The sequence below is a fragment of the Agrobacterium sp. 22-226-1 genome (assembly GCF_053522345.1).
Genome location: NZ_JBNWCP010000002.1, coordinates 228,393 through 458,552, shown reverse-complemented (window position 1 = coordinate 458,552; position 230,160 = coordinate 228,393). Strand labels below are relative to the sequence as shown.

At 60.3% G+C, this 230,160-nt stretch carries 201 protein-coding genes and 1 riboswitch (2 of these 202 running past the window's edge); of the genes, 111 read left to right on the top strand and 90 right to left on the bottom strand.

Annotation, left to right across the window (positions count from 1 at the left end):
• From ACQZ5K_RS05035 to ACQZ5K_RS05020, 4 genes are all read right to left on the bottom strand, one after another.
• Positions 1-551, bottom strand: partial view of an ABC transporter ATP-binding protein gene (locus tag ACQZ5K_RS05035; RefSeq protein ID WP_448739760.1) — the 5' portion only. The gene continues 478 nt to the left of window position 1, outside the view; the window shows 551 of its 1,029 coding nt (coding positions 1-551); the start codon lies at positions 549-551; the stop codon falls past the left edge of the window.
• 10 nt (positions 552-561) lie between these two features.
• Positions 562-1,395, bottom strand: a complete 834-nt coding sequence (locus ACQZ5K_RS05030) for a carbohydrate ABC transporter permease (protein ID WP_448739759.1) — start codon at positions 1,393-1,395, stop codon at positions 562-564.
• Positions 1,392-2,366: a carbohydrate ABC transporter permease gene (locus ACQZ5K_RS05025; protein WP_448739758.1), complete on the bottom strand. Its 975-nt coding sequence runs from the start codon at positions 2,364-2,366 to the stop codon at positions 1,392-1,394. The genes ACQZ5K_RS05030 and ACQZ5K_RS05025 overlap by 4 nt, the downstream gene beginning before the upstream one ends.
• Positions 2,367-2,430: 64 nt before the next feature.
• Positions 2,431-3,696 carry an ABC transporter substrate-binding protein gene (locus tag ACQZ5K_RS05020; protein ID WP_078052531.1) on the bottom strand — a complete coding sequence of 422 codons (1,266 nt, stop codon included), beginning with the start codon at positions 3,694-3,696 and terminating at the stop codon, positions 2,431-2,433.
• Positions 3,697-3,965: 269 nt separating this feature from the next.
• Between ACQZ5K_RS05020 and ACQZ5K_RS05015 the strand changes: the two genes are divergently transcribed.
• The 3 genes from ACQZ5K_RS05015 (at position 3,966) to ACQZ5K_RS05005 (ending at position 5,775) form a co-directional block, all read left to right on the top strand.
• Complete coding sequence (locus ACQZ5K_RS05015) at positions 3,966-4,979, top strand: substrate-binding domain-containing protein (RefSeq protein ID WP_065656296.1); 1,014 nt, start codon at positions 3,966-3,968, stop codon at positions 4,977-4,979.
• A gap of 174 nt (positions 4,980-5,153) precedes the next feature.
• The gene (locus ACQZ5K_RS05010) at positions 5,154-5,351 is read left to right on the top strand and encodes a hypothetical protein (RefSeq protein ID WP_003523793.1); all 198 of its coding nucleotides are present in this window, start codon (positions 5,154-5,156) and stop codon (positions 5,349-5,351) included.
• Positions 5,352-5,580: 229 nt separating this feature from the next.
• Positions 5,581-5,775 carry a hypothetical protein gene (locus ACQZ5K_RS05005; protein ID WP_065656306.1) on the top strand — a complete coding sequence of 65 codons (195 nt, stop codon included), beginning with the start codon at positions 5,581-5,583 and terminating at the stop codon, positions 5,773-5,775.
• Here ACQZ5K_RS05005 and ACQZ5K_RS05000 read toward each other — a convergent pair.
• Positions 5,744-6,325 (bottom strand): DNA-3-methyladenine glycosylase, encoded by a 582-nt coding sequence (locus ACQZ5K_RS05000; RefSeq protein WP_448739757.1) that lies wholly within the window; start codon positions 6,323-6,325, stop codon positions 5,744-5,746. The two genes, ACQZ5K_RS05005 and ACQZ5K_RS05000, sit on opposite strands and share 32 nt — an antisense overlap.
• Before the next feature lie 97 nt (positions 6,326-6,422).
• On the opposite strand from ACQZ5K_RS05000, the gene ACQZ5K_RS04995 reads away from it, so the two are divergent.
• From ACQZ5K_RS04995 to ACQZ5K_RS04980, 4 genes are all read left to right on the top strand, one after another.
• A complete protein-coding gene (locus tag ACQZ5K_RS04995) occupies positions 6,423-6,818 on the top strand; it encodes a hypothetical protein (protein WP_448739756.1) in 396 nt (131 codons plus the stop codon).
• Positions 6,815-7,600, top strand: coding sequence for an SDR family oxidoreductase (locus ACQZ5K_RS04990; protein ID WP_448739755.1), 786 nt, complete (start codon positions 6,815-6,817; stop codon positions 7,598-7,600). Before ACQZ5K_RS04995 ends, ACQZ5K_RS04990 begins: the two co-directional genes overlap by 4 nt.
• 175 nt (positions 7,601-7,775) lie before the next feature.
• Positions 7,776-8,831, top strand: coding sequence for a hypothetical protein (locus ACQZ5K_RS04985; RefSeq protein ID WP_448739754.1), 1,056 nt, complete (start codon positions 7,776-7,778; stop codon positions 8,829-8,831).
• 19 nt (positions 8,832-8,850) lie between these two features.
• Complete coding sequence (locus ACQZ5K_RS04980) at positions 8,851-9,636, top strand: L,D-transpeptidase (protein WP_059758579.1); 786 nt, start codon at positions 8,851-8,853, stop codon at positions 9,634-9,636.
• A gap of 53 nt (positions 9,637-9,689) precedes the next feature.
• Here the strand turns inward: ACQZ5K_RS04980 and aptA are convergent, their stop codons facing one another.
• On the bottom strand, positions 9,690-11,024 hold the full coding sequence (aptA, locus tag ACQZ5K_RS04975; protein WP_448739753.1) for an omega-aminotransferase AptA: 1,335 nt from the start codon (positions 11,022-11,024) through the stop codon (positions 9,690-9,692).
• A 145-nt stretch (positions 11,025-11,169) separates the two neighbouring features.
• Between aptA and ACQZ5K_RS04970 the strand changes: the two genes are divergently transcribed.
• The 4 genes from ACQZ5K_RS04970 to ACQZ5K_RS04955 all read left to right on the top strand — a co-directional run bounded on the left by ACQZ5K_RS04970 (position 11,170) and on the right by ACQZ5K_RS04955 (position 15,745).
• Positions 11,170-11,718 (top strand): cupin domain-containing protein, encoded by a 549-nt coding sequence (locus ACQZ5K_RS04970; protein WP_173990752.1) that lies wholly within the window; start codon positions 11,170-11,172, stop codon positions 11,716-11,718.
• Positions 11,719-12,337: 619 nt separating this feature from the next.
• On the top strand, positions 12,338-13,018 hold the full coding sequence (locus ACQZ5K_RS04965; RefSeq protein WP_003523803.1) for a sugar transferase: 681 nt from the start codon (positions 12,338-12,340) through the stop codon (positions 13,016-13,018).
• A 194-nt stretch (positions 13,019-13,212) separates the two neighbouring features.
• Positions 13,213-14,469 (top strand): polysaccharide biosynthesis/export family protein, encoded by a 1,257-nt coding sequence (locus ACQZ5K_RS04960; RefSeq protein WP_065656288.1) that lies wholly within the window; start codon positions 13,213-13,215, stop codon positions 14,467-14,469.
• A 7-nt stretch (positions 14,470-14,476) separates the two neighbouring features.
• On the top strand, positions 14,477-15,745 hold the full coding sequence (locus tag ACQZ5K_RS04955) for an O-antigen ligase family protein (protein ID WP_448739752.1): 1,269 nt from the start codon (positions 14,477-14,479) through the stop codon (positions 15,743-15,745).
• On the opposite strand, the gene ACQZ5K_RS04950 is transcribed toward ACQZ5K_RS04955, so the two are convergent.
• The 5 genes from ACQZ5K_RS04950 to ACQZ5K_RS04930 form a co-directional block, all read right to left on the bottom strand.
• The gene (locus tag ACQZ5K_RS04950) at positions 15,742-16,236 is read right to left on the bottom strand and encodes a hypothetical protein (RefSeq protein WP_035262271.1); all 495 of its coding nucleotides are present in this window, start codon (positions 16,234-16,236) and stop codon (positions 15,742-15,744) included. The genes ACQZ5K_RS04955 and ACQZ5K_RS04950 overlap by 4 nt on opposite strands.
• Positions 16,237-16,321: 85 nt before the next feature.
• The gene (locus ACQZ5K_RS04945; protein WP_035262274.1) at positions 16,322-17,680 is read right to left on the bottom strand and encodes an HlyD family type I secretion periplasmic adaptor subunit; all 1,359 of its coding nucleotides are present in this window, start codon (positions 17,678-17,680) and stop codon (positions 16,322-16,324) included.
• An 8-nt stretch (positions 17,681-17,688) separates the two neighbouring features.
• Positions 17,689-19,893 (bottom strand): type I secretion system permease/ATPase, encoded by a 2,205-nt coding sequence (locus ACQZ5K_RS04940; protein ID WP_448739751.1) that lies wholly within the window; start codon positions 19,891-19,893, stop codon positions 17,689-17,691.
• A gap of 81 nt (positions 19,894-19,974) precedes the next feature.
• A complete protein-coding gene (locus ACQZ5K_RS04935) occupies positions 19,975-21,993 on the bottom strand; it encodes a hypothetical protein (protein WP_448739750.1) in 2,019 nt (672 codons plus the stop codon).
• Positions 21,994-22,145: 152 nt separating this feature from the next.
• Positions 22,146-23,111 carry a fibrinogen-binding protein gene (locus tag ACQZ5K_RS04930; protein ID WP_448739749.1) on the bottom strand — a complete coding sequence of 322 codons (966 nt, stop codon included), beginning with the start codon at positions 23,109-23,111 and terminating at the stop codon, positions 22,146-22,148.
• A gap of 912 nt (positions 23,112-24,023) precedes the next feature.
• Between ACQZ5K_RS04930 and ACQZ5K_RS04925 the strand changes: the two genes are divergently transcribed.
• A complete protein-coding gene (locus tag ACQZ5K_RS04925) occupies positions 24,024-24,797 on the top strand; it encodes a helix-turn-helix domain-containing protein (protein ID WP_035262289.1) in 774 nt (257 codons plus the stop codon).
• Between the two features lie 59 nt (positions 24,798-24,856).
• Here ACQZ5K_RS04925 and ACQZ5K_RS04920 read toward each other — a convergent pair whose 3' ends face one another.
• Entirely contained in the window at positions 24,857-25,207 is a 351-nt protein-coding gene (locus ACQZ5K_RS04920; RefSeq protein WP_137004713.1) for a hypothetical protein, read from the bottom strand.
• A 393-nt stretch (positions 25,208-25,600) separates the two neighbouring features.
• Here ACQZ5K_RS04920 and ACQZ5K_RS04915 point away from each other — a divergent pair, with 393 nt between their 5' ends.
• From ACQZ5K_RS04915 to ACQZ5K_RS04895, 5 genes are read left to right on the top strand one after another with little or no spacing between them, the layout of a single operon-like run.
• Complete coding sequence (locus ACQZ5K_RS04915; RefSeq protein WP_080819141.1) at positions 25,601-26,623, top strand: UDP-glucuronic acid decarboxylase family protein; 1,023 nt, start codon at positions 25,601-25,603, stop codon at positions 26,621-26,623.
• Between the two features lies 1 nt (position 26,624).
• Positions 26,625-27,608, top strand: a complete 984-nt coding sequence (gene galE / locus ACQZ5K_RS04910) for a UDP-glucose 4-epimerase GalE (protein ID WP_448739748.1) — start codon at positions 26,625-26,627, stop codon at positions 27,606-27,608.
• Positions 27,605-29,533: a glycosyltransferase family 2 protein gene (locus ACQZ5K_RS04905; RefSeq protein WP_448739747.1), complete on the top strand. Its 1,929-nt coding sequence runs from the start codon at positions 27,605-27,607 to the stop codon at positions 29,531-29,533. Before galE ends, ACQZ5K_RS04905 begins: the two co-directional genes overlap by 4 nt.
• A 14-nt stretch (positions 29,534-29,547) precedes the next feature.
• Positions 29,548-30,051 carry a DUF995 domain-containing protein gene (locus ACQZ5K_RS04900; RefSeq protein ID WP_003523821.1) on the top strand — a complete coding sequence of 168 codons (504 nt, stop codon included), beginning with the start codon at positions 29,548-29,550 and terminating at the stop codon, positions 30,049-30,051.
• A 13-nt stretch (positions 30,052-30,064) separates the two neighbouring features.
• Positions 30,065-31,027, top strand: coding sequence for a glycoside hydrolase family 26 protein (locus ACQZ5K_RS04895; RefSeq protein ID WP_135397305.1), 963 nt, complete (start codon positions 30,065-30,067; stop codon positions 31,025-31,027).
• A 51-nt stretch (positions 31,028-31,078) separates the two neighbouring features.
• Here ACQZ5K_RS04895 and ACQZ5K_RS04890 read toward each other — a convergent pair whose 3' ends face one another.
• On the bottom strand, positions 31,079-32,263 hold the full coding sequence (locus tag ACQZ5K_RS04890) for an AGE family epimerase/isomerase (RefSeq protein WP_448739746.1): 1,185 nt from the start codon (positions 32,261-32,263) through the stop codon (positions 31,079-31,081).
• A 433-nt stretch (positions 32,264-32,696) separates the two neighbouring features.
• Here ACQZ5K_RS04890 and bcsN point away from each other — a divergent pair, with 433 nt between their 5' ends.
• From bcsN to ACQZ5K_RS04865, 5 genes are all read left to right on the top strand, one after another.
• Complete coding sequence (gene bcsN / locus ACQZ5K_RS04885) at positions 32,697-33,599, top strand: cellulose biosynthesis protein BcsN (RefSeq protein ID WP_448739745.1); 903 nt, start codon at positions 32,697-32,699, stop codon at positions 33,597-33,599.
• 94 nt (positions 33,600-33,693) lie between these two features.
• Positions 33,694-35,883, top strand: coding sequence for a UDP-forming cellulose synthase catalytic subunit (bcsA, locus tag ACQZ5K_RS04880; RefSeq protein WP_065655596.1), 2,190 nt, complete (start codon positions 33,694-33,696; stop codon positions 35,881-35,883).
• Positions 35,880-38,393 carry a cellulose biosynthesis cyclic di-GMP-binding regulatory protein BcsB gene (locus tag ACQZ5K_RS04875; RefSeq protein ID WP_448739744.1) on the top strand — a complete coding sequence of 838 codons (2,514 nt, stop codon included), beginning with the start codon at positions 35,880-35,882 and terminating at the stop codon, positions 38,391-38,393. Before bcsA ends, ACQZ5K_RS04875 begins: the two co-directional genes overlap by 4 nt.
• On the top strand, positions 38,390-39,445 hold the full coding sequence (locus ACQZ5K_RS04870) for a glycosyl hydrolase family 8 (RefSeq protein WP_448739743.1): 1,056 nt from the start codon (positions 38,390-38,392) through the stop codon (positions 39,443-39,445). The genes ACQZ5K_RS04875 and ACQZ5K_RS04870 overlap by 4 nt, the downstream gene beginning before the upstream one ends.
• Positions 39,436-41,763, top strand: a complete 2,328-nt coding sequence (locus ACQZ5K_RS04865; protein WP_448739742.1) for a cellulose synthase — start codon at positions 39,436-39,438, stop codon at positions 41,761-41,763. The genes ACQZ5K_RS04870 and ACQZ5K_RS04865 overlap by 10 nt, the downstream gene beginning before the upstream one ends.
• A 37-nt stretch (positions 41,764-41,800) precedes the next feature.
• Here ACQZ5K_RS04865 and ACQZ5K_RS04860 read toward each other — a convergent pair whose 3' ends face one another.
• The gene (locus tag ACQZ5K_RS04860) at positions 41,801-42,955 is read right to left on the bottom strand and encodes an amidohydrolase (RefSeq protein ID WP_448739741.1); all 1,155 of its coding nucleotides are present in this window, start codon (positions 42,953-42,955) and stop codon (positions 41,801-41,803) included.
• A gap of 60 nt (positions 42,956-43,015) precedes the next feature.
• Positions 43,016-44,662, bottom strand: a complete 1,647-nt coding sequence (locus ACQZ5K_RS04855) for a GNAT family N-acetyltransferase (protein ID WP_448739740.1) — start codon at positions 44,660-44,662, stop codon at positions 43,016-43,018.
• A 234-nt stretch (positions 44,663-44,896) separates the two neighbouring features.
• On the opposite strand from ACQZ5K_RS04855, the gene ACQZ5K_RS04850 reads away from it, so the two are divergent.
• A complete protein-coding gene (locus ACQZ5K_RS04850) occupies positions 44,897-45,631 on the top strand; it encodes an SDR family NAD(P)-dependent oxidoreductase (RefSeq protein WP_003524050.1) in 735 nt (244 codons plus the stop codon).
• Positions 45,632-45,667: 36 nt separating this feature from the next.
• Positions 45,668-47,020 carry an aspartate aminotransferase family protein gene (locus ACQZ5K_RS04845; RefSeq protein WP_448739739.1) on the top strand — a complete coding sequence of 451 codons (1,353 nt, stop codon included), beginning with the start codon at positions 45,668-45,670 and terminating at the stop codon, positions 47,018-47,020.
• 39 nt (positions 47,021-47,059) lie between these two features.
• Here ACQZ5K_RS04845 and ACQZ5K_RS04840 read toward each other — a convergent pair whose 3' ends face one another.
• Together ACQZ5K_RS04840 and ACQZ5K_RS04835 are read right to left on the bottom strand one after the other, a co-directional pair.
• Complete coding sequence (locus tag ACQZ5K_RS04840; protein WP_059758266.1) at positions 47,060-47,497, bottom strand: EamA family transporter; 438 nt, start codon at positions 47,495-47,497, stop codon at positions 47,060-47,062.
• Between the two features lie 183 nt (positions 47,498-47,680).
• Entirely contained in the window at positions 47,681-49,027 is a 1,347-nt protein-coding gene (locus tag ACQZ5K_RS04835) for a dicarboxylate/amino acid:cation symporter (protein WP_448739738.1), read from the bottom strand.
• Positions 49,028-49,263: 236 nt separating this feature from the next.
• Between ACQZ5K_RS04835 and ACQZ5K_RS04830 the strand changes: the two genes are divergently transcribed.
• Complete coding sequence (locus ACQZ5K_RS04830; RefSeq protein WP_448739737.1) at positions 49,264-51,105, top strand: sensor histidine kinase; 1,842 nt, start codon at positions 49,264-49,266, stop codon at positions 51,103-51,105.
• A 1-nt stretch (position 51,106) separates the two neighbouring features.
• Positions 51,107-52,471, top strand: a complete 1,365-nt coding sequence (locus ACQZ5K_RS04825) for a sigma-54-dependent transcriptional regulator (RefSeq protein WP_448739736.1) — start codon at positions 51,107-51,109, stop codon at positions 52,469-52,471.
• 89 nt (positions 52,472-52,560) lie between these two features.
• On the opposite strand, the gene ACQZ5K_RS04820 is transcribed toward ACQZ5K_RS04825, so the two are convergent.
• A complete protein-coding gene (locus tag ACQZ5K_RS04820; RefSeq protein ID WP_059758240.1) occupies positions 52,561-53,037 on the bottom strand; it encodes a BA14K family protein in 477 nt (158 codons plus the stop codon).
• Positions 53,038-53,216: 179 nt separating this feature from the next.
• Between ACQZ5K_RS04820 and ACQZ5K_RS04815 the strand changes: the two genes are divergently transcribed.
• A complete protein-coding gene (locus tag ACQZ5K_RS04815) occupies positions 53,217-53,927 on the top strand; it encodes a GntR family transcriptional regulator (protein WP_003519916.1) in 711 nt (236 codons plus the stop codon).
• Positions 53,928-53,973: 46 nt separating this feature from the next.
• Here the strand turns inward: ACQZ5K_RS04815 and ACQZ5K_RS04810 are convergent, their stop codons facing one another.
• Both ACQZ5K_RS04810 and alr read right to left on the bottom strand, forming a co-directional pair.
• Positions 53,974-55,230, bottom strand: coding sequence for a D-amino acid dehydrogenase (locus tag ACQZ5K_RS04810; RefSeq protein WP_448739735.1), 1,257 nt, complete (start codon positions 55,228-55,230; stop codon positions 53,974-53,976).
• A 7-nt stretch (positions 55,231-55,237) separates the two neighbouring features.
• Positions 55,238-56,404, bottom strand: coding sequence for an alanine racemase (gene alr, locus ACQZ5K_RS04805; protein ID WP_137004695.1), 1,167 nt, complete (start codon positions 56,402-56,404; stop codon positions 55,238-55,240).
• Between the two features lie 127 nt (positions 56,405-56,531).
• On the opposite strand from alr, the gene ACQZ5K_RS04800 reads away from it, so the two are divergent.
• Positions 56,532-56,990, top strand: coding sequence for an Lrp/AsnC family transcriptional regulator (locus ACQZ5K_RS04800; protein WP_003500727.1), 459 nt, complete (start codon positions 56,532-56,534; stop codon positions 56,988-56,990).
• Positions 56,991-57,208: 218 nt separating this feature from the next.
• On the opposite strand, the gene thiD is transcribed toward ACQZ5K_RS04800, so the two are convergent.
• The 5 genes from thiD to ACQZ5K_RS04775 are packed head-to-tail and all read right to left on the bottom strand — an operon-like array spanning position 57,209 to position 61,121.
• A complete protein-coding gene (gene thiD / locus ACQZ5K_RS04795; protein ID WP_137004694.1) occupies positions 57,209-58,006 on the bottom strand; it encodes a bifunctional hydroxymethylpyrimidine kinase/phosphomethylpyrimidine kinase in 798 nt (265 codons plus the stop codon).
• Positions 58,003-58,665 (bottom strand): thiamine phosphate synthase, encoded by a 663-nt coding sequence (thiE, locus tag ACQZ5K_RS04790; protein ID WP_137004693.1) that lies wholly within the window; start codon positions 58,663-58,665, stop codon positions 58,003-58,005. Before thiE ends, thiD begins: the two co-directional genes overlap by 4 nt.
• Complete coding sequence (locus ACQZ5K_RS04785; RefSeq protein ID WP_448739734.1) at positions 58,652-59,392, bottom strand: hydroxyethylthiazole kinase; 741 nt, start codon at positions 59,390-59,392, stop codon at positions 58,652-58,654. The genes thiE and ACQZ5K_RS04785 overlap by 14 nt, the downstream gene beginning before the upstream one ends.
• Positions 59,389-60,339 (bottom strand): ABC transporter substrate-binding protein, encoded by a 951-nt coding sequence (locus ACQZ5K_RS04780; protein WP_448739733.1) that lies wholly within the window; start codon positions 60,337-60,339, stop codon positions 59,389-59,391. Before ACQZ5K_RS04780 ends, ACQZ5K_RS04785 begins: the two co-directional genes overlap by 4 nt.
• The gene (locus tag ACQZ5K_RS04775; RefSeq protein WP_137004691.1) at positions 60,336-61,121 is read right to left on the bottom strand and encodes an ABC transporter permease; all 786 of its coding nucleotides are present in this window, start codon (positions 61,119-61,121) and stop codon (positions 60,336-60,338) included. The genes ACQZ5K_RS04780 and ACQZ5K_RS04775 overlap by 4 nt, the downstream gene beginning before the upstream one ends.
• Positions 61,122-61,245: 124 nt before the next feature.
• A riboswitch (TPP riboswitch) is annotated at positions 61,246-61,348 on the bottom strand.
• 217 nt (positions 61,349-61,565) lie between these two features.
• Here ACQZ5K_RS04775 and ACQZ5K_RS04770 point away from each other — a divergent pair.
• Positions 61,566-62,855, top strand: a complete 1,290-nt coding sequence (locus ACQZ5K_RS04770) for a TadE/TadG family type IV pilus assembly protein (RefSeq protein WP_448739732.1) — start codon at positions 61,566-61,568, stop codon at positions 62,853-62,855.
• 25 nt (positions 62,856-62,880) lie between these two features.
• Here ACQZ5K_RS04770 and ACQZ5K_RS04765 read toward each other — a convergent pair whose 3' ends face one another.
• The 6 genes from ACQZ5K_RS04765 to ACQZ5K_RS04740 all read right to left on the bottom strand — a co-directional run bounded on the left by ACQZ5K_RS04765 (position 62,881) and on the right by ACQZ5K_RS04740 (position 70,252).
• Positions 62,881-64,875 carry an alpha-glucosidase gene (locus ACQZ5K_RS04765; protein ID WP_137004689.1) on the bottom strand — a complete coding sequence of 665 codons (1,995 nt, stop codon included), beginning with the start codon at positions 64,873-64,875 and terminating at the stop codon, positions 62,881-62,883.
• 12 nt (positions 64,876-64,887) lie between these two features.
• Positions 64,888-65,742 (bottom strand): carbohydrate ABC transporter permease, encoded by an 855-nt coding sequence (locus ACQZ5K_RS04760; protein WP_137004688.1) that lies wholly within the window; start codon positions 65,740-65,742, stop codon positions 64,888-64,890.
• A 4-nt stretch (positions 65,743-65,746) separates the two neighbouring features.
• The gene (locus ACQZ5K_RS04755; protein WP_020810525.1) at positions 65,747-66,658 is read right to left on the bottom strand and encodes a carbohydrate ABC transporter permease; all 912 of its coding nucleotides are present in this window, start codon (positions 66,656-66,658) and stop codon (positions 65,747-65,749) included.
• A 174-nt stretch (positions 66,659-66,832) separates the two neighbouring features.
• A complete protein-coding gene (locus tag ACQZ5K_RS04750) occupies positions 66,833-68,083 on the bottom strand; it encodes an ABC transporter substrate-binding protein (RefSeq protein WP_137004687.1) in 1,251 nt (416 codons plus the stop codon).
• Between the two features lie 52 nt (positions 68,084-68,135).
• Positions 68,136-69,212 carry an ABC transporter ATP-binding protein gene (locus ACQZ5K_RS04745; protein ID WP_137004686.1) on the bottom strand — a complete coding sequence of 359 codons (1,077 nt, stop codon included), beginning with the start codon at positions 69,210-69,212 and terminating at the stop codon, positions 68,136-68,138.
• Positions 69,213-69,547: 335 nt separating this feature from the next.
• Complete coding sequence (locus tag ACQZ5K_RS04740; RefSeq protein ID WP_065655620.1) at positions 69,548-70,252, bottom strand: GntR family transcriptional regulator; 705 nt, start codon at positions 70,250-70,252, stop codon at positions 69,548-69,550.
• Between the two features lie 100 nt (positions 70,253-70,352).
• Here ACQZ5K_RS04740 and ACQZ5K_RS04735 point away from each other — a divergent pair, with 100 nt between their 5' ends.
• From ACQZ5K_RS04735 to ACQZ5K_RS04725, 3 genes are read left to right on the top strand one after another with little or no spacing between them, the layout of a single operon-like run.
• Positions 70,353-71,510: an LLM class flavin-dependent oxidoreductase gene (locus ACQZ5K_RS04735; protein ID WP_003519880.1), complete on the top strand. Its 1,158-nt coding sequence runs from the start codon at positions 70,353-70,355 to the stop codon at positions 71,508-71,510.
• Positions 71,510-72,403 (top strand): aldo/keto reductase, encoded by an 894-nt coding sequence (locus ACQZ5K_RS04730; protein WP_448739731.1) that lies wholly within the window; start codon positions 71,510-71,512, stop codon positions 72,401-72,403. The genes ACQZ5K_RS04735 and ACQZ5K_RS04730 overlap by 1 nt, the downstream gene beginning before the upstream one ends.
• The gene (locus ACQZ5K_RS04725; RefSeq protein WP_448739730.1) at positions 72,403-72,927 is read left to right on the top strand and encodes a flavin reductase family protein; all 525 of its coding nucleotides are present in this window, start codon (positions 72,403-72,405) and stop codon (positions 72,925-72,927) included. The genes ACQZ5K_RS04730 and ACQZ5K_RS04725 overlap by 1 nt, the downstream gene beginning before the upstream one ends.
• 102 nt (positions 72,928-73,029) lie before the next feature.
• On the opposite strand, the gene ACQZ5K_RS04720 is transcribed toward ACQZ5K_RS04725, so the two are convergent.
• From ACQZ5K_RS04720 to ACQZ5K_RS04705, 4 genes are all read right to left on the bottom strand, one after another.
• Entirely contained in the window at positions 73,030-76,170 is a 3,141-nt protein-coding gene (locus ACQZ5K_RS04720) for an efflux RND transporter permease subunit (RefSeq protein WP_448739729.1), read from the bottom strand.
• A complete protein-coding gene (locus ACQZ5K_RS04715; protein ID WP_137004682.1) occupies positions 76,167-77,444 on the bottom strand; it encodes an efflux RND transporter periplasmic adaptor subunit in 1,278 nt (425 codons plus the stop codon). Before ACQZ5K_RS04715 ends, ACQZ5K_RS04720 begins: the two co-directional genes overlap by 4 nt.
• 290 nt (positions 77,445-77,734) lie before the next feature.
• Positions 77,735-78,931 (bottom strand): polysaccharide biosynthesis/export family protein, encoded by a 1,197-nt coding sequence (locus ACQZ5K_RS04710; protein WP_003519875.1) that lies wholly within the window; start codon positions 78,929-78,931, stop codon positions 77,735-77,737.
• A 414-nt stretch (positions 78,932-79,345) separates the two neighbouring features.
• Complete coding sequence (locus tag ACQZ5K_RS04705) at positions 79,346-80,470, bottom strand: glycosyltransferase family 4 protein (RefSeq protein ID WP_448739728.1); 1,125 nt, start codon at positions 80,468-80,470, stop codon at positions 79,346-79,348.
• Between the two features lie 503 nt (positions 80,471-80,973).
• On the opposite strand from ACQZ5K_RS04705, the gene ACQZ5K_RS04700 reads away from it, so the two are divergent.
• The 5 genes from ACQZ5K_RS04700 to ACQZ5K_RS04680 all read left to right on the top strand — a co-directional run bounded on the left by ACQZ5K_RS04700 (position 80,974) and on the right by ACQZ5K_RS04680 (position 86,328).
• Positions 80,974-82,500: an ABC transporter substrate-binding protein gene (locus ACQZ5K_RS04700; protein WP_448739727.1), complete on the top strand. Its 1,527-nt coding sequence runs from the start codon at positions 80,974-80,976 to the stop codon at positions 82,498-82,500.
• Between the two features lie 209 nt (positions 82,501-82,709).
• The gene (locus tag ACQZ5K_RS04695; protein ID WP_175422125.1) at positions 82,710-83,651 is read left to right on the top strand and encodes an ABC transporter permease; all 942 of its coding nucleotides are present in this window, start codon (positions 82,710-82,712) and stop codon (positions 83,649-83,651) included.
• Positions 83,651-84,526, top strand: a complete 876-nt coding sequence (locus ACQZ5K_RS04690; RefSeq protein WP_448739726.1) for an ABC transporter permease — start codon at positions 83,651-83,653, stop codon at positions 84,524-84,526. Before ACQZ5K_RS04695 ends, ACQZ5K_RS04690 begins: the two co-directional genes overlap by 1 nt.
• Before the next feature lies 1 nt (position 84,527).
• Entirely contained in the window at positions 84,528-85,751 is a 1,224-nt protein-coding gene (locus tag ACQZ5K_RS04685) for an amidohydrolase/deacetylase family metallohydrolase (protein ID WP_448739725.1), read from the top strand.
• Positions 85,752-85,833: 82 nt separating this feature from the next.
• Positions 85,834-86,328 carry a RidA family protein gene (locus ACQZ5K_RS04680; protein ID WP_020011822.1) on the top strand — a complete coding sequence of 165 codons (495 nt, stop codon included), beginning with the start codon at positions 85,834-85,836 and terminating at the stop codon, positions 86,326-86,328.
• Between the two features lie 6 nt (positions 86,329-86,334).
• Here ACQZ5K_RS04680 and ACQZ5K_RS04675 read toward each other — a convergent pair whose 3' ends face one another.
• Positions 86,335-87,171: an IclR family transcriptional regulator gene (locus ACQZ5K_RS04675; protein ID WP_175422124.1), complete on the bottom strand. Its 837-nt coding sequence runs from the start codon at positions 87,169-87,171 to the stop codon at positions 86,335-86,337.
• An 88-nt stretch (positions 87,172-87,259) separates the two neighbouring features.
• On the opposite strand from ACQZ5K_RS04675, the gene ACQZ5K_RS04670 reads away from it, so the two are divergent.
• Together ACQZ5K_RS04670 and ACQZ5K_RS04665 are read left to right on the top strand one after the other, a co-directional pair.
• A complete protein-coding gene (locus tag ACQZ5K_RS04670; protein WP_137004677.1) occupies positions 87,260-88,456 on the top strand; it encodes an aminotransferase class V-fold PLP-dependent enzyme in 1,197 nt (398 codons plus the stop codon).
• A 203-nt stretch (positions 88,457-88,659) separates the two neighbouring features.
• Positions 88,660-90,495, top strand: coding sequence for an ABC transporter ATP-binding protein (locus ACQZ5K_RS04665; protein WP_448739724.1), 1,836 nt, complete (start codon positions 88,660-88,662; stop codon positions 90,493-90,495).
• A 6-nt stretch (positions 90,496-90,501) separates the two neighbouring features.
• On the opposite strand, the gene ACQZ5K_RS04660 is transcribed toward ACQZ5K_RS04665, so the two are convergent.
• Together ACQZ5K_RS04660 and ACQZ5K_RS04655 are read right to left on the bottom strand one after the other, a co-directional pair.
• Positions 90,502-91,131, bottom strand: coding sequence for a glutathione S-transferase family protein (locus ACQZ5K_RS04660; RefSeq protein WP_448739723.1), 630 nt, complete (start codon positions 91,129-91,131; stop codon positions 90,502-90,504).
• A 1-nt stretch (position 91,132) separates the two neighbouring features.
• Positions 91,133-91,498, bottom strand: a complete 366-nt coding sequence (locus ACQZ5K_RS04655; protein WP_448739722.1) for an ArsR/SmtB family transcription factor — start codon at positions 91,496-91,498, stop codon at positions 91,133-91,135.
• Positions 91,499-91,709: 211 nt separating this feature from the next.
• On the opposite strand from ACQZ5K_RS04655, the gene ACQZ5K_RS04650 reads away from it, so the two are divergent.
• From ACQZ5K_RS04650 to ACQZ5K_RS04635, 4 genes are read left to right on the top strand one after another with little or no spacing between them, the layout of a single operon-like run.
• On the top strand, positions 91,710-92,576 hold the full coding sequence (locus tag ACQZ5K_RS04650; protein WP_137004674.1) for an ABC transporter substrate-binding protein: 867 nt from the start codon (positions 91,710-91,712) through the stop codon (positions 92,574-92,576).
• Entirely contained in the window at positions 92,573-93,700 is a 1,128-nt protein-coding gene (locus ACQZ5K_RS04645) for an LLM class flavin-dependent oxidoreductase (RefSeq protein WP_065117654.1), read from the top strand. Before ACQZ5K_RS04650 ends, ACQZ5K_RS04645 begins: the two co-directional genes overlap by 4 nt.
• Before the next feature lie 28 nt (positions 93,701-93,728).
• Positions 93,729-95,561, top strand: coding sequence for a TRAP transporter large permease (locus ACQZ5K_RS04640; RefSeq protein ID WP_448739721.1), 1,833 nt, complete (start codon positions 93,729-93,731; stop codon positions 95,559-95,561).
• Between the two features lie 16 nt (positions 95,562-95,577).
• The gene (locus tag ACQZ5K_RS04635) at positions 95,578-96,576 is read left to right on the top strand and encodes a TRAP transporter substrate-binding protein (RefSeq protein ID WP_137004672.1); all 999 of its coding nucleotides are present in this window, start codon (positions 95,578-95,580) and stop codon (positions 96,574-96,576) included.
• Between the two features lie 69 nt (positions 96,577-96,645).
• Here the strand turns inward: ACQZ5K_RS04635 and aztD are convergent, their stop codons facing one another.
• Together aztD and ACQZ5K_RS04625 are read right to left on the bottom strand one after the other, a co-directional pair.
• The gene (aztD, locus tag ACQZ5K_RS04630; RefSeq protein WP_448739720.1) at positions 96,646-97,896 is read right to left on the bottom strand and encodes a zinc metallochaperone AztD; all 1,251 of its coding nucleotides are present in this window, start codon (positions 97,894-97,896) and stop codon (positions 96,646-96,648) included.
• A gap of 277 nt (positions 97,897-98,173) precedes the next feature.
• The gene (locus ACQZ5K_RS04625) at positions 98,174-99,685 is read right to left on the bottom strand and encodes an aldehyde dehydrogenase (NADP(+)) (protein ID WP_448739719.1); all 1,512 of its coding nucleotides are present in this window, start codon (positions 99,683-99,685) and stop codon (positions 98,174-98,176) included.
• Positions 99,686-99,929: 244 nt separating this feature from the next.
• On the opposite strand from ACQZ5K_RS04625, the gene ACQZ5K_RS04620 reads away from it, so the two are divergent.
• Positions 99,930-100,283 (top strand): antibiotic resistance protein VanZ, encoded by a 354-nt coding sequence (locus ACQZ5K_RS04620; protein ID WP_175422123.1) that lies wholly within the window; start codon positions 99,930-99,932, stop codon positions 100,281-100,283.
• A gap of 27 nt (positions 100,284-100,310) precedes the next feature.
• On the opposite strand, the gene uxuA is transcribed toward ACQZ5K_RS04620, so the two are convergent.
• From uxuA to ACQZ5K_RS04585, 7 genes are all read right to left on the bottom strand, one after another.
• The gene (uxuA, locus tag ACQZ5K_RS04615; RefSeq protein WP_448739718.1) at positions 100,311-101,519 is read right to left on the bottom strand and encodes a mannonate dehydratase; all 1,209 of its coding nucleotides are present in this window, start codon (positions 101,517-101,519) and stop codon (positions 100,311-100,313) included.
• A gap of 16 nt (positions 101,520-101,535) precedes the next feature.
• Positions 101,536-102,582: an L-idonate 5-dehydrogenase gene (locus tag ACQZ5K_RS04610; protein WP_137004667.1), complete on the bottom strand. Its 1,047-nt coding sequence runs from the start codon at positions 102,580-102,582 to the stop codon at positions 101,536-101,538.
• 70 nt (positions 102,583-102,652) lie between these two features.
• Complete coding sequence (locus ACQZ5K_RS04605) at positions 102,653-104,059, bottom strand: TRAP transporter large permease (RefSeq protein ID WP_137004666.1); 1,407 nt, start codon at positions 104,057-104,059, stop codon at positions 102,653-102,655.
• Between the two features lie 4 nt (positions 104,060-104,063).
• On the bottom strand, positions 104,064-104,636 hold the full coding sequence (locus ACQZ5K_RS04600) for a TRAP transporter small permease (RefSeq protein ID WP_064263022.1): 573 nt from the start codon (positions 104,634-104,636) through the stop codon (positions 104,064-104,066).
• A gap of 60 nt (positions 104,637-104,696) precedes the next feature.
• Complete coding sequence (locus ACQZ5K_RS04595) at positions 104,697-105,671, bottom strand: sialic acid TRAP transporter substrate-binding protein SiaP (protein WP_137004665.1); 975 nt, start codon at positions 105,669-105,671, stop codon at positions 104,697-104,699.
• A 63-nt stretch (positions 105,672-105,734) separates the two neighbouring features.
• Positions 105,735-106,451 (bottom strand): FadR/GntR family transcriptional regulator, encoded by a 717-nt coding sequence (locus ACQZ5K_RS04590; protein ID WP_065655644.1) that lies wholly within the window; start codon positions 106,449-106,451, stop codon positions 105,735-105,737.
• A gap of 390 nt (positions 106,452-106,841) precedes the next feature.
• Complete coding sequence (locus ACQZ5K_RS04585; protein ID WP_137004648.1) at positions 106,842-107,528, bottom strand: HAD-IA family hydrolase; 687 nt, start codon at positions 107,526-107,528, stop codon at positions 106,842-106,844.
• A gap of 406 nt (positions 107,529-107,934) precedes the next feature.
• On the opposite strand from ACQZ5K_RS04585, the gene minC reads away from it, so the two are divergent.
• The 3 genes from minC to minE are packed head-to-tail and all read left to right on the top strand — an operon-like array spanning position 107,935 to position 109,770.
• Positions 107,935-108,663, top strand: a complete 729-nt coding sequence (gene minC, locus ACQZ5K_RS04580) for a septum site-determining protein MinC (protein WP_175422119.1) — start codon at positions 107,935-107,937, stop codon at positions 108,661-108,663.
• Positions 108,664-108,697: 34 nt separating this feature from the next.
• Positions 108,698-109,513, top strand: coding sequence for a septum site-determining protein MinD (gene minD, locus ACQZ5K_RS04575; RefSeq protein WP_003506498.1), 816 nt, complete (start codon positions 108,698-108,700; stop codon positions 109,511-109,513).
• Positions 109,510-109,770, top strand: coding sequence for a cell division topological specificity factor MinE (gene minE, locus ACQZ5K_RS04570; protein WP_020809474.1), 261 nt, complete (start codon positions 109,510-109,512; stop codon positions 109,768-109,770). Before minD ends, minE begins: the two co-directional genes overlap by 4 nt.
• Before the next feature lie 44 nt (positions 109,771-109,814).
• Here the strand turns inward: minE and ACQZ5K_RS04565 are convergent, their stop codons facing one another.
• From ACQZ5K_RS04565 to ACQZ5K_RS04555, 3 genes are all read right to left on the bottom strand, one after another.
• The gene (locus ACQZ5K_RS04565) at positions 109,815-110,717 is read right to left on the bottom strand and encodes an amino acid ABC transporter substrate-binding protein (RefSeq protein ID WP_137004646.1); all 903 of its coding nucleotides are present in this window, start codon (positions 110,715-110,717) and stop codon (positions 109,815-109,817) included.
• Between the two features lie 71 nt (positions 110,718-110,788).
• Positions 110,789-111,682, bottom strand: a complete 894-nt coding sequence (locus ACQZ5K_RS04560; protein ID WP_065655521.1) for an amino acid ABC transporter substrate-binding protein — start codon at positions 111,680-111,682, stop codon at positions 110,789-110,791.
• Between the two features lie 30 nt (positions 111,683-111,712).
• A complete protein-coding gene (locus tag ACQZ5K_RS04555; protein WP_137004645.1) occupies positions 111,713-114,031 on the bottom strand; it encodes an EAL domain-containing protein in 2,319 nt (772 codons plus the stop codon).
• 343 nt (positions 114,032-114,374) lie between these two features.
• Here ACQZ5K_RS04555 and ACQZ5K_RS04550 point away from each other — a divergent pair, with 343 nt between their 5' ends.
• Positions 114,375-115,733, top strand: coding sequence for an amidase (locus ACQZ5K_RS04550; protein WP_448739717.1), 1,359 nt, complete (start codon positions 114,375-114,377; stop codon positions 115,731-115,733).
• Between the two features lie 45 nt (positions 115,734-115,778).
• Here the strand turns inward: ACQZ5K_RS04550 and ACQZ5K_RS04545 are convergent, their stop codons facing one another.
• Genes ACQZ5K_RS04545 through ACQZ5K_RS04535 form a run of 3 tightly spaced genes read right to left on the bottom strand, consistent with a single transcriptional unit; the run spans position 115,779 to position 118,790 of the window.
• Complete coding sequence (locus tag ACQZ5K_RS04545; protein WP_003523774.1) at positions 115,779-116,420, bottom strand: ThuA domain-containing protein; 642 nt, start codon at positions 116,418-116,420, stop codon at positions 115,779-115,781.
• Between the two features lie 17 nt (positions 116,421-116,437).
• Entirely contained in the window at positions 116,438-117,538 is a 1,101-nt protein-coding gene (locus ACQZ5K_RS04540; protein ID WP_137004643.1) for a Gfo/Idh/MocA family protein, read from the bottom strand.
• Positions 117,539-117,590: 52 nt separating this feature from the next.
• Positions 117,591-118,790 carry an ROK family transcriptional regulator gene (locus ACQZ5K_RS04535; protein ID WP_137004642.1) on the bottom strand — a complete coding sequence of 400 codons (1,200 nt, stop codon included), beginning with the start codon at positions 118,788-118,790 and terminating at the stop codon, positions 117,591-117,593.
• A gap of 194 nt (positions 118,791-118,984) precedes the next feature.
• On the opposite strand from ACQZ5K_RS04535, the gene ACQZ5K_RS04530 reads away from it, so the two are divergent.
• The 6 genes from ACQZ5K_RS04530 (at position 118,985) to ACQZ5K_RS04505 (ending at position 125,633) form a co-directional block, all read left to right on the top strand.
• Positions 118,985-120,286 (top strand): ABC transporter substrate-binding protein, encoded by a 1,302-nt coding sequence (locus ACQZ5K_RS04530; RefSeq protein ID WP_448739716.1) that lies wholly within the window; start codon positions 118,985-118,987, stop codon positions 120,284-120,286.
• A 70-nt stretch (positions 120,287-120,356) separates the two neighbouring features.
• Positions 120,357-121,295, top strand: a complete 939-nt coding sequence (locus tag ACQZ5K_RS04525; protein WP_078052711.1) for a carbohydrate ABC transporter permease — start codon at positions 120,357-120,359, stop codon at positions 121,293-121,295.
• Positions 121,288-122,136 carry a carbohydrate ABC transporter permease gene (locus tag ACQZ5K_RS04520; protein ID WP_004438848.1) on the top strand — a complete coding sequence of 283 codons (849 nt, stop codon included), beginning with the start codon at positions 121,288-121,290 and terminating at the stop codon, positions 122,134-122,136. The genes ACQZ5K_RS04525 and ACQZ5K_RS04520 overlap by 8 nt, the downstream gene beginning before the upstream one ends.
• Positions 122,137-122,153: 17 nt before the next feature.
• The gene (locus tag ACQZ5K_RS04515; protein WP_448739715.1) at positions 122,154-123,227 is read left to right on the top strand and encodes an ABC transporter ATP-binding protein; all 1,074 of its coding nucleotides are present in this window, start codon (positions 122,154-122,156) and stop codon (positions 123,225-123,227) included.
• Positions 123,228-123,371: 144 nt separating this feature from the next.
• A complete protein-coding gene (locus tag ACQZ5K_RS04510; protein ID WP_137004639.1) occupies positions 123,372-124,424 on the top strand; it encodes a sugar phosphate isomerase/epimerase family protein in 1,053 nt (350 codons plus the stop codon).
• Between the two features lie 21 nt (positions 124,425-124,445).
• Positions 124,446-125,633: a Gfo/Idh/MocA family protein gene (locus ACQZ5K_RS04505; RefSeq protein ID WP_137004638.1), complete on the top strand. Its 1,188-nt coding sequence runs from the start codon at positions 124,446-124,448 to the stop codon at positions 125,631-125,633.
• Positions 125,634-125,705: 72 nt separating this feature from the next.
• Here the strand turns inward: ACQZ5K_RS04505 and ACQZ5K_RS04500 are convergent, their stop codons facing one another.
• The 3 genes from ACQZ5K_RS04500 to ACQZ5K_RS04490 form a co-directional block, all read right to left on the bottom strand.
• Positions 125,706-125,954 carry a hypothetical protein gene (locus tag ACQZ5K_RS04500; RefSeq protein WP_003523764.1) on the bottom strand — a complete coding sequence of 83 codons (249 nt, stop codon included), beginning with the start codon at positions 125,952-125,954 and terminating at the stop codon, positions 125,706-125,708.
• 118 nt (positions 125,955-126,072) lie between these two features.
• On the bottom strand, positions 126,073-127,359 hold the full coding sequence (locus ACQZ5K_RS04495) for a glycerate kinase type-2 family protein (RefSeq protein WP_137004637.1): 1,287 nt from the start codon (positions 127,357-127,359) through the stop codon (positions 126,073-126,075).
• Between the two features lie 4 nt (positions 127,360-127,363).
• Positions 127,364-127,717, bottom strand: coding sequence for a DUF1304 domain-containing protein (locus tag ACQZ5K_RS04490; RefSeq protein WP_448739714.1), 354 nt, complete (start codon positions 127,715-127,717; stop codon positions 127,364-127,366).
• 228 nt (positions 127,718-127,945) lie between these two features.
• Here ACQZ5K_RS04490 and ACQZ5K_RS04485 point away from each other — a divergent pair, with 228 nt between their 5' ends.
• Genes ACQZ5K_RS04485 through ACQZ5K_RS04475 form a run of 3 tightly spaced genes read left to right on the top strand, consistent with a single transcriptional unit; the run spans position 127,946 to position 133,417 of the window.
• Positions 127,946-128,710, top strand: coding sequence for an ImuA family protein (locus tag ACQZ5K_RS04485; protein WP_448739713.1), 765 nt, complete (start codon positions 127,946-127,948; stop codon positions 128,708-128,710).
• Positions 128,625-130,142 carry a Y-family DNA polymerase gene (locus ACQZ5K_RS04480; protein WP_175422118.1) on the top strand — a complete coding sequence of 506 codons (1,518 nt, stop codon included), beginning with the start codon at positions 128,625-128,627 and terminating at the stop codon, positions 130,140-130,142. Before ACQZ5K_RS04485 ends, ACQZ5K_RS04480 begins: the two co-directional genes overlap by 86 nt.
• Complete coding sequence (locus tag ACQZ5K_RS04475) at positions 130,139-133,417, top strand: error-prone DNA polymerase (protein ID WP_137004635.1); 3,279 nt, start codon at positions 130,139-130,141, stop codon at positions 133,415-133,417. The genes ACQZ5K_RS04480 and ACQZ5K_RS04475 overlap by 4 nt, the downstream gene beginning before the upstream one ends.
• Before the next feature lie 9 nt (positions 133,418-133,426).
• Here the strand turns inward: ACQZ5K_RS04475 and ACQZ5K_RS04470 are convergent, their stop codons facing one another.
• The gene (locus tag ACQZ5K_RS04470) at positions 133,427-134,365 is read right to left on the bottom strand and encodes an AraC family transcriptional regulator (RefSeq protein WP_137004634.1); all 939 of its coding nucleotides are present in this window, start codon (positions 134,363-134,365) and stop codon (positions 133,427-133,429) included.
• A 181-nt stretch (positions 134,366-134,546) separates the two neighbouring features.
• Between ACQZ5K_RS04470 and ACQZ5K_RS04465 the strand changes: the two genes are divergently transcribed.
• The gene (locus ACQZ5K_RS04465; protein WP_137004633.1) at positions 134,547-135,764 is read left to right on the top strand and encodes an MFS transporter; all 1,218 of its coding nucleotides are present in this window, start codon (positions 134,547-134,549) and stop codon (positions 135,762-135,764) included.
• A 46-nt stretch (positions 135,765-135,810) separates the two neighbouring features.
• On the opposite strand, the gene ACQZ5K_RS04460 is transcribed toward ACQZ5K_RS04465, so the two are convergent.
• The 5 genes from ACQZ5K_RS04460 to ytfQ form a co-directional block, all read right to left on the bottom strand.
• The gene (locus ACQZ5K_RS04460) at positions 135,811-136,545 is read right to left on the bottom strand and encodes a FadR/GntR family transcriptional regulator (RefSeq protein ID WP_127758065.1); all 735 of its coding nucleotides are present in this window, start codon (positions 136,543-136,545) and stop codon (positions 135,811-135,813) included.
• Between the two features lie 18 nt (positions 136,546-136,563).
• Complete coding sequence (gene yjfF, locus ACQZ5K_RS04455) at positions 136,564-137,544, bottom strand: galactofuranose ABC transporter, permease protein YjfF (protein ID WP_080842777.1); 981 nt, start codon at positions 137,542-137,544, stop codon at positions 136,564-136,566.
• Positions 137,541-138,584 carry an ABC transporter permease gene (locus ACQZ5K_RS04450; protein WP_175422233.1) on the bottom strand — a complete coding sequence of 348 codons (1,044 nt, stop codon included), beginning with the start codon at positions 138,582-138,584 and terminating at the stop codon, positions 137,541-137,543. The genes yjfF and ACQZ5K_RS04450 overlap by 4 nt, the downstream gene beginning before the upstream one ends.
• Entirely contained in the window at positions 138,584-140,107 is a 1,524-nt protein-coding gene (locus ACQZ5K_RS04445) for a sugar ABC transporter ATP-binding protein (protein ID WP_137004631.1), read from the bottom strand. Before ACQZ5K_RS04445 ends, ACQZ5K_RS04450 begins: the two co-directional genes overlap by 1 nt.
• Before the next feature lie 75 nt (positions 140,108-140,182).
• Positions 140,183-141,142: a galactofuranose ABC transporter, galactofuranose-binding protein YtfQ gene (gene ytfQ / locus ACQZ5K_RS04440; RefSeq protein ID WP_020809449.1), complete on the bottom strand. Its 960-nt coding sequence runs from the start codon at positions 141,140-141,142 to the stop codon at positions 140,183-140,185.
• Positions 141,143-141,664: 522 nt separating this feature from the next.
• Between ytfQ and ACQZ5K_RS04435 the strand changes: the two genes are divergently transcribed.
• Positions 141,665-143,485: an IlvD/Edd family dehydratase gene (locus ACQZ5K_RS04435; protein ID WP_137004630.1), complete on the top strand. Its 1,821-nt coding sequence runs from the start codon at positions 141,665-141,667 to the stop codon at positions 143,483-143,485.
• A 139-nt stretch (positions 143,486-143,624) separates the two neighbouring features.
• Here ACQZ5K_RS04435 and ACQZ5K_RS04430 read toward each other — a convergent pair whose 3' ends face one another.
• The 10 genes from ACQZ5K_RS04430 to ACQZ5K_RS04385 form a co-directional block, all read right to left on the bottom strand.
• Entirely contained in the window at positions 143,625-143,834 is a 210-nt protein-coding gene (locus ACQZ5K_RS04430; RefSeq protein WP_233284818.1) for a hypothetical protein, read from the bottom strand.
• A gap of 56 nt (positions 143,835-143,890) precedes the next feature.
• Positions 143,891-144,295 carry a VOC family protein gene (locus tag ACQZ5K_RS04425; RefSeq protein WP_003523747.1) on the bottom strand — a complete coding sequence of 135 codons (405 nt, stop codon included), beginning with the start codon at positions 144,293-144,295 and terminating at the stop codon, positions 143,891-143,893.
• Between the two features lie 14 nt (positions 144,296-144,309).
• Positions 144,310-144,798: a helix-turn-helix domain-containing protein gene (locus ACQZ5K_RS04420; RefSeq protein WP_080820678.1), complete on the bottom strand. Its 489-nt coding sequence runs from the start codon at positions 144,796-144,798 to the stop codon at positions 144,310-144,312.
• 66 nt (positions 144,799-144,864) lie between these two features.
• Positions 144,865-145,059, bottom strand: coding sequence for a hypothetical protein (locus tag ACQZ5K_RS04415; protein WP_175422117.1), 195 nt, complete (start codon positions 145,057-145,059; stop codon positions 144,865-144,867).
• Between the two features lie 158 nt (positions 145,060-145,217).
• Positions 145,218-146,324, bottom strand: a complete 1,107-nt coding sequence (locus tag ACQZ5K_RS04410; protein ID WP_448739712.1) for a pyridoxal-phosphate-dependent aminotransferase family protein — start codon at positions 146,322-146,324, stop codon at positions 145,218-145,220.
• Positions 146,325-146,333: 9 nt separating this feature from the next.
• Entirely contained in the window at positions 146,334-147,113 is a 780-nt protein-coding gene (locus ACQZ5K_RS04405; protein WP_137004627.1) for an ABC transporter ATP-binding protein, read from the bottom strand.
• On the bottom strand, positions 147,110-147,913 hold the full coding sequence (locus ACQZ5K_RS04400; protein WP_448739711.1) for an ABC transporter ATP-binding protein: 804 nt from the start codon (positions 147,911-147,913) through the stop codon (positions 147,110-147,112). Before ACQZ5K_RS04400 ends, ACQZ5K_RS04405 begins: the two co-directional genes overlap by 4 nt.
• Positions 147,910-148,740: an ABC transporter permease gene (locus ACQZ5K_RS04395; RefSeq protein WP_137004625.1), complete on the bottom strand. Its 831-nt coding sequence runs from the start codon at positions 148,738-148,740 to the stop codon at positions 147,910-147,912. The genes ACQZ5K_RS04400 and ACQZ5K_RS04395 overlap by 4 nt, the downstream gene beginning before the upstream one ends.
• Positions 148,737-149,726: an ABC transporter permease gene (locus ACQZ5K_RS04390; protein WP_137004624.1), complete on the bottom strand. Its 990-nt coding sequence runs from the start codon at positions 149,724-149,726 to the stop codon at positions 148,737-148,739. Before ACQZ5K_RS04390 ends, ACQZ5K_RS04395 begins: the two co-directional genes overlap by 4 nt.
• Positions 149,727-149,735: 9 nt before the next feature.
• Positions 149,736-151,346: an ABC transporter substrate-binding protein gene (locus tag ACQZ5K_RS04385; RefSeq protein ID WP_448739710.1), complete on the bottom strand. Its 1,611-nt coding sequence runs from the start codon at positions 151,344-151,346 to the stop codon at positions 149,736-149,738.
• A gap of 374 nt (positions 151,347-151,720) precedes the next feature.
• Between ACQZ5K_RS04385 and ACQZ5K_RS04380 the strand changes: the two genes are divergently transcribed.
• Positions 151,721-154,399, top strand: coding sequence for a DNA translocase FtsK (locus ACQZ5K_RS04380; RefSeq protein ID WP_448739709.1), 2,679 nt, complete (start codon positions 151,721-151,723; stop codon positions 154,397-154,399).
• A gap of 91 nt (positions 154,400-154,490) precedes the next feature.
• Complete coding sequence (locus tag ACQZ5K_RS04375; RefSeq protein WP_175422116.1) at positions 154,491-155,567, top strand: Ldh family oxidoreductase; 1,077 nt, start codon at positions 154,491-154,493, stop codon at positions 155,565-155,567.
• A gap of 42 nt (positions 155,568-155,609) precedes the next feature.
• Here ACQZ5K_RS04375 and ACQZ5K_RS04370 read toward each other — a convergent pair whose 3' ends face one another.
• Positions 155,610-157,604: a putative bifunctional diguanylate cyclase/phosphodiesterase gene (locus ACQZ5K_RS04370; protein WP_137004621.1), complete on the bottom strand. Its 1,995-nt coding sequence runs from the start codon at positions 157,602-157,604 to the stop codon at positions 155,610-155,612.
• A 316-nt stretch (positions 157,605-157,920) separates the two neighbouring features.
• On the opposite strand from ACQZ5K_RS04370, the gene ACQZ5K_RS04365 reads away from it, so the two are divergent.
• The 9 genes from ACQZ5K_RS04365 (at position 157,921) to ACQZ5K_RS04325 (ending at position 170,849) form a co-directional block, all read left to right on the top strand.
• Positions 157,921-158,967, top strand: a complete 1,047-nt coding sequence (locus tag ACQZ5K_RS04365) for a methyltransferase domain-containing protein (protein ID WP_175422115.1) — start codon at positions 157,921-157,923, stop codon at positions 158,965-158,967.
• Positions 158,968-159,059: 92 nt separating this feature from the next.
• A complete protein-coding gene (locus ACQZ5K_RS04360) occupies positions 159,060-159,884 on the top strand; it encodes a bifunctional allantoicase/(S)-ureidoglycine aminohydrolase (protein WP_137004620.1) in 825 nt (274 codons plus the stop codon).
• Positions 159,885-160,049: 165 nt separating this feature from the next.
• A complete protein-coding gene (locus tag ACQZ5K_RS04355) occupies positions 160,050-161,555 on the top strand; it encodes a sensor domain-containing diguanylate cyclase (protein ID WP_137004619.1) in 1,506 nt (501 codons plus the stop codon).
• A 414-nt stretch (positions 161,556-161,969) separates the two neighbouring features.
• Positions 161,970-163,160, top strand: coding sequence for an efflux RND transporter periplasmic adaptor subunit (locus tag ACQZ5K_RS04350; RefSeq protein ID WP_080854637.1), 1,191 nt, complete (start codon positions 161,970-161,972; stop codon positions 163,158-163,160).
• Between the two features lie 11 nt (positions 163,161-163,171).
• Positions 163,172-166,306, top strand: a complete 3,135-nt coding sequence (locus ACQZ5K_RS04345; protein ID WP_125146280.1) for an efflux RND transporter permease subunit — start codon at positions 163,172-163,174, stop codon at positions 166,304-166,306.
• 118 nt (positions 166,307-166,424) lie between these two features.
• Positions 166,425-167,048: a TetR family transcriptional regulator gene (locus ACQZ5K_RS04340; protein WP_080857209.1), complete on the top strand. Its 624-nt coding sequence runs from the start codon at positions 166,425-166,427 to the stop codon at positions 167,046-167,048.
• 199 nt (positions 167,049-167,247) lie between these two features.
• Positions 167,248-168,771 carry a sugar ABC transporter ATP-binding protein gene (locus ACQZ5K_RS04335; RefSeq protein ID WP_137004617.1) on the top strand — a complete coding sequence of 508 codons (1,524 nt, stop codon included), beginning with the start codon at positions 167,248-167,250 and terminating at the stop codon, positions 168,769-168,771.
• Between the two features lie 50 nt (positions 168,772-168,821).
• The gene (locus ACQZ5K_RS04330; RefSeq protein ID WP_137004616.1) at positions 168,822-169,823 is read left to right on the top strand and encodes an ABC transporter permease; all 1,002 of its coding nucleotides are present in this window, start codon (positions 168,822-168,824) and stop codon (positions 169,821-169,823) included.
• Positions 169,824-169,895: 72 nt separating this feature from the next.
• A complete protein-coding gene (locus ACQZ5K_RS04325) occupies positions 169,896-170,849 on the top strand; it encodes a substrate-binding domain-containing protein (protein WP_020810860.1) in 954 nt (317 codons plus the stop codon).
• A 56-nt stretch (positions 170,850-170,905) separates the two neighbouring features.
• Here ACQZ5K_RS04325 and ACQZ5K_RS04320 read toward each other — a convergent pair whose 3' ends face one another.
• The gene (locus ACQZ5K_RS04320) at positions 170,906-171,799 is read right to left on the bottom strand and encodes a LysR family transcriptional regulator (protein ID WP_065655482.1); all 894 of its coding nucleotides are present in this window, start codon (positions 171,797-171,799) and stop codon (positions 170,906-170,908) included.
• 537 nt (positions 171,800-172,336) lie between these two features.
• Between ACQZ5K_RS04320 and odc2 the strand changes: the two genes are divergently transcribed.
• The 8 genes from odc2 to ACQZ5K_RS04280 all read left to right on the top strand — a co-directional run bounded on the left by odc2 (position 172,337) and on the right by ACQZ5K_RS04280 (position 180,554).
• Positions 172,337-173,470, top strand: coding sequence for an ornithine/lysine decarboxylase (odc2, locus tag ACQZ5K_RS04315; RefSeq protein WP_003523360.1), 1,134 nt, complete (start codon positions 172,337-172,339; stop codon positions 173,468-173,470).
• Positions 173,471-173,663: 193 nt separating this feature from the next.
• The gene (locus ACQZ5K_RS04310; RefSeq protein WP_137004615.1) at positions 173,664-174,233 is read left to right on the top strand and encodes a GNAT family N-acetyltransferase; all 570 of its coding nucleotides are present in this window, start codon (positions 173,664-173,666) and stop codon (positions 174,231-174,233) included.
• 202 nt (positions 174,234-174,435) lie between these two features.
• Positions 174,436-175,677: an MFS transporter gene (locus ACQZ5K_RS04305; RefSeq protein WP_137004614.1), complete on the top strand. Its 1,242-nt coding sequence runs from the start codon at positions 174,436-174,438 to the stop codon at positions 175,675-175,677.
• A gap of 94 nt (positions 175,678-175,771) precedes the next feature.
• A complete protein-coding gene (locus ACQZ5K_RS04300; RefSeq protein ID WP_137004613.1) occupies positions 175,772-176,173 on the top strand; it encodes a MarR family winged helix-turn-helix transcriptional regulator in 402 nt (133 codons plus the stop codon).
• A gap of 87 nt (positions 176,174-176,260) precedes the next feature.
• Positions 176,261-177,556: an MFS transporter gene (locus ACQZ5K_RS04295; RefSeq protein WP_137004612.1), complete on the top strand. Its 1,296-nt coding sequence runs from the start codon at positions 176,261-176,263 to the stop codon at positions 177,554-177,556.
• Positions 177,557-177,866: 310 nt separating this feature from the next.
• Positions 177,867-178,565, top strand: a complete 699-nt coding sequence (locus ACQZ5K_RS04290) for an OmpW/AlkL family protein (protein ID WP_137004611.1) — start codon at positions 177,867-177,869, stop codon at positions 178,563-178,565.
• A gap of 209 nt (positions 178,566-178,774) precedes the next feature.
• Entirely contained in the window at positions 178,775-179,218 is a 444-nt protein-coding gene (locus tag ACQZ5K_RS04285) for a glyoxalase superfamily protein (RefSeq protein WP_448739708.1), read from the top strand.
• A gap of 229 nt (positions 179,219-179,447) precedes the next feature.
• On the top strand, positions 179,448-180,554 hold the full coding sequence (locus tag ACQZ5K_RS04280) for an acyltransferase family protein (RefSeq protein ID WP_137004609.1): 1,107 nt from the start codon (positions 179,448-179,450) through the stop codon (positions 180,552-180,554).
• Between the two features lie 47 nt (positions 180,555-180,601).
• Here ACQZ5K_RS04280 and ACQZ5K_RS04275 read toward each other — a convergent pair whose 3' ends face one another.
• From ACQZ5K_RS04275 to ugpB, 4 genes are all read right to left on the bottom strand, one after another.
• Positions 180,602-181,663 (bottom strand): sn-glycerol-3-phosphate import ATP-binding protein UgpC, encoded by a 1,062-nt coding sequence (locus ACQZ5K_RS04275; protein WP_137004608.1) that lies wholly within the window; start codon positions 181,661-181,663, stop codon positions 180,602-180,604.
• Positions 181,663-182,511, bottom strand: a complete 849-nt coding sequence (ugpE, locus tag ACQZ5K_RS04270; protein WP_127758044.1) for a sn-glycerol-3-phosphate ABC transporter permease UgpE — start codon at positions 182,509-182,511, stop codon at positions 181,663-181,665. Before ugpE ends, ACQZ5K_RS04275 begins: the two co-directional genes overlap by 1 nt.
• A 10-nt stretch (positions 182,512-182,521) precedes the next feature.
• Positions 182,522-183,403: a sn-glycerol-3-phosphate ABC transporter permease UgpA gene (ugpA, locus tag ACQZ5K_RS04265; protein WP_137004607.1), complete on the bottom strand. Its 882-nt coding sequence runs from the start codon at positions 183,401-183,403 to the stop codon at positions 182,522-182,524.
• A 69-nt stretch (positions 183,404-183,472) separates the two neighbouring features.
• Positions 183,473-184,783, bottom strand: a complete 1,311-nt coding sequence (ugpB, locus tag ACQZ5K_RS04260; protein ID WP_127758043.1) for a sn-glycerol-3-phosphate ABC transporter substrate-binding protein UgpB — start codon at positions 184,781-184,783, stop codon at positions 183,473-183,475.
• A 337-nt stretch (positions 184,784-185,120) separates the two neighbouring features.
• Between ugpB and ACQZ5K_RS04255 the strand changes: the two genes are divergently transcribed.
• From ACQZ5K_RS04255 to ACQZ5K_RS04245, 3 genes are all read left to right on the top strand, one after another.
• Positions 185,121-186,227 carry a CobW family GTP-binding protein gene (locus ACQZ5K_RS04255; protein WP_448739707.1) on the top strand — a complete coding sequence of 369 codons (1,107 nt, stop codon included), beginning with the start codon at positions 185,121-185,123 and terminating at the stop codon, positions 186,225-186,227.
• Positions 186,224-186,502: a hypothetical protein gene (locus tag ACQZ5K_RS04250; RefSeq protein ID WP_137004606.1), complete on the top strand. Its 279-nt coding sequence runs from the start codon at positions 186,224-186,226 to the stop codon at positions 186,500-186,502. Before ACQZ5K_RS04255 ends, ACQZ5K_RS04250 begins: the two co-directional genes overlap by 4 nt.
• Before the next feature lie 91 nt (positions 186,503-186,593).
• Positions 186,594-187,031: a YqaA family protein gene (locus tag ACQZ5K_RS04245; protein ID WP_137004605.1), complete on the top strand. Its 438-nt coding sequence runs from the start codon at positions 186,594-186,596 to the stop codon at positions 187,029-187,031.
• A gap of 155 nt (positions 187,032-187,186) precedes the next feature.
• Here the strand turns inward: ACQZ5K_RS04245 and zigA are convergent, their stop codons facing one another.
• Positions 187,187-188,392 (bottom strand): zinc metallochaperone GTPase ZigA, encoded by a 1,206-nt coding sequence (gene zigA, locus ACQZ5K_RS04240; RefSeq protein WP_137004604.1) that lies wholly within the window; start codon positions 188,390-188,392, stop codon positions 187,187-187,189.
• A gap of 296 nt (positions 188,393-188,688) precedes the next feature.
• On the opposite strand from zigA, the gene aztA reads away from it, so the two are divergent.
• The 10 genes from aztA (at position 188,689) to ACQZ5K_RS04190 (ending at position 198,427) form a co-directional block, all read left to right on the top strand.
• The gene (gene aztA / locus ACQZ5K_RS04235) at positions 188,689-189,516 is read left to right on the top strand and encodes a zinc ABC transporter ATP-binding protein AztA (RefSeq protein WP_137004603.1); all 828 of its coding nucleotides are present in this window, start codon (positions 188,689-188,691) and stop codon (positions 189,514-189,516) included.
• Positions 189,509-190,375 carry a zinc ABC transporter permease AztB gene (gene aztB, locus ACQZ5K_RS04230; protein WP_137004602.1) on the top strand — a complete coding sequence of 289 codons (867 nt, stop codon included), beginning with the start codon at positions 189,509-189,511 and terminating at the stop codon, positions 190,373-190,375. Before aztA ends, aztB begins: the two co-directional genes overlap by 8 nt.
• A gap of 28 nt (positions 190,376-190,403) precedes the next feature.
• Positions 190,404-191,429, top strand: coding sequence for a zinc ABC transporter substrate-binding protein AztC (aztC, locus tag ACQZ5K_RS04225; protein ID WP_137004601.1), 1,026 nt, complete (start codon positions 190,404-190,406; stop codon positions 191,427-191,429).
• 125 nt (positions 191,430-191,554) lie between these two features.
• Positions 191,555-192,028 (top strand): ribonuclease H family protein, encoded by a 474-nt coding sequence (locus tag ACQZ5K_RS04220; RefSeq protein WP_137004600.1) that lies wholly within the window; start codon positions 191,555-191,557, stop codon positions 192,026-192,028.
• Positions 192,029-192,257: 229 nt separating this feature from the next.
• Positions 192,258-192,950, top strand: a complete 693-nt coding sequence (locus tag ACQZ5K_RS04215) for a FadR/GntR family transcriptional regulator (RefSeq protein WP_175422112.1) — start codon at positions 192,258-192,260, stop codon at positions 192,948-192,950.
• Positions 192,947-194,119 carry a PLP-dependent transferase gene (locus tag ACQZ5K_RS04210; RefSeq protein WP_137004598.1) on the top strand — a complete coding sequence of 391 codons (1,173 nt, stop codon included), beginning with the start codon at positions 192,947-192,949 and terminating at the stop codon, positions 194,117-194,119. Before ACQZ5K_RS04215 ends, ACQZ5K_RS04210 begins: the two co-directional genes overlap by 4 nt.
• Positions 194,120-194,157: 38 nt before the next feature.
• Positions 194,158-195,417: an ABC transporter substrate-binding protein gene (locus ACQZ5K_RS04205; RefSeq protein ID WP_137004597.1), complete on the top strand. Its 1,260-nt coding sequence runs from the start codon at positions 194,158-194,160 to the stop codon at positions 195,415-195,417.
• 150 nt (positions 195,418-195,567) lie between these two features.
• On the top strand, positions 195,568-196,512 hold the full coding sequence (locus tag ACQZ5K_RS04200) for a carbohydrate ABC transporter permease (RefSeq protein WP_137004596.1): 945 nt from the start codon (positions 195,568-195,570) through the stop codon (positions 196,510-196,512).
• 3 nt (positions 196,513-196,515) lie between these two features.
• Positions 196,516-197,346 carry a carbohydrate ABC transporter permease gene (locus tag ACQZ5K_RS04195; RefSeq protein WP_035228147.1) on the top strand — a complete coding sequence of 277 codons (831 nt, stop codon included), beginning with the start codon at positions 196,516-196,518 and terminating at the stop codon, positions 197,344-197,346.
• A 4-nt stretch (positions 197,347-197,350) separates the two neighbouring features.
• Entirely contained in the window at positions 197,351-198,427 is a 1,077-nt protein-coding gene (locus ACQZ5K_RS04190) for an ABC transporter ATP-binding protein (protein ID WP_135399187.1), read from the top strand.
• Between the two features lie 247 nt (positions 198,428-198,674).
• Here ACQZ5K_RS04190 and ACQZ5K_RS04185 read toward each other — a convergent pair whose 3' ends face one another.
• The 5 genes from ACQZ5K_RS04185 to ACQZ5K_RS04165 all read right to left on the bottom strand — a co-directional run bounded on the left by ACQZ5K_RS04185 (position 198,675) and on the right by ACQZ5K_RS04165 (position 203,801).
• Positions 198,675-199,673, bottom strand: coding sequence for an ABC transporter ATP-binding protein (locus tag ACQZ5K_RS04185; protein WP_137004594.1), 999 nt, complete (start codon positions 199,671-199,673; stop codon positions 198,675-198,677).
• 12 nt (positions 199,674-199,685) lie between these two features.
• Complete coding sequence (locus ACQZ5K_RS04180; protein WP_137004593.1) at positions 199,686-200,510, bottom strand: carbohydrate ABC transporter permease; 825 nt, start codon at positions 200,508-200,510, stop codon at positions 199,686-199,688.
• A gap of 12 nt (positions 200,511-200,522) precedes the next feature.
• Positions 200,523-201,395, bottom strand: a complete 873-nt coding sequence (locus tag ACQZ5K_RS04175; protein ID WP_137004592.1) for a carbohydrate ABC transporter permease — start codon at positions 201,393-201,395, stop codon at positions 200,523-200,525.
• A 124-nt stretch (positions 201,396-201,519) separates the two neighbouring features.
• On the bottom strand, positions 201,520-202,797 hold the full coding sequence (locus ACQZ5K_RS04170) for a D-tagatose-bisphosphate aldolase, class II, non-catalytic subunit (RefSeq protein WP_137004591.1): 1,278 nt from the start codon (positions 202,795-202,797) through the stop codon (positions 201,520-201,522).
• Positions 202,794-203,801 (bottom strand): tagatose kinase, encoded by a 1,008-nt coding sequence (locus ACQZ5K_RS04165; RefSeq protein ID WP_175422111.1) that lies wholly within the window; start codon positions 203,799-203,801, stop codon positions 202,794-202,796. The genes ACQZ5K_RS04170 and ACQZ5K_RS04165 overlap by 4 nt, the downstream gene beginning before the upstream one ends.
• Positions 203,802-204,103: 302 nt before the next feature.
• On the opposite strand from ACQZ5K_RS04165, the gene ACQZ5K_RS04160 reads away from it, so the two are divergent.
• The 10 genes from ACQZ5K_RS04160 (at position 204,104) to ACQZ5K_RS04115 (ending at position 214,276) form a co-directional block, all read left to right on the top strand.
• On the top strand, positions 204,104-205,417 hold the full coding sequence (locus ACQZ5K_RS04160; protein WP_448739706.1) for an ABC transporter substrate-binding protein: 1,314 nt from the start codon (positions 204,104-204,106) through the stop codon (positions 205,415-205,417).
• A gap of 178 nt (positions 205,418-205,595) precedes the next feature.
• Positions 205,596-206,366, top strand: coding sequence for a galactitol 2-dehydrogenase (locus tag ACQZ5K_RS04155; RefSeq protein ID WP_137004589.1), 771 nt, complete (start codon positions 205,596-205,598; stop codon positions 206,364-206,366).
• A 16-nt stretch (positions 206,367-206,382) separates the two neighbouring features.
• Positions 206,383-207,393 carry a D-altritol 5-dehydrogenase gene (locus tag ACQZ5K_RS04150; RefSeq protein ID WP_137004588.1) on the top strand — a complete coding sequence of 337 codons (1,011 nt, stop codon included), beginning with the start codon at positions 206,383-206,385 and terminating at the stop codon, positions 207,391-207,393.
• A 114-nt stretch (positions 207,394-207,507) separates the two neighbouring features.
• The gene (locus ACQZ5K_RS04145) at positions 207,508-208,521 is read left to right on the top strand and encodes a LacI family DNA-binding transcriptional regulator (protein ID WP_048902871.1); all 1,014 of its coding nucleotides are present in this window, start codon (positions 207,508-207,510) and stop codon (positions 208,519-208,521) included.
• Positions 208,522-208,783: 262 nt separating this feature from the next.
• Entirely contained in the window at positions 208,784-210,142 is a 1,359-nt protein-coding gene (locus ACQZ5K_RS04140; protein WP_175422109.1) for an NAD(P)H-dependent oxidoreductase, read from the top strand.
• A 17-nt stretch (positions 210,143-210,159) separates the two neighbouring features.
• Positions 210,160-210,462 (top strand): putative quinol monooxygenase, encoded by a 303-nt coding sequence (locus tag ACQZ5K_RS04135; protein ID WP_137004586.1) that lies wholly within the window; start codon positions 210,160-210,162, stop codon positions 210,460-210,462.
• A gap of 12 nt (positions 210,463-210,474) precedes the next feature.
• The gene (locus ACQZ5K_RS04130) at positions 210,475-211,377 is read left to right on the top strand and encodes an NAD(P)-dependent oxidoreductase (RefSeq protein ID WP_137004585.1); all 903 of its coding nucleotides are present in this window, start codon (positions 210,475-210,477) and stop codon (positions 211,375-211,377) included.
• 22 nt (positions 211,378-211,399) lie between these two features.
• Complete coding sequence (locus ACQZ5K_RS04125) at positions 211,400-212,395, top strand: DctP family TRAP transporter solute-binding subunit (protein ID WP_137004584.1); 996 nt, start codon at positions 211,400-211,402, stop codon at positions 212,393-212,395.
• A gap of 55 nt (positions 212,396-212,450) precedes the next feature.
• Complete coding sequence (locus ACQZ5K_RS04120) at positions 212,451-212,999, top strand: TRAP transporter small permease (RefSeq protein ID WP_448739705.1); 549 nt, start codon at positions 212,451-212,453, stop codon at positions 212,997-212,999.
• Positions 212,996-214,276, top strand: a complete 1,281-nt coding sequence (locus tag ACQZ5K_RS04115; protein ID WP_137004582.1) for a TRAP transporter large permease — start codon at positions 212,996-212,998, stop codon at positions 214,274-214,276. Before ACQZ5K_RS04120 ends, ACQZ5K_RS04115 begins: the two co-directional genes overlap by 4 nt.
• Positions 214,277-214,300: 24 nt before the next feature.
• Here the strand turns inward: ACQZ5K_RS04115 and ACQZ5K_RS04110 are convergent, their stop codons facing one another.
• Both ACQZ5K_RS04110 and ACQZ5K_RS04105 read right to left on the bottom strand, forming a co-directional pair.
• The gene (locus ACQZ5K_RS04110; RefSeq protein WP_137004581.1) at positions 214,301-215,197 is read right to left on the bottom strand and encodes a LysR substrate-binding domain-containing protein; all 897 of its coding nucleotides are present in this window, start codon (positions 215,195-215,197) and stop codon (positions 214,301-214,303) included.
• 85 nt (positions 215,198-215,282) lie between these two features.
• Positions 215,283-216,479, bottom strand: a complete 1,197-nt coding sequence (locus ACQZ5K_RS04105; protein WP_137004580.1) for an MFS transporter — start codon at positions 216,477-216,479, stop codon at positions 215,283-215,285.
• A gap of 124 nt (positions 216,480-216,603) precedes the next feature.
• Here ACQZ5K_RS04105 and ACQZ5K_RS04100 point away from each other — a divergent pair, with 124 nt between their 5' ends.
• Positions 216,604-217,449 carry an AraC family transcriptional regulator gene (locus ACQZ5K_RS04100; RefSeq protein ID WP_137004579.1) on the top strand — a complete coding sequence of 282 codons (846 nt, stop codon included), beginning with the start codon at positions 216,604-216,606 and terminating at the stop codon, positions 217,447-217,449.
• On the opposite strand, the gene ACQZ5K_RS04095 is transcribed toward ACQZ5K_RS04100, so the two are convergent.
• Positions 217,446-218,342, bottom strand: a complete 897-nt coding sequence (locus ACQZ5K_RS04095) for a helix-turn-helix domain-containing protein (protein ID WP_174000112.1) — start codon at positions 218,340-218,342, stop codon at positions 217,446-217,448. The genes ACQZ5K_RS04100 and ACQZ5K_RS04095 overlap by 4 nt on opposite strands.
• Before the next feature lie 86 nt (positions 218,343-218,428).
• Here ACQZ5K_RS04095 and ACQZ5K_RS04090 point away from each other — a divergent pair, with 86 nt between their 5' ends.
• From ACQZ5K_RS04090 to ACQZ5K_RS04065, 6 genes are all read left to right on the top strand, one after another.
• Positions 218,429-219,700 carry an ABC transporter substrate-binding protein gene (locus ACQZ5K_RS04090; protein ID WP_137004578.1) on the top strand — a complete coding sequence of 424 codons (1,272 nt, stop codon included), beginning with the start codon at positions 218,429-218,431 and terminating at the stop codon, positions 219,698-219,700.
• 258 nt (positions 219,701-219,958) lie between these two features.
• Positions 219,959-220,819: a carbohydrate ABC transporter permease gene (locus ACQZ5K_RS04085; protein WP_448739704.1), complete on the top strand. Its 861-nt coding sequence runs from the start codon at positions 219,959-219,961 to the stop codon at positions 220,817-220,819.
• On the top strand, positions 220,816-221,652 hold the full coding sequence (locus tag ACQZ5K_RS04080; protein WP_137004576.1) for a carbohydrate ABC transporter permease: 837 nt from the start codon (positions 220,816-220,818) through the stop codon (positions 221,650-221,652). Before ACQZ5K_RS04085 ends, ACQZ5K_RS04080 begins: the two co-directional genes overlap by 4 nt.
• Positions 221,653-221,661: 9 nt before the next feature.
• Positions 221,662-222,747, top strand: coding sequence for an ABC transporter ATP-binding protein (locus ACQZ5K_RS04075; protein ID WP_137004575.1), 1,086 nt, complete (start codon positions 221,662-221,664; stop codon positions 222,745-222,747).
• Between the two features lie 45 nt (positions 222,748-222,792).
• Positions 222,793-224,796, top strand: coding sequence for an aldo/keto reductase (locus ACQZ5K_RS04070; protein ID WP_137004574.1), 2,004 nt, complete (start codon positions 222,793-222,795; stop codon positions 224,794-224,796).
• A 206-nt stretch (positions 224,797-225,002) separates the two neighbouring features.
• A complete protein-coding gene (locus ACQZ5K_RS04065) occupies positions 225,003-226,235 on the top strand; it encodes a M24 family metallopeptidase (RefSeq protein WP_448739703.1) in 1,233 nt (410 codons plus the stop codon).
• Between the two features lie 8 nt (positions 226,236-226,243).
• Here ACQZ5K_RS04065 and ACQZ5K_RS04060 read toward each other — a convergent pair whose 3' ends face one another.
• From ACQZ5K_RS04060 to ACQZ5K_RS04050, 3 genes are all read right to left on the bottom strand, one after another.
• Positions 226,244-226,561, bottom strand: coding sequence for a cupin domain-containing protein (locus tag ACQZ5K_RS04060; RefSeq protein WP_003522691.1), 318 nt, complete (start codon positions 226,559-226,561; stop codon positions 226,244-226,246).
• 42 nt (positions 226,562-226,603) lie between these two features.
• Positions 226,604-227,341 (bottom strand): FadR/GntR family transcriptional regulator, encoded by a 738-nt coding sequence (locus ACQZ5K_RS04055; RefSeq protein ID WP_137004572.1) that lies wholly within the window; start codon positions 227,339-227,341, stop codon positions 226,604-226,606.
• A gap of 110 nt (positions 227,342-227,451) precedes the next feature.
• On the bottom strand, positions 227,452-228,249 hold the full coding sequence (locus ACQZ5K_RS04050; RefSeq protein ID WP_137004571.1) for an NAD-dependent epimerase/dehydratase family protein: 798 nt from the start codon (positions 228,247-228,249) through the stop codon (positions 227,452-227,454).
• 137 nt (positions 228,250-228,386) lie between these two features.
• On the opposite strand from ACQZ5K_RS04050, the gene kduI reads away from it, so the two are divergent.
• From kduI to kdgD, 3 genes are all read left to right on the top strand, one after another.
• A complete protein-coding gene (kduI, locus tag ACQZ5K_RS04045) occupies positions 228,387-229,211 on the top strand; it encodes a 5-dehydro-4-deoxy-D-glucuronate isomerase (protein ID WP_137004570.1) in 825 nt (274 codons plus the stop codon).
• The gene (kduD, locus tag ACQZ5K_RS04040; protein WP_137004569.1) at positions 229,208-229,951 is read left to right on the top strand and encodes a 2-dehydro-3-deoxy-D-gluconate 5-dehydrogenase KduD; all 744 of its coding nucleotides are present in this window, start codon (positions 229,208-229,210) and stop codon (positions 229,949-229,951) included. Before kduI ends, kduD begins: the two co-directional genes overlap by 4 nt.
• 114 nt (positions 229,952-230,065) lie before the next feature.
• Positions 230,066-230,160: the beginning of a 5-dehydro-4-deoxyglucarate dehydratase gene (gene kdgD, locus ACQZ5K_RS04035; RefSeq protein WP_003522686.1), read on the top strand. Its footprint extends 817 nt past the window's final position; only the first 95 of its 912 coding nucleotides appear in the window; its start codon is at positions 230,066-230,068; the stop codon falls past the right edge of the window.

Genomic DNA, 230,160 nt, shown 5'->3' with positions numbered 1-230,160 from the left:
TGCATCGAGCGGTGCAGTTTGGCGATTTCCAGACGCGTGGCAACGCGCAATGCCGCATCGAGGTTGGAAAGCGGCTCGTCGAACAGGAATACCTTCGGATCGCGCACGATGGCGCGGCCGATGGCGACACGCTGGCGTTGACCGCCGGAAAGCTGCTTTGGCAGGCGCTCCAGATAGGGTGTGAGCTGCAGCATCTCGGCTGCCGCTTCGACGCGCTTCTTGCGCTGTTCCTTGTCCGCGCCTGATAGCTTCATGCCGAAGGCCATGTTTTCGAACACAGTCATATGCGGATAAAGCGCATAGGACTGGAAGACCATGGCGACGCCGCGCTTGGCGGGCGGCAGGCGGTTCACCGTCTCGCCATCGAAGGAAAGCGTGCCGCCGGAAATTTCCTCCAACCCGCAGATGAGGCGCAGCAGCGTGGACTTGCCGCAGCCGGAGGGGCCGACGAAGACCATGAACTCGCCGGAGCGGACGTCCATGTCGATGCCCTTGATGACATCGAAGGCGCCGAAGGATTTGCGAAGATCGCGCAGTTGAATGGTGGTCATGATGTTTCTCCTAGCCTTTGACGCCGCCGGCGGTGAGGCCGGAAATGATGCGTCGCTGGAAGATCAGAACGAGGACGACAAGGGGAGCTGTGACGATGACGGAGGCCGCCATGATCGTTCCCCACGGGATTTCGAACTGCGAGCCGCCCGACAGGAGCGCGATCGCGACCGGCACCGTGCGCTGCTCGTTCGATGAGGTGAAGGTGAGCGCGAAGAGGAATTCGTTCCACGCGGCGATGAAGGCGAGGAGGCCCGTCGTGACGAGCGCCGGCCACATCAAGGGCATGAACACCTGGGTGATGATGACCCACGGCGTCGCGCCATCGACGATGGCCGCTTCCTCGATTTCGACCGGCAGGTCGCGCATGAAGGTTGTCAGCACCCAGACCGTGAAGGGCAGGGTGAAGATCATGTAGGAAAAGATCAGCGCCAGCGGCGTGTTGAAGATGCCCGCCCAGCGGATCAGTTCGAACAGGCCGGCGAGAACGGCGATCTGCGGGAACATCGAAACCGACAGGATGGTGAGCAGAAGCAGCGCGCGACCCCGGAAGCGGACGCGGGCGAGAGCATAGGACGCCGTTACCGCAAGGAACAGCGACAATATGACGACTGAAGATGCAACGAACAGCGAATTGCCGAGATTACGCAGAAAAGTGCCGTTGCCGATGACAAAGCTGTAATTGGTCAGCGAGAAGTCGCGCGGCCAATAATTGACCTGGAACAGCGCCGATCCGGATTTCAGGCTCGTCAGGATCGCGTAATAAAACGGGAATACCGAAATCACCATGATGATGGCGACCAGCGCATAGAAGGCGGTGGTTTTCAGGATGCTTGGCAGGGTCATCGCGCGGCTCCATCGGTGTTGACGCGCCCGAGCCACATGTAGATGACCGTGATCGAGGCGATGATGAGGAACAGCATGGTGGAGGCGGCGGCGCCATAGGAGAACTTGTCGAAATCGAACAGGTTCTCGCGTGCCAGCACCGACATGGTGCGGGTCTGGGCATTATTCGGCGTCAGGATGTAGATGAGGTCGAAGACGCGCATCGCATCCAGCATGCGGAAGATGACGGCGACCATGAGTGCGGGTCGGATCATCGGCAGGGTGACGCGGAAGAACACCTTGACCGGATGAATGCCATCCACCTTGGCCGCCTCATACATGTCCTTCGGCACCATTTGCAGGCCGGCAAGGATGAGCAGCGCCATGAAGGGCGTCGTCTTCCAGATGTCGACGATCAAGACGGCGACCATTGCGGTTTCGGGATTGGCGGTCCAGGCGATCTTGTTGGAGATCAGCCCGAGATTGAGGAACAGGTCGTTCAAGATGCCGAACTGGTCGTTCAGCATCCACGCCCACATCTGCGCCGAGACGATGGTCGGAATGGCCCACGGCACGAGAATGGCGGCGCGCACGAGGCCGCGTCCCTTGAATTCGGCATTCAGCACCAGCGCGACGATGAGGCCGAGCACGGTTTCGAAGCTGACGGAAAGAATGGTGAATTTGAGCGTGTTGAGAACCGCGCCCCACCATGCGGGATCGGCAAGCAGGCCGCGATAGATGGTGCGGCCGCTGCTGAGCGTGATCCAGGTGAGGTAGTTCTTGAGGCCGACGAACTGCGCACCCTCGAGATTGGTGAGCGAGGCGTCGGTGAGGCTGAACCAGACGGTGCGCACCAGCGGCCAGCCCGCCACCAGCGCCAGCACCAGAAATGTGGGGGCAAGAAACAGCCAGGCGGATTTCAGACGTTCCGACTGCAGATCGGAGCCGGTGCCGGCTGCCGCGACCGGTCTTTGAAGGGCGATGTCGTTCATGGGGATATCTCGCGGTTGGGGCGCGGGAAACGATCAGGCTAGACCATCTCCCGCGCGGGCCGGATTACCAGCCGTTGCCTTTGAGATCGGTCAGTTCAACCTCGAGAAGTTCGAGATTTTCCGCTGCTGTGCCGTTGCCGGAGAGCGTGTTGTGCACGGCGCCCCAGAACTTGGCGGAAACCTCGTTATATTTCACCTTGGCCGAGGCGGAAGGACGCGGAACGGCGGTCTGGAAGATCGGCTTCCATGTCGGCATGAAGGGCTGCGCGGCAGCGACATCCTTGTCGTCGTAAAGGGATGCGATCGTCGGCATGTTGGAGAGCTGGATCGCGCGCATCTTCTGGGTGTCTTTCGATGCCAGGAATTTCACGAGCTGAATGGCCGCTTCCTGATCGTCGGAATATTTCGAAACGGCGAGGTTCCAGCCGCCGAGTGTCGAGGCAGGGGCTTCGCCTTCCGCGCCAGCCGGCAGCGGGGTGACGCCGAACTTGCCCTTGATGGCGCTGTCATCGCCATTACCCAGTGCATAGGCATAGGGCCAGTTGCGCATGAAGACGGAATTGCCGGTCTGCCAGACGCCGCGCGCTTCCTCTTCCTTATAAGCGAGCACGCCCTGCGGCGCGATGGTGCCGACCCAGCCCTTGGCGGTTTCGATGGCCGCTGCGGCCTTCTCATTGTTGACGGAGATATCGCCGTTGGTCTCGACAATATGGCCGCCGCCGGCGGAAGCGATCCATTCCAGCGCGTTGCAGGTCAGGCCTTCATAGGCGCTGCCCTGGAAAACGAAGCCCCAGAGATCCTTCTGGCCAGCCTCGCGCTCCTTGTCCTGGATTTCTTTGGCGGTCTCGCTCAGTTCTTTCCAGGTCTTCGGCGGCTGCTTGCCGTATTTCTCCAGAAGGTCCTTGCGATAGAAAAGCGCCGGCGCGTCGGTGAACATCGGCATGGCAACGAGCTTGCCGTCAACCGTCTGCGAGGCGACGATGGAAGGGAAATGATCGCCGATGACATCCTTCGTCGCTGCGGTCAAATCCACGAATTGGTCGGCCAGCTGCGGCGCCCAGATCACGTCCGTCTGGTAGACGTCGACATCCTTGTTGCCGGCGGCAAGCCACAGCCGGTACTGGCTGAACTGTTCGCTGGACGATGACGGCATGGTGACGAGATTGACCTTGTGACCGGTCTCTTTCTCGAAAGCAGCGATCCGTTCGCGGAAGAACGCTACGTTCTTGCCGGTCGAATTGGCGGCGATGGAAAGCTCGGCCGCCTCAGCCGAAACGGCGGCGGAAAACGCCGCTCCGCACAGGAACAAAGTCTTCATGGAAATATTCATTGTCAAACTCCTCCTTTGACGCTTCCGATTATCCTCAAAATTGAAAGCGCTTTTGACCGACGCGAGGCTCTCAAAAGCCGAGCAATCTGTCAATACTCTTTCTAATCCCCCGGAAATCGGCTGTTTCCGCCTGCAATTTTTCGGCGTTTGCCTTTGGGAATGATCAACTGTAAGGTTTCAGGTGGGAGAAAATTGAAATCGTTTTCAATTTTTGTCGGCTTGAAAAATCCGCGGCGGCGACGCATGCAGGAGCAAATTGGCAAAAAATTATGAAGCTTAAGGAATTCGCAGAGAAAGTCGGGCTCTCGCCCACCACCGTCAGCCGGGCGCTGGGCGGCTACCCCGAGGTGCGCGAGGAAACGCGTCAGCGGGTGATGGAGGCTGCGCTGAAATACGGCTACCGGCCGAATGCAAACGCTGTCAGGCTGGCGACGGGCAGGGCAGGCGCCATAGGCGTCGTCATGGGCCGTTCGGGCGGTGGGCATTTCTTTTCCGAATTCATGGGTGGCATGGCGACCCGGCTGGAACGGGAAGAGACCGACATTCTCGTCAGCGTCACCGTCGACAATAATCTCGATGAGGAACTGGCGATTTTCAGCCGGCTGGCGGCGAGCGGCCGGGTGGATGGCATCATCGTGCATTCCCCCCGCCCGGAAGATGAACGCATCGCGCTGCTCAACCGGTTGGGTGTGCCCTTCATCGTGCATGGCCGCTCAAAGACGCCTTTCGAACATGCCTGGCTCGATATCGACAACCACGATGTGACCTATCGTCCGACGATCCATTTTCTGGAGCGCGGACACAGGCGCATCGCCCTTATCAATGGTCCGGTTGGCCGCACCTTCGTGCAGGACCGCGAGCAGGGTTTTCGCGAGGCGCTGGCCACGCACGGCATTACGCCGGATCCGCGTTTCATGATGAATGAGCACTTCAGCGAAGAAACGGCCTTTCGCTTCGCCCGCTCGCTGCTGGAACAGACGCCGCGCCCAACCGCCTTTGTGGCGGGTGCGATGATGACGGCGCAGGGTGTCTATCGCGCCGCGACGCAGATGGGGCTGACGATCGGCAAGGATGTCTCCGTCATCGCCCATGACGACGTGTTTCCTTATCTCACGCCGGAAAGCATGATGCCGCCGCTTTCCACCACCCGCTCGCCCATGCGGATGGCGGGCATGCGGGTGACGGACCTGCTTTTGCAGATCATCGGCGGCCGTCCCGTCCGCGAGGTTCAGGAATTGTGGCCGGTCGAGCTGATCTTGCGGGAATCGGTCGGTCCAGCCTGAACTTCTCGGCATAGCTCACTGATTCCACTCCATTTTGTGAACGTCAGTTGATAACGTTCGCCTTTCGTCATCTATACGTCCGCCCCGTCTCATGTATAATCGGAACAGTCACGGGCGTTATGGAACAGGACCCGGGCCGGCGCGTTGAGGGGACGTGTCGAAGGAGGTGGACGGATGTTTGAATTTTTAAAACCGCAACAGCAGACTGTGATCGATGATGTCGAGGCGACCGGCACCTATGCCGATGCGCTGCTCAACGTTCCGAGCCCGGAACTTAACCGTTCGACCGCTCGCGAGCATGGTCATGAAGCCCATTCCCGGGACTATTGCGAAAATCGCGATATTTCCCGCAGCGCGCTCGGTTTCGCCTGAGCCATCGCAAAAACCTTCCTAAAAAACGGAACGGACAGGCCGTGCCCGCGTTTTCCCTGTACGACCCACAGGGCGGCGCAACCGGACCGAAGGGACCTGACCGGCATTTGACCGATAGGCGAATTGGGTGTTGCGCCGCCTGATTGGCGACAGCGCAAACGCGCTGTCCCACGAGATAAAAACGCAGCTTGTGCCCATTGTGGCAAAGCGTGTTTATCAGGAGGCCGCGATGCCAGCCGTTCCCGTTGAGCCCTATCCCGAACCGCCGATGCCCGTGCCGCCGCAGCCGGATATTCCGCCGGTGGAAGAGCCGGAACCCGACCGGTTGCCGGACGAGGTGCCGACACCCAACCCCGACGAAAATGACGGGCCGCCGAAGGTGCTCGCGCCTGTCAGGCCTCTCCGTTCTCGAATTTCTTGCTGACGAAAGCCGAGCCCTTGAGCCCGAAGCGCCACGGATATTCCGTCGCGCGGCTGATGCCGATTCGTCTGCCGCTGGTGACGGCGGCGGTTTCCTTCGGCAACCGCAGGAAAAACGGCGCTGCGTTCAGTGGCGCGCCGTCCATCTCCCCCGTAATCGCCAGCGCCTGACAGAGCCTGCCCGGACCTGAGCAGAGAAGTTTCGGCTTGTCAGTTCCCCGTCGCAGTTTCATCATGTCTATGCCGGTCAGGGGTTCGATGGCGCGCAGAAGCACGGCGGAACCCGGGGCGCAGACAAAGTTGGCGCACCAGTGAATACCATAGGACCGGTAAACATAAAGACGGCCGGCCGGGCCGAACATTGCCCTGTTGCGCGGGGTCTGCCCGTTGAAACTGTGGGATGCGGGGTCGTCCGGATGATAGGCTTCGGTCTCCACGATGAGGCCGCCGGTATTGCCGATGCGGAACTCCGCGCCGATGAGGGCGCGGGCCACATCCAGCGCATCGCGCAGGAAGAAACTCTCCTGCATTTCCGGGCCAAAGGCCTGATCCATCTGGAACCCTTCCGCTCTGCCATCGTTGTGAATTCAGGTTCTAACCGTTTTCCAGCATCGGATTCGTACCGGTGCTTTCCAAGCCGGAGGGCATGTCATGCAACTTTCGACGACCTATGTAAAACGCAATAACGGGGTTATCTCCGTCGAGTTCGTCGGCAACGACGGCGATCAGGTCTCTGTTCGCCTCGCCGATGGTCTCGAAGGGATCGATGATGCCGAGGCCATCAAGCGGGCGAGCGCGGTGATGGTGCAACTGACCGCCTTCGGAACGCGCCATGGTGCGGATGCGCCTTCGCAATTTTCCGCTCTCGGCACCGCGCAGGACGATGCGTCTCAGGGAATGCTGCACGGGCAGGCGAGCGCACGCACCGCGCGGGACCGCGAGATTCTGGAGGAAGAGCTTGAGGAGGGGCTGGAGGACAGCTTTCCGGCGAGTGATCCCGTCTCGGCGACGGTCACGTCCATTGCTTCCCGAAAAGGAGGGCAATGACATTGACCGTTCGTAAAGTCGCTCTGGTAACCGGCGCCGGCTCCGGCATTGGGCGCGCCGCCGCCCTTCATCTGTCGGCGCAGGGTTTCGCGGTCGGTCTGTTGGGCCGCACCGAATCGGAATTGGACGATGTCGCCCGGGAAATAGGCGCCGCATCCGGTTCTTCGAAGGTGCTTGTAGCTGATGTGGCGGATGAAGCGGCGATGCGTCACGCGGTCGCAGCGCTGGTCGAGGACTTCGGCCGGCTTGACGTCGTGGTGGCCAATGCCGGCGTCAACGGCGTCTGGGCGCCCATCGATGAGCTGAAACCGTCCGAATGGGACGATACAATCCGCATCAACCTGCGCGGCACCTATCTCACCGTCCATACCACCGTGCCGCATCTGAAAGCGGCCGGCGGCGGGTCTATCGTCATCATTTCGTCGATCAATGGCACCCGCACCTTCACCTCGCCCGGTGCTACGGCCTATTCCGTGACGAAGGCCGGGCAATTCGCCATGGCACAACAACTGGCGCTGGAGCTGGGGCGTCATCGTATTCGCGTCAATGCGGTGTGTCCGGGCGAAATCGAAACGGCAATCGATGAAAATACCGATATACGCGGGCGGGAAAAAACGGAGGTTCCAGTCCGTTTTCCGGCTGGGGATATTCCGGTAACCGGCGGCGTGGCCGGCACCAGCGATGACGTCGCCGCGCTGATCGGTTTTCTGGCGTCGGATGCGTCCCGCCACATTACCGGCACGCCGGTATGGATCGATGGCGGCCAGGGGCTGCTTCGATAATCGCGGCCGGCACTTTCACTGCCCACCCCATCACGGGCTTGTGTCCTTATGATTAACGAATGGGTAACGTCTGTTCACGAGACTTTGTCCATAAGCGAGGTTGCCGTGTTGTGGCCACCTTCGATAGTTAAGCGTCTGCCGGAAAGGCGGGCAAATCAGGCGGGCAGAACGATCCATGGGCATGCAGGCATTGCTGGATTTCGCGGTTGCGGGGTTGCGGCAAAAGGTAAGGGCAGGGGCAAGAATGGCCGCGATCGTTGCGATCGGTGGCGGCCTTGCCGCGTGCACTTCCATGGGGCTCGACAGCGTCAAGAAAGATCCGCCGAAACTGTCGTCCAAGATGATGGCGCAGATGTCGGCCAAGGGCATGCGCCTGGAAAGCCCTGTCCTCGTTCGCATTTTCAAGCAGGAAAGCGAGCTTGAGGTCTGGAAGGTCGACAAGACCGGAAATTATGCCTTGCTCAAGACTTATCCCATGTGCCGCTGGTCCGGAAAGCTCGGCCCCAAGATGAAGACGGGTGACCGGCAGGCGCCGGAAGGGTTTTATCATGTCTCGGCCGGCATGCTGAACCCGAACTCACAATATTACGTCTCCTTCAATCTCGGTTATCCCAACCGGCTGGAATCGGCGCTCGGTTACACCGGTGAGGCGCTGATGGTGCATGGCGCCTGCTCCTCTTCCGGCTGCTACGCCGTGACGGATGCCCAGGTGGGCGAGATTTACGCCATCGTCGCGCGTGCGCTTCAGAGCGGGCAGGACCGCTTTCAGGTGCAGGCCTATCCCTTCCGCATGAGCGCAAGGAACATGGTGGCACATCGGGACGACCCCAACATGCCGTTCTGGAAGACGCTGAAGGAAGGTTACGACTATTTCGAGGTGACGCGCCGGCAGCCGAAGGTTTCCGTCTGCGGCCGTCGTTATGTCTTCAACAGTGAATTTGCCGAAGGCGAACCTGCCGATCCGCTGGCGGCCTGCCCGCCGGCCATCAACCAGCAGGATCCGCTGGTGGCTTCGAAACTGGCCGAAGAGCAACAAAAATTTGCCGCCGCCATGAGTGAGGGAACTTCCAGCCCGCTCAGCGCGTATGTAGACGGCGGCATGCATCCGAGCTTCCGGGCTATTTTGAAATCGAACGGCGCCAAGGCCATGGCATCGCAGGTTTCCGGCACGAAGTACCCTATCAGCCGCCCAGAGGCGGCGCTGGCAGATCCCTTTGCCGGCGTGAGATGACGTAAATGAGGTTTTTCAATTGAACGAGACGACGACGACCCGGCGGGGTTTCCTGCTTGGAGCAGGTGGACTGGCGCTGGCCGGCCTTGCGGGCTGCAACACAACCGCGCGTGAGGCCGCCCGGCCTGCAGCGCCCGCGGACGACCCGATGTATGCCCTGATGTACGGTCCCAAGCCGGACGAGCAGTTCCCGCTGCCGGAAATCCCCTACAAGCGGATTCCGCGTCAGTTCCTGCGGCAGATGGTGGCGAACCCGACGGGTGAACGCCCCGGCGTCATCGTCGTCGATACCGCCAATCATTTTCTCTATCTCACCTATGAGAACAATCAGGCCATGCGTTATGGCGTCGGTCTCGGCCGCGCGGGCTTTGAATGGGCCGGCCGCGGTGTCATTCAGTACAAGCGGCAATGGCCGCGCTGGACGCCGCCCGATGAGATGATCGCGCGCCAGCCGGAACTGGAACCCTATAGCAGCCGCAACGGCGGCATGGAGCCAGGCCTCAAGAACCCGCTCGGTGCGCGTGCGCTCTATATATTCAAGGATGGCAAGGACACGATCTACCGCCTGCATGGCTCGCCGGAATGGTGGACCATCGGCAAGTCGGTATCCTCCGGCTGCGTGCGCCTGCTGAACCAGGATATCATCGACCTTTACAACCGTGTGCCCGATGGCACGCCGATCGTGGTGACAGCGCTCGGCCCCGCACAGCAGGGCGTGCCGATCGGCCAGGAAGGTGTGCCGGTGGCGCAATATGGCAACGGTGTGATCGGCGACGGCCTCTCGCAACCGATGCAGGCCTACTGACAGGGCACAAAAAGGCCGCGCTTCCAGGCGCGGCCTTTTTGTTTGCATGGTCTTTACTGCGCGCGCTTCAGCGCATCGCCGAGGATCGAGACGATATCGTCGAAATGGGATTTTTCGGCGATCAGCGGCGGCGAGAGGGCGATGATGTCGCCGGTGACGCGAATGAGCAGGCCGCGCTCGAAGCAATTCACGAAGACATCATAGGCGCGTGCGCCGGCAGCACCGTCGCGCGATTGCAGCTCTATACCGGCGATGAAGCCGATGGTGCGGATGTCGATGACATTCGGCAGGCCCTTCAGGGAATGGATGGCGTCGTGCCAGACATCCTGCAATTCGGCCGCGCGGGTGAAAAGGCCCTCATCGCGATAGATGTCGAGCGTCGCGATACCGGCGGCGCAGGCGACAGGGTGGCCGGAATAGGTATAGCCGTGGAACAGTTCGATCTGGTTTTCCGGCCCATGCATCAGCGCATCGTGCACCTTGCGGCTGGTGAAGACCGCACCCATCGGGATCGCGCCGTTGGTCAGTCCCTTGGCGGTGGTGACGATATCTGGCGTAACGCCGAAATAGTTGGTGGCGAAAGTGGAGCCCATGCGGCCGAAACCGGTGATGACCTCATCGAAGATCAAGAGGATGCCGTGCTTGTCGCAGATGGCGCGCAGGCGCTCCAGATAACCCTTCGGCGGCACCAGCACACCGGTGGAGCCGGCGACCGGTTCGACGATGCAGGCGGCGATGGTTTCCGCGCCATGCAGGGCGACCAGCCGTTCCAGATCGTCCGCAAGCTCGGCACCGTGCTCGGGCTGGCCTTTCACGAAGCTGTTCTTCGCCGGATCGTGGGTGTGACGCAGGTGGTCTGCGGGAATTTGCGGGAAAACGCGACGGTTGTTGACGAGGCCGCCCACGGAAATGCCGCCGAAACCGACGCCATGATAACCGCGCTCACGACCGATCAACCGGCTGCGGGTGCCCTGGCCGATGGCGCGCTGATAGGCGATGGCGATCTTCAGCGCCGTATCGACCGATTCCGACCCCGAGCCCGTATAGAAGACACGGTCCAGTTTCGCACCTTCCGGGCCGGGCGCAATTTCCGCCAGCCGCTCGGCGAATTCAAAGGCAACCGGGTGGCCCATCTGGAAGGAGGGGGCGTAATCCATGGTCGAAAGCTGGTGCTTGACGGCAGACGCGATCTGCTGGCGGCCGTGACCGGCGTTGACGCACCAAAGGCCAGCCGTGCCGTCGAGAACCTGGCGGCCGTCATTGCTGGTGTAATACATGCCTTCGGCGCTCGTCAGCAGGCGGGGATTGGCTTTGAACTGCCGGTTGGCGGTAAACGGCATCCAGTAGCTGTCAAGCGAGGTGGAATTGGATCGGCTCGGGTTGTCCATGGTGGTCTCCTGTTCGTTGCCGGTGATTGAATGCTATTTTCGCGACTGAACAAGCCCTTTTCTCTCTGTGGCCAAGCCATTGAAAATGCTATAGGCCTGAACGCAAATTTTCGATATTTCGAACAAGGGTAACGGGGGCTCAGGCATGTCGGTGGATATAGGCGGGCGTTTGCGCCATTTGCGGCTGCGCCACAATATTTCCCAGCGGGAACTGGCGAGGCGCGCCGGTGTCACCAATTCGACGATTTCTCTAATCGAATCCAACACCTCGAACCCTTCCGTCGGCGCGCTGAAACGCATTCTTGACGGCATACCGATAGGCCTTGCCGAGTTTTTCGCTTTCGAGCCGGAGACGAGCCGCAAGGCTTTTTACCGGGCGGATGAGCTGGTTGAAATCGGCAAGGGGTCGATATCCTTCCGGCAGGTGGGTGAGAATGTCTTCGGCCGCAGCCTGCAAATCCTCAAGGAATGTTACCAGCCGGGCGCCGATACCGGCAAGGTGCCGCTGGTTCACGATGGCGAGGAAGGAGGAATCATCCTTTCCGGACGGCTGGAAGTGACGGTCGATGAGGAGAGGCGGGTGCTCGGGCCGGGGGATGCCTATTATTTCGAAAGCCGCAGGCCGCATCGTTTCCGTTGCGTCGGTCCCGTGCCCTGTGAGGTCATCAGCGCCTGCACACCGCCAACCTTCTGATTCCAGCGGTTTTGGAGCTTCGTAACGCTCTTAGAGCGGCCAAGGCGGGTCGAGTCGGTAAAAAATGGCCAGCAGCTACGGCAATTTTGCGTGGCTGCCATGACTATAACGCAGTTTCTCGCCACTCTTTTGCCGTGTTTGCGCCCCTTTAGCGATTTTTCCATCGCTTTTTCTTGGTGGCCTGGCAATGTCAGGCAAAAAAATCCCGGACGGTATGTCAAATTTTATATGCATTGCCACAATCTTGCTGCGATGCAAAAAATTTTTATATTCCGTTACAGACGTGCCTGTTCTTAACGTTCCTGTCTCATCTCGCCAAGTCATAAGAAACACATAAGAAAAGACTGTCGCCGGCACAAAACCCAATACATGCCGGGGCGGTACCCATGCTCTCAACACATGGCCGTCGGCACATTTGTTGCTTTTTTATGCAACCGTTAATATTGCCCGGACGTTGATCGGCCGCTCGCGCAAGAAATCGCATAGACGGTTATGGCCAATGTGCCTTACAAAAAATCCATTAGCATCAAATTCCGAACACAGACTTGTTATCTCTTTTAGACGGAAAGACGCGCCTCCGGGCACCGACCAATCGCAAAACATAAATGGAGTTCTCTCTATGAAGTCCGCGACCCAATCGGCTGAACAGACACTCAGCAGCTCCGAAGATTTCGATGTCAGTTTCCCTATCGGGGGCATCGCAAAACGCAGCTTCGATATGACATCGGCTGCGCTTGCGCTGCTCATCTTCAGCCCGATATTCCTGTTGATCGCCGCGCTGGTGAAATTGTCTGATCCCGGCCCGATCTTTTATGGCCACCGGCGTGTGGGACATAATGGCCGCTATTTCCATTGCCTGAAATTCAGGACGATGGCGATGAACGGCGATGAGATTCTGCGGCAATATCTTGCCGCCAATCCGGAAGCCGCCGAAGAATGGCGCGCCACCCGCAAGCTCAAGAACGACCCGCGCGTTACGGCTGTCGGCGCCGTGCTGCGCAAGCTCTCGCTCGACGAACTGCCGCAGCTGCTCAACATCATCCGCGGCGAAATGAGCGTGGTTGGCCCACGCCCGGTCGTCGATGAGGAGCTGAGCTATTATGAAAGCGCTGCCGCTTATTATCTCAGCACCCGCCCTGGCCTGACTGGCCTGTGGCAGATCAGCGGCCGCAACGACGTATCCTACAAGACCCGCGTCGCTTTCGACACGCACTATGTGCAGAACTGGTCGATGCGGCAGGATGTCTTCATCATCGTCAAGACCATTCCCGCCGTGTGCCTTTCACGCGGAAGCTACTGAAAACCGATATTGAGTTCGGCTTTATCGATCTTCGTTTCGACACGCACCCCGACCGGGATCCCAAGTCCGGTCTTTGGGTGCGTCATTGGTGCTAATCATACCGGCCGCTTTTCGCGGCACTGTGCAGCCGGCCCTGCCCAGTTGCGCGACGGCCGGATCGCCCGTGTGGCGATCCGCTAACAGGGAGTTTCCCGATGAACGGCTTGTCTGCCGCCCGCCGCCCGTTTGTGGCCTTCGTATTTGCCGCTTCCGTCGCCCTTGCCGCGCCGCTCTCCGCCATGGCTGCGGATGGCGCTCAATATAAGCTCGGTACCGCTGACAAGCTGCGTATCCGTGTTGCCGAATGGCAGCCGGCGGATGGCAGCATCCGCAACTGGGATGTGATCAACGGCGATTATTCCGTCGGTCCGTCTGGGGCGCTGTCGCTGCCTTTCATCGGTCAGCTGGATGTTGCGGGCAAGACCCCATCGGAGGTCAGCGAAGAGATTGGAGCCCAGCTTCAGAGCAAGTTCGCCCTTCGCAACCTGCCTTCGGCCTCCGTCGAGATCGCGCAGTTCCGACCGATCTTCTTGAGCGGCGACGTGCAGACGCCGGGTGAATATCCCTATGCCGCCAATCTCACGGTGCTGAAGGCCGTCAGCCTTGCCGGCGGCCTGCGGCGCTCGGATGCCGGGCAGCGTTTTGCCCGCGACTTCATCAATGCCCGCGGTGACGCCGCCGTCTACGACAATCAGCGTGCAAGGCTGCTCGCCCGTCAGGCGCGGCTGGTCGCCGAGGTCAAGGGTGACGCGACCATCGCCAAGACGCCTGAAATGGAAAAGATCGGCGAGATCGACGTGCTGCTGGCCAGCGAAAGCGCGCTGATGAAATCGCGCACCGAACGTTACACCCTGCAGCTCAAGGCGCTGACGGACCTGCACGCCCTTCTGCAGAGCGAAGTCGAATCCCTGAAGAAGAAATCAGAGACGCAGAATCGTCAGCTCCAGCTTGCCAATGAGGACCGCGACCGCGTCAACCGGCTGAACGAGCAGGGGCTTGCGCTGTCGCAACGGCGCATTTCCGCGGAAGAACGCGCCGCAGAAGTGGAATCCAACCTGCTCGATATCGATACGCAATCGTTGCGCGCCAAACAGGATATCAACAAGGCGACCCAGGACGAGATCAACCTGCGTAACGACTGGGTGGCGCAGCGCTCCAAGGAATTGCAGGACACGGAAGCGGAACTGGACAAGCTCAATCTGCAGCTGACCACCAGCCGCGAATTGATGTCGGAAGCGCTGGCGCAATCGGCCGAAGCGATCCGTTTCGATCCCTCGGGCAAATCAGCGACGATCAGCTATGTCGTGGTGCGTGAGGAAAACGGCAAGCCGAAGGAGCTGAAGGTGGATGAAAATGCCATGCTCCAGCCCGGCGATGTCATCAAGGTCTCGTCAGAAATCCTGATGCAGTGAGGTTTCAATGCGGATCGCCAAATCGGCGCTGATCGATCCCCAACGCAATGAGATTTACGGAATGGCGGCGGTTGCGCTGTCATTCTTCGTCTTCGCTTACTCGTCGCGTTTCGGGCAAATCTCGGTTCTGGCCTATTATGGCATGTGGCTGCCGCTGGTGGTGGTCGATTACCGGCGCGTGCTCGGCAATTATCCGCGCTATCTCTGGATATTCGCCTTCGGCATCTTGACGGTTCTGTCCAGCTTCTGGTCGGAAGCGGCGTCGGTGACCATGCGCGCCTCCATTCAGTATATGACGCATATCGTCTGCGCGCTGATCGCCATGCGGGTGATCTCCATCCGGACGCTGACGCGGGGCGCGCTGATCGGCATAGCCGTCGTTCTGCTCTATTCGCTGCTATTCGGTATTTATCTCTTCGATGCGCTGGATGGCACCTATAGTTTCGTCGGCGCTTTCTCTTCCAAGAACCAGCTCGGCTTTTATGCCTCGCTCGGCGTCATTTTCGCCGCCGCATCGGTGCTGGTGCTCAAGCAAAGGGGCATCTGGTTGCCGATTGCCGGCGTCACCGGGCTCCTGTCGGCCTATAGCCTCCTTGCGTCCCAATCGGCCACATCCACTATTACCACGGCGGCGGTGGTCGCGCTCATCATCGGCTTCATTCCCATCGGCATGCTTTCGCCGGCAAACCGCAAGATGACGTTTTTTGTGCTCGGTGGTCTCGGCGCATTGCTGGCGGTCGCTTCCCTGCAATTCGGCCTGCTAGACGCCATTCTCGGCATTTTCGGCAAGGATTCGACGCTGACCGGCCGAACTTATCTCTGGCAGCAGGGCATCGAGGCTGCGAAACAGACGCCGATCCTCGGTGTCGGTTATCAGGGGTTCTGGGTCGCGGGTTTTCCCGATGCCGAACGGCTGTGGAACGATTTCTTCATTACCGGCCGCAGCGGCTTCCATTTCCATAATACCTATATCGAAACCGTGGTGGAAAACGGCTTCGTCGGCATGCTGCTGCTTGCCATGGTGCTTTACGGAACGCTGCTCGGGCATCTGCGCTCGGTGCTGATGCGCAAGAGCGATCCGCAGGGCGTCATCCTGTTTGCGATCTGCGCCCTGTTTGTCGTGCGTTCCTTCGTGGAGATCGACATCATCTTCCCCTACCAGATCGGCTCGTTCATGCTCTATTTCGCAGCCGGTAAACTGTGCCTCCCGGCAAGGGCTGCGGAGGGGAGCGAACCTCACCCGGCAATCGGCATGCGGTTACAAACGAGAGCCTAGAGATAATCCGCAGAGACATGCGGACTGGCATGGATGAAACTCCACATGTCCTTGCTGACCTCCACGATGTCGGCGATAGATTTTTCGAGCTGCCCGATTTCCTTCTCGTCCATGCGCTCCACCTTGCCGTAGCGCACCTGACTGTCATCCTCCACCAGCCGCATGAGCTGCGTGCTGGCGATTTCGCCCTTTTCGTCGAAGGAATAGATGCAGTGATTGTATTTGTTGCGCGTCTTCGCTTCCTTCTTCAGCCGCGCCATGATGGAGAGGATGGTCTTGCGATCCTTCGCATCGGTGGAGGGAAGCTTCGCCAGGCGCTCGATCAGATCCATGCGCGCCCGCGTGGTGTTGAGCGTCAGGAAGACGACGATGGCCGCTTCCTTTTCCACTTTCAGGAGATGGACGATCAGATAGATCATCAGGCTTTCCGTGTTGGTCCACACGTAATTCAGCCTGCCGACCAGCAGCAATACATCCGACATCGCCGCCATGCCGCTTCTCCCGCCCCGACGAAACATATTTGGATATTATATGCCGACCGCTGCGGAAAAGACAGTGTAGGTTACTGATATTTCTTCATCTTTCCTTGAAAGCACGGGACATGCTGTCGGAGATCGGCTTGGTCAGATATTCGAAGAAAGTACGCTCCGAAGTCTGGATCAGCACGTCGGCCGGCATGCCGGGCACGGGGTGGAAATTGTGAACCTTGGCGATCTCCTCGTCGGGTATCTGCACTCGCACGATATAGACGTCCTTGACCTGAAGGCCGGCATTTTCCTCGATGCTGTCGGCTGAAACGTAAAAGACCTTGCCGTTCAGAACCGGTGTGGTGCGGCGGTTGAGCGCCGACAGGCGGATCGCGGCCGTCTGGCCCTCATGCAGCTGGTCGATGGAGGTTCTCAGCACCTGCGCCTCCAGAATAAGGGGCACATGAGCGGGCAGGATTTCCATGATCGGCTTGCCGGTGGTGATAACGCCGCCCGGCGTGTGGTAATAGGCGCGTACCACGGTTCCGTTGACGGGGGAGCGGATGACGGTGCGCTCCAGCACTTCGGCGGCACCACGCACCTGTTCGCGCACGCTGTCGAGATCGGATTCGGCGGTTTCCAGCGCATCGAGCGCCGCCTGCTTGTTGGCGTTGACGGCAATGACCGCTTCCTGCCGGAACTTGGCGATTTCCGCCTCGCTCTGGTTCATTTCGCCGCTCAGCCGGGCGATATCGCCCATGGCGTCGGCGATGGCGCGCTCCAGCGCCAGCATGTCGGTCTTGCGGATGACGCCGTCCTTGGCGAGCCGCTCCTTGGAATCGCGCTCCTGTGTCAAAAGCGCCAATTGCCGGTCGAAGGACTGTTTCTGGCCGTCATAGCCCGCATAGCGGAACTCCAGAGACCGGATATTCTTGTCGATCAGATTCATCTGTTCCTCAAGCTTGATGAGTTTGCTGTGGAACACGATGTTCTGGCTCTGGATAATGGAATTGATATCCGGATCGCCGGCTTCCTTCATGACGATATCGGGCACCTTGAAGCTTTTTGCGCCCTGCGCCTCGGCGCGCAGGCGCACGACGATGGTTTCCAGGCGAAGCCGCCGCAGCTGCAACATGCGCTCGTTGGCAAGCGCCGTCGTTTTGTCCAGCGTCAGAAGAACGTCGCCTTCCTTGACCGTGTCGCCTTCGCTGACCATCATTTCCTTGATGATGCCGCCCTCCAGATGCTGGACCACCTTGTTGTTGCCGGTGGCGACGAAACTGCCCTGGGCGATGATGGCGGAAGAGAGCGGCGCGGTGCCGGCCCAGAATCCGAACCCGCCGAAGGAGGCGAGCAGCACGGCAAGGCCGATCGAGCTGTGCAGGCGGATCGAACGCGGCACCTCGCTGTACCATTCGAGCTGGCCCTGGGGTTTGACTTCGGCAATGGCGTTTTTCTTTTTGAACATGACGGTTCTCAACCCTCGATCTGCGGGGACTGGTTGGCCTGGCGGCCATTGCCGGAAAGCGCCTTCAGCACGTCCATTCTTTCGCCGAACATGGCGACCGATCCGTCCTTCAGCACCATGATCTTGTCGACGCATTGAAGCAGTGCCGGCCGCTGGGTGATGGTGACGGTGGTGATGCCCTGTCTTTTGGCGTGCAGCAGCGCCTTGGCCAGCGCCTGTTCGCCCTGCGTATCCAGATTGGAGTTCGGCTCATCCAGCACCACGAATTTGGGATCGCCGAAAAAGGCGCGGGCAAGCGCGATGCGCTGTTTCTGGCCGCCGGAAAGCGGGGCGCCATCGGCGGCGACCACGGTTTCATAACCCTGCGGGAAACCGGCGATCAGCTCGTGCACATCGGCCAGCACCGCCGCCTCATAAATCTGCCGGTCCTCGATATCGTCGCGCATGCGGCAGATATTGGCCTTGATGGTGCCGGGGAAAAGCTGCACGTCCTGCGGCAGATAACCGATACTTTCACCGAATTGCCGCTGGTCCCAGTTGCGCAGATCCATGAGATCGAGGCGCACATTGCCTGACGTCGGTAGAATGGAGCCGACCAGCATCTTGCCGAGTGTTGTCTTGCCGGAGCCGGAATTGCCGATGATGGCGAGCGACTCCCCCTTTTTCAGCGAAAAGGAAATGCCGTTCAAAATCACCTTCTTCTGCGGCGGCGGCACGAAGAGGATACGCTCCACGTCGAGACGCCCTTCCGGATTGGGCAGGCGCAGACGCGGGAAATTGAGTGGCGAATTGATAAGAAGCTGCTTGATGCGGCCATAGGAGGCGGCAGATTTGTTGAACTGGTGCCAGCCTTCTATCGCGCCTTCGATGGGCGCCAGCGCCCGGCCGGAAATGATGGAGGCTGCAATCACCATGCCGCCGGTCAGTTCGCCGGATAGCGACAGATGCGCGCCCCAGCCGAGCAGCGCCACCTGGGTAATCATGCGCGCCGCCTTGGAAACGCCGGAGAACATGATGTTGCGATCCTGCGCCGCCACATGCGATTTCAGCGAGCCGGCGGTTTCGCGGCCCCACATCTTCACCGCTTCGGGGATCATGGCGAGCGCATTGATGATCTGCGAATTGCGCGACATGGAATCGAGGTGGAAATTGGCGCGGCTCAAATAACCGGAAGCCTCGGAGAACTGTCTTGCGGTGAAGCGCTGGTTCAGCCAGGCGATGCCGAACAGCACGGCGCAGCAGACCATGATGATGATGCCGAGATGTGGATGGACGAGATAGACCACCACGATGAAGAGCGGCATCAGCGGCGCATCGAGAAAGGCGATGAGCGTGCCGGAGGTGAGGAAGGAGCGCAATTGCTGCAGATCCTGCAAGGTCTGGTAGTCCTTGCCGCTGCCATGCAGGGAAGCGCGGGCGGCGGCGGACAGGATCGGCGCGCCAAGCTGCACCTCGAGTTCGACGGCGGTGCGCATCAGGATGAAGCGGCGGATGGCGTCCATGAAGGCCTGCAGCAGAACCGCGCCAAGGACGGCGACCGTCAGCATCACCAGCGTATCCATCGAGCGGCTGGTCAGCACTCGGTCGGAAATCTGGAACAGGTAAAGCGGAATGGCGAGCAGCAGGACGTTGATGGCGACCGTGAACAGCATCACCACCACCATGTTGCGCCGCACGGCGGCGATGCCCTTGGCAAGGCTGGCGGCGAAATTGATCGGCTCGCTGCGTTTGTGAAAACCGTTCTGGCTTCCACCGCCGCCGCCACCACCGCCGCCGCCACCATTGTCCGTCGGCTCCTTGCCGCCGCCGCCCGTCACCGGCCGGCGTTCGTTTTCACGGATCGGTCCGTCATTATTGTCGATGGTCTTGACGAAAGGCAGGTCGGCATTGTCGATCTTGGCCTGCGGTTCCGGCGGGGAGGCGGGTTGCCGGTCCCGTTGCGGTGCCGGCCTTTCTGCGGGAATATCTCGCAACTGTTCCGCCTGCTCCGTTTTTGCATGCGGTTGGGAGAGAACTTGTGGGGAGGCGGTCTGTGCAGGGGTGGAAACTTCTTTTGCCGTCTGTTCCGCGCCGGATAATTGGCGCAGGTTTTCGACGGCTTCATTGATTGCTGAAATACAGGCGTCCGTCAGTTTGCTGTCTTCCGCGTCCTGATCCAGCGGCAAGTCCAGCGAGCGTCCGTCGGCAATGGTTTTTCTAGAAATATGATCCATTTTATATCTGTCCCCTCGGTGATCTCACGGTGTTTGCGGTTCGGCCGTGACGGGACGCGGTTATCGCCCCGCCAGCCAAATCTACGCGGTGACCGCCTGCATGACGTCGGCCGGATGGGCATTCGACCATGACAGGTCGTGACCGGCATTGATGACGCCATTGGATTCGTTTTCAATGGTGGCGGGATCGTCGTGAAGAAAGGCGATGACCTCGTTCGCGAGTTGGCCTTGCTGGGGTTGCGACGTGTCGTTTTCGATGATGCCGCCCTGTATCAATATGGCATCGGAATAAACGCCGCCGGCGACATAGGTGGTGGAGCCAAAGCTGTCGTAGTCGACGATCTGCGCCAGATTGACCACGGCGTTGCTGCCGGTATCGATATGAATGGTGGCGTCCTCGTTATTTTCGAGAACCTTGGCGGCGGCCTGCGTCACATCGTCGGAATCGCCGAGCACGCTTACCTGTTTGATGATGCTGACATCGTAGAGATTGCCGGTGATATAGAGGACGTTCAGACCCTCGTAGCCGGCGAAATTGACGTCATGGGCAAGCGCATCCGGCATGTTGGGATCGCGCTCGTTGATGGCGTTCACCGTCTGGTTCATATAGTCCGGCATGGTTTCGAAACGGTCGTTACTGCCGACATTGTGAATGGCGGCGTCGTTCCACAGCAGGTTGTTGCCGGACTGGATGGTGGCGCCTTCCGGCGCATCGGGATTGGCGCGCGCCCAGTCATTGTCGTAAAGCACGGCGATCTGGCTGATGATGTTCATGTCAAGCACATTGCCGCCGACGATGATCAGGTCGTATTGCATGCCGATGCCGAGGAAATTCGCAATGTTGAGGGCGGCGTTGCCGCCGGTCAGCAGGCTGACGGTGGCGCCCGAGGTCGTTATCGTCATCGTGTCGTTGTCGCTGACGAACTGGTATTGCTCGATCCAGTGAACGAAGGAAACGTCTCCTTCCAGCACGCTGACGCGCCAGGCGGTCGGAAATATCGGCGGTTCGCCGTTTTCCTGGCTGCTGCTCTCCGTGTTTTCGGCACTCGGATAGACGCTGCGCTCGAAGCTGGCGATATTGAAGGCCGCCGTCGCCGCCTGATCTTCCGACCGTGTGAAAACGGAGTCGATCTCGTCCCGGTCGCTATAGATATAGGCCTGGGTGATCGCGTCGATCTGATGATAGTCGCCCATGACGGCGGTTACCGACGTCATGACGCCGGTATTGACCAGCGTAGCGATGTTGGCGACGACATTGACGCCTGCGGCTACATCGAGGCTGTTGCCGGCAGGGCTGTCCTCATGCAGCGAAACATCGCTCTTTTCCGGCTCTTCCGCCGGCTTGGCGATACCACGATCGGGCATGTAGTCGTCGAGCATCGGCTTTTCGCTGGCTATCGAGCCGTTGATGTAAAGCCCGTCGATGTCATTGCCGGCCAGAACGAAATCCTGATCCGCACCGGTGCCGAGCGACGTCACGTCGTTTTCGCGGGCATGGTCGATATAGTCGTGCGCGGATTTGGCGAGCGCCTGCAGGGCGTCGTAACTGTCTGTGCGCTGGAAACCGGCGAAAGGCGTGAAGACGGACGCTTCATTATAGAACTCGACGGTGCGTTCTGTCACGAAGCTGGTGTCGCGCCACGCATAGGGGCCGTCCGTCATGTTCAGATAGTCGTCGTCCTGAAGAATATTGACCTGCGCCACATGCGCGATGACCGAACCGGGACCGGTGTGAACCACCAGTTCATATTCCTCCTCAAAGGAAAGTCGGCCGGGAAAACGGAAATTGACGCCGGAAATATCGACAGGGATGGCATCTGCGAGCCGCTGCATGTCGTGCTCGACCATGCGCGCGAAATGCGGCTGCAGATAATCGAAATCATAATAGCCGGCGCGGTAGTTGACACCGGGATCGTAGTCCTTGAGCGCAACGTCATAGTTCTTGTCGAGCAGCTTCGCTGCATCATCGTCCGACAAATGGTCCGGATCGGAATGCGCCGGGCCTTCGGTATAGTTGGCTCTCAGACGCGCTTCCTCGATCACCGTGTCGAACAGGCCGATGAAATGCGCAATCATGTCCGAAATCTTGTCGATATGCATTGGAGGTCCCTCCCTGATCATCGCGGCAGAGCCTTAAGGCTGCGGGGGGCACACGTCCTGGAGGCGGTGCTTCGTTTTACGCAACCCCGGTCCTTTAACCGCGAACTGCACCGGCGGGTGCCGGTGCAGCTCTTTTCGTCAAGAGGTGGTTATCAGGAGTGATCCTCACCGACATCAGACACATGCGAGTTACCGCCTGTGATCGTGGCATCAACTGCGTTGGAGAGCATGTTGGCGCCCTGTACCAGTTCCAGATGGAAGCCGGAATTTGCAAGGATTGCCGATGCATCCGCAGTGCTGGTGCCTGCTGCGTCGTCGCCGGCCTTGAGGTCCCATCCCTTGCCGTCGATGCCTTCGGCGCCGAAGGCGTCACCGGCATTGGCGCTCAGGTGGTTTTCCGCACCGCCATTCTGCATCTTGATGTCGTAGGCCTCATCCTGGTCTGCCAGGTGGTTGGCCTGCACCATGCTGAAGCCGGTGTCGTTACCATCGCCGTTGAGCGAGCCGTTGAGGATATTGTCGACATCGAGAGTGAACGAGAAGTCATCACCCAGATTGAAGGTGAGGTCTCCGCCGGCGATGCCCAGATTGCCGACATCCTTGACGCCCGTGATGTTGCCGAAGTCGTCATCCGACTTGTAGAAACTGTCTGCGGAGTTGAAGCTGTCGGAGGTCGTCGTGGTCTTGGTGGAGGTGTCGTTGTCGGAATAGTTGGACGTTTTGGTGTCCGTATCCGTGATCGTTTTCACATTGGTGTCGTTGTCGCTGTACGACTTGCTTTCATAGCTCCAGTCGTAGTCGACCTTGATATCGGTGTTGGTTTCGGTGCTGGTCTTGGTGGTCGTGTCGTTGTCGCTATAGGACTTGCTGTCATAGCTCCAGTCATAGTCGTTGTCGCGATTGTCACCGTTATTGGCGTCAACATCGATCTTGGCGTCAACATCCACATTGGTGCTGTTGTCGCTGTTGTCGTTGTTGCGGTTTTCACCGTTTGCGGTGCCGACGTTGCTGTCTTCCACCTTGGCGTCATTGGTCGAGGTGTTGGCGAAACCCTCGGAAAGCGCGCCGATCTTGGTGATATCGTCGTCGCTGCCGGCAGACTTATGATCATAACCCATTTCGATTTCCTCCGAAAAAGCTCGGAGCAGCTTTCGAAATCCCTCTCATCTCAAACGGGATTTTTTCGCGCTTGCCCCGGGTAGCATGAAGATTGATGTTTTGCAGATGCACTCGGTACGCATCATCTGCGGTTCGGTAGTGGCCCGTGATCGGGCTCTTTTCGTTCAGCCCTTGTGCGCTACTCGGTAAAACGGCGCACAAATCCGTTCCTCGCTCCATAAGGAGAGCGCGGTGGCTTCGTCTTTTCGCTTGCATGTTTTCTTGAAAAGGGACCGGCGTTTTTCAAACACACGTCAAGGCCGGAGGTGTCTTTCCATCGGCCGCCGTTCAGCGACGGTCAGACTGTGCCGTAGAAAAATTGCGCTTCCTAGATATCAATTCGGGTTAAACCCATCGGCGCTTTACCCGAATATATATGTCGCAGGCGGTTGTCCGGCGGCTCGTTTCGCCGGTTTGGCCCAAAAAAACGGCGCTTCGCCAGAGCAAAGCGGCTTTTTCGAGAAACATGGTTTATTTCGGTGGGAAAAGGCCTCTATCCCGAAAAGGAACATGCTGCAGCGTGCTTCGCCGGCGAGCTATGTAAAGGGATATCAACTAAAAGTTATATTTTCCCGGAAGGCAAAACCACAGCGAAAACTTTTCCGATGTGTTTGTTTTTGCAGCGGTTACAGAATGAATGATTCTATCTCGGCGTAACCTATTTTGTATGTCAATTGTAAAAAATAACCCGTTTGGGCCATTTATTTACACAGCTTTTCGTATTAGCGTGTGTTAATTAACGGGTAATTAATGATAGTTGACATGGCCTAAAGCGGAGAATCGCCCCCAAGTATTCAGGGGAAAGATAGCCGGCGGACAACAGACTGCACAACCAAAAGAAAGTAATGCGTAAGCGCTTGAGGGAGGCGTCAATGTTCATGGGAACGTCAGATTATGCGGCAAAACAAAAAAACGCCGTTGCTCCTATAAATGGAACTTTATTGGTGATAGCGGATCCGGACCTGTTTTCCGAGTGCCTCATGGAGGCGCTGGGCAAAAAGTTCCCCACATTCGCGGTGGTGAGCGTAAGGTCGTCGGCGGGCATCGAGGACGACTACGGAAACAATGTACGGCTGGTTTTGCCTTACCGGATGTCGGGGGATCGTCTTCATGCCGTTCTTTCGGAGGTTCGGGAAAAACATCCCGATGCGCCGATCGCGCTCGTCGTCGAAACCATCGATAAATTCGAGGAGCCGCTGAAAAGGCTGGTGGGAATGCGCGTCATCGATGGCGTGCTGCCGCTCAATCTCAGGCTCGATGTCTTCATGGCGGCCGTCGATCTGCTCATGAAGGGCGGGGAACATTTTCCTGCTGCTCTTCTCGGCAAGCTGACGCCCTATTCGCCTTCGGTCAACAGCAAGAGCGTTCAAAGCAATGCCGTGATCGCCAACCGCGCCGATGCCCTTGCCGCAAGCAGGAGCGACGTGGCGGCGCTGACGACACGCGAGGTGCAAATCCTCGACCTGCTTTGCAAGGGAACGCAAAACAAGATCATCGCTGATCGGCTGCATCTGTCCGAGAACACCGTCAAGGTTCACGTTCGCAATATCTATAAGAAAATGAACGTGCGCAACCGCACGGAGGCGGCGTCGCGCTTCTTCAACAAAGATGAAGACACGACGTTCTCCGGCGGCTGGAAGAACTGAGCGTCAGGGCGGCTAGAGCCGTCCGGACGCCAGTTCCCTCCGGTATTTCTCCAGGAGGCTCAGGGCCTCAGGAAGCAGCGGGATTTCTGCCCGAATCCGCTCGGCGAGCAGATATAGGGAGAGGAGCCCGAGTAGGACTGCCGCGATGCCGCGGGTGTGCCCGAGGCATCGGCAACAAGCGTAACGGCTGCGTTGCCGGTTTTTTGATAACCGTAGGACGCCTTCGCCGGAACGACCCGGCTCTTGGTCGTGGCGGTATTGGCCGACGCGGTCTTGATGAGAACGGCGTCTTCGACCACGGAGCATGAAGCCGTCGTGAAGGTGAAAGTTACAAGTGCTGCGGCAACAAGCGCGAAGCGACAATGGCGGGCTGCTTTGCCGCTATGGGAATAAGGCATTTCATTCGTCATGTGTGTCCCCTGAAATCGACTGTCTGTCGCATCTCGCCGGGCGGTTTTGTTCCCGGTGGACCGAGCCTTACAAAACCAGGATAGTCCCGACTGGTTGAGCGAAGCTTGCGCTAATGCTCAATAAGAAAGGCATAATAGAGGCATAATTAAAAAGTATTAAATAAAGGGGCTATTTTGAGTAATTTTGGGTAATCAATTGTAATATTTTGATAAAATGAAGTTGACCTGTTTTCTTCTGCGCCTATCATGAAAGTTGAAATTTATCCGATTGAAATATTAAACCTCCAGAAGAAGTAAAAACCGGAGGATGATATTCAAGATATCGTACAATCGGGAGTTTGATCCAGTTTAGGTGAATCAGCTGCGCTGATTCCTCATGGGGAGGAGTGTGTAATGCGTAATTTCGTTCCCAACGAACACGACAACGGCGTCACCATCTACTCCGAATGGAGACCTGGCCAACGCGTTCTCGTTAATGGCGGCGCCGGTTTTCTCGGTTCCCATCTTTGCGAGCGCCTGTTGAGCTGCGGTCACGAGGTGATCTGTCTCGACGATCTTTCGACCGGGCGCACCGCGAATGTGGCGCATTTGCGGGACAATAAGCGGTTTTTGCTGGTCGAGCACGATGTGCGCAAACCCTATGACATTGATGTCTCGCTGATCTTCAACTTCGCGTCGCCGGCTTCACCGCCCGATTACCAGCGCGATCCGGTCGGCACGCTGCTCACCAATGTCCTGGGTGCGGTCAATGTGCTGGAAGTGGCGCGCAGATGCGGTGCAACCGTCGTGCAGTCGTCGACATCGGAAGTCTACGGCGATCCGCACGTTAATCCGCAGCCGGAAACCTATTTCGGCAATGTAAATACAATCGGGCCGCGAGCTTGTTACGATGAAGGGAAACGCAGCGCCGAAACGCTGTTTTTCGATTATCACCGAAGCTTCGGTGTCGATATCAAGGTGGGACGCATCTTCAACACCTATGGGCCGCGCATGCGACCCGATGACGGACGTGTGGTCTCGAACTTCATCGTCCAGGCTCTGAAGGGTGCCGACATCACCATTTACGGCGATGGCAGCCAGACCCGTTCCTTCTGCTATGTCGATGACTTGATCGACGGTTTCCTGCGCTTCTCGGCCAAGCCGAAGGATTGCACCGGGCCGATCAATATCGGCAACCCGAGCGAAATTCCGGTGCGGCAGCTCGCCGATATCGTCATCCGCATGACGGGCTCCCGTTCACGCATCGTGCATCTGCCCGCCGCGATCGATGATCCGCAGCAGCGCCGCCCCGATATTTCGCGGGCAAAGGAGCTGTTGAGATGGCAGCCGCGCGTGCCGCTCGAAATCGGCCTGGAAAAAACCATCGTCTATTTCGATGCATTGCTGGCCGGCAAGACTGTGGCGGAGGCCGTATGAGATGCCCCGCACAATCCTCGTCACGGGCGGGGCCGGATTCATAGGCAGCCACATCTGCAAGGCGCTGGCCCAATCCGGCTTCAAGCCCATCGCTTACGACAATCTCTTGACGGGTCACGCGGATTCGGTTCGCTGGGGTCCCTTCATCGAGGGCGACATTCTGGATCGTGGCCTTTTGAAAGCCACGCTCAAGGAGTTCTCGCCGGCCTTCGTCATCCATTGCGCCGCCAATGCCTATGTCGGTGAGTCCGTCGAGGATCCACGCAAATATTACCGCAACAATGTCGGCGGCAGTCTTGCGCTGCTGGATGCCTGTCTCGACCAGAATATCGGCGGGCTGGTGTTTTCTTCCAGCTGCGCCACCTATGGCGTGCCGCCGCAATTGCCCATCCGTGAGGAAACGGCTCAAATGCCGGTCAATCCTTACGGGCGCACGAAGCTGATCTTCGAAATGGCGCTGGAGGATTATGCCGCTGCCTACGGTTTGCGTTTCGTGGCGCTGCGTTATTTCAATGCCGCCGGGGCCGACCCGGACGGTGAGCTTTACGAGCGCCATGAACCTGAAACCCATCTGATCCCGCGGGCACTGATGGCTGCGGCTGCCAGGCTGCCGCAACTGGATGTCTTCGGGGCGGATTACGACACCAGCGACGGCACCTGCATTCGCGATTACATCCATGTCAGCGATCTGGCCGATGCCCATGTGGCTGCCGTCAATTATCTTGCCGAGGGCGGAGAGACGCTGCGTGTCAATCTCGGTTCCGGTCACGGTACATCGGTCGGCGATATCATCCGGGCGATCCACCGCGTGACGGGGCAGGAAGTTCCGGTCCATTTCGGCGCAAGACGCACCGGCGATCCGCCAGCCCTGTTTGCGGATATCAAACGTGCGGAAGAAACGCTCGGTTTTACCCCGAAGCGTTCGGATATCGACACCATCATCCGGACGGCAGGTCCCGGTTTCGGACTGGAGGTGCGGTCATGAAAGCCCATTCCGTTCCATCGGCCCGTGCGGTTGCAGTCGCCAGTGATTTGCGGATGCTGCCGGTCTTTGCCGGCTGGAACCGCACGGCCTATCTTCTCGGCATTGGCGGCTGGCTGGTGACGCTCGCCTATTTCTGGATCTGGTGGCTCGATCGCGATCGTGTCATCGACTGGCCCTATTATACCGTCGTGACGATAACGCTCGCGTGGATCACGCTTCTGCCATCCTATTTCATCTTCATCTTTCTGAACGCGAAGGTTGTCGACCGGCGCTCCCCTCTGCCACGGGGCAGGGTGGCGATGGTCGTCACCAAGGCGCCGTCGGAACCTTTCGCGGTGGTGCAGAAGACACTACTGGCCATGCTCGAACAGAAGGGCCTGGAATTCGATGTCTGGCTCGCGGATGAGGCTCCGGATGCGGAGACGCTGAAATGGTGTGGCGCGCACGGCGTTTTCGTTTCCACCCGACAGGGCGTTGCGGAGTATCATCGCAAGACCTGGCCGCGGCGCACACGCTGCAAGGAAGGCAATCTCGCTTATTTCTACGATCACTACGGTTACGAGCGTTATGATTTCGTCGCCCAGTTCGATGCGGATCACGTGCCGGAACCGGATTATCTGCGCGAGATCATCCGTCCCTTTGCCGATCCGAAGGTTGGATATGTTTCGGCCCCGAGCATCTGCGACGCCAATGCCGGTGAAAGCTGGGCCGCGCGCGGCAGGCTTTATGCCGAGGCGAGCCTGCATGGCGCGCTGCAACTGGGTTACAATAATGGCTGGGCGCCTCTCTGCATCGGCTCGCATTATGCCGTGCGCACGAAAGCCCTGCGGGAAGTCGGCGGCCTTGGGCCGGAGCTTGCCGAGGATCATTCCACCACGCTTCTGATGAATGCCGGCGGCTGGCGCGGCGTTCACGCCGTCAACGCCATTGCCCATGGCGACGGGCCGGTGACCTTTGCCGATCTCATCGTACAGGAATTCCAGTGGTCGCGCAGCCTGATGACCATTCTGCTGCAATATTCAAGGCACTACGTGCCGAAGCTGCCGCCGCGGCTGAAGTTCCAGTTCCTGTTTTCGCAGCTCTGGTATCCGCTGTTTTCCGGCTTCATGGCGCTGATGTTCGTGCTTCCCGCCGTTGCGCTGATACGCGGCGATGTGCTGGTCAACGCATCCTATCCGGCGTTTCTGGCGCATTTCCTGCCGGTTTCGCTGATTATGATCGTGTTTGCCTTCTTCTGGCGGGCCACGGGCGCATTCCGCCCGCATGATGCGAAGCTCTTCAGCTGGGAGGCCATGGTATTTCTGTTCCTGCGCTGGCCCTGGTCGCTGATGGGCGTGCTGGCGGCGATACGCGACACGATCCGTGGCGATTTCGTCGATTTCCGCATCACCCCCAAGGGCACGCAGGCAAAGCCGCCGCTGCCGCTGAGGGTCGTGGCACCCTATATTCTTCTGGCGGCGCTCAGCCTTGTGGCCATGGTTCTGGCGCCGCGGGAAAACGGGGCGGAGGGCTTCTTCGTCTTCGCCGCCATCAATGTGGCAATCTATGCGGGCCTTTCGGTGTTTCTGCTCATCCGCCATGCGATGGAAAACGGCTTGCCAAGGCTGCCGGCATTGCGCGGGGGAGCGACCGCCGCCGCCTGTTCGTTGCTGCTGGTGGCGGGCAGTGCCGTACAGCTCAGTTCCCATGCGATCGGCGGGCTGGAGGCCCTGTCGCACGGGCAGCCCTATGTCAGTTTTACCGAAACGCGGTTCACGGTCGCCGGTGCGGGTGTGGAAGGTGCGAGATCGGTGCGTCTGAAACTGCGCATTGCCGTACCGGGACTGCGCGGACCGCAGGAAATGCAGGCGGAACCCATCGTGACGCCGCCGCCGGCGATGGCAACCGGAGAGATCATGCTGGCCGACAATAGGGTCGGACAATGAAGGAGGAGGCTGTGATGAAAACAACAATAAGCAAATGCGGATTCTCCGCTTTCGTACTCTGTCTTGCGGTGGTCGTGCCAAGCGCGGTCCACGCTGCAGGCGGCACGAAGACGCCGAAACCGCTCAGAACCAGCGAAGTCGTGGACATGTACTTCGACAAGACCTGGAAATGGGAAACGGGCGGTGGACGCTTCATCGCCCAAGACCGCAAATTCATCGCCGCAACGGAAGAAAAGGGCAAGAAGTCCATCGGTGAAGGCCGCTGGACCGTCGATGCCAACGGCACCCTGTGCATGCGCGCCACCTGGAAAAGCGCAGCAGGAAACGGCAAGGCCGATACCTGCTTCGACCATGGCCGCATTGGCAAGGTGCTCTACCAGCGCAAGCAGGGCGGGCCATGGTATGTGTTCCGGCACAACCCGCCACGCCCTGGCGATGAGTTCCTCAAACTCGTCCGCAAGGACGATGTCACGCCGCAGATCGCCGCTTACGACAAGGCGATGACGGCAACAAGGTAGGGAGTAAGGTGTCATGCAGATAACAAGAAGAAAACTTCTGTTCGCAGGTGGTGCCGCCGCAGCCTTTACCGCCGGCATGTATCCGGTGCTCAAACTCGACGCACAGGGTGTCGCCCCCATGACGTCGACGGGCATGAAGACACTTGCCGACAAAAGACCGACATTGCATGCGGACGGCATCCGTTTCGGTGCCTACGATCCGCACGGCGATTTCACGGCCCAGGCCGGGGTGGCGTCGGAACATCTGTTCCTGCCCTGGGAAGACGTGGATCTCGACAGTCTTGCACTTGCGGATGCCTACGCTCTGGAGCGCAAGCGCAACGTGCTGATCACGGTCGAACCCTGGTCCTGGGACGTTAACTGGCGGCTCACCTCCGACGAGTTGCGCCGCAAGGTGATGAGAGGCGACTATGACCAGAACATGCAGGCGATCGCCGCGCGCATGTCGGCGATGAAAAGTCCGCTGATCCTGCGCTGGGGACAGGAAATGGAAGACACGTCCGGCCGCTTCTCGTGGTCGGGCTGGAACCCGCGTGATTACATCACGGCGTATAAACGCATGGTGGACATGACCCGCAAGGCTGTTCCCAGCGTCAAGGTGATGTGGTCACCGAAAGGTCTGGACGGTCTGCAGGCCTACTACCCAGGTGACAGCTACGCCGATCTGGTCGGCCTCTCGGTCTTCGGTCTCGAGGAGTACGACAAGATCGAATATGGCGGACCGAAGACCTTCACCGATCTGCTGCGCAAGGGCTATGGACTTGTCGAAACCTTCAACAAGCCGGTCTGGGTTGCCGAACTCGGTTATGAAGGCGGCGATTCCTATGTTCGTCCGTGGATGAATGACGTGACGCTGAAACAGGCGGATTTTCCGAAGCTGGAAGAGGTCGTCTATTTTAACGACAAGGATGTTCACCCCTGGCCGCACAATCTCGGCAGACCGGACTGGCGCGTCGTGCGCCCGGCCAAGGTCTGATCGACGCCCAAAACCGGCGAGCGGCGATGCCGCTCGTCCGGTGGTCCGATACTAGTTGGCCGTCACCAGCACAGCCTCTGCCTCATATATGGCGCAGACAATGTGATAAAACGTGCTTGCCGGCGCCGGCTCGTCGAGCATCGGCCTGTCGGCCGGCCATTTGTCGAACCACAGGCCCTTGACCGGCGTGTCGAGAAAAGGCTGCAGCGCGCCGATGGCGCTGAGACCGGAGGCGAGGTAACGCTGACGCTCCTCACCGCCCGTGACGCTCGCAAGCCGCACCGAAGCCTTCAGCCATTCCGTCTGCGGCCATAACCGCGCCAGCCCGTCATGCACCGAAAAATCGTCATAGAGGCTCATCACCGCCACCTTGCGGCGCGGGCAGATGCCGTGCTCTTCACCGATCTCGAACAGCCGTTTTGCCTTGCCGATCGCCTCGCCATTGCCGCGCAGGCTGCCCCAGCGCACCAGAAGCCAGGCCCATTCGAACTGGTGGCCGGGTTCCATGATCCGGCCTTTGTCGCTGTCATGCGGTGTCCAGTCATGGGCGAAGAATTCGCGCAAGCCGCCATTGCCGCCATCGATGAAGCGGTCAAGCGCAAGATCGGCGATCTCGTCGGCCAGCGCCGACCATGGGCCGTCCGGGTCCTGCGCCTCCCAGGCCAGCATCGCCTCGAAGAGATGCATGTGCGGATTGGAGCAGAGCGGCGTGCGCGGCGGGTTCGCTTCCTCGAAGCCGGCGACCGGATGTCTGTAGTCACGTTCGAGGATGGCAAGGATATCGAGCGCCCGGCCGCGCATCTCGTCACGGCGCTCGGGAAGGCTTGCAGCCGCCTGTGCGGTGGCAAACAGCGCAAAGGCCTGATTGTAGAGATCGAAGGAGGGATCAATCAGCCGGCCGGTCTGGTCGGCAAGGTTGCCGTAAAGGCCGTTTTCAAGGCGGTAGACCTTCTCGAACCAGGAAAGCCCGTGCAGGAGCGCGTCTTTCCACGGCCCCTGCCAGCCATGCTGGCCGGCGGCGGCGAAACAATAGGCCTGACGCGGCTGCACACGGGCGCGGCGGTCATCGGAAAAAACCGGTTTCGCATCCTGACCGAGACGTTCGTAAAAGCCGCCATCCGGGCGAGCCGAACCCGCCTCCCACCACAGGGGCAGGGCGTCCTCATCCAGCCATTTGCGTAATCTTCCGATCTCTTCGGCAAGCGTCTGCGCGATGCTCGGAAATTGCAATGTCATGCGTCAACTCTCTGTTTTTACAGTTGAATAAAAAGCGGACCAATAAAAATACGTCATTATGGAGGCAAGTAGACCATGGGACATATTGCGCTGCAACCGTAAAATTATCGACCCGGCAGGAAGCCAACCCCCGGCAGCGCGATTGGTTCCGCCTTCTTCCGCGGCGAACATGGGGCGACAACGACGATTCGTCAGCCATAAAGTGTCGGAAATTACAACGCAAATTTGAGATTGCTTATTCGTAGTCCTCACGTATTTCGTAACGATGGTCTGGTCATTAGTGATTCGGTTTCCTTTTAACTTGGGCGGCGTTGGGGAAATAAAGGGGCGTAAGGCAGTGAATTTTTCTGCCTATACTTCATTGCTGTTCTCCATTGCGGTTCTGTCGGGCTGCAATACTCCCGCGGGCGTTCGGTCCTTCGGGGGACCCCAGATGCTGTCTCCTTCCGAGGCGCTGGTTTTCCCGCCGCCCGGCGGTCCCGAAATCGTGACCGTGGTCAACCGCACCTATTCCAACGCCGTGGCGCAGCAGGTCATCTTGCGCTCCGAGGCTGCTACGCCCGGGCAGAACTACATCAAGGCGGAGTTTTTCGGTCCGCAACAGGCCGGCGATACGGGGGGGGACGCCCTGGCTTTTTCCGGTTTCAGGGCATCTTCCGTCGCGCGGGAAATCCGCGCCGAGTTTCCGGGCGAAAACATCGCCATGTCGGCAAATTACCTGCAGAACGGTTATGGCGCGTTCTCCTATGCCGCCGGCAGCGGCCGGGGCGACGATACCTGCCTTTATGGCTGGCAGGACATACGCTCGCCGGAAAGCATGCGGCAGGATTTCCGCAATCTCGGGCGCATCAAGGTGCGGCTGCGCCTTTGCCAGTCGGGCGCAAGCGTCGAGCGGCTGCTGGCGGTCATGTATAATTACACGATTACCGGTACCTATGCCTCGCCCAGCTGGAACCCTTACGGCACGCCACAGGCGGTGGATAAAAATCTCGGGCGTCCGGGCCATCCGGTCTATCCCATAAAGACGGATGAGGTGCCGATGCGGCCCGGCGGCGAGGTGACCGCCAGCGTGCCGCCCAGGCCCGTTCGCCGCACGGCTGCCGTTGCGCTGCCCGCCCAGCCGGAACCGCAGCCGCTTCCACCCGTTGCTGCAGTCAGTATCCCGTCGCCCGCATCGGCTGGCGCACCCCTCCAGCCTGCAAGGCCCACGGTGGCGGGCAGGCGCCTGGACGGTGTGCCGGCGGATAGCGGCCGGCAACCGTCGCAGGTCACGCAGGTATCCATTCCGTCGCCCGCATGTCTGTCCGGTTCGGGGGTGGCGTCAGGATGCAGGTGATCGCCGGAACCAGCGGGAAAGAGCACGCCAAGGCGCAGATCGCAAAAATTCCGGGCCGAAATTCCGGGTGGGGAAGACAACGGAAAGTTTCTGGATGAGCAAGGCCATCACAATCATTGTCTGGTTACTTGTGTCGCTTTGCGTTCTGGCCATCGTCACGATGCCGGTCAGCCTGCAGACGCATCTGGTCGCCACGGCGATTTCGCTCATCCTGCTGGCGACGATCAAGAGCTTCAATGGGCAGGGGGCCTGGCGTCTGGTGGCGCTCGGTTTCGGCACGGCCATCGTGCTGCGCTATGTCTACTGGCGCACCACCAGCACGTTGCCGCCTGTCAACCAGCTCGAGAACTTCATTCCCGGCTTTCTGCTCTATCTGGCGGAAATGTACAGCGTCGTGATGCTGGCGCTCAGCCTCGTCATCGTGTCGATGCCGCTGCCGTCGCGCAAGACGAGGCCCGGTTCACCCGATTACCGGCCGACGGTCGATGTCTTCGTGCCGAGCTATAACGAGGATGCGGAGCTTCTCGCCAATACGCTCGCAGCGGCCAAGAACATGGATTATCCGGCCGACCGGTTCACCGTCTGGCTGCTGGACGATGGCGGCTCGGTGCAGAAGCGCAACGCCAGCAATATCGTCGAGGCGCAGGCGGCGCAGCGCCGCCACGAGGAGTTGAAGAAGCTCTGCGAGGACCTCGACGTCCGTTATCTGACGCGCGAGCGCAATGTCCACGCCAAGGCTGGAAATCTCAATAACGGTCTTGCCCATTCGACCGGCGAGCTCGTGACCGTGTTCGACGCCGACCACGCGCCTGCCCGCGACTTCCTTCTGGAAACGGTTGGTTATTTCGAAGAGGATCCGCGGCTCTTTCTGGTGCAGACACCGCATTTCTTCGTCAATCCCGATCCCATCGAGCGCAATCTGCGGACCTTCGAGACGATGCCGAGCGAAAACGAGATGTTTTACGGCATCATCCAGCGCGGCCTCGACAAGTGGAACGGTGCATTCTTCTGCGGTTCGGCCGCCGTGCTGCGGCGTGAGGCATTGCAGGATACCGAAGGTTTCAGTGGCGTCAGCATCACGGAAGATTGCGAAACGGCGCTGGCGCTGCATTCGCGCGGCTGGAACAGTATCTATGTCGACAAGCCGCTGATCGCCGGGTTGCAGCCGGCCACCTTCGCAAGCTTCATCGGCCAGCGCAGCCGCTGGGCGCAGGGCATGATGCAGATCCTAATCTTCCGCCAGCCCCTTTTTCGGCGCGGTCTCTCGTTTACGCAGCGTCTCTGCTACATGTCGTCGACGCTGTTCTGGCTGTTTCCGTTTCCGCGCACCATCTTCCTGTTCGCACCACTGTTCTACCTGTTCTTCGACCTGCAGATTTTCGTCGCCTCGGGCGGCGAGTTTTTGGCCTATACGGCGGCCTATATGCTCGTGAACCTGATGATGCAGAACTATCTCTATGGCAGCTTCCGCTGGCCGTGGATTTCGGAACTTTACGAATATGTGCAGACGGTTCACCTCCTGCCCGCCGTCGTTTCGGTGATTTTCAATCCCGGCAAGCCCACCTTCAAGGTGACGGCGAAGGATGAATCCATTGCCGAGGCACGGCTTTCGGAAATCAGCCGGCCGTTCTTCGTCATTTTCGCGCTGCTGCTGGTGGCGATGGCCTTTGCCGCCTGGCGCATCTACAGCGAGCCTTACAAGGCGGATGTCACGCTTGTGGTCGGCGGCTGGAACCTGCTCAATCTCATCTTTGCGGGCTGTGCGCTCGGTGTCGTTTCCGAGCGCGGCGACAAGTCGGCGTCGCGGCGCATCACGGTCAAACGGCGTTGCGAAGTCAAGCTCGAGGGTAGCGACGCCTGGGTGCCCGCTTCCATCGATAACGTCTCGGTGCATGGCCTGCTGATCAATCTCTTCGACAGCGCGACAACCATCGAAAAAGGCGCGACGGCCATCGTGAAGGTCAAGCCGCATAGCGAGGGCGTGCCGGAAACCATGCCTGTCAACGTGGTGCGAACGGTGAAGGGCGAGGGTTTCGTCTCGATCGGCTGTACCTTCTCGCCGCAACGCGCCGTCGATCACCGCCTGATTGCCGACCTGATTTTCGCCAATTCGGAACAGTGGAGCGAATTCCAGCGGGTGCGCCGCAAGAACCCCGGCCTTATCCGTGGTACGGCCATCTTCCTGGCCATATCGCTCTTCCAGACGCAGCGCGGCCTTTATTATCTGGTCCGAACGCTTCGGCCTGCTCCCAGAGACGCCAAACCTGTCGGAGCGGTAAAATGACCGGCCGTAAACCCATCCGGGATTCTCTGGCAATGTTGGTATGGGGGGCCGTCGCCACGGGCGCTATGGCGCAGTCCTCCCCCTTCGACATGTCGCCGGAACGGCCCGCCCAGATGGCTCCGACACCCGTGCCGCCGTCCGCCGTTGCGCCTGCCGCGCCCCGTCAACAGCCACCTGCCCAGATGCCGGCGCAAAGTCCGGTCCAGACGCCGTCTCAGCCATCCGCTCCGCCGCCATTTGCGGTTCAGCCCGCGCCGCAGTCGCAACAGCGCCCAGCCGTTCCGTTGCCGCCGCCGGTTGCGGTCCCTCCGCGTCAGGAAGGCGCAAGACCCGTTCCCGCAACGGCCCCGTCGCTCAATGCCGACAGCCGCCGCCGATACATCCTGCCCTATGAAAAGCTCAGCCTTTCCGGGGAGATGGACCGGCGGCAATGGAGCATCTATCTGACGCCGGAGCAGGTGAATGCCGCCGTTTCGCTCAATATCGGTTATCAGAACGCCATCGTGGTCGCACCGGAAAGCTCGAATTTTCAGGTCAGCCTGAACAATGTCGTGCTGGATCCGGCGCGTATCGAAGCACCCGACAGCGAAGGCAATGTCTCCTTGAAGATACCGCCAGGCGTCTTGCAGGTCGGCTCAAATGTCGTGAGACTGGGTGTGCAGCAGCGCCACAGAACCGATTGCACGATCCAATCCACCTACGATCTGTGGACCGATATAGACCCAGCCAATACCTATATCGGCTTTAATGCGGATGTCGCCGGAAGCTTTGCCAATATCGACGATATTCAGGCAACCGGTCCGGATGGCAAGGCCATGACGTCTATCGAGATTGTCGCACCGGCGCTCGGCAATCCCGCATTTGCGGATTCTCTTCTGCGTCTTTCACAGGCGCTGGCGCTCAGAACCCAGATGCCGAACCAGACGATCCGTTTCGTGGCCGCTCCTTCCGCTGAACCCAAGGCGGGCACGCTGACGGTCTTCGTCGGAACGGCCCGCGAGATTGCCGGAATTGCCGGAACGCTGCCACCCGAGGCTTCGGCGGGCGCTTTCGCCGGCTTTGGCGTCGCCGCGCCGGGCGGTCTTTCGCCGCTTTTCGTCAGCGGCCCCACCCCGCAGGCGGTGCAGGCGGCAATTGAGACGCTGTTTTCGTCAATATCGCGCACACCCGGTGCCCAGAGAACGACTTTTTCGACCCGCAGCTGGCACGCGCCGGATGTGCCGCTCGTCATGTCGGATCGCCGTATCGCGCTTTCCGAACTTGGTTTCGAAAGCACCGAATTTGGCGGCCGGCGTTTCCGCAACGAATTTTACGTCGGCATGCCAGCCGATTTTTATGCGTCCGCCTATGGTGAGGCGTCGCTTCTTCTCGATGCCGCCTATTCGTCGCAGGTATTGCCGGGCAGCCATGTCGATATCTACGTCAATGACCAGATCGCCTCGACCGTACCGATTTCCAACAATGGCGGCGGCATTTTCCGGCATCTGCCGATCAATGTGACGATGCGTCATTTCAAGCCCGGGCCGAACAAGGTGACCATCGAGGCAGTGTTGATGACGGCGCAGGATAAGGCCTGCGCGCCGGGCGCGCCCGCCAGCACGACGCCGCGTTTTGCATTGTTCGACACATCGGAACTTCATATTCCGGACTATGCGCAGATCGGCCGCAAGCCGGATCTTGCCGCGATGGCCGGGGCCGGACAACCCTATCGCACCGGCGGAGCGCCTGTTGCCCTGTCGCTCGACCGTTTCGACACCGATACCATGTCTGCGGCAGCCACGCTGATCAGCCGGCTGGCAAGCGTGGCGGGGCATCCCATCGACATCGAGACTGTCGCCTCGCCGCTGGTGATCGGCGATCGCGACGCGCTGTTCGTCGGCACGATTTCGCAATTCCCGCAGGCATTGATCGGCCAGTTCAATCTCGTTCCTTCCAGCCAGATATCCTGGAAAATGGGAACCGGCGTTCAGCCGCCCGCGCAGAGCAGCGAGACCCTTTTCAACGACTGGCGCGAGCGGGTGGACGGCGGTGTCTGGGAGGGGCAGGTGTCTTCTCTCGAGGAATGGATGAAGCGGAATTTCGACCTGAGCTCGGATACGCTGCGCTTCCTGCCGGCAGCCGAACAGCTCTATGCGCCGCCCGGCAATGTTTCCTTCATGCTGGCCCAGGGACTGAGCCCCTCCGGCGAAGGGGTGTGGACGCTTGCCACTGCGCCAACGTCCGCGGAACTTCTTGACGGGATGGCGGCGATGACGCGGGAAAACCGCTGGCGCGGTGTCACTGGACGTGTTGCCGCTTACGATGCCGCTGCCGAAAAACTTGAAACGGTGGAGGTGGAACGGCCGTATTTTTACGTCACGCGGGCGTTTTCCTTTTCCAACTGGAGGCTGGTCGCGGCCAACTGGCTGTCTTCCAACGTTCTTTCCTATTCGTTGGCGTTCATCGGCTTCGTATCTCTCCTCGGCCTCGCCACTTTCACGATGCTGCGCATGATGGGACGGCATCGATGAAGAACGGAATCTCGAAACTGGCCGGCATTCTCTTCCTGACCATGATGACGGTGATTGCAGGTATTTCCGTCAGCCGCGCCGCTTCGGTTTCGCCGGAGGCGTGGTCTGCCTATAAAGGCGCGTTTCTCGATCCCGGCGGCCGGGTCATCGATACCGGCAACGGCAATATCAGCCATAGCGAAGGCCAGGGCTACGGCATGTGGCTTGCCGTGCTTGCCGACAACCTGTCCGACTTCGAGCTGATCTGGAGTTTCACGCGCACCGAGCTGTTGGTGCGCGACGACGGGCTTTCCGCCTGGAAATGGGATCCGCGCACCAGACCGCATGTAACCGATATCAACAACGCCACGGATGGCGATATCCTGATCGCCTATGCGCTGGCGCTGGCGGCAGGGCAATGGAACCGGCAGGATTATGCCGAAGCATCCGCGGCCATCGCATCCGCCATTCTCAAGAAGACGGTGGTGCAACGCGGCGGGCGAACGCTTCTTCTGCCGGCGGCCAGCGGTTTCGACGAGGATGACCGGGAGGATGGGCCGGTGGTCAATCCTTCCTATCTGATTTTCGAGGCGTTTCCGGTGCTCAATCTTGTTGCGCCGTCGCCGCTTTGGAAAGCGCTTGCCGATGACGGTGTGGCGCAGATCGGCATATTCGCTTTCAGCGATCGAAAACTGCCGGCCGACTGGGTGTCGGTGAAGACGAAGCCGCAGCCGGCATCGGGCTTCCCGCCGGAATTCGGCTATAATGCGGTGCGCATACCGCTTTATCTCGCAAGGGCGAATACGGGGTCGCCGGAGTTGCTCGCCCGGCTGAAAGGCGGCATGACGCTGGAAAGCGGCGCCGCCGGAACCTTCGATCTGAAAAGCGGAGCGGTCAAGGATGTCCTGTCCGATCCCGGCTATCGCATCATTCCGGCGCTTGCGGCCTGTGTCGGCGGCGGGCCGGCCGTTTCCGCCGAACTCAAAAACTTCCAGCCAACACTTTATTATCCTTCCACATTGCATCTTCTGGCATTGTCGTTTCTGGCAAGGAATAACGGGGAATGCCGATGAACAAGCCACTGTCCACCTCGGCTCTCATTCTGCTTCTGATAGCGCTCGCCGCCTTCCACTGGCGCGACAGCATTCTCGGACGGGTGTCGGACGTGCATACCTCGGCGGTCGGCGACAACCGGGCGACACAGCGTGTTTTGCCGACGGCGGCCAATCCGGCGCAGATCAACGCTTTCGTCAAGAACCGTGAAATGGCGCAGGTAACACAGCCCGCGACACCGCCGGTCACGGTGCCGGCGACCGATCCCTTGCCGGTGACACAGGCTGGCAGTCAGGCGCCGCAGACGGCGCAGGCGCCCGCCCCTCGCGCCAACCAGCCTGCATCGGCCGATATGCCCGAGGTCGATCTGAGTGCGTTGCGCTATTTCGCGGCGAGGGGCGATACGCAGCGTCTTCAGGCCGAAATCGCGCGTCTGCGCACGCTTTATCCCAACTGGACGCCGCCTGCCGATCCTCTTGCCATTCCCGAAAACGGCGATCCACGGCTCGACGCCATGTGGCAGCTTTATACCGACGGCCGTTATGCCGAAGTGAGGAAGGCGATTGCCGACCGCCAGCAGGCGGAGCCCGGCTGGCAGCCGCCCGACAATCTGACGGGTATGCTTTCCCTTGCCGAAGCGCGCCAGCGGCTCGTCAATGCTTCCGATCTCAAGCAATATGCGACAGTGGTGGATACGGCCGCCAACAATCCCGGCCTGCTGACCTGCGGCGAGGTCGATGTGCTGTGGCGGGTTGCCGATGCTTTCGCCAATACCGACCGGATGGGACGGGCGCGCGACGCCTATCTCTACATCCTCAACAATTGCACGGTCGCCAGCGACAGGCTTGCCACCGTGCAGAAGGCATCCGCGCTTTTGCCGGCGGAAATGATGGATGAGCTGCTGGCCAGGGAAAAACCCGGCGCGGACGGTCAGCTGGAATTCGAGCCGGTCAAGAACGATCTCGCTCGTCAGTTCGTGGCCAAGGCAGGGGAGAAGGAGGGCGTTGCCGTTCCTTCGGCCTATGTCATGCGGCTTCAGCGGCTCGCCGAGGCCGACAAGCTTGCAAGCGACGCCCTGCTGCTCGGCTGGTACAATATTCGGCAGAAGAACATGACGGAAGCGGAGAAGTGGTTCCGCAAGGCGTGGGAAGAGGAAGACAGCGCATCTGCCTCGCAGGGGCTGGCGCTGGCGCTGATCGACCGTAACGAGCCGCGTGAGGCCGAGGACGTCATGTATAAATGGCGCAAGGCATCCGACGATGCGCTTGCGACCTATCTCGCCGCAACGGCCAATCTTCTCGCGCTGGAGCCGCCGGTCGTCCTGCCGCCGGAGGTGTTGCAGCGTATCGCCGCCGAAACGGTGGCGCGCAAGGATGCGGCGACGGCGCAGCAATTCGGCTGGTACTCGCTTGCCTTCCGGCAGACGCCGCTTGCTTTGCAATGGTTCAGCACGGCCCTTGGCTGGAAACCCGATGATGAGCCATCGGCCTATGGCATTGCGGTCAGCTATCACGACCTTCGCAATCTCGCCGGCCTGCGTGGCATCCAGCAGCAATGGGGAGGCCGTTCGCAACGTATCGCCGATGTGGGAACGGCGCGCATGGTGGACCAGTCCGGGCAGGCGGTGGCTCCCATAACCGCACCGCCGGTTGTCGCACAGGTGACGTCGCCGCCCGTGCAGACCAATGCACCGCAGGGTGAGACGGAGGTGGTCTATAACCCGCCTGTCGTCCAGCAGCCTGAGCCTTCGCGCAAGCAGGCGCGCCGCCCCGCGCAGGTGCAAAGGGAAGCCGGCGCCGCATCGCGCCCGCGTTCCTGCGCGGCCTATCCCGATCCGCAACGTCTGCCGCCACAGCAGGCGCTCGATCTCGGCTGGTGCCTGATGGAGACGAACCGGCCGGCGGAGGCTCTCAAAGCTTTCGAATCCGCGATTGAAAGCGGTCAGTCCAATGTCAAAAGCGACGCAGCCTACGGCCAGAGCCTTGCCTATCTGCGCATGGGCTTGACGGACCACGCAGCCGTCTCGGCGACGAAATCGCGTATGGATCGCCCACGCGCGACGGAGCTGCAGGTGTCGATCCTTGCCGATCGAGCGGTTTCCGCATTCGGGGCGAAGCGATATGCCGAAACGCTTCTCCTGCTCGACCAGCGGGCGCGGCTGGCGGATGAGCGCACGGACCTGATGGTGCTGCGCGGTTATTCCTACCTCGCCATGCGCCGTTATGGTGAGGCGGCCCAGATTTTCGAAAGCCTGACGGCTATCGGAAACAAGGATGGCATCCGGGGGCTGGCTGCGGTGCGCGCCGCCCGGCCGAGCAACGGTCCGCAGGGCGGCTGACGGGCGGCTGATCGCGGCTGGATAAAGCCGGCCGCCGCTATTTCGCGTCGGTGAGGTTGCGGATGATGCGCATGAAGATGCGCGCGCCGGTGCCGATCAGCGCGTCCGGGAAGTCGTAATCCGGATTATGCAGGTTGGGATAGTCCCGGCCTGCGCCAAGAAAGAACATCGCCGATGCAGAGACGGCGCGAAAGCGGCCGAAATCCTCGGAAGCCCGCATGGGCAGACCCTCCGAACCGTGGGAGATTTTCTCCTCGTCCAGCGCGCGCCGGATATATTCCACAGCGTCGGGTGCATTTTCGCAATGCAGGAAAATATCGTCATAGGAGATGTCGAGCGTCAGCTTCTGTTCGTCCGCCACCTTTTTAGCCAGAGTTTCCGCAGCCTCGCAGAGTTTTTCCATCCGGTCGTCGGTCAGTGTCCGCAGCGTCGCCCAGATTTCTGCATCGGCCGGGGAAATGCCGAAAGCGGCTTCGCCCATCACGGCATGGGTGATCGTCACCATCGAAAAATCGGGTTCGGGCGGGAAACCGGAGCCGAGTTCGGCCAAGGCCGGCATCAGCCGGGATATTGCCCGCATCGGGGAAATGCCATGTTCGGGCGAAGACGCATGCGCCGTCTTGCCGGAAAGGTGGATTTTGACCCCGCGCGACGCGCAGTTGACCGGTCCTTCCATGACGCTGACATGGCCGAAAGGCAGGCCGGGCAGGTTATGGAGCGAAAAGGAATAGTCCGGCTTTATCTGCCCAAAGCGCGGGTCGGCGAGGACGGCGGCGGCGCCCGCGCCGGTTTCTTCCGCCGGCTGGTACAGAAGGATGACGCGACCTGTCGCGGGCCGCTGCCGTGAAAGGCCAAGCGCCAGCGCCGTCAGAATGGTGGAGTGGCCATCATGGCCGCAAAGATGGCCCTTGCCGTCGGTGCCGGAGCGGTATTCGACGTCACTCTTTTCGTGAATGGGCAGGGCATCAAGTTCTGAACGGATCAGGATCGCCGGGCCGCTTTTGCCGCTCTCATAGACCGCAGCCACGCCGTGGCCGCCGAGATCGGCGAAAAGCCGGTCGGGCTGCGCCTGCTCGAGGAAAGCGCGGATGCGCCGCGCCGTTTCCTTCTCCTCGCCGGAGATTTCCGGATGACGGTGAAGATCATGGCGAAGCTCAATGAGATCGAGCATGTCCTTGTTGGTCAGAAACATCAAAAATCCTTGCAAGTCGTCCGGCCGGTTTTTCCTGCCGCAACTTACAGGGCGTTGCCTTTAATGCAAAACCTTTGGTGGGTGCCAGCGTTTGCCCGCCGCTTTCGGCTTGATGGCGAGCGTGACGACATCGGCTGGCAGCGGAACCTTGGCTTTTGCCAGTTCCAGCCGGGCAAGGGCTGCACGGGCCTTTTCCGCATATTCCAGATGTGCCGCATCGTCCGAATGATAGTGCTGCAGCCTGTCGAGGATTTCCGCACCCTCCATCGTTCTTTCGGCGGCAATCAGCGCCACGGCGCATTTGTAAAGCGCCTCCCGGTGGAAGGGCGCGCGATTGGTCACCTGGCGGAAGGCCTCGGATGCCTCGTGGTAATGCTGCTGCGCCAGCCGCGCCTCGCCGATACGCAGCCACAGGACGACGGGTTCCTGCCCGGCGGCCAGAAGGCTGAGAAAGGCGATTTCGGCCTCCCGGAATTCACCTCGGTCGAACAACAGATTGGCGAGCCCGAATTGCGCGCCGAGATGGTCCGGTGCCGCAGTCAGCACCTGGGCGAAGGCAATATTGGCGGCCGCCTTCTGGCCGGTCTTATAGAGTTTGAGGGCCTGTTCGTAGACAAAACGGATGCTGCGCGGGTGAAGCGTGCCGCCGAGATTGTCGCCCGAGCGGGTGCGGAACAGCGTGCAGCTCAGCTTCTGCTCCTCTGGCCCGAAGAAATATTTGTAGGGCTCGTTGCCGCGCAGGAAATCATAGGTTTTGAAACCCTGCTCGATTGCCCTGCGAATACAATGGCCATGCAGCACGAGGCCGGGGGAAGGGGTCTTCCAGTTCTCGTCGCGGCCGGTAATGTAGAACAGCACCGATTTCTTCTGGCGGTCGATGATATTGGCGAGCGCGCCGAGCGGCTGGTCGCCGAACCAGAGCACCGGCACTTCCAGATCGCCACGGATATAGACGTCCATCAGCATCTGCCGTGTCGCACCGATCAGGAGTTCCGTGCGTTCCTTGCCCTTGTGCGGCGCCCAGCGGATGCGCCAGAAATCGAACAGAATGTCCATATCCCGCTTGATTGTGTCCCTCGTTGCAAAGGTGATGCGATATTCGTCGCCGCCTTCCACTTTTCTCAGGAAACGCCTGAGCTTCTGTCGGGTCTGGCTGCTCATATGGCTGTCGAGATAGCCGTCGAACGTGTCCGGCAGGGCCACCACCGGGCAGATGCAATTGTTGATATTATAGGGATTGGTCGGCATGTTGTCGCGAAACATGACGAGCGGGCCCTGAAGTGCGCGGATCATCGCGTCGCGGCGCTCCGGCGGGCCGGAAAGATAATCGAGCTTCAGCTCGGTCCAGTTCTGCTGGCGGATATAGGAACAGAAACCGGCGACGGCGTGATTTTCATAGTCCGGCAGGGTGATGAAACCGGTGTAATCGGCCGCCGCATTGCCGGCCATGACGATGCTGTCGTGGAAGCGTCCGGTTTTCTTGTCCGGTTCGGTGACGATGCGCAGCGGGAAAAACGCCACATAGGGCGAGCCTTCCGCCCGTTCGCGCAGCGCAAGAATGAACCAGCGCCTGCGGCGCGGCATATAGTCCCTCAGCCACCCCCAGGAGAGGAAATGCCGGGCATGGGGATCGGCCATGAACACCGCATCCCAGTTTTCGCGGATCGCCTCGAAGCCGGCGTCCGTGTCGATGATATCGATGCGCATTCGTCCCCCTCCCAATACTAATCACACATTCGGGAGGCTTCATTTTATGGGTAAACGGTCGGCTTCAAATATTCCCTTCGGGTGAAAGCCGTGCATCAAATGGGATTAGCCCGTCGCCGATCCGCCATCGCTGCGCCGCGACAAAAAAGACCTTGTCAGCCGGTGGCAGCGCTCTAACATGCGGGGCTGAATGCGCGGCCGGCTCAACGGTCCGCATGGCACAGGAGTTCTCATATGGCTGTTCCTTATATGCTTCTGACCGGCGCAAGCCGCGGAATAGGGCACGCCACCGTCAAGCTGTTTCAGGAAAAGGGCTGGAGAATTCTCACCGTATCGCGGCAACCTTTCTCCGAGGAATGCCGTTGGCCGTCAGCGCGGGAGAGCCATATTCAGGCCGATCTGGAGGACCTGTCCCGCATTGACGATCTGGCGGACGAGGTGCGTTCACGCCTGCCGGAGGGAAAGCTTGCGGCGCTTGTCAACAATGCCGGAATTTCACCGAAGGGCGAGGGCGGTAGCCGTCTCGGTGTCATGGATACGACGGCGGAAATCTGGACGCGGGTGCTGAACGTCAATCTCGTTTCGACGGCGCTGCTTGCCCGCACGCTTTTGCCGGAACTGGAAGCGGCAAAAGGCTCCATCGTGAACGTCACATCGATTGTCGGCTCACGGGTGCATCCTTTTGCCGGCGTAGCGTATGCCACATCGAAGGCGGCGCTCGCGGCGCTGACGCGGGAGTTGGCGCATGAGTTCGGCCCGCGCGGCGTGCGCGCCAATGCGATTGCGCCGGGCGAGATCAACACCGCCATCCTCTCCCCCGGAACGGCGGAGCTGGTGGAAGCCCAGGTGCCGCTCGGGCGGCTCGGCACCACGGCCGAGGTGGCGCAGACCATCTATTTCCTCTGCTCGGAGCAATCGAGCTACATCAACGGCGCGGAAATTCACATCAATGGCGGCCAGCACGTCTGACACGCCGAGCATCAACCGAAAATGGAGCCTTCATCGATGACCATCCTGCCGAATTCCGTCGAGGCACGCGATATCGCCTATCAGATGCATCCGAATGTCAATCTGCGCAAATTCGAAAAGACCGGCGGTCTGGTGATCGAGAGCGGCGAGGGCATCTATGTCACCGACAGCAGCGGCAAGCGCTATATCGAGGCGATGGCGGGGCTGTGGTCGGTGGCGCTCGGCTTCGGTGAACAGCGGCTGGTGGAAGCGGCGACGAAGCAGATGCAGAAGCTGCCCTATTACCACACCTTTTCCTACAAGACCCACGGCCCGTCGGTCGATCTCGCCGAGCTGCTGATCGAGCTTTCACCGGTGCCGATGTCCAAGGTGCATTTCACCTCCTCCGGCTCGGAGGCCAACGATCTTGTCGCCAAGATGGTCTGGTATCGCTCCAATGCGCTGGGCAGACGAGACAAGAAGAAGATCATCGGCCGCATCAAGGGGTATCATGGCGTGACGATTGCTTCGGCCTCGATCACCGGCCTGCCGCGCAATCATGAAAGCTTCGACCTGCCGCTGGACCGCATGTTGCATACGGCCTGCCCCTCCTATGTGCATTTTGGAAAGGAAGGGGAGAGCGAGGCGGATTTCACCGCGCGCATCCTGAAGGAGCTGGAGGATCTGATCCTCCGCGAAGGCCCGGAAACCATCGCCGCTTTCTGGGGCGAGCCGGTAATGGGCGCCGGCGGCGTTCTCCTGCCGCCGGAAGGTTATTGGGAAGGCGTACAGGCGATCCTGAAGAAATACGATATTCTGCTTGTGGTGGATGAGGTGATCTGCGGTTTCGGTCGAACAGGCAAGATGTTCGCCTGCGAGACCTATGGCATCACGCCGGATGTGCTTGTCGTCTCCAAGCAGATTTCGTCGTCCTATATGCCGCTTTCGGCGATCATCATGAATGACAATTTTTACCAGCCGATTGCCGATGAATCCGACCGTATCGGCTCCTTCGGCCATGGTTACACCGCCTCCGGCCATCCCGTCGCAACGGCGGTGGGGCTGGAAAACCTGAAGATCATTCAGGAGCGCGATCTGGTCGGTAATGTCGCCCGGCTGGAGGGCAAGTTTCTCGATCATCTGAAGGCGCTGGCCGATCACCCGCTCATTCATTCCTCGCGCGGTATCGGCCTGATCGGCGCGCTGGAGGTGAAACCGTGGGAGGGTATGAAGCCGGGCGATACGACGCTCGCCCTTGCCGCGGCCATCGAAGAGGAGGGTGTCATCACCCGGCCCATCGGCGAATCCATCTGCTTCTGCCCGCCGCTCATCATTACGGCCGAACAGCTGGACGAGCTGTTTGCCGGTGTTAAGCGTGGTCTCGACAAGGTTACCGCCGCTCGAGGCTGAAGACCCTCGCAATTGTGCCGGCCGGTTTATCCGGCCGGCCTATCCCCGATAGGCCACAAGCACCGCGCCGCAGGCGATCAGCACCACGCCGAGCCAGTTGGGCAAAGACAGCCTTTCCCCCAGAAACAGCACCGCAAAGACGGCGACAAACACGACGCTCAACTTGTCGATGGGCGCGACGCGGGCGGCGTCGCCGAGTTTCAGCGCCCGGAAATAACATATCCACGATGCGCCGGTCGCCAGACCGGAGAGCACGAGGAACACCCAGGTTTTTCCCGAGATGGTGGAAGGCTGCTGCCAGTTGCCGGTGATGTAAACCATCAGGCCGGCGGCGGCGAGAATGACGACGGTGCGGATGAGAGTGGCGAAATCGGAATTGATATTTTCGACGCCGATCTTCGCAAAGATGGCGGTGAGCGCCGCAAAGGCTGCCGATAGCAGCGCCCAGAATTGCCAGGCTAGAAACAGGTTCTTCATGCCGCCACTCCGCTTATCGCATTGGTTACGCTTCGGCTCTACCGCATCTTCCGGCCGATAAAAACCCCGTTTGGTGGGTGCGAGCCTGAACGATGAAAGCCCGGCGCATCCAGTCGATGCGCCGGGCTTTCCATATGCGCCTGCCCGGAGAAACCGGGACAGGCCGGACCTTGGGAGGTCTTATTATTCGGCGGGCTGCACTGAGGCCGGAAGCTGATCCACATCGGCGATGCCGGTGAACTCTTCCTGGCCGCTCAGCACGCGGGCAAGCTGATCCTGATCCAGTTCGCCTTCCCAGCGGGCGACGACGATGGTGGCGACTGCGTTGCCGACGAAGTTGGTGAGTGCACGGCATTCCGACATGAAGCGGTCGATGCCGAGGATCAGCGCCATGCCGGCGACGGGAACCGAAGGCACAACGGAGAGGGTGGCCGCGAGCGTGATGAAGCCCGCGCCGGTGATGCCGGCTGCACCCTTGGAGGAGAGCATGGCCACCAGCAGCAGCAGGATCTGTTCGCCGAAGGAGAGGTGGATACCGGTCGCCTGGGCGATGAAGAGGGCCGCCAGCGTCATGTAGATGTTGGTGCCGTCAAGGTTGAAGGAATAACCGGTGGGGATGACGAGACCGACGACGGAGCGCTTGCAGCCCGCCTTTTCCATCTTGCTCATCAGGCCCGGCAGGGCGGCTTCGGAAGACGACGTGCCGAGAACCAGAAGCAGTTCTTCCTTGATATAGCGGATGAGCGCGACGATGGAGAAGCCGTTATAGCGGCATACCGCACCGAGAACCACGAACACGAACAGGAAGGACGTGACGTAGAAGGTGCCGATCAGCATCGCAAGGTTGGTGACGGAAGAGATGCCGTATTTGCCGATAGTGAAGGCCATGGCGCCGAAAGCGCCGATGGGGGCGGCCTTCATCAGGATCGCGACCAGCTTGAAGATCGGATACATCAGGGCGTGCATGAAATCGGTGACGGGCTTGCCCTTTTCGCCGACGATGCCGAGCGCGATACCGAACAGAACCGAGAAGAACAGCACCTGCAGAATGTCACCGCTGGCGAAAGCGCCGACGATGGTGGTCGGGATGATGTTCATCAGGAAGCCGGTGATGGTCTGCTCATGGGCCTTGTCGGCGTAGGTCGCGACTGCCTTTGCATCCAGCGTGGCGGGATCGATATTCATGCCCGCGCCCGGCTGCACGGTGTTAGCGACGATGAGGCCAACGATGAGCGCGAGCGTGGAGAATACGAGGAAGTAGATCATGGCCTTACCGGCCACGCGACCCACCTTTTTCATGTCGTTCATGCCGGCGATGCCGGTTGCGACGGTGAGGAAGATGACGGGAGCGATGATCATCTTGACGAGGCGGATGAAGCCGTCGCCGAGCGGCTTCAGCTGTTCGCCTAAGGCCGGATAGAAATGGCCGAGCGCGATACCGGCGATGATGGCCACCAGAACCTGGAAATACAGGTGCTTGTAGAATGGCTGCTTGGCGTGGCCCGCGGCCACGGCTGTCGTATCGATCATGTTTTTTCCTCCTCGGCCTCACCCTGCCTTTATTGGCCTCCCGGGATCGCCGTGACGTTGACGGCTTCGCGCCGATTGCGGAGTCATGTGCAATACGCATGCCAGACTTGCTTATTTGGTGTAATTGGCTGATTTCAAAAGCAGTTTTTATTGGCGCGTCATCCGCCCACCTGCATTTGTGCGGAATTCCGGACAAAATATCTTGCGGTCTGTGTGTAAATCCGCACAATTGTCGCATGACTTATCAGGATCAGGCATCTCATTCCCATGCGAAGCGACGGGCGCAATGGCTGGCGCTGGCGGGCCTGTGGCTGCTCGTCAGTCTTGGCGTTCTGCTGGTGGCCGATGAGTTCGCCCGCAATCAGGCGATGCGCATGGCCGGTTCCGAGGCCGCCACGGATGCCGAACTGAAGATCGCGCTCCTGAATGTCGCGCTGGAGCGGCCGCGCGCCATTCCGCTTGTCCTCTCCGGAGATCCCGATCTTGCCGCCGCGCTGGATGGCGGCGGTGCTCCTGCCCTCGACCGGTTGAACCGCAAGCTGGAGGGGCTGATTGAAGGCACACAATCCTCGGTGATTTATGTGACCGGGCCGACCGGATTGACCATCGCGTCGAGCAACTGGCGGCAGGACGACAGCTTTGTCGGCTCCAATTATGCTTTCCGCGAATATTTCCAGGCGGCGATGAAGACCGGCATGTCCGAACATTATGCTCTCGGCAATGTCAGCCGTCGGCCGGGTCTTTATATCTCCCGCCGCATCGACGCCGCCGATGGGCGGCCGCTTGGCGTCGTCATTGCCAAGGTCGAGTTCAACCGGCTGGAGACAGACTGGAACATCGGCGGCAAGCCGGTCTATGTGGTCGACAGAAACGGCGTCGTGCTGATGACCAGCGTGCCGGAATGGCGCTTCAAGACCGTTGCGCCGATCGATGAGGCGCGGCGGAAAATCATTTCCGAAAGCCTGCAATTCGGCAATGAGGCGCTTTCAACGCTGCCGTTTCGGGCGGCGCGGCGCGCGAGTGAGGGTGCTGCGCTCATTCATGTCGATGAGCCGGGGAGGGAGCGCGGCGATTATCTGCGGCTGGAAGTGCCGGTGCCGACCACTTCATGGACGCTGCATTATCTCCAACCGGTCGCACCGGCGCTGAACGCCGCCATCCGCGAGGGCAGGGTGGTGGCGCTGGCGACGCTGATGCCGCTGATGGCGCTTTCGGCCCTGTGGCTGTGGCGCAGGCACAAGGCGCTTAAGGAAAAGGAAGAGGAGCAGCGCGCCCGCACGGAGCTGGAAATGAAGGTGCAGGAGCGGACCCGCGACCTGACCAAGACCCGCGATCATCTGCAGGCCGAAATCGCCCTGCATGAAAAGACCTCGGGCGAGTTGCGCAATGTGCAGCACGAACTGGTGCAGGCCAACCGCCTTTCCATTCTGGGGCAGGTGGCGGCGGGTGTGGCGCATGAGATCAATCAGCCGGTCGCGACCATCCGCGCCTTTGCCGACAATGCCCGCACCCTGCTGAAACGCGACCGCATGTCCGAGGCCAACGAAAATCTAGAAAACATCGCGGCACTGACCGAGCGTATCGGCAACATTACCGGCGACCTGAAGATATTGGCGCGCAAGGGCCGCACCGCCGCCGAGCCTGTCAGTGTTCGACTGGTTATCGAAGGTGCGGTCATGCTGTTGCGCAGCCGCTTCTCCGGGCAGATGGATGCGCTGGATATCGTGTTGCCGGATCAGGACCTGAAAGTGCTCGGCAGCCGTATCCGGCTGGAGCAAATTCTCATCAACCTTCTGCAAAACGCGCTGGAAGCCACTGAAGAGACTGGGGCGGCCCGTGTCGAAGTGCGTGTGCGCGAGGAAGGCGACATGGTCGTGCTTTCCGTCAGCGACAATGGTACGGGCATTCCCGAAGCCATCCGCGCCCAGCTTTTTTCGCCCTTCAATACCTCCAAGGAGAGCGGCCTCGGCCTCGGTCTCGTCATCTCCAACGATATTGCTTCGGATTATGGCGGGCGTATCGAGGTGGCGAGCAGCAAGGCGGGCACATGTTTTTCCGTATTTCTGAAGCGAGCATGACATGACGGCGGATGGAACCATATTCCTGGTGGATGACGACTCCCAGCTGCGCAAGGCGATGGTGCAGACGCTGGAACTCGATGGATTGCCGGTCACGTCGTTTTCCCGCGCAGAACAGGCGCTTGCGGCTTTGAGCGAGGATTTCGACGGCGTCGTCATCACCGACGTACGTATGCCCGGCATGACCGGGCTGGAATTTTTCGACCATGTCCGCAAGATCGATGCCGATCTGCCGGTCATCCTCATCACCGGCCATGGCGATGTGCCGATGGCCGTCGATGCGCTTCACAACGGCGCTTATGATTTCATCGCCAAGCCATTTCCGGCCGAACGCATGGTGGAAAGCGCCCGCCGGGCGCTGGAAAAGCGCCGCCTCGTGCTGGAAAACCGCGCCCTTCGCCGGGCGGCGGGGCAGGCGGAGGACGATCTGCCGCTGATCGGCCAGACGCCTGCCATGGAACGCCTGCGCACTACGCTGCGGCACATTGCCGATACGGATGTGGATGTGCTGGTGGCGGGCGAGACGGGCAGCGGCAAGGAGGTGGTGGCGACGGCCCTTCACCGCTGGAGCAAGAAGCGCTCAAAGGGCAATTTCGTGGCTTTGAATTGCGGGGCGTTGCCGGAAACGGTGATTGAAAGCGAGCTTTTCGGCCATGAGCCGGGGGCTTTCACCGGCGCACAGAAAAAACGCGTTGGCCGCATCGAACATTCGAGCGGCGGCACGCTGTTTCTGGACGAAATCGAAAGCATGCCGCTTGCGGTGCAGGTGAAGATGCTGCGTGTGCTGGAAATGCGCGAGGTTTCTCCGCTCGGGTCGAATGAGGAACGGCCTGTCGATATTCGCGTGGTCGCGGCGGCCAAGGTCGATCTTGGCGATCCGGCCGAACGCGGCACGTTTCGCGAGGACCTCTATTACCGGCTGAATGTGGTGACGCTGTCCATTCCGCCATTACGCGAACGCAAGGCGGATATTCCGCTCTTGTTTTCCCACTTCGTCACCAAGGCCGCCAACCGTTTCAACATGCCGGTCCCGCAGATCAGCGCCGGCATTTCCCGCCGCCTCAATGACCACGACTGGCCGGGCAATGTGCGCGAACTCGGGCATTTCGCCGAAAGGGTGGTGCTGGGGCTGGAGACGGAGGCGGCGACCGCGCCTGCTTTACAATCCACAATCCCCGCGTCCGGCACCTTGCCGGAGCGCATGGACGAGATCGAGGCGCGTATCATTCGCGAAACGCTGGAACAATCGAATGGCGACGTGGCGGAAACCATCGCCACGCTCGGCATCGCCCGCAAGACCTTTTACGACAAGCTGCAGCGCCACGGCATCAACCGGGCGGATTATGTGAAGAGCGGCACGGCGTAAGTTGGCGCGGAGCGCGCATGGAAAAGCCGCGGACGTTTCCGTCCGCGGCCTGACAATAACGGTAATAACCGTGTTGAAGGTCTTCCCGATCAACCCGCGACGCAGAAATGACGCTGGCCGTCATAATCCGTATAGGTGCCGGTGCGGGTGTTGAAGCTGCGGTAACGCTGCGAGCAATAATCGTACCAGGCGTTGGTCCAGGGCTCGATGGTGCGATAGGTACGGCGCTGGTTGTAGACCGGGCGGCTATCGTAAACCGGCTGGGCGCGATAGACCGGTGCCGGGCGGTAAACCGGCTGCGGTGCTGCGCGGTAATAACGGTAATCCGGCTCTTCATCGACATAGCTCGGCTCGTCGACATAGACGCGCTCATCGTAGGCTGGCGCCGGGCGCGACATTGCGGAGCCGACGGCGACACCGGCGGCAAGGCCGAGCACGCCACCCAGAATGGCAGCATCGCGACGGTCGCGGCGGTCCCAGTCGCCGGCGGATGCGCTGCTCAAGGGAACAATGGTGGCGGCGGCGACAGCGATTGTCAGAACTGTTTTAGCTGCAAAGGACGACATGGTGTGTTCTTCCATACAGGTGGCAGGGCGCTGCCAGTTGCAAATTCGATGGTTAAGGAAATACAGCCCGGCTGCTGAACGGGCGCTGAATGAATTGTGGCAGACCGGCGGCGGCCCGCAATTCCTGTTTGCGCGCGACGCACTTCGCGCTAGAACTCAAGAACAAACAGGACGCACCGATGAGCCTTTCCCAGATAACCGTCAATTCCGACACCTCGCATGAAGACCGTGCCCAGGCCATTCGCGATACGCTGCGTGACGCCATTGTCGACCGGCGGCTGGCGCCGGGAACCAAACTGTCGGAATCGGAAGTGGGAACGCTGTTCGATGTCAGCCGTACGGTGGTGCGCGCCGCACTTCAGATGCTGGCCTATGAGGGGCTGGTGAAGGCCGAGCGCAACCGAGGCGCCTTCGTCTCCAATCCCACGCCGGATGAAGCGCGGCAGGTGTTCGCTTCGCGCCGGTTGATCGAACCCGGCGTCGTGGATGCCGCAATCGAAAAAATAACGCCTGCGGCGGTGAAACGGCTGCGTGAGCATCTGGTGCAGGAAAGCCGCCACCAGCACGAACGCGGCCCGAGCGCCAGGCGCGCGGAAATCAAGGCATCGGGCGATTTCCACCTGATGCTGGCCTCGCTTGCCGGCAATGCCATTCTGGAAAAATTCATGGACGAGCTGGTCGCCCGCTCGTCGCTGGTCATTGCGCTTTACGGGCGCTCGGGTGTTTCAAGCTGCGGGCACAATGATCATGCCGATCTCCTGGACGCGCTTGAGGCGAAAGATACGGCAAAGGCGCGTGCGCTGATGTTGCAGCATCTCGACCACATCGAGGCCGATCTTGACCTGCGCATGATGGAAGGTCTGGCGCTGAAGGATGCTCTGGCGCTTTGATCAACCGCCATCCCCGTCTTGTGGGACGGGGATGGCGGGTTACGTGTCAGGCGGCGTAACGGCTGATCGCCAGATCGTGCGTGTCGATCTCCGGCTTATTGCCGCTGATGAGATCGGCGAGCACCCGGGCGGAGCCGCAGGACATGGTCCAGCCAAGCGTGCCGTGGCCGGTGTTGAGATATAGATTGCTGTAGCGGGTGGCGCCGATGACAGGCGTGCCGTCCGGCGTCATCGGGCGCAGGCCGCACCAGAATTTCGCCTGGGTCTGGTCGCCCGCGCCGCCGAACAGGTCTTCCACCGAGTGGGCCAGCGTTTCCTGCCGGGCCGCTGGCAAATCCTTGCTGAAACCGGCGATTTCCGCCATGCCGCCGGCGCGGATGCGTGAGCCGAGGCGGGTAATCGCCACCTTGAACGTCTCGTCCATGACCGTGGAAACGGGCGCGCGCTCCTCGTTTACGATCGGAACTGTGATGGAGTAACCCTTGACCGGGTAAACCGGCAGGGTAAGGCCAAGCTGGCGCACGAACTGCGGCGAATAGCTGCCCAGTGCCGCCACGAAAATATCGGCCTCCACCAGCCCGCGGGTGGTCTCCACAGCCTTGACGCGCCCTGCCTCGACGATGGGGCGCATGATGCCGGTGTCGTAAAGGAAGGTAACGCCCGCCTCTTCGGCCATGCGGGCAAGTTCGGTGGTGAACATGAAGCAGTCGCCGGTCTCGTCGCCCGGCAGGCGCAGGCCACCGACGATCTTTTCCTTCGAAGGAGAAAGACCGGGTTCTATGGCGGCGCAGCCGTCGCGGTCGAGAATCTCGAAAGGCACGCCGCCCGCCGTCAGCACGTCGACATCCTTGCCGATGGCGTCGAACTGCTTCTGGGTGCGGAACACCTCCAGCGTGCCCTGCATGCGCTGGTCATATTCGATGCCGGTCTCTTCGCGCAGCGCCATCAGGCAATTGCGGCTATACTCGGCAACGCGCACCATGCGGCTTTTGTTGATGGCGTAACGCGCCGAGGTGCAGTTGCGCAGCATCTGGCTTATCCAGCGCCATGCGGCCGGATCGGCGGTCGGGCGGATGATGAGAGGCGCGTGTTTCATGAACAGCCATTTCATCGCCTTGACCGGAATGCCGGGCGCAGCCCAAGGCGAGGAATAGCCGGGCGAAACCTCGCCGGCATTGGCGAAGCTGGTTTCCAGTGCCGCGGCCGGCTGGCGGTCGATCACCATCACCTTGTGTCCGGCTTTGGCCAGATACCAGGCGGATGTCACGCCGACGACGCCGGCTCCGAGGATAGTGACGTTCATGATCGTCTCACTTGTGATTGACTGATGTTGAAGCGGCTGCCGGGGTTTCTCCCGGCTGAATGTAATTGCGTCGATAGCGGCGTCCGAGGCCGGTCAGGATTTCATAGGCGATCGTGCCCGCATCCCCGGCGATGTCTTCCAGCGTCTGGTCAGGCCCAATCATCTGCACAAGGCTGCCCTGGGTCAATGTTCCCTCGGGCAGGGCGGATATGTCGAGAATGATGCTGTCCATCGAAACGCGTCCCGCAATCGGCAGGCGCACGCCGTTATACCACGCTGCGCCGCGATTGCTGAGCGAACGCGGCAGGCCGTCAGCGTAACCGGCGGCGATGGTTGCCAGACGCGTGGGCCCGGCCGCTTCGAAGGAGCCGCCGTAACCGACCAGCGAACCGACGGGAACGGTGCGGGTCTGGATGACGGCCAGATCGAGGCGAACGACCGGCTTCATCGGGTTGGGGCGTGTAACGGACGGCGCGCCGCCATAAAGCGCGATGCCAGGGCGCAGCAGGTCGTTGTGATAATCATTGCCCAGAAAGATGCCGCCGGAATTCGAAAAGCAGACCGGCGCTTCAGGAAAGGCAATGGCGGCCTTACGCATCACTGCAAGCTGCGCGGCATTGGAGGCATGCTCCGGTTCATCGGCGCAGGCGAGGTGGCTCATGACGAAGGCGATGTCTATGCCATCCAGCAATTGCGGCCGGGAGGCGAGGATTTCGAGTTCTTCGGGCGAGAGGCCGAGACGGCACATGCCGGTATCGATCTGCACGGCGGCGGTGAGCGTCTTGCCAAGCTTCTTGGCGTGCGTCGACCATTGGGCGATCTGCTCCAGCGAATTCAGAACCGGGGTGATGGCCATGGCGGCGCAGGAGGTCTCATTGCCGGGCTGAAGACCGTTGAGAACAAGAATCCGCGCTTCTGCCGAAAGCCGCAGTCGCAACGCCAGCGCTTCATCGATATGGGCGACGAAGAAATTGCGGCAACCTGCCTCGAGCAGGACCTGCGAGACAATATCCGCGCCGAGACCGTATGCATCGGCCTTGACGACCGCTGCCGTCTGCGACGCAGGCGCCATGGCCGCAAGGGTCAGATAATTGTCGCGCAATGCGCCGAGATCGATGGTCAGATGACCGCTTGCACCACCGGCGGCCTGCTGGCGGCTGATCTGCATGTCCATGGTGGTTCACCCTCATTTTTATCCTATGAGGGTATTGCAACGATTGTCGAATTTCTTGGCGATTGTTCGAAGAAAATGCGATAGAATTCACAATGGCGCAATTTTCTTTTATTGATTGGAATCTTCTATGTCGTCACTCGATGCGACCGACCGCCACATCATCCGCCTGCTTCGGCTCAATGCCCGCATCAGCAATGCGAAACTCGCAGCAGAAGTCGGGCTTTCCGCATCCGCCTGTCTGCGCCGGGTCGACATTCTCGAGCGGGAAGGGATTATCCGCGGATATACGGCGCTGACCAGCGGCCTTGCCGGCGGCGAGGTGATTTCGGTCATCGTGCAGATCACGCTCGACCGCCAGACGGAGGATTTTCTCAACCGTTTCGAAAATGCGGTGCGGCGATATCCGGAAATCCGCGAATGTTATCTGATGACGGGCGGTTCGGATTATTTCCTGCGCTGCGAGGCGGAAAGTGCTGGGGATTTCGAGCGAATTCATAAGGAGATTCTGTCGAAGCTGCCGGGGGTTTCGCGCATTCATTCGAGTTTTGCGATCCGGAATGTGTTGGCGACGCCGAAGGCGCGGTAGCGTCGGAGTTCGCGGCTACCCCCTCTGTCCTGCCGGACATCTCCCCCTCAAGGGGGAGATCGGATGGGGCGACCGCTCGTTCCCTCGCAACCGTCTCACTATCAATAGCGTGGCTTACTGGAATGAGGTGAGCGGGCCACTTGTCGATCTCCCCCCTTGAGGGGGAGATGTCCGGCAGGACAGAGGGGGGGTAAACCCCAAACTCCGCCCTCTCATCGCTAACCCCACCATCGATAAAAATGATGCACTGGCCCCCGGCCATGCCCGACGACAAGGCCCCGCCCGGCATCGAGCGCCCCATTCAGATACTCCTTCGCAAGCCCAACCGCCTCCCGCAACTCACTACCGCTCGCCAGATGAGCCGTAATCGCCGCCGCCAATGTGCAGCCGGTACCGTGGTCGTTTTTCGTCTCGACCCTCGGCGCGGAAAGCGCCTGCATACCGCCGTCCGCAAACAGATAATCTGTGCTCTCCGGCCCATCGCCATGGCCGCCCTTGATGAGCACGGCTTTTGCGCCCGCCTTCAGGATCGCCTCGGCCTGGCGGGCGATATCCGTCTCCGTTTTCGCCATCGAAGACCCGGTCAGCAGCGCCGCTTCCGGCAGGTTCGGCGTAACGATGGCGGCGAGCGGCAGCAAATCGCGCCGCAATGTCTCGATGGCGTCTTCATGCAGCAAACGGTCGCCTGATGTAGCCACCATGACCGGGTCCAGCACCACAGGCTGCGATTGCCGCCGAAGCCGTTCCGCGATGGCGGCGATGGTTTCGATCCGCGAGACCATGCCGATTTTCACCGCATTGACGGCGAGATCGGAGAATACCGCATCCATCTGCGCGACGATGGTGGCGACCGAAATATCCTCCACCGCCGTCACGCCCTTGGTGTTCTGGGCGGTGATGGCGGTGATGACGCTGGCGGCATAGGCGCCGAGCGCGGAGAAGGTCTTGATATCCGCCTGAATACCCGCGCCGCCGCCGCTGTCGGAGCCGGCAATGGTCAATGCAATTGATGTCATGGCTGTCGCGCTTTCAGCGCCGCGTCAATCCTGGAGCGGAAGTCCTTGGTTGCGCTGGCAATATCGCCCGCGCGGAAAATGGCGGAAATGACCGCCACACCATCCGCGCCGGCGGCAATGACGGGTGGCACGCGGACAAGATCGATGCCGGCGATAGCGCCGACCGGCATATCCGGTTTCCACTCCTTCAGCAGGGCGCGCAGCGTGGTAAAACCGTCGATACCGACCGGCTTGTCCGGATTGATCTTGGAAACGGTTTCGAACACGCCGCCGATGCAGGCATAGTCGGCGGGCATGGAGGCCGCCCGTTCGGCATCGGACCGGTTCTTGACGGTGAGGCCGATGATCGCCTTTTCGCCGAGAATACGCCTTGCGGTTTTGGCGTCCATGTCGTCGGCGCCGAGATGCACCCCGTCCGCGCCCGAGGCGAGGGCTACATCCACCCGGTCGTTGATGACAAGCGGCACGCCTGTGCCGGCGATAGCCTCGTGAATGGCGCGGGCGTTTTCGATCATCTCACGCGTCGAGCCGTGCTTGTCGCGATATTGCAGAATGGTCGCGCCGTTCAGCGCGGCGGCGAGAGCAAGCTCCGGCAGCGGCGCGACATCGCCAAGGCTCGCATCGACCAGCGCGTTGAGGCGGTAATCAACCTTGTTCATGCTCTATCCTCGCGTGATTTGTAATGTCCTTGACGGAAATTTCGGAAAGCGCATCCAGAAACGCCGGTTCGAAGGTGCCGGGGCCTCTGGCGTGCTTGGCCGCAAGCTCGGCGGAAACACCAGTGACGGCAAGGGCGGAGGCCGCCGCAGTCAGGGCGTCCTTTTCCACTGCCATGAAGGCGGCGATGACGCCGCCCGAAAGGCACCCCGTTCCTGTCACCTTCGCCATCCACGGATGACCGTTGACGATCCTGATGCTGCGGGCGGCATCGCGCAGATGATCGACCGGCCCGGTCTCAATCCGGACAGCATCCGGCACATCGCCGATCATGCTCATTTCGGCGCGATTGCCGCGCACGATGGTGGGGGAAAGGGCGATGAGTTCGCGCGTGAATTCCAGCCGTGACGGCGAATAATCGCAATGCACGGGGTCGACGATCCATGGCTTGCCGGATGCATTGGCGATTTCGATCGCCAGCCGGATGACCTTTCGCCGCTCGGCATCCAGCGTGCCAAGATTGACGGTCAGCGCATCCGCCTTGGTGACGAAGCTCTCGATTTCCTCGAGCGAGGTGGTCATGGAGGGGATGCCGCCGACGACGGTGATGCCGTCTGCGGTGAATTTCTGCACCACGGTGTTCATCAGGCAATGCACGCGCGGGCGCGTCTGCCGCACCCGCTCCAGAATCTCGGCGGCCCTTGCCGCTGTCGGAAAAGTCGTGGTCATTGCTGCTGCAGCTCCACGGCGATGTCGTCCGCCGCCGGCGCCTGCTTGATCAGCTGCATTTCCTGCATGAAAGCGCCGAAACGGGCGTAGCGCGCGCGGTCGAGTGCGGCCGGGCGTTTGGCGAAGCGCGGCAGCGTGTCGAAGAAGGCCTGTTTGTTCAGCGCGTCGTCAAGGTTCGGATAGGCCTTGATGAAAAGCTGCCAGGATTCCTGCGGATGGTTGGTGATGAAGATCGCGGCCTGTTCCACGGCTGAGAGGAAACGCGGCAGGCGGTTGTCTGTTGCGAGATCGCGATGCGTGACGAAGATCAGCTCGTCATAGGCCGGTACGCCGTGTTCCTCCGGGAAGAAAGAGCGGCCTTCATGTCCCTCGAGCTTCATCTGCGTTAGCTCGAAATTGCGGAAGCCGCCAAGCGTGGCATCCACCTTGCCGGCGATCAGGGACGGCGAGAGCGAGAAGTTGACGTTGATGAGTTCGACATCGTCCTTCGTCAGACCGTCCTTTTCCAGCATGCGTTTCAGCATCGCATCTTCAAAGCCGGAAACGGAAAAGCCGACCTTCTTGCTCTTCAGGTCTTTCAGGCTCTTGATCGGCCCATCGGCCAGAACCGTGACGGTGTTGAGCGGGGTTTCGACCAGCGTGCCGAAACGCACGAGCGGCAGGCCGGCATCGTGATCGAGGTAGAGGTTCGGCTGGTAATGTACGCCGATATCGGCCTGTTTGGCCGAGACGAGACGCGGCACGGCGGAGGGGTCTGCGGGCGGAACCAGTTCCACCTCGAGCCCCGCATCGGCGAACAGGCCGCGTTCCTTGGCGATCACCATCGGCGCATGATCGGGGTTCACGAACCATTCTAACAACACGGTCAGCTTGTCTGCCGCGTGCGATTGCATGGGGGAAAGCACGCTTGCTGCCGCGACGATGAGGGAAAGAAGAGTTCGTTTCATGGTGCCGAAAGTCTCCGTAAAGATCTGAAAAGAATGGTGTGTTCTGTTTCCTTGGCCCAGGGGGCCAGATTGGCGGTCGCCCGGTCGACAATGAGCCGCAGCAGCACAGCCATGATGGCGAGAATGGCCATGGCGGCAAACATGGTGTCGGTCTGCATGCGGGCATTGGACTGGATCATGACGAACCCAAGCCCCGCCGATGCGCCAACCCATTCGCCGATGACGGCGCCGAGTGGGGCAAGCGGTGCGGCCACCCTCAGGCCGGAAATGAGCGAGGGCAACGCCAGCGGCACGCGCAACCGGGTGAGGATCTGCCAGTGGCTCGCCTCAGTCAGCGAGGCGGCGTCGAGGATGGCGCGATCTGTGCGGTTGAGGCCATCCGTGAAAGCGGACGCAACGGGGAAGAAGATGATGATTGCCGTCATGACCACTTTCGAAGCCATGCCGAAACCGAACCAGAGGACGAGGATGGGGGCGAGCACGAAGACCGGAAAGGCCTGCAACACCAGAACCATGGGCCAGACGAGGCGGCCGAGGCGCGGGATGGCGGCAATCGTGAAAGCGACGAGAATACCGGCGGCGATGCCCGCCGCGAGCCCGAGCGCCATTTCACCGAGCGTCACCAGTGCCTGCCCGAACAGGAAGCCTGGCTGACGCCAGAAAGCGCCGGCAACATCGGCGGGCGACGGCAGGATGTAGCGGGGCGGCGAAAACAGCCATGTTCCTGCCTGCCAGAAAACCAGCAGAAGACCGACACCGTTCAGCGCATGGGTGGCACGCATGAGCTGGACCTCAGACGCAGACGCACCGTGTGCGAAGGACGGAAGGTTTCAGCATCATCATTCGTCTCCAGATATGACAATCTCGGAGATCAGGCAAAGCGGAGAAGAGAAAGGGCAACGCCTCTTGGCGCGGCAGTTCCGTTCCTACGCCGGCATGACCCGGATCAGGTTCAAGGGTCCGGCTCATCGCCATCTCAGCACCGTTCGGTGCTCCCCTCGGAAGAGTTTGTTTTGTAGGTCAAGTTTCATAAATGTCAACGTCCGACCAGCGATCCGTCGTCAGGCGTGATCTTGAATGCCGAACGGCCTCGCGCCGCTGCGCATCTCCCATTGGCGTATTAGTTATTGAGGAAATTAGATTTATCGAAAATTAGTTATCTCTTGAAACTGCCTTTCAATATTGTTCGGCTAACTTTCGCTCCGGGGAAAGTTCCGGGGGCGAATTTGAAGAACATCTGGCAGGATAAATCGGGAAATTTCGGCATTCTCAGCGCCCTGTTGATGGTGCCGTTGATTGGGGCGGCTGGCGTGGCCCTTGATATAACGCGTGGCATGGCCGTCAAATCGGACCTCCAGATGGCGGCGGATGCCGCGGCGCTTGCGGTGGTCGCCGATACGTCGTCGAGCGTTCACAAGGCAAAGGAAATGTCGGGTGACGGTGTCATTTCGCTTGGCACTGATGAAGCCTCCGCATTCTTTGAAAGCAACGAGCGGGCCAATCCCGACTACAAGCTCCTTTCTCTTGACGTGTCGGTGATCAAGCAAGGTAATGCCATCGAATCCTCGGTCAATTTCACGGCATCCGTCGGCACGACGCTTTCACGGATACTCGGAGAGGATCTCATCACCGTTTCGGGCAAGGCGACCGCCAAATACGAGACGGAAACATTCAGCGACTTTTATGTTCTTCTGGATAACACCCCCTCGATGGGCGTTGGCGCGACGCCAACCGACGTTGCCACCATGGTTGCGAATACGAGCGACAAATGTGCTTTCGCCTGTCACATCGTGAAAGACGGGGTGGTGGATAAGAACAGTTATTACTACAAGGCCAAAAGCCTCGGGGTCACAACGCGCATCAATGTGGTGGCGCAGGCCACGGCAAGCCTGATGGATACGGCAAAGTCCATGCGCAAAAGCAGCAATCAATATCGTATGGCGGTTTACTCCTTCGGAGAGAAAGCGGAAGATACGAAGCTGCTCGAAGTGGTGTCGTTGACATCTGATCTGGCGATCGCGAAGAAAAAAGCCGCTGAAGTCGACCTGATGTCGATCCCCAAGCAGGGGTTCAACAACGACCAGCAGACCGATTTTGACCGGGCACTGACCCAGATTGGCGACAGGATCGGCAGTTCGGGCACCGGTGCAAGTTCGGCCAGCCCCGAAAAGATCGTCTTCTTCGTTTCGGACGGCGTCGGCGATAGCTACAAGCCATCCGCCTGCACCAAAAAAACCACCAGCGGCCGCTGTCAGGAGCCGATCGATATCAAATATTGCACGAAGCTGAAGGAAAAGGGTTTTCGTATCGCCGTGCTTTATACCACCTATCTGCCGCTGCCGACCAATGACTGGTACAATACGTGGATCGAGCCCTTTCAGCCGGAAATCGGCGCGCGTATGCAGCAATGCGCTTCGCCGGGCCTGTTCTTCGAGGTCAGCCCTTCGCAAGGTATCAGCGATGCGATGACCGCCCTTTTCAAAAAGGCCATCACATCACCCCGCCTGACGGGGTGATGGCAGGGACGAACTCGGCTATCGTTCAGCCGATGGTGAGAAGCTGTTCAAACAGCGGCCGATGACTGCTATCTGCACGATAGAACACCGCCGGCTCGCCGAGCGACGCTTCGACGGTGACGTCCTGTCCGCCGGGATAATGCGTGCCGCTCCACAGGTGCACCCATTCACCGTCGCCTGGAAGATAGAGCGAGCGTTGCGTTTCACCCGCTTTCCAGACGGGTGCGACAAGCATGTCCGTCCCGTAGAGATAGCAGTCCTGAATGGTATAGGTCTGCCGGTCATTCTCGTAGTGCAGGAAGAGCGGACGCTGCACCGGCAGGCCTGTTCTGGCCGCTTCCGCCGAGAGCGATTTCAGATAGGGGGCCAGCGCGACATAGACGGATGTCATACGGGCAAAATGGGCAAGAACCGCCTCATCCTGATCGATCTGGAGATTGTCGCGCGGCCGGTTGCCCTCATGGGTACGCATGACCGGCGTGAAGGCGGCCATTTCCGTCCAGCGCATGATGAGTTCTGCGGTTCTGACATTGCCGAAAAGGCTGGTGTAACCGCCGATATCGGAATGGTGATAGGCATTGCCCATGAGGCCGGAGGAGAGCGCCCCGCAGATGACGGTGACCAGGCCGTCGTGACGGGAGAAGTCGACCGACTGGTCGCCGCCCCAGATGAGTGGGCAATGGGCCTGCACACCGGTGAAGCCGGCCCGCATGAAGAACAGCGCTTCGCCGGTCTTGCCGCGGCTTTCGACGGCTTTGGCGTTCACCTCGGCCCAGAGCGTTGGCCAGGCATTGTGCATCAGCTTGGCGTCGACACCATTGGAAAGCGTGATGTCGATCGGTAGATATTCGCCGAAATCGGCCATCCAGCCGGAGAGGCCGAAATCGAGCATGTTCCTGCCGATGATCTCCTCGGCGAACCAGTCGGCGGCGGCCGGATTGGTGAAATCGACCACGCCGCAATCGAACTCGCCGAAATCCACCAGCGCCGTCTTGCCCTCGGCGTCAGTGGCGAAATAACCGGCTTTTTCGGCCACCGGGAACAGCGGGCCATCGACGCAGAGATAGGGGTTCACATAACCCAGAAAGCGGATGCCCTGATCGGCAAGCTCGGTGATCTTCTGGCGCAGATGCGGATAACGCGTGTCATTCGCCTGCCAGTCCCAGAACAGGCGCGCGCCGAAGGATGTCTGGCGAAGACCCACCCAGTCTTCGCACCAGAGGCCGGACACCTTCGTTCCGGCCGCGCGGATTTTCTCCAGTCGCGCAAAGGAGTTGACGCCGTCCTTTAACCCGATGATCGCACCATTATAGATCCATTCCGGCAGTTTCGGCTGGCGTCCGAACCGCAGCGACAGGGCGGAAACGATATCGGTGAAACTGTCGCCGGCTAAGAATTCGATCTTTTCAGGGATGGCCCAGATTTCGATCTCGTGGAAATCGCCGTTGCGGAAATCGAAGACCGAATAGGCGCTTGTCTCCACATGGAGGGCGTATCTGCGCGACGACAGGTAAGTCGGCTGCGGGTAGTTGGTGTTGTAATAATCACCGCCCGCCTTGCCGCTGACATCGGACTTGAAGGTGATCTCGGTGGTCTTGTCGCGGCCAACCCCCGGCTCGGAGGTCCACAGCGGAAAGCGGCGACCGCGCATGTCGAAATAGGACATCTGCTCGCCGCCGCCCCAGACGTGCTCATCCGTTTCCGCAACGACGCGCAGCCAGAGGCGGTTGATGGTGTCATCCAGCGCCGTTAGCCGCATCGCGCTGCCATCGAGCGTCAGGCGAAGGCGCGGTGCCTGTCCCGGCGCGGATGCGAGCGTGATGCTCTCGCCGCTGACCTCGGCGTGGCGCAGGGCGGTTCGTTCGATAAGGTAGTCCTCGATATCGAAATTGCCGCGATACATATCCATCCTCTCCTTGCCGAAACCGGCGAAGAAGGCCGGATTTTCGGGGGAATGGGAAAGTATGGTGCGGTTGCCGATCGTGAGCGCGAAGCCGTCTTTGGTCTTTTCGAAATGCATGACTGTACCTGTTTAGCCCTTGAGACCGCCGGCGGTGAGGCCGGAGACAACCCGTTCCTGAAAGATGACGATCAGGATGGCGACCGGCACGATACCTACTACCAGCGCCGCCGAAATGACCGGCCAGGGGAAGGCGAATTCACCCTGATAAAGCTGGATGCCGACAGGAAGCGTGCGGAGCGCCGGATTGGAATTGAAGGACAGCGCCAGCAGGAATTCATCCCAGGCATTCACGAAGGCAAGGATGCCGGCGGTGAAGACGCCCGGCGCGCAGAGCGGCACGACGACCTTGAACAGCGCGCCGATGCGGGTGCAGCCATCGATCATGGCGGCGTTTTCGAGATCGCGCGGAATGCTTTCGAAGAAGGAGACCAGCATCAGCGTGCAGACCGGCAGCGAAAGCACGGTGTAGGGCAGGATCAGCGCCGTCCAGCTGTTGAGCAGGTTCAAGGCACGCATGATTTCGAACAGTGGCACCAGCAGCGTCACCAGCGGGAAGGTGGAGACGGCGATGATGAGCGAGAGGATCAGCGCCCGATATTTGAGGTTCAGCCGCGCCAGCGCGTAAGCCGCCAGCACCGAAATCAGGATGGTGAGTGCGGTCGAAAGCAGCGCGACCATGAAGCTGTTGAACAGGAAGAGATGCAGCGGCTGGTCGGAAAAGGCCTGCATGTAATTGGCCAGCGTGGGTGCATGCGGAAACCAGGTGATCGGCTTGACCGTCAGTTCCGCTTCGGTCTTCAGCGAGGTGAAGAGGATCCAGATTGCCGGAAACAGGCCGTTGACCAGAAGAATGGAGGCCGCGATGAAGCGCAGCGGCTTGCCGGAAAAGAACAAGGACAGACCGGAATTCGCAACGGTGCTCATGGGATCAGTCCTTCGTCCTGATGATGCGGAGATAAACGGCGGTAACGCACATGGAGAGCGCAAACATCATGACCGCCAAAGCCGAGCCGTAACCGAGATCGAGAAAAGAAACGGTGTTCTGGTGGATATACATGGCGAGCGTCGTTGTGGATGTGCCGGGACCGCCGCCGGTCATCATGTAAGGAATATCAAAGGTCTGCAGCGCCGTGATCGTGCGGAAGATGAGCGCGACGACAATCGAGGGCTTCAAAAGCGGCAGGGTGATCTCGAAAAACTGCCGGATTTTACCGGCACCATCCACATCCGCCGCCTCATAGAGCGAACGTGGAATGGTCTGCAGGCCGGCAAGGATCATCAGCGCCATGAAGGAGGATGTCTTCCAGATGATGGTCAGGCAGATGGCCGCAAAGGCCCAGTTCGGCGAATTGAACCAGATGATGCCTTCGAAGCCGAAACGGTTCAGCACATCGTTGACGACGCCATATTCGTAATGGAAGAACCATGCGAAGATGAGGCCGGCGAAGGATAGCGGCAGCGCCCAGGGGATCAGCAGCGAAAGCCGCATCGGCCACTGCATGGAAAAAGGCAGGTTGGCGAGCAGTGCGAGGCCAAGGCCCATGATGAGTGCGCCGGGAACGGTGATCAGCGTGATCAGCACCGTGTTCCAGGTCGTTTCCCAGAAGATCGGGTCGTCGAACATCGCCGTGTAGTTTTCAAAGCCGATGAATTCCGCCGGCAGGCCCGATGTCAGCGAAAGGCTGAAAAACGAGGTGTAGACGAGCCGCGCCACCGGATAGACGATGATGAGCGACAGCAGGATCGCCGCCGGTGCCAAGAGAAGCACGGCCAGCGGCCGGTCGCCGAGATCGAGCCACCGCGTCCAGCGCGGCTGCGGTTTCTCGTCCACCCGAACCATGGTTCTTTCCGGCATTGTCACGTCTGCCACTCCCGCAACTGGATTCACGTCGTCGTCTCCCGATCGGACCGGTTCTTATCCGGCCCGTTTATCGCGCCCTTCAGGCGGCTTTATTCCTGTCAGTCGAAGCGGCCGGAAAGGGCACGGCAGGCATGCCGCTTTCCGGCCCAAAGCTTAGCGCAGAACGCGCCGCAGACGGCTTTCCATCTGCTTTGCGCCATCCTCCGGCGTCATCACGCCGGCGAGCACACCGTTGACGGTGGTGCGGATCGTCTCGCTGACCTCGTTGTAACGCGGTGTCACGGGGCGGGCCTTTGCGGTCTCGACGACAGGCAGGGCATCCGCGAACCAAGGGATCGTCTTGGTCACATCCGCATCCTTGTAGAGAGCGGCATAGGTGGGCAGAAGCGCGGCGTTGATGGCCATGAACTTCGAAACATCCTGACCGGAGAGATATTCCACCAGCTTCTTGGCTTCCTCCTGCTGCTTGGAATAGGCGGAAACGCCGAATTCCCAGCCGCCTAGGCAGGTCGTCTGCTCGCCGCCCTTGACGGCCGGCAGGCGGGCGACGCCGACCTTGTCGTTCACCTGCGATTCCTTGCCCTGGAAATGGGTCCAGGCATAGGACCAGTTGACGGCGAAGAGCACCTTTCCGGCCTGGAATTCCTTGCGGGTGTCGTCGGTCGCCACTTCCGAAATATTCTTCTTGGAAATGCCTTCGTCGACAAAGCTCTTCCACAGCTTCAGCGAATCCACGGCAGCCTTGTTGTCGAAATTCAGCTTGCCGTTCTCAACCAGCGACTTGCCCTCGCTCCAATAGGGCAGGAGGAAGGTGCAGACCGCACCCTCGATCGCCTTGCCCTGGAAGGACAGGCCCTGAAGCTCAGGGTTCTTTTCACCTTCCATCACCTTCTTGGAGGCTTCCTTCAGCTCGTCCCAGGTGGTCGGCGGCTTGATGCCGTATTTGTCGAGCAGATCCTTGCGGTAATAAAGGAACATGGAATCGGCGAAGGCGGGCAGCGCCACGATCTTGCCGTCCACGGTGTTGGCTTCGGCATAGGTCGGCAGATAGGCGGACATGTCCTTGCCGGAGAAATCGCTGGTCCAGCCGGCCGTGGCGAATTGCGCAGGGCGGATGACGTCGAGCATCAGCACGTCGAGGCTCGAATCCTTCGCCGACATGACGGTATTGAGATATTGCGCCTGCATTTCCGAGGTGTTGCCGCCGGTCTCGATGACCACCTTCACACCCGGCGTCTTCGCCTCATATTGATCCAGCGCCTTGCGCCAGACATCCGGCTGATGCTGGCTGGAAACGAAGATTTTCAGTTCGGCATCGGCAAAGGCCTGTCCCGAAAACGCGAGCATGGTTGCGCAGAGCGCGGCACCCATGAGGGCTTTGCCCTTGATGGTTTTAAATGTCATGTGTTCCTCCCGTTATTAAACCTGTTGGCCGCAGCGTTTCTTCACCCGGCAATCAGTGGATAGAGCGCTCCGTCGCGGCGTCGAAAAGATGGACCTTGGACGGATCGACGCCGATCTTCAGTTCCTCATTCGGCGCAGGCCGCAGATGCGGCGGCATGCGTGCGGTCAGCGCCGCATCGCCGAGGCTGAAATGGACGAGCGTGTCCGAGCCCAGCGGTTCCACTACCTGCACCTTGACCGCAAGCTGCGTGTCGAAGCCCTCCACAGGGCCGAAATGTTCCGGACGAATGCCGACGATGACTTCGCGCCCGTCGAGCCCCGTTTCGCGGGATGGCCGGATGGCTGCCATCGGCAGGACGTTGCCGTCGGAAAATACCAGCCGGTCGCCGCTCACCTTTGCGCGGGCGAAATTCATCGCCGGAGCGCCGACGAAACCACCGACGAAGACGCTTTCCGGACGGTTATAGACCTCGTCCGGCGTGCCGACCTGCTCGATATCGCCGCCGCGCAGGATAACGATGCGGTCTGCCAGCGTCATGGCCTCCACCTGATCATGGGTAACGTAGATGATGGTCGTGCCGAGCTGCTGGTGCAGCCGCTTGATTTCCGTGCGCACCTGTCCGCGCAGTTTAGCGTCGAGGTTGGAAAGGGGCTCATCGAACAGGAAGACCTGCGGGCGGCGAACGATGGCGCGCCCCATGGCCACACGCTGGCGCTGGCCGCCGGAAAGCTGTCCGGGCCGACGATCAAGCAGGTGCTCGATGCCCAGCATCTTTGCCGCCTCATCGATGCTGGCATTGGCCTGCGAAGCGCTCACGCCGCGCACCTTCAGGCTGAAACCCATGTTTTCGCGCACGGTCTTGTGCGGATAAAGCGCATAGTCCTGAAACACCATGGCGATGTCGCGCTCGCGCGGTGGCAGCCGGTTGACGACCCTGTCGCCGATCTTCACCTCGCCGCCGGTAATGCTTTCCAGCCCCGCGACCATGCGCAGCGTCGTCGATTTGCCGCAGCCGGAAGGGCCGACGAACACGACGAATTCGCCATCGTTGATTTCAAGGTCTATGCCCTTGACGATGCGAAGCGCACCGTAACTCTTGTCCAGCTTGCGCAGGCTGACCGAAGCCATATTTTCCTCCTCACGACCGGCGCGTCCAGAATTCGGATGGACGCCATTGCCGGTATCAACCTTCAAGTTCCACGCATCGCATCTTCGAAAATCAATCCCAATTGTCCGGCGATATCGTGGGATGGCGAAACGCCTGTCTCCCTGAGGACGTGATATTACCTTTCATAAAAAGGAAATCAATAGTGTATCAATTTTATTTCTGACAGAAATCAAAAACTATTAAGTCATTGATTTAAAGAAATATAGTCGCAAAACTGCTCGCAGGACAGGCCGCTGCTTGCTTGCCTCCCGTCAAATTTCTCCGTTCATCTGGATCACGCGAATTTTGTGCAGTCTCAACGTATGCGAGAAACGTATCGGGCAACGGTATGATCGAACCAGGTCCATGAAACTTCGGCCACCGCACCATCCTGCGCCTGGCTGAGACGCAGCACCCGCGGCACCAGCGCGCCTGATTTCTGACCGAAGACCTCGGGTGTCCATTCGGGTACTTCGCCGAGATCAATGCGATCCTCCGCCTTCGATATCCAGAGGTTGAGGCGGGTGCGGTAATAGAGATAAAGGGATTCCGACATGTTCTCGATGGCGATGGTGTCGACGTAAGAACCGTCCAGCCAGATTTCTTCGATGGCCGCCGGTTTGCCGGCAATGCGCCGCAGGCGACGAATCCTGTGTCCTTCGGTCGATGTGCCGAAAGCGGGCAGGTCGGCGGGCTTGGCAAGGCGCGCCACATCCAGAACCTCCGCCGTCGGCAGGCCGCCGCCCTCGATCAGTTCAAGCCGGAAGAACGCGTAAACGCTTTGCGGATCGCTGACGGCGCGAATGTAATTGCCCGAACCCTGCACGCGCTCCAGCAGGCCGCGTTCCTGCAATTCGGCGAGTGACTTGCGGAGCGTGCCGACGGCGATGCCGAGATCAGCCGCCATATCGCGCTCCGGCGCGAGCTTCTCTCCATCGATCAGCCGGCCCGCCGCCACTTCGCGCACCAGCATTTCCGCGATCTGCATATACATTGGCAGGCTGCCGCCAGTGTGTTTCATGTGCCGTTTCCTCCCCCGAAACAAAAATTGATACATCATTGATTTACATATTTCTTGATGTTATGCAAGAAAAACGAGAGCGGCCCTGAGGAGGAATTGCATGACCGTCGTACCCGTTACATCCGCTGATCTCGATGCTGCCGAGGTCTCCTGGTTTTCCGCTTTGTGTTCCGATGACTACGCCTATCTTGGTGTGCCGGACGGCAGCCTGCGTTCCAGTTTCGAGCATTGTTCCGACATCGTCAAAAAGGCCGAAGAACTCGGCTTCCGCAACATTCTCTGCCCTTCATCCTATCAGGTCGGGCAGGATACGCTGAGCTTCGTCGCCGGCTGTGCGCCAATCAGCGACCGCATCAATTTTCTCGCTGCTATCCGCTGCGGCGAAATGCAGCCGATCATGCTGGCGCGCACGGTGGCGACGCTCGACCACATGCTGAAGGGTCGCCTGACGCTCAACGTCATCAGCTCCGATTTCCCCGGCGAAGTGGCCGATAGCGCGTTTCGCTACAAGCGCAGCCATGAGGTCGTTGAGATTCTGCGCCAGGCCTGGACGCGCGACACCATCGACCATGACGGGGAAATCTACCAGTTCAAGGGCGTCTCCACCGAGCCGGCACGGCCGTACCAGCAGAATGGCGGACCGCTCCTTTATTTCGGTGGCTACTCGCCGGATGCGCTGGAACTCTGCGGCGCGCAATGCGACGTCTATCTGATGTGGCCGGAAACGAAGGACCAGCTTGCAGACCGCATGCGTGCCGCAAATGAGCGCGCCGCCGCCCATGGCCGCACGCTGGATTACGGCCTGCGTGTCCATATGGTGGTGCGCGATACCGAACAGGAAGCCCGCGAATATGCCGAGCATCTTGTCTCGAAGCTCGATGACGAATATGGGCAACTGATCCGCAACCGCGCGCATGACAGCGGCTCGCTCGGCGTGTCGCATCAGGCGCGTGCCCGCGAACTCGCCGACAAGTTCGGTTATGTCGAACCCAACCTGTGGACCGGCATCGGCCGGGCGCGTTCGGGCTGCGGTGCGGCGCTGGTCGGTTCCACCGACAAGGTGCTTTCGGCGCTGGAGGAATACCAGAAGATGGGCATTCGCGCCTTCATCCTTTCCGGTTATCCGCATCTCGATGAGGCGGAGCACTTCGGCACCAAGGTTCTGCCGCAGATGAAAACCTGCTCCCTGCCGCATGCCTATGGCCGGGTGCCTTCTGAAACGCCGGCCACACCGCTCGGCAACGGGGAACGCCACTGATGGAACGTATCGCTCTTTCCGACAAACTCGAACTCAGCCGCATCGTCTACGGCATGTGGCGCATCGGCGACGATGCCGATACCTCGCCCGCCCATGTGCAGGCCAAGATCGAGGCTTGCCTCGCTCAGGGCATCACGACCATGGATCAGGCCGATATTTACGGCGGATACACGGCGGAAGCCATTCTGGGGGCCGGCCTGAAAGCCGCTCCGGGGCTGCGTGACAGAATAGAAATCGTCACCAAATGCGGCATCGTTGCACCCGCCGGACGTCACGCCGCCGCCCGCGTCAAACATTACGACACGACGGCCGGCCACATCAACGCCTCGGTCGAGGCGTCGCTTCGCGAGATGGGGACGGATCACGTCGACCTGCTGCTCATTCACCGTCCCGATCCGTTGATCGATGCGGAAGAAACCGGCAAGGCGCTCGATGCGCTGGTGGCATCCGGCAAGGTCAAGACCGTCGGCGTCTCCAACTTCCGCCCGTGGGATTTCTCCCTGCTGCAATCGGCGATGAGCAACCGGCTCGTGACCAACCAGATCGAAATGAGCCTTCTCGCGACGGATAGTTTTACCAATGGCGATCTGGCCTTCTTGCAGGAAAAGCGCGTTTCTCCGATGGCATGGTCGCCGCTTGGTGGCGGCTCGCTGTTCTCCGGTGCTCATGGCGGCACCATGGCCGCCCTGCAGCGCATCGGCAAGGAGCAGGGCGTGGATGCCACGGCAGTGGCGATCGCCTGGCTTTTGCGGCATCCGGCCAAAATCGTGCCTGTGCTCGGCACCAACAATATCGAGCGTATCAGAACGGCGGCCGATGCCCTCAACGTGACGATGGACCGCCAGACGTGGTTCGAACTCTACACCCTTGCGCTTGGAAAAGAGGTGCCGTGATGACAGTGGCAGAGGCGATCAAAATGCCCAATGAGCATGTATTCGTTCCCGGCGGCGAAAACAGCCGCAGCTTCCGCAATGCGCTCGGCGCTTTCACCACCGGCGTGACGGTGGTGACCGCCACGACGCCGGAAGGGCCGATCGGCATGACGGTCAACAGCTTTGCATCCGTGTCGCTCGATCCGCCGCTGGTACTCTGGTCCCCGGCCAAAAGCTCGTCGCGTTATCAGGCCTTCAGTGGTGCAACCCATTTCGCCATCCACGTGCTGAGCGCCGATCAGGATGTGCTGAGCGCCCGCTTCACCCGCAACGGCCGTGCTTTCGACGACCTCGACTGGGAAATGAATGACGAGGGCGTTCCCGTCATTCCCGGCACGCTTGCCCGGTTCGAATGCCGGCGGGCGGCGTCCCACGATGCGGGCGACCACACCATCATCGTCGGCGAGGTGCTGCGCGCCGCCCATCGCGACGGGGATCCGCTGTGCTTTTCGGGCGGAGCCTTTGGCCGGTTTTCGCGGCAATAAAAGGGCCTGGCTGGATTTTCATATTCTCTGACAGAGGCTCTGTTATTGCAGCCGTAGTGCCGCAGCGGGTTTCGAGGCGCTGAAGCGCCTCGAAAATCTGCGTTAAGCGGCAACGGAGTCCGGTTCGCCGGTCCCTTCCGGCTTTTGCGGCTCGGCGTGTTTTTCCGCCTTTTTCCGGCGTGAAAACAGCCCGGTGAGGAAATGGCCGAACCGGTCCATTTCCACGAAGATGACAGGCGTGATGAACAGCGTCAGCAATTGCGAGACGATGAGGCCGCCGACCACGGCGATGCCGAGCGGCTGGCGCAGTTCCGAACTCGCGCCCGAGCCGAGCGCGATGGGAAGCGCCCCAAGCAGCGCACAGAAGGTCGTCATCATGATCGGCCGGAACCGGCGCAGACAGGCCTCGTGAATGGCGGTTGCGGGCGGCTCGGCCTTTTCGCGCATCAGTTCCACCGCGACATCGATCATCATGATCGCGTTTTTCTTGACGATGCCGATCAGCATCAGCAGGCCGATCAGCGCGATGATCGAGAAATCCATGCCCATCACCTTCAGCGCCACCAGCGCGCCGAAGGCCGCCGCCGGCAGGCCGGAGAGGATGGTCAGCGGGTGGATGAAGCTCTCGTAAAGCACGCCGAGAACCACATAGATGGTCAGCACCGCCGCCAGAATGAGGATGCCGGTATTGCCCTGGCTCTGCTGGAAGATCGCCGCCGTGCCGCCATAGCTGGTGAATACATCCTGCGGCAGGCCTATCGTGCTCTTGATCTGATCGATCCGGCTTGTGGCATCGGAAAGCGCCACGCCGTCAGGCAGGTTGAAGGAGATGGTGGTGGAGACGAGCTGGCCCGTCTGGTTGATGGTGACAGGCGCCTGTGTGCGTGTGAGCGTGGCGAAGTTTGAAAGCGGAACCAGAACGCCCGATTTCGCCGAAAGAATGTTGATATCGCTGAGGAAATCATCATTCCACGGTTTCGAGCCGTCGAATTCCACAATCACGTCGTAGCTGTCGCCGGTGGACTGGATCTGTGCCGCCGTATAACCGCCAAAGGACATTTCCAGCGTCTTGCGCAACTGGTCATTGGTGATGCCGAAGGCGGCGGCTTTTTCCGGATCGACGGAAATCGTCGCGGCGATCGCGCCGTTCTGGGCATCTGAGGTGACGGAGGTGAAGGTGTGGTCGCGGCGCATCGCCTCCATCAGCTTGTTCGACCATTCATTGGTCGTGTCGGCATTCAGGCCCTGAACGACGAGCTGGTATTGGCTGGCGGAGCTGCGCCCGCCGAAACGCAGGCTCTGCTGCGGATTGATATAGGTGCGGATGCCCGCCACTTTCGATGTGGCCTGCCCCAGTTCCGCCAGCACCTGGCTCAGCGGCGCCCGCTCTTCCTTGGGTTTCAGCTCAACGAACATCGAGCCGTTGTTCAGCGGATTGCGTGAATTGCCGCCGACAATGGAGGTGACATGCACCACGGCCGGATTCTTGCGGATCTGATCGGCGACCTGAGCCTGGAGATCGCGCATCGCCGTATAGGAAATATCCTCACGCGCCTGTGTGGAGACCGAAAGACGGCCAATATCTTCTTGGGGAAAAAAGCTGGAGGGCAGGGTTTCGAAGAGATAGAGCGACGCCGCGACCGAGGCGAGAAACGATGCCAAAACGATGCGGCGATGGGAAAGGCACCAGCCGACGGCGCGGCCATAACCACGAAGCGTGCGCTCGAAACCCGCATCGAACCAGCGGATGATCGCCGGCGGTCTGGAGGAGTGGCCGGAGAGACGCGAAGCGAGCATCGGCGTCACCGTCAACGAGACCAGTGCCGAGGCCATGATCGCGAGTGTGACAACCATGCCGAACTCGTTGAAGAGCCTGCCGATGACGCCGCCCATCAACAGGATGGGAATGAAGACGGCAACCAGCGAGATGGACATGGACAGGATGGTGCCGCTGACTTCCGCCGCGCCCTGAAGGGCCGCTTCGCGCATGGGCAGGCCTTTTTCATGCAGGCGCAGAATGTTTTCCAGCATGACGATGGCGTCGTCCACCACCAGCCCCACCGAAAGTGTGAGGCCGAGCAGCGAGATATTGTCGATGCTGTAGCCCAGAACATACATCATGCCGAAGGCGGTGACGAGAGACAGAGGCACGGCAAGGCCCGGAATGACGGTCGCCGTCAGGTGTCCGGTGAAGAGATAGATGACCGCAACCACCAGCCCGATGGTGAGAAACAGCGTGAACTGAACGTCCGAAATCGCGTCCTTGATGGCGGTCGAGGCGTCATTCATGACGTTGATGTTGACCGAAGGCGGCAATTGCTGGTGAAGCGCCGGCAGCTTGGCCTTGATGGCGTCCACCACGTCGACCGTATTGGCGTCCGGCTGGCGCTGCACGGCGAGAACGATGGCCTGTTCACCGTCGAACCAGCTGCCGGCATTGGTGTTGTCGATGCTGTCGGTGACATTGGCGATATCGCCGAGATGGATCGGCGCGCCATTATTCGTCGAGACGACCAGCGAGCGGAAGGCGGCCGCATTGGTGCGCTGGGTATCGGCCTCGATCGTCAGGCGCTGATTGTCGTTCTGCAAAGCCCCGACGGGCACCTGATTATTCGCTTGGGCGATGGCCGTGGTGACGGTGTCGACGCCGAGCCCTCTTGCCTGAAGCTGGGCCGGATCGAGGCCGATACGAACGGCATAGGTCTGCGCGCCATAGATGCTCACCTGCGCGACGCCCGATATGGTGGAAAGAAGCGGAGAAATGATGTTCTCTGCGATTTCATCGACCTTGCTGGTCGGCATTTCCTTGCTGTTGACGGCCAGCAGCAGCACCGGCGCATCGGCCGGGTTGGTCTTGCGATAGCTTGGCGTTGTCGTCATGTTGCTTGGCAATTGCCGCTGCGCGCGCGAAATCGCGGCCTGCACATCGGCCGCCGCTGCATCGATATCGCGGTTGAGATCGAACTGCAGCACAATCGAGCTGTTGCCGAGCGTATTGGTGGCGCTGATTTCGCTGACGCCGGGAATGGTCTCGAACTGCTTGACCAGCGGTGTGGTGACCGATGTGGCCATGGTTTGCGGCGAAGCGCCGGAAAGCGACGAGGAAACGTTGATCGTCGGGAAATCCACCTTCGGCAGGGCGGCGACGGGCAGCAGGCGGAAGCCGGCAAGCCCGGCCAGCACCAGGCCGATGGCGAGAAGCGTGGTGGCGACAGGCCGGTTGATGCAGAAATTCGGGATCATTGGTCGCCAACCTTTTCCTGCGGAATATTGGCGGCCAGATTGCCGGCCGCGCCGCCCTTGTCGGAAAATTGCTCGACCACGAACTGGCCGTCGGCAAGTTCGGATTGACCCTCGATAATCACGTGCTCGCCACCATTCAGGCCGCCTGCGATGGCGGTAAGATCGCCATTCGAGCGGGCGACTTCCACCGGCGTCATATGGGCATGATGCTCGCTATCAACGGTATAGACGAAATTGCCCTTCGGCCCCGGCCGCACGGCGACCGTCGGCACGACGATCATTTCATCGTCCGAAACGAAGTGCGCGGTGACATTGACGGACTGGCCGGGCCATAAAAGACCACGATCGTTCTTGAATTCCGCCTTGGCCAGCACCGTGCCGGAGGTCTGGTCCACCGTATTGTCGTAGAACCGCAGCACGCCGCTCATCGGTTCGCCCCCCGTCGCCGCGGGGTCGACATCGACTGCGGTATCCTTCGCCACGCCTTCGCGCAATTGCGGCAGATAGCGCTGTGAAAGCCGGAAACTGACCGAAATCGGATCGTATTTGGTGATCGTCACGATATTGACGCCGGCGCTGAGATAGGCGCCGGGACTGACGCTGATATCGCCGAGCCGCCCATCGAAGGGGGCACGGATTTCCATGTGCTCAAGCGTCACCTGGTCGGAGGCAAGCGTTGCCTTGTCGGCATCGATCTTGGCGCTGGCGCTATCCCGCGCCGCCCTTGCCTGATCCAGCACCTGCTGGGATTCCGCGCTCTGCTTGACGAGGTTGGCGGCGCGCTGGAAGGCGGCCTCCGTCTGCTCCCGCGTTGCCTGATCGGCGGCGATATTGGCCTTGTCCTTGTCGACAGCGGCGCGGGCGATGCGGTCATCCATCTTGAGGATAAGGTCGCCCGCCTTGATATGCTGACCGTCCTTCGCCTCGATTTCCATGACGAGGCCGGCCTGAAGCGGCGCGATATTGGTGATGTCGGCCGCAACCGCCCAGCCCGTCGCCGTTGCATCCATCGGCAGCGTCGCCTTGCCGACGGCGATGGTGCTGACGGTGGGTGGCCCGCCATTGCGCCGCCCTCCGCCCTGTCTTTGTCCCTGCTGCCGGGCTGGTTGACCGCCTTGGGAGGACTGCGCCGCCGTTTCGGCGTCGGCCCTGGGAGATATGCTGGCAAATTGCTTGAGATAGGGGACTTGATCGAGCGGCAGGCGATCCTTGAAATACCAGGCACCGGCGGCTGCGATGGCAAGAACGCTGAGGGCGGTCCAGAAACGTTTCATCTGACGATTCCGCGTAATGAGAGCGATACATGTTTCCCGAACATGTGCGGTAAGCCTTGGGAGCAGCTTTCCCCCACAAGACACCCAATGCGCTGCGAAATCACCTTAAACTTTTGTAATGGCGGCGACAATGACCGTCACTATATCCCTTGCCTTTCAGGAGGCAGACGGTTTCGGTTTATGCCCCAGGCAATGCTTGACCATGTTCCCGTTTCGCCGCTGGTTCCGGCCAAGGAAAAAGCCGCCTCGTTTCCGGGGCGGCTTTGGGATGAACGGCGAAAAGCTTCCGATTAGAAGGCCCGGATGGCGTTGCGGGTCGCAAGCACGTCCTCGGCGACATTGCCCGTCGTTGCCGGTACGGAGCCGACGAGATCCAGGAACTTGTAAAGTTCGGTGGCCTGCGAGTTGGTGACATAGATGATGTCGCGATCCTGCATCGGGAACTTCGTGGCGGCGAAGAAGGTCGACGGATCGCGCAGATTGGCGCGGAAAATGACCGGAACGTCCTGTCCGGGGAACTTCGACGTATTGATGCCGAGCTTCACGAGAAGATCGCGCTTGACGATACGATAGACATAGACCTGAGCCGGGTCGGCACGGGAATCGAGCAGTCCACCCGCTTTGCCGAGTGCATCCGAAAGCTTGAGATCGGCATCCTCGAACTCGAAACGCCCGTTGAGGCCCGAAGCGCCGAAAGCAAGGTAGGTGCGGCGTTCACGCTCCACCATGATCGTGTCGCCCGGAACCACATAGATGTTTTCGGACGGCGTGCTGACGAGGTGGTTATAGTTGACGCGGGCGGTCTTGCCGCGGCGGATCAGCGTGACATAGGACTCGATATTCGGGGCGCTGAGGCCCTTTGCATAGGAGATGACGTCGAGAACCCGATCGCCTGCTTCCGAAAGCTGAACCTTCGTCGGCTCCTTGACATCGCCCAGCACGGAGGCCTGTGCGGAGCGGCTGGAAATCTTGGTGATGAGAACCTGCGGTTCGATGGCGCGGTTGGCGAGCCGTTCCTCGATTTCGCTCTGCACATCCTCGACGTTGCGGCCGGTGGCGCGAATCTTGCCCGCATAGGGAACGCTGATATTGCCTTCCCGGTCCACGGTCTGGTTCGGCAGGCTGATGAAGTTGCCGGGACGGCTGCCCGCGTCGTTCGGAATGAACAGGCCGCCGGCCTGGCTTTCAAAGATCGCGACCTGCACCACGTCGCCGACGCCCATCGGCAGCGCCGGAACGCCGCCCTTGCCGCCGCCGAAACTGCCGAGTAGGGTCGTGGTTGTGGTGTCGCCGACGTAATTGAGGACGGAACTGTTGATGTCGAGCAGCGCGTAGTCGACACCGGCGGTTTTCTGCTTGTCCTTGGAGGCGAATTTCACGGAAGCGTTAGATTCGATCGAGGCTGCATCGGGGCCGGAGGCCGCAGTGACCGTGCAACCCGCCAGTGCTGCAGAGGCAAGCAGAATCGAAACATTCAATAAACGCATTTGGTCCTCGAAATGAATGCCGTCCGAAAAGCAGAAATAATCCGGACATCGTATAAGTTTTTAAAAATAAGCACTTCATAAATTACACCGGTAAAGGAAATCCAAACCGGCATTACATCCGTTCAGCGGAATCGCATCCCGGGATGTTTACGTCCCCTATCAGGCATATGCCCAATTTCAGACGATGCTTCAAGTTCATCATCGCTCAACTGCGCCGAAAAATTCCGGGCGAGGCACGATGTTTGAATCCCCTGATGGTGTCAGTATTGTTGCGCTTCAATATTCAGTTGGATGCCATAATCTCTTTGATTGCTGCATTGCGCTAGTGCAGTTTTGTCACGCTTGCGCGGTTTCTTTTATCGTTAACTGACGCGAAGACTAATCAATTGTTTTGTAAATGTTTTTATGTGCCCGTTATGCCCGCTCAGCCAGTGCGAAATTCACGGTATCCGCAAATTCCCGCACGAAACGCTCGCGTGAGAAGCGAGCGGCATTGTTGATGCAGGCGTTCTTGTCGAAGCGGTCGGAGTTGTCGACGAATTCCTGCACGGCGGCGCAGATCGCCTCCGGTGTCTGCTCACCGAAATAAAGGCCGGTCGGATGGTTGGAGGCGCCGAGCGGAACAACGGTCTCCAGCACGCCGCCCTTGCCATAGGCGATGACCGGTGTGCCAAGCGCCTGGGATTCGACCGGCACGATGCCGAAATCGTCTTCTGCCGCAAAGACGAAGGCCTTGGCCTCGGCCATGTATTTGTGAAGCTCGTCATTGCCGACGAAACCGAGGATTTCGACATTCGGCGTGGCGATTTCGCGGATGCGTTTCATGTCCGGCCCGTCGCCGATGACGACCAGTCGTTTGTCGGGCATCTTTGCAAAGGCCTCCACGATCAGGTGCACCTTCTTGTAGGGCACCAGCCGCGACGCCGTGACGAAATAGTCACCCTTAAGCTCGGACGGGGAAAGATGGGAGGTGTCCACTGGCGGATAGATCACGGTGGAATCGCGGCCATAACACTTGCGCACGCGGTTACGGATGAATTTGGAGTTGACCGTCATCAGGTCGACGCCGTTGGCGGTGCGGATGTCCCACATGCGGATATAGTGAAGAATGGCGCGTGCGATCCATGAGGTGAAGCCGCGCGTCAGTCTGGTTTCCTTAAGATACTGGTGCTGGAGGTCCCAGGCGTAGCGGATGGGGCTATGGATATAGGAGACGTGAAACTGGCCCGGGCCGGTGATGACGCCCTTGGCGACCGCATAGCTCGAGGAAATAACGAGGTCGTAGCCGCTCAGATCGAACTGTTCGATGGCGAGCGGCATTAGCGGCAGATAGGAGCGGTATTTTTTCCGGGCGAAAGGCAGCTTCTGGATGAAGGAGGTGTTGACGGGACGGCCGCCGAGAAAACCCCGGTCGCGCTCGCTCATGAAATCGACAAGGCAGTACAGATCCGCGTGAGGATAAATCTCAAGAAGGTTGTGAAGCACTTTTTCGGCCCCGCCTCTGTCGGTGAGCCAGTCATGCACGATTGCCGTCTTCATAATTTCCTCAATAATTTCAACGTAATAAAAATTAATGTTCCGCCGTGGAATAAAGTTTGGCGGTGTAGAATATCAGGTCTGTCTGCAGCCCTTGAAAACACGGCTGGCGGCGTCAAATAACGTAACGATTAATAAGAATGTGCGGGTATGTCTGTTGTGGCCTAGCGTTAGTCCGCTCTTTAATAGCACTTTGTTCGCAAATGCGAAATATCCAACCTTCTTAATTCCCTTTCTTCCTTTACGGTCAAGCGCCGGTCGTCATTCCCTCTCTCCCAGCCGGAAAAGATGGATATCACGGCACACCACTTTTTTGGCGAAACTCCCGTTTTTTCATTGCTTTAAACGATGCCGCCTTCTTTCGCAAAGACCTGTCTTGCGTTTCCCCGATCATGGAAACCCATCATCGTGCCGCATAGTCATTGACAAGGCGTCTTATCGATATATTCTGTTATAAAGATGCATATAACATAATAATGGAACACATGAAAGCTGGGAGCTTGACCATGAGACGTAAACTTGCATTTCTCGCCACCGCCGCTTTGATGTTGGCGCCTGGTGTAATGATGGCTGCGGAGAAGGGCGGCGTCATCAATGTCGCCACGATCGGCGAGCCGCCGACGCTCGATCCCATGGCGTCTACCGCCGATCTCGTCGGCATCGTTACGCAGCATATTTTCGAAACGCTCTATACTTTCGACAAGGGCTGGAAGGTGACGCCGCTTCTGGCGGAAAGCCTGCCCGAGATCAGTGCGGACGGCAAAACCTATACGATCAAGCTCAGACAGGGCATCAAGTTCCATGACGGCAGCGACATGACGTCTGAAGATGTCGTCGCCTCGCTCGGCCGCTGGATGAAGATCGCCTCGCGCGGCAAGCAGGCAGCTGGCTTTATCGACAATATCTCCGCGCCGGATGCCGGAACGGTAACGATCGCCCTCAAGCAGCCCTATGCGCCGCTCGCCTCGCTGCTCGCCTTCAACAATTCCGCCGCCATCATCCTGCCGGCCGAAAAGCAGGCGGAGCCGATGGCCGAATTCATCGGCACGGGCCCCTATATGCTGAAGGAACGCAAGGCCGACCAATATATCCAGCTCGTCCGTTTCGATGGCTACAAGTCCCGTGATGGCGAAAGCGACGGTTATGGCGGCGCACGCCATCAATATCTCGATGAAATCCGCTTCGTTCCGGTGCCCGATCCGAATACCCGCGTCGAAGCCGCCGTTTCCGGCCAGTATGATTATGTCGATTCCATTCCGGTGGAATCCTTCGACAAGGTGAAGTCGTCGTCTGCCTCGCAGCCTTTGATGCTGAAGCCTTTCGGTTATCCGGTCTTCGTGTTCAACACGAAGGAGGGGCTTTCATCCAAGCTGGAGGTCCGCAAGGCGGTGACCGAAGCGCTGAACATGGAAGACATGCTGGCGGCCGCTTTCGGCAGCACGGATTTCTATGCGCTCGATGGCGCCTATTATCCCGATAATTTCTCCTGGCATTCGGAAGAGGGCGTCGAGGGCAATTATAATCTCGGCAATCCGGAAGCCGCCGCCGAAAAGCTGAAGGCGGCCGGTTACAACGGCGAGCCGCTGCGCATCCTCACCAGCCGCCAGTATGAGTTCCACTACAAGATGGCGCAGGTCGCGGCGGAATATCTGAAGCTTGCCGGTTTCAAGGTGGATATGCAGGTGGTGGACTGGGCGACGCTGACGCAGCGCCGCGCCGACCCCAAGCTCTGGGATATCTACATCACCCACAGCCCCTTCCTGCCGGAGCCGGCGCTGATCGGCGCGCTCTCCACCGGCTCGCCGGGCTGGTGGGATACGCCGGCCCGCAAGGTGGCGGTTGACGCCTTCACCTCGGAAGCCGATCCGGACAAGCGTATCGCGCTCTGGGCCAATGTGCAGAAGACGATCTATGCCGAGCTGCCGCTCATCAAGATCGGCGACTTCAATGCCGTGGCGGCCAGGTCCAACAAGCTTGATGGCGTCGACCCGGCACCATGGCCGTATTTCTGGAACGCTTCGGTTACGAAATAAGGCCGGCACCGCTCGCCGTCACCCCGGCCTTGAGCCGGGGTCCAGCGCGGTCAAGTCCTTGATCGCAAGAGACTCTCTCACCACGCGGACGCGTGGTGGCTGAATGCCGGATCAAGTCCGGCATGACGGAAAAATGCGGTCGGCATTTACGTAAGCCAACTCAACCGTCGCCTGGTCGCGGCCTATCACACGCTTCGGAGCCTTGATACGTGATACGGTATATTTTCCAAAGACTTGCAGGAATGATCGTGGTGATGTTCCTCGTCGTCACCATCGTCTTCGTCATCCTGCGCGTCACTCCCGGAGACCCGGCCGCCGTGATGCTGGGGCCGGATGCCTCGGCGCAAGACATTGCGGAGCTGCGCAGCCGGCTTGGTCTCGATCAGTCGCTTGGCGTGCAATATCTCTATTATATCGGCCAGTTGCTGAAGGGCGATCTCGGCCAGTCGATCTTCCTCAACATGCCGGTTGGATCGGCACTGCTGGACCGGGCGGAGCCGACTTTCTTCCTGACGATCTTTTCGCTGCTGATTGCCAGCGTCATCGCGCTGCCCATCGGCATCTACGCCGCTTACCGGCGCGGTTCCTTCGTGGATCAGGCCGCGACCACCATTGCAATGCTTGCGGCGAGCATTCCAAGCTTCTGGCTCGGCCTCATTCTCATGCAGGTCTTTGCCGTGCGGCTCGATATGTTTCCGGTGTCGGGTTACGGAGGGCCGGGCGCGAGCTTCCTTGAGCGCATGTATCACCTGACCTTGCCGGCGATTGCGCTCGGCCTTGTCTCCTCCGCCCTTATCCTGCGCTTCACACGCGCCTCGATGCTGGATGTTCTCGGCGACGATTATGTCCGAACCGCCAGAGCCAAAGGCGTAAAGGAGCGCCGGGTGGTGATGAAACATGCGCTGAAGAATGCGCTCATCCCCATCCTCACCGTACTTGGTCTCACCGCCGCCGTGCTGATTTCCGGTGCTGTGGTGACGGAAACGGTCTTCGGCCTGCCGGGTGTCGGCAATCTTGTCGTCTCAGCTGTGCTGCGGCGGGATTATCCGGTCATTCAGGGCGCGCTTCTCATCATCGCCGGGCTTTACGTGCTCATCAATTTTGCAATCGACATGCTCTATCTGCTCGTTGATCCGAGGGTTCGTTACTGATGGCCGATATCGTTTCCACCACCCCGCCGGCGCGCAACCCGAGCATCCTGTTCATTCGGCGGCTCTTGAAGCGCAAGACGGTCGCTGCCGGTCTTATCGTGCTGCTCATCTTCGTCCTGCTTGCCGTCTTCGCGCCGATGATAGCGCCTTATTCGCCGTCGAAACTGTCGATTGTGAACCGTCTGAAGCCGCCGAGTGAAATTTACTGGTTCGGCACCGATGAGTTCGGCCGCGACGTGTTTTCGCGCACCATCTATGCCGGAAGGCTGTCGCTTCTGGTCGGGGCCGCCGTGGTGGCGCTTTCGGCGCTGATCGGCATCACACTCGGCCTGCTTGCCGGCTTCTTCCAGAAGCTGGATACGCCGATTGCGCGCCTGATCGATGCGATGATGGCATTTCCGGATATTCTGCTGGCGATTGCTCTGGTGGCGGCACTCGGCCCGTCGCTGACGACTGTCATCATCGCGCTCGCGGTCGTTTATTCGCCGCGCCTCGCCCGCATCGTGCGCGCCTCGACGCTAGTCATCCGTGAGTTGCCCTATGTGGAGGCGGCAAGGGCGCTTGGTATTTCCACCTTCCACATCATGACGCGGCATGTGCTACGCAATCTGGTCTCGCCCATCCTCGTGCAATGCACCTTCCTTTTTGCCAGCGCCATGCTGGCCGAGGCCGGCCTTTCGTTTCTGGGGCTTGGTGTCAGCCCCGAGATACCTACCTGGGGAACCATGATCTCCGCTGGCCGCCAATATATCGGTCAGGCTGACTGGATGACCTATTTCCCCGGCTTTGCCATCATTCTTTCCGTGCTGTCGCTGCAAATGGTCGGCGACGGGCTGCGGGACATGCTCGACCCAAGACTGCGAAGGGATTTGTAATATGTCGTCCGGCGAACAGGCGAAAGCGCCTCTTCAAGCTCCTATTCTTCTCACCAATGTCAAACCTGTCGGTTTCGGAAAGGGGGCGTCCCAGGCCTCGACCGATATTCTGATCGGCGGCGACGGCAAGATCGCCGCGGTAGGCTCTGCCCTGCAGGCGCCTGCGGATGCACATCGTATCGATGCCAAGGGCGCCTTCATCTCGCCCGGCTGGGTGGATTTGCACGTGCATATCTGGCACGGCGGCACCGATATCTCCATCCGCCCCTCCGAATGCGGGGCGGAACGCGGCGTCACGACGCTGGTGGATGCCGGTTCGGCGGGCGAGGCGAATTTCCACGGTTTCCGGGAATATATCATCGAGCCTTCGAGGGAGCGCATCAAGGCCTTCCTCAATCTCGGCTCCATCGGATTGGTGGCCTGCAACCGCGTGCCGGAACTGCGCGACATCAAGGATATCGACCTTGATCGTATCCTCGAATGTTACGCCGAAAACAGCGAGCATATTGTCGGCCTGAAGGTGCGGGCGAGCCATGTCATCACCGGTTCCTGGGGTGTGACGCCGGTCAAGCTCGGCAAGAAGATCGCCAAGATCCTGAAAGTGCCGATGATGGTGCATGTGGGCGAACCGCCGGCACTCTATGACGAGGTGCTGGAAATCCTCGGCCCCGGTGATGTCGTGACCCATTGCTTCAACGGCAAGTCGGGCTCCAGCATCATGGAAGACGAGGACCTGTTCAACCTTGCCGAACGCTGCGCCGGTGAAGGCATCCGGCTGGATATCGGCCATGGTGGCGCCTCCTTCTCCTTCAAGGTGGCGGAAGCGGCGATTGCGCGCGGCCTATTGCCCTTCTCGATTTCCACGGATTTGCATGGCCATTCGATGAATTTCCCGGTGTGGGATCTGGCGACCACCATGTCGAAGCTGCTGTCGGTCGATATGCCCTTCGAAAATGTCGTCGAGGCCGTCACCCGCAATCCGGCCTCCGTCATCCGCCTCGATATGGAAAACCGTCTCGATGTCGGCCAGCGCGCCGATTTCACCATTTTCGATCTCGTGGATTCCGATCTGGAAGCGACCGATTCCAATGGCGATGTGGCGCGTCTGACGCGCCTGTTCGAGCCGCGTTACGCGGTCATCGGGGCGGAAGCGATTGCCGCCAGCCGTTACATTCCAAGGGCGCGCAAGCTGGTGCGTCACAGCCATGGTTATTCCTGGCGCTGAACCCGACTGGAATGGCGGGGGCATGCCCTCCGCCTTCCGCAGACATTACGGGATAGATGTCCCGGCAGTATGAGGAATTCGCGTGAAACAGTCTTCGCTTGATGCAGAAGGGCACCTTTCGCCCTATGACCGGCTCGCTGCGCTCGGCATCTCCCTGCCGCCGCCGCCGCCGCCAATTGCCAATTTCGTCACCCATGTGGTGGAAGGCAACATGCTTTATCTTTCGGGCCAAGGGCCGCGGGAAGAAAATGGCCACCTCTATGCCGGCAAGGTGGGCGCGGAAATCGGGCTGGAAGAGGCCTATAACCATGCGCGTCTCACCGGCATCAACCTGCTTGCCGTCATGCACGAGGCGCTGGGCGATCTGTCGCGGGTGAAGAAGGTGGTGAAGCTGCTTGGCATGGTCAATGCCGTCAGCGATTTCCGCGATCACCCGAGCGTTATCAATGGCTGCTCCGATCTCTTCATCGATGTGTTCGGCGATGCGGGGCAACACGCCCGTTCCGCCGTGGGTTTCGGCTCGCTCCCGGGCAACATCACCGTTGAGATTGAAGCAATCGTCGCGCTCAAAGGGTGAGGCCGTTTAATGGTTGCGCCAGCCCATCAGCTTTTCGATCCGTTCCGCCGAAACCCTGACCTGTTCGGTGTAATGGTTTTCGTCCGCCAGCACCTTCTGTTCCGGCAGCACGATGGAAATCGTCGCAACGCATTCGCCCCTGTTGTCGCAGATCGGCGAGGCGATGCAGGCGACGGCGTAATCGGATTCGGCGACCTGTATCGACAGTCGGTCATGGAAAGCGGCTGCCGCCGATTGCGACAGGGTCTCGGGATTGATTTCCGCACGGCCGGTGGGCGAGGAGCGGGCGCAGCGTCGGAAAAGTTCGAGACGCTCTACCTCCGGCAGATGACCGACGAGCAGGCGGCCGGACGCCGTCCAGTTCAAGGGAACGCGGGTACCGACGCGGGATGCGACCTGAAAATGGCTCGGACCATCGGCCATGGCCAAGACCAGCATATGGTCCCCATCGCGGCCGCAAAGCTGCACGGTCTCGCCCGCATGGCGGCACAGATCGTGCATTTCGTGGGTGGCGACACCCATGAAATCCAGCGAGCGGGCATAGGCAAGGCCATAATGGTAAAGCCGCGCGCCGAGCCAGATATTGCCATCGGCATTGCGCGCCAGCATGTTCTTTTCGACGAGATCGTCGATGATCACATAGACGGTGGAAAGCGGCGCCTTGATGGCCTTGGCAATCGCGTACGCGCCGGCTGGCGATCCGGTTTCGTAAAGATAATCAATAACCTGAAGCGCGCGGTCGATACCGCTGACGCGCGAGCGCTTGGCCGCCTTCGCGTCCGGATTTTCCTCCGTGGGAGACACGGCGGTTGAAGGCATTTCGTCCAGTCTATGGGCGTCCAATTTTGGCTCCTCATGGGTTTTGAGAAGCTATTACATTATTATGGCATATATGTCGATGCCTATCGCATCGCAAAGACAGGAGAAAGACATGACCGAGGATATCAGAAGCAGGATCGGCCTTCGCCCGGTCATCAACGTCTCGGGCACCATGACCTCGCTTGGCGCGTCGATTGTCGTTCCCGAGGCTGTTCAGGCCATGGCGGCCATCCTGCCGCAATTCGTCGAGATCAATGATCTGCAACGCAAGGCAAGCGCGATCATTGCAAGGCTGACGGGCGGCGAGGCCGGTTTCGTCACGGCGTCCTGCTCCTCCGGCATCAGCCTTGCGGTGGCGGGCGCCATTACCGGCAATAATCTGCTGGCCATCGAAAAGCTGCCCGATGTCGCGCCTGAGAAGAACGAAGTGCTGGTGCAGATGGGTCATGTGGTGAGCTATGGCGCGCCGGTGGATCAGGCAATCCGCCTCGGCGGCGGCAAGGTGGTGCTGATCGGGCAGGCGACATCGACCCATCGTTTCCACATGGAAAACGCCATCACCGAAAAGACGGCGGCGGCGGTCTATGTCGTCTCGCACCATGCGGTCGATTACGGCCTGCTGCATCTTTCCGAATTCGTCGAGATTGCCCACGCCAAGGGCGTGCCTGTTATCGTCGATGCGGCGTCCGAATATGATCTGAAGCTGTTTCTGGCGACGGGCGCGGATGTTGTCCTCTATTCCGGCCACAAGTTCCTCGGCGGCCCGACTTCCGGCATCGTCGCGGGAAGTAAGGAACTGGTGCGCAATGCCTTCCTCCAGAATATGGGCATCGGCCGCGGCATGAAGGTTGGCAAGGAAAGCATCTATGGTGTCATGGCGGCGCTGGAAGCTTGGGAAAAACGTGACCATGACGGCATTCGCGAGCGCGAAACCGGCTATCTCAACCTCTGGAAAAAGACGCTGGACGGGCGCCCCGGCGTGACGGCGCTGATCGAGCCCGATCCGACCAATAACCCGCTCGACCGGCTGCGCGTCATCATCGATGCCGAAGAAGCCCATATCACGGCATGGGACCTGACGACGGCGCTCGCCAAAGGCAGCCCGCCGATCATTGTCCGCGACCACGAGGTGGAGCACCGCTATTTCTATCTTGACCCCTGCAACCTGCATCCCGGCCAGGAGACCATCGTGGCTTCCCGTCTGGCGGAAGAACTGGATAAGGCGCGCGCCTCCAACGAGGTGATCGCCACACCGTTCGAAGACCGCAGCCGCCACCGCTTCGACGGCATGCTGCGCTGGCCGGACTGAGTGGAACGAGCGGGTACGGCAGTTTTTCTTCTCCCCGAGGGGAGAAGTCCGCGGCAGCGGGATGAGGGGGCAAGGGTGCGGTCTATCTCAAACTTAGCCCCCTCATCCGACCCTTCGGGCCACCTTCTCCCCCTTGGGGAGAAGAAACTCGCGGCAACTGCCGGCCCAAGCATTGCAACCAGAATAAAGAAAAGGGAACGATCATGACCATGCCGCAGGCAGCACCGCTTAGTGCCGAAGATGCCGTGCTTTCCGTCCGCAATCTCACCACGTCCTTTCACGTGGATGGCGGCTGGAAACCCGTGGTGCGTGATATTTCCTTCGATGTCGGGCCGGGCGAGACGGTTGCGATCGTCGGTGAAAGCGGGTCGGGCAAAAGCGTGACATCGCTTTCCATCATGCGGCTGCTGGACCGCGAAAGCAGCAGGATGCAGGGTGAAATCCTGCTCGGAGGTCGCAACCTGCTCTCGCTTTCCGAAGACGCCATGCGGCGGGTGCGGGGCAATGAGGTGGCGATGATCTTTCAGGAGCCGATGACCAGCCTCAATCCGCTCTTCACCATCGGCGACCAGATTTCCGAAGCCCTGTTGTGTCATCAGCCGATGTCGAAAGCTGATGCACGAGCCGAAACGATCCGCCTGCTGGAAAAGGTCCGCATCCCCTCGGCCGCTTCACGTTTCGATGAATATCCGCACCGCTTTTCCGGCGGCATGCGCCAGCGCGTGATGATCGCCATGGCGCTCGCTTCCCGGCCGAAGCTCCTGATCGCCGACGAGCCGACGACGGCGCTTGATGTGACCATCCAGGGCCAGATTCTCGACCTCATCAAGACGCTTCAGGAAGAGGAAGGCACCTCCGTCCTGTTCATCACCCATGACATGGGCGTGGTGGCCGAAATCGCCGACCGCACGGTCGTCATGTATCGCGGCGAGCAGGTGGAAGTCGGCGCGACGGCCGATATTTTCCATCGCGGCAGACATCCCTATACGCGCGCACTTTTGTCCGCCGTTCCGGTTCTGGGATCGATGAAGGGCGAGGAAAGGCCGCTCCGTTTTTCCATCGTCAACACCACCACGGGGGAAACGCAGGAGCCGGCGCGTCCGGCCGATACCGTCGACGCCGCTGCACAGCCCGTGCTCAAGGTGGAGGGACTGACCAAGCGTTTCGACATTCACTCCGGTCTTCTGGGACGGCTCAGTGGCCGCGTGCACGCGGTGGAAAACGTGTCCTTCGATCTCAGGGCCGGTGAAACATTGTCATTGGTGGGCGAAAGCGGCTGCGGCAAGTCCACTACGGGACGCGCCATCATGCGGCTGATCGAGCCGGATGCCGGTTCGGTCGTGGTCAACGGCGAAAACATTCTCGCCCTCGACAAGACGGGCATGCGGGACATGCGCAAGACGGTTCAGATGATCTTTCAGGACCCCTTCGCCTCGCTCAATCCGCGTATGACGGTGGGTGCGGCGATTGCCGAACCTTTTCTGGAGCACCGCATGGGAAGCGCCCGCGAGGCGAAGGATGTGGTGGCCGACATGCTGGCGAAGGTCGGCCTCTCACCGGACATGGCTTCGCGTTACCCGCATGAATTTTCCGGCGGTCAGCGCCAGCGCATCTGCATTGCCCGCGCGCTCGCCCTCCAGCCCAAGGTGATCGTTGCCGACGAAAGCGTGTCGGCGCTCGATGTTTCCATCAAGGCGCAGGTCATCAACCTGATGCTGGATCTGCAGCAAAGCCTCGATCTTGCCTTCCTGTTCATATCCCATGACATGGCGGTGGTGGAGCGTGTCAGCCACCGGGTGGCGGTGATGTATCTCGGCGAGATCGTCGAAATCGGCCCACGCGCCGCTGTCTTCGACAATCCGCAGCATGACTATACCCGCAAGCTGATGGCGGCCGTGCCGGTGCCGGACCCGGATCGCCGCAACACACGGCGAGGTGCTGCGAATGACGAGCTGAAAAGCCCGATCCGCGCCGTCGATTATGTCGTCAAGCGGCGTGAATATCGCGAGGTTTCGCCCGGCCACCTCGTTGCCTGCTGAAGCTGGTTACAGACCCGGCACGTCCGATGTCGCGAAAGGTATACGGTAGCCGCGCCGAAAACTTTCCCGCTGTCCGAGATGGCGATACCATGTCTGCACGGCTGGAAAGTCGTCGAGGTTGATCCGGTGGCGGGCGAAACGTGAGACCCATGGCCAGATGGCAATATCGGCTATTGAAAAATCGCCGGCCACGAACTCCCGTTCGCTCAAGCGGTCGTTCAATGTCCGGTAAAGCCGCGCCACATCCGTCGCAAAACGCGTCTCGGCAAGGGGGGCCTGTCCGGCATGGTAGGTCAGGAAATAATGGCCATAACCGAGTGTCGGGCCGAAATTGGCGGCCTGCCACATCAGCCATTCGGTGACGACCAGTCGCTCGGTCGCGGCGGCGGGCAGAAGCCGGCCTGCCTTTTCGGCAAGATAGATCAGAATCGCGTTCGATTCCGTCAGGACGGTGCCGTTTTCAAGGTCGACGATCGCAGGGATTTTCGAGCCGGGATTGATGCGGACGTAATCGGCGGCAAATTGCTCGCCTTTTTCGATGTCGATGGCGTGGCTGGTATAGGGCAGTCCAAACTCTTCCAGCGCAATCGAGATTTTGAGGCCGTTGGGCGTGATCCAGGTGTAAAGGTCGATCATGTCAGTCGAACATCGCCTCATCCAGCGGCAAGGCGCGACGGCCTTTCTTGCCCGTCACATCGGAAAGATCCTTGTAAAGACCGCGCAGGGTCAGAACCAGCTGGATAATGCGCGGGTCGGTGACACGATAGATCACCGCCTTGCCTTCCCGTGTGCCTTCAATGATACCGGCGTCGCGCAATTCGGCGAGCTGCTGCGAAAGCGTTGGCTGCTGGATACCAAGTTCATATTCCAGTGCGGAAACGGACGCTTCCGTTTCCATGAGATAAAAGACGATGGCCAGACGGTTGGCGTTGGCGACAAGCTTCAGAAGCTCGCTCGCTTCCACCACGCTGCGGCAGATGAGATTGGAAACCGGTTTCGTCACAACTACTGGTCCCTGTTTCAGACTATAAAAAAGTAAATTGTATGCTGATAAATTTCAATGGCTTGATGCAGGTCGTTTTTAGTCGGCTGCAGAATTTTTAAAATCTACAGGATTAGTAGATTTCTCTTTCGCTTTCCGGCCAAGGATCGCCAAAACGTTCCTCGAAGACATTCTATAAAAAAGTAGATTGATTGCGAAATGAGGTGTCGACATGAAAATCGGGGTTCATCCCAACAATCTGCATTTACGGCTCGCCCGGCTCTGGCCTGGCGCTTTTGAAGAATTCGATCCGGAATTCGTGGCCTATCGTGAAGGCCGCGATACGGCAGCGCTTCTGGAAAAGGGCGACATCCATTTCGGCGGTACGGGTTCGACGCCGCCCATCGAGGCGGATGCACGCGGACTTTCAGCGGTCTATATCGCCGCGTCCGCACCGAGGCCCGCCAATGGCGCGATCCTCGTGCGGCGCGACAGCCCGATCCGTTCCGCAGCGGATCTTGCGGGAAAACGCATATCGCTGATTGACGGATCGTTTCACACCTATCTTCTGGCCCGCAGCCTGGAAGGGGCGGGCCTTGGTCTTGTCGATGTGACGCGGATTGAAAGCGGTAACAGCGACAGCCTGCTCGACCTCGTGGAAGGCCGTGTCGATGCCTGGGTAACGATGTCGCCACGGCTGGAAAAGGCCCTGACCCATGAGGAGATCAGCCTTCTGGTCCGCTGCGGTTCAACCATTCCCAACCGATCGCTGTTCTGGACGCTAGCGCGTCACAATATAGCGCAGGAGACAAGACAGGCGATTGCGGCTGAACTGGACCGCGTCGGCCGCGCCGTCATGGCGGATATCGACAAGGCGGCGGCGCTGCTCGCCGCCGAACCGGGCAGCGAGGGTGATGCGGCATCCTGGGCGAAGGTGCTGCGCTCACGCGATCTTTCCGTGGTGCCCGCCGCTGAAAATATCCTTGCCGAACAGCAGGAGGAGGCCGATACGCTTTACAGGCACGGCCATTTCTCTTTACCGGTTCAGACCGGGCAAAGCCCGGCCCCGCAATCAGCCAGCGTCGGAGGCGACAGATGAATGTTTTCTGGTACATGTGCGCGCCCGACGGTGCCTATCCCTGGCAGCCGGAAGGCTCCCGCAAGGTTGATCTCGGTTACTACAGGCAGCTGGCGCTGGCTTACGATCAGCTGGGTTATACCGGCGCGCTGTTTGCCACTGGCGCGCATGATGTCTGGGTTCTGGCGGGCGCACTGCTGTCCCATACCGAGCGGCTGAAACTGCTGGTCGCCATCCATCCGGGCCTGATCGCGCCGACGCTGCTTGCCAAGATGGCGGCGACGCTTCAGGAGTTTTCGCGCGGCCGCCTGCTGATCAATGTCGTCTCTGGCGATGCGAAAATGCTCGGCGCTTACGGCATGACCATGCCGCATGACGAGCGGTACGATATGGCGGATGAATATCTGCAGATCTGGCACCGGCTTTTCGCCGGCGAGACGGTGGATTTCAAGGGGCGGCATTTCCAGACCGAGGGCGCGAAACTCGCACTGCCGGTGGGGCAGGGCATCGAGCCGCCGCCCCTGTGGTTCGGCGGTTCTTCGGACAAGGCCATCGACGTTGCGGCCAAACATGTCGAGACCTACCTCTCCTGGGGTGAAACGCCCGATCAGATCGGCGCGAAGGTCGACCTCGTCAAGGCGCGGGCGGAACAGCTTGGCCGCGAACTGGAATATGGCATTCGGCTCTATGTCATCGTGCGTGATACCGATGAAGAGGCCTGGGCCGCCGCCGCCGACCTTTACGGGCGCATGGATGAGCGCGCGATTGCCGCCAACCAGCGTTTTGTCGGCAAGACCGATTCCGTCGGCCAGCAGCGCATGACGGCGATGCATGGCGGGCAGAAACCGGAAAACCTGCGCGATCTGGAAATCGCCCCCAATCTCTGGGCCGGCATCGGGCTTGTCCGTCCGGGCCCGGGAACCGCGATTGTCGGTTCGCCGGATACTGTCATCCGCACGCTGGAGGCCTATAAGAAGGCGGGCGTGAACACCTTTATCCTCTCGGGCATGCCATTGCTGGAGGAAGCCTTCCGCTTCGGCGAAAAGGTTCTGCCACGCCTCGATGTATCGCGGGAAGTGTCAGCGGCAAAACAATTCACCTGGTCGACCCTGTTCGACCGCGACCTCTCGGCCAAGGCCTCCTGAGCATGGTGCGGGAGTGGAGAAGAACAACATGACGGCAAGTCCGGCAACAACAATCGCGCAACGGCGCTTCGGTCCACAACGCGTGGCCGAACGGGCGCTTGCCGTTCTGGACAAGGCGCTGGGTGCGGTTGCCGCCGCCATCCTTGCGACGCTTCTTGTGGTGGTGCTGGTCAATGTCACCCTGCGATATCTGTTCCATACCGGTTTCATCGGCGCGGAAGATCTGGGCATCTGGCTCAATGTGGCGATGATTGCGGTCGGCGCGCCGCTCAGCCTCAAGAGCGCTCTGGCCATGCGGCTGGATGTGTTCGTGCGCTTCCTGCCCGAACGCTTTCATGCCGCAACCGAAGTTCTGGCCGATGCGTTTTCCTTCGTCGCAGCTCTCATCCTCGCCTTCGGTGGGGTGGAGATTGCGGCCATGCTGGGTGGCACATCGCCAACGCTTGGTCTGCCGGAATGGGTGCGCTTCGGTTTTCTCGGTGCAGGCGGCGCGCTGATCTTTGTCTATCTGGCGCTGCAACGGGTCGGTGAAGGCAAGGCGCTTGCCGTTCTGCTCTCCGTCGCCATCGCGGTCGTTTCTTATGTCGGCCTGCCGGAACTGTTTATCGATACGAACCTGCCGCCGAGCCTGTTTCTGGCGCTGACGGCGGCCGTGGGGCTGGTTCTGGCCGCACCGCTTGCCCATGCCTTCCTTGCCGCCGCCTATGTGGCGATCGCCTTCGGCAGCACCTTGCCGGAACCGGCCATCGTGTCCTCGACGGTGACGGGCATGTCGAAATTCCTGCTGCTTGCCATTCCCTTCTTCCTGCTGGCCGGAAGCCTGCTGACGGAATCGGGCGTCGCCAACCAGCTGGTTCGTTTTGCCGCCTCCATGGTCGGCCACCGGCGGGCAGGGCTGGCGCAGACGACGCTTCTGACCAGCGTGCTGTTTTCCGGCGCATCCGGCTCCTCGGTCGCCAATGCCGCCTTCGGGGCTTCCACCTTCCAGCCGGAACTGGTGAAGCACGGCTATCCGCCGGCGCAGGCGGGCGCGATCATTGCCGCTACCTCGGTGCTGGACAATGTCATTCCGCCTTCCATCGCCTTTCTCATCCTCGCAACGGCCACCAACCTGTCGGTCGGCTCGTTGCTGGTTGGCGGCTTCTTCGCGGGTGGGCTTATGGCAATCTGCCTTGCGGTGGCGATCCATCTCAGCGTGCGCAGCGTCGATACCCTGCCGCGGGCGACAGGCAGTGAACGCTGGCGTTCGGCCGTGGCCGCGATACCTGCCTTCGGGCTTGGCGTCATCGTGGTGGTCGGTATCCGCATCGGCGTTGTCACCACCACTGAAGCTGCGGCCCTTGCCGCTCTCTACACGCTGTTTCTCGGTTTCGGTTACCGGCTGGGCGCGGGCCGCATTTTTGCGACCTTCCGCCAGTCGGCGGGTGAGGCGGCGGCCATCGGTCTTCTGATTGGCACGGCGGGGCCTTTCGCCTTCCTGCTGGCGGTGGACAATGTCTCCGGCCTCGTCACCGATTTTGTGACGCTTCTGGGTGGCAGCAAGATTGCGGTGCTCCTGCTCTCCAACCTCATCCTGCTCGCGGTCGGTCTGGTACTGGATATTGGTGCTGCCATCCTGCTGTTCGGGCCGATCCTGCTGCCCGCTGCCGTGGCAGCCGGTATCGATCCCATCCATTTCGGCGTCATTCTCGTGGTCAATCTGATGATCCATGGCCTGACACCACCGCTCGGCATGCTGATCTTCGTGGTCAGCGGCGTCACCCGCATTCCGGCGACAGCACTGTTCCGGGCCGTCGTTCCCTATCTCGTCTCGCTTCTCGTTTCCCTCGCCATTTTGTGCGCCTGGGCCATTTTCTTCTAAATTTGGGGTTTCAATCATGACTATTATCGACCGTCGCAATCTCCTCAAACTTTCCGCCATTGGCGCGGTAACGCTTGCTGCACCCGCTTTCGTGCGGACGGCACATGCCAGAACCCGGAACCTCACCGTCGCGTCGCTTTTCGCCGACGACAAGCCGGAGACGAAAATCTGGGTGAAGATCAGCGAGCTGGTGGAAGCGAAGCTGCCCGGCCGTTTCCATTTCAACATTGTCAAGAGCGGTGCGCTCGGTGGCGAAAAGGAAGTGGCGGAAAACATCCGTCTGGGATCGGTTCAGGCGAGCCTTTCCACCGTCTCTTCGCTTTCCGGCTGGGTGCCGGAATTGCAGATCCTCGATCTGCCCTTCCTGTTCCGCGATGCCGAGCATGTGCGCAAGGTGGTGACGGGCGAGACGGGCAACGACCTGAAAACGAAGCTCGGTGCGCAGCAATTCGTCGCCGCCGATTTCATCAACTACGGCGCTCGCCATCTTCTGACCAAGGAGCCGGTCACCCGGCCGGAGCAGCTGGAAGGCAAGAAGATCCGCGTGATCCAGAGTCCGCTGCACACCAAGCTGTGGAGCGCCTTCGGCACCACCCCGGTCGGTATTCCGATCACCGAGACCTATAATGCGCTGGCAACCGGCGTGGCTGATGCCATGGATCTCACCAAATCCGCTTATGCCGGCTTCAAGCTTTACGAGGTCGTGCCCTATCTGACGGAAACCGGCCACATCTGGGCTTCAGGCGTCGTCTATTACGGTGCGACCTTCTGGAACCAGCTGGATGACGAAGAGAAGAAGGTTCTCCTGGAAGCATCGAGCGAAGGCGCGCAATATTTCAACCAGCTGATCGTCGAGGACGAAGTAAAGTCCGTCGAGCTTGCGCTTTCGAAGGGCGGCAAGGTGCTGCAGCCGGAAGCGCTGGACGAATGGCGCAAGGGCGCGCAGGGCGTCTGGCAGGATTTCTCCGGCATTGTTGGCGGCATCGAGAAGATACAGGCTGTGCAGTCGGCCTGATAAAACGGCCCATCAAAATCAGGAAACCCCGTGCGTTCTTCGAGCGCACGGGGTTTCTTTTGTTCGATATCAGTGCGAAGCGCCGGAGCCGCCAACGGCAACGATGGAGTAAGGCTGGCCTTCCACCGCAAGCGTGCGGGTTTCCTTCAGGCTTTGCGCATCCACCACGCGCACCAGCGAATGGCGTGGATCGGAAATTGCGACCTGCCCGTCGGCAACGGCGAGACGCGGACGCGGATCGCGCCAATGGCCATCCTTGCTGTAGGGTTCGGTGACCTTTGCCTTGCGGGTGATGGCGCCTTCCAGCACGTCAAGCACATGCAGGTCGCCATCTTCCGTCAGAATATAGGCATTGCGCGGATTGGCGGGGTCGAGAATGAAATCGACGCGCCGGGTCGGCAGTTCCACCAGACGGAAGGCGTCCTTGCTGTCAGGATCGATCAGGACGACCTTGTCCTCACCGTAATTGCCGAGGAAGAACTGCATGGATTTGCCGCCGAGCAGCGTGCCGGTATAGGCTTTCGGGAAATCTTCCGGATAGGCCAGCATTTCGAGCTTCGGGCCATCCGTGCCGCCCGGCCGGGCAACGAGAATGCCTTCCTTGCAGCCAAAGGCCGCAAGCCGTGCGGATGTGGCCTCGCCGTGCAGATCAGTGCATGTCGCCTGTTCACCAACCTGCTTGCCTTCCCTGTCAAGAACGCGCAACCCGATGCGGGGCGGCAGTGTGTCGGGTTTGGTTTCGATCTGCGTGTTGGGTACGGACACCAGAACGTAACGACCCATGGTCACCGCCACGCCATGATGCGGGGCGGTCGTATCGACGGTGCGGACCTTTGCCTTGCCGTCCAGCAGGGCAGCCTCATCGATGATCTCAGCCTTACCGCCACGGTCGTAGAAGAGGATGGCATGGTCATCGTGGGGCACGACGTGGAACGGGCGTTTGCCTTCGAAGGCAACGGGCAGCAGCGCCGTCTCTTCCACATCCAGATCGCGGTGTTCACCGTGGTCGGAAAAGACGATGCCGGTCTTGATCACATGCACGATATCCGAATCTGACTGTGTGGCGAAAACAGTCTTGCCGGAGGCGCTGGCGGTCAGCGCCGCATAGCCCTTGAGGTCGTAGCGTCCGAGTTCCTTGCCGGTTTCGAAATTGATCGCGCGCACCACCGGCTGGGTGTGATCGGCAATGAAGAGACGCCATTCCTTGACGATGTCGCCGCTTTCTTCCGCCTGCGCCACGCCAGAGGCGAGCGGAAGGGTGAGGGCAAGGCACGTGGCAAGCGCGCTCATGCCAAGGTGCTGTTGAAGGGAAAATCTCATGGTGTTCCTTCCAGACGTTATCATCCCCGTGCGGATACGAACCGGTATCGGTTCTGAAGGATGTTTGTAATGTTATTACGTTACGAGATTGCGTATTAGCATTACGCGCGGGGGCGATGTCAACCGATGCAAACGTCTTGGTACGGAAAAATCTGGATGGTGGTCGTGAGGCGGAGGAGGGAGGCGGGTGACGCTTCAGCGTCAGGCCGTATTTCCCGAAGGGCTGTAAAGCCGGGTAAAACAGGCAGGCGCATCGCTGCGCCTGCCTCCATCAGTTTTAGCGGATATCGTCAGGCAGAACATCCGAAGGGATGTTCTGGTAGGAAACCGGGCGCATGAAGCGGCGGATCGACATGGTGCCAACAGAGGTTGCGCCGAAGTTCGTCGATGCCGGGTAAGGGCCGCCATGCACCATGGCTTCGGAGACTTCCACGCCGGTTGGGAAACCGTTGGCGAGAACGCGGCCGGCCTTGCGCTCGAGGATCGGCAGCAGCTTGCGACCAAGTTCGGCGTCGCCGGCATCGAGATGCATGGTTGCCGTCAGCTGGCCTTCGAAGCTCTTGGCAACTTCCAGCATTTCCTCGGTGCTATCAACCGTTACGATCAGGCCGAGGGGTCCGAAGACCTCTTCGGCAAGCGCGTGGTTGGCAACCCAGTCCTTGCCGGAAACGCGGTAGAGGTAAGGCGTGGCGTTGCGCAGGTTGCAGGTGGTGGTCAGCACGTCACGTACGCCATTGCCGGCGGCGATGCGGTCGCGGCCGTCGCGATAGGCGGCAGCGATGCCGTCGGTCAGCATGACCTGCGGGCCGACTTCGGAAAGGGCTGCACGGGCGGTTTCAGCAACGGCATCCGCCTGCGAGGCGAGAATGACGGCGATGCCGGGGTTGGTGCAGAACTGGCCAGCACCCATGGTGAGCGAACCGGCCCAGCCCTTGGCAATGGCTTCGCCGCGGTTGGCAACCGCTTCCGGCAGCAGGAACATCGGGTTCACGGACCCCAGTTCGCCGAAGAAGGGGATCGGCTCGGGGCGCTGGGCGCAGAGATCGAACAGCGCGCGGCCGCCGGCGAGCGAACCGGTGAAACCAACTGCCTTGATGCGCGGATGCTGCACGAGCGCGGAACCGACATCGCGGCGGCCGCCCTGGATCAGCGAGAAGACGCCGGGATGCAGATTGTGCTTCTTGACGGCGGCGAGAACGGCTTCGGCAACGATTTCGCCGGTGCCGGGATGGGCGGAATGGCCCTTGACGACGACCGGGCAGCCGGCTGCCAGAGCGGCAGCGGTATCACCACCGGCCGTCGAGAAGGCGAGCGGGAAGTTCGATGCACCGAAAACGGCAACAGGGCCGATCGGACGCTGCATCAGGCGGATATCCGGGCGCGGCAGCGGCTGGCGATCTGGCAGCGCTTCGTCATGGCGGCGGTCGAGATAGTCGCCCTTGCGGATATGCGAGGCGAAAAGACGCAGCTGGCCAACGGTGCGGCCGCGTTCGCCCTGCAGGCGTCCTGCGGGCAGGCCGGTTTCGGACGAGCCGATTTCGGTGATGGCGTCGGCGCGGGCTTCGATCTCGTCGGCGATGGTGTCGAGGAATGCGGCGCGCTCTTCGCGGGTGGTGTAACCGTAGCTCCAGAAGGCTTCTTCGGCAGCTTCACAGGCCGCATTCACCAGATCGACGGTGCCGACCGAAAAATCGAAAGCTTCGCCATGTGCAGGCTCGCTGCGGAATTTAGCTTCCGTTGCGACCCATTCTCCTGCAACCAGATGTTTGCCGTGCGGCTTGAAACTCATTGTGCTCTTCCCTGAAAATCTGATCCTGTGTGGAAAATCCACCCGACACCGTGACGTTGCACCGAAAGGCGACAGCGAAAACGCCATCAGCCGCGATCCTCGCCCGGTTGCCTTCTGCCTTAGCCCGTGTGGGGCCTGAGCGAAAGCCGGTTTTTCAACTATCTGACCGAAAAGTGTGATTAATTGGGCGAGGCGTGAAAAAGACCCGCTTCCGTTTACGCGCACGGCGCTCTATTGTGACGCCATGATGACAAATAGACTCCCGAAATATGTCGCCTGGTCGGTTTTTCTGCTGATCGTGATCGTTACAGTTTGCCCTATCGGCTTTCGTCCGCACACGCTGACGACGGTGGGCCTGGACCGCGCCGCGGCCTTCGCCTTCTGCTCGGCCGCCTTCGTGCTCGCCTATCCGCGTTACTGGCTGGCGATCATCGTGGCAGGCATTGCGGCGGCTTTCGGCATCGAGGCGCTGCAATTCCTGTCGCCCACCCGCCATCCGCATCTGATGGACGCCGCCGTAAAAGCCGCCGGCGTCGTCGCCGGCGGGCTTACGGCCTTTTCCTACCTGCTGTTCAGGACGCGGCTGGCTGCAGGCTGACGGAACGCCCGCAGCCGGGAACATTGTTCAGCGTGTCCCACCCGCCAGGCCGAAACGGCTGTGCGATAACGTGCGTTCGATGCCACGCAGCTCAGCCAATCCCTTCAGCCGGCCGATGGCGGGATAACCGGGTTGTGCGCCGCGCGTCAGGTCGTCGAGGATTTCCTGACCGTGATCGGGCCGCATCGGAATGGCGTGGTCTTCACGGCCCTCCGCACGGCGGCGCGCCTCTTCGGTGAGGAGTGCGGCGATGACGGCGACCATGTCGGTTCCGCCTTCCAGATGCTCGTCCTCGAAGAAGGAGCAGGGCACGGTGTCCGTGTCGCGCGTCACATTGCGCAGATGTACGAAATGGATGCGATCGGCAAAACGGCTGGCGATGAAGGGCAGGTCATTGTCCGCCCGCGCGCCCAGCGAACCGGTGCAGAGCGTCACGCCACTGGCGCGGCTATCGACCTGCGAGAGCATATGAGCGTAGTCGGCTTCGGTGGAGAGAATACGCGGCAGGCCGAGCAGCGGCCATGGCGGATCGTCGCCATGGGCGCAGATGTTGATACCCACCTCTTCGGCAACCGGCGTTACCTCCGAGAGAAAGTTGATGAGGTTCTGTTGCAGCCTTTCGCGGTCGATGCCGTGATAGGACCGCAGTTTTTCCAGAAGCTGGGCAAGCGTATAACCATCCGCCGAACCGGGCAGACCCGCGCCGATATTACGCCCGAGGGCGGCGATTTTTGTATCCGGCATGTCGGCGAAGCGTTTTGCCGCTTCCTCCGCCAGCCAGTCCGGATAATCGGCCTTCGCCCCGGGGCGTTTCAGGATGTGAATGTCGAAGGCGGCGAAATCGGTGAGATCGAAACGCATCGCCTTTGCGCCGTGTCTGGTTTCCCAGCGCAGGTCCGTGCGGGTCCAGTCCAGCACCGGCATGAAATTATAGCAGACGGTGCGGATGCCGGAGGCGGAGAGGCGGCGCAGCGTTTCCTGCCAGTTGGTTATATGGGTTTTCCAGTCACCGGTCTGGGTCTTGATATCTTCGGAGACGGGCACGCTTTCCACTACATCCCAGTAAAGTCCGCCGGCCTTGATGGCTTCATGCCGTTTAGCGATTTCGTCCTCCGGCCAGACATCGCCGGTGGCGATCTGATGCAGCGCGCTGACGATGCCTTCCGCGCCCGCCTGAGCCGCATCCTGAACCGTGACCTTGTCGACCGGGCCGAACCAGCGCCATGTATGTCTCATCTTAAATCCTCAAATATCAGTCTGCGGAAAATGTCAGCTGCACCTTGCAGGCGGCAGAGCGGTCTCCGGCCTGTTCGAATGCGGCTTTCGCCTCGCCAAGCGGGAAGCTGTGGGAAATGATCGGCCGCACATCGATCCTGCGGCTGGAGATCAGCCCGGCGGCAATGGCAAATTCGTCGTGGAAACGCTGTGAGCCGCGCCAGAGGATTTCCTTGCCCACCAGCGCGTTGAGCGGAATGGTGATGTCGCCGGTGACGCCCACCTGCACGATGGTGCCGCGCGGGCGCACGCAAGCAAAGGCGGCGCGAAGTGCTGGACCGGCTGCGGAGCAATCGAAAATGACGTCAAAATAACCCTTGTTGTCCTGATAGGGGATGAGCGCCTCGGCGTCTTTCGCGACATTGATGGTGCGGTCGGCACCCATGGCGGGGGCGCGTTCAAGTGCGGCATCGGTAAGGTCGGTGGCAACGATGATGCTTGCTCCGGCGTGGCGGGCGGCGGCGATGGTCAATAGACCGATGGGGCCTGCGCCCGTCACGAGTACGTTTGCCCCTTTCAGGTCGCCGGCCTGGGCCACGGCATGCAGGCACACTGCGAGCGGCTCGGTGCAGGCGGCTTCAGCCGGTGAGGTATCCTCTGAAAATCTCGCGCATTGTTTGGCGGGAACCACCAGCCGGTCGCGGAACATGCCCTGTTCATGGGGCAGGCGCATGGCGCTGCCCATGAAGCGCATTTCGAGGCAATGGATCGGCTGGCCCTTCAGGCAGAAATGGCAATGGCCGCAGGGCTGAGACGGATTGACGGCGACAAGCTGGCCGATGGCAAGCCCGCTGACACCCTCTCCCAGCGCCTGCACATGGCCGGATGCCTCATGTCCGCAGATGATCGGCTCGCGCACCCGGACCGGGCCGAAGCCGCCATCCTGATAATAATGCAGATCGGAGCCGCAGATGCCGCCCGCCGCCATGGCGAGCAGCACTTCGCCGGGCCCCGGTGCGGGAAGGTCCTGCGTTTCGACGCGAATGTCCTTCTGGCCGTATAGACGTGCCACGCGTGTCTGCATGACGATGCCCTCATATGTGTATGGGATGAAGAAGCCCGCGCGGGAAACCGCGCGGGCGATGATGTTGGCGTTAGCGGATCAGGCCCATTTCGGTCGGCAGCCACAGCGTGATGGCCGGAACGAAGGTGATCAGCAGCAGCGCCACGAACAACGGCACCAGCCAGGGCAAGATGGCCATCGTCGTGCGTTCGACGGAGAGTTTTGCCACGCGCGAGAGCACGAACAGCACCATGCCGAGCGGCGGATGCAACAGCCCTATCATCAAGTTGAGCGTGATGATGAGACCGAAATGTACCGGATCGATATGGAACTGCAGCACCAGCGGCAGAAGGATCGGCACGAGAATGGTGATGGCCGCAATCGTATCGAGGAAGCAGCCGACGAACAGCATCAGGAGATTGACCAGCACAAGGAAAATCCACTTGCTGTCCGTGATCGTCAGGATGGCCGCCGACAGAAGCTGCGCCGCCTGGCTCACCGTCAGCAGCCATGCGAAGACCGATGCCGCTGCGACGATGAAGAGAACCGAAGCGGTCGTCTCAATCGTATCGAAGGTCGATTTCGCCAGCGTTTTGAAGGTCATCGTCCTGTAACGGACAAGCCCGAGGAATAGTGACCACAGAACGGCGGCAACGGCGGCTTCAGTGGGTGTGAACCAGCCCATGGTCATGCCGCCGATCAGGATCACCGGCGTCATCAGCGCCATCACGGCGGAGAAGTCGAAATACCAGTCGCAGGCGAGCAGGATGACCAGCACGATCAGGATCGACAGGTTGAGCGACAGGCCGAATGCCGTGAGGATATAGATGCCGAGCGGCACCATCATCACCACGAAGACTTCAATCGATGCGCCGAAGATGGTTCTGAGGCTGAACGGCGTATCGGAGCCCCAGCCCTTGATATAGGCGAAGACCGCAACCGTGATCATCATCAGAAGCGTCATGACAACGCCCGGAACGATGCCGGCCATGAACAGTGCGCCGATGGAGACATTCGCCATCATGCCGTAGATGACGAAGGGCAGCGACGGCGGGAAGATCGGGCCGAGCGTTGCGGAAGCGGCGGTGACGCCGACGGCCGCTTCGACCGGATAACCGTGATCCTTCATGGCCTTGATTTCGATGGTGCCGATACCGGCCGCATCGGCAAGCGCGGTGCCGGACATGCCGGAAAAGATCACCGAGCCGATGATGTTGACCTGTGCAAGGCCGCCCTTCATCCAGCCGACGAGCGCGACGGCGAAGGAATAGATGCGTCCCGTAACCCCCGCCGTGTTCATCAGGTTGCCGGCAAGGATGAAGAAGGGAACGGCCAGAAGCGGGAAGCTTTCCACGCCCGCAATCAGGCGCTGCGCGGCGATGATATCAGGCGCGACATTGTAGAAGACGATATAGAGCAGCGAGGCCGAGGCCATGGAAATGGCGACGGGCAGGCCGATCAGCATCAGCAGAAGAAAGGAGCCGATAAGAAGCAGCATGTGATCAATCTCCCGCGCTCTGGAATTCTTCGGGCCGTTCCAGAACGGAGTAGCCGCGCTGCATATTGGCGATGAAGACCTGCACCGAGCGGAAGAACATCAGAACGAAAGCGGCCAGAACCGTGTAGAAAACGATGTTACGCGGCAGCGCCACGGTGACCATCTCCTCATCCGCGACGATTTCCATATATCGCCACATCAGCCATGAGGTGTAGGCGAAGAACAGGATGCGCAGCACATCGACAAGGATCGACATGGCGCGGGCCACCTGCGGCGGCACATAGTGATAAAGCACATCCACCTGGATGTGGCGCGACATGCGCACGCACATGACCGAACCTAAAAACACCACGCCGATCAGGCAGTTGACGGCGATTTCTTCCGTCCAGGCATAGCTGTCGTTGAGCACGTAACGGGTGAAGAACTGAAGGAACACGCAGCCTGTCATCAGCCAGAAGAGGCCGAGCGTGACCCAGTCTTCGAATGAATAGACCTTGAGATCGACCTCCGGCGGCGCCTCGTCGAACGTATGGGCGAGTTCCTCAGGCGTGACCTGAGTATGGATTTCCTGCGACATTGAGATATCCCGTCTGGAGAGAAAGGACGGTGCGGCAACGGGGCCGCACCGGATCTTGGCTCACTTGACGGCGCGAATGGCTTCCCAGTCGGCCTTGTCGTAACCGAAGTCCTCGAACTTCACTTTTTCGAGGACGTTCTTCTCGAAGTCGGCCTTGTCGACCTCGGCGACGGTGAGGCCGCGCTTCTTGAAGTCTTCGACGAGGCTCTTTTCGCGGCCTTCGATGGTCTTGGTGGTGCGCTCGGCGGCCTGCTGCATGACTTCGGTGAAGATTTTCTTGTCTTCATCGGAGAGCTGCGACCACAGGTTCTTCGAAATCACCGTGTTGAGGTGGTCGACGATGTGGCCGGTCAGGACGATGTTCTTCTGCACTTCGAAGAACTTCTTCGCCTCTATGGTGGTCAGCGGGTTTTCCTGGGCGTCGACCGTGCCGTTCTGGAGCGCCAGATAGACTTCCGCAAAGGCAATCGGGGTCGTGTTGGCGCCGCAGGCGCGCGGCATGGCCAGATAGGCCGGAACGTCAGGAACGCGCATCTTCAGGCCCGCCATGTCGGCGCAGGCGGCAATCGGCTTGTTCGACGTGGTGTGACGCGTGCCGTAATAGCTGACGGCGGAGATGTGATTGCCGGTCTTGTCTTCGTAACCCTTGGCGAGACGCTTGAAGATATCGCTCTTGGTATAGGCGATCAGATGGCTCGGATCGCGGAAGATGTAAGGGAAATAGGTGACGCCGATCGGCTTGAAGTCACGCGCGGCAAAGCTGGAGCCGGAAATGATGATATCGACGGTGCCGATTTTCAGGCCCTGGTTGATATCGGCTTCCTTGCCGAGCTGCGAGGCGGGGAAAACATCCACCTTGTAACGGCCGTCGGTGCGCTTAGCGATTTCTTCCGCGGCCCAGACCGAATCCGTATGGAAAGGTTCGGAGGTCTCGTAGACATGCGCCCATTTCAGCGTGGTCTGCGCCTGCGCCGCGAGCGCGGAAAGCAGGATGGCGGCTGTTGCGCCCATCAAAGTGGACAATCTGTTTTTCATTCTTAACTCCTCCCGAATTAAAGCCAGATGTGCTGTTTTTTCCGTTGCCGGTTGCGGCGACGGTCACTCCTCCCCGATCGTTTCCTCCCCGAAACTCTCGGAAAATCTCTTTTGCGACAGCGTCAGATGCTGCCGCATCGCCTCACGCGCACCTTCCGGGTCGTTGGCGGCAATGGCGTCGCGGATTGCGCGGTGCTCCTGAACGGCAAGGTTCCATGTATGCGGCCCCTCGAAATAGCTGGCGAGCTTTTCGAAAAAGGGCGACAGGCTGCGCTCGTCATAGATCAGGCCGGTAAAGCGGTTCAGCGCCGAATTGCCGATGATGTCGGCAATCGCGGTGTGGAAGGCCCGGTCGAAATTGAGCGCCTGTGGTGAGTTGTCGAGCGCGCCGGCCATGCGTTCGATGATATCATCGAGCTTGGCTATGCATTCCGGCGTGGCAAGCCTTGCCGCTTCCTCCGCAATCGCGCTTTCGATGATGCAGCGCGCCTGCAGGATTTCGAATGGCCCATGCGCATCCGGCACCGGCGGCTTTTCCTTGGCCTGCTTGCCGGCTGCGCTGACATAAACGCCCGAACCCATGCGGATATGGATATGGCCTTCCACTTCCAGAACGATCAGCGCTTCGCGAACCGTCGGGCGCGATACGCCGAAGCGTTCGGCAAGGTCCCGTTCCGCCGGCAGGCGCTGGCCTTCGGTCAGTTCCCCGCTTTCGATGAGCAAACGAATTTGTTCCGCAACCAGCCGGTAAAGGCGGCGCGGCTCCAGAGCCACAAACATGATATCCTCCCAGCGCGAAAGTCTCCCCCAATCGCGCAAGCGGTAAGATGGTCTTACCAATTTTATTAGGGCGCATTTATGCGGTGCTGTCAATTGGCCGCTGGTGGAAAAGTGGGTGGGAGGAGTTTGTGGCGGTTCAGCAGGTCGGGCGTTGGCTTATTTCGGGGCTTTTACCACTTCCGCCATTCCGGCTTGGAGTGGGCATTCAGCCAGCCCGAGTCTTTGTGCATAAGAGGATGGTAAAGTTCGTAAACCTTGCCTCCGTCATGCTCGGGCTTGTCCCGAGCATCTGCTACCGGTCAGTTTTACGATAGGTGGTTAGATCCTCGGGACAGGCCCGAGCATGACGTCGGGTGGGATGGCTTGTTAGCCGATAGAAAGATCGGTTTTTCAGCCCCTGCCACCTGCGAGCCTCAGAGCGCCATTCTCGCCGATGACGACATCCAGCTCACCATATCCGCCTATGGAAAGATGCGGCGTTTCGATGAGATGGGAGTGGGTGGCGTTGATGACGACCACGGTTGCGCCCATGCTTTCCCCGGCCTGAATGCCGGCGGGGGCGTCCTCGAAGACGACGCAGTTTTCAGGCGCGACGCCGAGCTTTTCCGCCGCCTTTTTATATCCTTCCGGATCAGGCTTGCCGTTCACCACGTCCTCGGCGCAGATCATCACCGCAGGCGGGGTGAGGCCTGCGGCCGCCAGCCGGCGCTCGGCGAGCGCGCGGGCAGCGGAGGTGACGATGGCCCATTTGCCGGTCGGCAATTTTTCGAGAAATGCCGCAGCCTCGGGAATCTGGAGGATGCCGTCGACATCGTCCATTTCCTTCCGCAGCAGCATCGCCGCCTGTTCCGCGACATCCAGACCGGGAACGGCCTCGCGGCGCACCACTTCCGACGCGCGCATGCCGTGGATGCGCTGCAGGAAAGCGTTCGGCTCTATGCCGTTGTCCACGGCCCATTCGCGCCAGACCCGCTCCACCACCGCAATCGAGTTGAGCAATGTTCCATCCATGTCGAATAGGAAGGCCGCATAATCTTGCGAAAATATCTGGTTCTGCGGCGGGACTTTGCTGTGCATCTCATTCTTCCGTTGAAGCTGTCGGGACGCCTGTCTCTACAGCATCGGCGGAGATAACGGAATCGCTTTTCCACCTTGAAGGCATAATGCGGTCATCTGGCCGAAGGTGGATATTGTCCCGGAATCGGACGTTCGCGTGTTCCGCGACTCGCCGGGTTGGGGTAGGGGAGAAGGCGTGCCCATCCCGCGATGCTGAGCGTCAGGTTGCAGCAAGGATGAGCTGCTATCGTGAGTTTTCACAAGTGCCGGAAACGCGTTAAATCAAAAGGTAATGATGGATTTTGAATGTTTCGCATGAGGTTTTTCGGGGCGGAATTTTCTTAACGAATCCGCCGCTTCAGGGGCGGCGTTAACCATTTGTTAACCATATTCGAGGTACCTAATTGTCAACGATTTGTTTACCAAGATGACCAAAGTGCTAACAGACCAGCGTTCGATCCGTATCAAAGGCCGCTCCTTCCTCGCAGTCGTCCTGTCTCCCGAATCTCCGGTCGATCAATGGCTGGAAAGGCTCGATGATCTTGCCGCCCGTTCGGCGGGCTTCTTCCTGTCGCGTCCGGTGGTTCTGGATGTGTCTGAGCTGTCGCTTGACAAGGCGGGGCTGAAGGAGCTGCTGGCGGCGCTGACGGAGCGCAATGTCGGCATCATGGGTATCGAGGGCGTTCGCCCCTCGATGATCGAGCCGGGCATGCCGCCGTCGCTGAAGGGCGGAAAGCCCGCTTCCGATGTCGAGGTTGAGCCGGTCGCCATCGCTGCCGAGTTGCCGGAGGAAAAGCCGCGCGCTGCCGGTGAGGTCAGGGCCGTCGTGCCGTCGCTGGTCATCAACGAGCCGGTTCGCTCCGGCCAGTCGATCATGTTTCCCGAGGGTGACGTGACCGTCATCGGTTCGGTCGCCTCGGGGGCGGAAATCATCGCCGGCGGTTCGGTGCATATTTACGGCGCCCTGCGCGGTCGCGCCATGGCCGGTTCGCTTGGCAATGTTTCGGCGCGCATCTTCTGCCGCAAGCTCGAAGCGGAGCTTCTGGCCATCGACGGCGTCTACAAGGTGGCCGAGGACATTGACGACAAGCTGCGCGGCCAGGCCGTTCAGCTCTGGCTGGAAAACGATACGATCAAGGCCGCAAAGCTTGGCTGATAACAGAGAAACAACACAGGAACAGGAGAGCCATATGGGGAAGGTAGTCGTTGTAACTTCCGGCAAGGGCGGGGTGGGAAAGACCACCTCGACCGCAGCGCTTGGCGCCGCACTGGCGCAGAACAAGGAGAAGGTCGTGGTCGTCGATTTCGATGTCGGCCTGCGCAACCTCGATCTCGTCATGGGTGCTGAACGCCGCGTGGTTTACGATCTCGTCAACGTCATCCAGGGCGATGCCAAGCTGACGCAGGCGCTGATCCGCGACAAGCGCCTCGAGACGCTGTTCCTGCTGCCTGCCTCGCAGACGCGCGACAAGGACAATCTGACGCCGGAAGGTGTCGAATGGGTCATCAACGAGCTGAAGAAACATTTCGACTGGGTGATCTGCGACAGCCCCGCCGGCATCGAACGCGGCGCGACGCTGGCCATGCGCCATGCGGATGTGGCCGTCGTCGTCACCAATCCGGAAGTTTCCTCGGTGCGCGACAGCGACCGCATCATCGGTCTGCTGGATTCCAAGACGCTGAAGGCGGAACGCGGCGAGCGCATGGAGAAGCATCTGCTTCTGACACGTTACGACGCTTCCCGCGCCGAGCGTGGCGATATGCTGAAGGTCGACGACGTTCTGGAAATCCTTTCCATTCCGCTGCTCGGCATCATTCCGGAAAGCACGGATGTGCTGCGGGCCTCGAACGTCGGTGCGCCCGTTACGCTGGCCGATGCCCGCTGCGCGCCGGCCATGGCTTATTTCGACGCCGCCCGCCGCTTGTCCGGTGAGGATATTCCGGTGGTCATTCCGGGCGAGAAGCGTGGCATCTTCTCCAAGATCTTCGCAAGGAGGGCTGCATGAGCATCTTCAGTCTTTTCCGCAAACAGAAGTCGGCACCGCTTGCGCGCGAACGCCTGCAGGTGCTGCTCGCCCACGAAAGGGCATCCTCCGGCTCCGATCTGGTCGCCATCCTCAGGGAAGAAATTCTCGGCGTCATCGCCAAACATGTGCAGATCGACAATGATCGCGTGCATGTGAAGATGGATCGCGACGAGCATGTCTCCATCTTGGAGATCGATGTCGAGATTCCTCTGGGTGCCGATCTGCGCGCCGCGTAAGATACGTCTTGAAAAAAAACGCCGCCCGCCACCGGGCGGCGTTTTTATTCCGCTGTCGTATCGACGGGTTTTCGAAATGCCTCCGCCAGATCGCCGGGCAGCGGGCGCTTCAGGTTGATGCCGTTTGGCGGGATCGGCGCGTTGAACCATTTGTCGTAGATTTTATCGATTTCGCCGCTCTCATAGATCTGGCCGAGCGCTTCGTTGACGGCGTCGCGGAAGCCGGTATCGCCGTGGCGGAGCATCAGGCCATAGGGCTGCGGCGGAGCGAGATATTCGTCGGAGATGACGTAGTCTTCCGGCTTGCCGGTCTCGGCAACGAAGGATCGCAGAAGTATGTCGTCCATGACGAAGGCCGAGGCACGGTTTTCCGTCACCATGCCGAAACTGCCCTCGGTGCTGTCATTTTGCAGAACAGCGACGTTCAGCCCCAGTTTGCGATTGAGCACGTTGAGTTGGGTTATGTTGATGGTTCCCGTCGTCACCACCACAGTTCGCCCGGCGAGATCGGCGACGGTGTTCAGGCCGCTCGATTTCAGCGCCACATAACGGGTGCCGGTGATGAAGTGGCTGTAGGAGAACCACACGGCCTTGCGCCGCTCCTCAGTATTCGTGCTCGCCACGCATTCCATGTCCATCGTGCCGTCATTGAGAAGCATGATGCGGTTGCTGGGCGTGCGCTTGACGAACTCGATCTTCAGTTCCGGCAGGCCGAGCTTTTTCTTGATGGAATCCGCCACTCTCAGGCATAGCTCGATGCTGTAGCCGATAGGCTCCGGCCCGGTGCCGAGATAGGAAAAGGGAATATTGCGATCGGCGTAACCGAGCTTGATGGTGCCGGTTCTGGCAATGGTTTCAAGTGTCGGCGGTTGGGCATCCTCGCTCACCGCCTGGGCGGGAAGAAGACTTGAAAAAGCGAGCATAAGCCATAATGTCGATCTCTGCATCGCGCATCTCCAGCCAAATAATCTGTCAAAACATTCTCATGAAAATCGATACGGGTGGACGGCTTGCGCTCTCAGTCCTGGTATTCGCTCGGATGTTCGTATGCCTGTTTCAGAGAGGCGGCCATCGGCAGGTTCAGGTTCATGCCGTTTGGGGGAATGGGCTTGGTGAACCACTTTTCATAAAGGCCATGAATGACCGGCCCGGTGAAAATATGCCGAAGGCTTTCATTGACCGCCGCCTTGAAACCGGGGTCGTTGCGCCGGAAAACCAGGCCATAGGGTTCGGGGGCGCTCAGCGTTTCCTCAGAGAGCGCATAGAGGTCCGGATTCTCTGATGTCGCCGCCAGCGCTGCGAGCAATATGCCATCCATGACAAAGGCGGAGGCCTTGCCGGAAACCACGAGTTCGAAGGCCTCCTCATTGGTTTTCGTCGGCATCACAGAGATATTGAGGTTCTTTGCCCGGTTAACGGCATTGAGCTGCTCGATATTGACCGTGCCGGAGGCGGATGTGACGGACCGCCCGGCGAGATCGGCAAGGCTTTTCAGATTGTCCTGCTTGCGGGAGAGAAACTGCGTTGCGGTCATGAAATTGGGATAGGAGAAATCCACGATCTTGCGGCGTTCGCTATTGTTGGTCGTGGCCGCGCATTCAATGTCGATCTGGCCGCCGCGGACAAGAATAAAGCGGGTCGCGGGTGTCGCCTTGACGTATTCGAGTTCGATCCTGTCGAGCTTCAGCTTCCTGCGAATATCTTCGCTGATCGCCCGACAAAGATCGGTCGAGAAACCGGTGACCTCCCCATTCGGCAATTGATAGGAAAAGGGCGGTTCGGCTTCGCGATAGCCGATGCGGATCTTTGCGGTTTTGGCGATCTGCTGAAGCGTATTGCCTTCGCCGGCAGCCTGGAGAGGCGTGATGGGAGCAAGGCATGTGAGGAAAAGGCAAAATACTGAAAGACGCATTTTATGTCCTCTGGGCCGGCGGCCGGTTTCTCAAATGGCTTTTTGTGGCGGGCAATAGGTTTCCTGTGTCGGACGACCGAGATCGCCGAATTCATCCTTCGCAATCGGCGCGATGACGGCGCGGTTCTTGAGAATGCGGGCAAGCGGCGCGGGCTCGGCAAAATAATAACCCTGCGCTTCGTCGCAGCCGGAAAGCTTGAGCGCTTCGACCTGCTCCCTGTTTTCAACGCCCTCGGCGGTGACCTTCAGGCCGATCTGTTCAGCCATGTCGATGACGGTGTTGACGATGGCGGAACACATGGGATTGGACGGCAGGCCGGAGACGAATTCCCGGTCGATCTTGATCTTGTCGAAGGCGACATGGGTGAGCGTGCTGAGCCCCGCATAACCGGTGCCGAAATCGTCAAGCGCGAGGCGAACGCCCCTTTCCTTCAGCAGTTTCAGGGCTCGGGCGCTGTTGCCGCGCTCCAGCATGACCGTTTCCGTCACTTCCAGTTCAAGCCGTTCCGCCGGGAAGCCGGATGTTTCAAGCGCCCGGTCCACTATCGGTACGATGTCGTCATTGCTGAGCTGAACGGCGGATAGATTGACGGCGAGCCTGATATCCTTCGGCCATGTCATCGCATCTCTGCAGGCCTGCGCCAGAACCCACTCGCCCAACGGCTTGATGAAGTTGTTTTCTTCGGCAAGCGCGATGAAGCGGTCCGGTGCGATGAGGCCAAGCTTGCTGTGTCGCCAGCGGGCCAGCGCTTCGTAAGCGACAATGCGACCGCTCTGCAGATTGACAACCGGCTGGTAGTGCAGCTCGAACTCCTGGTTTTCGAGCGCGGATTTCATGTCTATTTCCAGCGCATGCTTGTGTTGCGCCGCCATGTCCATGCCGGGCTCATAAAAGACGAAATAGCCGCAGCCCATGGATTTCGCCCGGTAAAGGCCGAGATCGGCATGTTGCAGAAGCTGCGTTGCGGATGTGCCGTGGCCCGGCGCGCAGGCGATGCCGATGCTGGTATCGATGCTGATATCGCTGCCTTCGAGACCGAAACTGCGCGAGACGGCATGGACCACCCGCGCGGCCAGCATCGCCGCATCGCTCTCGCAGTCGCCGTTTGCCGATTGTATGATCGCGAATTCGTCGCCGCCGAGACGGCTCACCATGTCGTTTTCACCCAGCACGGCGGAAATCCGTGAGGCCACCGCCACCAGCAGGGCATCGCCGGCGGCGTGTCCGAGTGTGTCATTGACGGCCTTGAAGCGGTCCAGATCGAGCAGCATGACGTTGAACGGCTGGCCTGACGCGGCAAGCTGTTCGAGACGGTTTTCCAGCGTCTTCATCAGCAGCACGCGGTTAGGAAGTCCGGTCAGCGCATCGTGATGGGCCATATGCTCCAGCTGCTGCGCCATATCGCGAATCTGCCGCAGGCGTCCGCGTTCCAGAACCGCCTCACGCAACGTCTCGATGGCGGTGGCCATGTCGCCGATCTCGTCCCGCCGCTCCTGAAACGGCGTGGCGACATCCGTTTCCTCGCGGGCGATCCGAAGCGTTGCCTGCACCAGCGCCGGGACCGGTTTCAGGAAATGCCGGGCGATGACGGTCACAAGCACGCCGGTGACGGTCAAGACCACGATCAGCGCGGCGAGCGAATTATAAATGAGCTTGCGCTGCGCGCCATAAAGCGCGTCCGAGCCGCCGATGCTGACGGCGACCGCGCCGATGGGTTTCTTCGTTTCCGTGCTGATGATCGGCAGCAGGCCGATATAATGGCTGGATTCGCCGATGGTCGCAAAACCGGTGGAAAAACGCGCGGCGACCGCATCCCGGGAAAAGATGGGATCGGTGGCGAGCGGCTTTTCATCGTCATCGGTGGCGTTGTCGAAAGCCGCCGCGATCTGCCGGAATCCGGAATCCGCCTCGTCATAACGGAAAAGCCAGACGGCATTCTTGGTCTGCGCGCCGATAAGCGCGAGAACATCGCTGGGGTTGAAGCCGGTGACGAGAATGGATTCGTCGTCGCCGATGGGTTTGTCGGTCAATATGCCGTTGACCTGCCCGTCGGCATCGGCGGTCACGCTGACATAGGTGTAGATGCTGCGAAGCGTGGCGCTGGCGATCTGCGAATTAACGCGCGCCTGGTTGAGCCATTGCTCGCTGGCGGCGGCGACGAACATATACCAGCCGACGAGTGCGCCGATGCTGTAGGAAAAGATCACGCCGCCGAGGAATATCAGGGTTATCTTGCTGGCGAGCGAACGCCGCCGCGAAAACCGGCCTGTTTCCGGCTGCGTTGGCGAGCGAAGCGTGTGGCCCGGTTCAACCTGTCTATCTGTCCCGCGATAGGCAGTCTCTTCCATTCGCGATAGTCCCCCGCGATGTCGCGTTATAATTGTTTTATGGAATTTTATAGGGCATGCATTTCAATGCTGTCTGCTAAATAATTCAACAAAGTTTAGATGCGATTAAGAATTAATCCGTCTTTTTATAGTCGTAGCTTATATAAGAGATGGCGTTCCTGCACCTCAGGTTGCAAAAATCGGAGGCTGCAAATGAATCGTCAAGGATAAACTCCAAAATTCTGCGATCGCTGCCATGTTTCCTGATCCGGCATGCCGGTCATCGATAGCGCGGCGATTGGCCTTGCCAACTGGCCGATAAAAGGCATGTTGTGCGCAACATGCCGCTTTCAGGGAAGATATCATGGCTCATAAAGGCAAAAACATCGCGCAGCTTTCCGTTCTCCTCCAGAGCGGCCATCTCGATCCGCGTGCCTTGGTGGAAGAGACGCTGGATGCGATCGGCGGCGGGGACGATCAGGCGATTTTTGTCGAGTTGAGGGCGGCGCGGGCGATGTCGGAGGCGGAAGCCGCGGCGAAACGCATTGGTGAGGGCCGTTCCTGTGGTGTGCTCGATGGTATTCCGGTGGCCTGGAAGGACCTGTTTGACCTTGAAGGCATGGCGACCACGGCGGGATCGACGGTGCTTGCCAACGATAAGCCTGCGTCTCGCGACGCGGATGTGGTGACGGCGCTGAAACAGGCGGGCATGATCTGCATCGGCCGCACCAATATGAGCGAGTTCGCGTTTTCCGGTCTCGGCATCAATCCGCACTACGGTACGCCCCGCAATCCTGCTTCTACGGATGGTCACCGCCTGCCGGGCGGCTCTTCGTCGGGTGCGGGCGTCACTGTCGCTGCCGGTCTGGTGCCGGTGGCGATCGGCACCGATACCGGCGGCTCGGTGCGTATTCCCGCCGCCTTCAACGGCGTGGTGGGCTATAAGGCAAGCCGTGGCCGTTATTCGATGCGCGGGGTTTATCCCTTGGCGAAAAGCCTCGATTCGCTCGGCCCGCTCACGCACACCGTACAGGATGCCGTCTGGGTGGATGCCGCCATGCGCGGCAAGGCGGCTGCCGATCTCACGCGCGCGCCTCTTTCCGGCCTGTCGCTGGTGGTGCCGGAAACGGTCTTTTTCGATGGCATCGAGGATGGCGTCGCAGCCGCTTTCGAGCAAGCGGTGGAACGTCTCGTCCGCGCCGGCGCCTCGGTGCGGCGGCAGGCATTCCCGATTTTTTCGGAACTGTTCGATCTTATCAGGGAAAAGGGTGCGCTGGTGACGGCGGAGGCCTTCGCCCTGCACAAGACCCGGCTGGAAGGTGCCGACGCCGCCCGCATGGACCCGCGCGTGGTGGCACGAACGAAGCTTGGCGCGAATATTTCCATGCCTGACTATATCGCCATCATCGAGGCGCGCGAACACATGACGGCGGCGTTTTCCGGCATGATTGGCAGGCAAGAACTGCTAATGTCGCCGACATTGCCGCATGTCGCGGCCAAGGTCGCGCCGCTTCTCGAAAGTGACGATGCCTTTTTCGCCATGAATGCGAAGACCCTGCGTAACACCCAGATCGGCAATTTTTTCGATCTCTGCGGTGTTTCGATCCCCTGCGGAACGGGCGATGCGGGCATGCCGGTCGGCCTGCTGCTTTCCGGCCTGCACGACACGGACGATCATGTTCTCAGCGTGGCGATGGCGGCGGAAGAGATTATTCGCGGTTGATGAAAGGAAAAGGCGGCCTTGTTTGGCCGCCTCTCAACGTATGCTTCACCGCGCCGCCCAATTCGCGCCGCGGCGGAACATGGTTTTCATCTGCGGCACGGAAAACTCCTTGGCCTGATGGCCGAGCGCCGAATAGAAGACGCGGCCCTTGCCGTATTTGCGTTTCCAGACCACCGGCATTACCACGCCGTCGATCCACCATGCGTGGTCGCCTGTAAACTTCGTCGTCGCCAGCACCTCGTTGGAGGGGTCGACATGCATGTAATATTGCTCTGACGTATAGGGGAAATCGGAAATCCCCTCCATTAGCGGATCGTCGGGGCGGGTGATGTTGACATGGTAGTCGATGATATTGCCGGGATGGGCAACCCACTGGCCGCCGATCATGAACTGATATTCGACGCATTCGCGGAAACTGTCGCCCGCACCACCGTGAAAGCCGGCAATGCCGACGCCGTTTTCCACGGCGGCCGTCAGGTTCTTGATCTCTTCCTTTTCGATCTTCGACATGGTGACGATGGGCACGACGAGGCTGAGATCATGCACTGAAGGATCGGCGAAGGCCTCCGTGCTGTGCTCGACATAGACCTTGAAACCGTCTTCCTCCAGCATGTCCTTTACGATGGTGGCGCATTCCTGCGGTTCGTGGCCGCTCCAGCCGCCCCAGACGATGAGTGCTTCGCGCATTTATTTCCTCCTCAGGATTATTTGCCGAGCTGGCCGTCGACCAGCGATGTTTCAATCGGGGCAGGGCGCTCCGCCTTGGTGGTGATGGAAACGGCGGCGCCGCGGTCCGATGCGGTCTGGAAGGCTTCCATCACCTCCAGCACATGCAGGGCAAGATCGCCATTGGCACGATGCGGGCGGTTTTCGCGGATTGCATGAGCCATATCCGCGACACCTATCGAGCGGTAATTGCCGTCCGCATAGGGGGATGACAGCGCCTGCGGCTCGAACTGGCCGCCCTTCTTCAGCAATTGCACTTCGCCGCCGAAATGGTTGGGATCGGGAACGATCAGCGTGCCTTCAGTGCCATAGAGTTCCAGCGGCACATGTTTGTGGCCGGCCACATCGAAACTCATGCCCACCTGCACCACAGCGCCGTTCTCAAAAGCCAGCACGCCGGAAACATGAGTGGCGACATGGACGGGGATTTTTTCGCCGTTCTTCGGCTCGCTGGTGATGAGGCGCTCATTGCGCGGTGCGATGGCGAAGCCCGCCACCCTGGCGACCGGGCCGAACAGGTTGACGAGATCGGTGATGTAATAGGGTCCCATATCCAGCATCGGCCCGCCGCCGACTTCGTAATAGAAGGCCGGGTTGGGGTGCCAGCGCTCATGGCCGGGGCACATGAAGGTGGCGGTTCCGCCAACCGGTTGGCCCAGCACGCCTTCGTCTATCAGTCGGCGTGCGGTCTGGTGCCCGCCGCCGAGGAAGGTATCCGGGGCCGAGCCGATGCGAAGGCCCTTTGCCTTTGCCGCATCCGCAAGCCGCTTGCCCTCGGCGAAATTGATGCCGAGCGGTTTTTCGGAATAGGCATGTTTTCCCGCGTCCAGCGCGCGCAGGCCAACTTCCACATGCGCCTTGGGAATGGTCAGGTTGACGATGATCTCCACGGAAGGATCGGAGAGAAGCGCGTCGATGCTGGTTGCCTGGAGGCCGAATTCATCGGCGCGGGCCTTTGCGGCCTCCTCGTTCACATCCGCAAGACCGCGAATGTCGAGAATGGGAAACGACGCCATGGCCTTGAGATAGGCGCTGGAGATGTTGCCGCAGCCGATGATGCCGATACCGACCCTGTTCATGTGATTTCCTCCCGTAAATCAGAAATGCCGAAGCCCGTGCTCAACCCGTGGGTTAAAGCGCCGGTCCCGTTGTGTTCCATGGCGATTCGTAAAGTTCGTAAAGCGCGACGGCCGCAGCCCCCTGCGCCCATAATTCGTCGCTTGCACTGTCGAAAACCAGCTCGGCGACGCCGGCCAGCGAAGGCGGCACGGCGGCGTTGTAGCTGTCGCGGATGCTGGCGATGAAGGGTTCTCCGAGCTCGAGGCTGGAGCCGGTGATGATGACGCGCGGCGGCGCAAACAGGGTGACGATATTGGCAAGCGTCAGGCCGAGTGCCGCACCGGCGCGCAAAGCGGCCGCGATGAGATCGTGGTCTTCCGCCACGATCAATGCATGGGCATGCTGCATGCCACGGCCGAGCCGGATCGCCTCGGCAAAGCGCCCATCCGCAGGGCGTGAGCCCAGAATAGCGTTTTCACCCGCCTGACTCGCCAGCCGCACAGTGCCCTCATTGGCAAGGCCGATGACAAGATCGCCGAGATTGTGGCTGAGACCGCCGGCGCCGCGAAACAGCTGGTTCTGATGCAGCACGCCAAGCCCGAGCGTCTGTTCGAGCGAAATCAGCACCATGTCTTCCAGATCGCGCGCATGGCCGAACCAGTGGTGGGCGAGCGTGATGGCGTGGGCGTCGCTTTCGATGATGGTCGGCGAATTCAGCCGTGCGGTCATTTCCTCGGCGAAATTGACGTTCACTTCCCGCAAAATCGGGCTGCTGCGAATTTTCCCGGTGCGATGTTCGATGACGCCGGGCAGGCCGAGGCAGACCATGTCCACATCTTCCAGCGACAGCCCGGCATCGACGACGCAGCGCCGCACCCCGTCCTCCACCAGATCGGCGATGACGCCGATGGGCTGGCGGTCGACACGGATCGGCAAAGCAAGCGTCGAAAGCACATTGCCGCAGAAATCGGTGACGACGAAGACCATGCGGCTTGCGGCGATCTTGGCGCCCACCACGCGGGCGGCATCCGGGTTCAGTTCCAGCATCACGCGCGGCCTGCCGCGTGCGCCTTCGGTGCGGATATCGCCGATATGACGGGTGAGGATAAGCCCGTCATCGAGCAGCGAGGCGGTGATCGCCGAAACGGTGGTGGTGGAGAGCTCAGTTCTTTCGCTGATTTCCACCCGCGAGATCGGCCCATGGCGGCGGATGCTGTCCAGCACGCTCAGCCTGTTGATCGCGCGCATTAATTCGGGGTCTGCGGTCTTCATGGGGTCCTGCTGCGATCGGGTTCGATCTAAACGAATTTATATCGGATTGCGGATTAAATAACGTCTGCCGGGAGGGGTGTGTCAAGCCATCAGGGTAAAAAATCAGCAACCCGCCTTGACATTGGGCAGGGTGTGAGGTGAATTAATCCGCATTGGGGAATAAATGGTGAGGAACCCCAGGGAGGATCACGAACATGACCTATTGGCACGCAGGCGCAAGCCTGAGCGGCAGGCGGATCGCCTTTGCCGCAACGACAAGCATAGCCCTGATGCTCGGCGCGGCCAGCGCCTCGGCGGCGACCGTCGTTAAATGGATGCATGTGGAATTGGACCCGAAATCCGTGGCTGTCTGGGAGGAGATCGCCAAGGAATACGAGGCCAAGCACCCCGATGTCGATATTCAGCTGCAGTTCCTCGAAAACGAGGCTTTCAAGGCGAAATTGCCGACGCTGCTGCAATCCAACGACGTGCCGGATTTCTTCTATAGCTGGGGTGGCGGCGTCCTTGAGGAGCAGTCCAAGACCGGTGCGCTGAAGGATCTGACCGAGGTTTTCGACGCCAATGGCGGCAAGCTGCGGCAGGCCTATAATGCATCCGCAATCGACGGCCTGTCTTTCGACGGTAAGGTCTGGGCCGTGCCTTACCGTGTCAGCCTCGTCAGCTTCTTTTACAACAAGGAGCTGTTTGCCAAGGCCGGTGTGAAGGCCGAGGACATCAAGACCTGGGACGATTTCAGCGCCACGGTCAAGAAGATCAAGGAAGCGGGCATCGTGCCTATCGCGGGCGGCGGCGGTGAAAAATGGCCGATCCATTTCTACTGGAGCTATCTCGTCATGCGCAATGGCGGGCAGGCCGTGTTCGATGCCGCCCGCAAGGGCGAAGGCGAAGGTTTCATGGATCCGGCGATCATCAAGGCGGGTGAACAGCTGGCCGAGTTCGGCAAGCTCGAACCCTTCCAGCCCGGTTATCTCGGCTCCACCTGGCCGCAGGCACTTGGCGTCTTCGGTGACGGCAAGGCAGCGATTATTCTCGGTTTCGACAATACCGAAGCCAACCAGCGCAAGAATGCCGGCGACGGCAAGGGGTTGGCCCCTGAAAATATCGGTCGCTTCGCTTTCCCAGTTGTCGAAGGCGGCGCAGGCAAGGCTACCGACACTCTGGGCGGCCTGAACGGCTGGGCGCTTACCAAGAACGCCTCGAAGGAAGCAATCGATTTCGCCACCTTCCTGACCAGCAAGGAAAGCGAAGAGAAAATGGCGACCGCCGGTATGATCCTGCCGGTTGCCACAAGGGCTGCCGGTGCGGTGAAGAACCCGCTGCTGGCGGATTCCGCCAAGCAGCTGGCTGCTTCCACCTGGCACCAGAACTTCTTCGACCAGACGCTCGGCGCTGCCGTCGGTCGTGTCGTCAACGATATCTCGGTTGAGATCGTTTCCGGCCAGATGACTGCCGAAGAGGGTGCCCAGCAGATTCAGGACGCATTCGAACTGCGCTGATCTGACGGTTTCCATGGCGGCGCCGCGAATGTGCGGCGCTGCTTATCTGCCTCGATGAAAGCGGATAGAGATGACGGATATTTCCATGACTTCTGCGTCGATACCGGCGCGCGGCGCGGCGAAGACAAAGCGCAAGCAAAGTTCGGTCGCGCATGACCGGGCGCTGACCCTTCTGGTCTTCCTGCCGCCCGCCCTGCTGCTCTTTACCCTGTTCGTCATCCTGCCCATGGGCGAGGCGGCATGGTACAGCCTTTACCGCTGGAACGGTTACGGCACGCCGACCGATTTCGTCGGTTTGAAGAATTTCCAAGTCCTGTTCGGCAATGCCGCCTTCTCGCAGGCCCTGATCAATAACGGTCTGATCATCCTTATCTCGATCCTGATCCAGATTCCGCTGGCGATCTGGCTGGCCATGATGCTGGCGCACCGCATTCCCGGCGTCGTCGCCTTCCGGCTGGTGTTCTTTCTGCCTTATGTTCTGGCTGACGTCGCAGCAGGCCTGATCTGGCGCTTCGTTTATGATGGCGACTATGGTCTGTTCGCCGCCATTTCCAATTTCTTCGGCTTCGCCAATCCTTACGTGCTGGCTGACAAGGATGTGGCGATCTATGCCGTACTCGGCGTCATCGTCTGGAAATATTTCGGTTTTCACATGATGCTGTTCATCGCCGGCCTTCAATCTGTCGACAAGAACGTGTTGGAGGCGGCCGAAATCGACGGCGCGTCCGGCTGGCAGAAATTCCGATACGTCACCTTGCCGATGCTCGGCTCCACCGTTCGCCTGTCCGTCTTCTTTGCGGTCATCGGCTCGCTGCAGCTGTTCGACATGATCATGCCGCTCACCGGCGGCGGGCCGTCCAACTCCACGCAAACCATGGTCACCTTTCTCTACACCTATGGCGTCATGCGCATGCAGGTGGGGCTCGGCAGCGCGGTCGGCGTCGTTCTTTTCGTCATCTGCGTGACGCTCGCCTTCGGTTACAAAAGGATTTTCATGCGCCATGACTGACACATCCACCTCCGTCCGCATGCCGCTGCAAACCAAGCTCTATCTTTATATATCGCTGAGCCTGATCGCGGCCATCGTGCTCATCCCGCTGCTCACCACCGCGCTTGGCGGCTTCAAGACGCTGGGAGACCTACGCGTTAACCCGTTCGGCATTCCTGCCGAATGGCAATGGGCCAATTATGGCGATATCCTCTTCGGAAAACGCTACTGGCTGCAAATCTTCAACTCGCTGGTCATTGCGCTGTTGACGGTGTTCCTGACGCTGACCGTCTCGGCCATGGCCGCCTTCACCTTCGCGCATGTGAAGTTCTTCGGCTCATCTTTTCTGCTGAATTATTTCCTGCTGGGGCTGATGTTTCCTGCGGCCACCGCCATCCTGCCGCTGTTCATCCGCATCCGAGATCTCGGCCTGCTTGATACCTATTGGGGTGTGGTGCTGCCGCAGGTGGCCTTCGGACTGGGCATGAGCATTCTCCTGTTCCGCAATTATTTCCGCAATCTGCCGGACGAGCTGTTTCAGGCCGCCTTTGTGGATGGTTGCGGTTATTTGCGCTTCTTCTGGCATATTTCCGTGCCGCTTTCGCGGCCGATCGTGGCGACGGTCGGCATCGTGTCCTTCGTCGGCAGCTGGAACAGCTATATCCTGCCGCTCATCATGCTGAACTCGGAATCGAAATATCCCTGGCCGCTCGGCATCATGGTGTATCGCGGCGAATTCGGCACGGAATGGCAGCTCGTCCTCGCCTTCATCACGCTGACGATCCTGCCGACCGTCATCGTCTTCTTCCTCGCACAGAAACACATCATCGCGGGCCTGACGGCCGGTGCCGTCAAATCGTGACGTGAAAGGAGCAAAACATGGCTTCCGTCGAACTTAGGGATATCCGCAAGTCCTATGCCGCGCTCGATGTCATTCACGTCATCTCGCTCGATATTACGGACGGCGAATTCATCGCACTGGTCGGGCCTTCGGGCTGCGGCAAGTCCACGCTTTTGCGCATGATCGCCGGGCTGGAGGAAATCACCGATGGGGATATTCTCATCGGCGACAAGGTGGTCAATGGCATGACCCCGCGTGAACGCAACATCGCTATGGTGTTCCAGTCCTATGCGCTTTATCCGCATATGACGGTGGCCGAAAACATGGGCTTCAACCTGAAGCTCGCCGGCCAGCCGAAAAACGTCATCGAGGAGCGCGTGGCGGAAGCCGCTCGCATGCTCGATCTCGGCAAGCTTCTGGATCGCAAGCCCTCGCAGCTCTCCGGCGGCCAGCGCCAGCGTGTCGCCATGGGCCGCGCGGTGGTGCGCAATCCGGCCGTCTTCCTGTTCGACGAGCCGCTGTCAAACCTGGACGCCAAGCTGCGCGTGCAGATGCGCAGTGAAATCAAGGCGCTGCACCAGAAAGTTGGCACGACATCCATCTATGTCACCCATGACCAGATCGAGGCGATGACACTGGCGGACCGGGTGGTGGTGCTCAATCACGGCCGCATCGAACAGCAGGGCACGCCGCTTGAACTTTACAAGACGCCCGCCAATCTCTTCGTCGCCGCCTTCATCGGCTCGCCGGCCATGAACCTCATCGAATGCGTGGTCGATGGTGAGGGCGATCAGCCCGCCGCCCGGCTGAAGGACGGCACCGCGATCCGCATTGCCGCCTCCCGAAAGGTCAAACGCGGCCAGCCGGTGACGATTGGCTTGAGGCCGGAACATATCGGCTCGGCCATCGGCGGTGATGTGTCTCTCTCCGGCCGGACGCTGCTGGTGGAGCCGACAGGCGCACAGACCCATGTGATCTTCGAACTGGCGGGCGATCATGTGACGGCGGTGGTGGATGGCGAGCAGCCGGTCAAGGTCAACACGCCCTTTGCCGCCACCGTGCACCATGAGCGTGTGCACGTCTTCGACAGGGCGAGCGGACTGGCGCTTTAAGCGCCTTCCGCATTTTCAACGAAATGCGGAAATTCTCTCGTCCCTCCGCTTTTGGGGCTTGTTTGAAAATCACGAGCGGTTAGCTTGGCGCTTGGGAAAAAAGCGGATTACCGCGAAACTGTATCGATGCAGGAGGAGATTTTTATGAGAACGATCAAGGGACCGGGTCTTTTTCTCGGCCAGTTTGCCGGCGATGCCGCACCTTTCAACAGCTGGGACGGCATTACCAAATGGGCGGCGGAAAAGGGCTATGCCGGTGTGCAGGTGCCGACATGGGCCGGACAGCTGATCGATCTCAAAAAAGCGGCGGAATCGAAGGATTATTGCGACGAATTTGCCGGGGTCGCGCGCCAGAACGGCGTGGAAGTGACCGAGCTTTCCACCCATTTGCAGGGCCAGCTGGTTGCCGTTCACCCGGCCTATGACGAGGCCTTCGACGGTTTTGCAGCGCCTGAAGTGCGCGGCAATCCAAAGGCCCGCCAGCAATGGGCGGTGGAGCAGGTGAAGCTGGCGCTGAAAGCGTCGAAGAATCTCGGCATCAAGGCGCATGCGACCTTCTCCGGCGCACTTGCCTGGCCCTTCGTTTACCCGTGGCCGCAGCGCCCGGCCGGTCTGGTGGAAACAGCCTTCGACGAGCTGGCGAAACGCTGGACGCCGATCCTCGATTACGCCGATGAGCAGGGTGTGGATGTCTGCTACGAAATCCATCCCGGCGAAGACCTGCATGATGGCGTGACGTTCGAGATGTTCCTGGAGCGGGTGAAGAACCACAAGCGCGCCAACATGCTCTACGATCCGTCGCATTACATTCTGCAATGCCTCGATTATCTCGACAATATCGACATCTACAAGGACCGCATCAAGATGTTCCACGTCAAGGATGCGGAGTTCAATCCGACCGGGCGGCAGGGCGTTTATGGCGGTTATCAGGGCTGGGTCAACCGCGCGGGCCGGTTCCGTTCGCTGGGCGACGGGCAGGTGGATTTCGGTGCCATATTCTCCAAGATGGCGGCCAATGATTTCGATGGCTGGGCCGTTGTCGAATGGGAATGCGCGCTGAAGCACCCGGAAGACGGTGCCCGGGAAGGAGCCGAATTCGTCAAGGCGCATATCATCCGCGTCACGGAAAAAGCCTTTGACGATTTCGCATCGAGCGGCACGGACGATGCGGCCAACCGCCGCATGCTTGGGCTTTGAGAGCATTTCAGGGGAGATATTATGGCTATTGAAGGAAAGACAACCGACAAGGCGAACAAGCGGATTCGCCTTGGCATGGTGGGTGGCGGTTCGGGTGCATTTATCGGCGGCGTTCACCGCATGGCCGCGCGGCTCGACAATCGCTTCGATCTCGTGGCGGGGGCCCTGTCCTCGACGCCGGAAAAATCTCTCGCTTCCGGCCGTGAACTGGGGCTCGATCCCGAACGCTGCTACGGTTCGTTCGAGGAAATGGCCGAAAAGGAAGCGCTGCGCGAGGATGGCATCGAGGCGGTGGCGATCGTCACCCCGAACCATGTGCATTATCCGGCCGCCAAGGCGTTTCTGGAACGCGGCATCCATGTCATCTGCGACAAGCCGCTGACCTCCAATCTGGAAGATGCCAAAAAGCTGAAGCAGGTGGCCGACAAGGCCGATGCCCTGTTTATCCTCACGCATAATTATACCGGCTATCCGATGGTGCGGCATGCGCGGGAACTGGTGGAGGCCGGTGAACTCGGCAATATCCGGCTGGTGCAGATGGAATATCCGCAGGACTGGCTGACGGAAGCAGTGGAGCAAACCGGTGCGAAACAGGCCGTCTGGCGCACCGATCCGGCGCAATCGGGCGTCGGCGGCTCCACCGGCGATATTGGCACCCATGCCTATAATCTCGGTTGCTTCATTTCCGGTCTGGAAGCGGATGAGCTGGCGGCGGATGTGCACACCTTTGTCGAAGGCCGCCGGCTGGACGACAATGCGCATGTGATGCTGCGCTTCAAGCAAAAGGGCGGCAAGCAGGCGGCCAAGGGGCTGCTCTGGTGCAGTCAGGTTGCGGTCGGCCATGAAAACGGGCTGAAGGTTCGTGTTTATGGCGACAAGGCCGGTATCGAGTGGACGCAGGCGGACCCGAACTATCTCTGGTTCACGAGGCTTGGCGAACCCAAGCAGTTGATCACCCGCGGCGGCGCCGGGGCAGGGGCTGCCGCAGCACGCGTCACCCGCATTCCGTCCGGCCATCCGGAAGGTTATCTCGAAGCCTTCGCCACCATCTACACTGAGGCTGCGCATGCCATCGAGGCCCGCCGCACCAGCTCGGCGCTCGACAAGGCGGTGATTTACCCGACCGTGGACGACGGGGTTAAAGGTGTCGCTTTCGTCACGGCCTGCATCGAGTCCGGGAAGAAGAATGGCGGCTGGGTGAAGCTGTAAGACAAGGTTGCCGCGTATTTCTTCTCCCCGATGCCGGGGAGAAGATGCCCTTGGCGTCATCTGCCGATGGGATCAATTGACGCGGGTTGATTGCGTCTGCACCCTATCCGTTATGGGGCAACCGTCCTGAAGCTTGGTCCAGGACGAAACGTTGAGCTTCATCTCGCAGCGCGCGAGATAAGAGCCGCCGTCGACCTTCAGGCAGGATGTCTGGCCGAGCTGGAACATGACGCCGCGATTTCGGCATTTGCAATTGTGGGCATCCGCCAAAGTCGGAATAAGGGCCATGATCAGGCCAAGTATGAGCACTCCAGGACGCATGGCTGAGGCTCCAAAGGATATCCCGCCAGATTACTCCTGTCCGAGGGCATAGTCAAAACGTCTTCCCACCGCGATCCACGCGCGGGAAAGCCCGTAATCGTTGCGAACTTCTCCGCTATCACCCGATCAAAATCGCGCGGATATCATTTACATTCGTCAACGTCGGCCCCGTCACGACAAGGTCTCCCGCTGCCTTGAAAGCGGTGTAGCTGTCGTGACCCACGAGCGACTGGCGCGGATCCACACCGGCTTTGCGCATGCGGGCAAGCGTGCCCGGCGTCACCACCGCACCCGCCGCATCCTCCACGCCGTCTATGCCGTCGCTATCGCCGGCAATGGCCCAGATGTCGTCCGCACCTTTGAGCGTCAGCGCAAGGCTCAGCAGGAATTCCGTGTTGCGGCCGCCCTTGCCGGCCGGTCCCTTGCCGCCAACGCCCCTGTTCAGCGTGACCGTGGTTTCGCCGCCGGAAAGCAGCACGGCCGGGCCTTTCACCGGCAGGCCCTTGCGGCTGGCGGAAAGCGCGATGCCAGCCATGACAGCGCCGACATCTTTTGACTCGCCTTCCAGCGAATCTCCGAGGATGAGCGGCGTAAGCCCGAGTTTCACCGCCTCATCCGCTGCCGCCTGCAGGGCGAGCGAGGGGGCGGCGATCAGCCGGATATCTTCCTCGATATCGCCCGCCTTCGGGGTTTCCTCGCCTTTTTCCAGTACCTTGCGCACGTTTTCGGGAAGATCGAGCGCATAACGGGAGACGATTTCCCGCACGGTTTCGATGTCGCTTGGATCGGCAACCGTCGGGCCGGAGGCGATTTCGGAGGGGTCGTCTCCCGGCACATCGGAAATCAGCAGCGAAACGACCCTGGCCGGTTTGGCAGCCAGCGCCAGCCGTCCGCCCTTGATGCGGGAGAGGTGCTTGCGCACGGCGTTCATTTCCGAGATCGTCGCGCCGCTGGCCAAAAGGGCACGGTTGACGGCCATCTTGTCGGCAAGCGTCATGCCTTCGGCAGGTGCCACCATCAGCGCCGAACCGCCGCCGGAAATCAGTGCGATGACCATGTCGTCGGCGGTCAGGCCTTCAACGGCGGCGAGAATGCGTTTTGCCGCTTCCGCGCTCCTGTCGTCCGGCACCGGATGCGACGCTTCGATGATCTCGATGCGCATAGTCGGGACGGCATGGCCATAACGCGTCACCACCACACCGGAAAGATCGACATGCGGCCATGCCGCTTCGAGCGCGGCAGCCATGGCGGCCGAAGCCTTGCCGGCGCCCACCACCACGCAGCGGCCTTTGGGCGGGGAGGGAAGGTGGTGTTGCAGCACCTTTGCCGGATCGGCGCTTGCGACGGCCGCCATGAAAATCCGGTTGAGGGCGTCTTTTGCGCTGTGATCGTTCCATGCGCTCATCGGTTCATGCTCCGATCCAGAGGAAGCCGAGCGCGAACAATGCCGGCAATGCCTGAATGAACAGGATCTTCATATTGGCGGTGATGGCGCCGAAAATACCGCCCACCAGAACGCAGGTCAGGAAGAAAATCTTGAAGCTCAGCCCTTCATCGCCCTGCATCAGTCCATAGATCAGCCCCGCTGCGAGAAAACCGTTATACAGTCCCTGATTGGCGGCCAGTACTTTCGTCTGCCGGGCAAAATCCGCCGAAAGACCGAAGGCCTTGCGGCCGGCTGGTTTTTCCCACAGCAGCATTTCCAGAATGACGATGTAAATATGGATGGCCGCAACCACGGCAATCAGAATGCTGGCGATCATCGGCGGTTTCCTCCAAACCATGATGTCCGTTGCCGGCGGCTGTCAGGGTAAAACATGTGGCGAGCGGACAATTCCGTTTTAACGGCAGGGCAGAGGGCCGCAAGGCCAGAATCCTCTCTTCCCGTGCAAACTGTTGAAGACCGGCAGCCTATTGCTTGACTCTTTGTTGAAATAGGAACAAAACAGGAACAATAAAGATGAATAACCGGAATTGAAACCTGTCATGCCATGCAAAAGCGCGCGGACCAGTTGCTCGTTGTCGAAGAGCTGCGTGAAAGGCTGGAAAGGATCGGTAACGGCCCTGAGCGGCTGCACGAGACCCTGCCTTTCGGCGTGGATGCCATCGACCATCACCTGCCGGGAGGCGGGCTAAAGCTCGGTTGCCTGCATGAGCTGAGCGGCGGCGGCAATGGCGCTGCCGATGGGGCAGCGGCAGCGCTGTTTGCTGCCGGTGTGGCGGCACGGCTTTCCGGCAAGGTTTTATGGTGTGTCACCCGGCGGGATCTGTTCATGCCGGGTCTGACACAGGCCGGCCTGTCGCAAAACCGGCTCATCATCGTTGAATGCCGCGATGAGAAAGGCGTGCTCGACTGTTTCGAGGAGGGACTGCGCTGCAATGGTTTCGGCGCGGTGATGGGTGAAGTGGCGAAACTGCCGATGACCGCCTCGCGGCGGCTGCAGCTGGCGGCGGAAACCTCTGGGGTTACCGGCATCGCCATCCGCCGCTTCCGGCGTCAAGCCGATGCGGCGCTGTTCGGAGAGCCGACGGCGGCGGTGACCCGCTGGCGCATTTCCGTGCGGCCTTCATCCCCCCTGCCGGTGTCGGGGGTAGGCAGGCCGCGCTGGTTTCTCGAACTTTTGCGATGTCGCGGCGGCGAAAGTGCCGAATTTGAAGTGGAAGCCTGTGATGCAAAGGGTCGTCTCGCTCTACCTGCCGACATGGCCGACGGATCGTTTCCGGCGTCTTTCGGGCAAGAACGCGCCGCCGGCTGAAAAGCCGCTGGTCATGATTGGTCGTCAGGGCAGCCGCCGGCTGGTGCTGGCGCTCGACAGGGCGGCAAAGGCGGCGGGCATCCGCCCCGGCACACCGGTCAGCAAGGCGCAGGCGCTGGTGCCGGGTCTTCTCGTTGAAGATCTGGATGCGGCTGGTGATGCCCGCGCCCTGCAGCAGCTGGCCTTTCATTTCCTGCGCATCTATGCCCCCATCGTCGCCGCTGATTCACCGGACGGGCTGGTGCTGGACACGGCGGGTGCGGATCATCTGCATGGTAATGAGACGCTGATGCTGAGCGGCATGGTCAACCGCCTGCATGCCGCAGGCTTTGCCGCCCGCGCCGCCATTGCCGATAGCTGGGGTGCGGCCCATGCGCTGGCGCGTTTTGGCCGGGAGGCGATCAGCATCGTGCCGCCGGGCGGGCAGCGTGAGGCGATCAGCGGCTTGCCGCTTGCTGCGCTCAGGCTGGACGAGCGTATCGTTTCCGGGCTGAAGGTGCTCGGTTTCCGCAGCATCGGCGAGCTTGCCGAAGCCCCGCGCGCGCCGCTGACCCTGCGTTTCGGCCCCGAACTCGTCCGCCGTCTTTCGCGGGCGCTCGGCGAGATCGGCGAACCCATCGAACCGGTGCGTGTGGCTGAACTGGTGGAGGTACGGCGCGCCTTTCCCGAGCCCATCGCGGCGGCGGAAACGATTGCCCGTTATAGCCAAAAGCTGGTTGCCGAACTTTGCATCGCGCTGGAAAAGCGCGGCCTCGGCGCGCGCCGGGTCGATCTGGTGCTGCACCGGGTGGATAGCGGCCTGCAGGCCATACGGGCCGGCACGTCCAGACCGGTGCGCGATGTCAAACAGCTTGTTCGGCTTTTGACCGACCGCATCGACACCATCGATCCCGGCTTCGGCATCGAGATGATGGTTTTGACCGCCACCCATGCCGAGCCGCTTGTCGCTACGCAGGCCCGTTCTTCGCTTCTGGAGGAAGGCCGTGCGGAAATCGCCGATACGGTGGATGTCATCCTCAATCGCGGCCACCGGGTCTATCGTTATGCGGCGGTGGCAAGCGACGTGCCGGAACGCTCCCTTACTTCAGTTGCGGCGCTGGCGGCGGAGGATACGCTCGGCTGGCCCGGCCACTGGCCGCGTCCGGTCAGGCTTTTTGCTAGGCCGGAACCCATCGAGACGCTGGCGCTGCTGCCCGACCATCCGCCGCGTTATTTCCTCTGGAAAGGCGTGCGCCATAACGTGCGGCGCGCCGATGGGCCGGAACGGGTGTTCGGCGAATGGTGGAAACGTGACCGGGAAAAGGCCGCGGTGCGCGATTATTTCATGGTGGAAAACGAAGGCGGCGAGCGCTTCTGGATTTTCCGCTCCGGTGATGGCGAACATGCCGAAACGGGCTCGCAGGGCTGGTTCATTCACGGGGTCTTCGCATGAATACGCCGCGTTATGCCGAGCTGCAGGTGACCACCCATTTTTCCTTCCTGCGCGGGGCAAGCTCCTGCGAAGAGCTTTTCGAACAGGCCAAAAGCCTCGGCCTCGAGGCGCTTGGTATCGTGGACCGCAACAGTCTTGCGGGCATTCCCCGCGCTTATGAAGCCGCCAATAATCATGGCATCCGCCTCATCATCGGCTGTCGCCTCGATCTGGACGATGATCTTTCCGTGCTTGTTTACCCCATGGATCGCCCGGCTTACGGGCGGCTTTGCCGGCTGCTTTCCATCGGCAAGAAAAGGGGCGGCAAGGGCAAATGCCGGCTGGCTTGGGACGATCTCGTTGCCTATGGCGAAGGCCTGATCGTCGTGCTGCTCGCTGACCTCGCGGATGATCTCTGCGCACTGCGGCTGCGACGTCTCAAAGCCGCCTTTGCCGACAGGGCCTATATGGCACTCAGCCTCAGAAGACGCCCCAACGACCAGATGCGGCTTTTCGAGCTATCGGAGATGGCGCAGGTCGCAGGTGTACCGACTGTTGTCACCAATGACGTGCTCTTTCATGTGCCGGAGCGGCGAATGCTACAGGATGTCGTCACCTGCATAAGGCACAATTGCACCATCGACGAGGCGGGTTTCCGCCGCGAGCGCCACGCCGATCGTTACATGAAACCGCCGGAAGAGATGCATCGGCTGTTTGCCCGTTATCCCGAAGCGCTTTCCCGCAGTCTTGAAATTGCGAAACGCTGCAAATTTTCGCTGAAGGAACTGGTCTATCAATATCCCGAGGAGCGCAGCCTGCCGGGGCTGACGGCGCAGCAGGCGCTGGAGAAGATGGTCTGGGAAGCGGTGCCGGGGCGGTATCCGAAAGGTTTGCCTGAGAAGGTGGAAAAGGCGTTGCATCATGAGCTGGCGGTTGTCGGCAGGCTGCAATATGCTTCCTATTTCCTGACGGTGAATGCCATTGTCCGTTATGCGCGCTCAAAAGATATTCTATGTCAGGGACGTGGTTCGGCGGCCAATTCGGTTATCTGTTTTGTGCTTGGCATCACCGCCATCGATCCCGCTCTTTTCAGCAATCTCGTCTTTGAACGTTTCGTTTCCGAAAACCGGGGTGAGCCGCCGGATATCGACGTGGATTTCGAACACCAGCGGCGTGAAGAGGTCATTCAGTGGGTCTATGACACCTACGGCCGTGACAAGGCCGCACTCTGTTCCGTCGTTACCCGTTATCGCGGGCGTGGGGCGCTGCGCGATGTCGGCAAGGTTCTGGGCCTGCCGGAAGACCTGACGAAGCTTCTGTCCTCACAGGTCTGGCGCTGGAGCGAGGGTGTGGATGAGAAGCAGGTGAAGGAGCTGAACCTCAATATGGAGGACCGCCGCCTGAAGCTTGCCCTTGAACTGGCCAACCAGCTTGTCGGCACGCCGCGTCACCACAGCCAGCATCCGGGCGGCTTCGTTCTGACCCATGACAGGCTGGACGAGCTGGTGCCGATCGAACCCGCCGCCATGGATGATCGCCAGATCATCGAATGGGACAAGGACGATATCGATGTCGTGAAGTTCATGAAGATGGATTGCCTGGCGCTTGGCATGCTCTCCTGTATGAAGCGCGGCTTCGACATGCTGGAGGCACGCACAGGAGAAAAATACGATCTCGCCGCCATGCCGCCGGATGACGGGCCTACCTATGCCATGATCCAGAAGGCCGATACGCTTGGCACGTTCCAGATTGAAAGCCGGGCGCAGATGTCGATGCTGCCGCGCCTGAGGCCGAAGGAGTTTTACGACCTCGTCATTCAGGTTGCCATCGTTCGCCCCGGCCCCATTCAGGGTGATATGGTGCATCCCTATCTACGCCGCCGGCAGGGAAAGGAGCCGGTCCTTTTTCCGAAAAAAGAACTTGAAAGCGTCCTGGGAAAGACGATGGGTGTTCCGCTGTTTCAGGAGCAGGCGATGCGGATCGCCATGGATTGCGCCGGTTTCACCGCAGATGAAGCGGACCAGCTGCGCCGGGCCATGGCGACTTTCAAGAATGTCGGCACCATTTCCAAATTCAGGGAGAAACTGGTCACGGGCATGGTAGAGCGCGGTTATGAGCAGGAATTCGCCGAACGCATCTTCAAGCAGCTGGAAGGTTTCGGCAGTTATGGTTTCCCCGAAAGCCATGCGGCTTCCTTCGCGCTGATCGCCTATGCCTCCTCATGGCTGAAATGCCATCATCCCGATATTTTCTGTACGGCGCTTCTCAATTCGCAGCCCATGGGATTTTACGCCCCGGCGCAGATCGTGCGCGATGCGCGTGATCATGGCGTGGAGGTGCGCCCGGTCTGCGTCAATAACAGCCGTTTCGATTGCACGCTGGAACCGATAGGCAAGAGGGATGTCAATGGCAAAGAGCGTTATGCCGTGCGGCTCGGCATGCGTCTGGTGAAGGGGCTCTCCAACAAACATGCTGCCGATATCGTCGCCGGCCGGCAGGACCGGGCGTTTGCCTCAGTGGATGACCTCTGGCGACGGGCGGGCGTTCCCGCCGCCGCCCTTGTCTGTCTGGCGGAGGCGGATGCCTTTCTGCCGTCGCTTTCGCTTGCCAGACGCGAAGCGCTCTGGGCCATCAAGGCTTTGCGGGATGAGCCGCTGCCGCTTTTCGCCGCCGCTGCCATCAGGGAAAATGCTGTCGTGGACGAACTTCAGGAACCCGCCGTTGCGCTCCGGCCCATGACGGATGGCGGCGAGGTTGTGCAGGATTACGGTCATGTGGGGCTGACGCTGCGCGAACACCCCATGACCTTCCTGCGGCATGATCTTTCCCGCCGCCGCATCGTCACCTGTGCGGAGGCGGTGCGCGTTCGGGATGGCACATGGCTGGAAACGGCCGGTCTGGTGCTGGTGCGCCAGCGCCCCGGATCGGCAAAGGGCGTGATCTTCATGACGCTGGAGGACGAGACGGGCATTGCCAATGCGGTGCTGTGGGTCAAGACCTTCGAAAAATACCGGCGCGTGGTGTTGTCCGCCGGCATGGTCGGCATTTACGGCAAAATCCAGCGGGAAGGTGAGGTGGTGCATCTGGTCGCTCACCGGCTGACCGATCTGTCGGAGGCGTTGGCAAGCGTGGGCGAGCGCAACCGTGCCTTTCCCCTGCCTCATGGGCGGGGTGATGAGTTTCATCGCGGCATTCCGCCGGATGATCATCGCACCATCAGGAAGCGTCCGCCGCCTGCCATGGATGATGCGGAAGCGGTGGAGCGGATAAAGGTCATTTCCCGCAATTTCCACTGAGACACATTCCTATGCCGCATCCTCCAGCCCGGCCGTGTCCTTCCTGCGGAACTGGCTGGGCGGCGCGCCGAGCACACGTTTGAAGGCGCGGCTGAAGGAGGCTTCGGAATCGTAACCGAGCTTCTCCGCCGCCACTGTCACGCGCATGCCTTCGCGCAGCCACAGCCGTGCCTGGTGCATCCGCACACGCACCACATAACGGGCCGGGCTTTCACCCACAATGCGCGTGAAACGTTCCGCAAAACTGGAGCGGGATGCGCCCATCAGCGAGGCAAGCTCCTCCACGCTCCAGTCCCTTTCGGGGTTGAGGTGGATGGCGGCCAGCACCCGCCCGAGTTCGGGATTGCGCACGGCGGCCAGCCAGCCGCTGGAATCGCCGCAGCCATATTCCACCCATGTGCGGATCAAGGTTGCCGTAAGCACATCGGCAAGCCTTGCCAGAATGCCGCCCGCACCGACGCGGTTCAGTTCCACCTCGCGCGTCATGGCTTCAAGCAGATGGGGGATGGCCGGGTCACTTTTAGCCAGATCGCTGGTCAGCATCACATCCGGCATCAGCTGCAGCAGCGGGTGCAGATTGTCCATGTTGAACCGCATGGAAGCGGTAAAGGCCACGGTATCGCCGCCGGCGCTCGCGCATTGCAAGTCGAAAACGCCCTGGCACACTTCCCTCTTGCCGAAACGGTCGAAGGGGGAAGGCGTCACATTTTCGCCGCTGCCCAGCACATGGGCGTGGCCACGGGGCAGAAGCACGGCGTCGCCGCAGGTCAGCGTCAGCCATTCCCCGGAAGGTTTCTGCAATTTCGCCTGACCGACGCCGATGAAATGAAACCGCGCGGCTTCCTGTTCGGGAAAGGCCGTCGCCCAAGGGGTGGCCATGCGGCACCGGCCGTATTCGACACCATCGAGCCTCAGGCCACGCAACATTTCGGTCAGGGCATCATTCATGGCGCTCTCGCAAATTCGGATGTTTGGTTAAGGAATATGGATTTTCTAGCATGGAAACGCCGAGATGTCACGATAGCTTATGTGCATCGATTTGCGGTTGTTGAACCGGACTCCCACCGGTTTCACCATTTCGCCTTTCCGTTTCAGGACGCATTCCGGGAATGCGCATCAGGAGATTTTCATGAACAACCGGACCATAAACGAGCTTGAATATGTGCCGCGCAAGACAGAGCCGGATGCGAAATGGGCGGCCGTGGTTTCGCTTTCGCTCGGCGTTTTCGGGCTGGTGACGGCGGAATTCCTGCCGGTCAGCCTTCTTACGCCGCTTTCGGCCGATCTCGCTGTCAGCTCCGGCATCGCCGGTCAATCCATCACCGTTACGGCGCTGGTCGCGGCGGTCGCCGGCCCCGGCGTCGTCATCGGCACACGCAGCACCGACCGCCGCTGGACATTGCTTGGGCTAACCACGCTGCTGATCATTTCCAGCACGCTGGCCGCCTTCGCCAACGGTCTTTTCATGCTGTTCGCCTCGCGCGTCCTGCTCGGCATCGGCCTTGGCGGCTTCTGGGCCATGTCGGCGGCGCTGGCGCTGAGGCTCGTGCCGCTTGAGAAGATGCCGCGCGCCATGGCCATTATCCTGACAGGGGTTTCGGTCGCTACCGTCTGTGCAGCGCCGGTGGGCGCATGGATCGGCGCGACGCTTGGCTGGCGCTCGGCCTTTGTGGTTGCGGGCGCGCTGGGTGTCATCGCACTTCTCGTGCAATTGCTCACCGTTCCGTCGCTGCCGCCGGCTGGCGCACCCGGTCTTTCCACCATGTTCCGCCTGTTGCAGCGGCCGCAGGTTCGGATCGGCCTTCTGACGACGCTGTTCATCGTTGCGGGTCATTTTGCCGGTTTCACCTATGTCCGTCCGTTCCTGGAAGATGTGACGCTTCTTGGCGTCGAGGCGATTTCGCTCGTCCTTCTGGTTTATGGTGTCGGCGGCTTTTTCGGCAATCTCTTCGGTGGTTTCCTTTCCGAGAAAAATACGGCATGGGCCGTGACATTTGCGGCGACTCTCATCGCGGCATCGGCCTCCGTTCTGGTCATTGCGGGTGCGTCGCCCCTGATTGCCGGCCTTGCCATCGCCTCCTGGGGCTTCGCATTCGGTGCGCTTCCGGTCAGTGTGCAGAGCTTCATCACGCGGGCCGCTTCCGATGAAGCGGAAAGCGCCGGTGCGCTGCTGCTCACCACGTTCCAGATCGCCATTTCCAGCGGTGCGGTTCTGGGCGGCCTGCTGATCGATCTTCAGGGGGCGACGATGGTCTTCGTCTTCGTGGCGATTGCCGCCCTTCTCGGCGCATCGCTGATGGCGTCGCGCCGTGGCGTGGTGCCGCAGGTCGAGGCATCGCAGGGGTAATTGGTTGGAGAAAACGGACCCGCATTCCTGCGGGTCCTACTCCTCCTCAAACCGTCTTGATCGCATTCTGCGTCCGATCTTTACCGACCTCGATCACGTGGCGCATGGCTTTCACCGCCGCATCCGCGTCACGCGCCGCAATCGCATGCACGATGCGCAGATGATTGGACGCGATTTCGGCGATGGTGCCAGGCGAAGCGGCCGGCGACGAGAGCTGGAAGGAAATGGCAAGTGCTGCTTCGATCAGCCCGCTTGCCGAGCGCATGAAGGGGTTGCCGGACATATGCGCCACGGCGAGGTGGAATTCGAGATCGACCTTGGCGATGCTTTCCGGCGTATGTTTCGGATTGTCGAATTTGGCGGCGATGACGTAAAGCGAAACGATATCGTCATTGGAGGCCTGCAGGGCCGCTGCTGCTGCCGCTGCCGGCTCCAGCGCCAGACGGATCTCCGCCAGATGCGTGACGAATTCCTGGTCTATGCCGGCCTCGCAGCGCCAGCCCAGTACATCCGGATCGAAGAAGTTCCAGCTTGAGCGGTCGAGAACGCGGGTGCCCACTTTCGCCTTGGGCTCCACCAGCCGCTTGGCCGCCAGCGTCTTCATGGTTTCGCGCAGCACGGTGCGCGAGACGCCGAAGCGCATGGACAGTTCCGCGTCATTGGGCAACAGGGAGCCTTCCGCAATTCTGCCCGAGACGATGGCGCTGCCGAGTTCGGAGACCACATGGGCGTGGCTGTTCCGGCGTTTTCGCCCGCTTATCGTCGTTTCGAGCAGCCCCAAGCAAGCCTCCCTTGGTGGTTATGCCGGGTGTGGCCCGGCCAGTCTCCTGTTTGAATACCAGATGATTGCGCGCTGCAACACGATGAAGACGAAAAGCAGCACACCGATGACGATTTTCGTCCACCAGGAGGAAAGCGTCCCGTCAAAAACGATGTAGGTCTGGATCAAGCCCTGGATCAGCAGGCCGATGAAAGTGCCCGCTACCAGCCCCGTGCCGCCGGTCAGAAGCGTGCCGCCGATCACGACCGCGGCGATGGCGTCGAGTTCAACGCCCACCGTCGCCAGCGAATAGCCCGACGAGGTGTAGAGCGTATAGACGATGCCGGCGAGGCCGGAGAGAAAGCCGGACAGCGCATAGATGCCAATGGTCGTTGCGCCGATCGGCACGCCCATCAGCTCCGCCGATTGCGGATTGCCGCCGAGCGCATAGATATTGGCGCCGAAGCGGGTGCGGCTGGCGATCAGCATGCCGGCGGCAAAGACGAGAAGCATTAGCATGGCGAGCGCCGTCAGCCTGCCGCCGCCCGGGAAGCGGTAATAAAAGCCCTGTATCGCATCGATGAACGGATGCGAGATCGGCACTGACTGGGTGGAGATAAGGTAAGCCGCGCCGCGCGCCAAAAACATGCCGGCCAGCGTCACCACGAAGGGCGGGATGGACAGGAAACGGATCATCGCCCCCATCAGGCAGCCGAACAATGTCGAGACCACCAGCACGATGGCGAAGGCCAGCAGCGGATGGATATTATAGGTGCCGACCATGACGGCGACGAAGACGCTGGTAAAGGCGATGACCGAACCGATGGAAAGATCGATGCCGCCCGACAGGATGACGAAGGTCATGCCGACGGCCGCGATGCCGAGGAAGGCATTGTCGGTCAGAAGGTTGCCGATCACCCGCGTGGAAAAGATCGCCGGATATTGCAGCACGCAGAGGAGATAGGCGATGACGAAGATCGTCAGGGTGGTGAGGAAGGGCAGGTTGCGGCTGTGGATCATCGCGCGGTTCCTTCCTTGGTCATGCCATTGGTGGCCGCCGGTTTAGCGTGTGGCTTGGGCGCTTTCACGAAGCCAAGCACCGTCATGATTGCCGGCGATTGTAGCGTCAGCACCACCATGATGATGCCGGCCTTGATGATGAGGTTGAATTCCGGCGGAAAGCCCGAAACGAGAATGCCGGTATTGATGGTTTGGATGATCAGCGCGCCGATCAGCGAGGCGGTGATGGAGAAGCGCCCGCCATTCAGCGACGTGCCGCCGATGACCACCGCAAGGATCGCGTCCAGTTCGAGCCATAGCCCGGCATTATTGGCATCCGCGCCGCGAATATCGGCGGTGACGATCATGCCAGCGATGGCCGCGCAGAGGCCGGAAACCGCATAGACGAAAAACAGCAGGAAGCGGGCTCGCACCCCGGCAAGCGCTGCGGCGCGGCGATTGATGCCGGTCGCCTCGATCAGGAAACCGAGCGCGCTCTTGCGCACCAGAAGGCCGATCAACAGGGCCGCTGCAACCCAGATGATGACCGGCAGCGGAATGCCTGCGAACGAGCCGGAACCGATGGCGGAAAAGCTGTCATTGTTGAAGGTTAGAATGACGCCTTCGGTAATAAGCTGGGCGATGCCGCGCCCTGCCACCATCAGGATCAGCGTGGCGATGATCGGCTGTATGTCGAGAAAGGCGACCAGCACGCCGTTCCACAACCCGCAGGCAATGCCCACCGCAAGCGAGATGACGATGACCGAGGGAATGGAATGGCCATTACTGATGAGCGTGGCCGCGACCGCGCCGCAGATGGCGATGACGGCGCCGATGGAAAGGTCGATGCCCTTGGTGGCGATGACCAGCGTCATGCCGATGGTCAAAAGCGCGACCGGTGCGGCACGCACGAGAATATCCACCAGACTGCCATAGAGCCTGCCGTTCTGGAACGAGACATGCAGGAAACCCGGCGAAAGGATTGTTATCGCTGCCAGAATGATGAAGAACGCGGCAAGCTGGGGAGCAAGCCTTTTCAGGCGTCGTGTCACTGCTGCCATCATGCCGCCTCCGTTTTTGCCGCATCGGCAATCGCCCGCATGATGTTGTCGGCGGTCACTTCGCCGCCCTTCAATTCGCTGACATGGCGGCGGTCAGAGAGCACGACCACACGATGGGCGACGGCGGTAAGCTCTTCCAGCTCGGAGGAGATGACGACGAGCGACATGCCCTCGCTGCAGAGTTTTTCTATCATTTTCAGGATTTCCGCATGCGCGCCGATATCGATGCCGCGTGTCGGCTCGTCGAGGATCAGAAGCCGGGGATGGGTGGCGAGCCAGCGCGCCAGAATGGCCTTCTGCTGGTTGCCGCCGGACAGGAATTTGATCGGCCGCTCGGGGTCGGCCGGGCGGATATCGAGCGACTTGATAAAGCTTTCGGCCAGTTCCGCCTTCTGTCGGCGCGAGAGCGGCCGTGCCCAGCCCTGCCGCGCCTGAAGCGCCAGCGCGATATTATCGGTGACGGAAAAGTCGCCAATGATGCCATCGGTCTTGCGCTCTTCCGGACAGAAACCGAAACCGGCGGTAATGGCGGCTTCCGGCGAAGAAATCGCCACCGTCTGACCGTCGATGACAGCCTTTCCGGTATCCGGCCGGTCGATGCCGAACAGCAGGAAGGCTGTTTCCGTCCGGCCGGAACCCAGCAGCCCGGCGACACCGACGATTTCGCCGGGGCGGATGCCGAGATCGAAGGGGGCGATGCTGCCGCGTTTGCCGTAACCTTCGAAACGGATCGGCGGCTCGCCCTCGGCAACCGTATCTTCGGTCGCCTGATGTTCATGGGTGATGTGCTGAAGCTCGCGGCCGAGCATCATCGAGATCAGTTCGGAACGGGGCAGGCTGCCGATATCGCGGGTGCCGACGAGGCGGCCGTTGCGCAGCACCGTCACTCGGTCGGCGATGTCATAGACCTGATTGAGGAAGTGGGTGATGATGACGATGCCGATGCCGCGTGCGCGCAGGTCTCTCAAGACGCCGAACAGCATCTCGACTTCATGGGCATCAAGGCTGGCAGTCGGCTCGTCCAGCACCAGCACCTTGCCGGAAAGATCCACAGCGCGGGCAATGGCGATGATCTGGCGGATGGCCACCGAATAGCTGGAAAGCAGCGCGTTGACGTCGATGGACAACCCGTACTGGGCAAGCAGCGCCTGCGAATTCTTCTGCATCGTGCTGCGGTCGATCAGCCCGAAGCGGCGCGGCTGGCGGCCGAGAAACAGGTTTTCGGCAACCGTCAGGTTTTCGAGAAGGTTCACTTCCTGATAGACAGTGCCGATGCCCAGCGCCTGCGCCTCGCCGACATTGGCGGGCGAAATCTCTGCACCCTCCAGAAAGATCGAACCGCTGTCGCGGTGATAAACCCCGGTCAGGATTTTGATGAGCGTCGATTTACCCGCGCCGTTTTCGCCGAGCAGGGCATGGATTTCACCATGTCCAAGCGAAAAATCGACGCCATCGAGCGCCGTGATCCCCAAAAAGGATTTGCCGATGGCGCGTGCTTCCAGAAGTGGTGCCGTTTCGGACATTGAGCAGGTTCCGCATGAAGAATGCCATGATGGAGCGGCACGAACGACGCGCCGCTCCTTCCGAAGAATGGGTTGTCAGTAACCCAGACCCTTCTTCGCCTCGTAGACCTTCATCGGGTCATCGGACGCCGTGTAGAGCTTGGATTCAGTCTGAATCCACTTCGGGGGGGCCTTCTTGTCCTTCAGATAGGCTTCGAGCGCGTCGAAGGCGGGGCCGGCCATATCAGGCGTCAGTTCGACGGTGGCGTTGGCTTCGCCGGCCGCCATGGCCTTGAAGATATCAGGCACGGCATCGATGGAAACGACCTTGATGTCGGTTCCGGGCTTCAGGCCGGCTTCCTTGATCGCCTGGATCGCGCCGACGGCCATGTCGTCATTATGAGCGTAGACCGCACAGATATCCTTGCCGCCGCCTTCGGCCTTGATGAAGCTTTCCATCACTTCCTTGCCCTTGGTGCGGGTGAAGTCACCCGTCTGCGAGCGCGCGATCTTGATGTTCTTGTGCGAGGCAATCGCCTCTTCGAAGCCCTTCTTGCGGTTGATGGCGGGCGAAGAGCCGGTCGTGCCCTGCAATTCAACGACCTTGCAGTCCTTGGAACCGACATCCTTGACCAGCCAGTCGCCGGCAACCTTGCCTTCATGAACCTGATCGGAGGTTACGGCGGTGAGGTAAAGATCGTCAGAAGCCTCGATCTGGCGGTCGAGCAGGATGACAGGGATTTTTTCTTCCTTGGCTTCCTTCAGTACGGCGTCCCAGCCGGTTGCGACGACCGGAGCGATCAGGATCGCATCGACGCCCTGCGCGATGAAGCCGCGAACGGCCTTGATCTGATTTTCCTGCTTCTGCTGCGCGTCGGCGAATTTCAGCGTGACGCCGCGCTTCTCCGCCTGCTGCTTGGTGACGGTTGTTTCAGCCGCGCGCCAGCCGGATTCCGAACCGATCTGCGAGAAGCCGACGGTGAGCGATTGTGCGGAAACACTGGATGCAAGGCATGCGGAAACGGCGACAGTGAATGCCGCAAGAGCTTTTCTCATCTTATCCTCCCAGAGATGATGTCAGCGTGACGGCGACACTATGAGCATATAGTAATACTCTTGAAAAGTGGTTTTTTAGCCTTTTCGCAATTTGGCTTTCACGAACTGCGACTAAATTTGTCATAAAATACAATAAATCAATGGTTTGGTTGGAAATAAATTATACTCTTTCCCTGTCTGAACACGCCGAAAATGGCCCGCAATGTGGCTTGACAGTCAATGACGGCATCTAATAGTAATATAAATAAAGATAATCAGACTGAGGCGGAGTGCCGGGCCATCGGGCCAGGCGCATTCCGGCAAGGCAGGGAGGAAGAGGCCGTTGCGCGACACCGGTATCATCGTAAATGCCGAAAAATATTCGGCTAAAGCTGAAGAACAGCTCCAAATCACTCGTCTGGGGCTGCTCTGTCGGTTATGCGTGATCTCCGAAAGCTGATTCCATTTTCCTTGCGCACAACATAAGCTTGTCGCATTTCGTAATATTTTACCGTTGGCCACTTCCGGCTGGAGACCCGCATCATGACTACATCCGACAATCTTCCCGCAACTCAGGGCAAGGGAGGCAAGCTTCGCTCGCGCGCGTGGTTCGACAATCCCGCCAACGCGGATATGACCGCGCTTTATCTCGAGCGTTACATGAACTTCGGTCTCAGCCAGGCCGAGCTTCAGTCCGATCGCCCGATCATCGGCATTGCGCAGACCGGTTCGGACCTTTCGCCCTGCAACCGCCACCATCTGGAACTGGCAAACCGCCTGCGCGAAGGCATCCGTGAAGCGGGCGGCATCGCCATCGAATTCCCGGTGCATCCGATCCAGGAAACCGGCAAGCGCCCGACCGCCGGTCTCGACCGCAACCTTGCCTATCTCGGCCTCGTGGAAGTGCTTTACGGCTATCCGCTCGATGGCGTCGTCCTGACCATCGGCTGCGACAAGACCACGCCTGCCTGTCTTATGGCGGCGGCCACCGTCAATATTCCGGCCATCGCCCTTTCCGTCGGTCCCATGCTGAACGGCTGGTTCCGTGGCGAGCGCACCGGTTCCGGCACCATCGTCTGGAAGGCGCGCGAATTGCTGGCGAAGGGCGAGATCGATTATCAGGGCTTCGTTAAGCTCGTCGCCTCGTCGGCTCCCTCCACCGGTTATTGCAACACCATGGGCACGGCGACGACCATGAACTCGCTTGCCGAGGCGCTCGGTATGCAGCTTCCGGGCTCCGCCGCCATCCCGGCGCCTTACCGCGACCGTCAGGAAGTCTCCTACCTTACCGGCCTGCGCATCGTTGAAATGGTCAAGGAAGACCTGAAGCCTTCCGATATCATGACCAAGGATGCCTTCATCAACGCCATCCGCGTCAACTCGGCCATCGGCGGCTCCACCAATGCGCCGATCCATCTGAACGGCCTCGCACGTCACGTCGGCGTCGAGCTGACGGTGGATGACTGGCAGACCTATGGCGAAGACGTGCCGCTGCTCGTCAACCTGCAGCCGGCCGGTGAATATCTCGGCGAGGATTATTACCATGCCGGTGGCGTTCCCGCCGTCGTCAATCAGCTGATGAACCAGGGACTGATCATGGAAGACGCCATGACGGTCAACGGCAAGACCATCGGCGACAATTGCCGTGGTGCGATCATCGAAGACGAAAAGGTCATCCGCCCCTATGAGCAGCCGCTCAAGGAGCGCGCCGGCTTCCGCGTTCTGCGCGGCAACCTGTTCTCCTCCGCTATCATGAAGACCAGCGTGATTTCGGAAGAGTTCCGCAACCGTTACCTCTCCAACCCGAACGATCCGGAAGCCTTTGAAGGGCGCGCCGTGGTGTTCGACGGTCCGGAGGACTACCATCACCGCATCGACGATCCGTCGCTGAAGATCGACGCCAACACCATCCTCTTCATGCGCGGCGCAGGCCCCATCGGTTATCCGGGTGCAGCGGAAGTGGTGAACATGCGCGCGCCGGATTATCTCCTGAAGGAAGGCGTCAATTCGCTGCCCTGCATCGGCGATGGCCGCCAGTCTGGCACATCTGGCAGCCCGTCCATCCTCAACGCTTCCCCGGAAGCGGCGGCCGGTGGCGGTCTCGCCATCCTGCAGACGGGCGACCGCGTCCGCATCGACGTGGGCCGCGGCAAGGCGGATATCCTGATTTCCGGCGAGGAACTGGCCAAGCGTTACGAGGCGCTGTCGGCTGAGGGCGGTTACAAGTTCCCCGATCACCAAACACCATGGCAGGAAATCCAGCGCGGTATCGTCAGCCAGATGGAAACCGGCGCGGTTCTGGAACCGGCGGTGAAGTATCAGCGCATCGCTCAGACCAAGGGCCTGCCGCGCGACAACCACTAAGGTCAGGCGGTTTTTGCCGACCGCTTTTTAGTCGGCCCCGGGGTAAAACCCGGGGCCGAAACATTTTGAATACCGTGCTTCGCAACCGCGTGAACCGTGCGGGCGGCCGAAGAGCGCGATAGCATCATTGCTTACCTGCCTACTTCCCCGATGGGGCTGCCGGCTTTCCCAGATATGGCAGGAAGAACATGTAAAGCCCGCTGAAAACAAGCAAAGTCAGCGGCACCAGCGGAGCATAAACGATCGCCGGCGGCGTCGGGCCGAAGGCCATCGAAGCGAAGTTCGCCAGAATGGTGACGGTCAGCAGAATGCCCAGCCACCGATGGCCCTGCCTTATCCAGTTTCGCAAGATCAAAGTTGCCCCCAAGAAAAAACATCCATGATGGAATGTGACACATCGGCGCTTCAGCGGGCCTGAACGAGCTTCCAGCCATTGCCGGAAGGATCGCGGAAGCTCGCATCCACCGAGCCGTAGCGGGCAATCGGTTCCTGGGTGAATTCGACGCCGCGTTTGTGCATGGCGTCAAAGGCTTTCTGGCAATCCTCGACCACCAGAACCAGCGGTGGCATGGCTCCTTTGGCCACGGCTTCATTCAGATCCTGCGCCGTCGCCTCGTCAACGGTCGGGGCCTGCGGCCGAAACAGGCCGAGCTGGAAATCCGGCTGGTCCGGATGCTGCACGGTCAACCAGCGATAATCGCCGTTGCGTGCGTCCGTATGCAGACGAAATCCGACTTTTTCGACATAAAATTGCAGCGCTTCGTCCTGGTCATGAACATACAGCCCGACGAGTTGAACACCATTTTTCATGAGCTATCTCCCTTTCACTCACCGTGCCTACCGCTTTCCGTTCGCCGGCGCTTCTCCGAAACTGCGATTGTGAGATGGGGGCGATGCGCGGCGCTGACGAAGCAATGGGGAACCTGCTCAAGATCGGCAGGCAAAAGCCGCATCCTGCGCCGCAATTCACTCGGGTTTTCCCCCGTCACGTCGCGGAAAACACGGCCGAACGTGCCGATGCTGTTCCAGCCGGTTTGCAGTGCGATCTCGATGACCGGAAGATCCGTGTCACGCAACAACGCCACGGCGCGCTCCACCCGGCGGGTCAGCAGATAGCGGTGAGGGGGTATGCCGAAAGCATCGCGAAACGATCTCGCGAAGTGCGCCTGCGAGGCGCCGCTGACGCTTGCAAGGCGTGAAACAGGCCACGCCTCATGGGGTGCCGCGTCCATATGATCCTTGGCCCGCAGAAGGCGGCGCAGCAGTTTCAAGTCTCTGTTTGCAGAGTTCTTTTCATTTCCGGACCGGCGCATGCGGCAATCATTGAAGGAACCGGCGGTCCTTGGCAAGGTTCATGCCTGCAAGCCGCTGTGAGTGGTTCAGATCACCGGGTAAAGCGACCAGAAGAACAGTTCATATTCCTGATCGCGCTCATCATCGTGCGACTCGTCGTCGGGTCTGCGCGGCATTTTGTCCTGAAACTCAGTCTCCACCCGCTCATTGACGACGGGCATCCTTCGGCCGATGCCAAAGAGGTCAAAGGAGAGCATGTTGAACCCTGCTACCATGGCCATTTCCCTTCTTCACGCGAGTTAACGTAGCGTTAAGTTTCGCGCGTTGCCATGATTTCGTCAAGATTGGCCGAGGAATTTGTCTACCATTTTTAACAACAATGTCGTGACTGACATTCCAACGCTGCCGGATTTGGCGAAATGAACGTTTATCGGCGCGGTCAAACGTCGTCAGAATAGGCTTTTTCAGTCGCTTCCATTGCGGAATCGGTATCTGCGGCATGGCCGAGGCTTTTCAGGGCGCTGGAGAAGGCCGCGATATTGGCTTTCACCGCCTCCGGATGCGCCCGCCGACCGGTGTGATTGAGCCTTATCAGCCGTTCCGCGCCGGGGCCGACACCGGCGGAAATATCTGCGCCCTGCTTTTGGGATGCAGCAGCGAGGAATGCCTTGGCTTCCAGGGTATCCGGCAGGATCGCCGCGGAAACGAGGGCGGAGGCGTGCGCCTCTTCCACCCATGTCGGGATACCGAGCGCCCTGATGCCGTTCCGGGTGGCCGACGCCGCTCTTTCATGACGTTCATTGGCGGATGCCAGACCTTCCGCCTCTATCCGGTCGAGGGCGGCCTCCAGCGCGTAGAATTCCAGCGGAGCAGGCGTTCCGGGCAGCGCGCCGCGGCCGGCATCGAGCCAGAGTTTCTTCTGGTCCAGAAGCGAGAGCATGGAGTTTTCCGGCGCCTCACCATGAGAAAGAAGCTCCCACGCTTTTTCGCTGACGGAAATGGCGGAAACCCCCGCCGGGCCGGACAGCGCCTTTTGCGGGCCGATGACGGCGATATCGATACCCAGCCGGTCGACCTCGAAGGCATGGCCGCCGATGGAGGCGACGGCATCAACGAGCGTGACGATACCCCTTTGCCGAGCGAGCGCGGCAATGGCGGGCAGGGGGTTGAGAATGCCGCTTGCCGATTCCGCATGGACGATGGCGAGAAGATCGAAGCCCGGCCCCTCGTTCAGCGCCCGCTCCACCTCCTCCAGCGTGACCGGCTTCGCCGGGCTGGCGGCCAGGTTGCGCACCGTCGCACCGCCTCTATTGAGCCAGCCGCCGAACCATGCGCCATAGGGGCTGGTGACGATGTTGAGCGCTCTAAGACCCGGTCGGGCAAGGCTCATCGCCGCCGCTTCGAGTGCCAGTACGGCTTCCGCCTGTATGAGAAGGACGTCGTTCCCCGTGCCCATCAACGCTGCCAGCCGGTCAGCCAGGGTGGCGTAACGCTCCGCGGGAAAAGCGGGCGGGTCGAGCAGCAATGCATAATCCGGAACGGGCATGTCTTTTCCTTACGGGGCAATGGTCAGGCGCGGTGCGGCGTCGATCAGGGTTCTGGCGGTCGAGGATTGCGGCGCCGAGACGATATTTCTCGTCCTGCCGATTTCAACGATCCGCCCCGCTTCCATGATGGCGACGCGGTGGCAGACGGCCCGGATGACTGCGAGATCATGGGAAACGAAAATACAGGAAACGGCCGTCTCCCGCTGTATTTCCACCAGCAGTTCGAGGATTTGCCGGCGAACCGAAACATCGAGCGCGGAGACAGCTTCGTCCAGAATGAGAAGCGACGGTTTGAGTGCAATGGCCCGTGCAATCGCGACACGCTGCCTTTGGCCGCCGGAAAGCTCGAAGACCGAACGGCCGGCATAGCTGGCGGGCAGGCCCACGCGCTCGAGAAGGCGGCGTATTTCCGCCGCACGCTCGCGTTTTTTGACCATGCGATGAATGCGCAAGGGTTCACCGATGGCATCCTCGACGCTGGCGCGCGGATTGAGGGCGCCATGCGTGTCCTGAAACACCATCTGCATATGCTGGCGGGCGGCGCGAAGCTGCCCGCTGCCCAGCGCCAGCCAGTCGCGGCCTTTGAAATGGATCGTGCCTTCATCGGCCGGGATCAGCCGCATCAGAATGCGCGCCAGCGTCGATTTCCCGCAGCCGGAGGGACCGGCAAGCCCCAGCGTCTCGCCGGGCTGAAGCGAAAAGGAGATGTCGGAAAGCGCCGCCACCGTTCTTGCGCCGGTGCGATAGGTTTTCGACAGTCCGTCGACGTTCAGAAGGGCTTCGTTCATGACGCGGCCTCGCTGATGAGCGGTGGCGTGGAAAGATCGAGATAATCGGCAAGCAGCGCACGCGTATAGTCATGGCTGGGTGCGGAAAGCACCCGCCGCGTCGGGCCGTGTTCCACCAGCAGCCCCGCGCGCAGAACCGCGATCTCGTCGGCAAGGCTGGAAGCAAGGCCGATATCATGGGTGATGAAGACCAGCGTTTTGTTTTCCTGCCGCACCAGATCGTCCAGCAACGTGGTGATGGCGGCCTGACTGACCGTATCGAGCGCGCTCGTGGCCTCGTCGGCAATCAGGATCGAAGGACTGGCGGCAATGGCGGCGGCGATCGCCACGCGCTGCCTCTGGCCGCCGGAAAGCTGGTGCGAATAGGCGGCAAGCAGATGGGAAGGATGCGGCAGCCGCGCCCGGTCCAGAAGGTCGCGGGCAAGATCGCGGGCTTGCCTCCATGACAGGCCGAGATGCCGCACGGCGCCTTCCGCCACCTGTTCGCCGATGGTGAGAACCGGGTTGAGTGTCGCGCCGGTATCCTGAAAGATCGTGCCGATGTCGCGTCCGGGCTGTGGCCTGCCGCGAAACGGGCCGCTATCGCGGCTCCAGGAAATATCGCCGGAAACCCGCGCATTGCTGGGAAGAAGCCCGGCAATGGCTCTACCAAGCGTGGATTTTCCCGAACCGCTTTCGCCGATGATCGCCAGCCTTTGCCCCTGCCGGATCGTCAGCGAAACATTCTGCAAGGCCGGTGCATCGCCTGCCGCATAAAAAGCGCTGAGATCGTCGATCCGGCACAGCGCATTTCCGCTCATGGCGCTTTCCTCCTCGTCGCCATCGCCCTGTTGATTCCTTCGCCGAGAAGGTAGACGCCGAGAACGGTGATCAGAAGGCCGATGCCGGGGATGACGGACAAAAACGCGGCCGAGCGCAGGACGTTGCGTCCTTCGGCGATCATGGAACCCCAGGTAACGATATTGGGGTCGCCAAGCCCGAGGAAGGACAGCGCAGCCTCGGTGAGGATGGCTGCCGCGACGATGATGGCGGCCAGCGCCAGAACTGGCGGCAGGGCATTCGGTAAAATCTGCCGGAAGGCGATTTCCAGCGGGTGCATGCCGATGGCGCGGGCGGATTGAACATAATCGCGCTCGCGTATGCTCAACACCTGCGCCCGCATCAGCCGCGCCGGATCCGCCCATGCGCCGAGCGCAATGGCAAGAATGACGATGGGCATGGAGGGGCCGATGGTGCTGACGAAGGCGAGCGCGAGCAGGAAATTCGGCACGATCTGGAAGGCGTCGGTGACGCGCATCAATGCTTCATCCACGAGGCCGCCGGCAAATCCGGCAATGGTGCCGATGACGGTGCCGATAACCAATGCGGCGGCGGCAGCACCCATGCCGACGAGCAGGGAGGCCTGCGCGCCATGGGCAAGTTCGGCCAGCACGTTGCGGCCCAGCCGGTCGGTGCCCAGGGGCAGGGTGGCATCCGTAAAGGGTGCGATCAGCGGCTCGCCGACGATGGCCAGCGGGTCGCCCGGAAAGAAGAGGGGGGCGGCAAGCGCCGTCATGGCAAGCGCCACCAGAATGATGGTGCCCGTGGCGCCTTCGAAACTGCGCAGCAGCCGGAGAGCGAAACTCATGCCTGTCGCTCCCCGCTGCCGATGCGCGGATCGAGAACGGCATAGACAATATCGACGGCGAGATTGACGAGAATGACGAAGACGGCGCTTGTCAGAATAATGCCCATCAAAAGCGGCGTGTCGCGGCCGCTGACCGCCTCCTGCGCCAGCCGGCCGAAACCGGGAATGGCGAAGACGCTTTCGATCACCACGCTGCCGCCCAGCATGGTTGCGGCCTGCAGGCCCAGCACGGTAACAAGCGGAAGAGCGGCGTTGCGCGCGACATGGCGCAGCACGATCCGCCGTTTGGAAAGCCCCTTGGATTGCGCAAAAAGCACGAAATCCAGCGGCCAGACCGCCGCCATGGCAGTGCGCATGACGCGCAGGAAAAGCGCGAGATAAACGAGGCCGAGGCTGGCGACCGGCAGCACGAGATGGCGGGCAATATCGAGCGCCCTTGCAAATCCCTGCTTGCCCGAGGCGATGGTTTCGATGCCTGAGGTGGGCAGCCATTTGAGTTGAACGGCAAAGACGATGGCCAGCACGAGGCCGAGCCAGAAGCCGGGCGTGGCGTAAAGCGCCAGCGAAAGCGTTGAAAGCACGCGATCCGTCAGCCCCCCGGGACGCGCGCCGGCCACGATGCCAAGCCCGGTGCCGAGGATGAAGGCGAATGTGGTGGCGCTGCCCATCAGGAGAAGCGTGTTCGGCAATCGCTCGAGGATCAGCCCCAGCACCGGCCGGTCGAAGGCAAGCGACCAGCCGAGATCGAGCCGCAGCACCGAGCTGGCATAGAGCCAGAAACGGGCAAATACCGAACCGCTCAGGCCGTATTGTTCGCGCAACACATCCCTGAGCCCGGCATCGCCGCCGCCAATGGAGACGAGATAGGCGTCCACCGCGTCTCCGGATGCATTTTCAAGCAGTACGAAAGTGAAGATGAGAACGATCAGCAGCACCGGAATGGCGCTGACTGCCCTTCGCTTCAGCAATGTTACCGCACGCTTCACGATGCGTCCTTACGTATCGACCGCCGTATCCGCCCAGTTGGAAACGGCCCAGCGGGGATTGCTGGCGACATGTTTGACCGTATCGCGCGCCACCGTGATGAAGCCCCATTCGGCAACGTTGATCAGCGGCAGATCGGCGGCGACCTGCTTCTGGAAATCCTTGTAAAGCGCCGTGCGTGCGGCGGTATCGACCGTTATCGCCGCCTTGTCGATCAATTCGTCCAGCGTCTTGTTCTCGTAACCGCCCTGGTTGGAGAAGCCGACGCCCGCCGCAATGCCGGAACGCACGAGAATGGTGGTGGAAATTGCCGGGTCGCCGCGGAAGACCGGAGGCGCGATGGCAAGGTCGAAGGCGTGATCGGTGTAGACGGCCTTCTGGTGAGCGGCTGAATCATTATTGACCAACTCGGCATCGATGCCGATTTCCTGCAATGCCTGACGAAGATAGGAGCCGAACTGCCTGGTTTCATTGAAATAGGGCGCCGGCAGAAGTTTCAGCGAGAAACGTGTTCCGTTCGGGCCGCGTCCATAACCCGCCTCGTCCAGCAGGGCATTGGCCTTGGCCACATCGAAATCATAGGTCTCGACATCGTCGGTGTAGAATTCAGGGGCGTTCTTCGGCACCAGGCCTGTGGATGCCGTGGCGTAACCGAGGAAGACCTTGTCGATGACGAATTTTTTGTCGATGGCGTGGGCGATGGCCTTTCTGACCTTGAGATCGGCCAGTTCCTTGCGACGATGGTTGATTTCGACCACCAGCTGATAGGTCAGCGCCTCGTAACCATCGGCAATGACCTTGATGCCAGGCACCTTCGAGATGCGGTCGAGATCGGCCAGAGGCACGGCGGAGAAGGCGGCGAGCTGGATTTCCTCCGCTTCGAGCGCGGAAGCCGCACCCGCCCGGTCCGGCAGGACGCGGTAGATGATCTCTTCGAGCTGCGGTTCGTCCTTGCCCCAGTAATTGGGATTGCGGGTCAGACGATAATATTCGCCGGGCTTGTATTCGGCAAAGACGAAAGGCCCGGTGCCGACCGGTTTGGTATTGGCCGGGTTGGTGGCGATATCGGTGCCTTCATAAAGATGTTTCGGCACGACGCTGGTAACGACCGGCAGCGCGTTGCGGATGAGCTGGAAGGGTGTCGGCTTGGAGAAGCGGAAGATCGCCGTGTGTTCATCCGGCGTATCCACCTTCTCGAGATTGGCGAAGACCAGCCGTCCGAGATTCTGCAGCGGTTTCCAGATGGAGAGCGCCGAAAAGGCGACATCCGCCGAGGTGAACGGCTTGCCGTCATGCCAGGACACGCCTTCGCGCAGCTTGAAAGTGGCGCTGAGACCGTCATCCGATCCCTGCCATTCGGTCGCAAGCCGCGGTGTGAGCCCGTCCTTGCCATCGAAGGAGGCCTCGGCCAGCGGCTCGACGATCTTGCTGGCAATATAAAACACGCCGTTTGAGGCGACGATCGCCGGGTTGAGGTTCTTCGGCTCCGAATCGGCCGCGACGATCAGCCTTCCGCCGGGTGCCGCCTGCTGCGCGGCGGCGATGCCTGCCAAACCCGTGGTTGCGGCAAGAAGGAGTGACGTCTTGAGAAGCGAGCGGCGGGACAGGTGGACAGGCGACATGATTCACTCCGGAAATGAGGGCTGGGCGGGCCTTTCCACTTGGTCCGCGGCGGCCGATCTTAAGACTGCAACCTCGGCAGTGTCCACGTTAATTCGCGGGCTTTACAGCAATGATTTTACGTTGCGCGGGCCTTTGCGGAAACAATATGCTTTCCGACGGCAATGCGCTTTTCTCCTGCTGCGGTCCTGCTGGCGGCGATGTTCCGGAAAATTGATTTAACGCAATGAAATTAGGTGGTTGGGACGCCGGTGCTTCGGCCGTATGCGCCCCGTTACGCCTGTGGGCGGAGCGAAAATCTGCCGCGGTGGCCCCGTTTGGAAAGGGGTAATTAACCTTTATTTTCTATTTCAGGGAGACCGAAATATGTACGTTTATGATGAGTGTGCACGCTGCCATGAGTTTCTCCCGATCCAGATTCCAGAATTCGTCCAATAGTGTAGGGGAGGGGAGCGACAAGGCTCGTCATGCCGGCGAGCAGTCGGTTGCCGGTCAGCAGACGGCGGGAATGAAGGCGGGCGCGGCACCCCGGCCGAATGCCGATGTCAGCGCAGCCGACGCCATTGAAGGTCGCGCCGAGATGCCCGGCTGGCAGAATGCTTTCGTGCTCGGCCCGAATGTGCGTTTCACCCGCACGCCGGAAAGCGCCTTTGCCCGGCGCATGCCGGTCGAGACACCCAATATTCCGGAAGAGGAAATCCTGGATGCCGCCCCGCCTGAAACGGTGGAGCAGGAAGCGGTGGCGCAGCAACACGCTGTGCAGCAGGAGGTTTCTGTCCCTCAACCCGTCGTGAAGCCGGCTGAACAGCGCGTGCCGCCGCCGCGCATGCCGTTTCTGCCGCAGCCGCCGGAGGCCCGGGGCGCCAGGGCGCTGACTTACAAATTGCGGCTGGAGCTCGCCCGCAAGCAGGCGGAAGAGGCGGCTGCCGCTGCGCAGATGCCGGTTCAGGAGGGGATCTCCGTAGCCGTGGAAGCGCCTGTGCCGCAGGCATCCCCGTCGGTTCACCCGCAATCCGTCGAGGCCGCTCAGGCCGTCATTCCTGCTTTCGCCGCCCATCTGCCGGATGAGCTTTTCTGGGAAGTGATGACGCTCGATCTGCCGGGCAGTGCCGGCGAGGGCGTTTCCGCGTCCACGCGCGCCGTTCTTGCAAATTCGGTCGTCACAGCGCCAGCGATAGTCGCGCCGGTCGCCGTCGTGTCGCCGGCAGCGGCTGCGATCGTGCTTTCGTCCGAACCTCCTGTTGTCACCGTGCCGGGCGGTTCCGCAATCCGGCTTTACCGCGAGATCGGCGTGCGTCAGTCCGTCGTTCCTGCCGCCCTTCCGGTCGTGGAACAGGAAGTCGCGTCGCCACCCGTCGCTGAAGCGCCGATGGTTGTCGAAACGCCGAGACCTTTGGAGCAGGTTCAGCCGGTTGAGAGAATTGCGGCCGAGCCGCGTTTCACGCCGCGCGCGCCCATCCAGGCCTCGCAGCCGATGTTCCGCGAAGCTCCGGTTTTTGCCGAGGGGGAATATGAATATCCCTCCATCGATCTTCTGCAGGAGGCCCGCGTCCAGCAGACCACGACCATGACGCCGGAAGCGCTGGAGCAGAGCGCCGGGCTTCTCGAAAGCGTGCTGGAGGATTTCGGCATCAAGGGCGAGATCATCGATGTCCGCCCCGGCCCGGTCGTCACTCTGTATGAGTTCGAACCCGCCCCCGGCGTCAAGTCCTCGCGCGTCATCGGCCTGTCGGACGATATCGCCCGCTCCATGTCGGCGCTCTCGGCGCGCGTCGCCGTCGTGCCCGGCCGCAATGTCATCGGCATCGAACTACCGAACCCGGTGCGCGAGACGGTTTATCTGCGCGAACTGATCGAAGCGACCGACTACGCCGAGACCCGCCAGAAGCTCGCACTTTGCCTCGGCAAGACGATTGGCGGCGAACCTGTCATCGCGGAACTGGCGAAGATGCCGCATCTGCTGGTCGCCGGCACCACCGGCTCCGGCAAGTCGGTCGCCATCAACACCATGATCCTGTCGCTGCTCTATCGTCTGAAGCCGGAAGAGTGCCGTCTCATCATGGTCGATCCCAAGATGCTCGAGCTTTCCGTTTATGACGGTATTCCGCATCTGTTGACGCCTGTCGTCACCGATCCGAAAAAAGCGGTCATGGCGTTGAAATGGGCCGTACGCGAAATGGAAGACCGTTATCGCAAGATGTCGCGTCTCGGCGTGCGCAATATCGATGGCTACAATGCAAGGGCCGCTGCCGCCCGCGCCAAGGGCGAGACGGTGTTCTGCAACGTGCAGAGCGGCTTCGACCGCGCCACCGGCGAGGCGGTCTACGAGCAGGAAGAAATGGACCTCACGGCCATGCCCTATATCGTCGTCATCGTCGACGAAATGGCCGACCTGATGATGGTCGCCGGCAAGGAAATCGAAGGCGCGATCCAGCGCCTGGCGCAGATGGCGCGTGCTGCCGGCATCCATCTCATCATGGCAACCCAGCGCCCGTCGGTCGATGTCATCACCGGTACGATCAAGGCGAATTTCCCGACCCGTATCTCCTTCCAGGTGACCTCGAAGATCGACAGCCGCACCATCCTTGGCGAACAGGGCGCGGAGCATCTGCTCGGTCAGGGCGATATGCTGCACATGATGGGCGGCGGCCGCATCGCCCGTGTCCACGGTCCTTTCGTTTCGGATGAGGAAGTGGAAAAGGTGGTCGCGCATCTGAAGACGCAGGGACGTCCGGAATATCTCGGCACCGTTACCGAAGACGCCGACGAAACCGACGATGAGGTTGAAGAGGAAGCCGCTGTTTTCGACAAGACCGCCATGGGTGAGGACGATAGCGACGATCTCTATGAAAAGGCCGTCAAGGTGGTGATGCGCGACAAGAAGTGCTCCACATCCTATATCCAGCGCCGCCTGTCCGTCGGTTATAACCGTGCCGCTTCGCTGGTCGAGCGCATGGAACAGGAAGGCATTGTCGGGCCTGCCAACCATGTCGGCAAACGCGCGATCATCGCCGGCGAACGCTCTTCTTACGATGCCATGGGAGCGGAAGACTGATTGAGCCCTCGGTGCGCGCGATATTCGATTGCAAAAACGCGCCCCGTGAATAGCTTGTGCGGCATGGATCTGGAATTGGGAGGATTCCCTCATGGCGCACAGCATTGAAAAAGCCACCGTTCTGGCGAGCCTGGATGAGCTGGAGCGGTTTTGCCGCACCGTTTTTCTGGCCGCCGGCACCGATGACGAAACGGCCGATGCGGCGACCCGCGCCATGATGCACGGCACAAGGCTCGGTGTGGACAGCCACGGTGTGCGCCTCCTCGCACATTATATTACCGCGCTCGAAGGCGGGCGTCTCAATCGGCGTCCGCAGATCCGCCGCGTTTCGGGCTTCGGCGCGGTGGAGACGATCGACGCCGACCACGCCCATGGCGCCCGCGCCACCTATGCGGCGATGGACAGCGCCATGGCGCTCGCGGAAAAATTCGGCATTGGCGCGGTGGCGATCCGCAACTCATCGCATTTCGGCCCGGCCGGTGCATATGCGCTGGAAGCGGCGCGGCAGGGCTATATCGGCCTCACCTTCTGCAATTCCGACAGTTTCGTGCGCCTGCATGATGGCGCCATGCGTTTCCACGGCACCAATCCCATCGCCATCGGTGTGCCGGCAGCGGATGACATGCCCTGGCTGCTGGATATGGCTACCAGCGCGGTGCCCTATAACCGTGTCCTGCTTTACCGGAGCCTTGGCCAGCAATTGCCGCAAGGTGTGGCCTCGGATGGCGATGGTGTCGATACGCGCGATCCCCATGCCGTTGAAATGCTTGCCCCGGTCGGCGGCGAGTTCGGTTTCAAGGGTGCGGCGCTTGCGGGAATGGTCGAGATTTTCAGCGCCGTTCTCACGGGCATGAAACTCAGCTTCGATATCGCCCCCATGGGCGGGCCGGATTTTTCCACGCCGCGCGGGCTTGGGGCTTTCGTTCTGGCGCTGAAGCCGGAAGCTTTCCTGGAGCGCGAGGTGTTCGACGAGGGCATGAAGCGTTATCTCGAGGTCCTGCGGGGATCTCCTGTGCGGGAAGACTGCAAGGTCATGGCGCCGGGTGACCGGGAGTGGGCGGTGGCGGCAAGACGGGAAAGGGAAGGGGCTCCTGTCGATCCCGTCACGCGGGCGGCCTTCTCGGAGCTTGCTGCAAAATTCTCGGTCATCCCGCCCGCCTATCATTAAAGCAGCTGCGGCTGACGGCGGCGTTCCGCCGTCGTCCCATGATCAGGCGGGTCGCAGCAGCATGTTCGGGCGCGGATAGGGCGCTGCCGCCGCGCCCAGCCTTTCGGCCCCGATGGGGCGGCCGATATAATAACCCTGCGCGTAGTCGATCTCCATCTGACGCACGAGCCTCAGCTGTTCCTCGGTTTCGACGCCTTCGATCAGGATCTTGTGGCCGCGATTGCGGATGAGGCGGATCATGTCCTGCAGCATCGCCCGGCCACGTGGGGTCTTGCTGTCGTGCAGGAAGGAGCGGTCGATCTTGACGGTATCGAAATCCGTCATGCGCAGCCACGAAAGGCCGGCAAAACCCGTTCCGAAATCATCCAGCCAGATATTGATGCCGAGCGTTTTCAGGTCGTTCAGACAACGCAGCACGTCCGAATGCATTTCCATGTCGACGCCTTCGGTGATTTCGAAGGCAAGCCTGTTGCCGGCAATTCCCGCTTCCACGAGAATGGCGGCCACCGAAGTGGCGAACCCCGGATTTTTCAACTGCATCGGCGATACGTTGACACTGACGACCGCCACCTTGTCATCGGCTAGTATCTGCTTGCAGACGGTCTTGATGGTCCACAGGCCCAGTTCCATGATCGTGCCGGTGCGTTCGGCAATCGGAATGAAAATACCGGGTGCGACTGGATTGCCATCCAGCAGGCGAAGCCGCATCAGCGCTTCAACCCCCGCGGTCTCGTTGGTCGAAACGTTGAGAATAGGTTGATAGACGAGGGAAACGAGATCTTCCGCGACGGCGATTTTCAGCAGGGCGGCAATATTCTCCGTCTCGTCGCTGGTCTGCGGATCGTCCGGATCGAACAGCTTCATGCAGTTGCGGCCGTTGCCCTTTGCTATATAGAGCGCGCGGTCGGCCTCGTTGATGATCTTTTCCAGCTTGCCGTCCGCATTGGGACGGGTGAAGGACGCACCGATGCTGACGGTGACGATGAAGGTGCCATCCCGGCGCTGGTCATGCGCCAGCGAAAGGTTTTCAACGGTGTGGCGGATCGTTTCGGCAAGCTCACCCACCTGCTGCTTGGACTTGAATGGCGCCAGCACGATGAATTCCTCACCGCCATAGCGGCCGATGGAAGCGCCGTGTTCGATGATCGCATCCTGCAGGGCGGTGCCCACCGTCACCAGGCACTTGTCGCCTTCCTGGTGGCCGTAACGGTCGTTGTATTTCTTGAAGAAGTCGACATCTATCAGGAAAACGGCAAAGCCTTCTTCCTTCCTGATCCAGTTGTCCCACAGCAGGCGCAGATGGTGGTCGATGGCGCGGCGGTTCTGCAGGCCCGTCAGGGAGTCGGTATTGGAAAGCCGCAGCAGCGCCTGACCACGTTCGTCCGCTGCCTTTTGCTGCGCCTTCGCTTCCAGCCCGTTGACGAAGACGTGGTAGCGCTCCCGGTTCAGGTTCCAGTTCACGTAAGAGGTGAAAACGAAGCAGGATATGTAGAAGGTTCCGAAGGCGAACTTGTAGAAGCTGTCCTCGGGAAACTGCGTTGCCGCCAGAAAATAGGTAACGAGAATGATGCCAGAAGACACCAGCGACAGATGGAAGCGGAAGGTGAAAAACAGATTGGCGCCCATCATGAAGATCGCCCCGAAAACCATGTAATAGGACATGTTTTCGGTATTGTCGGTCAGCAGCGAAGGCAACAGCCAGCCGATATATCCCATGACGAGAGCGGTCGCACAGGTAAGGTCGAGCGCTGCGGTGCTGGCGCCCCTGTGCAGCTGGATTTCCAGCGTCAGCAGGGATGACAGGACGACCGCGAAGCGTGCGACAATGGTGTAAAAAGCGACGTCGGGTATAAGAATGATGTCGGTTGCGGCAAACAGCATATAGATGAAGACAGCTGTCCACAGGCCCCGCCGGATCGAACCGCGGCGGCTGCGCTCACCTTCCTGCTGGTAAAGGGAAAGAAGTTCATCAGAAAACCGGGATTCCGGCCGCCGATAGTCTTGCTGTCCACTCACCTCTCCCAATGTGTGCTTCATGCACTTTCCCATAGTGTTGCGTATACTTTATTAAGTAACTGCTTATTCCACTTTTCCGTGTGCTGTCGCACCCAGTGCGGGTTCCCGTCGATCTCTGCTGATGTGTGCGGAGAACATGGAAAGGAAGAACGCATCATACGTTCGCAACATTAAGTTTCACTAAACCGCGTATCCGCTTTCTCCCGTCCTCACGAGTGTGACCAAAAAAATACGCTAATCTACTAATGTATCCCTACACCGCTCAAAAATCGAAAGCGAGTGGCCTTCCGCCTCCCAGAAACGTATAGTTAACAATGTGTTAATACTGGAGGCTGAAGTGGTGCGGGTAAAGAAGAAAAATCTTGACGGGGCAAGTCTGATTACCCCGGATACTGTCGCAAAAGAGATTTTTGCACGCAGAACGGAAACATTCGATGAGCAGTTCGCAGTTGCGAAAGCAGAGGTGGCGCTCATTCTCGAATTGGCACAACAGCAATTCGACAATCGTGTTTCAGCACGTGAGGTAATACATCGGACAGCGGGTGCACTTCACGGTCTGCGAGAAAAGCTCCACTCAAGCGTGTGGGCTGAACTGATTCCGCTTGTACAGAATCACCCCGTTTCCGCCCATTTTCTGGAGGACCCCTTCACGCGCTGGTCTTTCGAAAAGCCGCGGGGTTATTCGGGCGATGCGCAGCTGCTCGATTTCATTTATGGCCACGACAGTGTTGCCGAACTGGTGAACAAGGCCACGCCGCTCGGTACGGCCCTTTACGATTACACCAAGGATGCCAGCTCCTCGGTTGCCGTGCGCGAGCGGCGCGACTTGCTGACGCGGTTCGTCGATGAGGCTGCGGCCCGGCATGGCAATGAGACGGAAATCCTCACCATCGCTTCCGGCCATCTGCGCGAGGCGGATGCCTCCGTGGCGCTGAAAGAGGGCAAAATCAAGCGCTGGGTGGCGCTCGATCAGGACCCCTTGAGCGTCGGTTCCGTCGCCCGCGATTTCAACGGCAGCTGCATCGAGGCGATCGACGGTTCCGTGCGCGATATCGTCCTGCGCACGCAGGACCTCGGCACTTTCGACCTGATCTACGCGGCCGGTCTCTACGATTATCTGAACGACCGTGTGGCGATCAAACTCACGCGGCGCTGCATGGAAATGCTGAAGCCCGGCGGCATGTTCCTCTTCGCCAATTTCTCGGAGGACATCGTCGTCGACGGTTACATGGAAACCTTCATGAACTGGGCGCTGCTGTTGCGTTCGAAAGCGGATATGTGGCGGATCGTCAATGCCAGCGCCGATCCTGCAGGCATCGAGGCGGATGTGTTCTTCGGGGAGAACCACAATATCGTCTACGCCACGATGCGTAAGAAGGTGTGACGTTCTTCGGGCCAGTCTCTGCTTGCCAATAACCATTTGATTAAACCTCGGCGCGGGCCTAAGAATCCGCGCCGAATGCGTTGCAGAATGGAATGGCTGAAATGAAGAGATATTATTCGGATATGGGTGGTTTGCCGGGACAGACGGAACTTCTGTCGAGCAAGGCGGTGTTCAAGACCGCCTATGCGGTCATCCCCAAAACCGTCATGTCCGATATCGTGACAAGCGTGCTGCCGCACTGGACCGGCACCCGGGCCTGGATCATCGCCCGGCCGATGACGGGTTTTTCCGAAACCTTTGCGCAATATATTGTCGAGGTTCAGCCCGGCGGCGGCAGCGACCGGCCGGAACCGGACGCACGGGCCGAAGCGGCGATCTTCGTCGTTGACGGCGAAATGACCGTGGAATTCGAGGGCGTGCAGCATGCGTTGCGGGAGGGCTCCTTCGCCTTCCTGCCGGCCGGTTCGCGCTGGCAGCTTCGCAATTCGGGCGAGGCGCCCGTCAAGTTCCACTGGGTCCGCAAAGCGTTCCAGGCGGTTGACGGGCTGGAGCCGCCCCCGGCGATCTTCACGCATGAGGATGAGCACGCTTTGTCGGCCATGCCGGACACGGACGGCAAATGGGCGACGACCCGCTTCATCGATCCGGAAGACGTGCGTTACGACATGCATCTCAACATCGTCACCTTCGAGCCGGGCGCGACCATTCCCTTCATGGAAACCCATGTGATGGAACACGGCCTTTATGTGCTGGAAGGCAAGGCCGTCTACCGGCTGAACGAGGACTGGGTGGAAGTGCAGGCGGGTGACTTCATGTGGCTGCGCGCCTATTGCCCGCAGGCCTGCTATGCAGGTGGGCCAGGCCGCTTCCGTTACCTGCTCTATAAGGATGTGAACCGGCACGTGAAGCTCTGGTAAGGGCGTCATATCGGGAAAACCCATGAATTATCGCGCAATCCGGCGGTTTGCGCGATAAATGCTTGCGTTAAATCGAATATCTCTCATAAATCCGGTTATGCGGACGGCTATCGCTGTGCCGCACTGTTTCGGCATTCGCCTGCTATCCTTGAGAAGACCTCCCGTATGAATGAGATAATCGATACCAATGTCTTCAATCTTGCCCCCGTGGCGATGTGGATCGAGGATTTCAGCGAGGTGAAAAGCCAGTTCGATATCTGGCGATCGCAGGGCGTCGAGGATATCCGGGCGTTTCTTCTGGAAGATTTATCGAGGGTGGCGGCCTGCTCGCAGAAAATCCGCGTGATCAAGGTCAACGCCAGGACGCTGGAACTGTTCGAGGCCCGCGATCAGGCGCATCTCGTCGACAATCTGCATCGGATTTTTCGCGACGACATGCTGGAGAGCCATGTGAACGAGCTTTCCGAACTCTGGGCGGGCAAGACGGAATTCACCAGCAACGCGGTCAATTATTCAATCGGCGGCAAGCGGCTGGATATCCAGTTGCGCGGTACGGTCATACCCGGCCATGAAGAAACCCTCGGACGGCTGCTTTTGACCACCGAGGATGTGACGGAGCGGGAGGAGGCGCGCCGCAAGGAGCTTCTCAACCGCCGTTACGCCGAAGGCATGTTCAAACATTCGCCCGTTTCCCTGTGGGTGGAGGATTTCAGCCGGGTGCGGCGTTTGATCGAGGAGGTCAGGGAGCGCGGTATCATCGATTTCCGCGTGTTCATGGATGTGCATCCCGAATTCGTGCGGCAATGCATGAGCGAAATCCGCGTCATCGACGTCAACCGCGCCACGCTCGACCTGTTCTGCGCGCCGGACCGGCAGGTTCTGTTGCAGCGGCTTGGTGATATTTTTCGCGGCGAGATGGAAAAGCCGTTCCGGGAACAGCTGATGGAGCTTTGGAACGGCAATCTCACCCACCACCGCGAGGTGGTGAATTACGCGCTTGACGGTTCGGAGCGGCACGTGCTCCTGCATTTTTCGGTTTTCCCCGGCCATGAGCGCGACTGGTCGCTGGTGCAGGTGGCGCTGACGGACATTACCGCGCGCAAGAAGGCGGAAGCCTATCTCGAATATCTCGGCAAGCACGATGTGCTGACCAAGCTGCACAACCGTGCCTTCTATTCGGACGAGCTGAACCGGCTGGAGCGCAGTGCGCTCAGGCCGGTTTCGGCCATCGTCATCGATCTCAACGGCCTGAAGGACGCCAATGACAGGCTGGGACACGATGCCGGCGACGCATTGTTGCGGCGTGTGGGCGAGGTGCTGAACGGCGTGGTGACAGCGCCGAACCATGCGGCGCGCATCGGCGGCGACGAATTCGCCATCCTTCTTCCCGGCGCCGACAGGCAGGTGGCCGCCGCCATGGTCGAAACCGTTTATGAGCTGCTGAAGATCAACAACCAGTTCTATTCCAGCGCGCCGCTCAGCCTGTCACTGGGCGTGGCGACCAGCGAGGCTGGAGAGACGATGGAATCGCTGGTACGCCGCGCCGATATGAACATGTACGAGCAGAAGAACGCCTATTATGCGGCGCTGCGCAACAGATCCGCCGACAATAACGACACGACGAAACCCGGCGCGCAGCCGGAAGCATCCTCACTGAAGCGTCTGTCCTAAGGGGGAGGGCGTCGTGGGGCATTCCCTCAGCCCCGACGTCATCCTCGGCCCTGTGCCGAGGATCTAATCACGTCGAATAAAATCAATCGGTTGCAGATCCTCGGGACAGGCCCGAGGATGACGTCGAGAGAATGTTATTCCGGAATCTAAACCGCGCAGCGGTGGTTTGGTCGCGACGGAAACAGCAGAAAGCTTCATTCGTCCGGCTGTCGCCTCCGGCTCGTCGCGATATGTCCTGCCTCGAACGCCAGTTAGTCCTCCATTCCCGAATTACAGCGCTCTCCGCAAGCCGTCTCACGCACCTTCACAAGCGCGTGAGACGGCTTTTGCACTGCAACAATTTCATTGCCGAAATTTTACATACGTCTTAGTATGTATGTAAATGTGACATTTTTTATGGATTCGGAGCGCAGTATGGCGAAGAGATTGGGGCAGATCGCGGCGGTGTTGTTGACGGGCATCGTTCTTGTCGGATGTAGCGATGAGCAGGCGTCTGCGCCCGGCGCGCCGCCGCCCGGTGCGGTGAAGATCGTGACGGTGAGCCAGGAAGAACTGCCCATCACCAACGAATTGCCGGGACGCATTGCGCCGACGCGGCTTGCCGAAGTACGCCCCCGTGTCTCCGGCATCATCGTGGAGCGGGTGTTCGAACAGGGCTCGCTGGTGAAGGAGGGCGATGTTCTCTACAGGATCGATCCCGCGCCGTTCCAGGTGCGTGTCGACAGCGCCGAGGGCACGTTGCGCCGGGCGCAGGCCGCGCAGCTGCAGGCGCGGCAGACGGCCGACAGGCAGCAGCAGCTGCGCCGTTCCAATGTCGGTTCGCAGCAGGAATTCGACAACGCCATCGCCCAGCTGGCGCAGGCCGATGCCGAGGTGGCCGTGGCCGAAGCCGGGGTCGCGGAAGCGAAGCTCAATCTGCAATATGCCGATGTCAAAGCCCCGATCAGCGGCCGCATCGGTCGCGCGCGTATTACCGAAGGCGCCCTCGTCAGCGCCACCGGCTCGGAAAATCTCGCGACGATCCAGCAGCTCGATCCGATCTATGCCGACTTCACCCAGCCGGCGGCCGATCTTATCCGCCTGCGCAAGGCCCTGCAGGATGGCAAGCTGATGACCGGCCCGAACGAAGCCGAAGTCAACCTGCTGTTCGATGACGGCAGCCGTTACCCGCTGCCCGGCCGCCTGCTGTTTTCCGAAGCGGCGGTGGATGAAACCACCGGTCAGGTGACGCTGCGCGGTGAATTCCCCAACCCGAACGGCGATCTGCTGCCGGGCATGTATGTCCGTGTGCAAATCCAGCAGGGTATCCAGAAAGCGGCCTTCGCCGTGCCGCAGCAGGCGGTTCAGCGCGATGCCGGCGGTCAGGCGAGCGTGCTTGTCGTCAATGCCGAAGACACGGTCGAGCAGCGTCGCGTCAGCGTCGGCCGTTCCATCGGCGATCGCTGGGTGATTTCCGAGGGCCTGAAGGATGGCGACCGCGTCGTGGCCGAAGGTTTCCAGAAGACCGCTCCGGGCGCGAAAGTGAAGCCGGAACCGTGGTCCGATGAGGCCGATGTCGCCACCGCCGCTGACAGCGAGAGCGCGGCTCCGGCTGCGAAGCAATAAGGACCGATTTCATGGCACGTTTTTTCATCGATCGGCCTATTTTTGCCTGGGTCGTCGCCATCTTCATCATGCTGGCGGGCCTGCTCGCCATTCCCATGCTGCCGATTGCGCAATATCCGAATGTCGCCCCGCCGCAGATCTCCGTCTCGACGACCTATCCGGGCGCGTCACCGGAGGATATTTACCAGAGCGTCACGCGTCCCATCGAAGAAGAGCTGAATGGCGTTCCAGGCCTGATCTATTTCGAATCGACGTCGGAATCCTCAGGTCGCATTTCCATCAATGTCACCTTTGCGCCGGGCTCCAACATCGGTGAAGCCCAGGTGGAGGTCCAGAACCGCATTGCGCGCGTCGAACCCCGCCTGCCGCAGGCGGTGACGCAGCAGGGCCTGCGCGTGGAGCAGGCGGGCACGTCGTTCCTGATGATGGTGGCGCTCACCTCCGTCGACGGCAACACGGACGCCATCGGTCTCGGCGACTATCTCAGCCGTAACGTGCTCGGCGAATTGCGCCGCGTTCCCGGTGTCGGCAGCGCGCAGCTCTTCGCCACCCAGCGCTCCATGCGTATCTGGATGGACCCGGACAAGATGCTGGGCCTCAGCCTGACCTCCAACGACGTCATCGGCGCCATTCAGGCGCAGAATTCGCAGGTTGCCGCCGGCCGCATCGGCGCATCGCCAAATCCCATCGGCCAGCAGATTTCCGCAACCGTCAATGTGCAGGGTCAGCTCACCTCGCCGGAAGAATTCGGCTCCATCGTGCTGCGCGCCAATCCGGACGGCTCGTCCGTACGGCTGCGCGATGTCGCACGTGTGGAAGTGGGCGGCGAAAGCTATAACTTCTCGAGCCGCCTGAACGGCAAGCCGAGCGCCGCCATCGGCGTGCAGCTTTCGCCCACCGGCAATGCGTTGCAGACCTCCGAGGGCGTTCGCGCCACCATGGAAGAGCTGTCGCGATATTTCCCGCCGGGTCTGGAATATGAAATTCCCTATGACACCAGCCCCTTCGTCAAGATTTCGATCGAAAAGGTCATTCACACGCTGATCGAGGCGATCATCCTCGTCTTCGTGGTGATGTTCGTCTTCCTGCAGAATATCCGCTACACCATCATTCCGACACTGGTGGTGCCCGTGGCGCTGCTCGGCACCTGCGCCATCATGTATGTCTCGGGTTTCTCTATCAACGTTCTGACCATGTTCGCCATGGTTCTCGCCATCGGCATTCTGGTGGATGACGCGATTGTCGTCGTCGAGAATGTCGAGCGCATCATGGCGGAAGAGCATCTGTCGCCCAAGGAGGCCACCCGCAAGGCGATGGGCCAGATTTCCGGCGCGATCATCGGCATCACGCTGGTGCTGACGGCCGTGTTCGTTCCCATGGCCTTCTTCCCGGGCGCCGTCGGCATCATCTATCAGCAGTTCAGCCTGACCATGGTGGTGTCGATCCTGTTTTCGGGCTTCCTTGCTTTGTCGCTCACACCCGCGCTCTGCGCGTCGTTCCTGAAGCCCATCAAGGCCGGGCACCATGAGAAGAAAGGCTTCTTCGGCTGGTTCAACCGGGGCTTCGACAAGGCCTCGCACAAATATTCCTCGTCCGTCGGCAGCATCATCAAGCGTTCCGGCCGCTTCATGGTCATTTACGCGGCGTTGCTGGTCGGTCTTGGCTGGGCGTATATGCAGCTGCCGAGTTCGTTCCTTCCGAACGAAGATCAGGGCTATCTGATCGTCGACATTCAGGCGCCGGCGGAAGCCAGCAGTGACCGCACCCTGCAATCCATCCAGCAGATCGAAAAGATCTTCATGGAAGAGCCGGCGGTGGATCGCGTGATTGCGGTTTCGGGTTTCTCCTTCTCCGGCTCCGGCCAGAATGCGGGTCTCGCCTTCGCCACCCTGAAGGACTGGAGCGAACGCGGACCGAACGATTCCGCCGCCGCCATATCGGCGCGCGTCAACGCCAAGCTGTGGGGTCTTCCCGATGCCATGTCGTTTGCGCTGTCGCCGCCGCCGATCCAGGGCCTCGGCAATTCCAGCGGCTTCACCTTCCGCCTGCAGGATCGCTCGGGCGCGGGACAGGCGGCTCTCAGCGCCGCCGGTGCGCAACTGATGGCTGCCGCCCGTCAGAGCCCCATCCTTGCCGGTCTTCGCATCGAAGGCATGCCGGATGCGGCGCAGGTCAATCTCATCATCGACCGTGAGAAGGCCAATACGTTCGGCGTCACCTTCAGCGACATCAACGCCACCATCTCGGCCAATATGGGTTCGTCCTACGTCAACGACTTCCCCAATGCCGGCCGCATGCAGCGCGTGACGGTGCAGGCGGAACAGGGCCAGCGCATGAAGACTGAGGATCTTTTGAACCTCAACGTCCGCAATGCAAATGGCGGCATGGTGCCGGTGAGCTCATTCGCCACGGTGGAATGGGTGCGCGGTCCCTCGCAGGTGGTCGGATACAATGGCTATCCGGCGGTCCGTATCGGCGGCCAGTCCGCACCCGGTTATTCGTCGGGTGACGCCATTGCCGAAATGGAGCGCTTAGCGGGTGAGTTGCCGAGCGGCTTCGGTTTCGAATGGACCGGCCAGTCGCTGCAGGAAATCCAGTCCGGGTCGCAGGCGCCGGCATTGATCGGGCTCAGCGTTCTGTTCGTCTTCCTGCTGCTGGCAGCACTTTACGAAAGCTGGTCCATTCCGCTCTCCGTCATGCTGGTGGTGCCGCTCGGCGTCATCGGCTCGGTGGCGGCGGTGATGCTGCGCGGCATGCCGAACGACGTCTATTTCCTCGTAGGCCTCGTCGCGATCATCGGTCTGTCCGCCAAGAACGCGATCCTGATCATCGAATTCGCCAAGGATTTGCGGGCGGAAGGAAAATCCACCTATGATGCGACGGTGGAGGCGGCGCATCTGCGCTTCCGGCCGATCCTGATGACGTCGCTCGCCTTCTCGCTCGGCGTGCTGCCGATGGCGATTGCGTCGGGCGCCAGCGCGGCGAGTCAGAACGCCATCGGCACCGGCGTGCTCGGCGGCATGATCTCTGCGACGATCCTTGCGATCTTCTTCGTTCCCGTCTTCTTCGTCTTCGTCATGAAGATTTTCGGGGATCGGAAGAAGGAGAATGAGATTGCTGCTGACGCCGTATCGCCGGCGGAATAAAACGGGTGTGACGGCTGGGCGAAAAGTCACGTGAATGCGTTCATCTGACTGACAGTTCGGCACCGCAAACAAGGCACGGTGCGAAAGCGCCGTGCCACGACTGGAAGGAGACATCAGCATGCGCCGAACCAAGGCCGAGGCAGAAGAGACCCGTCAGGCGATCCTTGCCGCTGCCGAGCGGGTGTTCTTCAAGAAGGGTGTGGCCAACAGCTCTCTGGATGAGGTGGCGGCTGCGGCCGGCGTTACGCGCGGGGCGATCTACTGGCATTTTTCCAGCAAGAGTGATCTCTTTATCGGCCTCTATCAATCGGTTTCCCTGCCGGAATCGGATCTGCTCGATTTCGGCGACCCCGACGTTAAGGGCCTGGCTCTGCTGGCCAAGATCGAGGAAGCGGCCTGCAAATGGCTGACGCTTCTTTCAAAAGATGAGCAACGCCAGCGCATCATGACCATCAGCCTGCGCACCAATTACTCCGATGAGTTCGCCCCGGTGCTGCACGCGCAGGAGGAACTGGACCGGTATCACAAGGATCGGCTCGAGGGCGCTTTCGCGCGGGCGCAGGCGGAAGGCGCATTCAACGACAACTGGACGGCGGACTCTGCGCTCGACGCGCTCTACTGGCTGCTGAAAGGCATGTGCTCCGACTGGCTGCTGTTCGGCAAGCGTTTCGATCTGGCCAAGGAGGGTGCTGAAGCCGTGCACCGTCTGATGAAGGGGTTCCAGCGCTCCTCCGCGTCATGACGCGACTTTCGCGACCTTCTGGCGCGGTTCCTGTGGTCAAATTTGAGTGTATTCTAAAACACCAGCGAAATTTGCTTTACGTACCTCAAAACGGACGCTAGCTTCTTCCTCGAGCTTTGGGAGGAGTTCGCAGATGGTCGTTTCAGATAAAATCAAGGGGCAAATGCCGTCCGTTCACACCGGATACCGGTGACGGCACATGGCTTTTGCTGACGAATCTCCAGACCACGCCGTTATCCGGACGGTTGGGCTGTCCAAGTCTTTCGGGCCGGTACAGGTTCTCAAGGATATAGAGATCGCGGTGCGCGCCGGTGAGGTCCACGCGATCATTGGCGAGAACGGCGCCGGCAAGTCGACGCTGATGAAGCTGCTGGCCGGCAATGAAAAGCCGTCGGGCGGCGAAATCCGCATCGATGGCGAAGCCGTTACGCTGAGCGGTCCGGTGGACGCCGAACATCGCGGCATCGTTCTCGTGCATCAGGAAATATTGCTGGCCCCGGATTTGACGGTGGCGCAGAACATTTATCTCGGCCGCGAAATGCGCCGGGGTGCCATGGTGGACGACCGCGCCATGCGCGCCGGCGCCCGCAAGGCAATCGCCGATCTCGGCGGTGCGATCGATCCGGACGCCATTGTCGGCAGCTTGTCGATTGCCCAGCGGCAGCTCGTGCAGATCGCCCGTGTGCTGCTCGTGCCGCATCGTGTGGTGATTTTCGATGAGCCGACCGCGAGCCTGACGCCCATCGAAACGGATGCGCTGCTGAATGTCATCAGGGACATCCGGGCGAAAGGCGTGGCCGTGCTTTATATTTCGCATCGTCTGCCGGAGGTGAAGGAGATTGCCGACCGTGTGACGGTTCTGCGAGACGGCAGGCTGGTCGCCTCCCATCCGGCATCGGCGCTGGAGCCTGCCGATATGGCGCGGCTGATGGTGGGGCGCGATGTCGCCAAGCTTTATCCGGACCGCGCCGCCGGCGGCGAGCACGAGCCGGTTCTGCAGGTGGAGCATTTTACCGTTCCGGGTTACGCGGAGGATGCCGGTTTCAGCCTGCGCAGGGGTGAAATCCTCGGTTTCGCCGGTCTGGTCGGCGCGGGCAGAACGGAGCTCATGGAAGGAATACTCGGCCTGCGCGCCGGTCGTGGAACCGTACGACATCACGGCAGGCCGGTGCATTTCGCAAAGGCGGAAGACAGCCTGAAGGCCGGCATCGTTTATCTGAGCGAGGACCGCAAGGGCAAGGGCCTGCTGCTTACCAAGGATTTGCGTGTCAATCTCACGCTTGCTTCGCTCAAGAAATTCAGCCGGCTGTTTCAGATCGATACCCGCCGGGAAACGGCGGCGCTCGATGATGCGGTCCGGGATTTCGACATCCGCACCGGCCGTAAGGATCTGCTGGCGGGCCAGCTTTCCGGCGGCAACCAGCAGAAGCTGCTGCTGGCCAAGATGATGCTCATCGATCCGTCAATCGTCATCATCGACGAACCGACGCGCGGCATCGATATCGGCACCAAGGAACAGATTTACCGCTTCATCGCCAGGCTCGCGGATGAGGGGCGTTCGATCATCGTCGTTTCCTCGGAAATGCCGGAGCTGATCGGCATCTGCGACCGCATTCTGGTGATGCGGTCGGGCCGGATCGTCGGCGAGGTGACGGGTGAGCGCATGACTGAAAACGACATCGTGGCGCTGGCGACTGGCGTTCATACGCAGGAACCCGCCTGAGCGCCCGTGTGCCGGGAAACATGGCCTGACAAAAGAAACTGAGGGGAAACATGACTGAGGCCGCATTTGACAACGGCAAAACGCCGAAGACCTCGAAGGACTGGGATCTGCGCGCCGTCGCGCCTTTCGTGGCGCTGGTCCTGCTGCTGGTTCTCGGCACCATCGCCAATCCCAATTTCATCGGCATCGACAATCTCCTGAACGTCATCACCCGCAGCGCCTTCATCGCCATCATCGCGCTCGGCGCAACTTACGTCATCACATCGGGCGGGCTCGATCTTTCGGTGGGCGCAATGGTGGCTTTCGTCGCCAGCCTGATGATCCTGTTCATGAATAGCGGCGTCATCGCCAGTCCGCTTTTGATGCTGCTCACCGCCATGGCGCTGGCGCTCGCCATCGGTGCGGCCTGCGGGCTGACGAACGGCCTCATCACCACCATCGGCCGCATCGAACCCTTCATCGCCACGCTCGGCACCATGGGCATTTATCGCGGCTTGACCACATGGCTGTCGCAGGGCGGGGCGATCACCCTGCGCAATCCGGAAATCCAGACGCTTTATCGTCCGGTTTATTTCGGCAATGTCCTGGGCGTGCCGGTGCCGGTCATCGTTATCTTCGTCACCGCCGCGATAGCCGCCTTCGTGCTTTACCGCACCCGTTACGGGCGGCATCTGACCGCAGTAGGGTCGAGCGAGGATGTGGCGCGTTATTCCGGCATCTCGGTCGCGCGGGTGCGCACCATTGCTTATGTGGCGCAGGGGCTGTGTGTCGCCGTTGCGGTGCTGCTTTACGTGCCGCGCCTCGCTTCCACTTCGGCCACGACAGGCATGTTGTGGGAGTTGCAGGCCATCACCGCCGTCGTTGTCGGCGGCACGGCGCTGAGGGGCGGGGTAGGGCGCATCTGGGGGACGATATGCGGCGCCTTCATTCTGGAGATCGTCGGCAACATCATGATCCTGTCGAACTTCGTCAGCGAATATCTGATCGGCGCCATTCAGGGGGCCATCATCATCATCGCCATGCTGGTGCAGCGTTCGCTCAGCCGCAGGTGACGTATCACGCCGCGCCATGTGGGGCAGGTGCGGTTGGAGGAGGAACGCCCCGGTCTTGGGAGGAAAGAGACTATGCGTAGTAAATTCATCGGCGTGGCCTTTGCCGCGCTGGCCACGGTGCTTGCCGCTTCAGCGCATGCGCAGGACAAGAAGGTTACCATCGGCGTATCCATTCCAGCGGCCGACCATGGCTGGACGGCGGGCGTCGTCTACCATGCCGAGCGTGTGGCGAAGCTGCTGATGCAGGAACATCCGGGGCTAAACGTCATCGTCAAGACGTCGCCGGACGCCGCCAATCAGGCTAATGCGCTGCAGGACCTTGCCGTGCAGGGGCTCGATGCGCTGGTCGTGCTGCCATCCGATCCAGATCCGCTGGTCAACGCCATCAAGGAGATCAAGGACAAGGGCACCTTCGTCGCGCTGGTCGACCGCGCGCCGAGCGTTAACGACAATTCGATCCGCGATCTCTATGTTGCCGGCAACAACCCCGCACTTGGCCAGGTGGCCGGCGAATACATCAAGAAGACGACGCCTGACGCCGAAGTCGTGGTCATTCGCGGCCTGCCGATCCCGATCGACCAGCAGCGTCAGGATGGTTTCGACAAGGGTATCGCCGGTTCCAGCGTCAAGGTTCTCGACCGCCAGTACGGCAACTGGAACCGCGACGACGCCTTCCGCGTGATGCAGGACTATCTGACCAAATACAAGAAGATCGACGTGGTCTGGTGTCAGGATGACGATATGGCTATCGGCGTGCTGGAAGCCATCCAGCAGGCGAAACGCACCGATATCCAGTACATCGTTGCGGGCGCCGGTTCCAAGGACATGATCAAGAAGGTCATGGATGGCGACAAGCTCGTGCCGGTCGACGTGCTCTATCCGCCGGCGATGGTGGCGACCGCCATGCAGCTGACGGCCGGGCATTTCTACGATCAGGTGCCGGTTGCGGGTGAATATATCCTCGATGCGACGCTCATCACCAAGGACAATGCCGAGCAGTTCTACTTCCCGGATTCGCCGTTCTGATCTGATTCTCCGTTAACACCGACGCCCGCCGCAAGGCGGGCGTTTCATTTCGTGGCTCACCCGTTCTTCCTGAACCAGGCCGAGAGATAATCCACGAAGCTGCGCACCTTGGCGGGCAGGTAACGGCGATGCGGATAGACCGCATAGATACCCCTGTCCTTGGAAATATAATCGTCGAACAGCGTCACCAACTCGCCGGACTGGATATAGGGTCTGGCGATGAAATCGGGCACGAGCGCAATGCCGAGCCCGGCGCGGGCGGCGCGCAGCGTGGCCTGCGGGCTGTTGACCTCGATCGGTCCGCTGATGGTGACAGAGTTCGAACCGCCATCCGGCTCCAGATATCGCACCGTATTGTGAAACCGCGTATTGGTGTCGATGATGAAGGGAACGCGGGAGAAATCCTGCGGTCCGTCGAGCGGCCCGTGCTGCGCCACGAAATCCGCCGTCGCCACCGCATAGACCCGGAAATCGGAAAGCTTGCGGGCGATGAGACCGGAATCTTCCAGCCGGGTTATCCGAACCGCGAGATCGAAACCCTCCTCGATCAGGTCGACGAATCGGTCTTCCGCGACGATTTCCAGCGACAGTTCCGGATTTTCCTTGGCGAAGTCGATCAGGCTCTGGCCGACATCGGCGTCGATGAAGGTGCGGGGAACGGAAATCCTGAGCTTGCCCTTCAGATCGGCGTTCTTTTCGCGCACCAGATCGGCAAGGTTATCGATCTCCTTCAAAATATCCGAAGCGGTCCGGTAGTAGGTGTGCCCGGCTTCCGTCAGCGAGAACTGCCGGGTGGTGCGATTGAGAAGCAGCGCGCCGAGATCGTCCTCCAGTTCCCGCACATATTTGGACAGAAGCGCCTTGGAACGCCCCGTCTTGCGCGCCGCAGCGGAAAAACCCTCCGCTTCGACGACATCGATAAAGGCGCGGATGCGGGTCAGCGTGTCCATGAAAATCCTCCGGTTCGTTCCACATAATTGAACGCTGGAAGGCTACTGTTCAACCTTAAAATTGCTGCCGAAAAAATCCGCGATATGATGAAAAATTCCTCTTGATTATGACGGCGAATATTCTTATTTCCCGTGCTGCCCAAAGTCGCACGTGCCCATGTGTGTCCGCCGATTCCTCGATGTGGTGAGGATTTAGGTAAGGTACCTGGAACTAACCCCTCCAGTCGCTATTCCGGCCAACCGGAAAATGCGAGGACATACGAAGCAACGACGGTGCGGGCCTTTCTGGTTCTCTGCCGGCTTTCCATCAGCCGGGGTACTAAAGAGGCACACCATCATTGCCTGAAGTGCGGTCGGGTCATTCCCTCCAATCCATGGCAGACAAAGCCGAATGATGCTCTGGCAGGGCGTCGTTCACATTCGCGCCTTGAGCGTATGCTATCGATTCTGCGCCTCCACCGGCTGATTCGAATGCATATCTCGAGCGTCCTTTGTCCTTCGGATTTTTCCGGAGCCGGTTTAACAGGGAATACATCGATGACGACTGCACGCATTCTCGACTTCATCAAGACCCGACGTCCCGAAGGCCCTTGCCTCGTGGTTGATCTCGACGTCGTGCGCGACAATTTCAACGCTTTCCGGCACTCCCTGCCGAACAGCGCGATCTACTATGCCGTCAAGGCAAATCCGGCTCCCGAAATCCTGAAGCTGCTCGCTTCGCTCGGCTCCAACTTCGATTGCGCCTCCGTGGCTGAAATCCAGATGGCGCTCGATGCCGGTGCGACGGCCGACCGTATTTCCTTCGGCAACACCATCAAGAAGGAACGCGATGTTGCACGCGCCCATGCGCTCGGCATCGATCTCTTCGCCGTGGACAGCCATGAGGAAGTCGAGAAGGTTGCCCGTGCCGCTCCCGGCGCGCGCGTCTTCTGCCGCGTGCTGACGGATGGCGAAGGTGCTGAATGGCCACTGTCGCGCAAGTTCGGCTGCGTTCCGCAGATGGCTGTCGACGTTCTCGTCTACGCGCATCAGCTCGGCCTCGAATCCTACGGCGTATCCTTCCATGTCGGTTCGCAGATGATGAATCTCGACGCATGGGATGCGGCGCTGGCCGATGCCAAGCGCGTCTTCGCTTCGCTTGCCAAGCAGGGCATCCACCTGCAGATGGTCAATATGGGCGGTGGTTTCCCGACCAAGTACCTGCGCGACGTTCCGGCTGCCGAAGAATACGGCCAGGCCATCGACACGGCGCTGCGCAAGCACTTCGGCAACCAGATCCCGAAGACCATCATCGAACCGGGCCGCGGCATGGTCGGCAATGCCGGCGTCATCAAGGCGGAAGTCGTTCTCGTGTCGCGCAAGTCCGACAATGACAACCACCGCTGGGTGTTCCTCGACATCGGCAAGTTCGGCGGTCTCGCCGAGACGATGGACGAGGCTATTCGTTACCCGATCCGCACCGAGCGCGATCAGGACGAGATGGAGCCCTGCGTTCTGGCCGGCCCGACCTGCGACAGCGCCGATGTGCTGTATGAAAAGAACATGTATCCGCTGCCGGTCTCGCTGACCATCGGCGACGAGGTTCTGATCGAAGGCACGGGCGCTTACACGACCACCTATTCGGCGGTCGCGTTCAACGGTTTCGAGCCGCTGAAGGCCTACGTCATCTGATCCGAACGCCGTCCGCTGAAAAGGGCGGCGTCTCGACCAAGCTTCCGTTCCGGCCCTGCCGATTGTGCTGTTGCGCAAATCCCTGCTTGCTGCACCTCTTCCAGCCGAGGAAAGCGTGTCGGCGGGCCGGAACGGCTCCACCATTTTTTCATCAAGGGCCGCGTGTGGGCGGTAGTGTGACGGGAGGCCAAGGATGGCCGCTCTTTTGAATTCGGTACGGGCATTTTTCACGCCGCAGACATTTCATGTCGATCAGGAAAATCCGGGCGATGTCGTCGCCCGTGAGAACCTTCTGGACCGCGCCATGGGCGCCGGCCGCCGCCGCAAGTCTTCCGAAAAGTTGCGCGCCGGTCGCGTTCCGGCCGAAGGCTTGGCGCTCGTCGCCCGCGATGAGGACGGCCACGTCATCGGCACGGTGCGCCTGTGGAACGTCGAAGCCGGTATCTCCCGCGAAGGCCGCGCCGTCGAAGCGCTGCTGCTCGGCCCGCTTGCCGTCGATGCCGCCCATGAGGGCAAGGGCATCGGCTCAGCGCTGATGCGCTCCGCCATTGCCGAGGCCACCAGGCGTGGCCACGGCGCCGTTCTTCTGGTGGGCGATGCACCCTATTACGAGCGCTTCGGCTTTTTCGCCGACAAGGCCCAGCACCTCATCATGCCCGGCCCGTTCGAGCGTAGCCGTTTCCTGGCGCTGGAACTGAAAACCGGCTGGCTTGAAGGCGCTGCCGGCTTGCTGGTGGCAAGCGGCCGCAGGCTCTCGGCCTGAGGCCGTCAACCATTGATTTCGTGCTCCGGCCGGGTGGCCGGGGCTGATCCAGCGAAATTGTATTGCTGCAAAATATTCTTTCATGCGAGGCTTGGGAATCGGATGCGATACCGGTTCAGCGGCGATAGGTTGCAATTGCCTCTTTGGCCATTGCGACGGTTTATGTCTGCTCCGGCGTGATTTCAGCAGCAGGGGATCAGGCATGCAGGCAGCTCTACTTCGAACCAATCGCGACTACCGCCTGCTATTCTCCGCGAGCGCCGTATCCAATCTTGCCGATGGTATTTCGATGGTGGCGATACCATGGCTGGGCACCTTGCTGACCAGCGATCCGCTGCTGATTTCCATGATCGCGGTGGCGCAGCGGCTGCCCTGGCTGCTTTTTGCACTGCCGGTCGGTGTCTGGACGGATCGAAGCGACCGGCGTCTGCTGATGGTGCGGGCGGACATGGTGCGGCTGGCGCTGATGTTATGCGCCGTCGCGATGATCTCCGCTACCACAAACCCGCCATTGCCGACGCAATCTGGTTCGACGACGATTTTTTCGCTGGCGGTAATAGCCTTCCTGTTCGGCTGCGCCGAGGTTGTTCGGGACAATGCGGCTCAGACGATACTGCCTTCGCTTGTCGCGCCGGGTGATCTTGAACATGCCAATGGCCAGATGTGGAGCGCTGAACAGGTCACTGGCCAGTTCATCGGCCCGCCGCTGGCTGGCTTATTGATTGCGGCGGGCATCGCTATTCCCTTCGGTCTCGATGCCGGTTTTTACGGGGTTTCGGCGGCGTTGATCTGGCTGATCGTGCTGCCGCCGCGCAGGCCCTCCAGCCCCGTTTCTTTCTGGCTAGCATTGCAGGAAGGACTTGGCTGGATGCGGCGCAACCCCATGATCCTGCGGCTGGCCATCCTGCTGGGAGCAATCAACGCCGTATTTGTCGGGGGAATGACGATCCTCGTTCTCTATGCGCAGGAGGTGCTCAAGCTATCCGCGACCGCCTATGGCGTACTGTTGACATGCGGCGCTGCGGGCGGCGTTCTTGGCGGCCTGATCTCTCCCTGGCTTGCCCGCCAGCTGGGGGCGAGAGCAAGCCTCCTTCTGGCGCTCTGCCTATTTGCATTGTTCAATCTGGTACTCGGCCTGTCGGCGTCCGTGCCGCTGGTGGCGGCCGGTCTGTTTTTGGAGGCCGCAGCGGGCATGTTGTGGAATGTGATCACCGTCAGCTACAGGCAAAGGCTTATTCCGGATGAGGTGCTTGGGCGCGTCAATTCCGTCTATCGGTTTTTCGGTTGGGGGGCGATGTCGTTTGGCGCATTTGCCGCCGGCATGCTGGTCAGTTTTGCTGAGCCGGGGATCGGCCGCATTGCGGCACTGCATATGCCTTATTTGGTCGGAGCCTCTCTCTGTGCGGTTCTCGCCGTTTATGGCTTCTTCCGACTGCGCTTCTGACGCCCTCCTGCATGTGACCTGCCGGCCGTTTTATCGCCCCATCGCGTTCCATGCCTCTTGCGCGCAAAAATTTACGGGTATATACCCGAGACAAATGCCAAACGATAGTTGCCATTGCATCCTGTTGCGCAAAGCATCCCGTAAGGTCTCGTCCTATTATGACGAGGCCCTGGCGCCGCTTGGCGTGAATATCGGTCAGTTCAGCCTGTTGCGGAACATCAATCGCGCCGCGCCGGTCTCGCTGACCGATCTCGCCGCGAGGGTGGAGCTGGATCGCTCCACCGTCGGCCGCAACGCCAGGGTGCTGGCTCGCATGGGGCTGGTGGCCATCGGCCACGGCGAGGATCAGCGGGAAGCGATGCTGACGGTGACGAAGGAAGGCCATGCGATCCTGAAAGCGGGCGCGCCGCTCTGGGATGGGGTGCAGGATGAAATAGAGGCCCGGCTTGGGCCTGAGAAGACAGCACAATTGCAGGAACTGCTCGAAGCCCTGTGATTTTTGGGGATATGCGGGTATCTGCCCGCAATATAGGGTATATACCCGTAAAATATCGGCCGCGGCCGCTGGAAAGGGAATTTGAACATGCTCTCCACACGCCTCGCCAGCTGGATGGCCGGCAGAAATCTGCATTATGGCTGGCTCGTTGCCGCAACTACCTTCCTGACCATGCTGGCCACCGCCGGTGCGATGGGGTCCGCGGGGGTGATGATCCAGCCGCTGCATCAGGAATTCGGCTGGGATATTGCCGATATTTCCTCCGCAATGGCCGTCAGGCTGGTGCTTTTTGGCCTGCTCGGGCCTTTTGCCGCTGCCTTCATGAATCATTTCGGCGTCCGGCAGGTGGTGTCCACCGCGCTTGCCCTGATCATGGGCGGCATTGTCGCCTCCTTCTTCATGACCGAGGTATGGCAATTGCTGCTGCTTTGGGGCGTGGTGATCGGCGTCGGCACGGGCATGACCGCGCTGGTATTGGGCGCCACCGTGGCGACACGCTGGTTTTCCAAGCGTCGCGGACTGGTAATCGGCCTTATGACGGCGAGCAACGCCACCGGCCAGCTTGTTTTCCTGCCGCTGCTGGCGGCGCTGACGGAAGCCTATGGCTGGCGAACCGCCTTGACCCTGTCCGTTGCGGTGATCGCCACCGCCATGGTCCTCGTCCTGCTTTTGATGCGTGACCATCCCGCCGATGTCGGCCTGCCGGCCTATGGCGAGACGGAGGTGGCAAAGCCGGTCAGGCAGGATCACAATCTTCTGGCCACGCTGGTATCGCCACTGGTGACCCTGAAGAGCGTATCGGGCAACCCGGTCTTCTGGGTGCTTTTCGGCACCTTCTTTGTCTGCGGGCTTTCGACCAACGGTCTCATCCAGACACACTGGATTTCGATCTGCGGCGATTTCGGCATGGCTGCGGTGACGGCGGCGGGCACGCTGGCGGTGATCGGCATTTTCGATTTCTTCGGCACGATCTTCGCAGGCTGGCTTTCCGACCGCTTCGACAATCGTTTCCTGCTGTTCTGGTTTTACGGTCTGCGCGGCCTGTCCCTGCTTTATCTCTCATTCTCGGGGTTCAGTTTCGTGGAGCTTTCGGTCTTCGCCGTCTTTTACGGGCTGGACTGGGTGGCGACCGTGCCGCCGACGGTGAAGCTCGCTGCCGAGAATTTCGGCCGCGAAAAGGCCGGTCTCGTTTTCGGCTGGGTGTTTGCCGGCCATCAGCTGGGAGCCGCCACCGCCGCCTTTGGCGCCGGTTTCTTCAAGAGCGACTTTAATACCTATATGCCCGCGCTGCAGATTGCCGGTCTGATGTGCATGATCGCGGCCGTCTCGGTTCTGCTCCTGCGCAAGCCGGGTTCCGCAACCCTGACGCCCCAGGCCGCGTGATAGACGTGATGCACTGAAAGGAGGCCTGCATTTGCAGGCCTTTTTCGTATTTTTCCGGCATCTGCCGGGCGCATTGTGCACGAGCTCCACGATCGAGGGACGGCACTTGTTGCGTAATTGTCACAATGCTTGCCGGTTAATCGCTCCGATCCATGATCGGCGTCCCGGTTTGATCCATCTCAATCGGCCTGCCTCTGCCTTCGTCATAGTGGCTCCCAAGCGGTTGCGGCAGGCGAAGATTCGCGAAAGCCCGCCGTCATCAGCCGGTTCCGGGGACTTGCCCGGCTGCGGTGCCTATAGGAGAGATGGAATGACGAACAGAAACAAAAAAACCGCCTTGCTTGCCAGTGTCGCGGTTGGTGTTGCGACCATGCTGGTATCCGCCAATGCCATGGCCGCCGATCTGGCCCCGGCAGCGCCGGCCCCCACCGCCGAAGAGGCAATTGCAGCGGCAAGCCCGTGGATGCTGCGCGTGCGCGGCCTCGGCGTCATCACCCATGATAGCGGCAGCGTCGACGGTGTGCCGGAGGCGGGCCTGTCCTATTCGGACACCGTGATCCCGGAACTCGACATCAGCTATTTCTTCACCGAAAACTTTGCCGCGGAGCTTATCCTCGGCACCACCTATGCCAAGATCAACGGTGAGGGTGTGCTGGCTGGCACGCCGGTCGGCAAGACGTGGCTGCTGCCGCCGACGCTGACGCTGCAATATCACTTCACCGATTTCGGGGCTTTCAAGCCCTATATCGGCGCGGGCGTGAACTATTCGCTGTTCTACAACCAGACGGAAAAGCCCGGTTTCAGTAATCTCGATGTCAAGAACAAGCTGGGCGCTGCCGTACAGGTCGGTTTCGACTATATGCTGGACGAGCATTGGGGTGTGAACTTCGACGTGAAAAAAATCTTCCTCAAGACCGACTGGACGGCGGAACTCGGCGGCACGCCGATCAGCGGCAAAGCCAAGCTTGATCCCTGGCTGATCGGTGCGGGCATCACCTACCGTTTCTGATCGAGACATCGCGTATCGCCGCCTTTGACCGGCGGCGCTTTCTGCGCTATAGGGACGGCCACGGGCAAAGAGCCCCGGCCGTCCGCAGGCATTTATGCCCCTGGTGAAGCTCTTATCCTTGATAACGGTCATCCCCATGTTTTGCATGTCGTCGATGGCAACGCGGACCCCCTTCGGAACATTCGGCATGCACATGTTGGAGAACCGTTATGAACGTGTCCAAACCGCTTCCCGCACTCGAGGGGCTGAAAGAACAGGCAAAACGCCTGCGCGCCGCCCTTGAGGATCAGGGGCAGGCAATCACCCATTCGAAAGCGCTGGAACTCATCGCCGCGCAATATGGCTTCCGCGACTGGAACACCCTCCACGCATCGGCCGGCAACCGCCCCGCCTTCAACCCCTATCTTCTGGGTTCAAGGGTGGAAGGGTTTTACCTCGGCCAGCCTTTCGTGGCCTCCGTTCTGGGCGTGCAGGCGCTCGGCGGCGATCCCGAACGCTACCGGCTGACCCTGCATCTCGACGATCCGGTGGATGTGGTGACTTTCGAAAGCTTTTCCGCCTTCCGCCAGCGCGTCCACTGCAATGTCGATACCTCTGGCCGCACCATGGAGAAAACCTCCAACGGTCGGCCGCCGGTGGAGCTCGTCTGGTAGGGGAGCGGGCAGAGTTTACTTGCCGTCATCTCTAAAACAGCGCACCAGATCGTTGGCGTCGTCGCGCCGCGTTCCGATTCAGGGTCGGAATGCGGTGTGCCGCAGCTGTTTGGGAGCACACGCCGACAAAGAGAGCATGACCTGTTGCAATTCCTGTTTGGGCGGCAGTATAATCAAATACACATTGCTGAATATTGTATTTTTATAACAAATTTTGAATGAGGTACTGATGAGCGCGGAGCGCAATCCCGGGCGTTGGATTTACGTCGATTCCATTCGAGGTATAGCGGCTCTGGCGGTGATATATATTCATATTGCCGAGGTCGCCTATAAGAACAGATTTGCGACCTATGCGGTCGAGCATTATCTGTTTTACTTCTTTTCGGAATACTTCGATCTTGGGAAGATCGCCGTCGTTATGTTCTTTGCCGTTTCCGGGTTTGTTATTCCCTTCTCCTTGCTGAAGGCAAACAAAGCACCCTTGCGCAGCTTTGCGGTTTCGCGATTTTTCAGGCTTTACCCCGCTTACTGGGGGTCGATGGTCCTTGCTCTGTTGATTATCCCGCTGGTGCGCGGAGATGTCTTCACGCTTAGCCAGATCATTGCCAATGGGACGATGCTGCAACAGTTTCTGGGACAGCAAAATATTCTCGGGGTCTATTGGACGCTGCAGATAGAAATCCTGTTTTATGTCGTCAGCGCCATGCTGTTCTATGTCAAGCTTCTCCATAAGCCGGAGGCGGCAGCGGGCGCTGTAGTTTTCTTCCTGCTCTGCGCCGTCGCCATGGGGGCCGCGCGATATGGTACGGGCATCAAATTGCCGGTCGCCATTCCGCTTGGATTAACCGTCATGTTCTGGGGATTATTGTGGCGTCACGGCGCGGGTGAAAAGGCTGGCGCGCATATGCGGCGGCTCATCCTTGCCACATCTCTCCTCATCATCTTCACTGTGCCTGTCGTCAGCCTTCTGAGCTATAATGTGGATATGGGCTTCGGTGAGACCTGGTACCGTTATACGATTGCCTATTATGCGGGAATGGCGCTGTTTGCGCTCTTCACGACAAAGCTCCGCATCACGCACCCGGTTTTAGTCTGGCTCGGTGCTATAAGCTATTCCGTGTATCTGCTTGGCCCAGTCGCCCAGCCGATCGTGGAATATGTTCTCCCCTATCGGCAACTGGCTCCCTATCCCATTCACGTCACCATCATCCTAACCTTCGCCTTGACGGTGATCATGGCCTATTTGAGCTACAGGTTCATCGAGCTGCAGTCACAAAAGCTCGGAAAGAAACTCGCATCACGCCAGCCCGCTCATGTGGCGGTATCATCGGCTTGAATGCACCGGCATTACCGCAGGGGACGGCTATGCCGGTGCGCTCGGTTTCAAATCCGTTTGCCGGCCGCATCGAACAGGTGAAAATCCTTCGCCTGGGCGGCAATCTTCAGCGTTTCGCCGATGCGCAGCTGCGAGCGGCCGTGGACGCGGAAGACGATTGTTGTGCCGTCGGCGAAGGAGCCATGCACATAGCTTTCCGCACCCACCAGTTCCACGGCGTCCACCTGCACGGTGCCGGCGAAGGCGGCGTCCGCGGGGGCTTCATCGGCAAGGGTGATGTCTTCGGGGCGGATGCCGAGCGTGGCGACGCCCTGCGGCAGTGCCGCGGTTGCCTGCACCGACCAGCCGGAAGAACCGTTTGCCGATGTCGCGCCATGGTTCAACAGGTTCATGGAAGGCGAGCCGATGAAGGTGGCGACGAAAGTGGTGGCCGGTTTTTCGTAAAGCTCGATCGGCGTGCCCATCTGCTCGATGCGGCCCGCATTCAGCACCACCAGCCGGTCGGCCAGCGTCATGGCCTCCATCTGGTCATGGGTGACATAAACGCTGGTGGTGGCGAGCGAGCGTTGCAGGCGGCGGATTTCCACACGCATCTGCACGCGCAGCTTGGCATCGAGGTTGGAGAGCGGTTCGTCGAACAGGAAGGCTGCCGGTTTGCGCACGATGGCGCGGCCCATGGCCACGCGCTGGCGCTGGCCGCCGGAAAGCTGGCGCGGCTTGCGCTCCAGGAACTGTTCGATCTCCAGCGCCTTGGCCGCCTCGGTGATGCGCCGTTCGATCTCCTCCTTCGGCGTGTTGCGGTTCTTCAGGCCATAGGCAAGGTTCTGGCGCACCGTCATATGCGGATAAAGCGCATAGTTCTGGAACACCATGGCGATATCGCGGTCGGAGGGCTCCAGATCGTTGACGACACGGTCGCCGATGACGATCTGGCCGCCCGAAATGCCCTCCAGCCCGGCGATCATGCGCAGCAGGGTGGATTTTCCGCAGCCGGAGGGGCCGACGAGCACGATCATTTCGCCGTCGGCGATGTCCATCGACACGCCCTTGATGGCCTCGACATTGCCGCCATAAACCTTGCGGACGTCTTTCAGCGCAATTTTTGCCATTACTTTTCGGTCTCCACCAAACCTTTGACGAACCAGCGCTGCATCAGCACCACAACGATAATCGGGGGGATGATGGCGAGGATCGCCGTCACCATCACGTAATTCCAGGGCGTCGAAGCGTCGGTGAAATCCACCATGCGCTTCAGGCCGATGATGATCGTGTTCATCTTGGCGTCGTTGGTCACGAGCAGCGGCCAGAGATACTGGGTCCAGCCATAGATGAACAGGATCACGAAAAGGGCGGCGATATTGGTTCTCGACAGCGGCAGCAGAATATCCCGCATGAAACGGAACGGCCCTGCATTGTCGATGCGCGCCGCCTCGACCAGCTCGCCGGGAATGGTCAGGAAGAACTGCCGGAACAGGAAGGTCGCGGTCGCCGACGCCATCAGCGGCAGTGTCAGCCCCGCATAGGTGTCGATCAGGCCCAAATCGACGATGACCTTGTAAGTGGGCAGGATGCGCACTTCCACCGGCAGCATGAGCGTGATGAAGATCATCCAGAAGAAGCCCATGCGGAAGGGAAAGCGGAAGAAGACGATGGCGAAGGCCGACAGGAACGAAATGACGATCTTGCCGATGGCGATGGCGAGCGCCACGACGAAGCTGTTGAACAGCAGCCGCTCGAGGCTGACGCCGACCACTCTTTCGACACCGCCGGCCATGGCCTCGGTGTAATTGGCGCCAAGATGATCGCCGGGCAAAAGCGACATGGGCGGGCGGATGATATCCGTCGATGTCATGGAGGAGGCGACGAAGGTGTAATAGATCGGGAAGGCCACGATGATGATGCCGAGAACCAGCATCAGATGGGCGATCACGCGGGCGACCGGGCGATTTTCAATCATTGTGAAATCCTCAGCCGTAATGCACGCGCTTCTCGACAAAGCGGAACTGGAAGGCGGTGAGCGCGATGACGATCACCATCAGGATCACGGATTGCGCGGCGGAAGAGCCGAGATTGAGGTTCACGAAACCATCATTATAGACCTTGTAGACCAGCGTTTCCGTCGCCTTGGCGGGGCCGCCGCCGGTCACCGCATGGATGATGCCGAAGGTATCGAAGAAGGCGTAGACCGTGTTGACGACCAGAAGGAAGAAGGTCGTCGGCGCAAGCAGCGGGAAAACGATGGTCCAGAAGCGCCGCGAACCGCGCGCGCCATCGATGGATGCTGCCTCCAGCAATGATTTAGGAATTGCCTGCAACCCTGCGACAAAAAACAGAAAATTGTAACTGATCTGCTTCCACGCAGCAGCGGCGACAACGAGCAGCATGGCCTGATCGCCGTTGAGCAGCGGGTCCCACATGATGCCGTTGCGGCGCAGGACGTAGGAGAAGGTGCCCATGGCCGGGTTGAACATGAAGAGCCACAACATGCCGGCCACCGCAGGGGCGACGGCATAGGGCATGATCATCATGGTGCGGTAAAAACCCTTGCCGCGCACCACGCGGTCCGCCGCCGTCGCCAGAAGCAGCGCCAGCCCCATGGAGACGAGCGCGGTCAGGATGCTGAAAATGACCGTGACCTGCAGCGAGTTCAGATAACTTTCATCCGAGAGCACGGCCGAAAAATTCGCCAGCCCGACGAAATTGCTGTTCAGCCCGAAGGCGTCCTCGCGCATTGTCGACTGATAAAGCGCCTGACTTGCCGGCCAGAAGAAAAAGATCACCGTGAGGATGATCTGCGGCGCAACCAGCAGATAGGGCAGGATCTTGTTGGGGAATACGACGCTTTGCACGGCGATCTCCTGATGAGATGGGAATGCCGCCCGCACCCTGTCGAGGATGCGGGCGGGGCAGGGGATCTCTTAGTTGCCGGCAGCCTGTTTGATGGCCGCATCGCCGCGCTCGACGATCTTGTCGAGTGCCGCTTTCGCGTCCTGCTTGCCGGCCAGCATCGCCTCGAACTCTTCATTCATGATGTCGCGCACCTGCGGCAGGTTCACGAGACGCACGCCCTTGGAGTTTTCTGTCGGCGGCTTGCCCATCATCTGCAAGAGCGGCGTTTCACGGGCGGGGTTCTTGTCATAGAAGCCGGATTTCTTGGTTTCCTCATAGGCCGCGATGGTCACCGGCATATAGCCGGAGACCTGATGCAGGCGCGCCTGAATCTTGGTCTGGGAGAGGAAGTGGAAGAACTCGGCCACGCCCTTATATTCGGCGTCGCTCTTGCCGCCGAAGACCCAGAGGCTGGCGCCGCCGGGAATGGTGTTCTGCGGACCATGGCCCTCATAATAGGGCAGCTGGCCGATGCCGTAATTCATGCCGGTCTTGACGATATCGCCAAGGCCGCCGGAGGATTCGGTCAGGATGCCGCATTCGCCGGACATGAACAGCTGCTTGGCTTCCGAAGTGCGGCCGCCATAACGGAAGGTGCCGTCCTTGGCGAGATCTGCAATCGCCTGGAAATGCTCGACGAAGAGCGGCGCATTGACCGCAAGCTTCACATCCGTGCCGCCAAGGCCGTTTTCATTGCTGCCGTAGGATACGTTGTTCCAGGCGGCGAAGTTTTCGGTCTGGATCCAGGTGAGCCAGGTGGAGGTGAAGCCGCACTGGGCCGCACCGCTGGTCTTGATCTTCTTGGCGGCTTCGAAAACTTCCGGCCAGGTCTTCGGCGGGTTGGCGGCATCGAGGCCGGCCTTCTGGAAGACATCCTTGTTGTAATAAAGGATCGGCGAGGACGAATTGTAAGGGAAGGACAGCATGGTGCCGTCAGGCTTGGAATAATAGGCGACGATGCCGGCCAGATATTCATCCTTGTTAAAGGTGTAGCCGCCTTCCTTCAGCACGTCCGCCACCGGCTTGATGGCGCCGGCAGCCCCCATCATCACGCCCGAACCGGCATCGAAGACCTGAATGATCGCCGGCGGCTGCTTGGCGCGGAACGCCGCAATGCCGGCATTCAGCGTTTCCGGATAGGTGCCCTTGAAGACGGGCGTGATCTTGTATTCTTTCTGGCTGTCGTTGAACTCTTTGGCGAGCGTATCCACGACCTCGTTATTGGCGCCGGTCATGGCGTGCCACCACTGAATGTCCGTTACTGCATATGCATTCGATGTGACAAAAAACGAAAGCGCGGATGCCGCGGCGAGGCGGTAGCTGAGTTTTTTCAAGGTCATTCCTCCCGTTATGAAAACAGTAAAAGATACAGCCCCTTATTGCAGCCTATCCTCCTCGATCCGGCTGCGGGCGATCTTTTCTGTATTAGCGATCTGATTAAAAGCGAACTCTAACGAAAATGCAAGAGAACGTGGAACGATTAAAACGAAAGTGAAGGAAACGGATTTATTATTCCATTTCCTTCGTTCCATGGTTTTTTCATGCGCCCTGCCGTTGGCGGCGTGCGGGTGCGGGATTGACTCCCGCCGAAATCCAACAATCACCATTGATATGTTATTACATTACGTATTATGGTGCGGCGAATTTATGGATGTCGAAGGTGCGGATGTGTTTGGAATGAAGCGGAAAACGGCGGTCGGTTTCGGGCAAGATTCGGCCGTCGCGCCACCTGTCCGCACGGTGCCGGTTACCCTGCTGACCGGTTTTCTGGGGGCGGGCAAGACGACGTTGCTGAACGCGCTTCTGACTGAGCCGGCCATGCGCGATGCCGCGGTCATCGTCAATGAATTCGGCTCGGTGCCCATCGATCACGGTCTGGTGCGAACGGGTTCTGAACTATATTTCAGAACGACGACGGGCTGCATTTGCTGCACGGCCACCAGCGATATCCGCACCTCGCTTTACGAGCTGCATCAGGCCTTTCTGGAAGGGATGATGCCGGAAGTATCGCGGGTCGTCATCGAAACCACCGGCCTTGCCGATCCCGCGCCGATCATCAACAGCCTGATCGCCGGTGGCACGCCGGCGCTTGGCCTGCGCGATCACATCGTGGCCCGGCATTTCCACCTTTCAGGCGTGGTCACGGCCTTCGACGTTGTCTCCGGCCCCGCGATGCTCGACAACTTTATCGAAGGCTGGAAACAGCTTGCCTTCGCCGACCATATCGTTCTGACGAAAACCGATCTTGCCGATGCTGCGGCCGTGGACCGCGAAAGCCTCGCCGATCTCAATCCTGCGGCCTCGTTCCATGACCGCAATGCGGCCGATTTCGATCTGATGTCGCTGTTTGCAGCATCGGATTATTCGCTGCGCGGCAAGCCGGAGGATGTGCCGGGATGGCTTGCGGCCGACAGGCTGAGCCTTCATGCCGCCCATCGGCACGATATCAATCGCCATGGCGTCGGGGTCGAGGCTTTCGATCTGACCTTTGACGGCGCTTTCGATCCGCAGGCGATCGTCACTTTTCTGGAGCTCGTCACCAGCAATGTCCATTCCGGCCTGCTGCGGCTCAAGGGAGTTTTCGGCGCGACGGATGACCCGGAGCGGCCGGTTGTCGCCCACGCGGTGCAGCATCGGCTTTATCCATTGACCCGGCTGGAGCGCTGGCCGGATGGCAATCGTTCCACGCGCATCGTGCTGATCGGCATGGATATGCCGCAACAGCCGATCCGCGCTCTCTTCGACACATTGGCCGCGCAGACGGGGCGAAAGGTATTCAGATGATGCTAAAAACGAATCCGCTTGCGCGCAGCGGCTCTGCGATCGTCTCGCAGGCCCGCATCATGAAGGACTGGACGCGGGAACTGCTGTTTCTTTCAGAAGACGACATTGTTTCCGTCCACGAGATCGCCTGCGCGTTGCCGAATTGCCCGCCGAAGGAAACCGTGATCCTCATTCTGTCCGCATCCGGCAGTACCCGGCAATTGTCGGTTCACAAGGCGCTGCTGGATGTAGCCCGCCATGATATCCTCGGGGCCATTGTCGCCGATGTGCCGTAGGGCCGTGTGAAATATCGCCCGCTTGACGGCAAGAGCGTCTTCCGGCACTTCGGCAAAGACCGCGAGATTCGCGGATGATAAAGGGTGGGCGATGGCCGATGTGGCGGTATATGCGGGTTTGTTCCTGACGGCGTTTATCGCGGCGACCATTCTACCCATGCAGTCGGAGGCCGCACTGGCCGGCCTCATCCTTCTGAAATCACAGCCCATCTGGCTGCTGGTCGCCGTGGCCAGCGCCGGCAATGTCGCCGGTTCCTTCGTCAACTGGCTGCTCGGCCGCGGCATCGAGCGGTTTAGGCATGAACGCTGGTTTCCCGTAGGGGAGGTGGCGCTGGAGCGCGCCCAGAACTGGTATCGGCACTATGGCAAATGGTCCCTGCTGCTTAGCTGGGCGCCGCTGATCGGCGATCCGCTGACGGTCGCGGCCGGCATCATGAAGGAACCGCTGCCGGTCTTTCTGCTGCTGGTCACCATCGCCAAGGTCGGGCGTTATCTCGTTCTGGCGCTGGTGACGCTGAATTTTCTATAAAGCTCTCCTCCGTCATGCCGGACTGGATCCGGCATCCAGCCACGGCGCGTCTGCGCCGTGAAGAGAGTCTTTCGCGATCAAGGACTTGATCGCGCTGGACCCCGGACCTAGTCCGGGGTGACGGTTTGCAGATGCTTCGCATCGGTAGCTATCGATCAAGCCGCCTGCCTGTCCCAGCTTGCGAAAGGATCGGGCAGGTGCCGCCATGCATCCGGTGTGAATGCCTCGGTATCGATCAGGCAGGCATCGAGCTGCGCGCGGATGCGCGCCTCGTTCATCGGGTCTGAGCCGATGAAGACGATTTCCTGTCGCCGGTCGCCGAAGACCGGATCGAGATAGGGCTTCATCATATCGAGGAACTGCTTTTCGCGCGGCCATTGCTCCTTCGGCACGGCGGACCACCACAGGCCCATCTTGCCGGTGCGCACCAACGCGCCGGCCTGGCTGATCTCGCCGACATAACGCGGACGCGTCGCCAGCCAGAAAAAGCCCTTGGCGCGCACCACGCCGGGCCAGGCGCGGTCGATGAAGCGCTGGAACAGCACGGGGTCGAACGGCTTTTGGGCGCGGTAAACGAAGGAGCGAATGCCATATTCCTCGGTTTCGGGAATGTGGTCCTTGAAGCCGTGCAATTCCTTGAACCACAGGGGGTGTTCTTCGGCCCTGGCGAAATCGAAACGGCCGGTGCCGAGAACCTCCTTCAGCGCCACCTTGCCGAAATCGGCCTCGATAAGTTTCGCATCCGGGTTCAGCCCGACGATGATCTTGCGGGCGGCGTCCCGCTCCGCCGGCGTCGCGGTGCCGATCTTGTTGAGGACGACGACATCGGCGAATTCGATCTGCTCCACCAGAAGGTCGACGATGGTGCGGTTGTCGCCATCGCCCGCCGTTTCGCCCCGGTCGGCCAGAAAATCGGAAGAACCGTAGTCGTTGAGAAGATTGGCGGCATCCACCACCGTCACCATGGTGTCGAGACGCGCGACATCGGAAAGGCTGCGGCCGTTTTCATCGCGAAAATCGAAGGTTGCGGCCACCGGAAGCGGCTCGGCGATGCCGGTGGATTCGATCAGCAGGTAATCGAAACGGCCCTGTTCGGCCAGCGCCCGCACCTCCGTCAAGAGATCGTCGCGCAGCGTGCAACAGATGCAGCCATTGGTCATTTCCACCAATTGCTCTTCCGTGCGGGAGAGATTGGCGCCGCCATCGCGCACCAGTGCGGCGTCGATATTGATCTCGCTCATGTCATTGACGATCAACGCCACGCGCAGACCATCGCGATTGGCGAGAATATGGTTGAGAAGCGTCGTCTTGCCGGCGCCCAGAAAGCCGGAAAGCACGGTGACGGGAAGTTTTTGCGACATATGGACCTCGTTCTTTGGCAACGCTCGCGTGGACCTCATGGCGGCCACGCGCACGATCTGGAAACGACGGGTTCGGTGCTGTCCCGTCTTTGTTTTGTAACGTAATAACATTACATATTGACCGCCTGTCAACGGGCGACAAAAAAAAACGTTCCGCAATGCGGGAGTGGCGGCCTTATGCGAAGCGCAACGTATCTTTCCGATAGTTAATGTTATTTCATTACGTATTCGTTTGACGAATGTAATAACATTACATATCAAGGGCCATCGAATGACATCCTGCCCCGGAGGGATCGATGAGCGATCCGTGCCTCGCCTTCAAAAACCTGACGCTTGGATATGCCGGCCGCGCGGCTGTGCATCATCTGAATGGCGATATCGCCAGAGGCTCGCTCACTGCGGTGGTCGGCGCCAATGGCTCTGGAAAATCGACGCTGATGAAAGGCATTGCCGGCATTTTGAAGCCGCTCGGCGGCGAATGCCGGGTAAGCCCAAATCTCTCCGTCGCTTATCTGCCGCAGCAATCGGAACTCGACCGCTCTTTTCCGGCGCAGGTGCGGGATCTGGTGGCGCTTGGTCTCTGGCCGAAACGCGGCCTGCTTGGCCGCCACCGTCCCGAAGACCGGGCGGCGATGGGCCGTGTTATGGAGGCAGTCGGGCTTTCCGGTTTTGAGAGGCGCAATATCGACTCGCTTTCCGGCGGGCAGATGCAGCGCGCCCTTTTTGCCCGCGCCATGTTGCAGGATGCGCAGCTGATCCTGCTCGACGAACCCTTCAACGCCGTCGACGAGCGCACCGTTTCCGACCTTATGGTCCTGATCAAATCATGGGTGGCGGAGGGACGCACGGTTCTGGCCGTCCTTCATGACTTCCAGCTTGTGCGGCAGCATTTTCCGGAGACCCTGTTCCTTGCCCGAAAGCTTGTCGGCCTTGGTCCAACGGCCGAAGTTCTGAAGGCGGAGAACATCCGGCAGGCGCGACATTTCCACGAGGCGTGGGAGGAAAATGCGCCCTGGTGCGAACCGGCCGAGGCGCCTTCGCTGCAGATCGTCGGGGCAAGTCCGCAAGCGGCATCCGCCCATTCCCATGCTCACTCCCACGCGAATTCGAATGTCCATGGCTGATATCTTCATCCAACCCTTCGTCCAATATGTCTTCATGCAGCGCGCGCTTGCCGGTGCGCTGATCCTTGCCATCAGCTGCGGCCCGGTCGGTGTGTTTCTGATGCTGCGCCGCATGAGCCTGACGGGCGACGCCATGTCTCACGCCATCCTGCCGGGAGCGGCGGTCGGGTTTCTGTTCTACGGGCTGGAAATCCTGCCCATGACCATCGGCGGGCTGGCCGTCGGCCTTCTGGTCGCGCTGGGTGCAGGCGCTGTGTCACGCTTCACCATCCAGAAGGAAGACGCCTCGCTTGCCGCCTTTTATCTCATCTCGCTGGCGCTCGGCGTGCTGCTCGTCTCATGGCGCGGTTCCAGCGTCGATCTGATGCATGTGCTGTTCGGCACCGTACTGGCGCTGAACAATGAGGCGCTCGGCCTGATCGGCGGCATCTGCATCGTAACGCTTTTGGTGATGATAACCTTCTGGCGGGCGCTGCTGACGGAATGCCTCGACCCCCTGTTCCTGCGCTCGGTCAGCAACTGGGGCAGCCCGGTGCATTTCCTCTTCCTTGCCATCGTCGTGCTCAATCTGGTCGGCGGCTTTCAGGCGCTGGGAACGCTGCTCTCCGTCGGGCTGATGATGCTGCCCGCCGCCGCCAGCCGCTTCTGGTCCAACCGTGTCGCGCCCATGTGCTTCATCTCCATCGGCATCGGCATGGTGTCCTGCTTTGCCGGCCTGCTTTTGTCCTATCACGCGTCGCTGCCATCCGGCCCGGCGATCATCCTTTCCGCGGGCGCCATCTATGCGCTCTCCATCCTCGTCGGCACGCGCGGCGTGCTCAGCGATCTTCTCGGTTCCGGCCGTCACAGGACGGCCTGAAAACAGCGTTCGAAAAAGGAGAACCTTCATGTTCAAAACCTTCCGTCTGGCCACCTGCGCCAGCCTTCTTTCCCTCTCTCCGGTTCTGATGGCGCAGGCCTCCGCCGCCGAACTCAAGGTCGTTGCCAGTTTCTCGATCATCGCCGATTTTGCGAAGAACGTCGGCGGCGACCGCGTCGAAATCACCACGCTGGTCGGGCCGGACGGCGACGCGCATGTCTATGAACCCCGCCCGGCAGATGCCGTCGCCGTCAGCAAGGCGGATGTGGTGCTGGTCAACGGTCTGGAATTCGAAGGTTTCCTGAAACGGCTGATCGACACCAGCGGCACCAAGGCGCCGGTGGTGGAACTGACCAAGGGCGTGGAGCCGCTCAAGCTTTCCGAAGAGCCGGCCGGTCACGCCCATCCGGAAGCCGAGGAAGAGGAAGGTCATGACCACAAGGCAGAAGAAGCCGGCCACAGCCATGAGACCGCCGAGGCCCATGATCACGACCAGGGCCATGAAGGACATCACCACCACGGCGAGTTCGACCCGCATGCCTGGCAGTCGATCAAGAACGCCGAAATCTACGTGAAGAACATTGCCGGCGCCTTTTGCGAGGTCGACAAGGCCGGTTGCGCGACCTACACCGCCAATTCGGATGCCTATATCACCAAGCTTGCTGCTTTGAACGAGAAGGTGAAGACCGAGATCGCCGCCATCCCGCCGGAAAAGCGCGTCATCATCACCTCGCATGACGCCTTCGGTTATTTCGAGCATGCCTATGGCCTGAATTTCCTCGCACCTGAAGGCTTATCGACGGAATCCGAAGCCTCGGCCGCCGATGTCGCCAAGCTTGTGGATCAGGTGAAGCACGACAAGGCCTCGGCGATCTTCGTCGAAAATATCACCGACAAGCGGCTGATCGATCAGATCGCCAGCGAAACCGGCCTGAAGGTTGGCGGCACACTCTATTCCGACGCGCTTTCGACCGCTGAGGGCCCGGCTGCGACCTATATCGACATGATCAACCACAATATCGAGACGATCACGGCGGCTGTGCTCGGCCAGTAAGTTTGATCATATCGCTGTGAGTTCGGGGAGGGTGGCCTGTGTCGCCCTCTCTGCTTTTGTGTTAATGCAACGGCCCTGGAACTCTTCCTTTAGCGATTTCCATATTGGTGCTAAAACGCCTCCTCATGTCCGATGCGCTTCACATCTTCACTGACGGTTCCTTCGACGATGCTTCCAGTTCCGGAGGATGGGCGTTCGTGGTTCATGAAGCGGGCCACCAAGTCCATTCCGCTTCAGGCAGGACTGTCGGCACATCCAACAATACGTTCGAAGTCCTCGCCGTCCTCAACGCAATGTCGTGGGTCGCCGTAGAAGCGCCAACGCGGTCAGTCACGCTCTGGACGGATGCCGTTCATGTCATCGAAAGCTGCCGCCGATATAGGGCGATCTGGCGCAACAACGGCTGGAAGCGGATCACGCCCAACCAGCGCACCCGCCGAAGACCGATCCCCGACAGGGAAATCTGGCAGCAGCTCGACAGCCTGCTGGAGCGGCATCCCCATGTGGTTGTAGAATGGTGCAAAGGGCATTCCGGCACTGTCGGCAACGAGCATGCCGATGCATTGGCGCGTGGAGTGGCCCGCGCGAAGGTGCTTTAGCCGGCGGCCGTCAGTCGCCGTGACTCGGCGCGTCAATCTCTTCACTTCAGCCATCCCCGTCTCGACCTTTTTCCGTATCGAGCGGTTGCGCCGGTACTCTTTCGCGGCTCCAGCAGAATGGTGTGCACGCACGGCCGCCTTGCCGGTTGACAATCGACATCCCGTTTGAAATGGTAAGATGTCAGACCAATTTAGAGGGTGCGTCTTGGACAGGTCCAGCCGGGAACTCATGCAGCCGATTCCACCGAGCGACCGCGTGCGCCAGGTGGAGGCCGCGCTTTCCGACTATGTGGAGCGGGCAGGGCTGAAGGCTGGAGACCGGCTGCCGGCCGAGCGGGAACTGATGGCGGCGCTGGGTGTTGGCCGCTCCACCATTCGCGAAGTCATCCGCAAGTTTCAGGCGCTCGGTGTCATCGATAGCCGCAAGGGCAGCGGCAATTATCTGCTGAAGCCGATTTCCGCCGCCACCGTGCATATGCCGATTTCCATCGATGCCGAAAGCCTGCGCGATGCGCTGCTGATGACGCTGGAAGTGCGGCGCGGCATCGAGGTCGAGGCCTCCATGGCCGCTGCGCGCCGCCGCACGGCAGACGATATCGCCACCATGGAAGCACGGCTCGATGAGATGGAGCGGGTGCATCTGGCCGAGGGAACCTCTGGCAAGGCGGACCTCGCCTTTCACCTCTCTATCTATGACGCCACGCATAATTCGCTGTTCAAGCAGCTGTTGGAGCAGATGCGTGAAGGTTTCGAACGCTTCTGGTCGAAACCCTTTGACCGGCCGGATTTCGCCAGCCGCTCCTTTCCCTTTCACCGCACGCTGTTCAACGCGATCGCCGCCGGGGATGCGGAAAAGGCGCGGGAAGAAACATTGAAAATCCTCGCTGTCGTCGAGGAAGATATCAAGGACATGTCGAAATGAACCATGGCAACGATCTCTTCGATCCCGCCTCATTTATCGTTGCGCATGACGAGGCCCACGCCTTTGAGGCCGTGGTGCCGCCCATCGTGCAGACCTCGCTTTTCACCTTTTCCAGCTATGACGAGATGGTCTCCACCTATCGCGGCGAAAAGGTGCGGCCGGTCTATACGCGCGGGCTGAACCCCACGGTGCGGCTGTTCGAAGAGATGCTGGCGAAGCTGGAAGGTGCCGAAGATGCGCTCGGTTTTGCAAGCGGCATGTCGGCCATTTCCTCCACCGTGCTGTCCTTCGTTTCTCCCGGCGACCGTATCGTTGCCGTCCGCCATGTCTATCCCGACGCGTTTCGCCTGTTCGGCACCTTCATGCAGCGCATGAATATCGAAGTGACCTATGTCGACGGCCGCGATGAGGCGGCGGTTGAAAAGGCGATGCCGGGCGCAAAGCTGTTTTACATGGAAAGCCCGACGAGCTGGGTGATGGAAGCCCATGATGTCGGCGCGCTGGCGGCCATCGGCAAGCGGCATGGCGCCGTCACCGTCATCGATAATTCCTGGGCAAGCCCGGTCTTCCAGCAGCCGATCTCGCTCGGCGTCGATCTCGTCGTGCATTCGGCCTCGAAATATCTCGGCGGCCATAGCGATGTGGTTTCCGGCGTGGTGGCCGGTTCGAAGGCGATGATCGACCGCATCCGGGCGGAAACCTATCCCTATCTCGGTGGCAAGATGTCACCCTTCGATGCCTGGCTGCTCATTCGCGGGCTTCGCACCCTGCCGCTGCGCATGAAGGCGCATCAGGCCTCGGCTTTGGATATCGCAACGCGTCTTCACGCGCTGGATGTGGTGGAAACCGTCTGCCATCCCGGGCTGGCGAACCACCTGCCGCCGGGTCTCAACGGCACGTCGGGCCTGTTTTCCTTCATCTTCAAGGAAGGGGTGGATGTGCGCGCTTTTGCCGATCGCCTCAAGCTTTTCAAGCTGGGTGTTTCCTGGGGCGGGCATGAAAGCCTGATCGTCCCCGGCGAAGTGGTGCTCGAACAGAAGGCGCAGCCAAACTCCGCCCACACCTTCGGCATCAGCGCGCGTTCGGTGCGCCTGCATGTCGGGCTGGAGGGCACGGAAGCCCTCTGGAACGATCTCGAACCGGCGATCAAGGCGGCCTCCGCCGCCTGACGCGTTTTTAAACTGACGACAAAAAAGGGGAGAACGACATGAAAAAACTGGTAACAGCAGCAATCTTCACCGCCCTGATGACCGGAACGGCGCTGGCGGACACGACCTTGAAACTGGTGGAAGTCATCACCAGCCCGGAACGCACCGAAACGCTGAAAGGCATCGTCTCGAAATTCGAAGCGGCCAATCCCGGCACCAAGGTGGAAATCATCTCGCTTCCATGGAGCGAGGCTTTCCAGAAATTCGCCACCATGGTCTCTGCGGGCGATATTCCCGATGTGATGGAAATGCCTGATACTTGGCTGTCGCTCTATGCCAATAACGGCATACTCGAAAGCCTTGAGCCTTATCTCGCAAAGTGGGAACACACCGCGGGCCTCAGTGACCGTACGCTGGAACTCGGCCGTGACGTGAAGGACACGGCCTATATGCTGCCCTACGGCTTTTATCTCCGCGCCATGTTCTACAACAAGAAGCTGCTGGAACAGGCCGGCGTGAAGGAGCCGCCGAAGACGCTCGACGAATTCGCCGATGCCTCGAAGAAGGTCGCGGCCCTTCCCGGCAAATATGGCTATTGCCTGCGCGGCGGCCCGGGCGGGCTGAATGGCTGGGTCATGTTCGGCGCATCCATGGCCGGTTCGAACGAGTTCTTCACCAAGGACGGCACCTCCACCTTCGATAGCACCGGCTGGGTGAAGGGCCTGACCTATGTGATCGATCTCTACAAGAACGGTTACGCGCCGAAGGACAGCGTCAACTGGGGTTTCAACGAGATCGTTGCCGGCTTTTATTCCGGCACCTGCGCTTTCCTCGATCAGGACCCGGATGCGCTGATCGCCATTGCCCAGCGCATGAAGCCGGAAGATTTCGGCGTCATGACCATGCCGAAGGGACCTGACGGCAAGACCTTCCCGACGATTGGTTTCGCCGGCTGGTCGATGATGTCGAAATCCGAAAACAAGGACCTGTCCTGGAAGCTGATCGAGACGCTTGAAGGGCCGGAAGGCAATATCGAGTGGAACAAGAAGACCGGTGCGCTGCCGGTGCACAAGTCGGCGGAGAAGGACCCCTTCTACGCCAGCGAGCAGTTCAAGGGCTGGTTCGATGAACTGGCCGACAAGAACGCCGTGCCGACGACGATGCCGACCTATCTCGAGGAATTCGCTTTCTTCAAGGATTCGCTTGTGATCAAGACATCGCAGGAAGCGCTGCTCGGCGATATCACGCCGGAGGACCTTGCCAAGCAATGGGCTGATTACATGACCAAGGCGCAGCAGAAGTTCCTGGCCTCGAAGTAACGACATTGACCGGCCGTGCGGGCGCAAATGCCCGTGCGGCAGTCTTGCCGGCCTTCGCTGCGACAGGCCTTTTCATAGAAATTTTTCGGATCGGTGAGCCGAGAGGCTGGAAAACCCGTCCGTTCCGTCGTCCGATCAGGGAGCGATACAATGTCCTATGCCCATGGCGCCGGGCCGGTGGCTGCGCGCAAACCGGCCGGCAAGCCTGCGATGCGGCGGTTTGCCGATTGGGCCGAACCGTGGCTTTACAGCGCGCCGGTCCTCGTGCTCATCGTCGCGGTCATGCTGGTGCCGCTGGTGCTTGGCCTCTCCTATGCCTTTCGCGATGTGCAGCTGCTCAATCCGTTTTCCGGCGGTTTCGTTGGCCTCAAACATCTGGAGGCGCTGTCGCAGGATGCGGCCTTTTACCGGGCGCTGAAAAACACGCTATGGTGGACCGGCGCTTCGGTTTTCCTGCAATTCTTCTTCGGCCTCATTCTGGCGCTGCTGCTCGATAAACCCTTCGCGGGCAGGGGACTGGCGCAGGCGCTGGTATTCCTGCCATGGGCCGTTCCGACATTTCTTGCTGGCCTCAACTGGGCGTGGCTGTTCAATCCGGTCATTGGGCCGCTGCCGCACTGGATGGTTTCGCTCGGGCTGTTATCCGCACCCAACAATATCCTCGCCGATCCGCAGCTTGCCATGTGGGGGCCGATCATCGCCAATGTCTGGTGGGGCATTCCTTTCTTCGCCATCACTTTGCTGGCAGCACTTCAGGCCATCCCGCGCGATCTTTACGAGGCGGCGGAAATTGACGGGGCAAACCCGCTGCAGCGTTTCACCTCCATCACCCTGCCGTTTCTGGCGCCCACCATCGCCATCACCGTCCTGCTGCGCACCGTCTGGATCGCCAATTTCGCCGATCTCATCATCGTCATGACCAATGGCGGGCCGGCCGACCGCACGCAGATCGTCGCCAGCTACATCTTCACGCAGGCCTTCCGGCGTCTGGATTTCGGTTATGCCTCGGCCATCGCGCTGGTGCTGCTGGTGCTGCTGCTTGCCTATTCCATGCTGATCGTGCTGCTGCGCCAGCGCCTGATCGAGAAGGACTGACCGATGACCTCAAGGATATTTCTCACCCTTGCCCATCGTCTGGCGATCCTTGCCTATATCGCCTTTGCACTGTTCCCACTGTTCTGGCTGCTCAAGGTGTCCGTGACGCCGAATGATCTGCTCTATAGCGAAGGTGTGAGGATGTGGCCATCGCGGGCGACATGGGATCATTATCGTTTCGTCATTGAAAACAGCGCCTTCCCGACGTTTTTTAAGAACAGCGTCATCGTCGCGGGCTCCACGGCAATTGCCGTGACGATACTCTCTTCGCTGTCGGGTTACGCGCTGTCACGCTTCCGTTTCAAGGGCAAATACTGGATTGTCGCCCTGATGCTGATCACCCAGATGTTTCCGCTGGTCATGCTGGTCGCACCGATCTTCAAGATGCTGTCGCCCCTCGGCCTCACCAACAGCCTGACGGGCCTCGTCATCGTCTACACCGCCTTCAACGTGCCCTTCGCCACCTTCCTGATGCAGTCGTTCTTCGATGGCATTCCGAAGGATCTGGAAGAGGCGGCGATGATCGACGGGGCGAGCCGGTTTACGGCCTTCCGCCAGATCATCCTGCCGCTGACGCTGCCGGGCATTGCCGCGACGCTCGGTTTCGTCTTCACCGCCGCGTGGAGCGAGCTTCTGTTTGCGCTGATGCTGATTTCCGGCAATCAGAGCGCCACTTTCCCGGTTGGCCTTCTGACCTTCGTTTCGAAATTCTCCGTCGATTTCGGGCAGATGATGGCGGCGGGCGTTCTGGCGCTCATTCCGGCCTGCCTCTTCTTCCTGCTCATTCAACGTTATCTCGTGCAGGGCCTGACGGCCGGCGCGGTGAAAGGATAATCCCATGGCTTCCATCGAGCTGAAGAATGTCGGCAAGACCTATGGCGACCTCGCCGTGCTGCATGGCGTCGATCTTGATATCAGGGATGGCGAGTTCATCGTCCTCGTCGGTCCCTCCGGCTGCGGAAAATCGACGCTGCTGCGCATGATCGCCGGGCTTGAAGAGATAACATCCGGCGACCTGTCCATCGACGGCGAACGCGTCAATGATCGCCGGCCGAAGGATCGTGATATCGCCATGGTCTTCCAGTCCTATGCGCTCTATCCGCATATGAGTGTCGCCGACAATATGAGCTATAGCCTGCGCCTGCGCCGCAGCCCGAAGGAAACCATCGCGGCGGCGGTGGCCGGTGCTTCCGCGAAACTTGGCCTCGATCCCTATCTCGCCCGCCGCCCGAAGGCGCTCTCCGGCGGCCAGCGTCAGCGCGTCGCCATGGGCCGCGCCATCGTGCGCCAGCCAAAAGCCTTCCTGTTCGATGAGCCGCTATCCAACCTCGATGCCCGGCTGCGCGAGCAGATGCGGGCCGAAATCAAACGCATGCATGCCGATCTTGGCGCAACCTCGGTCTACGTCACCCATGACCAGATCGAGGCGATGACGCTTGCCTCACGTATCGTCGCCATGAATGCCGGCCATGTGCAGCAGATCGGCGCACCGCTCGATCTTTACGATCGTCCCGCCAATCTCTTCGTCGCTGGCTTCATCGGTTCGCCCGGCATGAATTTCCTCGAAGGACGGCTCGTGCAGGAGAATGGCGGCAGTTTCGTCGTGCTGGGTGACGGCACGCGCCTTGCGCTTGGCCGGGAAGTGGACCTCGCCGATGGCGAGCCGGTCACGCTCGGCATCCGCCCGGAACATGTCACCGTAGCACCGGCTGAAGGCGGTGTGGAGGCAACCGTCGATCTGGTCGAGCCGACCGGCCTCGGCGTCATCCTGCACCTCACCGTGCATGGATTGCCGTTCAAGCTGTTTTCATCAGACCGGGCATTGTTGCAGCCGGGTAAATCCCTGCGGGTCGGTTTCCCGCAGGAAAGGCTGCATGTCTTTGATCGGAATGGCGTGAGGATCGGGGAGGCGTGAGGTTTGGCATAGTACTCGGCGGGAGGGTTTCCTGTGCCGTTGTATGCCCCCTTCGTCATTTTGGCTAAAGCCGGAGCGACGGAAAGCTGGAAACGTTGAGAACCTTCGCAAACGCGCCAACCGTGGCATCAGATTGCCCTTCGGTCGTCTATTGTGGAGGCTCCGGCTGGATGTGAGCTTTCACAGGATTTTTCGTTCACGCGCCTGCGGGTCCGCTGTGAATGAAAAACCTTGTGAAAGTCAGCACCTAGATCGCCGCACCCTTTTCATCGAACCTGTGGATCTTGGTGTCATCCGGCGTGATGAACACGGTATCGCCATGCCTGCATTCGAACTCGCCATCGGTCCTTGCGGTGATCGGCCCGATGCCGGTCACCTCGAGATGCAGGAAGGTATCCGATCCGAGATGTTCGGCCACCGTGACCTTGCCCTGCCACAGCCCGCTTTCCTTCGACAGCACTAAATGCTCCGGCCGCACGCCGGCGGTGGTCGCGTTCTTGCTGCGGGCATAATCGCCGGTCACCAAGTTCATGCGCGGTGAGCCGATGAAGCCGGCGACGAAGAGGTTGGCGGGGGTGCGGTAAAGCTCCATCGGTGAGCCGACCTGCTCGATATTGCCGCGGTTGAGCACCACGATCTTGTCGGCCATGGTCATCGCCTCCACCTGGTCGTGGGTGACATAGATCATCGTCGTCTTCAGCGTGTTGTGCAGCTCGGAGATTTCCAGCCGCATGGTGCCGCGCAGCGCCGCATCGAGGTTGGAAAGCGGCTCGTCGAACAGGAAGGCGGAAGGTTCGCGCACGATGGCGCGGCCGATGGCGACACGCTGGCGCTGGCCGCCTGACAGCTGCGAAGGCCGGCGCTCGAGATAATCGGTGAGGTTCAGCACCCGGGCGGCATCTTCCACCTTTTTATCGATAACCGCCTTGTCGAGCTTGGCCATCTTCAGCGGGAAGGCGATGTTGTTCCTGACGCTCATATGCGGATAAAGCGCATAGGACTGGAACACCATGGCAAGGCCGCGCTCGGCCGGCGCCTTTTCCGTCACATCCTTGCCGTCGATGACGATCTTGCCGCCGGAAACATCTTCCAGCCCGGCGATGAGGCGCAAAAGCGTGGACTTGCCGCAGCCGGAGGGACCGACGAAGACGACGAATTCGCCGTCATGGATATCGAGATCGATCGACGGGATGACTTTCGCCTCACCGAAGAGCTTGGACACGTTCTGAAGGGAAATGCTGCCCATGTTTGTCGTTCCTTATTTCACGGCGCCAAAGGTCAGGCCACGCACGAGTTGCTTCTGCGAGAACCAGCCGATGACGAGAATGGGGGCGATCGCCATCATCGAGGCGGCCGAGAGTTTTGCCCAGAACAGCCCCTGCGGTGAGGAGAAGGAGGCGATGAAGGCCGTCAGCGGCGCGGCATTGGTGGTGGTCAGCCTGATTGTCCAGAAGGATTCATTCCAGGCAAGGATGACGTTCAGGAGCAGCGTCGAGGCAATGCCCGGAACCGCCATTGGTGTGAGCACATGCACGATCTCGTTCCACAAGGATGCGCCATCCATGCGGGCGGCTTCGAGAATCTCGCCGGGGATTTCCCGGAAGTAGGTGTAAAGCATCCAGATGACGATCGGCAGGTTGATGAAGGTCAGCATGATGGTGAGCCCGATGCGGGTATCGAGCAGGCCGGCATTGCGGAAGATCAGATAGATCGGCACCAAGACGGCGACGGCCGGCATCATCTTGGTGGAGAGCATCCACATCAAGATGTCCCTGGTGCGCCTGGTCGGCGAGAACGCCATGGCCCAGGCGGCGGGAATGGCGATGATCAGCGCGATGATCGTCGAGCCGAGCGACAGCACCACCGAGTTCATGAACGGCTTGAAGTAATCGCGCTGGGTCTGGACCGTCACATAGTTTTCCAGCGTGCCGGACGGAATGAGGCTGAAGCCGGCGATCGCCTCCGGTTCGGTCTTGATCGAGGTGAGGAAGGCATAGAGGATCGGGAAGAACAGCAGCAGCGCCACGGCCCAGGCCGCGATGGAAAAGCCGATCTTTGCACGTGTGGTTGTCTTGCGGGCCATGATGTTTCCCCCTTACCGGTCGAGGTTCTTGCCGACGGCGCGCATCAGGAAGATGGCGACGATATTGGCGAGGATGACGGCGATGATGCCGCCGGCCGAAGCGCCGCCGACGTCGTAGCCCAGAAGTGCGGTGCGATAGATGAGGAAGGCGAGGTTGGTGGAGGCGTAACCGGGGCCGCCATTGGTGGTGACGAGGATTTCCGCATAGACGCCGAGCAGGAAGATCGTCTGGATCAGGATGACGACGGTGATGGCGCGCGACAGATGTGGCAGGGTCAGATAGATGAAGCGGTTGACGAAGTTGGCGCCATCCATCTCGGCGGCTTCCTTCTGTTCGCCATCGAGCGACTGCAGGGCGGTGAGCAGGATCAGTGTCGCAAACGGCAGCCATTGCCAGGCGACGATGATGATGATGGAGAGCAGCGGAAACTGCGCAAACCAGTCGACCGGCTGCAGACCGAGGAAGCGTGAGAGATCGGCAAGCACGCCGTAACCGGGATGCATGATCATGTTCTTCCACACCAGCGCGGCCACCGGCGGCATGACGAAGAAGGGCGAGATGATCATGATGCGCACGATGCCCTGGCCGAAAATGTCGTTGTCGAGCAGGAGCGCAATGGCGATGCCGCCGATGACGGTGATCGCAAGCACGCCGCCGACGATCAAAAGCGTGTTCCAGATCGACTGGAAGAAGGCCGGGTCGGTATAGAAATACTGGTAATTGAAGAGACCGGCAAAGCTGACATTGGCCGGGTTGAGGAGATTGTAGTTCTGGAACGAGAACCAAAGGGTCATCGCCAGAGGCACGATCATCCACACCAGCAACAACAGCACCGATGGCGCAAGCATGACCCGCGCTAATCCGCTTGTGTTTCGGGTTGCCATTGGTAGTCCTCCCTCACGGATACAGTTATGAGTTTGAGCGGGACTTCAGATGAATACCGCTCGCACTTCCCCCATTTCGCTCCGGCGGCCTCTGCCGCAGGGGCATCCGGATTTATGATTGCCGTCAGTGGCGGCCTTCGCCCGTCGCCGCGTGATAGGTCGCCAGAACCTGATCCACAGCCGCGATCAAAATCTCTTCCGCGTCTTCGCCCGCAACTGTGGCGAGCGGTAATTCGCCGAGATATTGGCGCAGCAGGGTTTCGGGAATTGTCTTCCCATCCAGCGCCTTATGCAAGGCGGAAACGGCCCGCAACGCTTCCGGCCGTGTCCAGTAATAACGGATGCGGTCGCTGTAACTATAGTGGCGCTGCAATCGCAGCGTGATGTCGTCGCCATGGTAATGGCCCTGCCAGTCGCCCGGCGCGCTCAACATCAGTTTTTCCATGGTCCGCGCCAGCGGCCGGTCGCCATAGGCGCCGACCATTTCGGATGCGATCATATCAAGCGCATAAAGCGCTTCCCGGTAAGCGAAGGTGAGGCCCGGACCCACCTTGAGGATCGGATATCCGTCGCGCACCAGTGCGGCAAGGGCAGGCTCGGTCTGGTAATCGGTGGAATGGGCCTCGAACACCAGCTGCGGTTCGCCGTCCAGAACGGCGCTCAGCGCTTCCGCGGCCTGCGGATCATAAGCGACGACATTGTCGCTGCCGAATTCCACGCCGGGCTGCACAACGAAAGCGATGACCCGTTCGAAGGCTTGCGAAAGACCGTGCTGCGCGAATATCTCGCGGTGAAGGTCGATGGTGTTGCGCGCCGCCTGCGGCTGTGTCGGCGCAACCGTGTCGAGCACATGGTCGGCACCGCCAGGCACCGGTACTTCGGTGCCGAGAATATAAAGCGGTTTGGGCAGGCCGGCATCGGTGGCGGCCTTTTCCGCAACGGCGGCAAGTTTGGCGGCGCGGTTGGCGATGGTGACGTCATCCAGCGCTGCCGGCTCACCGGCGCAGCCCATCGATGCATCAAGGTGAATCTTGCGAAAACCCGATGCCACATAGGCTTCGACCATGGCGGCGGCTTTTGTCAGCGCCTCTTCGGCCGGTTCCCTGCGCCAGGGATTGGGACCGAGATGATCTCCGCCAAAAATCACCAGTTCGCGGGGCAGTCCCTCCTCCTCGGCAATGCTGTTGACGAAGCTGACGAAGTCCCGTGGCGTCATGCCGGTATAACCGCCGAGATGATTGACCTGATTGCAGGTTGCCTCGATTAACACCGGCGTCTTGCCGGCGGCGGCGCGGCGGATTGCGGCGCGCAGAACCACGGGATGGGCGGAGCAGACGGAGGTGATGCCGGCGGGCTTGCCGGAGCGGCGCGCGGCGGCGAGATTTTCGAGTATACCGGTCACAGGATTTCCTCCGACAGATGCGCGGTCAGAAAGGCGTCGAGTTCGGAAAGGCTGGCGGCGCCTTCCATGGGGCCGCGGCGGGTGACATTGTGCGCGCCGGCGGCATTGGCATAGGTGAGTGCCTTTTGCGGATGCATGCCGAGGCGACGGCAGGTGAGATAGGTTGCGCCGAAACAGTCGCCAGCACCGGTCGGGTCGATTTCGCGGACCCGCAAGCCGGGGACGTCGATGCGTCCATGGGCGCGGCTGAAATGGCTTGCGCCATCCGCGCCGCGTTTCAGAACAATTTCGCCGATACCGGACGCAAGCAGCTTTTCAATCGCCGCGTCCTCGTCATCCAGTCCGGAGGCCGCCTGAAGTTCCTCGCCGGAGGGCAGGAGAAGATCGGTAATCTCAAGCAGATCGTCGATCAGCCTGCGGCCGGCATCGCCCTGCGCCAGTTCCTTGCGGATGTTGGGATCGAAGGAGACCGAGCCGCCGCGCCCCTTGACGCTCCTGATGGCTTCGAGAATGATTTCGCCAATGCCGGCAATCGCAAAGGCCGATCCCATGACGTGCACATGGCCCGCTTTTTCGATAAGAGCCTGTGCTTCATCGGTCATATGCGTTTCGCTGGCCGCCGAATGGGCAATGTTGAAAACGAAGTCCCTTGCGCCGTTTTCCCGGTAACGCACGAAGGCGCTGCCCGTCGGCCGGTCGGCTATGGTGGCGATGGCCGAGACGTCGACGCCATCGCCGCGCAGCCTTACGACATTGAGACGGCCGAAATCATCGTCACCCACCGCGGCAATAATGCCGGCGGCTCCGCCGCAGCGCGCCACCTGGTCGATGAAGATGGCCGGTGCGCCGCTCGGGAAAGGGCCGATCAGCGTTTGCGGCTCGAGAAAGCCGTTTCCCACCGTCGTCGCCATGATCTCCACGAGGATTTCGCCCGCCGTGATGGTCGGGCCCTGGGTCTGCGGCGCCAGTGTAGATGCCTGCCTCATCGTCTCCTCCATAAGCATGTGCTGCCGTCCTGCCGGGCAGGTGCATTTCCGGTCTGTTATTTTCTCGGATATCAGTTAAAGTTTACGCGCGTCAAGATATTATTGGATGAAATATCTGCTGCAATGCAGCAAGGGAAAATCTCAAAATAATAAATTATGAAGTGAATATACTGGTATAAACAAGGATTTATGCGGGTTTCGAGCGGTTCGGTTGCGCGATGATTTATTTTTGGATGTTGACAATGGATGCAATTTCGCGAGATAAAAAATTTACGCATGTATTGTTATGCGTAGACATCCGTAAAGGAGGAGCGGGTATCATGAGCAAATTCATTGGAATTCTGTCGTCGTCTGTGGTTGGGGCCGGGCTTCTGGCCGGGCTGGCGCAGGCGGAAGAGATCAACATCGCCACCGTCAACAATGGCGACATGATCATCATGCAGAAGCTTTCCAGCGCCTGGGAGAAGGAAACGGGCAACAAGATCAACTGGATCGTGCTGGAAGAGAATGTTCTGCGCGAACGCGTCACCACCGACATCGCCACCAATGGCGGCCAGTTCGATATCATGACCATTGGCGGTTACGAAGCGCCGATCTGGGGCAAGCAGGGCTGGCTGGCGCCCGTCGACGATCTCGGCGACGATTATGACTATGCCGATCTGCTCGACCCGATCAAAAAGGGCCTGACGGTGGACGGCAAGCTTTACGCCGTGCCGTTCTATACCGAAAGCTCGTTCACGCTTTACCGCAAGGATCTGTTCGACGCCGCCGGCCTAAAAATGCCTGACAATCCGACCTACGCCCAGATCAAGGATTTCGCCGCCAAGCTGACCGACAAGTCGAAACAGCAATATGGCATATGCCTGCGCGGCAAGCCGGGCTGGGGCGAAAACATGGCCTTCCTCGGCACCATGATCAATACCTATGGCGGCCGCTGGTTTGACATGGACTGGAAACCGCAGCTGACGAGCGAGCCGTGGAAAAAGGCGATTGCGGATTATGTGGCGCTGATGACCTCCTACGGCCCGGCCGGTGCGGCCGCCAACGGCTTCAACGAAAACCAGACGCTGTTTTCATCCGGCCGTTGCGCCATGTGGATCGACGCCACCTCGGCGGCGGGCCGCGTTTATGACCCCAAGCAGAGCCAGGTTGCCGACAAGACCGCGTTTACACGTGCTCCGGTCGAGGTAACGCCGAACGGTTCGAGCTGGTCGTGGTCCTGGAACCTTGCAATCCCAAACGGCACGAAGAAGCTTGAAACCGCCAAGTCCTTCGTCAAATGGGCGACTTCGAAGTCCTATGTGAAAACGGTTGGTGAAAGCGAAGGCTGGGTGGCCGTGCCGCCGGGTACGCGCAAATCCACCTATGAGCTGCCGGAATACAAGAAGGCCGCGCCTTTCGCGGATACGGTGCTGAAGGCGATCATGTCTGCCGATCCGTCCAAGCCGACCAAGGATCCGGTGCCCTATACCGGTGTGCAGTTCGTCGCCATACCGGAATTCCAGTCGATCGGTACGGTCGTCGGCCAGCAGATCGCGGCAGCCCTTTCCGGCCAGCAGACGGTCGATGCGGCGCTAGAAGGCGCGCAGAAACAGGTCGAACGTGACATGACCCGCGCGGGCTACATCAAGTAGCCGCGTCCTCCCGGCGTGCCGCCCGTTCGCCTTCTGGCGGCGGGCGGCATGGGTGGACACAGACCCGCCGCCCTCATTCCTGTGAAAAGCACAGGAATGAGGGGGTGGAAAAATTGCATCTAACACCAAACGCAGGGCCGAATTCATCGACTGCCCGCCATGCATCACGGAGATCGACATGAGATTGAACAACAAGGTTGCGCTGATCACCGGCGCTGCCCGCGGTATCGGCCTTGGTTTTGCGCAGGCTTTCGCTGCTGAGGGCGCAAAGGTCATCATCGCCGATATCGATATTGCCCGGGCCACGGCGGCTGCCGCAGCCATCGGCCCTTCGGCAAAGGCGGTGCGGCTGGATGTTACCGACCTCGCTCAGGTCGATGCGGTGGTGAAGGCGGTGGATGAGGAATTCGGCGGCATCGATATTCTCGTCAACAATGCCGCGATCTTCGATATGGCGCCGATCAACGGCATTACCGAAGAGAGCTATGAGCGGGTGTTCGACATCAATCTCAAGGGCCCGCTGTTCATGATGAAGGCCGTCTCCAATGTCATGATCGAGCGCGCGCGCGGCGGCAAGATCATCAATATGGCAAGCCAGGCCGGCCGGCGCGGCGAGGCGCTGGTGACGCTTTATTGCGCCTCCAAGGCAGCGATCATTTCCGCCACGCAGTCGGCGGCGCTGGCGCTCGTCAAGCACGGCATCAATGTCAACGCCATTGCGCCCGGCGTCGTGGATGGCGAGCATTGGGAAGTGGTCGATGCGCATTTCGCCAAGTGGGAAGGCTTAAAGCCCGGCGAGAAGAAGGCGGCGGTGGCCAAATCCGTGCCGATCGGCCGTTTCGCCACGCCTGATGACATCAAGGGGCTGGCGGTTTTCCTCGCCTCCGCCGACAGCGATTATATTCTCGCCCAGACATACAATGTCGATGGCGGCAACTGGATGAGCTGAAAAGCCGGAGATGACCATGCATGCCATTCAATTCGTCGAGAAGGGACGCGCCGTGCTGGCGGAACTCCCCGTCGCCGATCTGCCGCCGGGTCACGCACTCGTGCGGGTCAAGGCCTCGGGGCTTTGCCACACCGATATAGACGTGCTGCATGCGCGTTATGGTGACGGAGCGTTTCCCGTCATCCCCGGCCATGAATATGCCGGTGAAGTTGCGTCCGTGGCTTCCGATGTGACAGGCTTCAGGGCCGGTGACCGGGTGGCCGTCGATCCCAATTTGCCCTGCGGCACCTGCGCCAGCTGCAGGAAGGGGCTGACCAACCTTTGCAGCACGCTGAAGGCCTATGGCGTTTCCCACAATGGCGGCTTTGCCGAATTCAGCGTTGTGCGTGCGGATCACCTGCACGGCATTGGTTCGATGCCCTATCATGTCGCGGCACTGGCCGAACCGCTCGCCTGCGTCGTCAACGGCATGCAGAGCGCTGGCATTGGTGAGAGTGGTGTGGTGCCGGAAAGCGCGCTGGTGTTTGGCGCCGGTCCCATCGGCTTGCTGCTTGCCCTGTCGCTGAAAGCACGCGGCATTGCAACGGTGACGATGGCCGATATCAATGAAAGCAGACTGGCCTTTGCCGAAAGTCTTGGGCTCAAGGTGGCGGTTTCCGGCTCGGAAGCGCTCTTGCGGCAACAAAAATCTTTTGACTTTGTGGCCGATGCGACGGGTATTGCCGCCGTTGCCGAGGCGATGATCCCGCTGGTTGCGGATGGCGGCACCGCGCTGTTTTTTGGCGTCTGCGCGCCGGATGCCCGCATTTCGGTGGTGCCTTTCGAAATCTTCCGGCGTCAGCTGAAGCTTGTCGGCTCCCATTCGCTGAACCGCAACATACCGCAGGCGCTTGCCATTCTGGAGACGGATGGCGATGTCATGGCGCGGCTGGTGTCGCACCGGTTGCCGCTTTCGGAAATGCTGCCGTTCTTTACGAAAAAACCGTTTGATCCGGCGACGATGAAAGTGCAGTTTGCGGCCGAATGATCGTTTGGCCGTTGATAACCATTTGACCGGCTTTTCGTGCGAAGGCCGGTCGATATAGAGTACCACATGTAATATTTCATGGGGGCAAGCACTTTGGCCAAATCTATCAGGACGATGGAAGAGTTTTCGGAATTCGTCGGCCTTTCCCGCCCGACTGTTTCGAAATACTTCAATGATCCGGCCTCGGTCCGCAAGAAGACGCGGGACACCATCGAGGACGCGCTGAAGAAATCGGGCTTCCGGCCGAATATCTTCGCCGTCAACCTCAACCGCCGCCGTTCCAATATCATCGGCATCATCATTCCGAACTCCACCGATCCGTTCTACATGGCGCTGACGAGCCGCATCGAACTCATCGCCAACGAGGCGGGGTTCCTTGCCTTCGTGCTATCGTCGGATGGCAAGGCGGAAATCGAGGACCGGGCGATCCGCACCTTCAAGTCGATGAATGTGGCGGGCGCCATCATCGCGCCGCTCGGCGTCAAATCCCATCGCGCCACGCTGGAGCAACTCGCTGCCAGCATTCCGATCGTTTACGTCGATTCGCCGCTGGATGAGACTTCGGCCTTTGTCGGCACGGACAACCGCCAGAGTGTCGGGCTGATGGTGGATTATCTCTGCCGTTCGGGCGAACCGCCCTGTTTCTTCGATATGCCGCAGGTCAATACCAACGCGGCGACACGCCGCACGGCCTATGAGGAAGCGATGCAGCGTCTGGGCTTCGAGCCGCATGTCATCGATGTTCCCGGCATCGTCACCTGGGATTTCGAGCGTTTCGCCTTTGATGAAGCGAGCAGGCTGCTGGATGGGGCAGGGCATTTGCCATCGCGCACCATTTTATGCGCCAATGACCGTATCGCCTTCGGCGTCATCGCCGCCGCCTTCCAGAAGGGCATCAAGGTTGGCCATGGCTCCGACTACGACCTCAGGGTTGCCGGCCATGACGACCATCCGCTGTCGCGTTATGCCTGCCCGCCGATTACCACGGTGGCGCAGAATTATAACGAGATCGGCAGGCTGTCGATCGAGCTTCTGCTGCAGAAGCTGGATGATGAGACGGATGACACGACGCGGATGCGTGAACGCATCCTGCTCAGCGCCGATCTGATGCTGCGCAAATCGGCCTGATGGCTTGTTAGATAAACTAAACGAAAAATCTTATTTTCTAAATAGAACTAATATCTGAACGCTCCTACTCTGGTCTCAAGGTTGCTTTGGGAGGCGACCGCGAGAGCCGGCGCAAAGGCGTGCCGGGATCCGGGAGGAACGCAGAAACGTCATGTGGCCAGCGCCGCGAGGGGTGAACCTTCGCTGCCTCGGTATCGTATGGCCTTCGCCGGGCAGTCTGGACATTCTCGCCAGCAATTTCCCCAGCGAAGGATTTCAAAACATGAATCTCTATTCTCTTCTGTCAGCGCGTGCAGCCGGCGGCAAACCTGTCCGGGTTGGTCTCATCGGCGCCGGCAAGTTCGGCTCCATGGTGCTGGCGCAGGCGCAGCGCATCGCCGGTTTCCACATGGTCGCCGTCGCAGACCTCAATATCGGCAAGGCAAGGGAATCGTTTGATCGCGTCGGCTGGCCGAAGGAGCGTTACGACGCGACGAGCTGCGCCGATGCGCTGAAGAGCGGCAAGACCTATGTGACCGATGATGTGAACGAGCTTTTCGCCTGCGGCGAGATCGAATGCGTGATCGAAGCGACCGGCCATCCGCTGGCCGGTGCACGCCATGCACTGGGTGCCATCGAGCACAACAAGCACGTCGTCATGGTCAATGTCGAAGCCGACGTCATGGTCGGGCCGATCCTTGCTGAAAAGGCGCGGGCCAAGGGCCTGATCTATTCCATGGCTTACGGCGACCAGCCGGCGCTGATCTGCGAGCTGGTCGACTGGGCGCGCGCCACCGGCTTCGAGGTCGTTTCCGCCGGCAAGGGCATGAATTTCGAGCCGCGCTACCGTTATTCGACGCCGGACACGGTCTGGGGTTATTTCGGCTGGACGGACGAGGAAGTGGCCAAGGGCGACTTCAATCCCAAAATGTACAATTCCTTCACCGACGGCACCAAGGCGGCCATCGAAATGGCGGCCGTCGCCAACGGCACGGGACTGGATTGCCCGGATGACGGTCTGGCCTTCCCGCCGGCCGGCCTGCACGATCTCGCCCGCGTCTTCCGCCCGGCTGCCGATGGCGGCCGTATGTCGCGCTCCGGTCTGGTCGATATTGCCGCGAGCCAGGAGCCGGATGGACGCGAGGTGTTCAACAACATTCGCTATGGCGTTTTCGTCACCTTCAAGGCGCATAATGAATATGCCCGCGCCTGCTTCAAGCAATATGGCCTGCTGACCGACCCCTCCGGCTGGTACGCCTCCATGTGGCGTCCGTTCCACATCATCGGGCTGGAAACCTCGATCAGCGTGCTTTCCGCCGTGCTGCGCAACGAAGCGACCGGTTGCTCCAAGGAGTTCCGCGGCGATGCCGTCGCCACGGCGAAGAAGGATATGCAGCCCGGCGAGATGCTGGACGGCGAGGGCGGATACGCGGTCTGGGCTAATGCCATTCCGGCCACCCGCAGCCTCGATATGAAGGCGCTGCCGATCGGCCTTGCCCATAATGTCAAGCTGAAGCGTGCCATCAAGAAGGACCAGATCGTCAGCTTCGACGATGTGGAACTGGTGAATGACCTCGATGTGGTGAAGCTGCGCCAGGACATGGAAAACCAGTTCCGTCCGCAAAAGGACGCCGCGGCGTAATGGACGGGAGAGAGGACATGTCGAAGGGAGCTTTCGTGGTGATCGCAGAATTCCGGGTGAAGCCCGACGCGATGGACGCCTTTCTCGATGCGGCGCGCGATGACGCCAGACACTCGGTTCAGGATGAACCGGGCTGCCGGCAATTCGATGTGGTGCGGCCGGAAACCGGAAACAACGTGGTGTTCTACGAGGTCTATGACGACAGACAGGCTTTCGACGACCATCTGAAAACACCGCATCTCGACCGGTTTCGGGAAGCATTTCCCGCCCTTATCGAAGAAGAACTGCCGGTGCGTTTCCTGAAGCGGCAATGGCTCTGAAGGATGGAAACAATGGCTGACATTCGCCGGATCGCCGTTATCGGAACGGGTATCATGGGCGCCCCCATGGCGGGGCGTCTGGCGGAGGCCGGGTTTTCCGTCAAGGCCTGGAACCGCAGCGCTGAAAAAGCTGCGGTTCTGGCGGCAAAAGGTGTGCAGCCGGCGGCCACGGCTGCCGAAGCTGTGGCCGAAGCCGATGTCGTCATCTGCATGCTGAGTTCCGGGCCGGTCTGCGACGAGGTTCTGCTCGGTGCCTCGGGTGTCGTTTCCAACATGAAGCCCGGTGCTATTCTGCTGGTGATGAGTTCCATCCCGGTCGACAGTGCACGGGAACAGGCGGAGGTGGCCAAGGCTTATGGTGTCGCTTATGTCGACGCACCGGTTTCCGGCGGTGAAAAGGGAGCGATCGAAGGAACGCTCGCCATCATGGCCGGCGGCGAACAGCAAGATGTGGATGCGCTGCGGCCGCTCCTCAATTGCCTCGGCCGCGTCACCCATGTCGGGCCGGTGGGCTGCGGCTCATTGGCCAAGCTTGCCAACCAGCTGATCGTCGCCTCGACAATCTGCGCCGTCGCCGAAGCTCTGACCCTTGTGGAAGAGGGGGGAGCGGACCCGGCGCAGGTGCGCCACGCGCTGCTTGGCGGCTTTGCCGATTCCACCGTCTTCCGCCAGCACGGGAAACGCATGGTGGAAGGCGATTTCCGTCCCGGCGGGCCGGCGAAATATCAGGTGAAGGATACGTCCACGGCGCTGGCCTTCGCCAGAAGCCGGGGCCTCAGACTACCGGTCGGCGAGGAGGTTGACCGGCTGTTCCGCTCCATGATCGAGCATGGCGCGGGCGAGCTTGATCACAGCGGTGTGATCCTTGAGATTAAGCGCATGAATGCGTTCGGAGGAACGCTCGAAACTGTTTGAGATACAACAAAGGGAGGAACACATGAAAATTTCGAAACTTTACGGGCTGGCTCTCGCCGCCACCATGCTGGTCGCATCCATCGCGCAGGCCGAAACGCTGACGCTTTCGACGCCGGATCCGGATAATTCCGAAATTACGTTGGCCGCTAACAAGTTCGCGGAGCTGGTGTCGGCAAAAACGAATGGCGAAGTTACAGTCAAGGTTTTCCCGAACGGCTCGCTTTATGGCGGCGATCCGTCGGGCGCCGTCAAACAGCTGGCTGGCGGATCGCTCGACATGCTGCTTCTGGCGACATCGCTTTACGCGAATTTCGATCCGCGTTTTTCGGCGATCTCCATTCCCTATCTTTTTGACGATGAAGAACAGCTTCGCACCTATCTGGAAGGAGAGCAGGGCAAGGAACTGAGTGCCGGGCTGGAAAAGATCGGCATCAAGGCGGTCGACCTCTGGCCGCGCCCCTTCCGCCAGATGACCAATTCCAAGCGCCCAATAATCTCGCCGGATGATCTGCGCGGTTTGAAGTTCCGCGTTCCCAACAATCCGCTCTGGGTGGAATTCTTCAAGAAAATGGGAGCGGCACCGACGCCGCTCGCCTTTGCCGAGGTTTATAATGCCCTGCAGCTGAAGGTCGTCGACGGACAGGAAAACCCCATCAACGTCCCATTGTCGGCGAAATTCTACGAGGTTCAGAAATACGTCTCGATCACCAATCATATGGGTGACGGCTGGGTTCTGGGCATCAGCCCGGCCAAGTTCAACGGCCTGAGCGATGCGCATAAGACGGCCGTCGAGGAGGCGGCAAAGGAAGCCGAAGTGTGGAAAGTGCAGAACGATGCCGCGAGCGCGGAAGTGACGATCGCCGAATTGCAGAAACACGGAATGGAGGTCAATCGCCTGACGCCCGAGCAGCAGAAGGCGTTTGTGGATGTGTCGAAGGGGCTTTATCCCGTCTTTGCCGGGCTGGTGAAGGATCAGACCTTCTTCGACAAGACGATTGCCGCCGTCGGCAAGAAATAAGGCATTGATATCTGCCGGGCCGGTGTGGGGCCGGTCCGGACGGGAGGACAGTTTTATGGATGAAACGTCATCATTTTTCGGCAGGGTCATCAGATTGGCGACCGACGTGCTGGCCGGTCTGGCCGCTATCGGGGTTCTGGCCGTCGTGCTTTTGCAGGTGTCGACCCGCATGTGGGGAACTCCGGTTTCCTGGACCGAGGAAGCGACACGGTATCTTTTCATATGGATGGTATTTCTGGGGGTGGTGGGCAGCTTCCGCACCGCCGACATGGCGCGGGTAACGGTGTTCATCGCGCTGATGCCAGCCTTCGTACGGCGCCTCGCGCTGCCCATCTACGTCCTGTCATCGGTCGTCTTTTTCGGCCTGATGATCTGGACGGGTTGGACGCTGGTGCGCCAGCAATATGTCATGAATGAAGCCGCCGCGACGCTTGCCACGCCCATGTGGATGATCGGCGCCATCATTCCGCTCAGCGCGGCTCTCGGCATTGCCGCCATCGTGGAATCCCTGCGTCAACATCGCGACCGCATCGAACTGCCGGAAGGCCTGCAGCCTCTCACGGATGCCGATCTGGTCGTTGGAAATATGGAGAAACGGCCATGAGCCTGACGCTGCTTGGACTTTTCCTTCTCATGAGCGCCTTCGGGGTTCCGCTCGCCGTCTCACTTGGTCTGGCCAGCCTCGCCTCCATTGCGCTTTATACGTCGATGCCGATGGACCTTCTGGCGCAGACCATGTTTTCGGGCATGAACTCCTTCCTTCTGGTCGCGGTGCCGCTTTTCATTCTGGTCGGTGTCCTCATGGAACGGGGCAAGGTCGCCGAACGGCTGTTTGACTTTGCCGAGGCAATTGTCGGCTGGCTTCCCGGCGGTCTCGGTCATGTCAATGTCGCCTCGTCGGTGATTTTCGGCGGTGTTTCCGGTTCGTCCGTTGCCGATATCGCCTCGATCGGCGCCATCGAGATCAAGGCCATGGAGCGTCACGGTTTTCCCAAGGGTTATGCCGTAGGACTGACGCTCTGCACCTCAACGCTTTCCTCGATTATCCCGCCGTCGATCCTCATCGTCATCGCCGGATCGGTCGCCAACGCCTCCATCGGAACCCTGCTCGTGGCCGGGCTGGTGCCGGGATTGTTCCTCGCCTTCGTCTTCATGGTGTACAATCACATCTATGCGGTGCGTAACGGGTTCAATCCGCCCACACCTTTCAATGTCCGGCGCGTGGTGACGACCGGCGTTGCGGCCATCCTGCCGATGCTGACACCGGTGATCCTGCTGATCGGTATTGTCGACGGTTATTTTACGCCGACGGAAGCGGCCAGCATCGCCGTTGTCTACACGCTGGTTCTGGCCGTCATACTTTACCGCACGATCCCGTTTTCGGCGTTGCTCGGAATATTCATGGAAACGGCGCGGACCTCCGGCTCGATCCTTTTCATCGCAGCAACGGCGAAACTGGCGGCATGGGTTTTCACCTTTGACGGCCTGCCGGCGCAGGTGGCGGTCTTCCTCGGCCATATCAGCACGGGGCCGACCATGGCGATGGTGCTGATATTCCTGTTCCTTATCGTCGTCGGCATGTTCATGGACGCGATTGCGGCGATGTTCATTCTCATTCCGGTGCTTCTGCCGCCGGCCGTGTCGCTTGGGGTCGATCCGATCCATTTCCTGATCGTCATGGTCATCACCCTGACGCTCGGGCTTGTGACGCCGCCGGTCGGTGTATGCCTGTTTGCGGTGGCGCAGGTGGCGAAAATGTCGATCGAGGATGTGATCAAGGGATCGCTTGCGCCTATGTCCATCCTTGTCGCTGCGATTTTCGCTCTGGTGTTGTTCCCGGATCTCACATTGGCGCCAATCAGGCTGATGGGGCTTTATTGACGCGAAAACGGATTGCCTGAAACCTCAGACAACGCGGCGGGCTTGCCACTCGTCGCGTTGTTTTCGCATCCACTCCAGAAACAGCATGACTTTTCTCTGCCGCAGATGGGAATGCGGGCAAACGATCCATTGGGTGACGAGCTTTATGCGCGGCGCGTCCGTCACGGCCGGCACCAGCATATTGTCCTGCAGCTCCCGCTCCATCATCAATGTGCTTTCCAGCGCCACGCCGATGCCGAGAACGGCGGCATCGATGGCCATGTGGCTACGGTCGAACAGGACCCGCCGCCAGCGCTTTTCGGCTGTCACGCCGGCCAGCGGGAACCAGTGGTTCCATTGCGCCTGCGCCTTGACCGAATGGATCAGCCGCTGGTTCTGCAGTTCCTCGGGCAGAAATTTACCGGCACCCTGATAATTCGGCGAACAGACCGGCAGGAATTCCTCCTCCACCAGCCCTTCCACGAAGAGGCCCGGCCATCGCCCATCGCCATGGCGCAGCTCTATATCGATGAGTTCCTGTGAAAAATCGGTCGGCTCGTTGGTGCCGTCAAGGCGCACTTCCAGTTCAGGATACTCCTCCAGAAACGAGCCGAGACGCGGCAGCAGCCATTTGTTGGAGATGGTCGGCGTCGCCCGGATCGTCAGCGTGGTGACAGAGCGGAAGCCGCGAATACTGTCGGTGGCGTCCGATATCTGTTCGATCTGGGCGGTGATCATCGAGAAATAGCGCTCGCCCGCTTCCGTCAATGTCACCTTGCGGCCGGTCCGTGCCATCAGGGTCGTGCCGAGCTGGCCTTCCAGCAACTGGATCTGCTGGGAAACGGCCGAAGGTGTCACGCTCAACTCTTCCGCCGCCCGCGAAATGCTGCCCGCCCTTGCTGCGGCGTGGAAAACGAGGATCGATTTTATCGGGATTTGCATGGGTGGGGCTTTGCTCAACGGAATACGGCGGTCACCTGAGTATCACAGGTGACCGCCGTGTTGAAAAGCGTTGAACGCGAGGCTTTTAGCGGTGGCTCGGCAGTTTCGGCAGGAACACCGTGAGCAGGCCGAGCAGCGGCATGTAGGAGCAGATGCGGTAGACGAATTCGATGCCTTCCTTATCCGCATAAACACCCAGAACCGCAGCGCCGATGCCGCCGAAACCGAAGGCGAAACCGAAGAACATGCCGGCGATGAGGCCGACGCGGCCCGGCACCAGTTCCTGCGCGAACACGACGATGGCCGAGAAAGCGGAGGAGAACACGAAGCCGATGACGACGACGAGAATGGCCGTCCAGAACAGGTTCGCATAGGGCAGCAGTAGGGCGAAGGGAATGACGCCGAGGATCGAGAACCAGATGACGACGCGTGAGCCGAAACGGTCGCCGATCGGGCCACCAAAGAACACGCCCAGTGCCGAAGCGCCGAGGAAGAGGAACAGCAGAACCTGCGCGTCCTGAACACCAAGACCGAACTTGTCGATGGTGTAGAAGGTGAAGTAGCTGGACAGGCTGGCGAGATAGGCATTTTTGGTGGCGGTCAGAACCACCAGCACCAGAAGCGTCATGATCACCGTGCCGCGGGCAAGGGGAAGCGTGCGGCTGGCCGGGGCCTTGCCGACTGTTGCGCGGCGGTGGCGGGTGTACCAGACGCCAACCCAGGAAAGCACGCCAAAACCGACGAGCGCGATCAGCGAGAACCAGCTGAGGCTCGTCTGACCGAGCGGGATGACGATGAAGGCGGCGAGCAGCGGGCCGATGGCGGTGCCGGTATTGCCGCCCACTTGGAAGAAGGACTGCGCCAGACCATGACGGCCGCCGGATGCGAGACGCGCAACGCGCGAGGCTTCCGGATGGAAGATCGCCGAACCGATGCCGATGAGGCACGCGCCGATCACCAGAACCTCGAAACTATGGGCAAAGGCGAGCGTGATGAGGCCGGCGCAGGTGGACAGCATGGCGACGGGCAGGGAAAACGGCATGGGCCAACGGTCTGTCACCATGCCGACGACCGGCTGCAGCAGCGATGCCGTGACCTGAAAGGCGAAGGTAAGCAGTCCGATCTGTACGAAATCGAGCGCGTAATTGGCTTTCAGCAACGGGTAAAGCGACGTCAGCAGCGATTGCATGATGTCGTTCAGCATGTGGCAAAAGCTCGCGGCTGCGATGATTGAAAACGCCGTGCGTTGCGGGTTGAACCCGGTGCTGGTGACGGTGGCCATGAATTATCCTCTCCAGATCCCCGCCGACGAAACGGGAAACATGTCTTTATTTGCTCCCGCTTTTATTCATATTGTGTCTGGCCTGCATTTGTGTTCTGGACGAGTTTCTTTGTGAGTGGGCCAAATGGCAAAAATCAAATCGCGACAGACAGTCGGTGTGACGCTCGAGGAGCATGAGCGCAGCCTGAAATTGATCGACGGCACCAATGAGCCGGTGCTGGCGCTCCATCGCATCTATCCGTCGGGGCATCGCACACCGCCCCATAACCATAGTCGCGTGCAGATATGGTGCGCGCGCCGGGGTGTGGTGCTGGTCAGCACAGCGGATGGGCGCTGGATGATACCGCCGGGTCACGGGCTGCTCATTCCCGCCGGTCTGCAACATGAGGCCGAAGTCATCTCCAATGTCGAGATGCATTCCATCTATGTTCATCCCGATCTCTTCCAGGCAACGTCTCCAAGGGTCGTGGAAATAACAGATCTCGCCTCGAGCCTGATTTCCGAATTGCTGGCCGAGGAACATCAGCCAGCTGCTTTTCACCGGCAGGGTCTCGTGCGCGCACTTTTGCTGGATGAAGTGAACCGCCTGCCGGAACGCCCTTTGGGTTTGCCATTTCCGGACAATCAGCGGCTGGCAGCGCTTTGCCGGGATTTCCTCAACAGGCCCGTGGCGAGGGTGGAGATCGACGACTGGGCGGCGGCCATGGGCATCAGCCGCCGGTCCTTCACGCGTCTGTTTCGCAAGGAACTGGGGGTGAGCTTTGCCACATGGCGTCAGCAGGCCTGCATCTTCGCCTCCCTGCCGAGGCTGGCAGCCGGCGAGGCGGTGACGAATGTGGCGCTGGATGCCGGTTATGAAAACATCCCGGCTTTCACCACCATGTTCCGGCGAATGCTGGGCAGTTCACCAAGGGCCTATCGTCAGGCGGCGCGGCAGCGCAGCGCTGCTTTCGCCGATAATGAAGACTAAGCCGCCGTCGCCCGCATGTCGCGGCGGAAATCGGAAGGCGACATGCCTGCGATTTGGCGAAACGCCTTGTTGAAGGCGCTGACGGAGCCGAACCCGCTTTCCATGGCGATTTGCAGAATATTGTCCTTGCCGGTCATCAGCATGGCCTGCGCGCGGGAGAGCCGGAGCAGGGTCAGATATTTGATCAGCGTCATGCCGGTGGATTTGCGGAACAGGTTCATCGCATATTTCGGATGCAGCGATGCGGCACGGGCAATTTCCGTCGCGTCGATATCGTCGAGAAAATTGGCGGCGATGAAATCGCACATGCGCACCACGCCGATGGAGGGCGCCATGCCCTCGTCATCCTGTCTGCGTTTTCCATCGAGAGCCGAGGATATGACGGAGTAAGGCTCCAGAAACATCCGCTCGACCCGCAGCAGCAGTTCCTCCACCGCGTGCTGGGCTTTTGCCGGATCGCCCGAAGTGACGTAGCGGAACCAGCGGCCGAAATTTTCCGCATCCGCCCTGTCCGTCTCGGCACTCACCATCGTCGCGCCGCCCATCAACTGGCTGGAGACGGCGGCCGGCAGGCGCATGCGGAAAAAGTGCACCAGCGGCAGATGTGCGCCCGCATAAAAAGAATCGTCGGAGGAGTGGTCCATCTGGTGCGGCTGGCCGCCCCAGAAGATGCACATCTGGCCGGCGTTGAGCGTCAGGTCATGGTCGCCCATGCGGTAATGCACCGATCCCGACATGACGTAATTCACCTCCACCTGTGCGTGCCAGTGGGGCCTGAGCATGATGGGCGGGTGATTGTGAAAAAGCTGAAGCGTTGTCGGCATGCCTTCGATGCTGCTCGCACCCGGCTGGTAGAAAGCTCTTTCGGCAATCTTACTTTCCGCCAAATCGATGTTCCCTTTTTACGAGACAGATTTCCTGCCGCCGCTAATGTGCCCATGTTCGCTGAAGAACGGCAATTGAAAAAGGGAGGTTTTCAATGTGCTTGAAATTTCTTGGCGCGTCTACGGCCATGCTGCTTCTCGCAGCTCCGGCTTTCGCGCAAACAGAAACCGTCACCATCTGGAGCTGGAATGTCGCGGCTTCCGCGCTGAAATCCACGGTCGAAGGTTTCAATAAGCAGAATCCGGATATCAAGATCGTCGTTGAAGACCTTGGAAACAATCAGGTTTTTGACAAGACGCTGGCTGCCTGCGCAGCGGGGGGCGATGGTCTTCCTGATATCGTCACCATCGAGAATTTCGAAGCGGAACTGTTCTGGAGCCGTTTTCCCGATTGTTTCGCCAATCTGACCGAGCTTGGCTATACGCCTGAGAAACAGGCGCTTTTCCCGGACTTCAAGCGCACGGAACTGGAGGTTGACGGCGTCGCCTATGCGGTTCCGTGGGATTCCGGTCCGGTGGCGGTATTTTATCGCCGCGACTTCTATGAGAAGGCAGGCGTCGATCCGGCCACCATCAAAAGCTGGGATGATTTCATCGCCGCCGGCAAGAAGGTCATGGCCGCCAATCCCGGCACCGTCATGGCGCAGGCCGATTTCAATGGCGATAGCGAATGGTTTCGCATGATCGCCAATGAGCAGGGATGCGGTTACTTTTCGACCGATGGTCAGAACATCACCATCAACCAGCCCGCCTGTGTCGCGACCCTTGAAAAGGTCAAGGAAATGAAAGACGCCGGCATCATCACGGCGGCGATCTGGGATGAGAAAATCCAGGCCAATACCGCCGGCAAGGCCGCCAGCCAGATGTATGGCGCCTGGTATGAAGGTACGGTTCGTTCCGGCTCTCCTGATCTTTCCGGCAAATGGGGCGTCTATCTGATGCCGAGCCTGACGGCGGATGGTCCGCATGCCGCCAATCTCGGTGGTTCGTCGCTGGCGATCAGCTCGACATCCGAACACAAGGAGGCGGCGTGGAAATATATCGATTACGCGCTCACCACCAATGAAGGACAGGTGACGATGCTGAAATCCTTCGGCCTCGTTCCCTCGCTGCTGTCCGCCATCGACGATCCTTTCGTCAAGGAAAAGCAGCCCTATTGGGGCGGGCAGGCGGTGTGGACCGATATTCTGGCCACCCTGCCGAAGATCGTGCCCAGCCGTGGCACGGCGTTCCAGTCGGATGCCGATGCGATCTACAAGGCGACGCAGACGAAATATTTTGCGGGCGGATATCCCAGTGCGAAAGCCGCGCTCGATGATGCGGCCAAGCAGATCGAGACGGCCACGGGGCTGGCCGTCGCGCAGTAAGCCGGCGGTTAGGACCGAGCGGTTGCCACGAGCATCTTCTCCCCGAGGGGGAGAAGTCCGCCTCAGCGGGATGAGGGGGCGAGGGTAGCGATATTCGGTGAGCCAGCCCCCTCATCCGACCCTTCGGGCCACCTTCTCCCCCTTGGGGAGAAGAAATATGCCGCACCGTTTTGCGATGGCGTTTTCCCTGGAAAACGGGGCAGGCCTTTCTGAAGCTTTTCCATTTATCCGGCCATCGTCCGGCATATGGAGGTCGTCATGCCGTCAAGGAACAGGATCGCTTATGCGTTCCTTGCGCCCTATCTCCTGATTTTCGCCACCTTCTGGGTCTGGCCGATCATCAGCTCGTTCATGCTGTCGTTCCAGAATACCCGCATCAACCCATGGCGGTTTGCGCCTTCCATGAACTGGGGGCGGCTCGTTTCCGATCCGGCCTTTTATAATGCGCTCTATAATACGCTGATCATTCTGGTCATTCAGGTGCCCGTGATGATCGCGCTCGCCACCGTCATGGCGGTGCTGCTGAACTCGCCGCTCCTGAAGGCGCGGCCCCTTTACCGCTTTGCCTTTTTCGCGCCTGTCGTCGTTGGCGAGGTGGCCTATGCGGCGGTGTTCCGGCTGATGTTCAGCGCCGATTTCGGCATCATCAACAAGCTCATCACCTCAGTCGGACTTTCGCCCGTCTCATGGTTCGACAATGCCACTGCGGCCATGGCGCTGGTTATCATCGCGGTTACCTGGCGCTGGGCGGGATATAACGCCATCATCATTCTGGCCGGGCTGCAATCGATCCCCGGCGATGTCTATGAGGCGGCGACGCTGGACAAGGTGAGCAAGCGCCAGCAGTTCTTTTATATCACCCTGCCGTTGCTTAAACCCATCATCCTGTTCTGCGTCGTGCTCTCGGTCATCGGCACCATGCAGATGTTTGCCGAACCCTTCCTCATCACCAACAGGGGCGGGCCGGGCGGCGGCACGGAGACGCTGGGGCTGCTCCTTTACCGACAGGGCTTCACCTCGCTCAATTTTGGTTACGCCTCGGCCATTGCCTACACCATGGCGGCGCTCGCCATCGCCATTTCGCTGCTTAATCTCTGGGTCGGGAGGGAGCCGAAATGAGATCGAAATCGAGATCGCTTTTCTGGCAGAAGATCGCGCTGCATGCGGCGCTGACGCCGCTTGCCATCATCTGGCTGTTTCCGCTGTGGATGATGTTCGTGTTTTCGACCATGCCGGATTACGGCATTTTCAGCCCGGATATCGTGCTGGCGCCCTCCACCAACTTCATCGAGAATTTTGAGAACCTTCAGGCGGATACCAACTTCCTCAGGGCCATGTTCATCTCGATCACCGTCGCCGTCATTTACACCGTGCTTTCGGTGTTCCTGACGTCGATGGCCGGCTGGGCGCTGGCGCGTTACCGTTTTGCCGGACGCGGGGTGGTGATCGCCATCATTCTCGGCACCATCACTTTGCCTTTCGCCGTTGTCGTCATTCCGCAATTCATCATGGTGGCGCGGGAATTCAAGCTTGCCAACACCTGGGTGGCGCTGATCGTGCCGCCGCTCTTCAACTCGCTCGGCGTCCTGTTCATGCGGCAATCCTTCTCGATGATGCCGACTGAGCTTTTCGATGCGGCACGGGTGGAAGGCGTGAAGGAATGGCAGATCTTCCTGCGCATCGCTTTGCCGCTCGCGCGGCCCACCATGGCGGCGCTGTCGATCATTCTGTTTCTGGCCTCGTGGAACAATTACCTCTGGCCGCTTCTCATCAATTCCCGCCCAGGAATGATGACCGCACCCGTGGCGCTTGGCACCCTCATCGGGCTGACCAAAGTGTCATGGGGCGGCATCATGGCCGGCGCGGTGCTGCTCACCGCACCCATTCTCGTGGTTTTCGTGGCTTTGCAGCGCCACTTCATTGCCGGCATTTCCGCCGGGGCAGTCAAGTAAGGGGGCCGCATGGCGGAACTTTCGCTCAACAACGTGGTCAAGCGTTACGGCGCGCTGGAAGTGATCCATGGCGCAAATCTCGAGGTAAAGGACGGGGAGTTCGTCGTTTTCGTCGGCCCGTCCGGCTGCGGCAAATCCACGCTTCTCAGAATGATCGCCGGGCTGGAAGATATTTCCGGCGGCGATATCGTGATCGGCGGCAGGACGGTGAGTGATGCCGACCCGGCAGATCGCGGCATTGCCATGGTGTTCCAGTCCTATGCGCTTTATCCGCATATGACGGTTGCCGAAAACCTCTCTTTCGGTCTCAGAATGAACGGCAACCCGAAGTCCGATACGCAAAAGCGGGTCAACCGCGCCGCCGAAATCCTGCAGATCAACGAGTTGATGGAGCGCCGGCCGAAGCAGCTTTCCGGCGGCCAGCGCCAGCGCGTCGCCATCGGCCGCGCCATCGTGCGCGAACCGCAGGTGTTTTTGTTCGATGAGCCATTGTCCAACCTCGATGCGGAATTGCGGGTTCAGATGCGCGTGGAAATCTCGCGCCTGCACAAGCAGCTCGGCACCACGATGATCTATGTGACGCATGACCAGACCGAGGCGATGACGCTGGCGGACAAGATCGTGGTGCTGCGGGCGGGCAATATCGAGCAGGTCGGCGCGCCGCTCGATCTCTACGACGATCCCGCCAACCGCTTCGTCGCCGGTTTCGTCGGTTCGCCGAAGATGAATTTTCTCGACGCCACCATCATCGGCAGCGGCGCCGACAGCGTCACGCTCGCTCTCGACAGCGATCCAGCGGTGCGATTGACCTTGCCGATAAAGGAACGCATCGACGAGGGCGCTAAGGTCTCGCTTGGCATCCGGCCGGAGCATTTTGCCGATGCGGGCGGGGGCGATGCCGATCTCACCGTGCATGTCGATGTCGCCGAACATCTCGGCAATACCAGCTATGTCTATGCCCGAACCGAAGGCGGCGAGCAGTTGATCATCGAGCGGCCGGAATCGCGCGATGTCGGCAATCGTGACCGGCTGACGGTCGGCCTTTCCGCCCGCAGGGCTTTCCTTTTCGACAGCAAGGGCGACCGCCTGCGCTGACCCCTTTCCCAAGCACCGAAGACTGATATGAAGGACGAGGATTTCATGACGACCGAACAACCGATCCGCTGGGGCATCATCGGCCCGGGCACCATCGCCAGAACCTTTGCTGACGGTATCGCCCATTCCCGCACCGGCAGGTTAGAGGCCATCGCCACCCGCAACCCGGACAAGCCCGGCCTTGCCGAAGCCTTCGCCGGTGCGCGCCTTATCAAGGGTTACGATGCGCTGCTTGCCGATCCCGATATCGATGCGGTCTATATTGCCACACCCCATACCGGCCATGCCGAATGGGCGATCAAGGCAGTCCGGGCGGGTAAAAACGTGCTGGTGGAAAAGCCCATCGCGCTTTCCGCCTATGATGCCGACGCCATTTTCCACGAGGCGAAAAAGGCCGGTGTCTTCGCGGGCGAAGCCTATATGTATCGCCTGCACCCGCAGACTTCGAAATTGCTGGAACTGGTGAAAGCCCGGGCGGTGGGCGATATCCGCATCATCCGCTCCAGCTTCGGTTTCAACATGGGCTCGTTCCGGGCCGATCACCGGCTCTTTGCCAATGAAACGGCGGGCGGCGGCATTCTCGATGTCGGCGGTTATCCGGTTTCCATGGTGCGGATGATCGCCGGCGCTGTAGACGGAAAACCCTTTGCCGAACCGGAAAAGGTGGCGGGCGCCGCCCATCTCGGCCAGTCGGGTGTCGATGAATGGGCCTCGGCCGTGCTGAAATTCGCAAACGGCATCGTCGCCGAAGTCTCGTGCTCGATCATGGCGGCGCAGGACAATGTGCTGCGCATCATCGGCTCGGAGGGCCGTATTGAGGTCAAGGATTTCTGGTTCGCCGCCGGCCACAAGGGCGGCACCGGGCGGATCGATATCATCAGGGGCGACAAGGTGGAAACCATCGAGTTGCCGGAGGATCGCTGGCTTTATTCCTTCGAGGTCGACGCGGCCGGCGAGGCGATCCGGCAGGGAAAAAAGGAATTCGATGCACCCGGCATGGCCTGGGCCGACAGCCTCGGCAATCTGCGTGTCATGGATCAATGGCGGGCATCCGTCGGTCTGGAATACAGCATTGAAAAAGCAACCTCGCGCGTTGCCAATATTGCCGGCGGCAAGGTCGTGGCCGGAAACGCAGTGCCGAAGCGGCAGATTCCCGGACTTGCCAAACCCGCTTCCGTGGTCGCGCTCGGTTTCGAATTCTTCCCCAATTTCGCTTCCGCATCCCTGACGCTGGATGCCTTCTACGAGGCGGGGGGCAATCTCTTCGATACGGCCTATGTTTATGGCGCAGGCAGGACGGAGACGATTTTCGGCGACTGGCACACCAGCCGCAACGTGCCGCGTGAAGAGATCGTACTGATCGGCAAGGGTGCACATTCGCCGCTCTGCTATCCTGACATGATCGCAAAGCAGCTCGATCAGTCGCTCGCGCGGCTGAAGACGGATTATGTCGACGCCTATTTCATGCATCGCGATAATCTGGACGTGCCGGTTGGCGAGTTCGTCGATGCGATGGATGCCGAAGTCCGGCGCGGGCGCATTCGCGGCATTTTCGGCGGCTCCAACTGGACACGCGAGCGCATGGATGAGGCGGCCGCCTATGCTGCGAAGAACGGCAAGCAGGCTCCGGCCGCGCTTTCCAACAATTTCTCGCTGGCGGAAATGCTCGATCCCATCTGGGCGGGCTGCGTTGCTGCATCAGACGATGAGTGGAAGGCATGGCTGCAATCGCGCCAGATTCCCAATTTCGCCTGGTCCAGCCAGGGGCGCGGATTTTTCACGGACAGGGCAGGGCGCGACAAGCATAACGATGAAGAAATCGTCCGCGTCTGGTATTCCGACCGCAACTTCGTCCGCCGCGACCGGGCGATCGAGCTTGCCGAAAAACTTGGGCGGCATCCGATCCATATCGCGCTCGCTTATGTCATCGCCCAGCCTTTCCCGGTCATTCCGCTGATCGGGCCGCGCACGATTGCGGAGCTGGAGGACAGTCTTTCGGCGCTGGATATCGCGCTGACGGCCGAGCAGGTGAAGTGGCTGGAGGCGTGAAAGACAATGAGACGGCGGATTTATCCGCCATCTCAATGACATTTGGTGCGACGTTGCCTTTCGCTTCTTCTCCCCCGACGGGGAGAAGAAACAAGCGGTAACCACTCGTTCCACTGGCGATCTTCGAGGTGGAGATGTCATCTTCCACCTTCATTCCTCTCCCGGCGACTGCTAAAGCGTAGGTTCATAAACCTACCGGGGTCCCCATGAGCGATATCGACCGAAGCCGTGCCCAGCAACTGATGCGGGAAGCGGATATCGAGGCGCTGGTGCTTTTCCAGCCCGAAGCCTTCCGTTATGCGGTCGGCGCCCATGCCGGTGTCGCGACCATGTGGGGCAGGGCCGGTTCGGCAATTGCGCTGGTGCCGGCCGATGCCGATGCGCCACTTGCCGCTGTCGTCAGCGATCATGCCGCCCCGCTTGTCACGAGGGCTGCGCCGGATATCGATCTGCGCTGCCATCGTATCTGGATCGATATGGTCGATCTGTCGGGCGCCGAAACCACCGCGGAGGTGGACGATGCCTATCGCCGCAACAATTCCGGTGGCCCTAGGCCGGAAACATTCGACCGCGCCGCCTGTTTCGGCCTGCTGGCTGACCTGCTGCGGGAGCGTGGGCTGTCGGCGGCGCGCATTGGCGCAGACCTCGAATTCATGCCCGCCGCCGATTTTCTGGCGCTGCGTCAGGCGCTGCCCGATGTCGACTGGGTTGACGGATCGGCCGTGCTGCGCCGTCTGCGCGCCGTGAAATCCGAGCGTGAGATCGAGCTTCTGAGGCGTGCGGCGACTGCTGCGGAGGCCGGGCTGGTCGCGATGGCCGCTGCCGTCAGGCCCGGCGCGGCGCTCGGCGCGCTTTCCGCTGCCTGGAAGGCCGGTGCACAGGCCCATGCCGCGAAATCCGGGTTTTCGCTGAGCGGCCATTGGGATTACATATCCGTCGGACCCGCTTTGTCGGATATGGCGGCGGTTGTCACGCCGGGTGCGCTCATCAAGGCCGATGTCGGCACGCTGGTCGACGGTTATTCATCGGATGGCGCGCGGAGTTTTTCGTGGGGGCCGGTCTCGCCGCTGGCCGCCGATGTTTTCAGCGCCCTGGAAGAGGCCTTTGCCCGTGGGCTGGAAGCGATTCGTCCCGGCAATACATTCGGTGCTGTGCACGCCGCCATGCTGGCCTCGATGCGCAGGCAAGGTTTCAGCGAATATTATCGCGGCCATTTCGGCCATTCCGTCGGCGGTGGCGTGGGCATCGAGGAATGGCCGTTCTTTTCCCATGATAATCCGGAAATCATCATTCCCGGCATGGTGGTCGCACTCGAAGCGCCCTTCTATGGTGAAGGGCTGGGCGCGCTGATGATCGAGGATCAGTTCCTCGTCACCTCCTCCGGCGCGGAATGCATGAACAGCCTGCCGCGCGCCTTGCGGGATTTATCGACGGACTGAGCGCCGGATCAGAGGAAATCGTCGCGGCGCGGGGTAAAGCAGTCGATCAGCTCGCCCTCTTCCAGACACAGGCAGCCGTGCTCGATATGGCCGGGAATGACGAGGCTATCGCCCTTCTGAAGGTCGTAGGCCTCACCGTCGCGGTAAAAGCGGAAGCTGCCGCTGGCGACATAGGTGGATTGCACATGCGGATGGCTGTGCAGCCTGCCTTCGGCGCCGGTCTTGAAGCGGAAGGAGACCACCATCAGTTCCGGCGCTTCGGAAAGCACGGTGCGCTCCACGCCATCGTCGGGGGAAACGGTGGGGAAGGTCGGAAGCTGCTGCATATCGTTCTCCTCAGTCATGCAATGCGGTTTAAACAGGTAGTCTCAGCGCGGCGCGCGCAACATGGAGCGATAACGCGTCTGGCTGCTTTTCAGGTGGCTGCGCATGGCGCTGCGCGCCGCCTCCTCGTCGCCGTCCTGTATCGCGATCAGGATCGCTTCGTGTTCACCGACGAGCCGGGCGAGATCGGTGGGCGAAAGCACGGTTTCCGTGCCGTTTTCGGCCACGGCGCGGCGCGGAATGAGGGTGGGGCCGAGCACCTGCAGAAACTCGCTGAAGCGGGGATTGTTGGTCGCTTCGGCAATGGCGAGATGGAAGGCGAAATCGGCCTCCGCCGTCGGCACGCCCTTAGTGGCGCTGGCGCGGAAGGCATCGAAGGCCTCAATGATCTTTTCCTCCTGCGCCGGCGAGCGGCGAATGGCGGCAAGACCGGCGGCGTCACCTTCAACGGCCGTGCGCAATTCCAGCATTTCGATCAGCGACGAGACGCGTGCGAGATCGACATTGTGGAATGGACGCCGCTCAGTGGGTGCGGGTTCCAGTACGAAAACACCCGCGCCCTGACGCGGCTCCACCAGGCCGTCGGATCGCAGCGAGGCGATCGCCTCCCGCACCACGGTACGGCTGACGCCGAATTCCTGCGTCATCTGCGCTTCGGAGGGCAGGCGCTCGCCCGTCTTGTAACGACCCTTGGCGATCTGGCCGCGGAGTTCCTCCGAAACCTTCACCACAAGCGTTCTGCCTTGTGGAGCTGCCGGTTCCGAACTTGTCGCTTTTGTCATCTTGGTCGCCGTTCTGAAAAAATGTCGGTTGCGTGCACCGTTCCTCGATACGTCATTCGCGGCCTGGCATGCAATCCCGCCGTTTTAGCGTGAAAGGTCCGTGCGACATTTCACGTCTCCTTGAAGATCGGGTTGTCGACAAATACGCCACCCTGAAAGCGGACTACCGCGTCGCTCGGGTCCGGTCTGGGAACTGTCCGGGCGATGTGCTCCCGGAAGGTCTCGGCATTGTCCTTCGGTTTCCATCCCAGAAAGCCGAGATGCGAATTGTCCCACCAGCTCGCATCGTTGGCCGACGCACCCCAGACGACCGGGCAGCCGAGAACGGGTGCGCGGAACGCCGCCTCGATCAGCGACACGAAATCGTCATGCGAAAACCAGGTGGACAGCATGCGGTAATTGGTGGGTTCCGGCGTGCAGGAGCCGATGCGCACAAGCGCCGTCTCCTGGCCGAATTTCTCGAAATACAGGCGGGCGAGGTTTTCGCCGAAACATTTGGAAACGCCGTAGAGGCCGTCCGGGCGGAAGGGAACGTCGGGACCAAGCCGTTCGGTCTGGGGATAATAGCCGATCGTATGGTTGGAGCTGGCGAAAACAATTCGCGGCTGGCCATGGGCGCGGGCTGCCTCGTAGAGATTATAAAGCCCGATGATGTTGCCCTGAAGGATTTGTTCGAAAGGCTTCTCCACCGATATGCCGCCGAGGTGAACGATGCCGTCGCAACCGGCAACCATGGCATCCACTGCGTCTGCATCCGCAAGGTCACATTGCATGCATTCCTCGTTCGGGCCTGCCGGATCGAGCGGGGCGAGATCGGCAAGGCGAATGGTCTCGGCCATCGATGCAAGGCGTTTGCGCATAACGCGGCCAAGCTGGCCCGCAGCACCGGTAACAAGAAGCCGTTTCATTGCCATTCTCCTCAGCGTTGCACGTCCCTGGCGTGGTCGAGATATGCCTATGCCTCTTGACCTTGTCATACAGATCGTACAAAAAGCGGATAACATATATTATGTGCCATACGCAACAATCATGAAGGATGAGTTTGATGTTGACCGTCGAAACAAGGCAGGCCGTGAACCCGGAATATGCAAAAACGCTGGATACCGAAGGGCTCCGCCGGCATTTCCTCGCCAACGACATGTTTCGTTCCGGCGAAATCAGGCTGATCTATACCCATTATGACCGCTTCGTGATGGGCGGCGCGGTGCCGAACGGTGCGCCGCTGACGCTGGACAAGGTGGAAGAGACAAAAACGCCGTCCTTCCTCGACCGGCGTGAGATGGGCATCGTCAATATCGGCGAGACCGGCAAGGTCAGCGCCGGCGGCGAGACTTACACCCTCAATCGCGGCGACGTGCTTTATCTCGGTGCAGGCAGCGGTGCGGTGACCTTTGATGGGGCAGGGCGATTCTACATCACCTCCTGCCCGGCGCATCGCAGCCTGCCGGCAAAGCTCGTGACACTGGCCAATAGCAAGGAGGTCAAGCTCGGCGCGACCGAAACCTCCAACAAGCGCACCATCAACCAGTTCATCCATCCGCTGGTCATGGAAAGCTGCCAGCTGGTGCTGGGTTATACGACGCTGGAGGACGGTTCCGTCTGGAACACCATTCCTTCCCACATTCACGATCGCCGCATGGAGGCGTATCTCTATTTCGGCATGGATGAGAAGTCGCGCGTGCTGCATCTGATGGGTGAGCCGCAGGAAACCCGGCATCTGTTCATTTCGAATGAAGAGGGTGCGATTTCCCCGCCCTGGTCCATCCATTCCGGCGCCGGTATCGGTTCTTACACCTTCATCTGGGCTATGGCGGGAGACAATGTCGATTACACCGACATGGACTTCATCCAGCCGGGAGATCTGAAATGAAGAATCCCTTTTCGCTTCAGGGGCGTAAGGCGCTCGTCACCGGCGCGAATACAGGGCTTGGCCAGGCGATTGCAGTGGGGCTCGCTGCTGCCGGCGCGGAGGTGGTCTGCGCCGCCCGCCGCGCGCCGGATGAAACGCTGGAGATGATCGCCAGGGACGGCGGCAAGGCCAGCGCACTGCTCATCGATTTTGCCGATCCGCTGGCGGCGAAGGACAGTTTTGCTGACGCCGGTTTCGATATCCTCGTCAACAATGCCGGCATCATCCGCCGTGCCGATTCCGTCGAGTTTTCCGAACTCGACTGGGACGAGGTGATGGACGTCAATCTCAAGGCGCTGTTTTTCACCACCCAGGCTTTTGCGAAAGAGTTGCTGGCGAAAGGCCGGTCCGGCAAGGTGGTCAATATCGCTTCGCTCCTCTCCTTTCAGGGTGGCATTCGCGTGCCGTCCTATACGGCGGCGAAACATGGCGTCGCGGGCCTCACCAAGCTTCTGGCGAATGAGTGGGCGGCGAAGGGCATCAATGTGAATGCGATTGCGCCCGGCTACATCGAAACCAACAATACCGAGGCGCTACGCGCGGATGCGGTCCGCAACAAGGCCATTCTCGAGCGTATTCCGGCCGGCCGCTGGGGCCATTCCGACGATATAGCCGGGGCGGCGGTTTTCCTTGCCTCGCCAGCGGCGGATTATGTGCATGGCGCCATTCTCAATGTCGATGGCGGCTGGCTGGCGCGCTGATCTGTTACAGATTTCAACAATTCATCATACAACATGTATGATGAATTGTTGACAAGCATGCGGCAACCGGGTTAGGTGGCTTCCAGTCAATGAATTTGCAAAGGAATACCAAACATGAACCCTGAACAAATCAAGGCGGCGCTCGGCTCTGGCCTGTTGTCTTTCCCGGTCACCCATTTCGATTCCGAGGGCCGTTTCGCCCAGGACAG

Coding starts and splice junctions, on each gene's coding strand:
- ACQZ5K_RS05030 (WP_448739759.1), bottom strand. CDS start 1,395: ATGACCCTGCCAAGCATCCTGAAAACCACCGCCTTCTATGCGCTGGTC.
- ACQZ5K_RS05025 (WP_448739758.1), bottom strand. CDS start 2,366: ATGAACGACATCGCCCTTCAAAGACCGGTCGCGGCAGCCGGCACCGGC.
- ACQZ5K_RS05020 (WP_078052531.1), bottom strand. CDS start 3,696: ATGAATATTTCCATGAAGACTTTGTTCCTGTGCGGAGCGGCGTTTTCC.
- ACQZ5K_RS05015 (WP_065656296.1), top strand. CDS start 3,966: ATGAAGCTTAAGGAATTCGCAGAGAAAGTCGGGCTCTCGCCCACCACC.
- ACQZ5K_RS05010 (WP_003523793.1), top strand. CDS start 5,154: ATGTTTGAATTTTTAAAACCGCAACAGCAGACTGTGATCGATGATGTC.
- ACQZ5K_RS05005 (WP_065656306.1), top strand. CDS start 5,581: ATGCCAGCCGTTCCCGTTGAGCCCTATCCCGAACCGCCGATGCCCGTG.
- ACQZ5K_RS05000 (WP_448739757.1), bottom strand. CDS start 6,325: ATGGATCAGGCCTTTGGCCCGGAAATGCAGGAGAGTTTCTTCCTGCGC.
- ACQZ5K_RS04995 (WP_448739756.1), top strand. CDS start 6,423: ATGCAACTTTCGACGACCTATGTAAAACGCAATAACGGGGTTATCTCC.
- ACQZ5K_RS04990 (WP_448739755.1), top strand. CDS start 6,815: ATGACATTGACCGTTCGTAAAGTCGCTCTGGTAACCGGCGCCGGCTCC.
- ACQZ5K_RS04985 (WP_448739754.1), top strand. CDS start 7,776: ATGGGCATGCAGGCATTGCTGGATTTCGCGGTTGCGGGGTTGCGGCAA.
- aptA (WP_448739753.1), bottom strand. CDS start 11,024: ATGGACAACCCGAGCCGATCCAATTCCACCTCGCTTGACAGCTACTGG.
- ACQZ5K_RS04970 (WP_173990752.1), top strand. CDS start 11,170: ATGTCGGTGGATATAGGCGGGCGTTTGCGCCATTTGCGGCTGCGCCAC.
- ACQZ5K_RS04965 (WP_003523803.1), top strand. CDS start 12,338: ATGAAGTCCGCGACCCAATCGGCTGAACAGACACTCAGCAGCTCCGAA.
- ACQZ5K_RS04960 (WP_065656288.1), top strand. CDS start 13,213: ATGAACGGCTTGTCTGCCGCCCGCCGCCCGTTTGTGGCCTTCGTATTT.
- ACQZ5K_RS04955 (WP_448739752.1), top strand. CDS start 14,477: ATGCGGATCGCCAAATCGGCGCTGATCGATCCCCAACGCAATGAGATT.
- ACQZ5K_RS04950 (WP_035262271.1), bottom strand. CDS start 16,236: ATGGCGGCGATGTCGGATGTATTGCTGCTGGTCGGCAGGCTGAATTAC.
- ACQZ5K_RS04945 (WP_035262274.1), bottom strand. CDS start 17,680: ATGTTCAAAAAGAAAAACGCCATTGCCGAAGTCAAACCCCAGGGCCAG.
- ACQZ5K_RS04940 (WP_448739751.1), bottom strand. CDS start 19,893: ATGGATCATATTTCTAGAAAAACCATTGCCGACGGACGCTCGCTGGAC.
- ACQZ5K_RS04935 (WP_448739750.1), bottom strand. CDS start 21,993: ATGCATATCGACAAGATTTCGGACATGATTGCGCATTTCATCGGCCTG.
- ACQZ5K_RS04930 (WP_448739749.1), bottom strand. CDS start 23,111: ATGGGTTATGATCATAAGTCTGCCGGCAGCGACGACGATATCACCAAG.
- ACQZ5K_RS04925 (WP_035262289.1), top strand. CDS start 24,024: ATGTTCATGGGAACGTCAGATTATGCGGCAAAACAAAAAAACGCCGTT.
- ACQZ5K_RS04920 (WP_137004713.1), bottom strand. CDS start 25,207: ATGACGAATGAAATGCCTTATTCCCATAGCGGCAAAGCAGCCCGCCAT.
- ACQZ5K_RS04915 (WP_080819141.1), top strand. CDS start 25,601: ATGCGTAATTTCGTTCCCAACGAACACGACAACGGCGTCACCATCTAC.
- galE (WP_448739748.1), top strand. CDS start 26,625: ATGCCCCGCACAATCCTCGTCACGGGCGGGGCCGGATTCATAGGCAGC.
- ACQZ5K_RS04905 (WP_448739747.1), top strand. CDS start 27,605: ATGAAAGCCCATTCCGTTCCATCGGCCCGTGCGGTTGCAGTCGCCAGT.
- ACQZ5K_RS04900 (WP_003523821.1), top strand. CDS start 29,548: ATGAAAACAACAATAAGCAAATGCGGATTCTCCGCTTTCGTACTCTGT.
- ACQZ5K_RS04895 (WP_135397305.1), top strand. CDS start 30,065: ATGCAGATAACAAGAAGAAAACTTCTGTTCGCAGGTGGTGCCGCCGCA.
- ACQZ5K_RS04890 (WP_448739746.1), bottom strand. CDS start 32,263: ATGACATTGCAATTTCCGAGCATCGCGCAGACGCTTGCCGAAGAGATC.
- bcsN (WP_448739745.1), top strand. CDS start 32,697: ATGCTGTCTCCTTCCGAGGCGCTGGTTTTCCCGCCGCCCGGCGGTCCC.
- bcsA (WP_065655596.1), top strand. CDS start 33,694: ATGAGCAAGGCCATCACAATCATTGTCTGGTTACTTGTGTCGCTTTGC.
- ACQZ5K_RS04875 (WP_448739744.1), top strand. CDS start 35,880: ATGACCGGCCGTAAACCCATCCGGGATTCTCTGGCAATGTTGGTATGG.
- ACQZ5K_RS04870 (WP_448739743.1), top strand. CDS start 38,390: ATGAAGAACGGAATCTCGAAACTGGCCGGCATTCTCTTCCTGACCATG.
- ACQZ5K_RS04865 (WP_448739742.1), top strand. CDS start 39,436: ATGCCGATGAACAAGCCACTGTCCACCTCGGCTCTCATTCTGCTTCTG.
- ACQZ5K_RS04860 (WP_448739741.1), bottom strand. CDS start 42,955: ATGTTTCTGACCAACAAGGACATGCTCGATCTCATTGAGCTTCGCCAT.
- ACQZ5K_RS04855 (WP_448739740.1), bottom strand. CDS start 44,662: ATGCGCATCGATATCATCGACACGGACGCCGGCTTCGAGGCGATCCGC.
- ACQZ5K_RS04850 (WP_003524050.1), top strand. CDS start 44,897: ATGGCTGTTCCTTATATGCTTCTGACCGGCGCAAGCCGCGGAATAGGG.
- ACQZ5K_RS04845 (WP_448739739.1), top strand. CDS start 45,668: ATGACCATCCTGCCGAATTCCGTCGAGGCACGCGATATCGCCTATCAG.
- ACQZ5K_RS04840 (WP_059758266.1), bottom strand. CDS start 47,497: ATGAAGAACCTGTTTCTAGCCTGGCAATTCTGGGCGCTGCTATCGGCA.
- ACQZ5K_RS04835 (WP_448739738.1), bottom strand. CDS start 49,027: ATGATCGATACGACAGCCGTGGCCGCGGGCCACGCCAAGCAGCCATTC.
- ACQZ5K_RS04830 (WP_448739737.1), top strand. CDS start 49,264: ATGACTTATCAGGATCAGGCATCTCATTCCCATGCGAAGCGACGGGCG.
- ACQZ5K_RS04825 (WP_448739736.1), top strand. CDS start 51,107: ATGACGGCGGATGGAACCATATTCCTGGTGGATGACGACTCCCAGCTG.
- ACQZ5K_RS04820 (WP_059758240.1), bottom strand. CDS start 53,037: ATGTCGTCCTTTGCAGCTAAAACAGTTCTGACAATCGCTGTCGCCGCC.
- ACQZ5K_RS04815 (WP_003519916.1), top strand. CDS start 53,217: ATGAGCCTTTCCCAGATAACCGTCAATTCCGACACCTCGCATGAAGAC.
- ACQZ5K_RS04810 (WP_448739735.1), bottom strand. CDS start 55,230: ATGAACGTCACTATCCTCGGAGCCGGCGTCGTCGGCGTGACATCCGCC.
- alr (WP_137004695.1), bottom strand. CDS start 56,404: ATGGACATGCAGATCAGCCGCCAGCAGGCCGCCGGTGGTGCAAGCGGT.
- ACQZ5K_RS04800 (WP_003500727.1), top strand. CDS start 56,532: ATGTCGTCACTCGATGCGACCGACCGCCACATCATCCGCCTGCTTCGG.
- thiD (WP_137004694.1), bottom strand. CDS start 58,006: ATGACATCAATTGCATTGACCATTGCCGGCTCCGACAGCGGCGGCGGC.
- thiE (WP_137004693.1), bottom strand. CDS start 58,665: ATGAACAAGGTTGATTACCGCCTCAACGCGCTGGTCGATGCGAGCCTT.
- ACQZ5K_RS04785 (WP_448739734.1), bottom strand. CDS start 59,392: ATGACCACGACTTTTCCGACAGCGGCAAGGGCCGCCGAGATTCTGGAG.
- ACQZ5K_RS04780 (WP_448739733.1), bottom strand. CDS start 60,339: ATGAAACGAACTCTTCTTTCCCTCATCGTCGCGGCAGCAAGCGTGCTT.
- ACQZ5K_RS04775 (WP_137004691.1), bottom strand. CDS start 61,121: ATGCGTGCCACCCATGCGCTGAACGGTGTCGGTCTTCTGCTGGTTTTC.
- ACQZ5K_RS04765 (WP_137004689.1), bottom strand. CDS start 64,875: ATGCATTTCGAAAAGACCAAAGACGGCTTCGCGCTCACGATCGGCAAC.
- ACQZ5K_RS04760 (WP_137004688.1), bottom strand. CDS start 65,742: ATGAGCACCGTTGCGAATTCCGGTCTGTCCTTGTTCTTTTCCGGCAAG.
- ACQZ5K_RS04755 (WP_020810525.1), bottom strand. CDS start 66,658: ATGGTTCGGGTGGACGAGAAACCGCAGCCGCGCTGGACGCGGTGGCTC.
- ACQZ5K_RS04750 (WP_137004687.1), bottom strand. CDS start 68,083: ATGACATTTAAAACCATCAAGGGCAAAGCCCTCATGGGTGCCGCGCTC.
- ACQZ5K_RS04745 (WP_137004686.1), bottom strand. CDS start 69,212: ATGGCTTCGGTCAGCCTGCGCAAGCTGGACAAGAGTTACGGTGCGCTT.
- ACQZ5K_RS04740 (WP_065655620.1), bottom strand. CDS start 70,252: ATGAAACACACTGGCGGCAGCCTGCCAATGTATATGCAGATCGCGGAA.
- ACQZ5K_RS04735 (WP_003519880.1), top strand. CDS start 70,353: ATGACCGTCGTACCCGTTACATCCGCTGATCTCGATGCTGCCGAGGTC.
- ACQZ5K_RS04730 (WP_448739731.1), top strand. CDS start 71,510: ATGGAACGTATCGCTCTTTCCGACAAACTCGAACTCAGCCGCATCGTC.
- ACQZ5K_RS04725 (WP_448739730.1), top strand. CDS start 72,403: ATGACAGTGGCAGAGGCGATCAAAATGCCCAATGAGCATGTATTCGTT.
- ACQZ5K_RS04720 (WP_448739729.1), bottom strand. CDS start 76,170: ATGATCCCGAATTTCTGCATCAACCGGCCTGTCGCCACCACGCTTCTC.
- ACQZ5K_RS04715 (WP_137004682.1), bottom strand. CDS start 77,444: ATGAAACGTTTCTGGACCGCCCTCAGCGTTCTTGCCATCGCAGCCGCC.
- ACQZ5K_RS04710 (WP_003519875.1), bottom strand. CDS start 78,931: ATGCGTTTATTGAATGTTTCGATTCTGCTTGCCTCTGCAGCACTGGCG.
- ACQZ5K_RS04705 (WP_448739728.1), bottom strand. CDS start 80,470: ATGAAGACGGCAATCGTGCATGACTGGCTCACCGACAGAGGCGGGGCC.
- ACQZ5K_RS04700 (WP_448739727.1), top strand. CDS start 80,974: ATGAGACGTAAACTTGCATTTCTCGCCACCGCCGCTTTGATGTTGGCG.
- ACQZ5K_RS04690 (WP_448739726.1), top strand. CDS start 83,651: ATGGCCGATATCGTTTCCACCACCCCGCCGGCGCGCAACCCGAGCATC.
- ACQZ5K_RS04685 (WP_448739725.1), top strand. CDS start 84,528: ATGTCGTCCGGCGAACAGGCGAAAGCGCCTCTTCAAGCTCCTATTCTT.
- ACQZ5K_RS04670 (WP_137004677.1), top strand. CDS start 87,260: ATGACCGAGGATATCAGAAGCAGGATCGGCCTTCGCCCGGTCATCAAC.
- ACQZ5K_RS04665 (WP_448739724.1), top strand. CDS start 88,660: ATGACCATGCCGCAGGCAGCACCGCTTAGTGCCGAAGATGCCGTGCTT.
- ACQZ5K_RS04660 (WP_448739723.1), bottom strand. CDS start 91,131: ATGATCGACCTTTACACCTGGATCACGCCCAACGGCCTCAAAATCTCG.
- ACQZ5K_RS04650 (WP_137004674.1), top strand. CDS start 91,710: ATGAAAATCGGGGTTCATCCCAACAATCTGCATTTACGGCTCGCCCGG.
- ACQZ5K_RS04645 (WP_065117654.1), top strand. CDS start 92,573: ATGAATGTTTTCTGGTACATGTGCGCGCCCGACGGTGCCTATCCCTGG.
- ACQZ5K_RS04640 (WP_448739721.1), top strand. CDS start 93,729: ATGACGGCAAGTCCGGCAACAACAATCGCGCAACGGCGCTTCGGTCCA.
- ACQZ5K_RS04635 (WP_137004672.1), top strand. CDS start 95,578: ATGACTATTATCGACCGTCGCAATCTCCTCAAACTTTCCGCCATTGGC.
- aztD (WP_448739720.1), bottom strand. CDS start 97,896: ATGAGATTTTCCCTTCAACAGCACCTTGGCATGAGCGCGCTTGCCACG.
- ACQZ5K_RS04625 (WP_448739719.1), bottom strand. CDS start 99,685: ATGAGTTTCAAGCCGCACGGCAAACATCTGGTTGCAGGAGAATGGGTC.
- ACQZ5K_RS04620 (WP_175422123.1), top strand. CDS start 99,930: ATGATGACAAATAGACTCCCGAAATATGTCGCCTGGTCGGTTTTTCTG.
- uxuA (WP_448739718.1), bottom strand. CDS start 101,519: ATGAGACATACATGGCGCTGGTTCGGCCCGGTCGACAAGGTCACGGTT.
- ACQZ5K_RS04610 (WP_137004667.1), bottom strand. CDS start 102,582: ATGCAGACACGCGTGGCACGTCTATACGGCCAGAAGGACATTCGCGTC.
- ACQZ5K_RS04605 (WP_137004666.1), bottom strand. CDS start 104,059: ATGCTGCTTCTTATCGGCTCCTTTCTTCTGCTGATGCTGATCGGCCTG.
- ACQZ5K_RS04600 (WP_064263022.1), bottom strand. CDS start 104,636: ATGTCGCAGGAAATCCATACTCAGGTCACGCCTGAGGAACTCGCCCAT.
- ACQZ5K_RS04595 (WP_137004665.1), bottom strand. CDS start 105,671: ATGAAAAACAGATTGTCCACTTTGATGGGCGCAACAGCCGCCATCCTG.
- ACQZ5K_RS04590 (WP_065655644.1), bottom strand. CDS start 106,451: ATGTTTGTGGCTCTGGAGCCGCGCCGCCTTTACCGGCTGGTTGCGGAA.
- ACQZ5K_RS04585 (WP_137004648.1), bottom strand. CDS start 107,528: ATGCACAGCAAAGTCCCGCCGCAGAACCAGATATTTTCGCAAGATTAT.
- minC (WP_175422119.1), top strand. CDS start 107,935: ATGACCAAAGTGCTAACAGACCAGCGTTCGATCCGTATCAAAGGCCGC.
- minD (WP_003506498.1), top strand. CDS start 108,698: ATGGGGAAGGTAGTCGTTGTAACTTCCGGCAAGGGCGGGGTGGGAAAG.
- minE (WP_020809474.1), top strand. CDS start 109,510: ATGAGCATCTTCAGTCTTTTCCGCAAACAGAAGTCGGCACCGCTTGCG.
- ACQZ5K_RS04565 (WP_137004646.1), bottom strand. CDS start 110,717: ATGCAGAGATCGACATTATGGCTTATGCTCGCTTTTTCAAGTCTTCTT.
- ACQZ5K_RS04560 (WP_065655521.1), bottom strand. CDS start 111,682: ATGCGTCTTTCAGTATTTTGCCTTTTCCTCACATGCCTTGCTCCCATC.
- ACQZ5K_RS04555 (WP_137004645.1), bottom strand. CDS start 114,031: ATGGAAGAGACTGCCTATCGCGGGACAGATAGACAGGTTGAACCGGGC.
- ACQZ5K_RS04550 (WP_448739717.1), top strand. CDS start 114,375: ATGGCTCATAAAGGCAAAAACATCGCGCAGCTTTCCGTTCTCCTCCAG.
- ACQZ5K_RS04545 (WP_003523774.1), bottom strand. CDS start 116,420: ATGCGCGAAGCACTCATCGTCTGGGGCGGCTGGAGCGGCCACGAACCG.
- ACQZ5K_RS04540 (WP_137004643.1), bottom strand. CDS start 117,538: ATGAACAGGGTCGGTATCGGCATCATCGGCTGCGGCAACATCTCCAGC.
- ACQZ5K_RS04535 (WP_137004642.1), bottom strand. CDS start 118,790: ATGAAGACCGCAGACCCCGAATTAATGCGCGCGATCAACAGGCTGAGC.
- ACQZ5K_RS04530 (WP_448739716.1), top strand. CDS start 118,985: ATGACCTATTGGCACGCAGGCGCAAGCCTGAGCGGCAGGCGGATCGCC.
- ACQZ5K_RS04525 (WP_078052711.1), top strand. CDS start 120,357: ATGACGGATATTTCCATGACTTCTGCGTCGATACCGGCGCGCGGCGCG.
- ACQZ5K_RS04520 (WP_004438848.1), top strand. CDS start 121,288: ATGACTGACACATCCACCTCCGTCCGCATGCCGCTGCAAACCAAGCTC.
- ACQZ5K_RS04515 (WP_448739715.1), top strand. CDS start 122,154: ATGGCTTCCGTCGAACTTAGGGATATCCGCAAGTCCTATGCCGCGCTC.
- ACQZ5K_RS04510 (WP_137004639.1), top strand. CDS start 123,372: ATGAGAACGATCAAGGGACCGGGTCTTTTTCTCGGCCAGTTTGCCGGC.
- ACQZ5K_RS04505 (WP_137004638.1), top strand. CDS start 124,446: ATGGCTATTGAAGGAAAGACAACCGACAAGGCGAACAAGCGGATTCGC.
- ACQZ5K_RS04500 (WP_003523764.1), bottom strand. CDS start 125,954: ATGCGTCCTGGAGTGCTCATACTTGGCCTGATCATGGCCCTTATTCCG.
- ACQZ5K_RS04495 (WP_137004637.1), bottom strand. CDS start 127,359: ATGAGCGCATGGAACGATCACAGCGCAAAAGACGCCCTCAACCGGATT.
- ACQZ5K_RS04490 (WP_448739714.1), bottom strand. CDS start 127,717: ATGATCGCCAGCATTCTGATTGCCGTGGTTGCGGCCATCCATATTTAC.
- ACQZ5K_RS04485 (WP_448739713.1), top strand. CDS start 127,946: ATGCAAAAGCGCGCGGACCAGTTGCTCGTTGTCGAAGAGCTGCGTGAA.
- ACQZ5K_RS04480 (WP_175422118.1), top strand. CDS start 128,625: ATGCAAAGGGTCGTCTCGCTCTACCTGCCGACATGGCCGACGGATCGT.
- ACQZ5K_RS04475 (WP_137004635.1), top strand. CDS start 130,139: ATGAATACGCCGCGTTATGCCGAGCTGCAGGTGACCACCCATTTTTCC.
- ACQZ5K_RS04470 (WP_137004634.1), bottom strand. CDS start 134,365: ATGAATGATGCCCTGACCGAAATGTTGCGTGGCCTGAGGCTCGATGGT.
- ACQZ5K_RS04465 (WP_137004633.1), top strand. CDS start 134,547: ATGAACAACCGGACCATAAACGAGCTTGAATATGTGCCGCGCAAGACA.
- yjfF (WP_080842777.1), bottom strand. CDS start 137,544: ATGATCCACAGCCGCAACCTGCCCTTCCTCACCACCCTGACGATCTTC.
- ACQZ5K_RS04450 (WP_175422233.1), bottom strand. CDS start 138,584: ATGGCAGCAGTGACACGACGCCTGAAAAGGCTTGCTCCCCAGCTTGCC.
- ACQZ5K_RS04445 (WP_137004631.1), bottom strand. CDS start 140,107: ATGTCCGAAACGGCACCACTTCTGGAAGCACGCGCCATCGGCAAATCC.
- ytfQ (WP_020809449.1), bottom strand. CDS start 141,142: ATGAGAAAAGCTCTTGCGGCATTCACTGTCGCCGTTTCCGCATGCCTT.
- ACQZ5K_RS04435 (WP_137004630.1), top strand. CDS start 141,665: ATGACTACATCCGACAATCTTCCCGCAACTCAGGGCAAGGGAGGCAAG.
- ACQZ5K_RS04425 (WP_003523747.1), bottom strand. CDS start 144,295: ATGAAAAATGGTGTTCAACTCGTCGGGCTGTATGTTCATGACCAGGAC.
- ACQZ5K_RS04420 (WP_080820678.1), bottom strand. CDS start 144,798: ATGCGCCGGTCCGGAAATGAAAAGAACTCTGCAAACAGAGACTTGAAA.
- ACQZ5K_RS04415 (WP_175422117.1), bottom strand. CDS start 145,059: ATGGCCATGGTAGCAGGGTTCAACATGCTCTCCTTTGACCTCTTTGGC.
- ACQZ5K_RS04410 (WP_448739712.1), bottom strand. CDS start 146,324: ATGCCCGTTCCGGATTATGCATTGCTGCTCGACCCGCCCGCTTTTCCC.
- ACQZ5K_RS04405 (WP_137004627.1), bottom strand. CDS start 147,113: ATGAACGAAGCCCTTCTGAACGTCGACGGACTGTCGAAAACCTATCGC.
- ACQZ5K_RS04400 (WP_448739711.1), bottom strand. CDS start 147,913: ATGAGCGGAAATGCGCTGTGCCGGATCGACGATCTCAGCGCTTTTTAT.
- ACQZ5K_RS04395 (WP_137004625.1), bottom strand. CDS start 148,740: ATGAGTTTCGCTCTCCGGCTGCTGCGCAGTTTCGAAGGCGCCACGGGC.
- ACQZ5K_RS04385 (WP_448739710.1), bottom strand. CDS start 151,346: ATGTCGCCTGTCCACCTGTCCCGCCGCTCGCTTCTCAAGACGTCACTC.
- ACQZ5K_RS04380 (WP_448739709.1), top strand. CDS start 151,721: ATGATGAGTGTGCACGCTGCCATGAGTTTCTCCCGATCCAGATTCCAG.
- ACQZ5K_RS04375 (WP_175422116.1), top strand. CDS start 154,491: ATGGCGCACAGCATTGAAAAAGCCACCGTTCTGGCGAGCCTGGATGAG.
- ACQZ5K_RS04370 (WP_137004621.1), bottom strand. CDS start 157,604: ATGAAGCACACATTGGGAGAGGTGAGTGGACAGCAAGACTATCGGCGG.
- ACQZ5K_RS04360 (WP_137004620.1), top strand. CDS start 159,060: ATGGCTGAAATGAAGAGATATTATTCGGATATGGGTGGTTTGCCGGGA.
- ACQZ5K_RS04355 (WP_137004619.1), top strand. CDS start 160,050: ATGAATGAGATAATCGATACCAATGTCTTCAATCTTGCCCCCGTGGCG.
- ACQZ5K_RS04350 (WP_080854637.1), top strand. CDS start 161,970: ATGGCGAAGAGATTGGGGCAGATCGCGGCGGTGTTGTTGACGGGCATC.
- ACQZ5K_RS04345 (WP_125146280.1), top strand. CDS start 163,172: ATGGCACGTTTTTTCATCGATCGGCCTATTTTTGCCTGGGTCGTCGCC.
- ACQZ5K_RS04340 (WP_080857209.1), top strand. CDS start 166,425: ATGCGCCGAACCAAGGCCGAGGCAGAAGAGACCCGTCAGGCGATCCTT.
- ACQZ5K_RS04335 (WP_137004617.1), top strand. CDS start 167,248: ATGGCTTTTGCTGACGAATCTCCAGACCACGCCGTTATCCGGACGGTT.
- ACQZ5K_RS04330 (WP_137004616.1), top strand. CDS start 168,822: ATGACTGAGGCCGCATTTGACAACGGCAAAACGCCGAAGACCTCGAAG.
- ACQZ5K_RS04325 (WP_020810860.1), top strand. CDS start 169,896: ATGCGTAGTAAATTCATCGGCGTGGCCTTTGCCGCGCTGGCCACGGTG.
- ACQZ5K_RS04320 (WP_065655482.1), bottom strand. CDS start 171,799: ATGGACACGCTGACCCGCATCCGCGCCTTTATCGATGTCGTCGAAGCG.
- odc2 (WP_003523360.1), top strand. CDS start 172,337: ATGACGACTGCACGCATTCTCGACTTCATCAAGACCCGACGTCCCGAA.
- ACQZ5K_RS04310 (WP_137004615.1), top strand. CDS start 173,664: ATGGCCGCTCTTTTGAATTCGGTACGGGCATTTTTCACGCCGCAGACA.
- ACQZ5K_RS04305 (WP_137004614.1), top strand. CDS start 174,436: ATGCAGGCAGCTCTACTTCGAACCAATCGCGACTACCGCCTGCTATTC.
- ACQZ5K_RS04300 (WP_137004613.1), top strand. CDS start 175,772: ATGCCAAACGATAGTTGCCATTGCATCCTGTTGCGCAAAGCATCCCGT.
- ACQZ5K_RS04295 (WP_137004612.1), top strand. CDS start 176,261: ATGCTCTCCACACGCCTCGCCAGCTGGATGGCCGGCAGAAATCTGCAT.
- ACQZ5K_RS04290 (WP_137004611.1), top strand. CDS start 177,867: ATGACGAACAGAAACAAAAAAACCGCCTTGCTTGCCAGTGTCGCGGTT.
- ACQZ5K_RS04285 (WP_448739708.1), top strand. CDS start 178,775: ATGAACGTGTCCAAACCGCTTCCCGCACTCGAGGGGCTGAAAGAACAG.
- ACQZ5K_RS04280 (WP_137004609.1), top strand. CDS start 179,448: ATGAGCGCGGAGCGCAATCCCGGGCGTTGGATTTACGTCGATTCCATT.
- ACQZ5K_RS04275 (WP_137004608.1), bottom strand. CDS start 181,663: ATGGCAAAAATTGCGCTGAAAGACGTCCGCAAGGTTTATGGCGGCAAT.
- ugpE (WP_127758044.1), bottom strand. CDS start 182,511: ATGATTGAAAATCGCCCGGTCGCCCGCGTGATCGCCCATCTGATGCTG.
- ugpB (WP_127758043.1), bottom strand. CDS start 184,783: ATGACCTTGAAAAAACTCAGCTACCGCCTCGCCGCGGCATCCGCGCTT.
- ACQZ5K_RS04255 (WP_448739707.1), top strand. CDS start 185,121: ATGAAGCGGAAAACGGCGGTCGGTTTCGGGCAAGATTCGGCCGTCGCG.
- ACQZ5K_RS04250 (WP_137004606.1), top strand. CDS start 186,224: ATGATGCTAAAAACGAATCCGCTTGCGCGCAGCGGCTCTGCGATCGTC.
- ACQZ5K_RS04245 (WP_137004605.1), top strand. CDS start 186,594: ATGGCCGATGTGGCGGTATATGCGGGTTTGTTCCTGACGGCGTTTATC.
- zigA (WP_137004604.1), bottom strand. CDS start 188,392: ATGTCGCAAAAACTTCCCGTCACCGTGCTTTCCGGCTTTCTGGGCGCC.
- aztA (WP_137004603.1), top strand. CDS start 188,689: ATGAGCGATCCGTGCCTCGCCTTCAAAAACCTGACGCTTGGATATGCC.
- aztB (WP_137004602.1), top strand. CDS start 189,509: ATGGCTGATATCTTCATCCAACCCTTCGTCCAATATGTCTTCATGCAG.
- aztC (WP_137004601.1), top strand. CDS start 190,404: ATGTTCAAAACCTTCCGTCTGGCCACCTGCGCCAGCCTTCTTTCCCTC.
- ACQZ5K_RS04220 (WP_137004600.1), top strand. CDS start 191,555: ATGTCCGATGCGCTTCACATCTTCACTGACGGTTCCTTCGACGATGCT.
- ACQZ5K_RS04215 (WP_175422112.1), top strand. CDS start 192,258: ATGCAGCCGATTCCACCGAGCGACCGCGTGCGCCAGGTGGAGGCCGCG.
- ACQZ5K_RS04210 (WP_137004598.1), top strand. CDS start 192,947: ATGAACCATGGCAACGATCTCTTCGATCCCGCCTCATTTATCGTTGCG.
- ACQZ5K_RS04205 (WP_137004597.1), top strand. CDS start 194,158: ATGAAAAAACTGGTAACAGCAGCAATCTTCACCGCCCTGATGACCGGA.
- ACQZ5K_RS04200 (WP_137004596.1), top strand. CDS start 195,568: ATGTCCTATGCCCATGGCGCCGGGCCGGTGGCTGCGCGCAAACCGGCC.
- ACQZ5K_RS04195 (WP_035228147.1), top strand. CDS start 196,516: ATGACCTCAAGGATATTTCTCACCCTTGCCCATCGTCTGGCGATCCTT.
- ACQZ5K_RS04190 (WP_135399187.1), top strand. CDS start 197,351: ATGGCTTCCATCGAGCTGAAGAATGTCGGCAAGACCTATGGCGACCTC.
- ACQZ5K_RS04185 (WP_137004594.1), bottom strand. CDS start 199,673: ATGGGCAGCATTTCCCTTCAGAACGTGTCCAAGCTCTTCGGTGAGGCG.
- ACQZ5K_RS04180 (WP_137004593.1), bottom strand. CDS start 200,510: ATGGCCCGCAAGACAACCACACGTGCAAAGATCGGCTTTTCCATCGCG.
- ACQZ5K_RS04175 (WP_137004592.1), bottom strand. CDS start 201,395: ATGGCAACCCGAAACACAAGCGGATTAGCGCGGGTCATGCTTGCGCCA.
- ACQZ5K_RS04165 (WP_175422111.1), bottom strand. CDS start 203,801: ATGCTTATGGAGGAGACGATGAGGCAGGCATCTACACTGGCGCCGCAG.
- ACQZ5K_RS04160 (WP_448739706.1), top strand. CDS start 204,104: ATGAGCAAATTCATTGGAATTCTGTCGTCGTCTGTGGTTGGGGCCGGG.
- ACQZ5K_RS04155 (WP_137004589.1), top strand. CDS start 205,596: ATGAGATTGAACAACAAGGTTGCGCTGATCACCGGCGCTGCCCGCGGT.
- ACQZ5K_RS04150 (WP_137004588.1), top strand. CDS start 206,383: ATGCATGCCATTCAATTCGTCGAGAAGGGACGCGCCGTGCTGGCGGAA.
- ACQZ5K_RS04145 (WP_048902871.1), top strand. CDS start 207,508: ATGGAAGAGTTTTCGGAATTCGTCGGCCTTTCCCGCCCGACTGTTTCG.
- ACQZ5K_RS04140 (WP_175422109.1), top strand. CDS start 208,784: ATGAATCTCTATTCTCTTCTGTCAGCGCGTGCAGCCGGCGGCAAACCT.
- ACQZ5K_RS04135 (WP_137004586.1), top strand. CDS start 210,160: ATGTCGAAGGGAGCTTTCGTGGTGATCGCAGAATTCCGGGTGAAGCCC.
- ACQZ5K_RS04130 (WP_137004585.1), top strand. CDS start 210,475: ATGGCTGACATTCGCCGGATCGCCGTTATCGGAACGGGTATCATGGGC.
- ACQZ5K_RS04125 (WP_137004584.1), top strand. CDS start 211,400: ATGAAAATTTCGAAACTTTACGGGCTGGCTCTCGCCGCCACCATGCTG.
- ACQZ5K_RS04120 (WP_448739705.1), top strand. CDS start 212,451: ATGGATGAAACGTCATCATTTTTCGGCAGGGTCATCAGATTGGCGACC.
- ACQZ5K_RS04115 (WP_137004582.1), top strand. CDS start 212,996: ATGAGCCTGACGCTGCTTGGACTTTTCCTTCTCATGAGCGCCTTCGGG.
- ACQZ5K_RS04110 (WP_137004581.1), bottom strand. CDS start 215,197: ATGCAAATCCCGATAAAATCGATCCTCGTTTTCCACGCCGCAGCAAGG.
- ACQZ5K_RS04105 (WP_137004580.1), bottom strand. CDS start 216,479: ATGGCCACCGTCACCAGCACCGGGTTCAACCCGCAACGCACGGCGTTT.
- ACQZ5K_RS04100 (WP_137004579.1), top strand. CDS start 216,604: ATGGCAAAAATCAAATCGCGACAGACAGTCGGTGTGACGCTCGAGGAG.
- ACQZ5K_RS04090 (WP_137004578.1), top strand. CDS start 218,429: ATGTGCTTGAAATTTCTTGGCGCGTCTACGGCCATGCTGCTTCTCGCA.
- ACQZ5K_RS04085 (WP_448739704.1), top strand. CDS start 219,959: ATGCCGTCAAGGAACAGGATCGCTTATGCGTTCCTTGCGCCCTATCTC.
- ACQZ5K_RS04080 (WP_137004576.1), top strand. CDS start 220,816: ATGAGATCGAAATCGAGATCGCTTTTCTGGCAGAAGATCGCGCTGCAT.
- ACQZ5K_RS04075 (WP_137004575.1), top strand. CDS start 221,662: ATGGCGGAACTTTCGCTCAACAACGTGGTCAAGCGTTACGGCGCGCTG.
- ACQZ5K_RS04070 (WP_137004574.1), top strand. CDS start 222,793: ATGACGACCGAACAACCGATCCGCTGGGGCATCATCGGCCCGGGCACC.
- ACQZ5K_RS04065 (WP_448739703.1), top strand. CDS start 225,003: ATGAGCGATATCGACCGAAGCCGTGCCCAGCAACTGATGCGGGAAGCG.
- ACQZ5K_RS04060 (WP_003522691.1), bottom strand. CDS start 226,561: ATGCAGCAGCTTCCGACCTTCCCCACCGTTTCCCCCGACGATGGCGTG.
- ACQZ5K_RS04055 (WP_137004572.1), bottom strand. CDS start 227,341: ATGACAAAAGCGACAAGTTCGGAACCGGCAGCTCCACAAGGCAGAACG.
- ACQZ5K_RS04050 (WP_137004571.1), bottom strand. CDS start 228,249: ATGAAACGGCTTCTTGTTACCGGTGCTGCGGGCCAGCTTGGCCGCGTT.
- kduI (WP_137004570.1), top strand. CDS start 228,387: ATGTTGACCGTCGAAACAAGGCAGGCCGTGAACCCGGAATATGCAAAA.
- kduD (WP_137004569.1), top strand. CDS start 229,208: ATGAAGAATCCCTTTTCGCTTCAGGGGCGTAAGGCGCTCGTCACCGGC.